The following is a 230,686-nucleotide window of genomic DNA, read 5'->3' on the forward strand; positions in this document are numbered from 1 at the left end:
CTTGTTTGGCTCGGCCAAACGGCGCTCCTTCCTCCTTGCACTGCGGGCGGAAAGGCACGTTCGCAAGCCCGTTATTAGCGTGAACAGGCCCTAGGACAGCGGGATTGTACGGTTTGCCAGCAGGCCTGGGCCGTGGCACGATGAAACTCATGAGGCGGGAATCTGAGGGGACGTGCGCCGATTCCGGCGCGTCGCTCCTGTTTCGACACCTCCCAACCATCTATGCATCGCAGGCGCCTTGTACTGGCTGCGCTGAGTGCGGCAGGCGTGGCGCTTGGCGTGCCTGCCGCGCCGGCAATTCGCTTCGATATCGTCTATCCGCGCATCCGCCCAGGGGGCGACGTGCATGCCGCGTATGCGCTGGCGGTCCTCGATCTGGCGATGAAAACGGCCAACGCCAGCTATACCGCACAGCAGACCGCGATCGTCATGGAGCGCGGCCGCGCGCTGGCCGAACTGGCGAATGGCGGCGATACGATCAATCTGCACTGGACGAGCATGGAGGCGCGAGCCGAGCGCGGATTGAACGTGGTCCGGATTCCGATTCATCGCGGGCTGATCGGTTACCGGGTGTTTGTCATAAGAAAGGATCGTCAGCCGGACTTCGACCGGATCGAACGCTTTTCCGATCTGAAGGCCCTGACGGGCGGTCAGGGGCTCGGATGGATCGATACCGAAATCCTGAAGGCAGCGGGGCTGACTGTACAGACCTCGACCTACGAGACGATGTTCGAGATGACCCAGAGCGGCCGGGTCGACTATTTTCCGCGCGGCGTCGTGGAAGCGTTTGCCGAACTGGAGGGACGCCGGCACCGGGAGCCCGATCTCGTCGTCGAGAACCGGCTGCTGCTGAAGTATCGATCCGATTTCATTTTCTATGTCGCCACGGGACACGAAGCGATGGCGGAGACGATCGGGAAGGGGCTCGTCGCCGCGTATCGCGATGGTTCTTTCATGAGGCTCTTCAACTCGCATCCCTACATTCAGGATGCGCTGACGCGCACGAAGCTCGTGAACCGCAAGACCTTTCAGCTCGAGAACCCCTTCCTCTCCGAAGCGGACCGCAGGATTCCGGACGAGTACTGGATGAGCTGACGGTGCCCTGGACCGCTTACTCGCCGCGGCTTTCGTGATCGGTTCGGGGCGGCGTCCGTCACGTTGCGAGGTATTCGCTTTCGATTTAGCCGGAGCGGACGTTTCGTTGCCACACGTCGATGATTGCCGCGTCGAGGCCATCCCTGTCGAGGCCGGTCTCGTCGTCGATCCATTGCCGCGCCCATTCCAGGGCGTACTGCTGCGCAGCTTCCCGGCTCGCGAAGCGCGGACCGACAAGGCCGGAACGTGCGACCCGCTGTGCGTCCTGGACGATCTCGGCCCAGCCGCGGAACCGGGTATCCGCCACCGGGTCGGCGGCGATATAGATGACGTACCCGCGTGGATCGAGCACGCGTTTGCCGTGCGACGCGAGGCCCATCCATGGTGAGGCAGGCGGCTGGGCGCACTGGACGGTGTTCCCGGGGGCATGGTATTCGACACGGACAGGCCCGGCACTCGATGGACCCGCGAGCTGCCTCGTCATTTCAGTGAACGAATCCGCGGTATGGGCACGCACGGGCGTGCTGCCCGATGCCTGCCACGTTGCCGGGTTTTTCCACAATACCTGGCGAAGACCCTCTTCACGGAGCTGGCGGCCGATACGTCGCGGTGGGTTGCTGCCGTCTTCGAGGAAGGTATCCGCGCCATGGCAGAAGGTGCGCCCCGCATCCGCAAGAACCTTGAGCATCTGGACCAATGCACCGGTCGAGCGCCACTCCTCGAACCGGCACCGGCAGGTCGGCGCCGATGGATAGGTCCCCGGCAACCTCGACCAGGGTTCACCCGTTGTCAGAATCCACAGCACTGCGTTCGCCACTACGCGAACCCGCACACGTGGCCGGCCGCGCTGGCCGTGCACGACGGTTGCATCCGACAGAAGAGGCGCAAGCAGGGCCCATTCCTCGTCGCTGATTTCGTTGAAGTGCATGCCGTTCTCCCCCTCACCGGACGATTCGCTTACAGGGGCAAAGCGGCAGGCTGGCAGACTGACGATCCGGGCGCCAACGCTGCGCCGGCAGGGTGTAGCGAATCCGACAGGGCTGCCAGCGTGGGCTGCGCGTTGAAGCGAAAATGACACAGCACGTGTGGCGCGACGGCCAGCTTTGCAAGCTGCGCGGCCGAAAGCCCGATCAGGATGTCAGCGACTTCAGGCGTCATGCAGAAGCGCGCCATGCCCGCTGTCCTGTCTTCACGCAACAGGCTCTGGACCAGCGACAGGTACGCGAGATTGAAATCCCGCACGAAGTCGAGTGTGTCGGTCGTGCCCATCCCTGCCTCCTGCTGCCAAGGTCTGTTCCGTCTGCCTGTTGCGTCGCGCGGCGCTCGCGCCCCCCTCTCTCGCGCTATCCGCTGGCGGTCGCCCGGTTTGTGACGGACCACAGGGCGAGCAGGTCCTCTACGCAATCGGACAACTCGCAGAGTTGCTGAAATGCGTCGACGCTCAGTTCGTGGAGATGTTGTCGTCGGAGATCGCGGATCGCGTTGCCGAGCCGCCGCAGGGGCTCGGGGTCGCTGCTCACGAGCGGCCAGCCGCGCAACAGAAAAGTGAGCGGCATGATGCTCCTGCGTTCGCACCAAAGATCGAACAGGCGAGAGCACATCGCGTTGATATGCTCGACGGCATTTTCTCGCTCAGACAGATAGGGAACCATGGCGGCGCGCGGACACAGGATGATTGACGTGTCTTCATCCTATGTGGTCAGTAATCGCAGCGCCGTCAGGACATCAAGAAAACAGGTCAGGGCTTTGCTGAACTTCCGGTCAGGAAATCCTTAGGCGTGGGGCACGGCCGCCACTCAAGCCGCTGGTCTGTGCACCGGTGTGCGCCTGGCAAATCGCCGCGCACCCGCCACGCAAGCGACGACGACGACCGTCACGAAGATCATCTCCGGCGGCACCGCTTCATGCAGCAACAGCGCGGCGAGCATGAGGCCGAAGAAGGGCTGCAACAGCTGTAATTGTCCAACCCCGGCAATACCGCCCAGCGCGAGCCCTCGATACCAGAACACGAAGCCGATCAGCATGCTGAAAAGCGATACGTACGCGAGGCCCCACAACGCGGCATGGCTGACGCCGTCGAACGACGCCGGACGCGCCCACCATGTGAGCGGCAGCATCACCGGCAACGACAGCACCAGTGCCCACGAGATCACCTGCCAGCCGCCGAGATGACGCGACAGCCGTGCGCCCTCCGCGTAACCGAGGCCGCAGACGACGATCGCCGCGACCATCAGCAGGTCGCCGACCGGCGACGCTTCGACGCCATTGCGCAAGGCGAACGCGACCACGGTGGCGCTGCCGATGGCGGAGCATAACCAGAACGCCGGTTGCGGGCGCTCGCCGCCGCGCATGACACCGAAGATCGCGGTTGCGAGCGGCAACAGGCCGATGAACACCACCGCATGCGCGGCGGTGATATGCCGCAGTGCCAGCGCGGTGAGCAGCGGAAAGCCCACGACGACGCCCAGCGCCACCATCGCCAGTGGCAGGAAATCGCGCTTCGCCGGGCGCGTTTGCCGAAACACCAGAAGCAACGCGAGCCCTAACGTGCCGGCGATGGCGGCGCGCGCCAGGGTCAGAAAGACCGGATCGAATCCTTGAATCGCGATACGCGTCGCGGGCAGCGAGCCGCTGAAGATGAGCATGCCGACGAAACCGCTGAGCCAGCCGTTCGTTGTCTTTTGCATTGGGACCGGGTCTTTGATCAAAATGGAACGCAGATGATGCGCCGGGCAAGCGCGCAGGGTAAGCTACGGATCAGTACAATTCAGGCAAACTGTACCGATCAAGGAGCAGTACAGATGGCGGAAGATGGCAGCAACAGTGTGACGACAGGCACGCGCGTCGCGCTCGTGATGGACGCGCTGCGCGAGCGGATCGCGAGCCGTTCGCTGATGCCCGGCGCGCGCGTGCCGTCGATCCGTGCCATGACCGACTCGCTCGGCGTGTCGAAGTCGACGGTGGTCGATGCCTATGACAGGCTGGTCGCGGAAGGGGCGATCGTGTCGCGGCGCGGGTCCGGGTTTTTCGTATCCGGCCACGCGCCGCCGTTTGCGCTGGCGGATATCGGGCCGCAGCTCGATCGCGAGGTCGATCCGCTCTGGCTCACGCGGCAGTCGCTCGAAACCGGCGTCAAGGCGCTCAAGCCCGGCTGCGGCTGGATGCCGGCGTCATGGATGCCGGAGGACGGGATGCGCCGCGCGTTGCGGGCGATTGCCCGGGACCCGGACGCGCCGCTCGCCGAATATGCGTCGCCGCCGGGCTTGCCCGCGCTGCGTCAACAGCTCGCGTGGCGGCTGTCGCAGCATGGCGTCGACGCAGCGCCGGAGCAGATCGTTCTGACCGACGGCGGCACGCAGGCGCTCGACCTCGTGTGCCGCTTCCTGCTGGAACCCGGCGACACGGTACTGATCGACGATCCCTGCTATTTCAACTTTCAGGCGCTGCTGCGTGCGCATCGCGTGCGCATGGTCGGTGTGCCGTACACACCGTCGGGACCGGACCTCGAACGGTTCGAACGCGCGCTGATCGAGCATCGGCCGAGGCTTTATGTGACGAATTCCGCGATCCACAATCCCACCGGCGCCATGCTTGCGCCGGCCATCGCACATCGTCTGCTGAAACTGGCCGCCGAGCACGATCTGCTGATCGTCGAAGACGACATCTTCGCCGACTTCGAAGAGGAGCCCGCGCCGCGCCTCGCTGCGTTTGACGGTCTGGCGCGCGTGGTGACGATCGGCAGCTACTCGAAGACGCTGTCGGCGGCGGTGCGATGCGGCTACATTGCGGCGCGCGCGGACTGGATCGAACCCTTGATCGATCTGAAACTGGCGACGTCGTTCGGCAACGGGCAGCTCGCGGCCAGCGTCGTGCATCGCCTGCTGGTGGACGGCACGTATCGACGTCATCTGGAGAGCATGCGTGCGAAACTCGCCGACGCGATGGGCGATACCGTGCGGCGTCTGATGCAGGCGGGACTGCAGATATGGACGCGTCCGCGCGCCGGCATGTTCATCTGGGCGCAGTTGCCAGACACGCTCGACGCTGCCGACGTCGCGCGTCACGCGTTGGCCGACAACGTCGTGTTCGCGCCAGGCAATGTGTTCAGCGTGTCGCAATCGGCGGCGGGATTTTTACGCTTCAACGCATCGCAATGTAACCGGCCGAAAGTGTACGAGGCGCTGCAGCGCGCGATGGAGCGCGCAGCGCGGTCATAGCGTGACCGCAGCGCGCTCATGGCGTGACCGCAGCGCGCTCATGGCGTGACCGCAGCGCGCTCATGGCGTGACTGCAGCGCGCTCATGGCGTGACCGCGGCGCGGTTATGGCGTGACGGCAGCGCAGTCATGGCGTGACGGCCGGCGGGGGAAGTAGCGCGTTCAACCGTCGCAACTTTCCCTCGGATCCGACTGCTTCCGCTTACACCTGTCTACTTCCCGCACAGCAGCAGGAGCCTTTCCTGCTCCGAGCATGGGCGCTTGCCGGCTTTCTGCACGCTCTCTTCGGCTGTTGCTGCCGTGGGGGTTGCAGTCGCCCCGGCGCTCTTGTGCGCGATACAGGCACGCAGGCGCTTTTCCATCGGCGGATAGTATTTCCAGCCCTTGCCGAGATCGGGCAGTTCGAGCTTCACCTGTTTCCACTTCGGATGGCCGTGTTCCTGGAGATTGTCGAAGTTTGTGCAGAGCGAGTCGGCGAAGCGGTCAAGTTTGCCGACTGTGTCGCGCAGGTTGTAGTCGTATGTGACGAGGAAGGCCTTGACGGTCAGTGTCTGCACATCGTCCTTGATCCAGTTCGGATAGCTTGATGTGCGGATCGTGGCCGGATAGTAGGTCTGTTTCGCTCGTGCGGTTTCCGGCGCAGCTGGATCCAGCTTGAGAAGCCGGATCTTCTGCAACAGTTCGGGATTCATATCGGTGAAAAGCTTCGCTGGCTGGCCCGCAACGACGATTGCCACATCGATCTTCCCCACGATCAACGCTGCGAGCGCGTCCTCGTTGGACAGGTGCTGCGCGTTTTGCTCGGGAATCGGCTGGCCGAACATCAGGCGATAGAGCGTCGTTGCCGATTGCGCCGTGCCGCTGCCGATCAGTCCGACGCTCATGTTCTGGTTCTTGATATCGTTGATGTTCTTGAGCGGCGAGTCCGCACGCACGACGAAATAGATTTCCTCGTCATAGAGCGGCATGATCAGGCGCAACGGTCGAATCGTTGTACCCGCATCGGCATTGCCGCTGTTCGCCATGTCCACGTAGGCCTGATACACGTCGGACTGCACCAGCGCGAGCTTGACTCCCGGCTCGAAGCGCATGCGCTGCACGTTTTCGGCGGAGCCTTTCGACGGCATCACCTCCAGCTCGATGCCGGCCGGGTCGGCGACCCACTTCGCCAGATCCGCACCGATCTGGATGTACGTGCCGCGCTCCGGCCCGGTGACGATCTTGTAGTGCGCATCGGCCGCCAGCGCGGTTGACGAAGCCAGCGCCAGTACGATCAATCCCGCCAGAATGTTCTTGAACATGGTCTCCACCTTGTCTGTGTGGTTGGAACGGGCGCTCGCGCAGCCACGCGCGAGGCACGATGCACGGATGAGTCAGGTCTTCGATGTCATGGGCAACAGGTTCGTCGGTGATGCGGTTGTTTCGCGTGTCGTCGTTTTGCAGTCTCCGGTGCAGTAGCAGGTTCAGGGCGCGGCGGGTGCGGCCGATGCCGGTGTCGCGGCGCGTGGCGCGGGATGACTCCAGCCGGATTCGACAATCGCGCGGATTTTGGCGTCGACGCTGTTGGGGTCCGTGCCTGATGCCGCAGTCGCAGTCGCAGTCGCAGTCGCGGTCGCCGGCGCCGGCGCCGGTGCAGGGGTGTTTGCGACCGGAATCTGGGCGTTCGCGTTGCCGCGTTTCGCGGGCCTGGCCGGAGGCGGGTTGGCCGTGGCGATGGTGGGCGCCGTGGGCGCCGTCGCCTGTGCGCCACCGCGCGCGGTCGGCAGGGCCGGCGTGTTCCAGCCCGCTTCACGTATCGAACGTTCGAGTAGCGCTCTCACGTTGGGGTTGGTCGCATCGATCGCGAGCGCATCGGTGGCGTTGTGGCGCACGCAACTCCACAGACGGTCAGCCGCGCACACGTTCGCATTGCGCATCGCGTGGTCGCGTTTCGTCTGGCGCTGGAGCAGGTCCTGCTGCATGAGCCGTGCATCCGCATTGTCCGGCTGGGCGACGAGCACTTCAGCCAGCGCCGCCTGGGCGCCTGTCAGATCATTCGCCTGCAGGCTGGCGCGCGCCGCCTGCAGGGCCTCGGGCACGTCCCGATGTTTCGTTATCTCGCGCGGCGGGAGCGGCGGCAGGACAACGGGCGATGGCGCGGGCCCTGCGGGCGCGACAGGCAAAGGAACATGCGCTACCGGGGGGGAAGGCGCGGGCATCTGTGCGGGCGGTGATGGGGCAATCGACGCAACGCTCTGCCGTGCGCTGGGGGCAGAGGCCGGTTCGTACGGGACGATGGTGCCCGTTGCGGTTTTCGTAGCGGGTTCGTCAGTCGTGGAGTCCTTGTGGTCGCCAAACAACGCATAGCCCGCGTACACCAGCGCGCCGAGGAGCAGGACCACCACGAGACCCTTGGTGAAAATCCACTTGCCGAGGCTCTTCCACAGCGGCACCGGCATGCTGAGCGGCGCAATTGGCGTGTCGGGCAGCATGAGATGCGGATGATGCGCGGCATGCTGGGGAGCGGATTGCGTGGCGTCGGGCGCATGCGTATCGGGGTCGTCGGGCGGCAGCGCATGTCCTGCCGCTTTCTGGCGGATGCCATACGCAACTGCATGACTTGCGCCGCACCACGGACAGGTATCGTCGGGCGGATACAGTGCGCCGCCGCAACGTTTGCACGGCGTCGGGAAACTCTGGCCAGGAGTAGTCTGGGTGGACATGTGTTGGACCCACCAGTTTCGGATCGCGGTCAAGGCGATCAGGGGCATCTGCGTGATACGCGCATCTGCCCTGCGAGCGACCGGCACAATGGCATGTTGCAGGGCCGCTAAATGCAATATGTGTCGTTTCAGCGCCAACGTCAACCACCGTTGTCACCTACCCGACAGGTGGCTTCGGGACATGTGGGGAGAACGATCGATCGGTAGACTTTTTGATACGCACCACGCTGCAGCATGGTGGTTTGGTCGGAGGAATGTTGCGCGATACGGCTCGCGGGCCGGACTTTCCGCCGGCCCTGCCTGAATAGTGATTAATGATGCTTGCGCAACGGCACGTCTTCGAGGAACCACGACAGTGCAAACGCGAGCACGACCACACATGCCGCCGAGAGATATACGGTATGTAGTGCACTGGAGAACGCCTGCAGATAATTGTCACGCAATGCGGCCGGCAACTGGTGGATCGTCGTGGGGCCGAGCGACTGCGGCAGCTCGGTGCCGGCGGGAATGAGTTCCGAGAGACGCGCGCCAAGCCGGTTCGAAAACACCGCGCCGAACGCGGCGACACCGACCGAGCCGCCGATCGAGCGGAACAGCGTCGCGCCCGACGTGGCCACGCCCATGTGTTTGAACTCCACGGTGTTCTGCACCGCGAGAATCAACACCTGCATCACCATGCCCAGTCCGCAGCCGAGCACACCCATGTAGAGATACATCACGTGCACCGGGGTGGAGATCTGCAACCGCGCGAGCAGGATCATCGCGACGGCGACGAGGAAGGTGCCCGCGATCGGGAACATCCGATATTTACCGATCTTGCTGATCACCCGTCCCGTTATGACCGACATGACCAGCACGCCACCCATCATCGGCAACATTTGCATGCCGGCCTGCGAAGGTGTGGAGCCTTTGACGACCTGCAGATACATCGGCAGAAACGTGACCGAGCCGAACATCGATACGCCGACGATGAAACCGATCAGGCTGCTCAGCAAGAACGTGCGTTGCGTGAACAGCTGAAGCGGCATGATCGGCTCGGCGGCGAGACGTTCTTCATAGATGAAGCCGCCGATACAGACGATGCCGACCGCGAGCGTGAACCACAGCTCCGGCGAGGTCCAGGGCAGCACCGTGCCGCCCTGGCTCGTGAACAGGATCACGCAGGTCAGCGCGGACGCAAGGAACGCGGCGCCCATGTAGTCTATGGTGTGCCTGACGTGCGCCGTGTGCGGCTTGAATACGGCGGCGATCACGAGCAGGGCGACGACGCCGAGCGGCAAGTTAATGTAGAAAATCCAGCGCCAGGACAGATGCTCGACGAGAAAGCCGCCGAGCAACGGACCGATCACGGTGGCAAGACCGAACACGCCGCCGAACATACCCTGATAGCGGCCACGCTCCGCAGGCGGAATGACGTCGCCGATCGCCGCCATCGTGATGACGAGCAACCCGCCGCCGCCGAGACCTTGCAGCGCGCGCAACAGGATCAGTTGCGTCATGTTCTGCGCGACGCCGCACAGCGCCGAGCCGATCAGGAACAGAACGATGGCGGTCTGCAGGACGATTTTCCGGCCGAAAAGGTCGCCGAACTTGCCGTACAGCGGCACGACGATGGTGGAGGTCAGCAGGTAAGCGGTGACTACCCACGACAGGCTTTCCAGCCCGCCCAGTTCGCCGACGATGGTAGGCAGGGCGGTCGACACGATGGTCTGGTCGAGCGCGGCCAGCAGCATGACCAGCAGCAGTGCGGGAAACAGGATGCGTATCGGCGGGTGCGCGGGCGCGCTCGCGGACGAAGACGCGGCGGCACTGCCATGTTCGGCGGGTAAGGAGGTGGACTGGTCCATATACTGGGGCTGCATCTTGAAATTAATTAACTTGACGATTAATATATGCGAGACAGGACGGCTCGTCAAATGGATATGGCAAAGTCAAAACTCAGTGGTCGGGCAGCACAGGCAGACGCGGCTGACGGCATATCTGCCTCAGCAGGCGCAATGCCCGACGTGCCGGAAGCAGCGGCCGGGGCAGCCCGTCGGCCGGGGCGCCCCACGGGAAGTGCGCGCGGCCCGGACCAGCGCGCGCGGCTGCTCGACACCGCGCTCGCGCTGTTCGCGCGGCAGGGCATCCTCGACACGACGCTAGGCGCGATTGCGCGCGAGGCCGGCGTTACGCCCGCGATGGTCCATTACTACTTCAGGACGCGCGACCAGTTGCTGGACGTGCTGATCGACGAACGCTTTCTGCCGTTGCGGGCGGCCATGGGCGGTCCGTTTCAGGCGAACCCCGACGATCCCGTTGCGGCGATTACGCAACTGGCGCGCAGGCTGGTCGATGTCGCGATCGAGCATCCATGGTTTCCGCCGCTCTGGGTGCGCGAAGTGATCAGCGAGGGCGGCCTCTTGAAGCAGCGCATGCACGAACGCTTTGGCGACGCCCATCAAAAGGCGTCGCTCGAGTGCATCGCAAAGTGGCAGAAAGAAGGCCGGCTGAACGCGGATCTGGAGCCGTCGCTGGTGTTTCTGTCGCTGCTCGGGCTGACGATCCTGCCGCTTGCGACATCGAAGATGTGGCGCAACGATCCGGCGCGGCGTCAGATCAGCGCGCAAGACATCGCGCGACACGCGGTCGCGCTACTGGTGAATGGCGTAGGCCCTCAAGGCGTCAAACGCTGAGCCAGCGACTCGCGACTGGCGGATCAGGAAAGCTTACGGGCCTTTTTCCAGTCTTCGTAGGCGGCTTTCGTCGCCTCGTTCGGCGGATACGTGCCGGGAAGCGCTGCGTCGTCGCGGATTCGCTCCGTCAGGAACGTTTCCAGCTGTTCCTGTTCGGCGGCGGCGAGCGCCACCTCGGCCGCCATTTCGCGAGGAATGACGACGATGCCGTCGCCATCGCCGACAATCACATCACCTGGAAACACCGCCACGCCGCCGCACCCGATCGGTACGTTGATGTCGACGGCATGGTGACGGATCAGGTTCGGCGGCGCGCTCGCGCCCGCGCAGAACACGGGCAGACCGAGCGCCGCGATGGTTTCGCTGTCGCGCACCGGCCCGTCCGACACCATCCCCGCGACACCGCGTACCTGCAGGCGCAGCGTCAGGATCGAGCCGAACGACGCGCTCGCGCGCTCACCGCGGCAATCCTGCACCAGCACGTGGCCGGCGGGAATGGTCTCGACGCACTTGCGCTGCGCGTATTCCGGATTGGCGAAAAGCTCGAGCACGTCGATGTCTTCGCGCGACGGGATATTGCGCAGCGTGAACGCGGGGCCGACGAGATTGGGGCCGCCATGTCTGGCGAGCGGTGCGACGCCTTGCATGAACGTGTTGCGCAGACCGCGCTTGAAGAGTTGCGTGGTGAGTGTCGCGGTGCTCACGTGGCGGAGCGTTTCGAGCGTGGCGGAATCGAGGTCTTGCGTCATCGTGTCGGGTATCCGGTGAGAAACGTGGCAAGCGGCGAGAAAAAGGCGCGGGGCAGGCCGCCCATGATAGCGCCGCAACACCGCGATCCCGGCACTTCAGTGGATGGTCCACCGCGCAGCCCGTGTAAGGCGGTGTGATATCGTGGACGCGAGACGACCGCAACTCGTACCGTGAAAACGAGTCAGAATGCTGTGTGTACCGTTGCGTCGAGGTCAGAACGCAAGGCCCTTTTTCACGGCAATGTCCACGGTCTCCCGAAAGCGCTTCAGAAGGGCGGCGGGATGATCCATACAATGGCTGCGCGTGACCGCCTAACCTGTTTACATAGCAACAAAGCAAAATGAACGGAGAGTTGAGACTCGATCACGCCACGATCGTACTTGTCGAGGACGATGCGCAAAGCCGCGAGTCGCTGGCGAACCTGCTTGAACTGGAAGGCGCGCACGTCGTCGCGGTGGCGGACGCAGAAGAAGGTGTCGAGGCCGCGGTCAGGTTATTGCCTGATGCCGTCGTCTGCGACATCGATCTGCCCGCCATGGACGGTTTCTATCTGATCCAGCGCCTGCGCGACCACGAGATTCGCGGCGACCATTCGCCGTCAGTGGCGGTAGCGCTCACCGGCCATACCGACGATGCCTACCGTCTGCGAAGTATCGGCGAGGGATTCCAGCATTTCATGACGAAGCCGGCCCGTCCAGAAGCGCTCGTTACGCTGTTGCGTGACGCAATCGAGGCGCGGGCCGCTGGCTGAGAGCAGATGAGGCGTTGATGCGGGCGCTGATGCAGGCGCTGCGGCAGACGTCGCAAGGCGCGGCCGGTTTGACGGCCGCGGGGGTCATTTGCTGGCGCTTTCCGCAGCCTGGCACGCTGCGCACAGACCCTTGAGTTCGATTTCGTCGCTGGCAAGCCGGTAACCGGCATCTTCGATCTGCGCGACGAGCGCCTGACGCAGCTTCGGCTGATGCAGTTCGGTGACGTTGCCGCATTGCTGGCAAACCACGAGGATGCCATGCTGGCATTGCGTCAGGTCGTGGCAGACGGTGAACGCGTTGATCGACTCGATACGGTGAACAAGGCCCGCCGACAGCAGGAAATCCAGCGCCCGATAGACTGTGGGTGGTGCCGATCCGGGATGGATCTGGCGCATGTCGTCGAGCAGCGAATAGGCCTTGGTGGCCCTTCCGGAAGCAAGCAGCAGTTCCAGCACCTTGCGCCGGATCGGCGTGAGTTTTTCGCCGCGCTCGCGGCAGTATTCTTCCGCCAGCGCGAGGGCGGCTTCAGGCGACGGCGCCCGTGTTTGCCCATGCTCGTGCCCGTGGTCGTGCGCTACCGGTGAGGATGCGTTTTTCATGCGTCGATTATACGGGGCAACCGGAATCGGCGGGGATGGCCGCTTTCCTGGCGCATGCTGCGCTTTGGGCGACCTCCCGCTTGCCGTCCAGTGTCTACGGGTTGCCTGGCAACGCAGGCCACGCGTTCAGTGCATTCTCCAGATCGATCAGCACGTTTGACCAGTCGCCGCGAACCGTTTGACGGAAGAGGTGCGCCTGCGGATACCAGGGGCTGTCGCTGCGCTCCAGCTGCCAGCGCCAGTCGGGCGTAAACGGCAGCGCGATCCAAACCGGCTTGCCGAGCGCGCCGGCCAGATGCGCGACCGACGTATCGACGCTGATCACCACATCGAGCCGCGAAACCAGCGCGGCCGTGTCGGCGAACGTGACGAGGCGGTCGGACACGTCGCGCAATGTCTCATGTTGCGCGAGCGTGTCGCGGTCGCAGTCTCGCACATCCTTTTGCAACGAGATGAACGCTGCGTTCGCGTCGAACAGCGGGGCAAGCTGGGCGAGCTTCAACGAGCGGTTGTGGTCGTTCAGATGGCCCCGGCTGCCGGACCAGACGACGCCCACGCGCGGCCGGCCCGTTGCGCTTCGCGCCTCGAACACGTCATCCCACTGCGCAAGCCTGCCCGGGTCTGCGCGCAGGTACGGAACCGTTGCCGGAATGTCGGCGGCGCGCATCCTGAACGCGAACGGCAGACTGAGGAGCGGCACGTGATAGTCGAATGCAGGAACCGCGTCGCTGTCGCCGATGAGTTGCGCGACGCCCGGATAGTCCTGCAGCAGCGGCACGAGCACGCCCTGCACGCGCAACACCACGCGCGCGCCCGCGTCAGCCAGCCGGCCGACGTAGCGGACGAACTGCAGCGTATCGCCCAGCCCCTGTTCGCGGTTGATCAGCACCGTTTTGCCGTCGAGTGGCTGCTGGCCGGTCCAAAGCAACGCCGCATCGAACTCGAGGCTCTGCGAGCCGTCGCGCCAGCGCCATTCGTACTCGCGCCAGCCGTGCTCGAATTCACCCCGCAGCAGGTTGGTCTGCGCGCGATTGGTGCGCGCACCGGCGTCGTTCGCGTCGAGCGTCACCGCTTTTTTGAACTGCTGCATCGCCTCGTCGAAACGGTGAAGATCGCGCAGCGCCACACCCAGATTCACATGCGCCCGGACGAAATCCGGCTTCAGCGCGATTGCCTGCCTGTAGGCGGCGATTTCTTCGTCGTACCGGCCCATGCTGCCGAGCAGGTTGCCCCGGTTGTAATGGACCTGAAAGAGCGATGGATTGCGCGCAAGGAGCCGCTCGAACATGGCCAGCGCGCGTTCGTGCTCGCCGAGCTTTGCCAGCGAAAGCGCAGCGCCATGCAGATAAGGCGGGTGATCCGGACCCTGCGCGAGGCAGCGTTCGAAGAGCGCGGCCGCTTCATCGTGACGATCGGCGAGCTGACATACCTCGGCTGCCCAGTAGATCTGATCGCGCGAAGCGGGCATGACCTGCAGCGCACGCGTGACGAGATCGGCCGCGCGCGTGTAGTCACCGCTTTTCGCCGCGATGTAGCCGAGGCCTTCGAGCGCTTCCCCGTGATCGGGCTGCGTGGCGAGCACGCCGTTCAGGAGCGCTGCAGCTTCGTCGAGTTGTCCGCCGACAAACTTTTGCTGCGCAGCGGCGAGCGTGCGGGCGATGTCCTGCGTCATGCGTGCGGCCACCTCAATCGAGCTTCGCAGCGAATCCGCGCTGCACGCCCGGCCGCGCAAACAGCGCTTCATACCAGCGTTGCACGTTCGCAAAATCGGCGAGGTTGACCTTGTGGCGTTCGTGCCGCCAGGCCCAGCCGAGGATCGCGAAGTCCGCCACCGACAGTTCGCCCGCCACGAATTCGTTGTCCTGCAGCCGCCGGTCGAGCACGCCATACAGACGCCGCGTTTCGTCGGAGAAGCGCTTCAGTCCGTAGCGACGGTCGATTTCCGATTCGAGTGCGGCGAAATGATGGACCTGACCGGGCATCGGGCCAAAACCGCCCATCTGCCACATCAGCCATTCCAGCACCGGCACGCGCTGACGCAGATCTTTCGGCAGGAATTTGCCGGTCTTTTCACCCAGATACAGCAGGATCGCGCCGGATTCGAAGACGCTGATCGGCCGGCCATCCGGACTGTCGGGATCGAGGATCGCCGGAATCTTGTTATTCGGGCTGATGCTCAGGAATTCCTGCTGGAACTGGTCGCCCTTGCCGATGTTGACCGGCTTGACCGTGTACGGCAGTTCCATTTCTTCGAGGGCAACGCTGACCTTGCGGCCATTCGGCGTGCCCCAGGCATACAAAGTAATCGACATGGTGCGGATACCGGATAAGACCCGAGTGCTTTCGGAAGCAGCCTCAGTCAGTCACTCAGGTGATTGGCTTAAGTGAGCGGCAGGTCGACGTACTTCCTGAAGCCCGGACGCGTCGCAAGACGAGAATACCAGCGCTCGAGATTCGGCAGCGACGGACGTTCGATCCCTTCGAGACCGAACCAGCGTTTCGCATACGCACCGAGGACCACATCGGCGAGCGTGAACGTGTCGGTTTCGAAAAAGAAGCGCCCCTGCAAATGCGTATCGAGCATCTTCCACAGTGCGCCGACAGCCTGCAGGTCTTTCGCCAGCGCGGCCTGATCGCGTTCGGCGGCCGGTGTGCGCACGATCGACCAGAACACGGGCCGCTCGGCGAGCTGCAGGGTAGTGAGCGTCCAGTCCAGCCAGCGATCGATGGCCGCACGCGTTTTGGGTTCCGCGGGATACAGCAGGTTCGACGGCGGTCCATACTGGAGCGCCAGGTAGCGGAGGATCGAATTCGATTCCCACAGCACGAAATCACCATCGACGAGTGTCGGAATCCGGCCGGTCGGATTCATCGCCAGATACTCTGGCTCGTTGTTGCGGCCGAACTGCATGCCGGCGTCAATGCGTTCGTAAGGCAACACCAGTTCGTCGCAACACCACAGGACTTTCTGGACATTGACCGAGTTGGCCCGTCCCCAGATCGTGATCATTCGCCGTTTTCTCCTGAAAGCAAGAGGCCGCGCATCATGGCGGCGCTGAACCGCTAACGATACACGATGTCGGCTATTTTTACCGGGCACGGAAACGGCTCTGCGTACAATAGGCCTACCCCAACGCGACGAGGCACAGCATGGCCCGCATAGTCCCCGACGACTGGAAGAATCTCGCTGCCACCGGCGCGGCGTCGCGCGAGCGCGAGACGCTCGCGCTGCTTGAAAACGCGTTGTCCGGTGAATACACGGTTTATCACGGCGTGCACTGGACACGGCTCAACCAGGGCTTTTCCGTGTTCGGCGAAGCGGACTTCGTGATCGTCAGCCCGTCCGGGCGCGTGATGATCATCGAGCAGAGAACGGGCTTCCTGCGCGAGACACCCAAGGGCCTCGTCAAGGTGCACATGCAGACCGAGCGCAATGTGGCGATTGCACTGGCGCGCACGGTCGAGGGCATGCATCGGCGCTTCACGGGCGCGTTCGGCGCGAACACGTATTTCATCGAGGAACTGCTGTACTGCCCGGACCACGTCGTGAAAGATGCCGCGATTGCCGGCGTGAATCCGGCGCGTATCGTCGATGCGACGCGCAAGGACCGGCTCGCCGCGATCATCCGCGAGGCGCTGCCCGCCGACGAACCGCGCCTGCCATGCGCGGCAAAGATCCACCATTTCCTCGCCGACGAACTGGCGTTGACGCCGGATGCGAGCGCGCTCGTCGGCCAGGCCGGCACGCTGGTGACGCGTCTCGCAGGCGGCCTTGCGACGTGGGCGCGGCGGCTCGAGTTTGCGCCGTTCCGGCTGCGCGTGATCGGCACCGCCGGCTCGGGCAAGACGCAACTCGCCGTGCAGGTCATGAAAGACGCCGTCGCGCAAGGCAGGCGGACCCTGTATGTGTGCTTCAACCGGCCGCTTGCCGACCACATCGCGCGCGTGGCGCCGCCGGAGGCGAAGGTCGCGAACTATCACCAGCTATGCGACTGGATCGCACGCGATGCCGGCCGTGCGCCGGACTTCGACGCGCCGAACGTGTTCGAGCAGCTGGAGAGCACATTCGCCGAAGCGTCGATCGACGGGCGCTGGCAATACGATGTCTTGATTGTTGACGAAGGGCAGGATTTCCAGCAACCGTGGGTCGCGGCGCTCGAACGGTTGCTGCGGCCCGGCGCGGCGTGGTGGTGGCTCGAAGATCCGCTGCAGAATCTGTACATGCGCACACCGGTCGAGCTTCCTGGCTGGACCACGCTCAAGGAAACAACGAACTACCGCAGTCCACGCGACATTCTCGACTACGTGCGCGACCTGGTCGGAACGTCGGCACCGCTCGCGGCTGGACTCAGCTCGGGCAGCCCGTTCGATGGTTCGGATATTTCGTTTTCCACCTACGACGAAGCGCACGCAGCCGTTGGCAGCATCGATGCGACCAAGCGTGCGATCACGCACGCGCTTTCGCTGGGTTTTCGCAAGCAGGACATCGCCGTGCTGTCATTCCGTGGCCGCGAAGGGTCGGGGCTGACGGCGCTGGACCAGCTCGGACCGCATCGGCTGCGCAGTTTCACCGGCAAATATGATCTGTTCGGCAGCCCCGAGTACCGCGAAGGCGATGTGCTGCTGGAGTCGATCTATCGCTTCAAGGGTCAATCCGCGCCGTGTGTGATCCTGACCGAAGTCGACTTTGCGGAGTTCGACGAACGCATTGCGCGCAAGCTGTTCGTCGGCGCGACGCGGGCGACGATGAAGCTGATCGTCGTTGCTTCGCAGCGTGCGGCGAAGCATCTGCGCGTGCCGGCGTGACGGGTCGTGCCCGGTTATGCCTGGTTGTGCGCCTGACGGCTGCGCGCGATCAGCGCCAGCCCGATGCGCCAACCAGCGTGCCGGTGCGCCCCACGGCGTCCCACCAGATCACGCGCAACAGCGGCGCTGTCTGTGCGATCAGGAGCGCCTGTACCGGATCGCTTTCGATGAAGTGCGTCACGCCACATCGCAGGACGGCCGCCGCCTTGTGTGCCGCGGTGCCGGCCGGCGTGTGGTCGTGCAGGTCGGGCGTGCGCATCACCAGTTCGAGTTTGCCGAAGCCGTGCCGGTCGAGCCACGCCTGCGTGCGTTCGCGATCCATCTCCGGCCGGCCGGTGATGATCGCGCGAGCGCGTTGCAGGTCGATGCCAGGCAGCGACTCGAACGGCAGCAGCAGATCGCGCTCGTTCAACGCGCCTTCCAGATCTTCGTCGTAGCGGGTGGAGGGCACATCAGGCAGCAGGATGCCGTCGAGATCGATTGCGTACGTCGCGTAGTCATGGTCGTTGGACATCGGCGCGCGCTGGCCGGCGTCGTTGTTCGTCCAGTCCTCGCGATAGCGGTCCGTGTAGGCCTGGCGTTCCCACGGAAAGAGCGCGAAATAGCCGCATGCATCGATGCCGAAATCAGGACGCATGCGGCTGAGTTCGTCGAAGGCGCCGGTCAATGTGCGCACGATCAGACCGTGTCGTTCGAGAAAGTCGATGCAGTCGAGCAGCGTGAAACCGCGCCCCGCGATGTCTTCGCACAGCAGGACTTTCGAGCCGGGCGCGGGCATCGGCAGCGACGAGTCCCATGTCACCACACGGCTTGCGCGTTCGTACCGCAGGAACGCGACGGGCACGCCCACCGCATGCGAGGCCATCAACGCGAGCGGCGCGCCGCCACGCAGAATGCCGACCGCGGCAACGAACTGCTCGTCCAGCAGGGCAGGTTGCAACGATTCGATCCAGTGATCGAGCTGTTCATACGTCAGGGGAAGAACCGGTTTGTTCATGACTCGTCTTGCTGTTCGCGCGAGGGGCCGCACGCGCCTGTGGCAGGCACATTTTTTATGCGCGCGGCGTTTGGCGATATTATGCCGGGGGTTCCGGAATCCTGTTGCGTGGCGGGACGGGATCACACATATATAGAAATAAAAGGACCGGTGAATATGCGCTACCTGAATGCCCTGCTGTGGACGATCTATCTGTCGATGGCTCTCGCCGCTGCGCCGGCCTGGGCGACAGAACTGACGCTCGACGTGAAGGGCAAGATCAGACACACGACGGACGCCGCTCACACGGAGTTTCATTTCACGGAAAGCGACCTGCTCGCACTGCCAGCGCATTCGATCACGACGTCGACCACCTGGACGCCGAAATCCACGTTTACGGGACCGTCGCTCGCGGATGTTCTGAAGACTGTCGGCGCCTGGGGCAGCGAGCTCGAAATCCACACGCTCGACGACTACACCTGCACGGTGCCGGTCGCGGACGCCGAGCGCTACGGCGTGATCGTCGCGTACAGCATGAACGGCAAGCGGCTGAAGGTCAGCGATTTCGGTCCGCTGTTCCTCATCTATCCGCGCGACGCGTATCCCGCAGAACTGCAGGGCGCCGTCGGTGACGCGAAATTCGCATGGCAGATCAAGGCGATCGTCGTCAAATGAAGCGGTTGCCGCTGCGCCGTCTGGTGTTCGTCGTGATCTGGCTCACGGCGCTGGCGCCGCCGCTCGGCGCGCTCGGATATTTCCTCTACGCAAACCTGCTCAATCCGCGCGCCACGCAGCAACTGACGGGCACGTATGACGGCTTCTACTGGGACGCCGCCCAGCTCCAGATTGCCTACGCACGCCTCGAAAACCAGTTGTTGCTCTACAAGAGCGGTGCCGATAGCGAATATTCGGCGGTTCAGTTGCGCTATCAGGTGCTGCAGTCGAAGCTGAACGTGATGTCCGGTTCGACGCGCATGCTGGCGCAGAATCCGCCGCTCGCCGGGGTGCAGGCGGAAGAAATCCGCACGCTGAGTGACCTGCTCGCTTCGCTCGAGCCAGAGTTCGATGCGCTGGCGCAGGATCCGGCGCGCGCCGATCGCATTGTTACCGCGTTGCGCGAGCACTGGAACGAGGTCAACGATCTCGCGCTAAGCCGGCGTTTCGCGGACGTCACGGATCGTGAAGCGCTCAACCACGATTTCATCGCGAAGCGGCGCCTGCTGTTTGCCGCGGGTCTCGTGTTGCTGCTGCTGTCGGCGGCGGCGAGTGTACTGCTCGTCCGGAATGGCTATCGGCGCACGAAGCTGATCCGTCAGCAACACGCGGCGCTTGCGGCGGAGCACGAGGCGAGCCGCGCTGCGCGTGAGGCAAGCCTCGCCAAGGACGCGTTTCTCGGCATGATCAGCCACGAACTGCGCACGCCATTGCATGCGATCGTGTCGTCGATCGAACTGCTCGGTTTCAATTCCCATTCCGAAGCGGACAGCAAGGTCATCCGCCGGCTGGAAAGCGCCGCGCGCCAGCTCGAGGCGCAGATGAAGGATCTGACCGACTATGCGCGTCTCGGCGCGGGCAAGCTCGATCTGCGTCACGAGCGTTTCGATCCGCGCGAATTGCTGGCATCGATCGCCGATCAGAACGCGCCGGCGGCAAGCGCGAAAGGGCTCAGCTTCGAAAGCGGGCTGGGCGATCATACCGGGCTCGTCGAATCGGATCCGCACCGGATCCGGCAGATCGTCAACAACCTGGTGACGAACGCAATCCGTTATACGGAGCGGGGCTCCGTGCGTCTCGAACTGGTGCAGCGGCCGACGCTACTGTCGATCGTCGTCAGCGATACGGGGCCGGGTGTGCCGCCCGCGCAGTTGCCGCTGATCTTCCAGGAGTTCACGCAGCTCGACGCTTCGCGCACAAGGCGTTTCGAAGGCGCCGGCATGGGGCTCGCCATCGTGCAGGGTCTCGTCGATCTGTTCGGCGGTACGATCCGCGTCGAAAGCCAGGTGGGCGAAGGCACCACCTTCAAGGTTGCGATTCCGGTCACGCCGGTGGTCGAAGACGTCGTGCCCGCAGCGCCGGCAGAAGCATCAGGTCAAGGGACGCGGCCGCAGATTCTTGTTGTCGATGACAATCCGCTGGTGCGCGAATCGCTGTGCGAGATGGTCGCGCATATGGAATACGACGCAGTGGCCATGGACCATGCGGACGCCGCGCTCGCGTGGCTCGGCACGCATCGCTGCGATGTGATCCTGCTCGATCTGCACATGCCGGACAAAGACGGCTACACGTTCGTAGAGGACTTCACCGCACGCCATACGCCTTCCGGGCACGTGCCGATCATCGCGATCAGCGCGTATGCGCCGGAACCGGATGCAACGGGCGCGGCGGGGCCGTTTTTTGCATGTCTTGCGAAACCGGTGCACTACGAGGTCCTGCGCGCGGCAGTGCAGCGCGCTCTGGCGGCCCGTCACCGCGTCTGATGCGGTTTTCTTGCAGCCGTGCGCTGCTGCGTTGCTGCGTTTCACGCGGATCGACCGCGAGCGCTCGCACTCAGGGCCGGTTCAGCCGCTTCGACAGATCGGCGACGAGAATCGCCATTCTTGCGGGCTTTTCGTAACACGCGACATCGTAGTTGCGGATGACGTCGCTGATTTCCGATTCGCTCGCCTTGCCGGTCAGGAGTTCGCCGGTCAACACGAAGATCGGCGCGTCCGGATTCTCCGATGCGCGCACCGCTCGGATCGCTGTTGCCGAGGTCTGGTTGCCGAACAGCCAGTCGATCACGATCCCGTCGAACACCTGGCTTTGCAGCGCATCGTTGAAGGCCGACAGCCCATACAGCGCCATCGCCGCAAAACCGTTGCGTTCGAGGTAATCGCGCAGGTTGTCGGCGGATGCCTGATCGTCGTCGACGACCGCGATCAACGGCTTGTCCGTCTCGGCGCGGCGCGGATAGATCTCGATCTTGTGGACCTCGAAGGCATTCTGATAGAGCGCGCCGTCGTAACGCACCACGCGCCATTGGTCCAGCTTCGAGTAGGCAATGAACTCCGGCCGGCTGCCGGCTTCGAGCGGCACGCCGATCCACGCGGTGCAGGCCAGATCGACCGCGCCGATCGAAAACACGGCTTCGTGCGCGATCGCCCCGACCATGCCGGGGTCGAGCGACTGCGCGCCGAACAGTTGCGCTGCCGGCTCTCCGAATGCTTCGGCGACTTTCTTGATCTGCGAAAGCGTCCAGGGGCTGTTGCCACGCAGCTTGCGGTGACCCTGGGAAAAGCTCAGGTCGAGGATGCGGCAAAGCTCGGTGGTCTGCTGGCGTTTGCCGATGCCGTGCCGGCTCATCAACTCGCGGACGCGCTCGGCGACCGCGATGGAGTCGGGTGAGGTTGCTTCGTTGGCCATGCTGCGTGCGTGTCCGTCGATTTAAGTTGTATCTGGAAGAAGGACGCTACGGGCGCGGAAAAATCCAGCGCGGATTCTTTGCGAGCCGACCGGCCACGCGGGGGGAGAGCAAATGTACAGCCAAAAGGCGCAACTTCTGCGCTTGCACCGGACTCGGGATGAAACGATCGGTTTCAGGGGGTTGCCGCACCACGGGTGGGTTCGGGTTCCCGTGCGAGTCCGGGCGCTATTTTAACGATGAAATTATCCACGGCGCATGAAACGCACGTGGCAATCGCTATTCTTTCGGATTCTTGACCTGAGACGCAGGCGGCCCGGCTGGCCGCTGGCTGTCTGCAGGCTCGGCCGCGGCTGCCGAAAGCATCGGCGCGGCTCGCCGGTACAGCGTGAACAGCTGATCCCGGTCGCCCGGGCGTGCGCCGCTCCAGAAGGCCTGCCAGCCGGGCTGGTTTGTCGCGGCGGCTGGCGGTGTCTGGACAATCCGCACGTTGCAGTCTTGCGAGTCGCCCGTGCCGATGCTCACTACGCGACGGTGGGTGTACCACGCGAACATCGGCGCCTCGGATTCTCCCAGCCCGCTCGACGCGACGCAGTCGTTTTTCGCGTCGACGGGCGCCAATACCGCGGCAGCCTGGTCAAACACCGGGAGATAGCTTTTGGCCGCGTCGATCCACGGCATCAGCAACGTGGCCATGAGACCCCAGCTGAGTGTCATCGCGGCAGCCCAGCTGGCGGCGCCGCGCCACCGGCCGCTGCGGTCGATGGCGGGCTGCACCGCGATCCAGCCCAACGTCAATGCGACGGCGCTCAATACCGCGACAGGTTGTCGTGCGGGCAACTCCCACTCAAGCGGCAGCCAGCGACCCAGCGGCGCCACCCAGTGATGCAGCGACTGCGGGCCGCGCATGATCCACCAGGTGAGCCAGACCGCGACGAGACTCGCCGCCGCGACGGTGCGCGCCAGCCAGACCCATATGCGCTGTACCAGCGCCGGCAGACGCGGCAGCGTGCTGGCGGCGAGCGGCGTCAGCGCGGGCAGGATCGGCAGCAGATAGAGTTCGCGCAGCGTCGCGGAAAGACACAGCGTGGAGAGGCCCGTGACGCTCACGAGCGCGGCGACGACGAGGACAGGCTGGCGCCATGTCGCGCGCCGCGCGAGTGCGATCAGCGCGAGCGGGCCCACCGGAAAGGCGAAGAACAGGAGCGCCTTGAATGGCGTCGAAGGCGTGTTGTCCGATCCCAGTTCAGGAACGGAAAAGCCGAGAAAGCGGCCGACATTGTTGTCCCATAGCCAGGTCTTGAAGAGCGGCATCGAACGCTCGGCGAGCAGTGCTGGCCAGATCACCATCAGCGGCAGCGCGACAGCGCCCGCGAGCAGCAGTGCGAACGCATAGCGGCGCGTGCGGCACGCCGGCACGAACAGCGGCACGAGCAGCGCGGCGACGCCGAACACGCCAGGCATCAGCAGACCCTTGGTCATCAGCGTTGCGGCGACGCCCACGCCAAGCAGCAGCGCGGCTCGCCAGAGGGGCCAGCGGCGGGTGTCGCCGGCAAGCAGCACGATGCGGATCAACGCGTAGAGGGAGACCGCGCTCGCCGCCATCAAGCCGACATCGGTGAACAGGTCGTGTGCGTGCCTGACGAGCCCGATGGTGCCCGCGAGCAGCAGCATGGAACCGGCCGTATCGCGTGCGAGCCAGCCGCGCCGGGGCGACACCGCGCGCGCGATGGCGGCCGTGGCGGCGAAAGTGACCAGCATGGCGAGCAGTGTCGCGAGGCGTGCGCCGTCAGGGGCGGGCAGCCAGCCCGAGGTCGCCTTCATGAAGCCGACGGCGAACCAGTCGAAGAGCGGCGGCTTCTCCATGAACGGAACGCCGGCGTTTGTCGGCACGATCCAGTCGCCGGTCTGCGCCATGTGCTGGACGATGCCGAACGTGTACATCTCGTCCTGCTTCCACGGCTCGCGTCCCACGATGCCGGGAAGCAGGTAAAGCACGAGGCAAGCCACGACGACGCATATGTGCCAGGCGGCGCGGGTGCGATTTTCAGACGGGTGCAGAGTGAATGTCGATGGCGTGTGGCTGCTCATCCGGGCTGTTCCGAAGCGATGGCTGCGCTGGAATCCAACGCAACGGCACCGCTGAGTCTGTGGACCTCCAGAGTCGCATCCACCCGCTTAAGCGAGCCTTAAGCGGGCCTTCAGTCCACTTCCCGGTTAACCGGTTTGCAAACGGTTTGCCAACTAATACAAAACAATTTGCTTTCAAATAGCACTGTGTCAACTTCGTGTCGCCCGTGATCGGGCATCTACGTTGCTGCGCAGAAAGCCGGACTTCGATATGACAAATGAGCGTAGGTATGCCTCATCCCGACTGAATGAATTACTCTCCTTCAGGCTCGGTATCACCCGCAGTGCGCTGCTTCATCAATAGTTGCAGCAACACGGGCAGCAGCAGAAGCACGAGCGGCAACTGCACGATGAGGCCGGAAATGATTGCGATGGCTAGCGGCTGCTGCATCGCCGATCCCTGGCCCAGTGCGAAGGCGAGCGGCAACAGTGCGAGGATGGCAGCGATCGTCGTCATGGCGATCGGGCGCAGACGGTTGCGGCCGGCCTCGATCAGCGCGCGATCGAATGACATGCCTTCGTCGCGCACGAGGCCCTGCAGTTCCGATACGTAGAAGATCGCGACTTCGGTGACGATCCCGATGATCATCGTCATGCCCATCATCGCGGAGATGTTGAGTTCGATGCCGGTGATCCACAGGCCGACGAACACCGCGCCGGCCGCAAGGAGCGGCATCGCCAGCACGGAAAGCGCCACGCGGAAGCGCTCATACAGGAACAGCAGCAGCCCGAAGACGAGCGCAACCGCTGCACCGAACACGGTCAGGAGGCCCTTGAAGGCGATCTGCTGCTGCTGATACAGGCCGCCGAGTTCGTAATACACGTCTTTCGGCAGGAGGTTCGCGTCGGCGAGCGCCTTCTGCACATCGGCGATCGTCGAACCGAGGTCGCGACCGTCGATGCGTGCGGTCACCGCCACCATCCGTTTCAGGTTGTCACGGCTGATCTCCGGCTGGCCGGTCACGACAACGCGATCGGCAACGCGCTTGAGCGCGAACAGATGGCCATCGGGCGCGCGGATCTGCAACTGGCCCAGTTGCGTGTCGGTGAGCTTCAATGCGCCGGCGACCCGCACCCGTACGCCGACTGTCTTCGGTCCGGTCTGGAACTGCGTCGCGACGTTGCCTTCGACCATGTCCGACACAGCCTGTGCAATCGACTGCGAATCCATACCTTCTGCTGCTGCTGCATCCGGGCGGATGTGCAATTCGAGGGCATCGCCAGCCGGATTGATGCCGTCATTCACATCGACGATGCCCGGAATCTTGCCGATGCGCGCCGCGACTTTTCTGGCCGTGGTGTCGAGCGTATCCTGATCGTCGGAATAGATCTTGATCTGCACGGGCTGTGGGACCGCGGTCAGATCGCCGATCAGGTCTTCCATCAGTTGCGCGAGTTCCACGCTGACGCCCGGCACCTGCGTTTCGACCTTCGAGCGGATTTCTTCCATTACGGTTGCGATCGGTTCACGGTTGCCTGACTTGAGCCGCACGAAGAAGTCACCGCGATTCGGTTCGTTCAGATCGCCGCCCAGGCCCGCCCCCGTGCGCCGCGAATACGTCGCGACATTGGGATTCGCACGGATGATCGCCTCGATCTGCTGCATCAGGCGATCGGTCTCGGTGATCGAGGTGCCGGGTTCGGTGTGGTAGTCGAGAATGAAGCCGCCTTCGTCCATGGTCGGCATGAAGCCGCTGCCGACGCGCGTGAACGCGAAAGCCGCGACCACGATGAGCGGAACCAGGCCGACCAGCACGAGCAGGGGCCGCGCGGTGACGTGTTCGATCAGGAACGCGTAACGGCGGTTCATCCACTGCGCGAAACGTGTCTCACGATGCTCCTCCGCATCTTTGGGCTTGAGCCAGCGGTCGCAGAGGATCGGCACTGCCAGCCACGTGACGAGAAAGGAGATGAAGAGGGCGCTCGCCATCGTCACGGACAACGCCTTGAAGAACGCACCGGTGACGCCGGACAGAAACGCAAGCGGCACGAAGATGATCAGCGTCGCCGCCGACGATCCGGCCAGCGGCCGCGTGAATTCGAGCGCCGCCGACATCACGCGGCCGTGGAAGGCGCTCGCACCGGCTTCACGTACGCGTCGCACGATATGCTCGATCATCACGATGGCGTCGTCGATTACGAGTCCGACCGCGGCTGCCATCCCGCCGAGCGTCATGATGTTGAAACCCATGCCGAACACGTCGAGCAGCAGGATGGTCGCGGCCATCACCACGGGTACGAGCGCCACGGCAATCGCGGTGATTTTCCAGTTGCGCAGGAACGCGAACAACGTGAGCGCGGCAAGCACGACGCCGATCATGATGGCGTCACGAACACTTTTGGCCGAGGCCGTCACCAGTTCGCTCTGGTCGTACCAGTTCGCGAGATGAGCGCCGGGCGGCATCTGACGCTGGAAAGCGGCGAGCCTTGTCCGGATCGTCTTCGCCATCGCTACGCTGTTTGCGCCCGGCTGCTGAAAGATATTGATCAACACGGCGTCCTGGCCGTCCGCCGTCACGCGCATCCATTTCGGGACCACGCCCTGCCGGACCGTGGCCACATCACCGAGCCGGACCTGCGACGCCCCCGTCGCCGCGACGACCACATTCTTCAGCTCGTCGATGCGCGTGATGGTGGCGTTGGCGATCAAGAGATACAGCTTGTCGTGATCTTCGATGCGGCCGGTTGCCATCAGCACGTTGCTCGCGCCGATCGCCTTCGATACGTCCGCGAGCGACAGCTTGTACGCCGCAAGCCGCGCCGGCTCGATCGCCACTTCGAATTCGTCCTGCGCGCCGCCGGTCACTTCGACCCGCGCGACACCTTCCACCGACGACAGCAGCGGGCGCATCTGAAACTGCGCAAGATCATGCAGCGCGCTTTGCGACTGCTCCTTCGACGTGAGGCTGTAGGCGAGCACCGGGAACACCGTCGGGTCCATCCGGCGCACCTGCATCGACGTGCCCGGGGGCAGCGTCGCAAGAATTTCGCTGATCGCGGACTGTGCCTGCAACGTGGCCTGCGCCATGTCGGTGCCCCAGTCGAAATTGATCGAGATTTCGGCGGAACCGCGGCTCGTCTTCGACTGAACGTCGCGCACGTTCGGCACGCGGCGCAGCGCTTCCTCGACGGGCATGGTGACGAGCGTCGCCATCTGCTCGGCAGGGCGGTCGCCGGCATCGAGCGACACCACCGCGCGGGGAAACGCCACGTTCGGGAACAGCGAGATCGGCAGACGAAACGCGGTCAACGCGCCGGTGATCGCCAGCAGCGCGACCACGAACAGCAGCGAGCGCCGATGCATCTGCATCCATTGACCGAAATTCATCGGGCGGCGCTCCCGACGATCTGCACGGCCATCCCTTCCTTCAGTTCATAGTTGCCGCTGACGACAAGCGGCTGCGCGCCATTGAGCATGCCGTCGACGCCATAGCGGCTGTCGTCTTCGACCCTGGTGACGACGCTCACGCGATGCGCCTTGTGATCCGGCGTGATCTGGAACACGTACTCGCCTTGCCCGTCTTTCAGGACGGCGGCGCGCGGCACGATCCAGTGCGTGCCGGGGTTCGTCGCGATATCGGCGCTGACGCGCGTGCCCGGGATGAACGCGGTCTGGCCGAGCGGCACGTTCGCGCCGATATTGACCAGTTGACTTTGCGGATCGACTGAGGCGCCGACCATGACGACGCGGCCCGGCACCGCGCTTCGTGCGAGCGCGCTCGACAGGCCGCGCAGCGTCAACGTGTCGCCGGGATGCACGGCGGCGGCATCCGAGGGCTCGACGCTGAGCATGACGTTTGGCCGTGCGTCCTTGCCACTGCCGGTGGCGGCAAGCTGCATGATCGCGGCGCCTGGCTGAACCTGATCGCCCTGTGCCACGGAAACCTGCAGGACGACGCCGTCGATGGGTGCGTAGAGCGGATGCGGGCCTGCGGAGATGCCCATCTGATCCTGTGCGGCGAGCGCCTGCTGCGCATCGAGGGCGGCCTTTTTCGCGGTCGCGAGTTGCGATTGGGTGGCGAGACTCTTGTCGTACAGAGACTGGGTGCGCGCGAGTTCGCCTTGCGCGAGCGTCGTCGCGCTTCTCGCCTGGGTGGCGGCGAGCACGGCAGCGGGATCTGCCTGCACGATGGCGAGCGGCGTGCCGCGTGCGACGGTCTGGCCGGGCTGCACGCGCATCTGCGTGATGCGCGCGATATACGGCAGGTTCACCGTCGTCACGTTCGAAGCGGATGCGGCGACGGTGCCATAGGCGCGCACAGGCTGGGCGATGACGTCGCGGTGGACCTGGGCGGTCTGTACCGTGACGACGGGTTCGGCGTCGGCGTAAGCGTGGGCGCTCCACACGGCGGCCGTGGTGGCAAGGCACATCGCGACGCGGCGCGCCTGCATCGAAAAGCGGCTATTTCGCATGGGTTTCGGTGAAAGTCTGGTCGGCGGAGAAGGCATCGGGAATCGCGCTGCCGAGCAGCGCCTGCAGGCCAACACGCTGTTCCGCGAGCGACTCGCGTAGCGTGGCCACGTCGATGCGTTTGGTCAGCGCAGCGCTTTGCGCATCGGTGTAGGCGCCGAGGGCAAGGTTGTGCGCCGAGTAGGCCTGCGACGCGTGGCGGGCGGCGAGATCGACATCGGGCAACGCGCTCTCGGTCTGCTGGAGCTGGCGCGCGAGGATCGCGCTGTCGGCGCGCATGTGCGCGACGTCGGCATACGCCTGGTTCAGGCGGTCCTGGTATTCGTCGCGCAGACGCTGGCGCGTGGCTTTTTCGATCGCGACGTTGCCCTGATTGCGGTTGAAGATCGGCAGACTCAGGTTGATCTGGAAGCCGCTCGTGTAAATGTTCGACGTATCGCGCGCCCGCACGAAACCGACCGACAGGCTCGGAAACTGGTTGAGGATCGCCGCGCGATACTTCTGCTCCTGCGCCTCGTAACCGGCCTTCAGCGCGAGCAGGTCAGGCCTGCGTTTCGGCAACATCGCGACCGCCGAGTCGATCGTGGAACCGGCGACGGGCGCAGCGTCGTCGTCGCCGGTCAGCTGCAACTGCACGTCGGGTGCGAGACCCAGCAGCGCGTTGAGGTCGTGATGCGTCTGTTCGGCGGCACGTTCCGCGTCGGTGTATTGCTTGCGTGCGTCGCTGTACGAGGTGAGCGCGGCGGTCAGCTGGTCTTCAGTGAGGTTGCCTGCGCGCTGTGCTTCGGCCATCCGCTCGTAGCGCGTGCGCGACAGTTCGAGCTGCTGCTGGAGAAGCGGCAAGGTCTCTTCCTGAAAGCGTGCCTTCAGGAACAACTGCTTCGCCTGCGCGACGATCTGCCATTCCTGCCAGAGCAGGCCAAGATCGGTCTTGACGACAGTCGCCTCAGCTGACTTTTTATTCGCGCCGCGCGTGACGATCGCCATCACGTCCATGCTGAGGCCATAATTGAACGCGCGCGTGAAGCCCTCCGCGCCGGGGTAGTCGCTCGACACGCTCAGTTGCGGATCGGGCAGCAACCCCGCCGAAAAAGCCTGCGCGCGTGCGATGCCGAGATCGTCGCGGGTGAGCTTCAGATCCGGGTTGTTGGCGACGGCGAGCATCGCGACTTCTTCGATATCGAGTCCGTTGGAAGGATCGAAGCGGTGGGCGGCCAGTTCGGGCAGCGGCATCGTGGCCGGGTCGATCTGGATGCGCTCGAGCGTGCTTGCGGAGGTCGATGTGTCGCGCGGCGCCAGCGGTTCGCGGTGATACCACGTGCAACCGGCAATCAGCATTGCGCAGAGCGGCATCGTCGCGCGCAGGGCAGTCACACACCGGCCGCGCACGACGCGGGTCGGGTGCACCGCTGGATCGGCGTGAAATGCGGGCAAATCCGGCTCCTGATCTTGAGGAAGGGACGCACCTTTGCTTCATGCGAACGCGCGTCCCGACAAAGCGCCGATTTTCGAGGGGGCGAGCTTAAGTAATACTTAAGCTCGCGTTAAGCTTGAGACCGCGACAATGCAGGCATACCGAAAAAGGAGTATGGAGATGCGTCTGCTATTGATCGAAGACGACGAGATGATTGCCGAAACCGTGCTTGAATCGATGCGCCGCGTGGGCTACGCGATCGACTGGGCGGAAGACGGGCGCGCGGCGGATCTGTCGCTTGGCAACGGTGTCTACGATCTGGTGCTGCTGGACCTCGGCTTGCCGAAGAAAGACGGTATCGACGTGCTGAACGGCTATCGCAAGGCGGGCGGCGCGGCGCCCGTCATCATCCTGACCGCGCGCGACGCCGTCGAGGAGCGCATCCGCGGCCTCGACGCCGGCGCGGACGACTACCTCATCAAGCCATTCGATCTCGACGAGCTGGCCGCGCGCGTACGCGCGCTGCTGCGCCGGCGCACAGGGCAGAAGCAGCCGGTCTACGCACACGGGGAACTCACGCTCGATCCGGCATCGCACGAGGTGACGAAGAATGGCGAACTGCTGCCGCTCGTGCCGCGCGAATTCGGCTTGCTGCAGGCGCTGATCGAAGAGCCGACGCGCGTGTTCACGAAAGCCGAACTCGAAGAAAAGCTGTACGGATGGGGCGAGGAGGTCGGCAGCAACACGATCGAAGTCCATGTGCACAGCCTGCGCCGCAAGATTGGCGCCGAGCAGATCGTTACGATTCGCGGCGTCGGCTACCGGTTGAAGAGGGCTGGATGACGTCGATCCGGCGCTGGCTGCTTGGCTGGCTCATCTTCGGACTTGCCGCAGCCTCGCTTGTCGCTGGCTATGGGATCTTTCACACCGCGCGCGAAGAGGCGAGCGAACTGTTCGACTACGAGTTGCGCGCGGTGGCGCTCTCGCTGCCGGGCAATCTCGAGCGCACCGCCAGCGCTGAGCGCACGAGACCCGAATTCGAAGGCATTTCCGACGACCGCATCGTCATCCAGATCTGGGACAAGGCCGGCAACCAGGTCTATCAATCGTTGCAGGCGCCGGAACTCACGCGTTTCCCGGCGGGCATCCGCACCATCGAGCGCGGCGAATATCACTGGCGCGTGTTCGGCCTGCAGCAGGCGGACCGCTTCATTCAGGTCGCACAGCCCGTGTCCGTGCGCGAGGACCTGGCGTTGCGGCTCGCGCTGCGCACGTTGTGGCCGCTATGGCTGCTGATTCCTGTCACGATCGCGCTGGTGCTGTTCGTCGTCGCGCGCGGGCTGGCGCCGATCCGCGGGCTGTCGGGTGCGCTGTCGACCCGCTCGATCGAGTCGCTCGAGCCGGTGCGGCTCGACGGCCGCGTGCCCGTCGAAATCCTGCCGCTCGTCGAAGCGCTGAACGACCTGCTGCACCGCCTGAGCGTCGCGTCGCAGGCGCAGCGCACGTTCATCGCCGATGCAGCCCATGAACTGCGCTCGCCGCTCGCCGCGCTGAAGCTGCAACTGCAGGCGGCCGAGCGCGACGGCACGCTCGTCGCGCATGGGCCGACGCTCGAGCGCATCGGCGGCCGGCTCAATCGCATCATCCATCTCGTGCAGCAACTGCTGACGCTCGCCCGCGAAGAAGCCCAACCGGCGACGCCGATGGCGACTGTCAGCCTGCGCCGGCTCGGCGAACAGGCGGTCGGCGATTTTTCGCTGCTGGCCGAAGCGAGAGGGATCGACCTCGGGCTCGAACTCGTAGCGCCTGCGACACCCGACGACGCCTACCCGGTCCTTGCGGAACAGCATGCGTTGACCGTGCTGCTCAACAATCTGATCGACAACGCGATCCGCCACACGCCCGCTGGCGGCAGGGTCGACCTGATTCTGCTGCGCGATGCCGGAGGCGCGCGGACCATCGGCTTCCAGGTCGTGGACAGCGGCCCCGGGATTGCGGAAGAGGAACTCGACCGCGTATTCGACCGGTTCTATCGTGGCACGGACGCACAGGGGCAGGGTAGCGGCCTCGGTCTGGCGATTGCCTCGCGTATCGCACAGCGGCATCATGCGACGCTCGCGCTGCGCAATGTGCGCGACGGCGCGACGGTGCGCGGGCTGTCGGTTTCGGTGATGGGCTTGCAGTCGGTCGATGTGCCTGCGAAGATCCTGCCCCAGGATCACGCCACTCACCCGAGCCCCGATGACCACGACTTATCCGCTGCACGCGGCGCTCACGCGCGCCGATGACACCTTTCCCGAACACGCCGATGTCGTGATCGCCGGGGCCGGCATCATGGGCTGCGCGGCGGCCTGGTATCTCGCGCGGCGTGGCCTCAGGGCCGTGGTTGTCGACAAATCGCGCATTGCCGGACAGCAGTCCACGCGCGCGTGGGGATTCGTGCGCCAGCAGGGCCGTGAGGCCGCCGAAGTGCCTTTGATGATGGCGGGCATCCGCCTGTGGGAACAACTCGAGAAGGAACTGGACTTCGACCTCGAATGGCGCCAGGGCGGATGCCTGTACGTCGCCAGCGAGGAGCGGGACTGGACGTCGCTCCGGCAATGGATGGACGTGGCCCGTCAGTACGGGCTCGATACCCGTCTGCTCGATCGGGCACAGATCGATGCGCACGTGACCGGCATGCAGGGCGTAGCACTCGGCGGGCTCTATACACCGACCGACGGCCAGGCCGAGCCGCGCCGTGTCGCAGCGGCGTTCGCCGCGCGTGCGGTTGAGGCGGGTGCGCTCTTCTTCGAAGGTTGTGGCGTGGTGGCGGTCGAGCGCGGGGCGGGCGCGATTACCGGCGTCGTCACCGAGCGGGGCACGATCCGCACGTCGCGCTTCATCTGCGCCGCAGGCGCAAGCAGCTGGCGGCTGCTCGCGACGCTCGGTCTCGAACTGCCGCAGCAGGTCGTGCGCGGCACCTGCATGCGCACGAACGCATTGCCGCAGATCACCGCGTCCACGTTTTGGGGCAGCGGGCTCGGCATCCGTCAGCGCGCGAACGGCATGATCAATCTGGCCGACGATATGCAGGTCGACGTCGACGTGACGCCTGGCCATCTGCGTGCGTTGAAGTGGTTCCTGCCGGAACTGTGGACGCAGCGCGACTCATTTCACTTTCATCTGAATGGCGCTTTTCTGCGCGATTTGCGCGAGCGGGTGCCGGGCGTGGTGCCGCAGCACGAACGTGTGCTGCATCCGCGCGATCCGCAGCCGCAGCCCGAGCGCGGCCACGCGCCGCGGGCGTTGAAGAAGCTCAAGACCTTGTTTCCCGCATTGAAGAACGCACAGGTCACCGAGGCGTGGGCGGGCCTCATCGATGTGTTGCCCGACGGCATTCCCGTCATCGATGCGCCTTCGCAGGTGAGTGGTCTGATGATCGCGACGGGCTTTTGCGGTCACGGTTTCGCGATGGGGCCGATTGTCGGCAAGCTGCTTGCCGAGTGGATCGACGAAGGTCAGCCTTCGCTCGATCTGGCGGAGTTCCGTTTGGAGCGCTTTTTCGACGGCACGATGAAACGGCCGCGCAGCATGCTGTGAACGCTTCGCACTTCAAGCCGAAACGCGCTGGATACGCAGTCAGGAAAAGGGCGACTTCACCCTTGTGGCTTAGCCCTGGCGACTTTTGCTGCGGTTGTAGACGACCTTTTCCGGCGCACCGTACTGGCGGCCGGCGGCAAGCATCACCTGATACTGGCTGTGGCGCTGGTACGAATGCCACATGTCGCGCGCGAAGCTCAGAAAGGCAGCCTTGAACGACGATTTCTTTGCCGGACGGGCGGCGGAATTGCGGAGATTGCTGGAAACAGGATGGCTGGACATGATTTAATCGGTAAGGGTTAATACCTAGGTGTTAACCATTGTACGCCTTTGGGAGAAATAACGCTGACGTCGTTTCGGACGACTGGTTGGGTCAGGTCAGACCGTCCGCCGTCGTAGAATCCGGTGTTCCCATTGCGAGGAGCACCGCGTGCCCGAAGAGCGCCGCAGATCGATCCGGTTCCGGTTGCCGCGCCGCGCCCGTCTGCCGTGGCAGGCGCCACGCGGCCGCACGTTGTTCACGCGACCGGCCGCGTCGCCGCAACGCGTCTTGTTGCTGCGGATCTTTTTCGTCGCCGGCCTGTGCGTGCTGGCGTTCGCCGTGCTGTACCTGGACCGCGCGGGCCTGCGTGACGCGACCAAGGAGGCGCTGGGCATCGTCGACCTGATGTACTTCACGATGGTGACCGTGGCGACGGTCGGCTACGGCGACATCGTCCCCATCACCGCCCGCGCGCGGCTCATCGATGCGTTCTTCATCGTGCCGATCCGCATCATCATCTGGTTTGTCTTTCTGGGCACGGCCTATCAGTTCGTCATCCAACGCGTCATCGAGGAATTTCGCATGAAACGCCTGCAAAAGCAGTTGCGCGAGCACATTGTCGTGTGCGGCTTCGGACTGAGCGGGGCGGTCGCGGTGCGTGAGTTGCTCGAAAGCGGCGTGGATCCGGCCGGGATTGTCGTGATCGACCCGCAGCAGTCGGCGCTCGAAGCGGCGACCGCGCTGGGCGTGGCTGGGCTGCTCGGCGATCCGTCACGCGAAGACCTGTTGCAGCAGGTGCAGGTGCGCCTTGCGAAAGCCGTGATCATCGCCGTGCCCGAAGATGCCATCGCGATCCTGCTGACGTTGACCGTGCGCAGTGTCGCGCCGGAAACGAAGATCGTCGTGCGGATTCAGGAGCAGACGTTCCAGCGGCAATTGCGGCAGGCGGGCGCGGACGTGATCATCTCGTCGACGAAAATCGGTGGACTGCTGATGGCCGATGCCGTCGCAAGCAGCTATATCGTGCCGTTCGTCAACGATCTGCTGTCTTCGCGCGGGCGCGTGGACTTCAAGGAACGGGCCGCCGAAGCGCACGAAGTCGGCTGCTGGAGCAACGCAATGCCCGGCGCGCTGGTGATCGGGCTGGTGCGCGGCGGACGTTTGCTGTCGTTCTATGAAGATCCACCTTGTCTGATTGAAAACGGCGACGTGCTGCTCGTGATCCAGTCCACCCGCGCGCGTGGCGACCCGCCGGGCTGAGCGGCGGGTTTTGCCGCTTCGGCGCTATTTCGGCGCGATGTCGCGCTGTACCCGCCTGATGTGCTGCTCGACATAGAACGCCGCGGCGTCGGCATCACCGCCGACGATCGCCTCGTAGATCAGCCGGTGTTCCGACACGTACAGCCTGATGCGTCCCGTGTCGTAAATGCCGTCGTCTTTCAGCCGCTTCCAGAGCGGCTGGTCCATGGTCTTCGCCACTTCGTCGGCGATTTTCACGAGCAGGGCGTCGCCCGTCATCATCGCGAGCTGCCGGTGGAACAGGCGGTCGCTGTTGTTCCACAGCACCCGCTGCTCCGGATCCGTCACGTCGACGATCGAATCCATCTGCGCCAGATACTGCTCGGCGAGCGCGTCGCGCTGGCCCAGCGCAGCAGCGCGGCGGGCGATCGCCGGCTCGAGGATCAACCGGACATCGAGCGTGGCGGTCGGGCTGATGTCCGCATCGGCGAGCGACGCAGCGTCGTCCGCCGGCGCCGCCGACAACCGCTGCAACGCATCCGCACACACGTACGTGCCCGAATTGCGGCGCGTGATGACAAGCCCCTCGTTCTGCAACGCGCCGATCGCCTCGCGCACGGCTGGCCGGCCGACGCCAAAACGTGCCGCCAGCTCCCGCTCCGACGGCAGCCGCGATTCCGGCGCGAACTGGCCGCTGCGGATGTCGGCGCGAATCCGTCCGGACACCTGCTCGTAAATCTGTTTGGGGCGAAACGTGCTGTCCATCGCGGGTGGCGTCGTAACCATGTTCGCTCGTGGCGGCGGGTTGGCTGATCCAGATTTGAACCAGATTTCGCCGGGAATATTGAAACTGGTTGATGTGAAACCAAAGGTGGTCTACATTTTGAGCCAGTATAGAACAGCACGGAGGAGAACAAAATGGCCATCAACAAAGCATTGCGCCTCGCGGGGAGTGTTCAGCCGTCATGAAGTTAAATCGCGTCATCAGTACGGTTGAAGTGCACACGGGCGGCGAGCCGTTCCGGATCGTCACGAGCGGGCTGCCGAAGTTTCCCGGCAAGACCATCGTCGAGAGGCGGACGTGGCTGAAGGAACATGGCGACGAACTGCGCCGCGCGCTGATGTTCGAGCCGCGCGGACACGCCGACATGTACGGCGGCTACCTGACCGAGCCGGTCAGCGAGGGCGCCGATTTCGGCATCATCTTCGTTCACAACGAGGGCTATAGCGATCACTGCGGCCACGGCGTGATCGCGCTCGCGACGGCTGCGGTCTCGCTCGGCTGGGTCGAACGTTCGGAGCCGGAGACGCGCGTCGGCATCGATGCGCCGTGCGGCTTCATCGAGGCATTCGTGCAATGGGACGGCGACCATACCGGCGACGTGCGCTTCGTCAACGTGCCGTCCTTCATCTGGCAGCGCGACGTGACGGTCACGACGCCGTCGTTCGGCGAAGTCACGGGCGATATTGCGTTCGGCGGCGCGTTCTATTTTTATACGTCGGGCAAGCCGTTCGGTCTGGAGGTGCGGGAGGCGCAGGTCGAGAAGCTCATCCAGTTCGGCGACGAAGTGAAACGCGCCGCGAACCTGGCATTCAAGGTCCAGCATCCGCACATTCCGGAAATCAACCATATCTACGGCACGATCATCGATAACGCGCCGCGTTATCCTGACTCGACGCAGGCCAACTGCTGCGTGTTCGCCGATCGCGAAGTGGATCGTTCACCCACAGGTTCGGGCACGGCCGGACGCGTTGCTCAGCTCTATCTGCGCGGCGAGCTGGGCAAGGATGAGACGCTCGTGAACGAATCGGTGATCGGCACGATCTTCCGCGGACGCGTGCTGTCCGAAACGAAGCTGGACCGCTTCGATGCGGTGATTCCCCAGATCGAAGGCAATGCGTATATCTGCGGCTTCGCGAACTGGATCATCGATGAGCGCGATCCGTTGACCTACGGCTTTCTGGTGCGCTGAGCGTGGGTCCGCGCATCCACAACATTGACTGAACTCCGCAAGGGAACCCGGCAGACATGACTACCCGCATTTTCGACGCCGCCGAGACCGCGCGGCTTACGCCGTATGCATTGCTCGTCGACGCGCTGAAGACCGCCGCGATCGACTACGCGCAGGGCCGGATCGCGAGCCCGGAGCGGCTGGTGGTGCCGCTGAATGCGGGCGGCGTGATGTTGTCGATGCCGGCCACCGCGCCGGATCTCGCGCTTCACAAGCTCGTCAACGTGTGTCCGTCCAACCGCGAACGCTCGCTGCCGACGATCCACGGCCAGGTGATGGCGAGCGACCCGGACACCGGCGAGACGCTCTTCATCCTCGATGGCCCGACGGTCACCGGCCGCCGGACGGCGGCGATGACGATGCTGGGCATACAGACCTTCATGCCGGCCGCGCCGCGCGACATTCTGCTGATCGGCGCCGGTACGCAGTCGGCGAATCATCTGGAGGCGATCGGCGAGCTGTTTCCGCACGCGCTCGTGCGCGTGCGCGGCAGTTCGCCGGCACGCGCGCGGGCGTTTTGCGAGGCGCACCGCGCGAAGGTCCCCGGCGTACAACCGCTGGCAAGCGCTGAAGTACCCGATTCCGTCGATCTGGTGATCACGCTGACGACGAGCAAACAGGCTGTCTACGACGAAGCGCCGCGCGCGGACCGGCTCGTCATCGGTGTCGGCGCCTTTACGCCGGATGCAGTGGAGATCGGCGCGCGGACGGTGCTGGGCAGCGCGTTGTTCGTCGACGATCTGGCCGGCGCAAAGCATGAAGCCGGCGACTTCATCCAGGCCGGCGTGAAGTGGGACACCGTGACCGGCATCGCCGCGGTGCTGGCTGCTTCGGCGCCAGTGCCTGCCGGCACGCCGGTCGTGTTCAAGACGGTCGGTTGCGCGGCATGGGATCTGGGCGCCGGCCGGGTGGCGCGTGACCAGTTAAGCGCTGGCTGACAACGTTTGTCGCAAGGCAGGCTCGCTGTGCACATGGTGCGCGTACCGCGTGCAAACAATCGCAAAACGTTGCACCATAGGCGTTCGTAAAAAAATGCCCGGCCGCCGGGCGTTTTTTCGCGTCTGACCGACATCCTTACGATGGTGCAACCGCGCTATGACCACCCAGACTGCTCAAGCAACGCCCGACCTCCCGCTAGACATGATCATTTTCGGGGGCGGCGGCGACCTGTCGGCCCGCAAGCTGCTGCCCGCGCTGTATATGGCGCATCTGCATTGCAACCTGCCCACCGACACCCGCATCCTCGCAATCGGCCGCAAGAACTGGACGCGCGACGACTATCTCGCCTTCATGGAAGAGCACTCGAAGCCGTTCGTCGAACACAAGGCGCTGGATGCGTCTGCATGGGACAGATTTCTGGCGCTGTTCGAGTACGTGCGGATCGACGTCGATCAGCCGGGCGATTACGCGCGTCTTGCCGAGGCGTCGCGCCCCGGCGTGCGGCGCGTCTTCTATCTCGCAACAGCGCCGGATCTCTTCACGACCATCTGCGACAACCTCGCCGCGGTCGGGCTCGTCGACGAGCATTCGCGCGTCGTGCTGGAAAAGCCGCTGGGTCACGATCTGGCTTCAGCGCAGGCAATCAACAATTCGGTCGGCCAGCATTTCGCGGAAACGCAGATCTACCGGATCGACCACTACCTCGGCAAGGAAACCGTCCAGAACCTGATGGTGCTGCGCTTCGGCAACGCGATCTTCGGGCCGCTCTGGCAGGCGCCGTATATCAAGAGCGTGCAGATCACCGTCGCGGAGAACGTCGGCGTGGGCAGCCGCGCGGGCTTCTACGACGAAACCGGCGCGCTGCGCGACATGGTGCAAAACCACCTGTTGCAGCTGCTGTGCATCGTCGCGATGGAGCCGCCGGTGTCGCTCGACCCGGATGCGGTACGCGATGAGAAGCTCAAGGTGCTGCGCTCGCTGCGACGCATGACCGACGAGGACATCGCCCGCGACACAGTGCGCGGCCAGTACACGGCTGGCGCGGTGGGCGGCGAGCCGGTGAAGGGCTATCTGCAGGAAGACAACGTGCCTGCCGACAGCCACGCCGAGACCTTCGTCGCGCTGCGCGCCCACATCAACAACTGGCGCTGGGCGCACGTGCCGTTTTACCTGCGCACGGGAAAGCGGATGCAGAAGAAGGTGTCGGAGATCGTCATCGAGTTTGCGGATCTGCCGTTTTCGATCATTCCGAGCGGTCCGCGCAAGTACGGCAATCGCCTCGTGATCCAGCTGCAGCCGGCCGAGTCGATCCAGCTGCAGATGCTCGCGAAGGAACCGGGCAGCGGGCTGAGGATGCTGCCGGTGAACCTGAATCTGGATCTCGAGCAGGCCTTTACCGAGCGCCGGGCGGAAGCGTACGAGCGGTTGCTGATCGATGTGATCCGTGGGCGACTGACGCACTTCATGCGCCGCGACGAGCTGGAAGCGGCGTGGACGTGGATCGAGCCGATCATCGAAGGATGGAAGCGTTCGGGCGACAAGCCGCGTGGCTATACCGCCGGGACGTTCGGCCCGGCAGCTTCGTCGGCGCTGATGGCGCGCGAGAGTAACGCGTGGTCGGAAGAGTCGTGATCGACAGATGACGGACGGGAGCCGCCGGTTGCAACATGCACCGCCGGCGGCTCGCTACGCTCAATATACGTCCACGCGCCCTGGAAAGGTTTCGTCGAACACGGCGGCCTCTTCAGCCGGCACCGCGCCGCGCTGCTCACGGAACATCACGGGCGGCACGCCGAACTGCTTGCGGAATTCGCGTCCCAGATGCGAAGCGTCCGAAAAGCCGCAACTCGATGCGATATCGGCGACTGTGCGGTCGGAACTGGTCAGTAACCACGCCGCGGTCCTCAACCTGACCTGCTTGGCAAACGCCTGCGGGCTCTTGCCCGTTTCGGCCTTGAATAGCCGCTCCAGCTGACGCGGCGAGAGATCCAGCTTGCACGCCAGCTCCTCGAGCGGCAATGAGCGCCCGACGTGCTGCTCCATCAACAGAATCGCGCGCTTGACCTTCGGATGGGTCGCGGGCTCGAGACCGGGCGGATGCGGCTGCGGCGCATTGCCTTTCTGCATTTCGCCGACCAGCAGGATCCTCAATGCCTTCTGCACGGTTGCATGCTCGAAATGCCGCAGCAGGATCGCGGCGGCGACATCGATCGAAGCCCGGCCGCCTGAACAGGTGATGCGCCGCCGGTCGATCACGAACAGCCGGTCGGCGATGAGCGCATCGGAATTCACCGACGGAAAGCGCTCCACGAAATCCCAGTAATGAAACCAGCTGACGCAGATGCGGTGCTCGTCGAGCACGCCGGCACGCATCAGCGCAAATACGCCCGTGCAGATGCCGACCAGCGTCGCGTTCGTGCGTGCGGCCCGGCGGATGAACTGCAGGGTTTCGTCGTTTGCCTGCGGTCCGGAATGCAGCAGGCCGCCAACCACCACCACGTAGTCGAATGGCTCGGCCGTCGCGAAGGTCTCCCACGGCGTGATCTGAATCCCGCAACTCGCACGGACGGGCGCGAGCGTGTCGCCGATCACGCTCCACGAGCAGCGCACCGGCTTGCTGTAGTCGCCTTCATCGGCGGAGAGGCGCAGCATGTCGACGAAGCCTGAAAACGCCGTCAGCGTGAAATTCGGCAGCAACACGATGCCGAAGCGGATGCGCTCCTTCGGCACGCCGTCGATCGAGGTGAGCGGTAGTGATTCAGCGGTTTTCATGGCGAGGCTGCGCCTGCGTGCGTCATAAGTGTCCAGCGGGTGTCCAGCAATTACGGAAGAAACAGGGCGCTCAGGCAACGGCGCGCTCCCGCATGCGCGCGATGGTCCTAGCGTCGCCGATCACCTGTGCGGCGACTTGCGCTTTTTCGCCTCGAACCATCGTAGAAACGAACAGCGGCGCCCTTTTGACGACATCGGGCGGCCTTTGGCGTCGCCATCCCACGTCGATGCCGTTTTTGTTCTATCGGCCAATTTTACGCGCTGGTGTACTGGCGTCACACCGGAAGAGGCGCTTTGGGGCACGCCCCGACCCTGATCCGGCCGATACGCCCACCGATTCACTACAAGGCAGGTTCCATGAACGTCAGCGTTTTCGATCTGTTCAAGATCGGCATCGGCCCGTCGAGTTCGCACACGGTTGGTCCGATGATTGCGGCATGCCGCTTCGCGTCTCACGTCGAAGACGCGAATCTGCTGGGCTTCGTGCGCCGCGTCAAGGTCGAGCTATATGGCTCGCTCGGCGCGACCGGCAAGGGCCACGGCACCGACAAGGCGGTGCTGCTCGGGCTCGAAGGCCACCTGCCGGAATCGATCGATCCGGATCTGATCGAGCCGCGTCTCGCCGACATCCGCCGCGAGAAGACGCTCAGCCTGCTCGGCAAGCATCGCGTGCAGTTCGAGGAGAAGGAGCACCTCGCGTTCTATCGCAAGCTGATGGGCACGACGGGCCTCGTGCATCCGAACGGCATGCGCTTTCAGGCCTTCGATGAAAACGGGCAACTGCTGGTCGAGAAAGAGTATTACTCGGTGGGCGGCGGTTTTGTCGTGAATCGCGAAGGCGATCGCGTGAACGGCGTGCGCGCTGGCGGCGAGGTGCCGCATCCGTTCCGTACCGGCGACGATCTGATGCGTGCCTGCCGTGAAAGCGGTCTGTCGATTGCCGAGGTCACGTTCCGCAACGAATGCGCGAGCCGCTCGCCGGAAGAGGTGCGCGAAGGTCTGCTCGCGATCTGGAGGACGATGGCCGTATGCGTCGAGCGCGGCTGCAAGGTGCGCGGAGAACTGCCGGGTCCGATGCGCGTGAAGCGTCGCGCGGCGGAGCTTTCGTCGCAGTTGCGCACACGCTCGGAAGAATCGCTGCGCGATCCGCTGTCGATGCTCGACTGGGTCAACCTGTATGCGATGGCGGTCAACGAAGAAAACGCCGCCGGCGGCCGCGTCGTGACCGCGCCGACCAACGGAGCCGCAGGCGTGATTCCCGCCGTGCTGCATTACTACGTGAAGTTCGTGCCGGGCTCGAACGAGCAGGGCATCGTCGACTTTCTGCTGACCGCTGCGGCGATCGGCATCATCTACAAGGAAACCGCGTCGATCTCCGGCGCCGAAGTGGGCTGCCAGGGCGAAGTGGGCGTCGCCTGTTCGATGGCCGCCGCGGCACTCGCCGCGGTCATGGGCGGCACCCCCGATCAGGTCGAGAACGCCGCCGAAATCGGCATGGAGCACAACCTGGGCATGACATGCGATCCGGTCGGCGGCCTCGTGCAGATTCCCTGCATCGAGCGCAACGCCATGGGCGCCATCAAGGCGCTGAACGCGTCGCGCATGGCGCTCAAGGGCGACGGCACGCACTACGTGACGCTCGACAACGTGATCAAGACAATGCGCGAAACCGGCGCCGACATGAAGACGAAATACAAGGAGACGTCGCGCGGTGGTCTCGCCGTGAACGTCATCGAATGCTAAAGAGAGGACCAGCCAGATGAGCCGCTATTCGATATTCAGTTTGTTCCGCAACGGGTTGTCGTATCACGAGAACTGGGAGCGTCAATGGAGGAGCCCGGAACCGAAGCGTGAATACGACGTGGTGATCGTCGGCGGGGGCGGGCACGGTCTTGCGACGGCGTATTACCTCGCGAAAGAGCACGGCGTGCGCAATATCGCCATCCTCGAAAAAGGCTGGATCGGCGGCGGCAACACGGCGCGCAATACGACGATCGTGCGTTCCAACTATCTGTGGGACGAATCGGCCGCGCTGTATGAAAAGGCCATGAAACTGTGGGAGGGTCTGTCGCAGGACCTCAACTACAACGTGATGTTCAGCCAGCGCGGCGTGATGAATCTCGCGCATACGTTGCAGGACGTGCGCGACACGGAGCGCCGCGTGAACGCGAACCGGCTCAACGGCGTCGATGCCGAATTCCTCACGCCCGAACAGATCAAGGAAATCGAACCGACGATCAATCTCAACAGCCGCTATCCCGTGCTGGGTGCGTCGATCCAGCGTCGCGGGGGTGTCGCGCGGCACGACGCGGTGGCCTGGGGCTTTGCGCGTGGCGCGGACCAGCATGGCGTCGACATCATCCAGAACTGTCAGGTCACCGGCATTCGCCGCGAAGGCGGAGCGGTGACGGGCGTCGACACGGTGAAGGGCTTCATCAAGGCAAAGAAGGTCGCGGTCGTGGCCGCGGGCAATACGTCGACGCTCGCCGATATGGCCGGCGTGCGCCTGCCGCTGGAAAGCCACCCTTTGCAGGCACTCGTTTCCGAGCCGATCAAACCGGTGGTCAATACCGTGGTGATGTCGAACGCGGTGCACGCGTACATCAGTCAGTCCGACAAGGGCGATCTCGTAATCGGCGCGGGCGTCGATCAATACACGGGCTTTGGGCAGCGCGGCAGCTTCAACATCATCGAAGGCACGCTGGAGGCGATCGTCGAAATGTTCCCGGTGTTCTCGCGCGTGCGGATGAACCGCCAATGGGGCGGTATCGTGGACGTCTCGCCGGACGCATGCCCGATCATCAGCAAGACAGACGTCAAGGGCCTGTATTTCAACTGCGGCTGGGGCACGGGCGGCTTCAAGGCGACGCCGGGTTCGGGCTGGGTGTTCGCGCACACGATCGCCAACGATGCACCGCATCCGCTGAATGCGCCGTTCTCGCTGGACCGCTTCTACACCGGCCATCTGATCGACGAACACGGCGCAGCCGCTGTCGCCCACTAAACCCACGCACACGACGGAGATACACATGCTACTGATTGAATGCCCGTGGTGCGGGCCGCGCGCCGAATCCGAATTTTCCTGCGGCGGCGAGGCCGATATCGCCCGCCCGCTCGATACCGACAAGCTCACCGACAAGGAGTGGGGCGACTACCTGTTCATGCGCAAGAACCCGCGTGGCGTGCATCGCGAGCAATGGCTGCATACGCAGGGCTGCCGCCGCTGGTTCATGGCGACGCGCGATACGGTGTCGTATCAGTTCCTCGGTTATGAAACATTCGGCGGGGCTCCGGGGTCTGCCGGGGCTGCAACGAATAGCGACGCTCAGGAGGGCAACAACAAATGAGCCAGAAAGACCGCCTCGGCGCCGGTGGGCGCATCAACCGCGCGATTCCGCTGACCTTCACGTTCAACGGGCGCACGTATCAGGGTTTTCAGGGCGACACGCTGGCGTCCGCGCTGCTCGCGAACGGCGTGCATTTCGTGGCGCGCAGTTTCAAGTATCACCGTCCGCGCGGCATCGTCACAGCGGGTGTCGAAGAACCGAATGCAGTGGTGCAGCTGGAGCGCGGCGCGTACACCGTGCCGAACGCACGCGCCACGGAAGTCGAGCTGTATCAGGGGCTGGTGGCCACGAGTGTGAACGCCGAGCCGAGTCTGGAACACGATCGCATGGCGATCAACCAGAAGTTCTCGCGCTTTCTGCCGGCGGGGTTCTACTACAAGACGTTCATGTGGCCGCGTAAATGGTGGCCGAAATATGAGGACAAGATTCGCGAAGCCGCCGGTCTTGGCAAGGCCCCCGAGGTACGGGACGCCGATCGCTATGACAAGTGCTTCGCGCATTGCGACGTGCTGGTGGTGGGCGCCGGCCCGACCGGTCTGGCGGCGGCGCATGCGGCGGCCGCCTCCGGCGCGCGCGTGATTCTGGTCGACGACCAGCGCGAACTGGGCGGCAGTCTGCTGTCGTGCAAGGCGGAGATCGATGGCCGGCCAGCCATGCAATGGGTCGAGAAGATCGAAGCCGAACTCACCCGGATGCCCGACGTGAAGATTCTCTGCCGCAGCACGGCCTTCGGCTATCAGGATCACAATCTCGTTACCGTCACGCAGCGTCTGACTGAACATCTGCCTGTGTCGATGCGCAAGGGCACGCGTGAACTGCTCTGGAAGATCCGTGCGAAGCGCGTGATTCTCGCGACCGGCGCGCATGAGCGTCCGATCGTGTTCGGCAACAACGATCTGCCGGGCGTGATGATGGCGTCGGCGGTATCGACGTACGTGCATCGCTATGGCGTGCTGCCGGGGCGCGATGCCGTCGTGTTCACCAACAACGATGATGCCTATCAGTGCGCACTCGATCTGAAGGCGTGCGGCGCCAAGGTCACGGTGGTCGACTCGCGTGCGCAGAGCAATGGCGCGCTGCCTGCCGCGGCCCGGCGTCATGGCATCAAGATCCTGAACAACGCCGTCGTGACGAAGGCGGACGGCAAGTGGCGCGTGGCTTCGGTCGAAGTGGCGTCGTATGCGAACGGCAAGGTCGGCGGCAAACAGGCCGTTCTGGCCTGCGATCTGCTCGCGATGTCGGGCGGCTGGAGCCCCGTGTTGCACCTGTTCGCGCAGTCGGGCGGCAAGGCGCACTGGAACAACGAGAAGGCGTGTTTCGTGCCGGGCAAGGCGGTGCAGCCGGAGTGCAGCGTCGGCGCTGCGGCAGGCGAATTCAGCCTCGCGCGTGGCTTGCGCCTTGCTGTCGATGCGGGTGTAGAAGCGGCGAAGGCAGTCGGCTTCAACGTGACCCGCCCGCAGGTACCGAACGCCAACGAGATCGCCGAATCGCCGATGCAGCCGCTGTGGCTTGTCGGAAGCCGGGAGGCCGCGTCGCGCGGTCCGAAGCAGTTCGTCGATTTCCAGAACGACGTGTCCGCAGCGGACATTCTGCTTGCCGCACGTGAAGGCTTCGAATCCGTCGAGCACGTCAAGCGTTACACGGCGATGGGTTTCGGCACGGATCAGGGCAAGCTCGGCAACATCAACGGCATGGCGATCCTCGCCGACGCGCTGGGCAAGACGATTCCCGAAACGGGCACGACCACGTTCCGCCCGAACTACACGCCGGTCACCTTCGGTACGTTCGCCGGGCGCGAACTGGGCGATCTGCTCGATCCGATCCGCAAGACCTGCATCCACGAATGGCACGTCGAAAACGGCGCGGCGTTCGAGGACGTGGGCAACTGGAAGCGTCCGTGGTACTACCCGAAGAAGGGCGAAGACATGCATGCAGCCGTCGCGCGCGAGTGCCTCGCGGTGCGCAACAGCGTCGGCATTCTCGATGCATCGACGCTGGGCAAGATCGACATTCAGGGGCCCGACGCGGCGCAACTGCTGAACTGGGTCTACACGAACCCGTGGAGCAAGCTCGAAGTTGGCAAGTGCCGCTATGGCCTGATGCTCGACGAAAACGGCATGGTGTTCGACGACGGCGTGACGGTGCGCCTCGCCGAACAGCACTACATGATGACCACGACGACAGGCGGCGCTGCGCGCGTGCTCACGTGGCTCGAACGCTGGCTGCAGACCGAGTGGCCCAACATGAAGGTGCGTCTTGCGTCGGTGACCGACCACTGGGCGACATTCGCCGTGGTGGGGCCGAAGAGCCGCAAGGTGTTGCAGAAGGTGTGCAGCGATATCGATTTTGCCAACGCCGCTTTCCCGTTCATGACCTATCGCGAAGGGACTGTCGCGGGCGTGGCGGCGCGTGTGATGCGCATCAGTTTCTCCGGTGAGCTCGCGTATGAAGTGAACGTGCCGGCGAATCTCGGTCGCGCCGTCTGGGAAGCATTGATGGCGGCAGGCGCCGAATTCGACATCACGCCATACGGCACGGAAACGATGCACGTGTTGCGCGCGGAAAAGGGCTACATCATCGTCGGCCAGGACACGGACGGTTCGATCACGCCGCACGATCTCGGCATGGGCGGACTGGTCGCGAAGTCGAAGGACTTCCTTGGCAGGCGTTCACTGTCGCGCCCGGATACCGCGAAGGACGGCCGCAAGCAGTTCGTCGGCCTGCTGTCGGAGGATGCGTCGCTTGTGATTCCGGAAGGCAGCCAGATCGTTGCAGGACCTTTCTCCGGCGATACCGCGCCGATGCTCGGCCACGTGACGTCGAGCTACTACAGCCCGATCCTCAGGCGCTCGATTGCGCTGGCTGTCGTCAAGGGCGGCCTCGGCAAGATGGGCGAAAACGTGACGATCCCGCTTGCGAACGGCAAGCAGATTGCGGCGAAGATTTCGAGCCCGGTTTTCTACGATACCGAAGGAGTGCGTCAACATGTGGAATGAAGCAAGAAGTAATGCGCCGGACGCGGCTTCGACGATCGCGCAGCGCGCGGCCGGGTCGGTGTGGCAGGAGTCTCCGCTCGTCGGCGTGGAGGATCTGCTCAAGGCGAATCACGCGGCCGCATCGAAGAAATTCCGTCTGGGCGAGCGGCCGTTTCTCGAACTCGTGAACCTGCGCGGCGATCCTGCCGATACGGCGTTCGCGAGCGCGGTGGCAAGCGTGACAGGTTGCCGTCCGCCTGCAAAACCGAATACGGTCGCCCGTGGCAACGGCTATGACGTGCTGTGGCTCGGCCCCGACGAGTTCCTCGTGCGTTCGCAACAGCAGCAGGGAGCGACGCTCGAAGCGAAACTTCGCGAGGCGTTGGCAGGACAGTTCGCGTCCGCGGTGGATGTCGGCAGCGGCTATACGGTGCTCGAAGTGAGCGGAGAGAAGGTGCGCGATGTGATCGCGCGAGGCTGTCCGCTCGATCTGCATCCGCGCGTCCTCGCGCCGGGGCAATGCGCGCAGAGCCATTACTTCAAGGCGTCGATCGTGCTGGTGCCGGTGTCGGACGATACCTACGAGCTTGTGATACGCCGCAGCTTCGCCGACTATTTCTGCCGGATCATGCTCGACGCGGCTCTGCCGCTGATGTCGTGAAACCCGTCGAGTCCATTGCGTCTTTTGCACCGCCGCCGCGCGCTGGGCGCGGCTGGCGCGTGTTCATCGACGAGCTCGTCGTCACGGCGCGCATCGGCATTCATGCGCACGAGCATGAAGCACCGCAGCCCCTGGTGATCGACGCGAGCCTTGCCTATGGCGGCGAGCCGTCGGAGGAGGGCGCGCACGCGATGATCGACTATGAGCGGTATTGCGAACGTGTCACGGCGTTTCTTTCGCGCAAGCCGCATACGCGTCTGCTCGAAACACTCGTGGTAGAACTCGCTGTGCTCTCGTTCAGCGAATGGCCGGCGCTCCATGCGCTGACAATCGCGCTGCACAAGCCGAAGATTCGCGAAGGCACGCGACGTATTGGCGTCGAACTCGACTGGACGCGCGCCGATTACGAAGCGTGGCGCGTGCAGGCGCGTTCGCGGGCCGAAACCGCGTCGGTTTGAGCGACACGAAAGCGAGGTCTTGACGATGCCGCGCGCCCAGACGTCCCAACTCATCAAACAGGCCTACGACGCCGGCGATCCCGATGCAGCCGTGGCGCTGCTCGAGCAAAGCATTGCGCTTGGACATCGAAGGATCGCGCTCATCCGCTATCTGCAGGCACAACATCTGGATGCGCCGCTCGACGCTCGACATCACGATTACGTGCGTGGCGTCGCCGCACGGATGAGTGCGGCGACGCTTGCGCGCGTGGTAGGCGAGGCGAGGGTGCGTGCGCGGCGGGGGACGGGCCAGGGTCCTCTCGCATGCGCGGTCGATTCAGACGCACATGCAACGCTGCCCTGAGCGCTGCCCGACAGCCGGTTTTCAGCTGACCTCATCCGGGTGCAAGCCACGCAACAACTGACGTACCCGCGACATATCCTGACTCACACCTTCCGCCTGCTCAAAAAGCGGGGCAAGCCAGTCGACAAACGCCCGCACGCGCGGCGACATCTGCCGGTTCTTCACGTAGGCCACGGATACCGGCATCGGCACGGGCTTCCATTGAGGCAGCACTTCGCGCAGTTGCCCCGAGTCGAGGTAGGGTTGCGCGGCAATGCGCGCCGGCTGGATCAGGCCAAGCCCTTGCAGGCCGCAGGTGAGGTACGCCTGTTCGTCGGTCATCTTGATGTAGCCGTTGACCTTCACGTTCAGCGCGGAACCGCCGACCTCGAAATCGAAATCGACCGACCGCCCGTTGCGCGACGACATGCAGTTCACCGCGATGTGGTTCTCCAGTTCATCGAGGCTCGTCGGCATCCCATGGCGCGCAAGATATGCGGGACTTGCGCACGTCACGTGTTCGATCGTGCCGAGCCGCCGCGCGGCGAGACCGGAATCGGGAAGCTCGCCGAGCTGGATGCTGCAGTCGACCGCTTCGGCGACCAGATCCACGGTGCGGTTGCTCACACCGATCGCGAGATCGATGTTCGGATAGCGCGTATGAAAATCGTCGAGCGCGGGCAGCACGAGCGCGGTCGCGACCGCACCCGGCATTTCGACACGCAGACGGCCGCTGAGATTGTCGGTGGCATGGCGCAGGCTCGCTTCCATGTCGTCGATATCCGCGAGGATCTGCGCGCAGCGCTCGTAGTACTCCGCGCCTTCCGCCGTCAGGCTGAGACGTCGCGTAGTGCGCACGAGCAGTTGCGTGCCGAGCAGCGCTTCGAGATTCTGGACAATCGTGGTGCAGGTGGCGCGCGGTATGGCGAGCGATTCAGCGGCGCGCGTAAAGCTGTTGGTATCGACGATGCGAATGAAAGTGCGCATCGCCTGGATACGATCGATCACGGGCAGGCTCCTCTTCAGAGGTCAGACTAGGATGCAGGCGCGACGGTCAAGCGCATGAAGCAGGACGGATGGCCGGGCAGTGTTGATATCGTAGGTCTCGGGCGTCGTTCGGGGAATGGCTGACAGTCTGAACGATTTGCCTGATTCTCCTGGATTGAGGAGAAACGGCGTTTTAGTGCTCGCGCCGGGACAGAGCAGCGGTACGGCGGGGTGCAGCAAAGAAAACAGGCCACGCGCAATTGCGCGTGGCCTGCCGGCAGGAACGTGAAATGCGCGCGGACCGCGCGGTCGCGTTACTGACGCAGCGAGTTGATATCGATCACGAAGCGGTATTTCACATCGCTTTTCAGCATCCGTTCGTAAGCGTCGTTGATCTTCTGCATCGAGATCATCTCAATGTCCGATGTAATGCCGTGCTCGCCGCAGAAGTCGAGCATCTCCTGCGTTTCCGCGATGCCGCCGATCAGCGAGCCGGCAAGACGCCTGCGTTTGAAGATCAGGTTGAACACCTGCGGCGACGGATGATCGTGCTCCGGTGCGCCCACCAGCGTCATCGTGCCGTCGCGCTTGAGCAGGTTGATGAACGGATTCAGGTCGTGCTGCGCGGCCACCGTGTTAAGAATGAAATCGAAGCTGTTCGCGTGCGCTTCCATTTCCTGCGGGTTCTTCGAGATCACCACTTCATCCGCGCCGAGCCGCTTGGCGTCTTCGACTTTCGACGTCGACGTTGTAAACAGCACGACGTGGGCGCCCATCGCATGAGCGAGCTTGACACCCATATGGCCCAGACCGCCGAGCCCGACGATGCCGACCTTCTTGCCGGGGCCGGCACCCCATTGGCGCAACGGCGAGTAGGTCGTAATGCCCGCGCACAGCAGCGGTGCGACGCCCGCCGGGTCGAGGTTTTGCGGCACGCGCAGCACAAAGGCTTCATCCACGACGAGCTCGGTCGAATAGCCGCCGTACGTGTTCTCGCCGGTTACCCGATCCTGGCCGTTATACGTGCCGACAAAACCCACTTCGCAATATTGTTCGAGCCCTTCCTTGCAACTCGGACAGGCGCGGCACGAATCGACGAGGCAGCCGACCCCAACGAGATCGCCAACCTTGTAATGCGAGACCTGCGGGCCGACAGCCGTCACGCGGCCGACGATTTCATGACCCGGCACGACCGGGTAGACCGTGTTCTTCCATTCGTTGCGCGCCGTGTGCAGGTCGGAATGGCATACGCCACAGAACAACACATCCATTTGCACATCGTGATCGCGCAGCTTGCGGCGTTGAAGTTCAAACGGGGCAAGCTTCGACTCGGCGTCGCGAGCGGCATAGGCGTAAGTCGTGTTCACAGGGCCTCCAGATGGAAAGAATTGACAGGTCCTGTCGGGGACGGGACCAGAGACGGCGCAGGGCTTTGCGGCAGGGTTCCCATCGTAGGGTCGGTCGTCATCCTGGGAAAGACCTGAAGGTCTTAAAGATTTGCCTGTTTCTCCTGGACGCGCACATTTCCGGCCGATTGGTGCTAGATTTCAAGCCGGATTCTCCCGGCGCACGTAAGGTGGCGCTAAACAGACATAGAGCAGGCACGTTATGGAAATGATCCGGTCGTCAGCCCCGTTCGTCAGTCCCGCGCAAAAGCGGATGGTTGAACTGCTCGGCACGCTCGCCCCGGCAGAGGGCTATACGGAGTCGTGTCTGGACGGCGTGCGCTTCATGCGCTCGAACCGGCCGATCCCGCGCACGCCGGTGTTGTACGAACCGTGCATCGTGATTGTCTGTCAGGGTCGCAAGCGCGGCTATCTCGGCGATGAAGTCTTCGACTACGACGCCCAGCAATTTCTGGTCCTGTCGGTGCCCCTGCCGTTCGAGAGCGAGACCGAAGCCAGCGAAGAGGAGCCGTTACTGGCGATCAAGATTCGCGTCGATCTGACGACCATCGCCAAATTGCTGATGGCGTTGAACGATACGCGAGGGGCGACGCGCATCGAGCCCAAGGGGATTTATTCGACCGCGCTCGACCAGCCGCTGAGCGACGCGATACTTCGTTTGCTGGAAGCACTGGTATCGCCGCTCGATGCGCGCATTCTCGGACCATCGATCGTGCGGGAGATTTTCTATCGCGTGCTGAAAAGCGAGCAGGGCGACGCGTTGCGCGCTGCGCTCACGCACCAGCATCATTTCGGCCGCATCGCGAAGGCGCTGCGGCTCATCCACGCGGATTATCGCGGCGATCTCGACGTCGAAACGCTTGCGCGCGAGGCCGGCATGAGTCTCGCCGTGTTTCATGCGCAGTTCAAGCTGGTCACGTCGACTTCGCCGATGCAGTACGTGAAGGCGACGCGGCTGCATCACGCCCGGCTCATGATGGTGCAGGATGGGCTGAGCGCGGGCGCGGCGGCTGCGCGCGTCGGGTACGAGAGCGCGTCGCAGTTCAGCCGCGAGTTCAAGCGGCTGTTCGGCAGCAGCCCCGTCGAAGAAGTGCGTCGGGTGCGGACGACCTTCGACGTGCCCGCGCCGCGCCTGCCGACGTCGACCGCGCGTCACGTGACGGCCGTTTGAGCCAACAGAGCCCGGTCTGTACGCGATGTGGCGCACGAACCTGCTCAATTTCTCGATCAATGAGGTGCCCGAAAGGCAGGCCAGTTGCGGCACGTCGGGTTCGAGGACGATTCAGCGCAGGGTTATACGAAGAGCGAAGACGTCAACGGTCTGGAATGGGAGCTGTTTTCCGCGATGGAGCAGGACCGGCGGATCGTCGATACGTATGGTGTGGCGATCCGTCCGGCAGAAAGCTGAGCGACCCGGCATGGCGCCAGCACCTATACTTTTTGCACGGCAGTGCGATTGTTCCGCAACCGCCTGTTGCAACCCATTTGTCACAGGAGACAGGTCATGGTCAAAACAGCCTTGTTCGTCCGGCTCGAAGCAAAGCCGGGCAAGGAGAAGGACGTCGAGAATTTCCTGCTGGGCGGATTGCCGCTTGTCAATGAAGAGCCCGCGACGCTCGCATGGTTCGGCCTGCGCCTCGGACCGTCGACGTTCGGTATCTTCGACGCCTTTCCGGATGAGGCCGGCCGCGAAGCGCATCTGTCGGGCAAGGTGGCCGCAGCGCTGATGGCCCAGGCGGCCGATCTTTTCGCTTCGCCCCCGTCGATCGGGAAACTCGACGTGCTGGCGGCAAAGCTGCCCGGCTAGCTATCCCGTCTGCACCGAAACCGCGGACCGTCCCATGCGTCGCCGCGTGAGGCGAGGCATGGGACGCTACACATTGCCCGGATCGCTGATCTGATTGACGTAGTGCGCACGTTTTTCGTCGTACATCAGGAGATCGGCGCGCTGCACGACCGCCTCAAGACGCTCGCCACGCTGGCACGTCGCCGCACCCATCGAGAAGCTGAGCGTCGAGCCCGGATAGAACTGGTTGTTCAGATCGACGAGCTGGCGGATCGTGTCGATCATTGCCGCGCCGCCGCGCTCGTCGGTGCCCGGCAGCAGCATCGCGAATTCGTCGCCGCCGATACGCGCTGCATGAAAAGGCGTTTCGAGCGCCTTCGCCAGCACTTCACCGGCGCGCCGAAGCAGCGCGTCGCCGGCGGCGTGGCCGAGCTGGTCGTTGACCCGCTTGAGCCCGTTGAGGTCGGCCATGATGACGGTCACCGGGAACGGCCCCTTCCGTTCGAGCCGGTTCAGTTCATCGACATAGAACGAACGGTTGCGCAGCTTCGTCAGCACGTCGTGCTTGCCGAGGAATTCGAGGTAGGCTTCCGCCTTCTTGCGCGCGGTGATGTCGGTCAGCGCGACGAGCACGAGATCCCAGTTGCGCTCATGGCCCGGCAGCACGGAAAACTGCAGGTGCACGTGCAGTTCGTTGCCTTCCAGCGAGTAGTTCAGCACTTCGCGTTGCTGGAACAGCTTGTTTTCCCACAGATCGATCAGCTGCTCGCGAAAATGCGGGCGCATGTCGTCGCGAAACACGTCGGACAGACGGCCGAACAGCGTTTTCTTGTCCGGCGCCGCGAACATGTCGAGCGTGTGCTGGTTCACGTCGAGGACGTGAATCTCCTGCATGCAGCGCTCGACAAATTCCGGGTGCACATCCGTAAACACGCGGAAATCGGTGATGCCTGCCGCGCGTGCTTCGTCGAGCAGGCGCTTGACGGCGCTGAAATCCTCGACCCACAGCGATACGGGCGAGTGCTCGAAGAGGCCGCGCGCATATTGTTCGCCTTCGGCAATGCGATGCCGCGCCACTTCGAGTTCGGTGATGTCTTTGACGGCCACCAGCACGCGGTCGAGCCGCGCCTCGTGGCCGGGCAGCACGTTGCCCCGGACGACCACGTCGAGCCGCCGCCCGCCGAGCGTGTAATTGACGGTCTTGCTGACGAACTGCGTCTGCCCGTCCCACAGCTGGCACAGCTCTTCGATGTGCGACTTCAGCATGTCGTCGCGAAACACGCTGCCGAGATTGCCGGTCAGCTCGCCGAGGCTCGCGGCCTCGAACAGCGCGAGGGTGCGGCGGTTCACCTTGATCACGCGGATACGCGACGAGCACTGGGCGACCCGCTCGACGTCCTGCTGGAAATGCGCACGCAGATCGGTGACGCCGTCGGCCTTCCACGTATCGAACAGCGCCCGCACGCCGCTGAAGTCTTCGAGCCACAGCGAAACGGGGGCCAGCTCGAACATTTCCGAATCGTCGCTGGCCGGCGGGCGGCTCTGCACTTCGTCCTGCACACTGGGGTTTTCCGGCATGACACGTCCGTAGTCGAAATTGCCACTATTTTAAGATGACTTCCGTTTGTCAAAAAACAGGATAAGTTGGGATTCAGAACCTGGCGAAGGCACATGCCGCATTGAAAGGGCGACGTCCTGCGGCGCGCCATTGGGCGATTTAAGACACGTGCAATACGCGATGATGACAATCTGGTTGCCGAAGCAGAGTCATTTTGTGCGGTTGTGGATTTCCGGATTGCCGGGTTATATTGAATCCGTCCCGCCATAGGGCGTGAGCCTCGCAGGCTTGCCCCATCTGTCGCTCAGGGCGGTCGTAAAGTGCCCGTCAGTATTTCACGCAGTAAAACAGGTTAATCGGATTTCTGATTTTGTTTTATTGACCGTAATAAAACCGTCATAGCCCTTTTCAATGCACGCCGTTATTCCGGCCTGCGAAGACGGTGCTTCAGAACGCCTCGGGTACGCCACGCAGGCTGGCGTGAGTTCGTGACATTACCCCTCCGATCCGGAGACACGATGGCCGCATCGACATCTGCATCGACTGCATCGACCGCTTCGTCTGATCATCCGTCGCACCAGGTGCCATTGCCTGTCGACCTTGCGCTGCAGGGCGGGGGCTCGCATGGCGCCTTCACCTGGGGCGTGCTCGACCGGCTGCTCGAGGAGTCATGGATGCAGATCGAGGGCATCTCGGGCACCTCGGCGGGAGCGATGAACGCCGCCGTGCTGGTGACCGGCTATCTGCGCAACGGCCCTGCCGGTGCCCGCGCGGCGCTGGAGGCATTCTGGCGGCGCGTCTCCGACGACGCACGCTTCAGCCCGTTTCGCCGCAGCCCCATCGACGTGCTGCTCGGCCGCTGGACGCTCGATTATTCGCCGGTGTTCCTCGCGCTCGATCTGGCGGCGCGCGTGTTCTCGCCTTACGACATGCATCCGGCCGGCGTGAACCCGCTCTATCGCATCCTCGCCGACACGGTCGATTTCGCGCAGTTGCGCAATGCGCCGATCAAGCTGTTCATCACCGCCACGCGGGTGCGCACCGGCCAGGGGCGGGTGTTTCGCAATGCCGAGCTCACGCCCGATGTGCTGCTCGCATCGGCATGTCTGCCGACGCTGTTCAAGGCTGTCGAAATCGACGGCGAGTCATACTGGGACGGCGGTTACGCCGGTAATCCGACGATCACGCCGCTGATCCGCGAATGCAAGTCGAACGACACGCTGCTCGTTCAGGTCAATCCGGTCGAGCGGGCCGAGACACCACGCAGCGCGCGTGACATCATCAGCCGGCTCAACGAGGTGGCGTTCAATGCGCCGCTGCTCAAGGAGTTGCGGATGATCTCGCTGCTGCGTCAGGCGGCCGATGCCGGCAGCGACGAAGGGCGTCACTGGGCCACGATGCGCATTCATCGCATCTCGAGTCCTGCAATGACGGCGCTGGGCTATTCATCGAAACTCAATGCGGAGTGGGCTTTCCTGACGATGCTGCGCGACGAGGGCCGTCGTGCCGCGGATGAATTTCTTCGGCAGCACGGTGACGCGCTCGGGGTGCGTTCGACGCTTGACCTCAACCAGATGTTCGACGGAGCCTGACCATGGACGCTGCTGCCAACCTCAGTCCCGCGATGCTCGGTCTCGGCCTCGCCGGCATGCTGATCAGCCTCGGGCTCCTGATCTGGTTCGCGTATCGCGGCTGGAGCGTGCTGCTGCTTGCGCCGATCGCGGCGATGCTGGCCGCTGCAATCTCGGGTGATCCTGTCCTCGCGCACTGGACGCAGACCTTCATGGGCAGCGCCGCGCGCTTTATCGCGCAGTTCTTCCCGCTGTTCCTGCTGGGCGCGCTGTTCGGCAAATTGATGGAGGACAGCGGCTCGGTGCAGGCCATCGCCCGTTTCATGACGGAAAAGCTCGGGCCGCGCCGCGCGATGCTGGCTGTCGTGATCGGCGGCGCGCTGGTGACCTACGGCGGCGTGAGTCTCTTCGTCGCGTTTTTCGTGCTTGCGCCGATGGCGCAGGCGCTCTTCCAGGCGGCCAATATTCCGCGCCGGCTGATGCCCGCCGCCATCGCGCTCGGCACGTCGACCTTCACGATGTCGGCGCTGCCGGGCACGCCCGCGATCCAGAACGCGATCCCGATGCCGTTCTTCGGCACGACGCCGTTTGCGGCGCCGGGGCTTGGCATCATTGCCAGTATCGTGATGGTGGCCTTCGGACTGTGGTGGCTCGGCCGGCAGGAAGCCAGCGCGCGCCGCGCGGGGCAGGGTTTCGAGACGGCCGGCGCGGGTGCGCCGGGGGCCGTGCGGGAAGCCGACGACGAACTCGTGCGTGAGCGCGCAATCGTTTCGCAGAGTTTCGATCCCAGCGAGATCGGGCAAGGGCAGGTCAGTGAGCAATTGCCGCCGTTCGGCATCGCCATTGTTCCGCTCGTGCTCGTCGTGTGCGGCAACTTCGTCATGAACGTGATTGTCCTGCCGCGTATCGATGCCTCTTATCTGGCAGAGGCGCGCTGGGGCAGCACGTCGCTATCGGCGGTGGCAGGCGTGTGGGGCGTGTGCGTGGCGCTCGCCATCGCGATCGTCGCACTGTTGCTGCTGAATCGCTCGCGCCTCGCGGCATTGCGTGAAAGTGTCGATGCGGGGGCGAATGCATCGGTGTTGCCCGTGCTGAGCGTCGGCAGTCTCGTCGGCTACGGCGCGGTGATCGCGGCGCTGCCGGCGTTCGAGCTCGTGCGCGGCTGGGTGCTCGGTATCGGCGGCGGCCCGCTCGTTTCCCTTGCAGTCGCCACCAATCTGCTTGCAGCGTTGACGGGTTCCGCATCGGGTGGCCTGACCATCGCGCTCGACGCGCTCGGCAGCACGTACATGCAGCTTGCCGCGCAACATAACATCGACCCGGCACTGCTGCATCGCGTCGCCGTGATCTCTTCCGGCACCCTCGACAGCCTGCCGCATAACGGCGCCGTCGTCACGCTGCTGGCTGTGTGCGGGTCGACCCACCGCGACAGCTACCGGGACATCGTGATGGTCGGCATCGTCGGCGCCCTTCTCGCGCTCATCGTGGTGATCGTTCTTGGCTCGATTCTGGGGACGTTCTGACGGGACGGTGATTCCGCCAGCACACATGGCGTGGCGCGTGGGTCGAACAGGAAGCAAACAGGAGCACACACGATGAGCTCTCCGAAGCCCGAGGTCCAACCCGCCACGACGTCTGCGCAGCCCGCTCCGGTGAAGCACGGTCCGCCGGTCGGTCTGATTGCAGGGGTGATTGCGCTCGTCGTCGTGCTGTTTCTCCCGCTGCCCGATACGTTGCCGCCGGCAGGTCAACGGATGCTCGCGATTCTCGCGTTCGCGGTGGTGGTCTGGTTGACCGAGGCGGTGTCGTACGAGGCGAGCGCGATCATCATCACGTCGCTGATCGCGTTTCTTGTCGGTACTGCGCCGACGATCAAGGATCCCGGCGTGCTGTACGGCACCTCGGCGGCAATCAGCATGGCGCTGGCCGGTTTTTCCAATTCCGCGCTGGCGCTGGTTGCGGGCGCATTGTTCATCTCGGCGGCGATGACGGTCACCGGGCTCGACAAACGTATCGCGCTCTTCACGCTGTCGCTGATCGGCACCACCACGCGCCGCATCCTGATCGGCTCGATCGCCGTGACCATCGTGCTGTCGCTCGTGGTGCCGAGCGCCACCGCGCGCAGCGCCTGCGTGGTGCCGATCATGATGGGAGTGATCGCCGCGTTCGGCGTCGAAAAGCGTTCGAACATCGCGGCCGGGATCATGATTATCGTGGCTCAGGCCACCAGCATCTGGAACGTGGGGATTCAGACCGCTGCCGCGCAGAACCTGCTGACCGTGGGCTTCATGGACAAGATGATGGGCGCGCGCGTTACCTGGCTCGACTGGCTGATCGCGGGCGCGCCATGGGCGATCGTGATGTCGGCGGTGCTCCTCTTCATCGTGCTGAAGATGTTGCCGCCTGAGACCGACAGCCTCGCGGGCGGCAAGGAGGCCGTCGCACGCGCGCTCGTCGAACTCGGCCCGATGACGGGCCCGCAGAAGCGTTTGCTGGCGGTGTCGATCGGTCTGCTGCTGTTCTGGGCGACCGAAGGCAAGCTGCATCCGTTCGATACGACGTCGGTCACCTATGTGGGCCTCGTGATCCTGATGCTGCCGCGGATCGGCGTAATGGACTGGAAAACGGTGCAGGGCCGCATTCCATGGGGCACGGTCATCGTGTTCGGGGTTGGCATCAGCCTCGGCACCGCGCTACTCACGACACAGGCCGGCCAGTGGCTCGGCGAACTGGTTGCGCACCACACGGGCCTCGACAGCGCGGGCCCTTTCACGGCATTCGCGATTCTGTCGGCGTTCCTGATCCTGATTCACCTCGGTTTTGCGAGCGCAACGGCGTTGACCTCTGCGATGTTGCCAATTCTGATATCCGTGCTGCAGTCGATGCAGGGCGACTTCAACCGGCTCGGTCTGACGATGCTGCTCGGCTACGTCGTGAGCTTTGGTTTCATGCTGCCGATCAACGCGCCGCAAAACATGGTGTGCCTCGCCACCGACACGTTCACCGCAAAACAGTTTTCGCGCGTCGGCATCGTGCTGACGGTGGTCGGCTATCTGCTGCTGATGCTGTTCGCCGCGACGTGGTGGCGCTGGCTCGGCTGGCTTTGATGCAGCGACGCAGCGAGGAGGGTGCCATGCACGAAACGCGCAAGCGCGCCCGGCATACGGAGTACATCGATCAGCCGGCGTCGGCGCAAGCGCCTTTGGCGACGCTTGCGCGGGAGCGGGCGTCGATCCGCTGATGACGCAGGCGCAGGCGCAGGCGCAGGCGCAGGCGCAGGCGCAGGCGCAGGCGCAGGCGCAGGCGCAGGCGCAGGCGCAGGCGCAGGCGGAAAAGGCGGCTGGCGGATATACTTCGCCTGCCGCAGCTTTCTCAACCAGCGCTTTTTTCACAGAATTCACGCCGGGTCATGAAGCCTTCATTGCTGGTGCTGATTCCCCTCCCTGGGGACAGCCACGCGGATATCTCCGCTTCGTTCGACATCATCCACGCTCCAACTCCCACCCAACGCCGCCAGGCCATCGCCGACCACGGCAGCACGATCCGTGCGGTGCTGAGCAATGGCACGACTGGCCTCACGGCCGCAGAAATCGATCGGCTGCCGCAACTCGAATTCGTCAGCGCACTGGGCGCGGGCTATGAAAACATCGCCGTCGATCATGCGCGGGTGCGCAACATCGTTGTCGTCAACGGTGCAGGCACCAACGACGACTGTGTGGCCGATCACGCGTTCGCGCTGCTGCTGGCGGTGGTGCGAGACGTGCCGCAACGCGATATCGCGACGCGCAATGGCGTCTGGCGCGACGCGCTGCCGATGCGGCCTGCGGTGTCGGGCAAGCGGCTCGGCATCGTCGGTCTTGGCAACATCGGACAGAAGGTGGCGCGACGCGCGGCGGGCTTCGATCTGGAAACGGGCTATCACAACCGCAAACCGCGCGAAGGCGCGACAAGCCGCTATTTCGACAGCCTGCTGGCGCTCGCCCAATGGAGCGACTATCTCGTGATCGCCACGCCAGGCGGTGCATCGACGCATCATCTGATCGACAGGACGGTGCTCGAGGCGTTGGGGCCGAAGGGATTTCTGATCAACGTATCGCGCGGAAGCGTAGTGGATACGGCGGCGCTGGCCGCGGCGCTCACGGAAGGAACGATCGCAGGGGCGGGACTGGACGTCTACGAAGGCGAGCCGCATCCGCCGCAGGCGTTGCTGCCTTTAAGGAATGTCGTGCTTACGCCGCATACCGGTGGCACGTCGCCCGAGTCGAATGCGGCATCGGTACGGAATTTTATCGACAACGCTACGCGTCATTTTGCGGGTGAAGCGGTGCTTACGCCGATCTGACCGCGGCGCGGACACTGCAGGTTTCTTCAAACGAGGATTGACCCTGATGGCCACTTATACGGCAACCATCGCCTGGAGCGGTAACGGCAGCAAGTTCACCGACAATCGCTACAGTCGTGCCCATCAATGGAGTTTCGACGGCGGGACGGTCGTGCCTGCATCGAGTTCACCGCATGTCGTGCGCGTGCCATTCTCGGATCCAGCGGCGGTCGACCCGGAAGAGGGTTACATCGCCGCGCTTTCCAGTTGTCACATGCTGTGGTTTCTGTCGATCGCGGCGCAGGAGGGGTATGTGGTCGAGGCCTATCGCGATGAGGCCGAAGGCACGATCGCGAAGAATGACGCGGGCAAGGAAGTGATGACCCGCGTAGTGCTCAAGCCGGCCGTCTCGTTCGGCGGTGACAAGGTGCCATCGGATGAGGCGCTGCGTCATCTGCACCATGAGGCGCATGAGGCGTGTTATCTGGCCAATTCGGTGAAGACGGTGATCGAAGTGGAGGGCAGCTGGACGCATCCGGCGACGCGTTAAATGGCCGTCAGGCTGCCGTGCGGTTGCGCGTTCTGATCAGCACATGCCGCTCCAGCAGGTCGAGGAGCATCATCACGCGACAACGCTGTGTGGTCACCAGGTCGTGGGTTTCCACCAGCGCCCGGATGCGCTTTTCCCAGTACTTATGGTCGAACCCGTGTAAGGCGTCGTCCGCGTCCTCGCGGATGATGTACTGGACCATGCACTCGAAATGGTCGAGCTGGTTGTCGGCCAGCCGGGCTGGTAGCAGCCCGGCGGCCCTGGTCGCCGGTTGTTTATTGGTGACGCTCATGTCTGTCTCTGATCCTACGTCGCAGATCTGCCACAAAGGCGATGCCGCGGGCCCGCGGTGACCCACGGCACAACATCGCAAGGGTGCGCGATGGTATGGGTCGGGCGCAGGCCTGGAGCCCCCGCATCCAGTGCAAAAGCGTTTTGAGCCTTTACGGGTACGACAATATCGCGGTTTTTTTGATACGCTTTACCATGCGTCTCAGTTCCTGACACCAACGGCCGTGTACCTCGCGCCTGCCTTGACCGCATTGCATTTCATCGCTCCTCGAAAGCCACAAATGACGCAGCGCCCAATGCCGAATGAATCAACCCGCGACGCAGCAGCGGGTTCCGGTATCGTGACGACCCGCTTCAGCACGCACTCGCTCGCCGCCAGCGAGCAACTGCTGGCCTGGCGCTCGCGCGTGGGGCATGCGGTCGACGTACCGCCTTCGAACAGGCAACTGGCAGAAGGGTTTGCCGGCCACATCGACCTTTATGCGGTCGGCGGGATGATTTTCACGGATTGCAGCACGGACGCGCTGACGCTCGAGCGCTCGGTGGCGCGTGTTTCCACCGATTCGCGCCGGGATTTCGTCTTTCACGTGTTCCTCGACGGAGAGATCGGCAACGTCTCCGGGATGCACCGCAAGCGCAGTGCCGCCGAGCCGGTGAAAGGCATCGTCGCGTTCGACATGAACCAGCCGTTCAGGAACGAACGGCCGGCCTGTCGCCTTCTGAGTCTGTTTGTACCGAGGGATATCGTGGAGGCAGGTCTGCCGGACGCCGAATCGATTCATGGCCGGATCGTCCAGCAAGGCTCGCCGCTTGGCCGCCTGATTCTGGATCACGCGGCGGCAATCAGCAGGGAAATGCCGAAGCTCGACCGTCACGGCGCCACAGACTCGCTAACTGCTGGCGCCCAGCTGCTCATCGCCGCGTTTCGCAAGGAGTCGCGCCTGACGGGCGCCGGCCGCGCTTCGTTGCAGGCCGCCGTGATGGGCCAGGTGCGGCGTTATGTCGAAGCCAATCTGCATCAGGGTAACCTCACGCCCACAAGCGTCGTCGACGAACTGCAATTGAAGCGCGCGACCATCTATCGCTGGTTCGAGCATGAGGGCGGACTCGGTACGTATATCCGCAATCGCCGGTTACGCGAGGCTGCGCAAGAACTGGTCCGTTTCCCACACCTGCAGGTGACGGAAATCGCCTACGGGCTCGGCTTCAAGAGCGCATCGGACTTCACGCGCGCGTTTCGTCGCGCCTTCGATATCAGCCCCCAGGACATGCGCGCCCGTGCCGTCGATCTGCTAAACAGCGTCACGTAAAGATGGCCTGTAACGGGCGTGTGCCGGCGTAGTCAACCGGCTACGCGCCCGCCGTACGGGACACGTTCAGCGGAAGAATGTTCGGGAAAGCGGTTCAGTGCGACGAGCGTGACGCCGGTCGCCGCCATCAGATACCACGCGGGGACCATCGGGTTGCCCGTCAGGTTGATGAGCCAGGTGACGAGGAACGGCGAGAATCCACCGAAGATGACCACGCCCAGGCTGTAGATCACGGCCAGTGCCGCGGCTCGCCGATGCCGCGGAAAAGCCTCGAGCATCAGCACCGAACCCGCGCCGGCGTTGTTCACCGCAAGCGCCACGAATGCCGTGATGATGACGAGCGCGACGACGTCGCTGACCCCATGCGTAAGCGCCCAGAACGCAGGCCATGCCGCGGCCAGCGACGCCGTCATGGTCAGATACTGAAGCGTCTTGCGGCTGGCGAGGCGGTCGGCAATACGGCCAGCCAGCGGCGTGACCACAAGGATCGCGAGTCCGGACAGGCAGGCTGTCAGCAGGCTGATTGCAGCCGGCCGATGCAGTGTCCGAACGAGGTAGGCCGGCATATGGAACACGGTGATGTAGATGCTCACCGAAGGCGCGGCCATGCAAAGAATGCCGTAGATGAGCGGGCGAGCGTGCTCCGCGAACATGCGTCCGGGCATGAAGCGGACGGGTTTTTCACTGGCGGCCGCGGGCATGCGGCGGCGCAGATACCAGCCGACAGGGCCGATCAGGCCGCCCAGCATGAAAGGAATGCGCCAACCCCATTCCTGCATGGCCGCGGGCGAAACAAGCGCAGTGGTGCCCGCTCCGACAAGCGCCGCTGCGAATGCGGCCGCGCCCTGGCTCGCGCCGCGCCAGCTCACCATGAAACAACGCCGCTGATACGGCACCGACTCCATCAGCGATGCCGACGCCGGCCCGATCTCCCCGCCTGCCGCGAGCCCCTGCATCAGCCGCGCGACGACGATCAGCACCGTCGCTAGCGGGCCAATCGATGCATAGGTCGGCAGGCACGCGATCATCCATGTGCCGATGGTCATCAGGGTGAGCGAAAGAGTCATGCCGGCCTTGCGGCCGTGGCTGTCCGCGATGTGGCCGATCATGATCGCGCCAAGCGGGCGCATCACGAAGCCTGCGCCGAAGGTGGCGAGCGAAAGCAGAAGGGACGCCGCCGGGTTGCTGGAAGGAAAGAACAGATTCCCGATCAGGACCGCCGAGAAGCTGTAGACCGTGAAGTCGTAAGCGACGAAGCCGTTGCCGATCACGATCGCCACGATGGTTCGTGTGAGAGCGGCACGGGTCGGGCTTGTCATCTTGTCAGCGGCATGGTGCATGGGCGCGGTCGACATCCTGCATCGTGGACGCCACGAGAGGGTCTCGGAACGAAGATTGATGTCTCTGCGTTAACGGCCAGTTAACTGAAGTCTTTAGGCGGGTGGCTGCGAGCGTCCGCTTCCGAAAATCTCGAACGGGCATTTTCGGACCCATCTGCGTCATTCGGCGGGGGCTGACGACTCGCCGCTTCCGGACCGGCGAATGACCAGGCGCGGAATCGTCATCGACGATTCCGCGCGCCGTCCTGCGACAGCGGCGCCGGGCAAACCTGACTACGAGTCATCGGCGCGTCGATGACAGGGCTAGCGCTGCCTGTGCGCGCTGCAGCCATTCCCGGTTGTGTTCCCTGGCGTGGCGCGGCCAGTATTTGGCATCGTGCGCGATTTCCGTGTACAAGCTGGTGGCCCGGCGGTGGTCCGCCTCATCCGTTTGCCCGGCCAGCCAGTCGGCGAACAGGCAGCGGGGCGCTGCGTCGCTGGCGCAGGTCAGCGCCTGCTCGAAGGCCGCGCGCGTGCCGGGCGCTCCCAACGCGGACAGGGTGCGCGCATAGAGTAAGGCAGGTTCGGGTTGACGACGCGCCTGCGGATTGGCCGCGAACAGGCTGGACAAGGTCGCGTCGGCTGCCGCATGGTTACCGACGGAAAACTGCGCCTGCGCGAGGCCAAGCAATAGCGTTGGGTCATTGGCGAAGGGACCGTTCGCGGCGGCCTGATAGTGCTCGAGCGCTTCGCCGGCGTTGCCGGCCGCCAACAGGTCAGCACCTAGCCGCATGCGATGCTGGACGGTGGGCGCGCGGTCGAATTCGGCGCGCGCCTCGCGCACGGCACGATTGGGGTCGACGAACTGCGCGATGGCCCGCGTGGCGACGCGGGCACTGCGCGACTGGCGCAGGCTCGGCAGGTAGATGGCGAAAAAGTACACCACGCTCCCCAGCATCGGGAACGCAAACAGGATGAAGAGCCAGTACATGCCCTGGCCGGTGCGCACCGCATGCACGGCAAAGCAAATCGCGACAATGACGTGAAGACCGATTCCGAAATATGGCATACGTATTGGACGTTTGAGCCCAGGCTGGCAACAGCTTCGAATCGCTGCGCTGATTTTCGTGGGCGTGGTCAGGACGGGCGCGCGGCCTGAACGTGCAACTCACGTAGGTTGGACACGATCGAAATGTCGCTTATCGAGCGGCCGGTTAATGTTTGTCAGCTTGACCATTTGCACCGCCCTGTGCTCGCCGTAATCGTGATCGTAAACGATCCGAACGCCTGTTGCATGAGAACCGGCGTCATTCTGGGCAGCGCGTTCGCCCTCTGTTCGGCAGTTCCCGGAGAAGGCATAGTGATTGATCCGCCGGGCCAGATGGCTGTCCGCATTTGCTGATATCGCCCGCCGGGGTCGACTCCAGGAGGAGGTCCGATGAAGAACGCTATCAATTTTGTCCCTTCGACCACAACGTTCGCTGCAGTTGTGCTCGTCGCGGTGGGCTTGGGTAATCAACTGGGGAGTGCAGCCGCCGCACCGGAGCCTTTCGCGTGGCCCGCATCGCTTGCGCCCATGGGCCATGGGTATCCCAAGGCCGGAGACGCGTGCCGCCGGCTCGGCGAGTCACCTGCGACTTCCAACTATCTCGACCACATGGCGATACTGGTCGGTTGTCCGGGTAGTGGCGATAGCGCCAGTGTGCGCGCGATTCTCCGTAACCAGCGCGGGCGCGTGGTTGGCGAAGTGGATGGCGTCACGCTGATTTCGATCCCGATGGACGGAAAGAGCAAGGGGGGGACGATGGGCGACGCGTTGGGCCACAAAAGTGGGGGTGCGAAGGTGCAGGGCGCTGATTTCAACACAACCGGGACGCTGCCATGCGCACGCTTTGCCGGACAGCCCACAAGCATGTGCAGGTTCGGCGTCGTGCGTCACAGCGATCGCAGCGCGATTGTCACAGTCTTCTGGCCCGGTGGCGGTAGACGGGCGATCTTCTTCGGCGCAGATGGCAAAGTCACCGGTGCGGGAACCAGCGCAGCAAACCGATCGGCGCCCGGGAAGATTACCACCAGGAAAAACGCCGACCTCAACCTGATTTCCATCGGCGATGAGCGCTACGAGATCGTGGACGCAATTCTCTCTGGCGGCTGACGCAAGCTGATTTTTATCGACTCAGACGTCGTGCTTGCTGTTCATGTTCATCTCCGGGCAAATGGGATAGTTGAAGGTTCATCAAGGGATTGAGCCGCCCCGATCCCGCTAACGCGGGATCGGGGCGCGGACTCCCGGGACCCGTGGTACCTCAAGTGCCACCACAAGGCCGCTTAATGGCGTGCGTAGATCGAACCGAGTCCAGCAACGTCCGACTCCGCCGCCCGAGAGCCCGAAGCCGAAGTACCGCTGGTCGACGGGCCATACGACGTCGTCGATGCGCTGTTTTCGGCGTTTATGCGCGCCTGGGCTGCCTGGAGGTTCGCCGGATAGCGCGTGTAATCGCTGGCCGGGTTGTAGCCGGCCTTTTCCAGTTGAACCAGCTGCGCACGCACTTCGGCACGGGTAAGAGGTTCGTTCGACTGCGCGAACGACACGACCGGAATAGCAGCGACGACGGCGATGATGAGCGATTGAACAAGTTTCATGGTGTCCACCTACAGAGAATGGGTCTTGCGCAAACACCCGTTTGCGCTTCTGGTGATTGAAGTTGAATCGAGTCAGGAGGCTTCGAACGCACAGTACAAAGCACGTCTGGCGTTGATGCATTAGAAGCGGTGGACGTATCTGGTTTGTGTCGGGAAAAAGCCGAAGGTGAAGCGTTCTGTATCCACACGCCATGCAGATACACTGCGATACAAATAAATCGACCTCGTTCGCTCAGTGGAGGTCAACCATTGAGGTGGCCGCGCAGTGTGCGGCCTGACCCGACGTTCCTCAACATCGGAAACAGCTTGCCGCCCTCCGAAGGAAGGGAAGGTCGTTTTATCCGGTCATTCACGCGCTACGTGCGTGGGGCGAAACCTGGTGCAAGGACGAGAGCGAAGAGATTGCGGTGCGTTTCGTACATCGTGAATGCGGTCACGATGTTGGTCTGGGTACGGTATGTCCCGAGTGCGGTATCACGGTCGAACGAAAAGATCTGGATGCCTCGCTGGGTAGTCAGTTTGCGAAGGAGCGTGCAGAGCGGCGCGCTGCTTTCAAAAGGAAATAGCGCGCTTTGGGATAGACGGGCCCGCCGCGAGGCGGCCTGACACGTCCCCGTCGACTGCGGTCCCAGGCTTCGCGGGTAAGCGTCCGCTCGTTTGGCTATGGAGCGAAACCTTTTGAGCTAGCCCATTAACATGGCGCTCCATCCGTCTGAGCCCAGGGACGCCTCGAACAGGACCTGTTCTGACGGATTCGAACGCGATCTTGCTTTGGTATCAGGAACGGGCCGGTCAGAGCGTCCGAGCTCCCGATACTCCCTGGCAAGGCGAGCGATATTTTCTTCATGAGGCGACACTGCCTGCTTATCGAGCCGCGACGCCTGTGCATACCGGCGTGCCGCGGCGGCCAGATCGCCTTTCTGCTCCAACGCTCGACCCCATTCGACATACGAGGGAGCGAGGTCAGGGCGAAGCGCGACCGCGCGGGACAACCTGTCGATCGCATCGTCGTACCGCCTGACCGCTACGAAGGCCTCGCCCCAATCGTGGAGCGTGTCGACTGAGTAGGGGTTCATGCGCCAGGCGTCCTCGAACGCGTCCAATGCTTCTGGATAGCGATGCGCATGCAGGAGCACGTCGCCGAGCAGACGCAGGTTTTCGGCTGTCTTCGATTTCTCTTGAGCGCCTTGCCTGAGTGCCACAATCGCGTCGTCAATCCTGTGCTGCTGTTCCAGGGCGACCCCGAGGGCTGCCTGCAGAACGGCCGAATGCGGGTACGTGAGAAGTGCGTCACGGGATTGCTCTTCCGCGTCTCTTGAACGATCTTGCCTCGTCAGCAGCCAGGCTTTGCCGGCAAGCGCCCATTCCGATTGCTGGGAAGCCGGCAGCGCGAGCACCTCGTCGTAGATGCCTACGATCTCGTGATAGTCGCATTCGGCCGGCGAGCACTTCTTCTTTTGCGCCTGCGTGAAGAGATGGCTTGCGAGTATGTTCGGCTCGGCGAGCTGCATTGCCTTTGCAGCGACTTCGGGCACGAACTTGTCCAGATCGCGTCCCGTAAAAAACACCACGTCCTCGCGGGAATCAAACAGACCTCCTTCGATCCGCACGTGCGCAACGTACGAATCGGGATTGCCATCCAGTCTGGTGATGCCGATATTGACAACCACATCTTCCCGGCCGACGAACCCTTTGAGGAAGCGGACTGTCGACGCGTAGGACATCTCCTGTCCGGGAATCTGGATATCGGGCTGGGAGTCGTTGGCCATCATGTCGTCGTGCGGAATTGACCCCGCGTCACGCCCGATCTCCTGCATGGCGGACATGACCCTCTGCGCGAGAAAGTTCGACGTGTAGCCGCTTTCGATCAGGGACGGCGGCGTCTCCACCGGACGGACCAGTAGATGCCGCTTGAATACACCTTGCGCGACGAAACAGAAAAAGGCGATCGTCAGAATGCCAAACACCCACGGGCGCACGTACGGCCACAACGTACTGGGGCCGCGGCCGATCCATCCCGCGGCGCGCAATCCTTTCAGGATGTGCTCCATGAATTTCCAGCTGTTGCGGTTTCCGGCCGTTCCGCGGGATCGCGGCAGTTCTTGCCACCCGGTCCTGCGACCTTGACGTTGAACACTCGACATGACGCACCTCAGTACACTCAGCGTTGGCAAGTCCACGACTTGACCGTAGAACCAAAGCATCGACCATGCCATCTCCGTCAAACGCAAGCAGGTAGAGGGGTTGCCGCTGTTTAGCGATAGAAGAGGACGTGGAAAGTGTTGTCGCCTGGCAGACGCTTTATTGTCAGAAGTTCGACGGCTCAAGACACAGCGTCTCTAGCCTTAACGTAATCGGGCGTATTGCTCCGTCCAGAAGTAGCCAGGTACACGTCGGAAGAGGTGCGCCGCCGAGGCTGAATATTTTGTATAACTTTGGTATGGCTTTGGGGGTGATAAAGCGGCACGCATGGAATGTCTCAGGCAAGCGACGAACCACATTTCCAGCCCTGCACGCATGGCAAAGGATTGAAAATGTCTCACGAACTCTACATCCAGGTACTTAGCGCGATGTTTCTGTTCTGGAACGGAGCACGCGTCCTCACCTACCTTCCGACCATCAGCAAACTGCTGGAACGGGAAGCTGACGTGCGCAGTTACAGCCTCTTGAGCTGGGGAAGCTGGGCGCTTAGCAACGGAACGTTCGCACTGATGCTGCTCGAAATGAGCCGCGGGGTCACGAACCCGATGTTCTGGATGAATCTGGCGAACACGCTAATGTGTGCCGTCGTTACTTTCATCATCGTTCTCAGGCGGTCCCGGCGGCTTCACCAATGGGTCAGCGGACTCTATCGAAAGATCAGCCGACGCGATTCGACGCGGCTTGCGGTATCCACAGAGGCTGGCTTGCCGGATCTGGGTGTCCGCAGCAGTCCAGGGGGCGATACCCGTCTCGAGACGGGTTACATTCCGCCTGCACAGCGAGGGCGGTTCGGCCGCGTGACACTCTGGGCGGCGTCGGCAAGCGCGATAGCCGTCGGGGTAGTGGGGACCGGTGCGTACGGCGTCTGGTTCAACCATGACCAGCGCGGCTACGTCGAAGCGATGGCGAGCCCACAGCACGCGCCTGAGATAACCGCACCCGCAACCGCACCCGCACCCGCGCCAACGACACAAACCGCTTTGTCTGCTCAGGTCCCGGTATCGCCGGCGTCTGCGGCTCGCGCCACCGCGGTGGCGAGTGTCGAGCCCGCGCCGCCCGCGGCGCCCGTTCCGTCGACGGCCAAGGCGGCGCCTGCCGTGTATGCCGCCGCACCGCAGCAGGCATCAGCCAGGCCTCTTCAGGTGAACCATCACGCTACCCAGAATCGCCGCCCTTCGACGCCGCAGATCAAACCGAACCCATTCGTCCGTGTGAGTCTGTTCTTTCAGCGCCTGAGTTATCAGCAGCATGGCACGGCAAGCCAGCGAGACAGGGATTCGGATTCGCATCGGTAATCCGCAGCGCGCCTGGCCGTGCCGTCGGCAGGCTCGCGGACAGCGTGCGGCAGCTGGATTTCAAGCTGGAGGCACGGAGGATTACGCTGTCGATGCTCGTGGAGGCGCGAGACAGCAAGCTGCCGTTTGTTTCCTGAGAACCGCGGATAGGGACCGCCGGAAACGGCACTGAGGGTTGATGGCTGCCTGCGCCAAAACTGGCGCAGGCAGCGCAGGGGCAGTTACGAACGCTCGCCCATGAACGCAGCCAGACGGTCCGCACGGCTCGGATGCCGCAGCTTCTTCATCGCCTTGCTTTCGATCTGACGAATCCGCTCACGCGTCACGTCGAACTGTTTGCCGACTTCTTCCAGCGTGTAGTCGCTGGCCATGTCGATACCAAAGCGCATTCTGACCACCTTGGCTTCGCGCGGCGTCAGCTCTTCGAGCGCCGCACGCACGGTCGCACGCAGGCTTTCGTGCAGCGCGGCGTCGGCTGGCGACACCGTGTCACCGTCCGCGATCATGTCGCCGAGGCTCGTGTCGCCGTCCTCGCCGATCGGCGTTTCCATCGACACAGGCTCCTTCGCGATCTTCATGATCTTCTGGATCTTGTCTTCGGGCATCTCCATGCGTGCGGCGAGCGTCGCTGCATCCGCTTCCTTGCCGGTACGCTGGAGGATTTCCCGCGAGATGCGATTGAGCTTGTTGATCGTTTCGATCATGTGCACCGGCACGCGAATCGTGCGCGCCTGATCGGCGATCGCTCGGGTGACGGCCTGGCGAACCCACCACGTCGCGTACGTGGAGAACTTCCAGCCGCGGCGATATTCGAATTTGTCGACCGCCTTCATCAGGCCGATATTGCCTTCCTGAATCAGATCCAGGAATTGCAGCCCGCGATTCACGTACTTCTTCGCGATGGAAATCACGAGGCGCAGGTTGGCCTTGGTCATCTCGTGTTTTGCCTGCCGCATCTGACGCTCGGCAGCCAGCATCCGCTTGTTCACCGATTTCAGCTCGGTCAGCGACAAAACCGCCCGCGCCTGAATATCGATCAGCTTTTGCTGATGCGCTTCGAGGTCCGGCAGGCTGCGCCCGACCGAGTCGCTGTACGGACGCGATTTGCCCGCGAGGCCGCGCCCCCAGGAGAGGTCGGTTTCGTTGCCGGGGAAGCTCGCGATGAACTCTTCGCGGCTCATCCCGCAACGGTCCACCATCAACTGAAGAATCTGGCGTTCGACCCCGCGCACTTCTTCGACCATCGCGTGAACGTCGGCGCACAGGCGCTCGATGATCTTTGCGGTGAAGCGGATCGTGCGCAATTCTTCACGCACTGCGTCCTGGGCCGCGATGAACCCCTTCGACTCGGCTCCGCTCGCGGTGTAGGCCGTCTCCATCAGCGCAAACTGGTCGGCAACGCGGCCAAAGCGCATCAGACACTCTTCCTTCAGTTGGGCGAGATTCGCTTCGTTGGCCTGGGCGGCGCTGGTTTCGTCGCCGTCGTCGTCCGTCTCCGAGTCGTCGCTCGTGGCGTCGTCCTGGGCGGCGGCATCGAAGGTTTCGCTGATGCCGTCATCGATGACACCGTCGACCAGCTCGTCGATGCGCATTTCATCGCGGGCGACGCGTTCTGAGAGTTCGAGAATCGTCGCAATCGTCGACGGACAGGCGCAGATCGCATGGACCATGCTCGCGAGCCCGTCTTCGATGCGCATCGCGATTTCGACCTCTTCCTTACGCGTGAGCAAGGTTGCCGAACTCATTTCGCGCATGTACATCCGCACGGGATCGGTGGTCCGGCCAAATTCGGAGTCGACCGTCGACAGCGCGACTTCGGCTTCTTCGTCAGCCTGGTCGTCTGCGGTTCCTGCGGCAGCGTCCTGCAGAAGCAGCGCTTCAGCATCGGGCGTCTGCTCGTAGATCGTGACCCCCATTTCAGCGAACGTCCGGACGATGCTTTCCATCGCCGCCGTGTCGGTAAAATTGCCCTGCAGGTGGTCGCTGATGTCGGCATGCGTCAGATAACCGCGCTCCCTGCCGAGCTGGATCAGGTCGCGCAGCTGCTGGCGACGCTCGTCCGCTTCGAGCGCAGATTCAGCAGGAACGGCGGGCATCACCGCATTCTTGCCGGCATCCTTCCTGGAAGCCATCGTTGATCCAGTTTTCGCTACCGTTCGTTGTTCCCCGCTTGCCATTGACTGCTGCTCCCTTACTGACGACCTACGTGACTGATTAGACTAGACGAATGCGCGCGCCAAACCGTCGCTTCGGGCCACAGGAAGGCCGTCATGAGGGCGTCGGTGTTAGAAAGAATGGAACTGGCCGCGGCAGTTGCCACCTGGGCTTGCCGGATCCTCGGGCCTCGGGCGCTCGTCCGGGCAAAAGGGCGATATTCTACCTCGGCTGCTGCCTCGCTGCTCATCATGTGGGCAGTAAATCTTTAGATTCAAGTGTGTGCGGCCAAGTCTCGCTACCAGATGGTAGCGGGTCGGCTGTGGGCGCGACGACCGCTGGCATCGATATCCTGTTACGTCTGATGAATCGACGCGACGGGACAGGCACTCGATGCGGCGGGCGTCTGGCAGGCGTTTCACGGCCCTCGCCGACGCCCTTGCGTAGTGCCTGCGCCTCTTGCTTTTCCCATTTGCACGCGGGTCGTCAAAAACCCGCGTCAGCGCATTCACGATGGGCGGTTGTTGTCATTTTGCTCATGGAGCGGGTCCGGACTCTTCTGGGTCGAGCGCAGCACACCGGCCTTGTCGAAATAGAAGTTAAAGAGCAGGTACCAGACGCCGTCTTCGAGATAGCGATAACTCCATACCTCGCGTTTCATCATTGGAAAGTAAACCACCTCTTCAGGACGGCCGAAGTTGACCAGCACATCCTGTTTCGTCCACTTACCCGGCTCGGCGCGATAGAACTCGGTCGGCTGGAGCACCTGCCTGACGCTGATCACCGTGCCCGCAGCGTCGATGTCCGCCGCCGTAGTGGTCTCTCCCATTGGCTGGGTCGGCCACATCAACCGCTTCGAACCATCTGGCAGGTCGTAGATTTCCTGCGGTTGACCCAGCCGGGCAATGACAGCAGATTGTGCTTCGCCGGGTTGAAAGCTCTCCCACGGCTGCGCGCAGGCGCTCAATGCGAATACCGCGGCGCAAGCCAGCACGCGATGCGCGTTGCGGCCGCGAGGCCACGCAGTGTGCGCTGATTTCGATCGACGCGATTCCATTTCGAACTCATTTCATGAAGTCAGCCGGATGATCATCTGGCATGGTCAGCCTTACGCTGCACGGGCGTCATCCTTCCGATCGGACAGACTACATTCCATAGTTTATGCGGCCTGCGGTGGTGCGGCGACGGGCCCGGGACGGCGAGGTCTGGATTGCAGCGCGCGTTGACCGTTCAACGGCAAAACGTCAACCCGCCGATGCCAAACGGTTCGAGCGAAGCGGTCTTCTTCGGGTGGTGGATGAGGCACCGCTGCGTATTGCCCGGTGCTTTCGATCTGGCTGCGCCGTTCAGACGCATGCATCGATCATCCACTCAACGAACTTCGTCGACCGCTACGCCGCTATATCCGGGTGCCGCTTCCAGTGCTGCCTTTGCGACGAGGCTTTCCAGCGCGAGTCCCTTTGTCTCGATGCCCATGATCCAGACCGCGAGCGCCGCCACGCCGAACGACAACGCGCCGAGTGTAAAGACGCCGCCCTGGCCGAACATTGGCAGCACGACGCCGACCACATACGGACCGATCAACGAGCCGACCCGGCCAATCGCCGATGCAAATCCCGAACCCGTCGCGCGCGCACCCGTTCCATAGAGTTCCGGCGTGTACGTATAGAGCACCGCCCACATGCCGAACAGGAAGAACTGCATCGCGAGCCCGGTCCAGATCAGGAGCGTGACGCTATCCGCGTGCAACGCCGTTTGCCCATACGCGTAGGCCATCACGCCACCGCCGACGAGCGAGGCAATGCACGTCGGCTTGCGTCCCCAGCGCTCGACAAGCCACGCTGCGCACAGAAAACCGGGAATACCGCCAAGCGAGATCAGCACGGTATACAGCACCGATTTCGTGACTGCGAAGCCGGCCTGCTGCATCAGTGCGCCGAGCCACGACGTCAGTCCGTAAAAACCGAGCAGCGCGAAGAACCAGAGCAGCCAGACCATGATCGTGCGTTGCCGGTAAGCGGCGCTCCAGATTTCGCGAAACGCGCTGCCCGCGTGCGCGGCAGGCGACTCCGCCAGCATCGACGGCACAGGCAGGGACGTGAGGCCTTTCGACTTCATGACCTTGAGTTCGATCTGCGCGAGCACGCTGTCGGCCTGATGCAGTCGTCCGCGGTGTTCGAGCCAACGCGGCGACTCGGGCACGATGCGGCGCACGATCAGCACGAACGCGGCGGGAATCGCCAGCAGCGCAAACACGCTGCGCCAGCCGAACTGCGGCAGCACGAAGTACGACACCACTCCGGCTGTAATGAAGCCGAGCGGCCAGAAGCCGTCCATCAGCGCGACGAGGCGGCCGCGCGATGCGGCTGGCACAAACTCGGAGAGCAAGGTCTGCGCAATCGGAAATTCCATGCCCATGCCGATGCCGAGCAGCACGCGATAGAAAATCAGCGCATCGACCGATTGGGCCGTCGAGCACAGATACGAAGCCACGCCCCACAGCACCATACTCCACTGAAATACCGGGCGGCGTCCGAAGCGATCGGCGAGCAGGCCGGCTACGGCTGCCCCGAGCACCATGCCGAAAAAGCTCGCGCTCGCCACGAGGCCGGTGGTGGCACTCGACAGCCCGAACTCCGTCTTGATCGATCCGAGCACGAACGTCATCGTGCCGAGATCGACCGAATCGAAGAAGAACGCGACAGCGATGATGATGAAGATCGTCCGGTGATAACCGGAGAACGGCAGGCGCTCGAGGCGCGCGGCAGCTGTGGGACGGGTGGTGGACGACGGAGCGGCGGCAGTCGACATGGCATCCTCTGGGTGGATGTGGAAAGGGCCTCGATGCCAGCAGACTTCGAGGCCCGGTTCCTTTCAGTAGACTTGACCAATAATCGTCGACATAGAACGGATCCGGCATCCGGATAGAACGGGCGCGCCGTCGGCGACGGGGCGTTTGTGCGGCTGTCAGCGCGTAGCTGATGTTCTGACCGACCGTGCATGCACGGTCGTCCCGTCGATGCACTGACAAGGCCGGGGTTCCGCATTGCGTCGGGCAATGTGGAGCGGCGTTAGAAACGATACCCGATAGAAACATACGAAATGATCGGGTCAACCTTGAGCTTTGTGCTACTGGTCACGGTCCCGAACTGCGACTGGGTAGTGAGTGTGGCTCGCGTCGACAGCCACATATACGACAGTGAGACATCAACCGACCAATGCTTGTCGATGTTGTAGGCGAAGCCCGCATTGATGACCGGCGCAAACGAACTGCTCAACTTCGCGGTAGTGGGCCCCGTCAGCGCGGTCCCATAGGTCTGCGAATACAGAAAGCTGCCACTCGATACCGCCGGGTCCAGTTTCACGCCGCTGTACCAGACGTACGATGCGCCTGCGCCAAGGTACGGACGGAAGCGGCTCTGTGCATCGTTGAAGTAGTACTTCAGGAGCAGCGTCGGGCTCCATTCGTAGGCGGAACCGATCTCCCCAAGCGCCGCGAGCGACCCGGTGCCTGTCAAGTGGAACTTCGGCGGCGCGCCGAGCACTGCGGTCGTGGCGATGTGATCGGTAAAGAAATAGGTACCCGTAAGACCGAACGTGTCCGCATCGCCGACACTCGCGCCCGTGCCGGTCTTCGTTACGCTCGTGCCGAGTGCGTTGACGGTGAGCGGTTCGCTCGAGTCTTGCGGCGCCAGATGAAACCAGCCGAAGCCGGCAACGAAATCGCCAGCGCTCTGCGCCTGGGCTGCCGTACTCACTAACAACGCGGCTGCTACGCCGAATACCCGTTTCTGCATCATCGTGTCTCCTCGTTTTTTCTGGTGATGGGGCAGCGGTGATTCTATGCGCACGATCGTTCGATTAATGATCTGTTCTGTCGAGTGTTGCCTCTGGAATTTGGTAAGGATTGAGCGCGCTGCTGATTCACGTCATCGAATGCGCGTGACTACGTTTAACGGGAGGGGAGAAGAAAGCCAAAAGCCCACTGCCAAGAGCGGGCCTTCGGTTGCCTTTTTGGGAAGAAATCGACTGTGTCTCAGCGCATTGCTGGCAATGCGCTGAAGCGAGGCTATTTAACCGTAGGAGAAACGCAGTACGCAAGGAGTATGGCGACGATGTTCAACTCGATTGCCTTCCCGCTTCTTACGCGTTTTCGGCGTGAGGTACACCCACGCCGCGAGCCGGCGCGCCATTCGCCACGAAGTAGGGCACGTCTGCCCGCGCCAGCGGCTTCCGTCCACGGATCCGGTCGGCGATTTTCTCGGCGAGCATGATCGTCGGCGCGTTGAGATTGCCCGTGGTGATGCGCGGCATGATCGAGGCATCCACGACACGCAGGCCCTCGATGCCGTGCACGCGACCCTCGCCATCCACGACGGCCATGTCGTCATACCCCATCGCACACGAACAGGATGGGTGGTAGGCCGTCTCGGCACGTGCACGCACGAATGCGTCGATTTCGGCGTCGGTCTGAAGGTCGGCGCCGGGGTTGAGTTCGCGTCCGCGAAAACGGTCGAGGGCGGGTTGACGGATGATGTCGCGCGTGATGCGGATTGCGTCGCGGAACTCGCGCCAGTCGAGCGCTTCGGCCATATAGTTGAAGAGGATCGACGGATGCTCGTGCGGATTGCGCGAGCGCAGCTTCACCCGGCCACGGCTGGGTGAACGCATCGAACCGACATGCGCCTGAAAGCCGTGCATCCGGATCGCGTTGGTGCCGTTGTAATTGATCGCAACCGGCAGGAAGTGATACTGGATGTTGGGCCATGGATCGTCATCGCGCGTGCGGATAAAGCCGCCTGCCTCGAAGTGATTGCTCGCGCCGATGCCGGTGCCCTTCAGCATCCATTCGAGTCCGATAGCCGGCTGGTTGCGCAGCAGCAGGGCCGGGTACAACGAGACCGGTTCCCTGCATTCGTACTGCATGTACACCTCGAGATGGTCCTGCAGGTTCTGGCCGACACCTGGCAGATCGAGCACGATGGGGATGTCCAGTTCGCGCAGCCAGGCCCCAGGCCCGACGCCCGAGCGTTGCAGGATCTGCGGCGAGGCGATCGCGCCGCCGCAAAGCAGGACTTCGCGTCGCGCGTGGGCGGTGAGCTGGGCGCCGCCTTGCAGGTAGGCGACGCCATTGGCGCGCTTTCCCGAGAACAGGATGCGATCGGTTGTCGCGTGGGTGACGATGGTCAGGTTGGGGCGCTGCCGTGCCTGATCGAGGTAGCCGCGTGCGGTGCTCGCGCGGCGGCCGTTTGCCGTGACGGTGCGGTCCATCGGACCGAAGCCTTCCTGCTGGTAGCCGTTCAGGTCGTCGGTGCGCGGGTAGCCGGCCTGCACGCCTGCTTCGACCATGGCACCGAACAGCGGATTCACGCCTGGCTTGCTGGTGGTCACATGGACGGGGCCGTCCCCGCCGTGATAGTCGTTCGGACCGACGTCGCGCGTCTCGGCTTTCCTGAAGTACGGCAGGCAGTCGAGGTAGCTCCAGTCTTCCAGACCCTTGCGCTCGGCCCAGCCATCGTAATCGAGCGCGTTGCCGCGGATGTAGCACATGCCGTTGATCAGCGACGAGCCGCCGAGACCCTTGCCGCGCCCGCACTCCATGCGCCGGTTATTCATATGCGGTTCCGGTTCGGTTTCATAGGCCCAGTTATAGCGCCGACCCTGCAACGGATACGCGAGCGCGGCGGGCATCTGCGTACGGAAATCGAAGCGGTAGTCGGGGCCGCCTGCTTCGAGCAGCAGCACCGTGACGTCCGGGTCTTCGGTCAGGCGTGTGGCGAGCACGTTGCCCGCCGAACCCGCGCCGATGACGATGTAGTCGTACTCTTTCTGTGCGGCCATGCTGTGCTCCCTGAACCCGTCAAAACACCGGCTGATACTTGCCCAGTTCGACCTGGATGGACTTGATGCGCGTGTAGTGTTCGAGCGTCGTGATGCCGTTCTCGCGGCCGACACCCGACTGCTTGTAGCCGCCCACCGGCATTTCAGCCGGCGATTCGCCCCACGTATTGATCCAGCAGATGCCGGCTTCGAGACGATGAATCACGCGATGCGCGCGCGAAAGATTTTCCGTGACGACGCCGGCCGCGAGGCCATAGACCGTATCGTTGGCGCGGGCGATCACTTCGTCTTCGTCGTTGAACGTCAGAAGACTCATCACAGGGCCGAAGATTTCTTCCCGGACGATCTTCATGTCGTCACGGCAGTCGGCGAAGACCGTCGGCTGCACGTACTGGCCGCGCGCGTAGTCTCCATCGACGATCCGCGCGCCGCCCGTTACCAGCCGTGCGCCTTGCTGCCTGCCGCTTTCGATGTAACCGAGCACCTTGTCGAGTTGCGCGGCGCTGGCGAGCGGGCCGAAGTTCGTCGCATCATCGGACGGCTTGCCGATGCGGATCCGCTTCACGCGTTCGACGATGCGTGCTTCGAACTCCCGCTGTACCGATTGATGCACGAAGACGCGCGTGCCATTGGTACACACCTGGCCCGCGCTGAAGAAATTCGCGGTGACAGCGATGTCGGCGGCGCGATCGAGGTCCGCGTCTTCGAAAACGATGAGCGGGGACTTGCCGCCCAGTTCCATCGTCACTTCCTTGAGCGTCGAACCGCCCGCGAGCGACATTACTTTCTTGCCGGTTTCGACGCCACCGGTAAACGAAATCTTGGCGATGCCGTCGTGGGCCGCGAGCATGGCGCCCACGCGTCCGTCGCCCTGCACGACGTTGAACACGCCGGGAGGCATGCCGGCTTGAACATAGATTTCCGCCAGCTTCGAGCCGGACAGCGGTGTCACTTCGCTCGGCTTGAAGATCATTGCGTTGCCGGCTGCGAGCGCGGGGGCGGATTTCCAGCACGCAATCTGGATCGGGTAATTCCATGCGCCGATGCCCGCCGTAACACCGAGCGGTTCGCGCCGCGTATAGACAAACGACTCGGCACGCAGCGGAATCTGCTGACCTTCGATGGCCGTCGCGAGCCCGGCGTAGTACTCGATGACGTCTGCGCCCGTCACGATATCCACTGTGCGCGTTTCCGCAATCGGCTTGCCGGTGTCGTGCATTTCGAGTTCCGCAAGCGCGTCGTTGCGTTCGCGCAGCAACTCGACCGCGCGGCGCAGGATACGGGAGCGCTGCATCGCGGTCATCGCGGCCCAGGCACGCTGGCCTTCGCGGGCCGACTGCACGGCGCGGTCGATATCGGCCGCGCTCGCCTGCTGCACGGTTGCGAGGTTTTCGCCGGTGGCGGGATCGGAGGTATCGAAGGTTTCGCCGCTGGTGGCGTCGACGTACTCACCGCCGATATAGAGACGCTGCAGACCGTAAGAGGGCATCGTGGATTCTCCGTGAATGCTTTGCTGGGTGACGCGGGCGCCGTGCTCTAGGCTGGTTGCGCCAGCAGCATGTCGATGTAATCGTTGGCGAGACGCAATGCGGCGCGCGTATCAAACGGATCGCCGGACAGTGCACCGCGCAGCCAGAGTCCGTCGATCATCGCGGCGAGGCCGCTTGCGGCCCTGCGCGCCGCACCGCGCGGCAAGGTCCTCGCGAATTCCGCGCACAGGTTCGAATAGAGCCGCCGCGTATTGACGCGTTGCAGGCGGCGCAGCGCCGGCTCGTGCATGCTCTGGGTCCAGAACGCGAGCCACGTCTTCATGACCGGCCCGCTCACCTGCGTCACATCGAAATTCGCCGCGACGATGGCCCGTAACCGCGCGCGCGGCTGCGGCTTTGCGGCGATCCTGCGACGCGTCGTAGCGGTCCATAGATCCCGCAGGATATGGCGCATCGTGGCTTCGAGCAGGCCGTCCTTGTCGCCGAAATAATGGCTGACGATGCCCGTCGAAATGTTCGCGCGCTGCGCCACCGATGCCAGCGTCGTGCCCGCAAGGCCCGCCTGATCGATGGTAAGCAGGGTGGCGTCGATCAGTTGCGCGCGACGCACTTCGCGCATTCCAAGCTTGGGCATGGCGTAGGGGACGAGTCGCCCACCGTTTGATCAGAAGTCGCCAGCTTAGCGATTTTTTATTGAACGTTCAATCAATAAAAACTGCGTTGCGGCGGGCTTTGTCGGTTTGGGGAAAGCGCGTGTCGGGTTTTGCACAATCGCCGCAGGGCATGAGGGGCTACGCTCGAACGAGCGGCATTCGCCGAATGTCGTGACGAAAGACGTCATCAGACGAACATGGAGACGAAACAATGAGCGGTAATCGCGGTGTCGTGTATCTGGGGCAGGGCAAGGTCGAGGTCCAGCGGATCGACTATCCGAAGATGGTCGATCCACGTGGCCGCGCCATCGGCCATGGCGTGATCCTCAAGGTTGTGTCGACCAATATCTGCGGCTCCGACCAGCATATGGTGCGCGGCCGCACCACGGCCGAAGTCGGCCTCGTGCTCGGTCATGAAATTACCGGCGAGGTGATCGAAGTGGGCCGCGACGTCGAGACGCTGAAAATCGGCGATCTCGTTTCCGTACCCTTCAACGTGGCATGCGGGCGCTGCCAGACCTGCAAGGAGCAGCACACGGGGGTGTGCCTGAATGTGAACCCGGCGCGTGCGGGCGGTGCGTATGGCTATGTCGACATGGGCGGATGGATCGGCGGCCAGGCCGAATACGTCCTCGTGCCGTATGCCGACTTCAACCTGCTGAAATTCCCGGATCGCGACCGCGCGATGGAGAAGATCCGCGACCTCACGTGCCTGTCCGATATCCTGCCAACCGGTTATCACGGCGCAGTAATGGCGGGTGTGAAGCCAGGCTCGACGGTCTATATCGCCGGCGCGGGACCGGTCGGGATGGCCGCGGCCGCATCGGCGCGTCTTCTGGGCGCCGCCTGCACGATCGTCGGCGACATGAATGCGGACCGTCTGGCGCATGCGCGTGCGGTGGGCTTCGAAACCGTCGACCTGTCACGCGATGCTTCGCTTGGCGAGCAGATCGCGCAGATTCTCGGCGAGCCGGAAGTGGACTGTGCGGTCGACTGTGTCGGTTTCGAGGCGCACGGCCACGGCAGCCATGGCAGCCAGGAAGAAGCGCCCGCGACGGTGCTCAACTCGCTGATGGATATCACGAAGGTGGCCGGCGCAATCGGCATTCCGGGCCTGTACGTCACGGACGATCCGGGTGCCACCGACGCCGCCGCGCGTAAGGGCAGTCTCAGCATCCGCTTCGGCCTTGGCTGGGCGAAGTCGCACTCGTTCCACACGGGGCAGACGCCTGTGATGAAGTACAACCGCAACCTGATGCAGGCGATTCTGTGGGACCGCCTGCCGATCGCCGAGATCGTTAACGTGTCGGTGATCTCGCTGGATCAGGCCGCCGACGGTTATCGGCAATTCGACGGCGGCGCATCGCGCAAGTTCGTCATCGATCCGCACGGGTTGCTGCAAAAGGCCGCCTGACGCGGTGCGGGCCGCCGTCGCGCAGCGTTGCGCTGACGGCGGCCCGGTGCCTGCGGCTATCGGTGTGCGTTAACCCAAGAGATGAAACAATAAGTCAAATAAAATCAATAATTTATGTGTTCATGCCACACCATAAGTTGAAACAAAATGCCCCCACAAGTTGAAATTTTCACCAACGATTTACGCATAAGTCGAAATTTTCGCCGGCAAGCCCGCAGAGCCTTATCTGACGGGCTTCTTGCAGGCGCTTTCTCTCCCGAGCGACAGTGAACCTGAAGACAATCTTGCGTTGAAGTACAGCGCTCTTGAGCGTGGGGATTTTGATCTTGTCGCAGCAGGTCGTGCCCTCATCGCCAACCCTGATTGGCCTGAGAAGATCACGAAGGGCGAGACGTTGCGTGCGTACACGCGGAGCCTGCTGACGGACCTTGACTGACATGAGAAGGCTGACCGGCCTCCTCACGGAGAGCAACTGCGCCGGAGCGAGCTGCGGCGCGAGCGAACTCGCCAAGCCGCACTGAGGCAAGCAGCCGCCCGGCGGGAGGCATGGTAAACACCACTTCAGCCCCCGATCCCGCATCGGCTGCGCCTGCACGCCAATCGAATTCGTCATTGCGTGGCAGCTTGTCACCGGGCTTTAGCTCGCGCCAGACGTAATTGAATCCGTAAGCCTGCGCACGAGCGCTTCAGGCGCACGCCGCACATTTATTCGGGTAAACGAGGAGTGGATGGGTTTTGAATCATATCGAGGGGTGCGGACACTGACCTGGACATGGCCGGATCATGCGCTTTGCAGATCGACGAGCAATACGATCTGCATCGAAAATGAAAGTGAATTCAGATTCACTTTTAAGCGAGGAGCTGCTATAGTGTTGGTATGGAAGTCAAATAGCGGAAATCTAAGACATGACAAGCTTGCAAGCAGGTCGTTCTCACGAAGGCGCGAAACGCAGTAAGACGGAAGCTGCAATCAAGGCTGCGGCCCGCCGCGTGTTGGCGCGAGACGGTTATGTCAACGCGAAGATCAGTGATATCGCGGAAGAGTCGGGCAGAGCGACTGGTTCGTTTTACAAGTATTTTCGAAACAAGGAGGAACTGCTTCTGGCGCTCGCCGATGAATTCCGGATCGCACTGCAAGACAAAATTGGGCCGCCGGGCGGCGTTGACGCCGAACCTTTTGAAAATTTGCGCCAGGTTGTACGGGCCTTCTGGCGCGCCTATCGCGAACATGGTGCAGTTGCGGTAGCGGTTTTTCAGGCTTCGATGGTAAACGAGTCCTTCGCCGAGATCTGGCGGCAAATTCGTACACAGGGCATCCGCATTGCCAGCCTTCGCATTCGACTGGCACAGCGTTGCGGGTATTGCCCCGGCGTCGACCCGGATGTCGCAAGTGCTGTGCTTTGTTCGATGGTCGAATTCACCTGCTACAACTGGGTCGTCGCAAAGGGTGACCTGGATTTGCTGAATCGCAACGTGGACGATTCGGAGTTGATTGAGACGCTAGTGAAAATGGTCGTTGGGGCGATCCGATGGCAGGAAGGTCCGCTCACCCAGGTGTAGTACCGGATAGATAGTGTCGCCGGGTGCAGTCGCCAATAAGACAAGTTTCGACCCAATCGTCAAATCGTAACGCCCGTAGCCAGGGGAGTGGAGATCAGGGTCGTGTGACTGGTGAGGTCGGAAGGGAATGCTGGTCGTAGTCTCCATTCGCAGAACATGATCTGTCTGGGATGGAAGGAAAATGAGACGTGGCGATGGCCTGATAATAAGGATGCCTAATATATTAAACGGGAGCGGAGGAAGTGCCGGGTAGTTTGAAAAACCCGATTGATTGCAGGTAGTCAAGGCAAAATCAAGTGATCCGAGGGGCTTATTCACTTGCGGATCCTCGGTAGTCTATGGAGATTTACGACGATGTCTGAAGATATCTTTCATCCCTTCGTAGTCGGTCTCGGCGGGACATCTACACCGGGTTCATCTACTGAAAAATCGCTAAGAATCGCGATAGGTAGCGCTAAGAGTGCTGGAGCAGTTGTGCAGATGTTCGGATATGAAACGCTGGCGTCGTTGCCTCATTACCTGACCTCGAGCACAGCTGACAATCCGAGTGCAGTCTCACTCCTGAAAGCCATAAGGGCGGCCGATGGAGTGATCATTGCGAGTCCTGGATATCACGGAACTATTTCCGGCATTCTGAAGAATGCAATCGACTATCTTGAGGAGACGGCTAAGGACGATCGACCGTATTTGGAAGGTGTTCCGGTTGGCTTGATTGCAACAGCTTATGGCTGGCAGGCGACAGGAAGTACTTTGGTCACTTTACGGACGATCACTCACGCGCTCCGCGGATGGCCTACGCCGTTCGGTGCTGCGATCAATACTTCAGGCAGCATTTTTGTAAATGATGAATGCATCGACGCAAAGACAGTCGATTCACTAAAGACCGTTGGAAGACAGGTCGTAGAGTTTGCTCGGATGAAGAAATTGACTACGTTGCAGCATCAGGTCGAATAAGGCGCGATACGCGGTGATCAATAAAGTGTTGGTGTCGCATTAACCGCGCTGCGCGCTGATGATACTTATCGACCAATTCTAGCGTAGCGCCTGGATCCGTGTGTTGGTCGATATGGCGAGCCACGAAGTGAGCGCCTACGGTCGGCTTCGAGGAACGCCATTCGGCAAAAGAGGGCCAGTAATCCCAGAAAAGGGTGTCAGGAGGCGGAAATGAGTGCGGGCGGACAGTCGTTGCGGTGGCTTATCGACAAATGGTTTGGATCGATGTCCGGGAACACATGTCGGCTTACGCGATCGTCGCGCTCAAAGTCGTCTGCAGCCCGCTGTGTGTGCTTCGAATCGGTCGGGACTGGTGGCGTATTAAGGATCTTCTTTTTCCGCCACGACGATGGATCATGGAGCGTGTCGCCTCCCGAGACCAAGAAGCCAGCGTTCGCGCTTGACTAGTTGGAATTGCGGCGCGGCAGAGCTCATTGTGTTGGACAAGATGAACCGGCACTCCGGCTCTGTGTCGCTGACTCAATCGATTGCCGTGGGCTCGCAACGAACTCATGTGTTGGGGAGACGACTGATGGACATCATTGAACTCGCGGTAGCGTCTGGGATGCAGGTCACGCTCGATGGTCGAATTGGAACGCAGGAATACAGAAGCGTCTATGGTTCGTTGCAGGCACTACGACGCTTTGCTGAGGCAGTAATGCTCGCGGCTCCATTCCTCGGAAATCTCGGGGTTTTGACCGAAGACGGGGGGCAACCTGTTTCCTCGAAACTCTCTGATCACGAAAATCAGCAATGATTGCAGGGAGTGCGACAGCTATCGTAATCCACTCCGCAGGTCGAGGCAGCGTGCGGCACGCGTAGGTGTTGAGATCGGACGTAGACGATCTGTACGAGTTATACGAATGCATCATACACCCCACTTACAGGGAACGAGGGAAGGCGCGACAACAATCGGGCGAAAGTGCAGTTGCCTGATTGAGAGCGCGCTCTTGCGCCCACATACTTGGGAATCGAGGAGAGCAAAGTGAAGACAGATTCGATCGAGACAGCACTCGAGGCTATCGCGGCGGGCAAAATGATCGTCGTAGTGGATGACGAAAACCGTGAAAATGAAGGCGATCTCATTATGGCCGCGCAGGTCGCAACAGAGGCCGACCTTGCCTTCATGGTACGTTACACGAGCGGAGTAATTTGTGTGTCACTTCCGGGGGAGCGACTAGACGAGCTGTCACTCCCGTTGATGGTGGCGACAAATAGCGATTCCATGAGTACGGCATTCACGGTGAGCACGGACTATCGCGTTGGCACCACGACTGGAATATCGGCTGCAGACCGGGCTATCACCGTCAGGGCGCTTGTTGATGAAAAGTCAGTCGCCGGTGATTTCAATCGTCCAGGGCATATTTTCCCGTTGCGGTCAGCTCGCGGAGGCGTCTTGCGACGAGCGGGGCATACGGAAGCAGGGGTAGACCTCACTCGACTCGCCGGAATGGCACCGGGCGGCCTGCTGGCTGAAATCGTAAACGACGATGGAACCATGGCAAGGTTGCCCCAATTGATGGTGTTCGCGCGCACACACTCACTGCCCATTATCACGATCAAGGATCTGATCGCATATCGTCGTAAGCGCGAGTGCATTGTAGAACGTGTGTCGGTCGCGCGTCTGCCCACCCGATATGGCGTTTTTACGGTTTATGGATATCGGGAAATACTTACGGGGCAGGAGCATGCCGCACTGGTGATGGGCGAACTGTCGGTCGGTGCATCTCCTCTCGTGCGTGTTCATTCCGAATGTCTGACCGGTGAGGTCTTCGGGTCAATCCGTTGCGATTGCCGCGCGCAACTTGACCTGGCAATGGAGCAAATCGCGGCAGAAGCGCGTGGTGTCATTGTCTACCTCAAGGGGCATGAAGGGCGAGGCATCGGGTTGACCGAGAAACTAAGAGCCTACGCATTACAGGACGAAGGGGTCGACACGGTTCAAGCCAATGTGCGTCTAGGCCTTCAGGTCGATGCGCGAGACTATGCGGTCGGCGCTCAGATCTTGCAAGACCTGAGTGTGACACAGATGCGGCTAATGACGAACAACCCAACCAAGTATAAAGGGATCTCAGAGTTCGGCCTGAGTATTGAGAAGCGGGTACCTCTCGTTACCGTACCAAACTGCGAGAACGCCTTCTATCTAAGAACGAAGCAGACGGTGCTTGGGCACATGTTGGATTGAATGTCGCGCCGCAGAGGCTATGCATGTTTGTCGCGAGATACGTTTGCCGCGGCGAACCTGGATGGATGATCGGGACCAGGTGGCGGTCGGCCTTGCCACGAAGACGGGCCGCTGCGTTGGGCAACATGTAGGCGACTGCTTTGATCGATGAAAATGTACCTGAATACGGCCATGACGAGAGTGCTCAAGCGTCTGCGCTATCAGCTCGGCTTCATTTTGATTGCGCTCGATAATTTGACGGTACCCGCTGGGGCACGAAGCTATTGCCAGTATTGGAAAAAGTGTTTCGCCGTCTCAAGGTCCCTTGAAGATTCGCCAGTCCAAAACCACTACTACCTAATCGGACAGGATCATCGGGCGATCAAGCGACGAACGCGGCCCATGCTGGGATTCGAGAACTTTTGCCGCGCCCGGATGGTTTCGGTTGGCTTTGAGTTTATGCATGTGATCTCGAGAGGGCGGATGAAGTGTGATCGCCGAACCCATCCGCCCGTCGCCGATCGATTGCGTAACCCAGCAACAAAAGTAGGACTCTGTGTATATCGATCCATCTCGCCTTCTATCCTTAAGCGACAAAACAGAGGAATCTTGTCCAAAAAAACAAACAATGTATGGAGGAAACCGAACCATTAAAAGGCGTAAGGCTCCAGACGTTGTGTTAAAGCGTCAGCGTGCCACCGCCTCAGACGGATTTATGCGACAACGCCCATTGCCAAGGGCGACTAGACACTGAAACGGAGCATAAGCAATCATGGACCTGCGCAGGATTCGATATTTCGTCGCTGTTGCCGAAGAGCTGCACTTTGGTCGTGCCGCTGATAAGGTAAATGTCGTTCAGTCGGCCGTTAGCCGGCAAATCAAGCTTTTGGAGGAAGAGCTTGGCTTCACGTTGTTTACGCGAATTGGCCAGAAGGTTGGCCTCACCATTCCAGGCGAGATTTTCCTGCCGGAAGCCAATGCGATCCTTCAACGGGCGGACGAGGGTCTGGAACGCGTACGCGCATCCGCTCGTGGCACAGTCGGCCGATTGACGATCGGCTTCGCTGATGTGGCGCTGTGGGCCGGTTTGCCCGAAATTTTACGCGAGTTTCGCAGTCAGGCCCCCTCGATTGACCTGCAGTTGCGACAACTTGATCGCATGTCTCAGGTCGAAGCGCTGAATACCACCGGTATCGACGTCGCCATCGTCCCATCACCTACTCCATTGGATGGGGATATCTGTACCGAACCCCTCGCTGCTACATCTTTTGTAGCTGTACTACCTCTGCAACACCGCCTCGCCGGTCGCAGTGATATCGCGTTGCGGGAACTTGCGGGCGAACCTTTCGTCCTGTTCCCGACGCGTATGCGGGCTAGAATGTTGGAGATCATCGTCGCGGCCTGTTCGGCGGCGGGGTTCATGCCCAGGGTGACACAGGAGGCCGAGCAGGTTCATACACTCATGTCCTTGGTCAATGCCGGGCTCGGTGTGACAATAGCGCCGGAATGGGTTACAGAATACTATTGCACGGGCGTGTCATATGCACACCTGATCGATCCGATGCCAAGCTACGAGCTGCTGATTGCGTGGCGGGCGGAGGCAACTAGTAGCAATGTCGCGATCAATCAATTCCGACGAGTGGTAGGTATGCACAGCAGCCAAAGTGACGCTCTCCGACGTCCAGTTGAAGACACCTTGATGGCGTGAGTGCGCAGTCCTGGAGGCGCTCACCTTTTACGCAGATTGTGGCCGGGAGAGGCGGCGCCGAGTCCGGGGCAACGCCTGCGCGATGCTGGCGGCACACACTGAACCCGGGCACTCTTACCATGACCGCTCCGCCTATGAAACGAGCCAGCACTAATGGTTGAATTTCAAATCCACCCGATGAATGACCACAAAGACGATGTCTGTCTGAACTGCTTTCGGCGCAATAGAACATGCCATGTCTCTATCGACGAGCCATTCTCATTTTTTCGGCCAAGGTGAAACCCGAAGGACGTTCACAAGATTCGATCGTGCCATCTGTATTTGCCGTTGGACACGATGTGTCGACGGGACTAGTTTATGCAAGGTGAATTCCTCGTGGAGAATTGAAATGAAAACACTGAGTTACTCGAGCAACGACGTGAACCTATTCGTCGGGCGTCTCCTTATTGCAGCAATATTCGTTATAAGCGGTGTGTTAAAGCTTATTTCGCCGGGCTCTACTATCGGGTACATCACAGCGATGGGACTGCCCGCACCGCAGTTGGGGTATATCGGCTCTATGGTACTTGAACTGGCATGCGCAACGCTGCTGATTCTCGGTTACCGCACTCGTGTCGTAGCTTGGGTGCTGGCGATTTACTGCGTCGTGACTGCAGTCATCTTCCACCATGCATTGGCTGACCAGAATCAAATGTTCAACTTCCTAAAGAATCTCGCCATGTCGGGCGGTCTCTTGGCATTTTCAACCTGTGGGGCGGGTATACTCAGCGTCGACCGTCTGGTCAGTCGTCGCGCGTCCACTGTGGCTTCGTCCACGCTCTAGTCGCATTGCTCGATCCAGCAGTGGCCGGAAAGACTTTCAAGCAGGTCCCGACATCCCGCACGGGACACCTCTCCGCGTTGTGCCGGGTCTTACGGGCTGCAGGTAGGACGCCTTCGTTCGAGTAGGATGATGGTAACCGGTCATTCAACCACGTCTCTCTGATCTCGCGAGCGCATATTTGGCCTGCCGAGAGCCCTAAGAGCCTGCTTGAGAAATCAGGGATGGGCAATTCTGCGTAACAGCGGACTGCCCATCGCAATGTGAATCATGGCTTCGGAAACGTCGGTGCGTTGCTCGTCATCCCGTACAAGCCAACGCCAGTGAACCATCCAGCCAAAGGTGCGCTCCACGACCCAGCTTCTGGGCAACAGCTTGATCTTTTCCGGTCCGTTGATACAGGGCCATCCGCGGTCGAACGATGCTTTGCCATTCTCAGCGAGACATACATCCGCCGTGGCACTCATCGCTCCACGCCGCAGCTAGAACAGGCTATTCGCCGACCAAATCATCCGACGATATCCTCGCCAGGATCAAGCGATTTTATCTCTGAATTTCTATTGTTGCTGTCTCACAAAGTACTGCAGCAAAGAGATACATATAATCATTTAACAATACAGAGTACGTGGGCGATCTCTATGAGAGAAGATGTCCACGAATTTGACGCGTATCTCAACCAGCTGGCGCAGGCGTTAGGGCGCGCCGATCGCCATGCCTCCCCCAAGGGCTAAGTTCGGACCAGGAATTACCATTGTCATGCAAGAGCGTCGAGCCGATGGCTGCGCAGGTTGACCCGCTTCACGCGAGCGCGAAGGAGCAGTCACTCCATCACTTTGTGGTCAAGGCAGAATGGTCTGACCGGGCGGTCTTGCAGCGGGCACGGGAATGGATGATGCCTGGGTTAGGCGCACACGCTGCTGAAGAAATGGGCTACTCCTGGATTAGTGACGACACAGGTTTTCCAATGAAAAGGCATCATTTCCTCGAACGCGTGCTGCCTACCCTTCCGCAGGGTTATATGCCACGGGGGCAGTCCAGCGCGCTCAACGCCACGTTCCTGATTCCGTTATCACGTTGCGTATTCAGCGCCCCCGCATGACTTCCTCGATGCACGAGATCGAACTCTGAAATTGAAGTTAAAACGTGCACTTGTGATCGGATGCTTGCCACGACACATGCTGTTGCTAGCGCTTGCCAGCCGCGGGGCGGAAACGCGCTCCATAGTGCTCTGCTGGCAGCAGAGGACCTGCACCTGGAAATAGCTGCTCGCGCATTGTGCCTTCCTTGTAAGCGGTCTTGTAGGCGCCCCGCTCCTGAAGACGCGGGACCACTAGATCTATGAAATTCCGAAGATTATCTGGCTCGACGGTGCGCACGAGATTAAATCCATCAACGTCTGCCTCGTCGCGCCATTTCAAGAGCGTATCGCAGACCTGGTCTGGCGAGCCCACGATGAACGCCTCTCTCCCGCCGACATTGGCGAAACGCGCCAGATCACGCAACGTAACTTTGCCCATGTCGCCGGTAGCACGCATGGAATCCGCGATGGACTGGACAGCGTTGTTTTCCACCACGTCAACGGGATCATCAGGATCGTAACGAGACAGATCCACGCCAAGCCAGGTAGAGAATATGGCGAGATTTCCTTCCTCACTGGTGTAGCTCTGATATTCTCGAACCCGATCCCGCGCCTCGTCTTCTGTCGCACCAACGATTACGGTAGTTGCATTGAACACTTTGATGGAGTCCGGGGCGCGTCCAGCCGCTACTGCCGCTTGGCGATATCGCTGAGTCGTTTTCCTGGCGAAGTCAATGCTGTTGGTGGACATGAAGCTGCATTCCGCATGTCGACCGGCGAAGGCAATTCCACGAGCTGATGCGCCGGCAGAAAAAAGCAACGGCGTGCGTTGAGGTGAGGGTTCACAGAGATGAATGCCGTCGCAAGAGAAATGCTCGGAATGATGGTGGATCGCGTGAACCTTGGCAGGATCGGTAAAGATCCCGCGCGCGCGGTCACGAATCGCTGCGCCATCTTCCCAACTAGCCTCCCATAGCTTGTACGCAAGATCCATATATTCGTCAGCAACATCGTAGCGAGCGTCGTGTGAAACCATCTCACCCAGCCCCATAGCTTTGGCTGTTGAAGGCATCACGCCAGTAACAATGTTCCATGCCAGCCGACCTTCCGTGAGTTGATCAAGCGTCGACAGGCGGCGGGCAAGCAGGTACGGCGGTTCATAAGTGGTGTTGCCGGTAACGCCGAATGTGATAGACCGGGTGACGGAGGCCATGGCCGGAATCAGCAACATTGGATCGTTAGCAGGAAAGTGAGCGCCGCTTCGGATTGCGGCATCGGGAGAACCGCCATACGTATCTGGTACGCCAAGCGCATCGGCGATGAAAACGCAGTCAATCAAGCCCGATTCTGCCTGTTTCGCGAGATCGATCCAGAATCTGAGCTTGTTGTAGTCTGCTCCGGTCGACCGTGGGTGCGGCCACATTCCTGCCCATGATTGAGTAGGCGAAGCCATGTAGAAGGCATTGATTGCAATGTGGCGCTGAGACGACATGAAACCCTCCAATCTGCAGCTGTGCTGCTTATGTTTGTTCAACAAGGATGAATAGACCAGCTAGCCCTTTAGGAACTGAGCCCTGTGCAGGCTCGGCCCCACAGAGGGATGCAACGACTTCGCTGACCAACAAACGTGCTACGAGAATTGGTGTGATCGTGGGGCGTCACGCCTTCGATGTGGGGACAGGGGGCTGCGCCATGGAGTAGCTCGAGTCGCACGTTGGGCAGAAAATTTACGTCTTCTACGCTACACGACCGTTGCCAGTTGTACCGCCTCATCAAAGTAGGAAATGACGGCCGCCTGTTTCAAGCAATAGCTGGAACCACGAAACCGCGATGGTATGACGAAGATGTCACGCGCCTTCCAATGAAAACAGATCGTACCAAGTAGACTCTCTCCTTCACCTTTAAGGTCATGTCGTTCTGAACGGGAAAGCTCGACCAGGCGGACATGTCTTCACTCCACATAGGTTATCCCGTTGCAACGTCGTGTCCAACGGCAAATGCAGATGACGCGATCTAGCTTTGAGAACGTTGTCAAAGCCATTCACCTGGTTAGTTGATTCTTGTTTTGTTCGGAGAACCAGAACTCTTGTTGTGATCTAAAAATGAGAATGAATTTTCGAAGGACGCAGCGCGAGGCGTGGAGACCGCCGGATGCAGATCTTGCGCGCAAACGTCAACATGCCCTCACGCGACAGATTTATCCTGCAACGCCGCGCAGAGTATCCCCGCCTCGAGACATCCTCTGGTTTCATGGGAGCAGACGCGGCTCTTTCGATGAACCATTCTCATATGCAGTCAAGGTGTGCGAGGCTGAAGGCTCGAAGAGCGTTCACAAGATTCGATCAAATCATCTGTATTCGCTGTTGGACACCAAGCATCTACGGGCCTAGCTTATGCGCAATGACTGGTGCGCATGCTCTTGAGGGATCGTGACAAACCGGTCGCTTAACGTCCAAAAAGTGGAGACAGAATATGGAAACCGTGCAAACCCGTATCAAGGCTTTGACGTGGGAAGGCAAACCCTTTTCGATTGAAAGCTATACAAACGGCCCTGTTTATGTGGCCGATACCGATATGAGCCGGACAAACAAGGAAGTATTCGAACGCCATCTGGTCGCGGAATGGTCGAGCGACATTGAAGAAACGATGGCGACGGTGCATCCAGATGGTTCCTATCAAAGGATCCCGGCGCTTGGCGTCGATGTGCACAGCTTTGCCGGCATCCGCGAATTCTATCTCGACCGTTTCGAGAAATGGCCGGGCCCGGCGCTCAAGTCCTTTACGCGCGTGACCATTGTCGACAATTGCATCTACGTCGAAGGAGAGTTTGATGTGGAAGCCGCCGGGGATGATCTGCAAAGTCTCAACATTTCCGGAAAGTCGGTGAAATCGCCATGCATGATCGCATTGGAGTGCCGGGACGGTCTGCTCGTTGGCGAGATCGTCTACATGGACAGCGGCGCGCTCAAGGTCTCCTGACATAGGACAGCGCGATAATCCAGCCTCCGCGGGGACCAATTGAATCGTTACTCCGAGCGGGCTACCCAAACAGTAGAGACATAGGCGGCGATGCCAAAATGCGGCGTACCCAGGAGGCAAACAATCGCCTGGGCGAAGGCGTACGTCGGCATCCGGGACGTTCCGGTGGATTTCCATATCTGCCGATGCGTGAACCTGGAGCGGCGGCAGCCGAACTTGAACGCGCGGTCTGTGCTCTCGGTTTTCGTGGTGCATACATATGAAAAAGCAGCTTGTTTGCGCAATTTTGACCTCGCTTGGTGCTTGCGCGGCACATGCCCAAAGCTCCCTGATTTTGTATGGACGTGTGGCTGGTGGTCTTGATTATGTGACCAACGTAGCGACTCCGAACGGCAGCAAAGACCTTTTCCGGTTCGCCAGCAATCAGTACGGGGCGAGCTTTCTGGGTCTTCTCGGCAAAGAAGATCTTGGTGGTGGGACGAAAATAGTCTTCAACCTGGAAAACATGTTCCTGGCGGGAACAGGTCAAATAATTGGGGATGCTTTGTGGAATCGTTATGCATATGTCGGCGTGTCAAACGACAAATATGGAAGTTTGTGGGCTGGTCGCGCGATGGTGTTGTCTGATGAGACCGAGTGGTATCTCGATCCATTTGTCGCCCAGCAGATCGGTATCCTGAATTTTTCGAGGTACCGCGGAACGGGTCAGGCTGTTAACGCTCTGACATACAATTCACCGGACATGCACGGTCTATATTTTCGTGTGCAAAACGGTTTCGGGAATACCGCTGGTAATTTCAAAGCGTTTCGGACGTTCAGTGTAAGTGCGAGATATTCTTTGGGCGGTTTCACTGGGTACGGGGTCTATGATGAGCGTCGCGACGCGAACGGGAATTTCTCAGGACTGTACTCTAACTCGAGAATGTATATGGCTGGCGCCACGTATCAACTACAGGCGTGGAAGTTCTATACGGGTTATCAACAGATGTTTTCCTCAGGATCGGATACTGTCGTCGATTCAACCAACACCGTTGGCGCAACACGAGCGAATCAGGAGTGGGTTGGCGTGTCTTATCAGGTCAACCCCGCTCTCCAGGTTCAGGCGGCCTGGTACCATACCAATGTCAACCACGGAGGGGGAACTGCCAACCTCGGTGCAGTGGGTGCCGAGTACAACCTCTCGAAGCGCACATTTATCTACGCGGAGTTTGGTGCCATGTTCAATGGCGCAAATGCCGCGTTCCCGGTAGAGACGCAGGATTCGCCACCTGAACAAGGACACAGTCAGCAAGGCGTATATATGGGCATCATGCACATGTTCTAATCGAGTTAGACATATCGCTAAGCGGACCCATCGTGCGTCCGTGCATCCACCTGGTGTGCTGCATCTGTCGTTTTTTTCTAAGGTCGAAGAACGGAAGACCACGCAGTCGCGTTGCCATGAACTTGAGAAGCGATACAGCTTTGAACGTCTGATCTCTACCAGGAGAATTTCCGATGAATTGTAGGCTTGCGGTTTTGGCGTTTTACCTTCTCGTGACAGCGTCAATGAGTGCGTATGCCCAGACGGATACGACTTCTACCCCTGCGCCTCAATCAACGAAGTCCAGTAGGGCGGCTGACCGCGCACTTTCGAAGAAAGTACGAACGGCCCTGATTGCGGCGAAGATTGTCGATACGCCGACTATATCCGTTCGTGCGAAGAATGGATCCGTCACGCTCGCAGGTTCGGTCAGAGAGCAGTCTGAAATCGAGCGTGCGGGAGAGGTCGCACGGGCTGTAAGTGGTGTGAACTCGGTCGACAACGCTTTGACGGTCCGTCAACAACAGTAGAGCCGAGTCGCTTTGGGTATATCCGGTTGGCGCCAACATCCAGGAAGCAATGCACCCGGCGCTGGAACGAGCCCGAAAAGCGCTGTAGGCTGAATTCTCCAGGTTTGCAATTGCCGATATTGGTGCCGAAGTGGCGCGACTCGGGAAAATCGAGCTTTCTCAAAGCTGAGTAGGGGTGTGTTTCTCATAAATGCCGGTATGTAATTTACACACACAAATATATTTCATCGGCCCCACATATATTCGGCGCGGAGACTCGCGCGTACTTCGCGGCACTACACCGTCCCGTTTGAGGAACAGTGGTGGCGACGGCGGCCCGAGCCGAACTAACTTACTGATAGGAGTACATATGAGAATTGGCATCATTGGCGCAGGCGCGCTCGGATCGCACCTGGCCCGGGCGTTCGCCAAGGTAGGCGTTTCGGCCATCATTTCGAACAGTCGTGGCCCTGAATCCCTCGCGGGATTGATCGAAGAGCTTGGCTCAACGATTAAAGCCGGTACCACGGAGGAAGCAGCCAAGGCGGACATCGTCTTCGTCGCCATTCGTTGGGTTGATTTGAAGCGAGTCCTTGGGGGCCTTCCTGCATGGAACGGACGCATTGTCGTCGACGGAACCAACCCCGTTGAGTGGATCGACCCAGACTCCCCGGACGCGAATGATCCGACCAACCCGCTGGCCGCCTATGGCGTCAAGCCGGTCGATCTCGGTGGCCGCCACTCGAGCAGCGTGGTCCGCGATCTCGTGCCCGGGGCGCGTTTCGTCAAGGCGTTTAACCACCTCGACGTGAGCGTTTTGCCTGAACCTGAAGTGTCTGGGGGAAATCGCGTGCTCTTTTACTCTGGCGACGACGTGGAAGCCAAAACGACTGTTCGCTCGCTAATCGAGAAGGCGGGCTTTTTCGGGGTCGATCTCGGAGCGCTGGACGTTGGCGGCCCGTTGGCTTCGTTGCCGTTCGGTCCCCTGGCTGGGGTGAGCTTCATCAAGGTATGAGGCGGTGTGAGGGTCCGGCGGACAAGGGTATTTTTATTCGCTGATTCCGGTGTCCAGGCCTGCGCTGTCTGCGGCTTGACACGAGAGTCTTGGGGCAACATTGGCTCGACTGGACGGTTTGGGTCGGTCGACCTGCTGCCTCGGATGTATATTCACCTCGGCATCCACTGGGCTTTAGATGACCGCTTTGACGAACGCCCGCTCGGGTTTTGCACCTCGGCGGGCGTCATCAATCCGCGACCAGTTCGTCAAGCCGTGGCAAACAAAACTAGTCCAGCATGTGCGGCGCCACGTTGCCCGTGGTGCTGTTGTGGACCGGTTGAAGATGAAAGTCCGGACGACAGGCTTATGTGGGATTGTCGGATCTTACTCATCCGTGTTGCATTGAAGGTCTCAAGGCTCGACATACGTCATTTCAGCTGATTCCCCCATCAGCAGCGACTGGTTTGCATCGGCGGCTGCACGCAGATAATCCGATGGCGATGTTATACGCCGTAGCTTGCGCAGTTCTTCGCGGCTGATTAGTCAAAAGTGCCGTGCTAGTGGAGGGTCGGCTACACGTTGATGGTTGTCCACGTACCGCGCATCAACACAAAGTTCAGGTGTCGGCCAATAAGAATCCGATGATCAGCTTTCCTACGTCCTCCGCTCTTTCGATGTTGGGGCAGTGGCCGGCGTTGGCGAGAACGGCGGCACGGGCACCGGGAATACGCGCGGCGAGATCATCAGCAAACCCCGGAAGCCGCAGCCTATCCCGCTCCCCTGCAATAATGAGCGTTTTTGCAGTGATGTTCTCGTAAGGCGTGCGATCGGCACCGCCGAACTCAGTACGGACCGGTGCCAAGGGCGAGCGAAAGCGCGCTGCTGCGATCGCCTCCCAGGCGCCAGGCGAGATGCTGAGTTCATGGCGACGGCGGACGTATTCGCGATCGTGATACCAGACGGGGTCTTCGAATATTGCAGCGAGCAGACTAGCCATTGCGTCCTCGCTGCCATCGTAGTCGAGTAGGCGGCGGCGCTCCTCATTGTCCGGAATGAAACCACCGCCGCTAATCGCGATCAGGCGATCGATTGGCAAACGGCACGGTCTTTCGGCGGCCATCTGGAGCAGGTAGGTTGCCCCCATGGAATTTCCGACAAAATGCGCTTTATCCAGTGCCATCAGCTGAACGAAACGCACCATGTGAGACAGCATGCGGCTCCGCTTGCTGTCGAAATCATGAATCTTGGCAGTCTTGCCGAAGCCCAGCCAGTCTGGGGCGATCACGCGGAAATGCCGGGCGAGCGCGGGAATCAGATACTCCCAGCTTGTCTCGGCACCGCCGCCGAACTCGCCGCTGTGTAGCAGCACCACGGCAGGCCCTTCACCGGCTTCAAGATAGTGGGTGCGTATTCCATCAACCTCGACATAACGGCTGCGATGTACTACCTCGACCGGGGGCACTCGCCATGTCTGTTCACTTGTGGTTACGGTGTTCACGACAATGCTCCAATCGGCCGCATGCGGCGAAGTTCGGCGCGGGGACCCGGCGCGATCATGTCCGGGATCCATTCCGACGTTGGATCGACCGTGCAGATGACCTTGCATACGCCAGGTACGCGCGCTACTACCTTCTCCACCTGCGCGATGATGTTCGCTGCTTGCCAGCAGACCGGACTGGTCAGGCGCAGTTCAACGTTCACGACGCCATCGTTGTTCAACGTCACCGCCTTCACCATTCCCATGTCGGTCAGGCTGATTGGAAGGCCTGTCGCAATCGAGCATGGGTCGACCACTTGCTCGAGCATGGCTTGAATTGCAGCGGTATCAGGCATTGGTAATCTCCCGCACAGTTGAAAACGGCGCGAGTGACCCATTCGGCCGTCGGCCCGCGAATTCGTCGTCGCGCGTAGCGGAAAGGCGGGCTTCGAGATCAAGGCCCGTCATGCGCGCATAATTGTTGAAGAGGATCGCACGCTTGGCGGGAATATCCAGTTGCGGAAGACCAGCGCCCTCGATCAGCGCCTCGGGGAAAGCGAATTCTCGTACGAACGCCTCCAGCAGCGGCTGTGGATGGAAGGCCATCGCTCCCGTACCCCACAGGATACGTTCGATGGCGTGCTGCCCGCCCGGGCCGATCAGCGCCGCCATCGCATGAAGAAACGCCGCCGGGCGGTTCGCTGCCAGCGCGCTAGTGATCTCCAGATTGACATATACGTTGTCGAAGCGCGCGAGCTGCCACGCCGTCTCTTCCAGGAACGCCATACCTCCATGGACGATCTCGAAATTGAGCCCTGGGAAAGCCATGCATGCCCGGTCGATGTCGTCCACCTTGTAGTGCTCCATCGGTACGGGCCCGAGCGGTAGTGCCTTATGTACCGCAACAACTTTGATTCCAAGTTTCTCTGCCCGCTCGAACAATGGGAACGCGATCTCCGGATCGTCCATTTTCCATCCGCGTATCTCGCTGCCAACCCAACTGTTCGGATAGAGCTTGAGTCCGACCGGACGCAGCAATTCCACCTGCCGCTCCAGTTCATCCAGCGCGGCCTGACCGGTCATCGGATCAACACCGCAGTACGTGATAATCCGATTCGGCCATCGCGACTGTGCCTCAATTGCCTTTTCCAGACTGCACAAGCCATCCTTGAACGAGAATATGGGCAGGACGTGATAGACGGCGAGATCGGTGTCGCTTTCGACGAACACCTGGTCAACCGCCTCCGCAATGGACCAGTCCCGATAGAATTGCGCCCTCGTCGGTGCGTAGCCAGGACGCGCCGTGGCCAGTACCGATCCGTAGACGAGATCGCATAACGGCGCAGCGAAGCGATTGGCGTAGTTGGCGGCATCCATATTGTATGCATGGATTACGGCGTCCAAAACAGGCAGACCATCGATCATCGTTTACCTCCGTTTCGATCCTCCAAGTATCTCAATCGCCCTTGCCGACGTCCAGAAAGGAAAACCGACAGAGCAATCTCGTTTCAAGATCGAGTGACGAGTTCTGATCGAGGGAGTACCCAATCTGAGATTGACATAGTCAGGGCACGATTGCGCTTTCGGCTAAAGTCGCTGCCCCGTAGGGCGTAGTTGCGCAAATTGAGGTTCAGGATAACGGCATCGCGGTGATCCCGAATGCGGCCGATAGGGATGTGCAAGTGCAACCACGCGGTTGGGCACGACACCTCATTTGCATACGAGCCCGTCTTGCATCGATGTTCTCAAAGTGAGATTGACCCATCTGCATTTGCCGTTGGACATGACGTTACCACGGGATAATTCTACGTGACATAAAGACGTGTCGATTGGGGCGAGCGTCGCCTGCATCGATATAAACAGAAAACTGCAGGAGGCGCATTGAGGCGTGGTTCGACCAACCCGATCTTCAACGCTAACCGCCATCGGGCTATCTGCGAAACTCCATCGCCCGAACATCGTTGAGCTTCTGCACGAGATTTTTCAAGGAGCACGCTGGATGTCTGCCCTGTTCACCCCTTTCAACCTCAAGGACGTATCTCTGCGCAATCGCATTGCTATTCCGCCAATGTGCCAGTACACCGCCGTCGACGGACTGATCAACGATTGGCATCGCGTGCATCTGACCGGACTCGCACGCGGCGGCGCGGGCCTCGTCATTGTCGAGGCGACTGCTGTGTCGCCGGAGGGTCGAATTACGCCAGGCTGCACCGGCCTCTGGAACGACGGGCAGGCACAGGCTTTTGCGCCCGTCGTCGCTTCAATCAAGGCTGCCGGCGCCGTGCCCGGCATCCAGATCGCCCATGCAGGCCGCAAAGCCAGCGCGAACCGGCCGTGGGAAGGTGACGACCACATCGCTGCGGAAGATCCTTGCGGCTGGCAGACCATTGCTCCGTCGGCCATCGCGTTCGGTGCCCATCTGCCGAGAGTGCCCGAGGCAATGACGCTCCAGGACATCGCCCGCGTGCGCGGGGATTTCGTAGCGGCCGCGAAGCGTGCGCGGGACGCCGGCTTTGAGTGGCTGGAACTGCACTTTGCACATGGCTATCTCGGTCAGAGTTTTTTTTCGAGGCACTCGAATCAACGGAACGATGCATATGGCGGCAGCCTCGATAACCGCAGCCGTTTCCTGCTGGAGACTTTGGCGGCGGTGCGCGATGTATGGCCAGAGCATCTGCCGCTGACCGCCCGTTTCGGCGTCATCGAATACGACGGGCGCGACGACGAGACCGTCGCCGAATCCATCGAACTGGCAAAGAACTTCAAGCGTGCAGGTCTGGACATGCTGAGCGTCAGCGTAGGCTTCTCCACACCGACAGCTGAAATTCCGTGGGCGCCGGCATTCCTCACGCCCATTGCGGAACGCGTACGCCGCGAAGCGCAACTACCTGTCGCATCGGCGTGGGGCATCGACACGCCCGAACTCGCAAATCGGTGCGTTGAAAATGGACAGCTCGACCTGGTGATGGTTGGGCGTGCGCATCTCGCCGATCCTCATTGGCCGTATTCAGCCGCGCGCAAGCTCGGGATCGACCGTGCGTCCTGGACACTTCCTGCACCCTACGCTCATTGGCTCGAGCGCTATGCCGTTGCTGACTGAGCAGCGTGCTCAGTCCGGATGTCCGTCCGTCAATATGGCCCCGGCACGCCGACTAACTCAAGAGGTCAGTTCAAAAAGGCGGCGCCGTCAAGCCATTCAAACACCGCGAGCGCCTGCTCGGGCGTCCGGTCGTCGGGCTCGACGAATGGTAGGCGGCGCCGGCGGCCCGACGATAAAGCCACGCATTGTTCAGAAGGTTTGGGCATCATCGTATGCAAAGTATGCTGGGCTATCCGGTCAGGATCGCTGCGTGTAATTCGGGCGTATCCCGTCAGTGTTCTTCGATGGCGGATTCATCGGATAAGACCACTGGGTAGAGGCAATTTGTCGAACCCGGTCTTTGGAAAGCTCGCTCCAATATTGCGCTTGTAAAGGTAAAAAGCCGCTAAGAATTTCGACGCACCGCACAATGTTCTCAAAGTTAGATCGCGTTATCTGCATTTGCCGTTGGACATGCCGTTACAACGAGATAACCTATGCTGAATAAAGACGTGTCGGCCAAGTCGAGCGTCGCCAGAATCTATATGAGCAGGGACCTCAAGGAGGGGTATTGATGAGCGATACAACGAATCCGATCTTCAACGCCAACCGGATGAAGATCGGCATCTTTGCCATAAACGGCAAAGCAGGAATTATGACGACGGTCCCAGAGCTTTATGAGCCAACCTGGGACTTGTCCGTGAAGACTGCACGGATGGCAGACGAAGCTGGGTTTGAAGCGATCGTATCCTATGCGCGCTGGAAGGGTTGGGTGACGGGCGACAACGACGATCTTACTGGCCTCACCATGGATCCTTTCACATGGGCGGCCGGCATCGCCCAGGCGACGCGCTATTCCGCTGTCTTCGCGACCTCACATGCGCCCACGATCCACCCGATCCTCGCGGCCAAGCAAACTTCGACGATCGACATTATTTCCAACGGGCGATTCGGGCTCAACGTAGTGGGCGGATGGAACAAGCCCGAGCTTGAGATGTTCGGTGCGCCCTTCAAGGAACATGACCGCCGCTACGATCATCTGGCGGAATGGCTCACAGTTATTCGCCGCCTTTGGCAATCGCGCGCAGAATTCGATTTTAGCGGGGACTTTTTCAATGTCGTGCGTGGATCATCGATTCCGAAGCCGATTCAAAAACCGCATCCGCCGATCATGAACGCGGGTGGATCGGAACGAGGTAGACGCTTTGCCTGCGAGCACGCCGATATGTGCTTCCTTATCGTTCAGTCGGAATCTCCGGCGTCTATCCGACGGCAGGTCGAGGAGTACAAGCAGCTGGCACGGGAAGAGTTCGGTCGTGAGGTCCAGGTCTGGACCAATTCAATGGTGATGCAGCGCGACACGCAAGCTGAGGCGGACGCCTATTACCATCACTGCCTGGTCGAAAATGAGGACAAGGCAAGCGTCGATGCATGGATGAAGATGCAGCAGGAGCATGCCAGGCTTATGTCGCCCGAGGCGTTGCAGGCTTTCCGTCTGCGGATGGCCGGCAGCGGTGGAGGCTTCCCGCTAGTTGGCTCCGCGGAACGGATCGCGGAGCGGTTGGAAATGCTATCGGGTGCAGGCCTCGACGGTATTCTGCTGACTTGGGTCGATCCTGTGGATGGGATCGAGCGGTTCGCACGCGACGTGCTTCCGCTGATGGAACGAGCCGGTCTGCGCACGCCATTTGTGTCGAGGTGCGAGCAAGAAATGATGAGCCTGACTTGATCAGCCCAAGGTCTATGAGGGGACTGAGTATGAACGAGAATGTGACGGTCCGCCAGGGTCGGCTGCGAGGTGAGCGTTCGGCGGACGGAGAAGTGACCGCGTTTCGCGGCATCCCCTTCGCTTTGCCGCCGCTTGGAAATCTGCGCTGGCGCGGCCCACAGTTACCGGCAGCATGGAGCGGAACTCGAGACGCCACGCACGCGGGGCCAGTCGCTATCCAGCAATCGATGTTGGGCAATTCCGTTCTTCCCTTTGGCACGGAGTCGCAGTCGGAGGACTGTCTCTACCTCAACGTGTGGACGGCGGCTGCGGACGCGAGTGAGCGTCGACCGGTGATCGTCTGGATTCATCCGGGCGGATTCCAGATGGGCTCTGGATCGAGTCCAATGTTCGATGGTGATGCATGGGCGCGTGAGGGGGTGGTGTTCGTCACGCTCAATTACCGTTTGGCGAAGCTTGGTTTTCTTGCACATCCTCAGCTTTCAGCAGAAAACGACGAGGGCATCTCAGGCAATTACGGGTTACTCGACCAGATCGCCGCGCTCCAATGGGTCCGGGATAATATTGCAGAGTTCGGTGGCGATCCCGGATGCGTCACTATCTTCGGCATTTCAGCAGGCGCCTCCAGCGTCAGCCTACTGATGGCATCGCCCCGGGCACGAGGCCTGTTCCATCGCGCAATCGCTGAGAGCGGTGGAAGTTTCGGTACCGTGGGGGAAAATACCGGCGTTGCTGACCGCTGGCAAACTCTCACGTCAGCAACGCGGTCAGGCAAAGCCTGGACCGACGGTATCTCAGGCGGCGCTCGGGTGGACATTCGGACGTTCGATGTTGACACGATCCGGGCCGCGAGCAATGTGGACGGCACCAATATGCAGGGAATTTTTGACGCGGCTCAACCCATTGTGGATGGATCGGTGCTGCCGGCCGGAAGCTACCAGATTTTTGAGAACCGGAAGCAAGCCGCTGTTCCGCTCCTCGTCGGCTCGGTCGCGAACGAGGATCTGGTGATCGGCTTCTCGCCCAATCTCAGCACCTATCGCGCCTACATTCAAGCTGAATATGGAGCAAGTGCAGAGCGGTTCCTTGCGCTTTATCCTGCTGCAACTGATGCGGAAGCGATCGCCGCCAGCCTGAAGGCCAATAGTCACCGGGTATTCACCTGGCAAAACTGGACATGGGCTCACCTCCATGCGGCCGCTGGTCACGACGTCTACTACTATCAGTTTCAGGCGGTGCCCCCGGTGCCGCCTGATAGTTACGACGAGCAGGCATTCCCAAGGCCTCTGGGAGCCTTCCATTGCAGTTCTATCTTTTTCAGCTTCGACCGCTTCAGTCTGCGAGATTGGCCGTGGCAACCCGCGGACCGTGTGCTGGGCAAGACGATCCGCGCTGCCTGGGTGGAATTCGCTCGCACGGCCCGTCCTGCAGCGAAGGGGCTTCCTGATTGGCCGGTCTTCGATCCCACCGCGCCACGTGTTATGGCGCTCAACCACGAAAGCGGTTTGACGAATGTGCCGTGGCTTGATCATCTCCGCTTTTGGGACGCGCATTATGCCGCGCAACGAGCAGTGAGGGGTGCAAATGTATAGTCAAAAAGTTTCATTGGCAAAGGGCGCCGCGAGTCTTTTGTGATGGAGGCAATTCTTGCCCGATAGGATCGTTTTTTATCTCGAAGCGCGATGACGTGGAGAATCCATATTTTGCTTCTTCAGATAATTGTATAAGGAGTACAAATGATCTAGCCAACAATACATCCGTGTTGATTGTGTTTGCCGTTATGCCACGGTGGTCGGACCTCGACCCACAGAACCGTGTCGGTTGCCGCGATGCTGATCCAAAGATGCGCTAAGAGATCGGCGGCGAAGGAGACAGAGGGTACCTATTTTTGGAGGAAAGAAATGCTGATTAGCTATGCAATGGTTGGAATTGCCATCGCGGCCAATATTGTTGCCGTCTATTTCATGAAGCTCTGCGGTGGCATGACGCAGCCATGGCCAACACTTGGGATGATTCTCGCCAATATGCTGACGCTTTGGTTTCTCGGACGGGCGATGACAGCCGGCGCGCCGGTCAGCGCGGCAGTGACGGCGCTGACCGTAGGCGTGATGATTGGCTCCTTCTTCATAGGTCTGTCATTCGGCGAACGGGTCTCGCTTATACAGGCAGTCGGTGGAGCGATCGCGGTCGCCGGCGTTGTCATCGGAAACATGTCTGCTGCAAGTGCAAGCTAGTGAGATGAGATCCTGTACCAGGCACTGGTTTTTGGGGGAGGGGATACATGACATCGTTGAAAGGTAAGGTGGCGATTGTCACCGGTGCGGCGCGCGGCATCGGCCGTGCTATCGCGGTCAAGCTCGCGCAATGTGGAGCTGATGTTGTTCTGGTCGATCTGGATTTTCCAGCCGAGTCGGCCCAACTGGTTGGACCGTCGACGATGGCCTTCGCTGGTGATGTGTCGATCGAGTCCACGTGGGCCAAACTCGGAGATGCCATAGATAAGAGGTTCAATCGTTTGGATATCGTCGTGAACAATGCGGCAGCCTTCCCGCGCGGCCTCATCGACGAGTTGGACTTCGACACGTGGCGCAGGGGTTTTGCAGTCAATGTCGACTCGCACTTCTACAGCGCGAAGCATTTCGTGCCACGTATGCGCAAGAACGGCTATGGACGCTTCATTGCCATATCATCAAATTCGATCGGCGTCGCTGAGCAAGCGCTAAGTGCCTACATGGCGACAAAAATGGGGGCGATCGGATTTATGCGAGGCCTCGCGAATGATGTCGCCGCGGATGGCATCACCTGCAATGCGATTCTTCCGTCTCTTACCAACACACCTGCGACGGCTGACGTACCGGATGACGTCAAACGCCTGGTCTGGCAACAACAGGCAATCAAACGATTGGCGGAACCGGAGGACATTGTCGGCCCGGTGGCGTTCCTTGCGAGTGAGGAGGCTGGCTTTATCACAGGGCAGGCGCTGGTCGTTGACGGTGGGCTCTATAAGATCAGCTAAGAGCGGTCGACCGACCGTAACCACGATTTAATGAAAGGACAATCATGACAGGCAGGCTTCAGGATAAGGTTTGCGTTATAACAGGTACCGGCGGGAGCATGGGGAGCGCCGCAGCGCTGTTGTTTGCACGAGAAGGCGCGCGCATCGTTGGATGCGAGATAAACGAGGCGAGCGGTGCAGCCACGGTGGATGCAGTGCGCACTGCGGGCGGGGAAATGGTCTCGCGCCATCCCTGCAATCTCACTTATTCAGATGAGTGCCGTGCCTTGGTCGATCTCGCGATCGAACGCTTTGGCCGGATCGACGTACTTTATAATAATGCGGCGATGGCCTATTTCAATTGGATCGAGGATATCTCAGATGAGGAATGGACGCGCAACCTGAACGAGGAGGTAAATCTCGTTTTCTTCCTTACGCGTGCCGCCTGGCCATACCTTAAGAAGGGTGGCGGTACCATTATCAATACCGCCTCCGCGAACGGACACACGACGGTACGCACGCTCGGCTCTATGGCGCATTGCACATCAAAGGCCGGTATCGTCGCAATGACACGTCAGATGGCCATGGAGGGCCGCGAATTCGGCATACGGGCCAATTCCATCTCTCCGGGGTTGACGGAGACTAACCAAACTCTCGAGCAACTCAAGAATAAGGAATGGGCTGACCACATGCTCGGTCGGATTATGCTCGGCCGCCCCGCGAAACCGGAGGAGGTGGCGCATGCGGCGCTCTTCCTGGCTTCTGATGAGAGTTCGTACGTCACAGGCACAGATCTTGTTGTGGATGGCGGAATGCTTGCTTGGTGATCCAAAGCGTAAGTCAGTCGGGCGCGGGCATCCTGGCGTTTATAAGCAAAATCTCGATGTCGGCCTTTCACTAACAATTCGTGATCCTATTTGTTTAGAATTGTTTGTAGGCAGAATACGCAAGGCTAAAGGCTCGAAGAGCGCTCACAAGATTCGATTAAGTCATCTGCATTCGCTGTTGGACACCCGGTGTCGACGGAATTACTTTAGGCGGCATTGACTGGCTCGCGTATGCTCGAAGGTCGTGACGAGCCGGTCGGCTGATGTCCTGTAAGGAGGGAACAGAATATGGCAACCGTGCAAACCCGTACCAAGGCTTTGACGTGGGAAGGCAAACCCTTTTCGATCGAAAGCTATACAAACGGCCCTGTTTATGTGGCCGATACCGATATGAGCCGGGCAAACAAGGAAGTATTCGAACGCCATCTGGTCGCGGAATGGTCGAGCGAAATCGAAGAAACGATGGCGACGGTGCATCCGGATGGTTCCTACCAGAGGATCCCGGCGCTTGGCGTCGATGTGCAGAGCTTTGCCGGCATCCGCGAATTCTATCTCGACCGTTTCGAGAAATGGCCGGGCCCGGCGCTCAAGTCCTTTACGCGCGTGACCATTGTCGACAATTGCATCTACGTCGAAGGAGAGTTCGATGTGGAAGCCGTCGGGGATGATCTGCAAAGTCTCAACATTTCCGGAAAGTCGGTGAAATCGCCATGCATGATCGCATTGGAGTGCCGGGACGGTCTGCTCGTTGGCGAGATCGTCTACATGGACAGCGGCGCGCTCAAGGTCTCCTGATATAGGACAGCGTAATAATCCAGCCTCCGCGGGGATCAATTGAATCGTTACTCCGAGCGGGCTACCCAACAGGAGAGAAGATGAGGATCGTAGCGCTCGAGGAGCATTTCCTTGTTCCCTCACTGGTTCATGCACATTTTGATGCCAGCAGCAATCCCGGCTACTCGCCAGAGAGTGACGCCGTGTTGCGGGATCTCGATGTGGGCCGCCTTTCGGCCATGGACGAGTACGGTATCACCCAGCAGGTGATTTCCGCGAGCATGCCGGGGGCCGATCTCCTGGACGGCAGTGCTGGAATCCGCTTCGCCCAGTCAACGAACAATCGCCTGGGCGAAGCAGTGCGTCGGCATCCGGGCCGTTTCGGTGGATTTGCTCATTTGCCGATGCGCGAACCTGTAGCGGCGGCAGACGAGTTAGAGCGGGCCGTCCGTGATCTCGGCTTTCGTGGTGCAATGGTGAATGGCCTCACGGATGGCCGCTTCCTTGATGACGAACGATTCTCACCGGTGCTGGCCAAAGCGGTCGCGCTCGATGTGCCCGTTTATATCCATCCCAATCTGCCACCGAAGGCAGTGTATGACTGTTACTACCGGGGGTTGCCGGGCGGAACCGGGCCGTTGCTTGCGTCAGGCATATTTGGCTGGCATTCGGAGACCGCAATTCATGTTCTCCGGTTGGCGCTAGCCGGCACGTTCGAAAGATTTCCTGGCCTGACCGTGGTCGTCGGGCATATGGGAGAGATGTTGCCTTTCATGCTTGGGCGTGCCGACGACGTGCTCATGAGCCGCGGCCTAAACCCGATCAGCGCGACAATCGTTGAAAAAGTCTACATTACGACATCTGGTGTATTTCACATATCGCCTTTCCTGAATGCACTGACTGCATTCGGTGCGGACAGAATCTTGTTTAGCGTAGATTATCCCTACAGTGCCAACGCGCCAGCGCGGAAATTCCTTGATGCTCTCCCCCTGTCTCCGGCCGATCGGATCAAGATCGCGCATGGGAATGCCGATCGACTCCTTAAACTGAACGCTTCCCGCGAGGTTTGACGCTTACTCTCAACTAGGGTAGTTATTCCAAAAGTTTCACCTTATGGGGGCACCCACAATGAAGCCCGTTATTAGCGTGAACAGGCCCTAACCGCATGCGCCGATTTCTCCGCATGCGGTGCAGAAGTCGCAGCCGTCTTTTCTGATGACCGCGTTTGCTCCGCACGTGTCGCATTTCCGGCCGAGCATCGTCGGAGCCACGGCCGGAGCGGCATGTTCCTGTAAAGACCCGTCGTCGCCAGCATCATTCGGCAGCGAGGATGTTCGGCCCGCCTCCGTCATCGGCCCGCGCGGCAGCCGGGCCAGCAGGCGCGACGGCACCTGGTTGCCTTCGGAGTCGAGAAAGCCGCGCCGGTGGAGGATCTGCTGGATCGCGTAACTCAATGCCGCGACTTCGGAATCATGCCAGCGCGGCGTGCGATGGCCGTCAAGCCGCTGCACCTCGCCGAGCCTCACCTGGCCACGATCCCACGACACCTTGCGCAGATCCTGCAGATTGCGTGCGACGAAACCGCCACGCGCGGCGAGTGACAGCGAACGCATGGTGGCGGTGATCCATTGCTGGGATTCGTCGCGTTGCCCGGCGGGAATAAAGAATTCGATTGGCCGCTCGATCGTGACTTCCTTGCCGCCCACGCGCCCGGTGACTTCAATGAACGACACGGCGACGTACAGCGACTTCTTGCCCGCCTGCGTGAGATATTCGACCTTTTCGATGATTGCCGGCAGTTCGCCCCTGGGGCGATGATCGATGGCGACCCTCAACGGGTCGAGATCAGCCGCGCCGAGCGATTCGTCAGGCTCAGCCGGCGAAACGCTCAGCACCGCACCTAGCGTATCGTTGGGCCGGTAGGTCGCGAGGCCCTTCAGGCCTCTTTTCCATGCGTCGAAATACAGGCCTTCGAAATCCGCAAACGGATAATCGGCGGGAACATTGACCGTCTTCGAAATCGAGGTATCGACGAACGGCTGCACGGCCGCCATCATTTCCAGATGGTCGCGTGCGGACATCTCCAGCGCGCTGACGAAGTAATCGGGCAGGGCATCGACATTGCCGCCCAGTTCCCGATAGAGACGCCACGCGTGGTCTTCGACGGCGAACGACTGGCGGCTGCCGTCCGCCATGATCTTCATCCGCGTATAGGTCCAGGAAAACGCCGGCTCGATGCCGTTCGACGCATTGTCCGCGAACGCGAGGCTCACGGTGCCCGTCGGCGCGATCGACAGCAGATGGCTATTACGGATGCCGTGACGGCGAATCGCATCCTTGATGTCGTCGGGCAGGCGCGATGCGAACGTGCCTTCTTCCAGATAGCCGGCCGCATCGAAGAGCGGGAATGCGCCACGCTCACGCGCGAGTTCGACCGACGCGCGATACGCCTCGTCGCGCATCAGGCGCGCGACACGCGTGGCGAAATCGCGGCCTTCCTGTGCGTCATAGCGAAGGCCCAGCATGACGAGCGTGTCGCCAAGACCGGTCAGGCCGACGCCGATGCGTCGCTTGGCGGCGGCTTCGTCCAGTTGTTCGGTCAACGGCCAGAGCGTGACGTCCAGCACATCGTCGAGAAAGCGCACCTGCGTGCGTGTGCGCGCTGCAAGTCCATCCCAGTCGAACGAGGGCTTGCCGCCGTGCATCTGCGCAAAGGGATCGAGGACAAAGCGCGTGAGGTTGAGCGGCCCCAGGTTGCAGCATCCATAGGCCGGCAGCGGTTGTTCGCCGCACGGATTGGTCGCGCGGATGGTTTCGATCGCGCGCAGGTTATTGTCCTCGTTCATCCGCGACACGAAGACGACACCCGGTTCCGCGACGTCGTAGGTCGAGCGCATGATCGTGTCCCAGATCGCGCGGGCCGGCTTTTCGGCGTAGATCCAGTAGCCATCCTCGCGTTGCCGCAGATCTCCAGCGGCACGCAGGGCGGGCGAGGGCTCGGCACGATGCACGAGCTGCCAGGGTTGATCCTGTTCGACCGCACGCATGAATTCGTCGCTCACCGCGACCGAGACGTTGAAGTTATTCCAGCGCCCCTTCGAATGCTTCGCTTCGATGAATTCGAGCAGGTCAGGGTGGTCGCAGTCGAGCACCGCCATCTGCGCGCCGCGTCGCGAGCCCGCGCTCTCCACCGTGCGGCACGACGCGTCGAAGACGTCGATATAGCTGCACGGCCCGGATGCCGACGAACTGGTGGTATGAACCCGCGCGCCCTTCGGACGGATGGCGGAGAAGTTGTAGCCGACGCCGCCGCCGCGCCGCATCGTCTCAGCGGCCTGCAGCAGCGCGACATAGATGCCCGGCAGTCCGGCTTCATCGACGCCCTGGATCGAGTCGCCGACGGGCTGAACGAAGCAGTTGATCAGCGTAGCCGCAATGCCGCTGCCGGCCGCGCTCATGATGCGACCCGCACCGAGCGCGCCATGCTGAAAGTTCTCGAAGAAGCGTACCTCGATTGTCTCGCGCAACGCCTCAGGCTCCGCCATCGCCACGCCGTGGGCGACGCGTCGATAAACATCGTCGACGGTCTGCTCGTCCCCTTTGGCGTACTTCTCGAGCATGACGTCGGTGGAGAATTGCTGCGGAGCAATCGATAGCTTCGGATCGTTTTCGGCCATGGCCCATCCCGAACGGCATGTGCACGCATGATGCAATGCGGTGTTTTAAGCGGATTGGTACTGGCCGGCGCACAACGCGCGAGGACACGGTACCGCGATTCATCTCACGGTACCGCACACAGCCGATCGCCGCAATCGCAGCGATCAAGGGCGCGATGAAAGGGAAAAAAGCCGAGGGTCAGGCTGGCACGGCGAGGCCCGGGTGCAACGCGGGCGTCAGGGTATGGGCGAGCGGCGCAACCTGCTTGCGGCGTTCGCGCGTCGGCGCCGTGCCGAATGCATCGCGATAGCTCTTGCTGAAATGACACGCCGACTGGAAGCCGCACGCCATGGTGATGTGCATGATCGACATGTCCGTTTGCAGCAAAAGCTCACGGGCGCGCCGCAGACGCAGCGTCAGGTAGTAGTGCGTCGGCGTCATGCCGAGATGTTCGCGGAAAAGGCGCTGCAGCTGCCGTTGCGACATGCCGGCCAGCCGTGCGAGTTCTTCGCGTGACAGCGGCTCTTCAATGTTGTTCTCCATCAGCGAGATGACTTCGAACAGCGACTTGTTCGCGGAGCCCAGCCGTGCCACGAGCGGCATGCGCTGCTGTGCGCTGTTGTCGCGCACGTGCTCGACGATGAACTGTTCGGCGATCTGCGTCACGCGCGGGGTGCCGACGCGCGAAGCAATCAGGTTGAGCATCATGTCGAGCGGCGCGACGCCGCCGGTGCAGGTCACGCGGTCGCGGTCGATGACGAACAGCTCTTTCAGGAAGCGCGTGTCGGGAAACTCCTCTTTGAGCGCCGACATGTTTTCCCAATGGATCGCGCATGCATAGCCGGCCAGCAGACCCGACTTCGCCAGTGCATACGTGCCGGTGCAGAGGCTGCCGAGCGCGACGCCGGCGCGTGCGAAGCGGCGCAGCGTCGACAGATGGGCGGGCGTGGTTTCGCGTTGCACGTCGATGCCGCCGCACACGAACACGATGTCGGGCTGCCCGACGCATTCGGCCGGGCCGGTGTCGACGCTGAGTCCGTTGCTTGCCGTGACGAGGCCGCCATCCGGGCTGATGATCGACCACCGGTAAAGCGGTTGCCCGCTCAGGTAGTTCGCCATGCGCAGCACCTCGATGGCGTTCGTGAACGCGATCATCGTGAAGTTCGGCAGCGGCATGAACGCGAAGTGCGACAGCGACGCGGTACGGTCGGGCGACATGGGGCTGATGTTTCCTTCGACTCTGTAGTGTTGCAGCCGTCTAGAAGTATCGGGGGACGGGCTGGTTATTCTGGGATCGAGCGCAACAAGCATGCCATACGGCTAAACCCCAGGCTCCCGCCTCGGTGACCGCCTGAAAGCTCCGTCTACCGCACCTTGCCTGTGCGTGTCAGGCACTAACGGCGGGCGTTACACGCACGTATGCAGTGCGGTCGTGCTGCGTTGCAGCACGCGCAGAAAAATGATGTGCTGCTCCCGTCGCAGGCTGTCCGTTAGCCGTTGAACGGGTGTTTAGCACGGTCGTGCGCCATAACTTGCACTTGTCCAAAACGGACTTGAATGGCGGAAAAGGCAAAGAACGCGTCTGAATTCGTAAATTGGCGTTTGGGGCTAGGGAGAAGAATAGAGCCGTCGGTAACCGCTGCCGGCAGGCCGTTCAAGGCAACGCAAAAGGCCCGCCCCGCGCGCATGCAACGCTTTCCATGACCAACGGATTTCTCATGTCGAACGCCAACCCCTTCTTCACGCAGACTCTCGCCGAACGCGATGCGCCGGTGCGCAGTGCGCTTCTCAAGGAACTCGAACGCCAGCAGTCGCAGGTCGAGCTGATCGCGTCGGAAAACATCGTGTCGCGCGCGGTGCTTGAAGCGCAAGGTTCGGTGCTGACCAACAAATACGCGGAAGGTTACCCCGGAAAGCGTTATTACGGCGGTTGCGAATTCGCCGACCAGATCGAATCGCTGGCAATCGATCGCATCAAGCAGCTTTTCAACGCCGGCTATGCGAACGTCCAGCCACACTCGGGCGCACAGGCCAACGGTGCGGTGATGCTCGCGTTGACGAAGCCGGGCGACACGGTGCTGGGCATGTCGCTGGACGCAGGCGGCCACCTCACGCACGGCGCGAAGCCGGCGCTGTCGGGCAAATGGTTCAACGCGGTTCAGTACGGCGTGGATCGCGAAACGCTGCGCATCGACTACGACCAGATCGAAGCACTCGCGCATGAGCACAAGCCGGCTCTGATCATCGCCGGTTTCTCCGCTTACCCGCGTGTGCTCGATTTCGCGCGCTTCCGCGCCATTGCCGATAGCGTGGGCGCGAAGCTGATGGTCGATATGGCGCACATTGCCGGCGTGATCGCGGCGGGGCGTCATCCGAATCCCGTCGAACATGCGCATGTCGTGACATCGACGACGCACAAGACGTTGCGCGGCCCGCGCGGCGGCTTCGTGCTGACCAACGACGAAGACATCGCGAAGAAGATCAACTCGGCGGTGTTCCCGGGGCTGCAAGGCGGCCCGCTGATGCACGTGATCGCCGGCAAGGCGGTCGCATTCGGCGAGGCGCTTCAGGACAATTTCAAGAGCTACATCGACAACGTGCTGGCCAACGCACAGGCGCTCGGCGAGGTGCTGAAGGCGGGCGGCGTCGATCTCGTCACGGGCGGCACGGATAACCACCTGCTGCTGGTCGATCTGCGGCCGAAGGGCCTGAAGGGCACGCAGGTCGAGCAGGCGCTGGAGCGCGCCGGCATCACCTGCAACAAGAACGGCATTCCGTTCGACACCGAGAAGCCGACCGTCACGTCGGGCATTCGCCTCGGCACGCCGGCCGGTACGACGCGCGGTTTTGGCGTCGGCGAATTCCGCGAGGTCGGCCGTCTGATCCTCGAAGTGTTCGATGCGCTGCGCCACCACCCGGACGGGGATGCGGCCACTGAACAGCGCGTGCGCCGCGAGATTTTCGCGCTGTGCGAGCGCTTTCCGATTTACTGATACGCCGAACCGCCGAACGTTGCGCGCAGCTATAGCGACCCCACACGCCAGAACCCTATACGGAGCATCGAATGAGCAATCTGCATGAGAACAGCATCATCATCGACGGCCTGAACATTTCGAAATTTGATCGCTCGGTCTTCGAGGACATGAGGAAGGGTGGCATCACCGCGGCGAACTGTACGGTGTCGGTGTGGGAGAGCTTTACGAAGACCGTCGACAACATCGCGTTGATGAAGCAGCAGATCCGCGCAAACAGCGAGTTGCTGACGCTCGTGCGCACCACCGAAGACATTGCGCGTGCGAAGAAGGAAAACCGCACCGGCGTGATTCTGGGTTTCCAGAACGCGCATGCCTTCGAGGACAACCTCGGCTACATCGAAGCGTTCGCCGACATGGGCGTGCGCGTCGTGCAGCTTTGCTACAACACGCAGAACCTCGTTGGCACCGGTTGCTACGAGCGCGACGGCGGGCTGTCGGATTTCGGCCGCGAAGTGATCACCGAAATGAACCGGGTCGGGATCATGGTCGATCTGTCGCACGTCGGCGGCAATACGTCGTCGGAGGCGATCGCGTTTTCGAAGAAGCCGGTCTGCTATTCGCATTGCCTGCCGTCGGGCCTCAAGGAGCATCCGCGCAACAAGTCCGATGAACAGCTGAAGGAAATCGCCGACGCCGGCGGCTTCATCGGCGTGACGATGTTTGCGCCGTTCCTCAAGCGCGGCATCGATGCGACGGTGGAAGACTACATCGAAGCCATCGACTATGTCGTCAATCTGGTCGGCGAGGACACGGTGGGCATCGGCACCGATTTCACGCAGGGCTACAGCGTCGACTTCTTCGACTGGCTCACGCACGACAAGGGCCGCTATCGCCGTCTGACGAACTTCGGCAAGGTCGTGAATCCGGAAGGCATCCGCACGATCGGCGAGTTCCCGAACCTGACCGCGGCCATGCAGCGCGCAGGCTGGAGCGAGACGCGCATCCGCAAGATCATGGGCGAAAACTGGGTGCGCGTGTTCCGCGATGTCTGGGGCGCATAGGCACCGAAGCTCGATCCTCAATCATTGAAACGCGACGGGCGCCGTGATGAGCGCCCGCACGAACCGAAACTCACCCCACGGAGTTACCTCGCGATGCAACCGCAACTGCCGATCGACGTCGATCCGAACACTGGCGTCTGGACCTCCGACGCACTGCCGATGCTGTACGTCCCGCGTCATTTCTTCACGAATAATCATACGGCTGTCGAAGGGGCGCTCGGGCGTGACGCCTACGCGGAGATTCTCTACAAGGCGGGTTACAAGTCGGCCTATCACTGGTGCGACAAGGAAGCGAAGCAGCACGGCATCAGCGGCATGGCGGTATTCGAGCACTACCTGAAGCGTCTTTCGCAACGCGGCTGGGGCATTTTCACGATTATCGAAGCCGATCCGGTGAGCGCTCGTGCGCGTGTCGAACTGCGCCACTCGTCGTTTGTCCTCGCGCAGCCGGGCAAACACGGCAAGCTTTGCTACATGTTCGCGGGCTGGTTCGCCGGCGCGATGGACTGGGTGAACGACACCACCGAAGCCGGCAAGGGCGCACCGCGCTCGCAGTCGAAGGAAGTTCAATGCGCAGCGGAAGGTCACGACCATTGCGTGTTCGAAGTGTCGCCCGTCGCTCAATAAACCAGGCCTAACCGAACACCGTCCGAGGTCGTCCGCGATGCGTTATCCGAATCTGTTCAAACCCTTGACGCTGAACAAGCTCACGTTGCGCAACCGCATCGTCAGCACGGCGCATGCCGAGGTTTATGCCGAACCGGGCGGTCTGCCCGGCGACCGCTATATCCGTTACTACGAGGAAAAGGCCAAGGGGGGCGTGGGGCTCGCCGTGTGCGGCGGCTCCAGCCCGGTGTCGATCGACAGTCCGCAGGGATGGTGGAAGTCGGTGAATCTGTCGACGGACCGGATCGTCGATCCGCTTGGGCGGCTGGCTGAAGCCATGCATCGTCACGGCGCGAAGATCATGATCCAGGCGACGCACATGGGCCGCCGCTCGGCGTTCCATGGCGAGCACTGGCCGCATCTGATGACGCCGTCCGGTGTGCGCGAGCCGGTACACCGCGGCAACGCGAAGATCATCGAGGTCGAGGAAATCCGCCGCATCATCAGCGATTTCGCGGCAGCCGCGAAACGCGTGCAACAGGCCGGCATGGACGGCATCGAGATTTCCGCCGCGCACCAGCATCTGATCGATCAGTTCTGGAGCCCGCGCACGAACTTTCGCACTGACGAATGGGGCGGCTCGCTCGAGAACCGTCTGCGCTTTGGCGTGGAAGTGCTCAAGGCCGTGCGTGAAGCGGTCGGCCCGGATTTCTGCGTCGGCCTGCGCATGTGCGGCGACGAATTTCACGAAGATGGTCTGGATCACGAGCAGCTGAAGGAGATCGCGCAGGCGATGTCCGAATCCGGCCTGATCGACTACCTCGGTGTGATCGGCTCCGGCGCGGATACGCACAATACGCTCGCGAACTGCATGCCGCCGATGGCATTGCCGCCTGAACCCTTCGTGCATCTGGCAGCAGGCATCAAAGCGGTCGTCAAGGTACCGGTGATGCATGCGCAAAGTATCCGCGATGCCGGGCAAGCCGAACGTCTGCTCGCCAACGGCATGGTCGACCTCGTGGGCATGACGCGTGCGCAGATCGCTGACCCGCATATGGTCATCAAGATCCGCGACGGCCGTGAAGATGAAATCAAACAATGCGTCGGCGCCAACTATTGCATCGACCGCCAGTACAACGGCCTGGATGTGCTGTGCGTGCAGAACGCCGCCACCTCGCGTGAAGCGACGATGCCGCACGTGATTGAGAAGACACGCGGGCCGCGCCGCAAGGTGGTGGTCGTCGGCGCGGGTCCTGCCGGTCTGGAGGCGGCACGCGTCGCGCGTTCGCGTGGTCATGAGGTCGTGCTGTTCGAAAAGGCCGATGCTGTTGGCGGCCAGATCATGCTCGCGGCGAAAGCGCCGCAGCGTGAGCAGATGGCGGGCATCGTCCGCTGGTTCGATATGGAAACGAAGCGCCTCGGCGTGGACCGGCGTCTCGGCGTCGAAGCCGACGAGAAGATGATCCTCGCGGAACAGCCGGACATCATCGTGCTGGCAACCGGCGGCTCGAGCTTCACGCAACAGGTGCCGGCATGGGGCGTCGACGAAGGGCTCGCCGTCAGTTCATGGGACATCCTCGCCGGTCGCGTCGAGCCAAAGCAGAACGTGCTGGTTTATGACGGGGTCAGCACGCATGCGGGCGCCGGCGTAGCGGACTTCATTTCCAGCCGCGGCTCGAAGGTCGAAATCGTCACGCCGGATGTGAAAGTGGCCGACGACGTCGGCGGCACGACCTTCCCGATCTTCTATCGACGCCTCTATGCGCAAGGCGTGATCCACACGCCGAACTACTGGCTCGATCGCGTCTACGAAGAGGATGGCAAGAAGATCGCCGTGCTGCGCAACGAATACACCGAGGAACAGGAAGAGCGGGCCGTCGATCAGGTGGTGATCGAAAACGGCAGCACGCCCAACGACGCGTTGTACTGGAAGCTCAAGCCGGAATCGGTGAACCGCGGCCAGGTCGATGTGCACAAGCTGTTCGCGGCGGAGCCACAGCCGTCGCTGTCCGAGGAACTGGGCAACGGCCGCTTCCTGCTGTTCCGGGTTGGCGACTGCATCTCGATGCATAACATTCACGGCGCGATCTACGACGCGCTGCGTCTTTGCAAGGACTTTTGACGATGAGCCCGGCGTTTCTCATCACCGCATTGCTGTGGGTATCGGTCGCCGGTCTTGCGTTCGCCCTCGCGCGCCGGGCGTCGTACTGGCGGCTCGGCCGTGCGACCGCAGCGGGCGCGTTCGGCTGGACCCACCTGCTGACCATCCCGAAGCGCTATTTCGTCGATTTGCACCACGTCGTGGCCCGCGATCCGTACATTGCGAAGACGCACGTCGCGACGGCGGGCGGTGCAATCGCGGCGTTCGCACTCGTGTTCGTCAACTACGGACTGGCGATCTATTCGCCATGGCTCGATCGTGTGATCTTTGTTGCTGCGCTGGTGATGCTGACAGGCGCGGTGTTCGTCTGGCGTCGCCGGCATGGTGCCAGGACGGTGCCTGCAAGACTGTCGCGCGGTCCGTGGGACACGTTGCCGTGGCTGCTCGGTTCGTTCGCGCTCGGGCTGTTGCTGTTCGTGCTGGTGCCGGCATCGGCGATGTCCGGTGGACTCGCGGTCATCTTTGCCGCCCTGATCGCAGTGGGCGCATTCGCGATGACGGTCGGCGCCGCACGTGGCGGCCCGATGAAGCACGCGCTGGCTGGCCTCCTGCATCTGGCGTTTCATCCGCGTCAGGAGCGTTTTGCGGGCTACGGCGATGTGCGTGCCGCCGATGCCGTCCCGCCGACCGCACTCAAGACGCCTGTGCTCGATCAGAACGAATATGGTGTCGGCAAGCCCGTCGAGTTTCTCTGGAACCAGTTGCTGAGCTTTGACGCCTGCGTGCAGTGCGGCAAGTGCGAAGCAGCGTGTCCCGCGTTCGCCGCCGGGCAGCCGCTCAATCCGAAGAAGCTGATTCAGGATCTCGTCACCGGGATGGTCGGCGGCACCGATGCCGCGTATGCCGGCAGTCCCACGCCGGGTTTTCCGGTGGGGCAGCATGGCGGCGATCCGCAACGCCCGATCGTATCGAGCCTGATCGAGGCAGACACGCTCTGGTCGTGCACGACGTGCCGGGCCTGTGTTCAGGAGTGCCCGATGTTGATCGAACATGTCGATGCAATCGTCGATATGCGCCGGAATCAGACGCTCGTGCACGGCATGGTGCCGGGCAAAGGCCCTGAAGTGCTGGCGAATCTGCGCGAAACCGGCACGGCCGGAGGCTACGACAAGGCCGGCCGCTACGACTGGGCCGTCGATCTGAACGCGCCGGTCGCACAGCCGGGCAAGCCTGTCGACGTGCTGCTTGTCGCCGGCGAAGGCGCTTTCGACATGCGCTATCAACGCACCTTGCGCGCGCTGGTCAAAGTGCTGAACAAGGCCGGCGTCGACTACGCCGTGCTCGGCGGCATCGAGACGGATACGGGCGACGTGGCCCGCCGTCTGGGTGACGAAGCCACCTTCCAGCGCCTTGCGAAGCAGTTGACCGGCACGCTTTCCGCCCTCTCGTTCAGGCGCATCGTGACGGCGGACCCGCACGTGATGCACAGCCTGCGCAACGAATATCGCGCCTTGGGCGGACGTTTCGACGTGCTGCATCACACGACGTTCGTCGCGGAGCTCGTCGCGGCGGGCAAGGTGACGCCGAAGGCGAACGAAGCCCTGCGTGAGCAGAAGATCACCTATCACGATCCCTGCTACCTGGGCCGCTACAACGGCGAGACGGAAGCGCCGCGCAAGCTGCTGCGCTCGATCGGTATCCAGATCGTCGAAATGGAACGGCATGGCAAGCGTGGCCGGTGCTGCGGCGGTGGCGGCGGCGCGCCGCTGACCGATATTCCCGGCAAGCAGCGCATCCCGGATATCCGCATCAACGACGCCCGCGCGATCGGCGCCGATGTGGTCGCCGTGGGTTGCCCGAATTGCACGGCGATGCTGGAAGGCGTCGTGGGACCGCGTCCGGAAGTGCTCGATGTGGCCGAACTCGTTGCAGCCGCGCTGGAGTGAAGCGATGAACACGATCAAACGTATCGATCCGCGCCGACCTTACACGATCACAGCCGGGGGCCTGCGGCGCATCACGCTGGGCGCTGTAGCTGAAGCCGGTGCGATGACGGGCGGCGACGCGCCGCGCGCCGCGCACGGCAGCGCTGCGAAGCCGCGTCGTACGACGCTGGCTCCCTCGCGCACGATCCTCGTCGCAGCGCACAGCGATCGCGGTTCGCTCGACGAACATGCACGCCAGACCATCGCGGCTGCCGCGTTGATTGCCGACGCGCAGACGCAGGTCGCGCTGCTCGTCTTTGGCGAGATGAAAGACGACGCCGCGGCGCTAGGCGCTGACAGCGTGATCGAGTTGCCTGCCTTCGATCGCCGGATGTTTGCGCCCGAAAGCGAACTGCAGACGCTGGCCGCCTGTGTCGCACAGTTCGCACCGGCACACATCCTCATGCCCGACAACGCGACCGGCGATGGCGATCTCGGCCGCCGCTATGCCGCGTATGCCGGTGCGAGCGTGGCGACCCATGTGGTGGAGATCGACCCGGCGCATGTCAGTGTGTACATCCACGCCAGGAAGTCGTTTGCAACGCGGGCGTTGCCGGACCTGATACTGCTCGCGCCGGGCGCTGTGGACACGCGTTTGCCGTTCGCAGGCGCGGGAGAACGTATCGAAATGCCCGGTATGGCCACGGACGACGCACACGGCTCCACGTATCTCGACCTCGGCATTGAAGAGATCGACGCGGCCCAGGTCGCGCTCGAAGAAGCCGATTTCATTGTCTCCGCCGGCAACGGCATAACCGATGTCGGCGCGTTCGAGCGTCTGGCAGGGGCTTTCGGTGCGGCGATCGGGGCAAGCCGTGTTGCGGTCGATAACGGCATGTTCACGCGTGACAAGCAGATCGGTGCGACCGGCAAAACCGTCGAGGCGAGCGTCTATATCGCGTTCGGCATTTCAGGCGCGGTTCAGCATCTGCAGGGCATCAAGGATTGTCGTCACGTGATCGCGGTGAATCTGGACGGCAGCGCGCCGATCGTCAAGCGCGCGAACCTGACGATCATCGCGGATACGCAGGCGACGATCTCGTCGCTGATCGACGAGGTCGCGCGTGCACGCTCGCCGGATTCGCGGGCCGCGGTGTCCGCGGTTACGACCGCTGTAGAAGGAGTCGCAGCATGAACGGAAAGCTCGAACGGATTGCCGTGCTGGTTTCGGTGGGGCGTCACCCGGTGAGCGGCGTCGCGCGCTATAGCCGGAATGACGCTGCCGCGCTCGAAACCGGCCTCGCGCTTGCAAAGGAACACGGCGCCACGCTCGACGTGCTGCATGCAGGCGACCCTGCGAATCCTGCGCTCGAGGACTATCTGGCGCTGGGCGCTCCCCGTGTCGAGGTGCTCACGTGCGGCGCCGATGGTGACGCTGTCGCGGCGCTTGCAGTCCGCGTCCGGGGTTACGACCTCGTCTTGACCGGTACCTGTGCCGAAGGGGCCTACGACAGCGGCATGCTCCCGTACCAGCTTGCCGACGCGCTCGGCTACCCGCTGCTCGGGTCGGCTGTCGATGCATCTGTCGCCGGCGGCAAGGTGACGGTGCGGCAGTTCCTGCCGAAGGGCGTGCGCCGCCGGGTGCAGGCTTCGTTGCCCGCCGTGGTGGCCGTGCACCCGCTGGCGGCCGTGACGCCGCACTACGCCTACGCGCGCCTGCGCGCCGGCTCCATCGATACGCAACACGTCCCGCGGCGCGAACACGCCGATGCGGCGCAATGGACCGTAGCCGCGGCCCAGCGCAAGCCGGTCCGGCTCGCCGCCGCCGAGAAGCGTTCCGGCCACGCGCGGATGCTGTCCGCGACGACCACCGAGAGCCGCGGCGGAAGCGTCGTAATTGAAGGGACTTCGGTCGAAAAAGCACAAGTGATACTCGGCTATTTGCGCGAGCATCAACTCATCGATTACTGATTTTGCGCCGCACATAACGGCCCTCACGCATTCCGGAGCAGAACGATGAAAGTATCGGCAGACATTCGCGCGCTGGTCGATCGGCGCAAGAAAGGTTATAGCCTCGAAGCGCCGTTTTACACGAGCGACGAAATCTTCGCGCTCGACATGGAAGCGATTTTCCGCAAGCACTGGATTCAGGTCGCGGTCGAGCCGGATATTCCCGAGCCGGGCGATTACACGACCGTCGAGCTGGGCCGCGATTCGATCCTGATCGTCCGCGACGACGATATGGAAGTTCGCGCCTTTCATAACGTCTGCCGCCATCGCGGTGCGAGGCTGTGCAATGAGGACAAGGGTTCGGTCGGCAACATCGTGTGCCCGTATCACAGCTGGACCTACAACCTGACCGGCCAGCTGATGTTCGCCGAGCACATGGGTGAGCAGTTCGATCGCTGCAAGCACAGCCTGAAGTCGGTGCATGTGCAGAGCCTGGCGGGACTCGTCTTTATCTGCCTCGCGGAAGAGCCCCCCGTCGATTTCGACATGATGCGCGCTGCGATGGAGCCGTACCTGTTGCCGCACGATCTGCCGAACCTCAAGATCGCGGCTTCGGTCGATCTCATCGAAAAGGGCAACTGGAAACTCACGATGGAAAACAATCGCGAGTGCTATCACTGCGTCGCGAACCATCCCGAGCTGACGATTTCGCTTTACGAGTACGGCTTCGGCTACCAGCCGTCGCCGGCAAACGCGGAAGGCATGGCAGCGTTCGAGCGCACCTGTATCGAGCGCACCGAGCAATGGGAAGCGATGGATCTGCCTTCGGTCGAAGTCGACCGCCTGCTGGATGTGACCGGCTTCCGCACACAGCGCCTGCCGCTCGACCGCAGCGGCGAATCGCAGACGCTCGATGCGAAAGTGGCATCGAAGAAGCTGCTCGGCGAGTTCAGGCAGGCTGACCTCGGCGGCCTGTCGTTCTGGACGCAGCCTAATTCATGGCATCACTTCATGAGCGATCACGTCGTGACGTTTTCGGTGATTCCGCTGTCTGCGGGCGAAACGCTCGTGCGCACGAAATGGCTCGTGCACAAGGACGCGAAAGAGGGCATCGACTACGACGTCAAGAACCTGACCGCCGTGTGGAATGCGACCAACGATCAGGACCGCGCGCTGGTGGAATATTCGCAGCTCGGCGCCACGAGCAGCGCATACGAGCCGGGTCCGTACTCGCCCTTCACCGAAGGGCTGGTGGAGAAGTTCAGCGACTGGTACATGAGCCGGCTCGCTGCGCAGATCGACAACTGACGAATCAATCGACAACCGACCGGAAGCCTCGCGGCAAGTGGAGTGGACAATGATGCGGGATACGGACAACTTCGACCCCGTGGCAAGCCGGCTGACGAGGCCGGAATTCTGGCACGCGCTGCCGGGGCGCTGGACGAGCGATGACGAAGAGACGCTCATCTGCTGTCAGGTGCGGCAGGAAACGCACGACGTGAAGAGCTTTTTCTTCCGGTCGCAGCAAGGTCGCGCGTTCGTGTTCGAGCCCGGACAGTTCGTGACGCTCGAACTCGAGATCGACGGCGAGCGGATCAACCGCTGCTACACGATTTCGTCGTCACCCACGCGGCCGCATACGATCTCCATCACGGTAAAGCGTGTGCCGGGCGGCAAGGTGTCGAACTGGCTGCACGACAACCTGCAGGCCGGCCACAACGTGCGCGTGCTCGGTCCGGCGGGTGAGTTCACCTGTGCACGGCATCCGACGCGCAAGTATCTGTTTTTGTCGGCGGGCTCCGGCATCACGCCGCTGATGTCGATGAGCCGCGCCCATCACGAGTTGAGCGAGGACCGCGACATCGTCTTCGTGCACAGCGCCCGCACGCCGGACGACATTATCTTCTCGCGCGAACTCGATCTGATTGCGTCGAACCAGGAGCGGTTCAGGACATCGTTTGTCTGCGAACGCGTGGGATCACGCACGAACTGGCCAGGCGTAACGGGCTTTCTGACGCTGCCGCTTCTCAGGCTGATCGCGCCTGACTTCATGGAGCGCGAGGTGTTCACGTGCGGTCCTGCGCCGTACATGAAGGCCGTGAGAGATCTGCTCGATGAAGCCGGTTTCGATCGCAGGCAGTATCACGAGGAAAGCTTTTCGTTCGAAACGCTGACCGAAGCGACGCCGCTTGTCGACCCGATCGAGTTGCCCGCACAGAACGGCTCCGCCCCGGCTTTTTCCATAAGCTTTGCGCGCAGCAATCGTGAGATCACGTGTGGCACGGAACAGCATGTGCTCGACGCGGCGCGCCAGGCGGGCGTGCGGCTGCCGGCATCGTGTACGCAGGGTATGTGCGGCACCTGCAAGGTGAAGCTCGTATCCGGACAGGTCGAGATGAAGCACAACGGCGGAATCCGCCAGCGTGAAATCGATCAGGGAATGGTGCTGCTCTGTTGCAGCAAGCCGCTCTCGGATCTGGTGGTGGATAAATGATCAGACAAGCCGCGCCATAAGCGGTCGTTTTTCGACAAGCGGATGTCGTAAAGCGTACTCACCTGCGATTTCTGGCTGGTGATGCTGGATACATACCGCAACTGCGGCAATCAAGGAGATCAGTCATGAAAGGCTTCAAAAAGCTGTTGCTGTGCAGTGCCGTGGGCACCGCGCTGATTGCGACGATGAGTGCGACGGTCACTGCGACTGCCGACACCAAACCCACGATCAAGATTGGTTATGTCGAAGGTTGGGACGACAGCGTGGCGACCTCGAACGTGGCGGCCCGCATCATCGAGAAACGGCTTGGCTATCCGGTGCAACTCGTGCCGGTGGCGGCGGGCGTGATGTGGCAGGGCGTGGCGCGTGGCGATCTGGACGCGACGTTGTCGGCATGGTTGCCGGTGACGCAGGGCGCCTATTGGGAGCAGTTCAAGGGGAAGGTGACGGACCTTGGCGTCAATTTCCCGGATGCAAAGATCGGTCTGATCGTGCCGGCAAGCGTGCCGGAGAAGACCGTTGCCGATCTCGAAGCGCACAAGGCTGATTTCAACGACCGGATCGTAGGGATCGATGCCGGCGCGGGCGTGATGAAGAAAACCGACGAGGCAATCAAGGCTTATAACCTTAGCCTGCAACTGATGCCGAGCTCGGGCAGCGCGATGACGGCTGAACTGGCGCGCCAGATGAATGCGAGCAAACCCGTGGTTGTGACGGGTTGGGCGCCCCACTGGATGTTCGCCAAGTGGAAGCTCAAGTTCCTTGACGACCCCAAGAAAGTGTTTGGTGAGGCCGAGCACGTCGATAACGTGGTCAACCCTCAGCTTGAGACCAAGGCTGCGCCTGTAGTGGCATTTCTCAAGAAGTTCCAGTGGAAGCCGGGCGAGATCGATAGCGTGATGCTCGCCACCGAGAATGGCACCAAACCGGTTGCAGCGGCCGACGCCTGGATTGCCGCGCACGGCGATCGGGTTGATAGCTGGGTTGCGGGCGCGCAGTAATTTTTTCTGTTTTCCTGCTGACGTTGGTTGGCGAGATAGCGGCTTGATTGGCGCTTTCTCGCCTTTTTGCTTTCTGGCTGTTGCTTGATCTGTTATCGGTTCATCGGCGTCGCATCGGGTCCTGCGCCCGCGTGATCACGACCGGCGCGATGCAATACGTCTTTCGACTGTCTCCGGTGTAGCACCAGCGTTGGGCTCTGCCTGTGCATGCTCACGCGCCGTTGTGCGGCGAAGATTTCTTCCGTGCCGCGGTACACCGCTGATCGATGTTGGCGCGCACTATTGGATCATTGAGCAAATGACGCGTTTCGAGCACGCCGTAACGGGTCCTTAAGACATCCTGAAGCGCTTGCCAGTAGGGATACCTGCCGCTATCGGCAAGACTGTAAGCTACGCGCCGGACGGCCTCGCGCCGGCCCGTTCCCAACACATCCCGGTTCTCCATGGCTGACCTCTATTGCGAGTGTGTTTCCTACATCATAGGTCGCATGGCAGCGTGTGGGGTGGCCGTGTCCAGCGGCCCGCAGCGCGGTCAGCGCGCGGGTTGGGGCAGCGGGTGATGCATTGCGTACCCCAAAATAGCTAGATGCGTTATGCGGAATGTCTTGCTTGATTGTTGCAATTCGAGCAATAGCGCGAAGTTGATATCGACATCGCGCCACGATTTAGCTGACGTCATCGCGCCTGCTATTCCCCGGTTCTCGGGGTGGGGCGCGGAAGGATTTGCGATTTTTATGGTGGCAGAGATGGACGTCGGCGAGGCGAGTGCGACGTGTTAATCGGCAGCACTCCGGCTGATGGCGTCTTGCACGTCATCCTGTTCATGGAGAGGATGACCAGGTAGTTTGGATTCTCTGCAAAGCACAGACAGACAGACGTGGCATAGCTGCATGCCGTCCATCTGGATCGACCTCCATGAGGAACCGGGAAAGACCAGCAAGAAAAAGCCGACCATCGTGGATCGGCTTTTTCGTTTATAGCGGGGCTGGCTTGCCTTCGTGCGAATGATTGCCGCCCTTCCTAGAACGACAATTCTTGACAATACATCTGAGAAATGTCGGCTACTCTGGCGAGGCCGCCCTTTCGAGTGCGGCGATCATTCACATAGGACACTTAAGCATGCCAGATCAGCAGAACAACGCAACGACGTACCTTTTTGTCACCATCGATTCGCAAACTGAGCGCGGCGGACGCGTATGACGACGAATGCCCCACCAAACGCACCCTCTCCGGCTCCGAAGCCCGCCGATACCGGCGTGAAGCCGCTCTCTTTCGCCTTTCCGTTTCTCAGGAAGGGCAGCGGGACCGCCTCCGCACAATTTACTGACGAGCACGACCTCTACCGGTTGCTGGCCGAACGTGAATCCGGCGGCTCGTATCTGGTCAGCCGGGCCGGGATGTGGCACGGCGGCATCCACATTACCGAGGCCGGTGCCGGTCAGGCGCTGGATCTCGATTTGGGCGTGCGCTGCATCGCTGACGGGCATGTGATCGCGTACCGGATCAACCAGGCCAATCCGGTCAGCGACGTGTCCGCGTCCGGCAACGCGCCCCTCGACCCGGCGCCGTACAGCACCGGTTTCGCGCTGGTGCGTCACTCGATGGAGTTCCCGAAGGGCACGACGCTGACGTTCTACAGCCTGTACATGCACCTGCAGGCGTACGACGAGTACACGGATGATCCGAAACGCAAGAGACCGGCGTACTGGTCCACGCAGTTTCAGATCACCGGATTTGCGCAGGATACGCCGACGCCCGGGAAGAACGGACAGGTCGCGAGCGCGGACCGGCAGGGCCTGAATGTTCACAGGAGCCCTCATCCTGGCCACGTGATCGGCATCCTTCCCCAAGGAGCAAGCGTCAGCATCGGCCCGCGGGAAAAGGGCTGGGGGCGGATCACGGATCTGCACGGCTCGTCCCTGTACCCGCCGGTCGCGGGCGGCTTCGTCGCGTCGTCAGCAGCAGTCGGAGGGTGGATCTATCTGGGCAACGAGAACGGCAAACCGCTCGTCAACGAGGTCATGCCGGACGCGTCGTTCGACCGGGTGGTGATCACCGTTGACGGTCCGCAGGGCGCAGGCATTCTGGTCAAGGCGGGGGACCTGATCGGTCACCTTGGGCGTTACGATTCGCTGAACCAGCATACCGCCGGAACCCGGATGGTGCACATCGAGGTGTTCTGCGACGACAGCATCAAGACCTTTATCGAGGAGGGCCGCGCCTGGGTTGAAGAACACGGTCCGCACCCGAAAGACTGGGCCGCGCTGGGATTACCTGCCGATCCGACCATCCTGCGCATCGCGCCGAAGACAACGCTGTACCAACGCGAAGGTACCGGCGGGAACCGACAAGCTTTATACAATTGGGCAATTAGTCAGCAAGCTCACAACCCGAATTGGAAATCTCCATTTTCCAAGCTGGGTCAAGTTCAGGCATTTCAGGAAATTCAGATCGATCAGGCTACCAGCAAATATCACCCCTCCGTCTTGGACTGTATCGATTTTCTTCGTTCAGTTTCGCCTGACTTGATGAAAAAGGTGGAGCTTCTTACGTATTGTGATCTTTACGACCTCTGTGTTCAGCAAGGTAGTCTAGCTCGTGCTGCACAAGAAATCAGAACGCGCGTTGCGAACGATCATCCCACGGCACAAAGGCAACTGTTAAGAATTGCGGTGGAAGAACGCGCAAAAAAAGCGAATCCCTCGTCTGTTGCTGACTGTATGAGCAGACGCATCGGCATATTCCAGCAAAGCGCGTTTACTTACGTAGCCTACGGCGTAACCAAAACCCGCCAGAATCCAAAATTTCACATCATTTCAAAGGATGCGTCAAATTATGTTTGCGGGCTATAAGCGCTTACTGTTTGTCTTAATAGCAACGTGGTCTTCCGTTGGATTCGCCGGAAACGGCAGCGGGAATTTGATTGGCCGATGCGACGCCATGAACGAATGCGTCGTTACGTTTAATGGAAAGAATGCGTCGCGAGACCAACTGTGTGAATCATCGGATTTCTCGGTCCTATGGATTCGAGGAAGCGGAAAATACCTGTTTCAATGTAGAAGCGGAGACACAGCCGAAGATAACACTGTGTGGATTGTCGACCCGGGCACGAACCTCTTCACTAAACTGAATTATGGTCGATTCATTACTAAGGGTTCTCTCGAAAAGAACCCGAATATGAGAATTCCTGACAAGTTCAGCTCGCGGAGTCTTTGTCATCCGATCGACATGCCGAAGCTCGACGCAAGCGACTTTGCACTGCTCGATAAAAGGCCGTCCGATCAGGACGATGATCCGTACTGCTATGACACAACGTATTTGACTGTGGAAGGCGCCAAGCTCGTTGTTGAGACCAGTCTCGGGCCTGTCAAGAGTAACGATTCCGAGCATGCAGTGCATCCGGTCTCGACCCGTGATCGTGAACGCTTAATTCGCTTATTAGACACACTGCGTCAATGGAACCCTCAACCTTAAGTGGGCAACAGTGACAATTCACTAAGTTAAGGGAAGTCTACGCTTCCATGAGTGGCCGTCGCTGTTCCAACAGGTCGGTGCGGTGATAGGCCGCTTCGACCTTGTTCGCGACCGTGTGCGTGAGCGCCCGTTCGGCAAGATCGCGAGCATAGCCGTGTTCGCCGCGCGGGGCCGGTAATACCGCGCACGCTTGATGGGCTGACCGCCGGAAAGACGGCACTAGCCGACCTCGCAAGGGTCGGCTTTTCATGTCAACCGTACGTCACCTGCACCGCCTGCCGCATCGCTAGATTCACAGGCTCGCCCTGAAATACCGCGTGCCTGCCACGCTCTGCCGCCTCGCGACATCACACCGGCACAACCCCGAAAATTCACGACATCGTCGGCTTTGCCTCCAGTGCCAGGGTTGCGAACGTCGCAAGCCAGTGCTCGCCCATGTAGTCGCCGGCGACGTTTTCAAGCGCGCTGTCGAGATGGCGTGTGGCGGCATCGAGCAGTACTGCGCGCCGCAAATCGCCCGGGGGCAAGGCATGGGCGAGCGAGCGCTGGCACCATGCGCGGCTCAGGTTCAATCCATCGAGGTGAGCGATCTTGCCGTCGCTGCGGTCGCTCACGAAAGCCGGCTGGAAGAGTGTGGCCGGTTCTTGTGCCGCGAGTCCCGGCAGGAATCGGTCGAACCATTCATTGAACTGTGGAGCCGGCAATACGCGTCGCATCAGCTCGGCTTCCATCAGCGACGGCGACAGGAACTCGTCACCGGACGGCTCCCACGCCTGGCACGCTACATCATCCAGGTACCATCGGCGCGCGGTTTCAGTGACAAGGGCTGCCAGCGAGTCGCGCGAAGTCTGGCGTGCAAAGTCGAGCGTAAGCGCCAGTGCAAAGGCTGTATTAAAGTGGGTGCCCACCCGCAACGGATAAGTGGCTTTAGGCAGGAAGTCCGCGAAGCGTTCAACGAAAGTTTCCGTAAGTGGTGCGATTGTCTTTGCCCACCGCCCGGCCTGCGGCAGTTTCGCCGCTTCCAGGCGGGCGGCGAGCGCAAGCAGCCAGGCCCAGCCATACGGCCGCTCGAAGCCACGATTGTGCGGCAGGTCCAGATACGCAAGCTCACCGGCAACATTGGCTTCAGTGAAATGCCTGTCAACTGTCTCGACAATCCGCGCCCCCTCCGGCAGATCCGGAAAGCGGTCGAGCAGATGCAGCACCAGCCAGTAACCATGCACGCAGGAATGCCAGTCGTAGCTGCCGTAGAAAATCGGATGCAGCGCGCGTGGGCCTTGCACGTCCTGTGGGCCAGCGAGCGAGTGGGTCAGCTTGTTCGGATACTCGCGAGTGAGGTGGGCGAGTGCCAGGGCCGCAAATTTCGATGCGATGGCCGGCGTGAGTTGAGCAGTCATCGTTGGCTTTTCAGAAACGGAATACGAACAGGTACATAAACACGGTGTAGACGACCAGCAGAAGCAGCGCGGTAGGCCATTGCGCCTTGATCACGCCATTCTTGTCTTTCAGTTCGAGCAACGCGGCCGGCACGATATTGAAGTTTGCGGCCATGGGCGTCATGAGCGTGCCGCAGAAGCCGGAAAGCATGCCAATTGCGCCGAGGATGGCGGGATTGCCGTGGAACTGATGAACGATCAGCGGTAGCCCGATACCGGCAGTCATCACAGGAAATGCCGCGAAGGCATTGCCCATGATCATCGTGAAGATCGCCATGCCAAACGTATAGGCAGCGACGACTGCAAAGGACGAATCCGTTGGAATCCACGCTTTGACCAGATCCGACACGACGCCGCCCACGCCCGCCGCAGCAAACAGCGCGCCGAGTGCCGCGAGCATCTGCGGCAAAATCGCGGCCCAGCCGACTGCATCCATCGTGTGCCGTGCGTCCTTCAGGGCATGAACCGGAGAATCGCGCAGCATGGCGAGCGCGACCCCGAACGCGACCAGCGTGCCGAGCACCAGCGAAATCAGTGTGAGGCTTTTTGGGTCTACGAAGGGCGCATGCTTTAGCGCGAACGTGCCAAGCAGCGTGATCGCGGGAATCAGCAGCGCGGGAATGAACAGCTTGTTGCCGAAGCGCCGCGCGTTTGCTTCGCGGCGGCCGGTGGCCGCGATGCCGATGCTATCGGGCGTGCCTTTACCGAGTTTGCCGGACCCGGCGATCAACGCAAGCGCAATCGCAAGGCAGCCGGTAATGAAATTCGGCAGCACGCCACCGAACAGGAAGGTGATCGCGTAGATGCCCCAAAACGCGAAGTTGACGACACGTCGCGTATTCGTGCGATCCACCAGGTTGAAGAAGGCGAAAGCGGCGAACATCAAACCAGCGAGCACGTAAAGGGAGTCGAGCCTGATAGTCATTGTGCCGCCCCTTGACCCAGCGAGCGAAGGCCGCGCGACAGATTGTGATCAAGCAGTGCCAGTCGGACGCAGTGAATGACAAGCGCCGCAATGGCCGTTGGAATCGCCCAAACGGAGACCTGCAGGGGTTCTACGACGATGCCGTTCTGTTCGAGAAAACCTTTGATGAGCAGGATGGACTGGATCGCGATGAATATATCCTCGCCGAAGAACACCGCGATATTGTCCACCGCCGATGCATTCGCGCGAATCTGTTGACGCACTTCGTCGGGAAGGCTTCCGTGACGGCTTTCCGCAGCGGCTTCGGCCATCGGTGCGATCAGTGGCCGCACCATCTGTGCGTGGCCACCTAGAGACGTGAGGCCGAGCGCAGCGGTCACCTGGCGAATCACAAAGTACAGCATCAGGACGCGGCCTGTCGTTGCTGCGTGGACGCGCGAGATCAGATTTCTTGCCTGTTCCTTGAGCCCATTACGTTCAAGCAGCGCGATAACCGGTAAGGTTAGCCAGATGAGCCCCATGTAACGGTTGTCTGCGAATGCCTTGCCGAATGCGGTAATGATATCGACGGTGTGCATGCCACCCGCGAGTCCTGTTGCGATGCCCGCGACCGTCACCACAAGGAGCGCGTTGAAGCGCAACGCGAAGCCGATCACCACGATCGGCACTCCTACCAGAACCAGCATGTCTCCACCTCCGTTGATTTCTGACGTGTCGTAACGCGAGCACATCGGTGGCGTGTGGTGCAACCGGGTTGCTGCGGTCAGTGCGACGAAATCTAACACGAGAATTTATCGATAAATAGTCGATAAACTGTGTTTTAAGGGTAATCCCCTGGCGGAGGCGGTGGCCTTGATCCTAAATCACAACTGTCCGATCCCCATTAATAAAAACCCGCCGCTCAACAAACGCCTTGACCGCCCGCGCAAGCGTAATACATTCAACATCGCGCCCAACGGCAAGCAGCCTCTCAGGCCCATAGGAATGATCGACCCGCTCGACGACCTGCTCGATGATCGGCCCTTCATCGAGATCATCGGTCACGAAATGCGCGGTAGCGCCAATCAGTTTGACTCCACGCGCATGCGCCTGGTGATAAGGTCTCGCTCCCTTGAATCCGGGCAAGAACGAATGATGAATATTGATCGCCCGGCCCGCGAGTCGACGGCTGGTCTTGTCAGAAAGAATCTGCATATAGCGCGCAAGAATCATCAACTCCGCACCGGTCGATTCAAACAGGTCAAGCATCTGCGCTTCCTGCGAATCCCGCGTCTGTGCACTGACAGGCAGATGCCAGAACGGTAAACCATGCTGCACTGCCAACGGCTCGAAGTCAGGATGATTCGACCCAATCCCCACGATGTCCATCTTCAACTCACCCATGCGCCAGCGAAACAGCAGATCCGCCAGGCAGTGTTCAAGCTTTGACACCATGATCAAGACCTTGGGCCGCGCAGCGATATCGTGAATGGCCCAGTTCATGCGGAAGTCCGCAGCGATCGGGGAAAACTCGCGCCGCAGCGCATCGATATGCAGCGTGGCATCGGACGCAGCTCCGACGCCGTGAAAAACACACCGCACGAAGAACCGGGAACTGATGTCATCGTCGAAAACGGCAAGTTCATCGATATAGCAGTGGTGCCGGTCGAGAAAGCCGACTACGGCGGCGACCTGGCCCGCCGCGCTGGGGCAGTCGAGCGTCAGGGCGAACTGGTGGGGGCGATCGGTAGCAGGCATGCGGGTCCTCGATTCAGTATGGAATCCGCACGCAAGCGAAACAGCGGGAGCGCGCGGGATGCTGAAGTAGACCAGTCCAGATTCCGCGCGAATAGAATCAATGCGCCGCGCCCATGGTATCGACGCGTCAGCGCCCTGTGCGGACGCAGCAATCCGTCATGTCAGCTCATGCCGCCTCGGTGCATTCCTCGAACAGCCAGCGGCGAAAGAGCGGTACGGCTGGCGCCTCGGGACGCGCCTGCGGGCATACCAGAAAGTAGCCGCGCGTGGTCACAACCGGCGCGTCGAGCAGCCGAACCAGTTGCCCGGTGGCAAGCAGATCGTCAGTCAGCGGCGTCCAGCCCAGTGCGACGCCCTGATTCATCAACACCGCATGAATCACCAGTGCATAGCTGTTGAACGTCATGCCATGCTGGTCCGCCGGCGGCGGCAGGCCCTGCGCCGCGAACCAGCCATTCCACGCCAGCCAGCGCTCGGGCTCTGTCGGTTGCAGATGCAGCAGCGGCAATTGCGCAAGATCTGCGGCGTGCGTCACGCCGGGGTGTGAGTCGCGAAAGGCCGGCGTGCAAACCGGCGCGACCTCCTCGCGGAAAAGCCGGGTGGACGTGCAGGGCGCCCAGTTGCCGTCGCCGAACGCGATCGCGATGTCGGCGTGGTCCCGTTGCGGATCGTAGCCGGGCTGCGACGTGATGATCCTGACGTTGACATCGGGCATCAGGTGCTTCAGGCGTGTCAGGCGCGGCATCAGCCAGTAGGTCGCGAAGCCGAAGTCGGTCAGGATCGTCAGTTCGCCTGTCGCGCGGCGGGTCCGGATATCGGCCGTCGCCACGCGAATGGTATCGAGCCCCTGGCGCACGGCCTCGAAAAGGCGGGCGCCGTCGGGGGTCAGCGTGACGCCGCGATGTCCGCGTTCGAACAGTGGCGTGCCAAGATCGGTTTCCAGTTGCACCACGCGCTGGCTGACGGCAGGCTGCGTCGAACCCAGTTCGCGCGCGGCAGCGGTGAAGCTCGCAAGCCGTGCCGCCGATTCGAATACCGATAACGTCTGCATCGGCGGCAGTCGATCCTGTCTCGGCATAAGCCCCCCTTATGGGTCTATAAGCGTTCAGCGCCTTCACACCGCTTTATTAAGCGGCAATAGTGCATACACCTGTGCTCACCCGTGGCTACGTCGCCAGTCAAGCCGACGACAGCACGCAGGGCAATCCCGACGATTCTAATCGACCCAGTCCATGAGCCTTAACACAAAGCAGAATATCCTTATCCTGATGGCGGATCAGATGACGCCGTTCGCATTGCGCTCATATGGCCACCAGGTTGCGCTCACGCCGCGCATCGACGCACTTGCCCGCGAAGGCGTGGTGTTCGATTCGGCGTATTGCGCGAGCCCATTATGTGCACCAGCGCGTTTTTCGATGCTGGCGGGCAAGCTCCCGTCGAAGATTGCCGCCTACGATAACGCCGCCGAATTTCCGGCGCAAACCCTGACGTTCGCGCACTACCTCCGCGCAGCCGGATACCGCACGATTCTGTCCGGCAAGATGCATTTCTGTGGCCCCGACCAGCTGCATGGTTTCGAAGAACGCCTGACCACCGACATCTATCCGGCCGATTTCGGCTGGGTGCCTGACTGGGACCGGCCCGGTGAGCGTCCGAGCTGGTATCACAACATGAGTTCGGTGCTCGATGCGGGCCCATGCGTGCGCACCAACCAGCTCGACTTCGACGATGAGGTCACCTTTACCGCGCGTCAGAAGCTCTTCGACATCGCGCGCGAACGGCAGGCCGGCAAGGACGACAGACCCTTCTGCCTCGTTGCGTCGCTGACGCACCCGCACGACCCGTACGCGATTCCGCGTCAATATTGGGACCTCTATCGCGATGAAGATATCGATCTGCCCAAAATCTCGCTGAGCTACGAGAATAGCGATCCGCATTCGCGCCGACTGCGTCACGTGTGCGAAACGGACCGTACGCCGCCGACAGAGCAACAGGTGCGCAACGCGCGCCGCGCCTATTACGGCGCACTGTCGTACGTCGACGCACAGTTCGGCGCCATGCTGGACGCGCTCAACGACACGGGCCTAGCCGACGACACCATCGTGATCGTCACTTCCGACCACGGCGAAATGCTCGGCGAACGCGGCCTCTGGTACAAGATGACCTTCTTCGAAGGTGGCGTGCGCGTGCCGCTGATCGTTCACGCACCGGGGCGCTTCGGTGCGCGCCGCGTGGCGGCGCCCGTGTCGCACGTGGACCTGCTGCCCACGCTCGTCGAACTCGCGACGCTCACGCGCGGCACCCGCTGGCCGGACCCGGTCGATGGCTGCAGCCTCGTGCCGCATCTGCGCGGGGAGGGTGGTCAGGGCGAAGCAATCGGCGAATATCTGGCGGAAGGCGCCATCGCTCCGATCGTGATGATCCGCAACGGCGACTACAAGTTCATCCACTCGCCCGTGGATCCTGACCAGCTCTACAACCTCGCCCGGGATCCGCAGGAAGTCCGTAACCTGGCAGGAGATCCTGGCGCCGCGCAGCTACTTGCGGCATTCCGCGAGGAAGTGGCACGCCGCTGGAATCTTCCCGCGCTGCATCAGGAAGTACTCACCAGCCAGCGCCGCCGGCGCTTTCATTTCGAAGCGACGACACAGGGCCGCATCCAGTCATGGGACTGGCAGCCGTTTGCCGATGCGAGCCAGCGCTACATGCGCAATCACATCGAACTCGACACGCTGGAAGCGATGGCGCGCTTCCCACGCGTCACACCTTGACCTCAACCTGTCACGACAAGACTGATCGACCCCGGAGCCGGCCATGAAAATATGCAGGACATTCCTGTTCTCCCTGATGCTCGCTGCGGCGTGCGGCATATCGAGCATCGCGGCTACGTCCGTCGCGGCTGCAGAGCCGCAGAATTGCACCCAGGTGCGCATGGCCGACCCCGGCTGGACCGATATCGATGCAACCAACGCCGTCGCTGGCGTGTTGCTGAAAGCGCTTGGCTATCAGCAGAGCGTGTCGAACCTGTCGGTGCCGATTACCTATCAGGGCCTCAAGAAAGGGCAAATCGACGTGTTCCTCGGCAACTGGATGCCGGCGCAGGGGCCGCTCGTGAAGCCGTTTGTCGACGAGCATTCGATCGAAGTGCTGCACGCGAATCTCACCAACGCGAAATTTACGCTTGCGGTTCCCGACTATGTTGCGGCCGCTGGCGTGCACTCATTCGCCGATCTAATGATGCATGCCGGCGAGTTCGGCGGCAAGATCTACGGGATCGAACCGGGCGCGCCGGCTAACCAGAACATCAAGAAGATGATTTCGGACAAGGCGTTCGGCCTCGGCAACTGGTCGCTCGTGGAGTCGAGCGAGACCGGCATGCTGACCCAGGTGGAACGCGCGGTGCGCGACCACAAGTGGATCGTATTTCTCGCGTGGGAGCCGCATCTGATGAACACGAAGTTCCATCTGAACTACCTCTCCGGTGGCGATGCGTATTTCGGGCCGAACTATGGCGGTGCGACGGTCAACACCGTGACGCGCGCGGGCTTTGCAGACCAGTGCACGAACCTCGCGCGCCTGTTCCAGCAGATGACGTTCAACGTCGACCTCGAAAACCAGATCATCACGAATGTGCTGCAAAACAAGGTCGACCTGAAGACGGCGGCATTGCACGCGCTGCAGGCGAACCCTGAGGTGCTGAAGACCTGGCTCAAGGGCGTGACCACGGCGGCCGGCGCAGACGGCCTGCAGGCCGTGCATCTGTCGTTGGGCATTCACTAGGCCCTGTTCACACTACCTGAGTCCGTCGGCGATGAGCGCAAAATTGATGAGGGCGATGAACATTACATCCAGTTTGTCGAATCGCCGTGTGTGCTTGTTCTCGCCATTGGTCACGATGACTGTCTTGTCTTCGCCATTTTCCGTTGAATGATGAGCATCAACGGAAGGCATCAACGGAAGGCAGCAACGATAGGGCCGCCTTTTGGGCGGCCCTATCGTCTACCGGGAGAGCGCACAGTACGGTTCGAACGCCCCCTCGCAACTCAGGAGACATCCCGTCAGGTCGACGAGTTGCCTTCAACGGTCGTCGCTATCGCGACCCGCAGACGCCGGCCGAGCCGGGCTTACGGTTATGGCGGCACCAGTAAGTACCCAGGCCCGCTGGCTGGGCGCGAACCGCGGTGCCAGGGAGCCGTCATTGATTTCGCGCGTCACGGCAAAGCGACGGAACGAAGTCGCCGGTAAGAACAGGCGGGAATTGTCCGGGAACCCATCGCTGGGAGTATCCACGTCTCCCTCGCGTGCCGATATTACGCCGTCGCCATTGGTATCGACCCGTTTGACTTCGGCCACATAGGCGTCGTATAAGCGCTGCGGGAATGGCGTGCCCTGCTCGAACGATGCCACTCGCACATAGGTGTCCAGGTAGATTTCGTGGGCCAGCCCGCTCGGGATGAAGCGCTGGCGGTATTCCCGCTGGCTATCGACGTTCGCGTCGAATCGGTCGGGGTCGCGCGGACCTGCACCACCCAGCGGAGCCGCATTGTTCGGATCGTCACCATAGTCGATCGGACTGTTCTTCACGCCTGCCGGTCCAGAGCCGGGAATCAGAGACGAGAGCGCGCCAACTTTGCCGGCTTCAAAGGTACCGGGGATACCGCCGGTAAAAGGCAACTCGTAGGGTGGATGGGTCCAGTTGGTCGTGTAGTTGAATTCCCAGTAGCCGTGACAGTCAGACTGCTGCATGCAGTTAAGCGCCCCCATGCTTAGCTGGATCGGCACGATATTGGTCTGGCGGTCGGGGAAGTGGTCGGAAACGTCGGGCAAATGCGGTGCCCTGCCGTCCATTGTGAATAGCCGGCCCGGCAGGTTGTTGTGTGTGCCCATCGCCTGCAAGGCGGCCGCGTCCGCGGCTGTCATTGTGCCAAACTGGGCGTGCCCGTCGGGTCGGGGTGGTGCGACATCCGGCACATGTAAATCGTGGATCATCCAGCCCTCGTACCAGCCGCTTTCGTTGTTAATCACAAACAGATATGACAGGTCGGTAAATACATCGATGAAGGCGCGAACGTTGTTGGGATCAGTGGGCAGCCCAGGCTTCGGTTCGACCACCAGGCGCACCGCACCGATGGTGGGCAAGCCGCAGTTGGCGCCAGTTGCCGTCAGCATCGCCTGGTCGTTGATGCCCGGGAATCGTGCCGTGAACGGATTGGGTTCGAATCCTGTTGTGGACAGCAGGTAATACTGGAACAGCTGGCTCGGTTTGTCGGCCTCGGAAAAGACCTGAATGGGCAAATAGGAATGGGGCCGCTCGGCGATCCTTTGGAGGAGATCCTGCAGCGAATCCGGCAGGTGCGCGACGTCGCCGCGCTGACGCACCAGGGCGCCGTCAGCGGCAGCGTTCGGATTCGGATGGCAAGGCGGCGGCGGCTGTTCCGCGCATGCCTGGCCTGCGGCCAACGCGGCGATGAAGGCGGCAGCGGACAGGCTGGCAGCACGAGAAGCCAGTGGTCTGAAGCTGCGGGGCTTGAATAACGATTTCATGACTCCTCCTGAGGTTGACCCGCTTCGACGGACAGATCTGCAGTTAGGTAATGATGTGTGGCTTAACCTCCATTGAAAGTTGAGTCGCGGGGTGTCCATGGTCGGGCAGCGGGTCGCCTGTCACAGAGCATGACGCTGCCTCGCGGTGAGCAACCCGCGATGCGATGTAGCTGGGTGAGATCGGCAAATCGGATGCCGTGAGAGACGTGTCGAGTAAACGGGTTGGAGGATGAGATATTCCGGGCGCGGCTAAAAAATGCAGCGGCAGTCATGGCTGTCGGAGTCTATTGTGCGCTCGTAGCTACGCATGGGGCGGGTTTCATAACAGAGCAAGTTTATGAAGCAAGTGCGTATGACGCGCTCCGCGTACTTGCCACAACATCCGGCTGTATTCGCGCACTACCTTAAGGCTGGCTGAAGAAGTCGCCGTTCGTCGTCGCAGCAGCATTCCGTCTCATTTCTGCACGTTGTCGTAATCGGACCAATCGACGTCGCTTGCCGTCGAGTTAGGGGAAATATGAGCTTGTACTGTGCCTCATTGTCGCGCGAAGGGTGGTTCACGCGATGAGCGCCTGACCGGAAGCTTCATGGTCGGCGCGTCAGTCAAGCAAGCTCGGGCGATTCCGCGCCATTGCGTGGAATCCTCTTCCCCAACCGACAGGCAAGAGAGAAACACACAATGAGAAGACGGAATGCCGCAGCACTCTCCGGCGTCGCGCTTGCGCTCGCCAGCATGCCAGGCGTAAGCGAGGCGCAAAGCAGCGTGACGCTATACGGAATCATCGATGCAGGGATCACCTATGTCTCCAACACCGGCGGCTCGCACGTCATCAAGTTCGATGACGGCGTTTCGTACGGCAACCGTTGGGGCATCAAGGGTTCGGAAGATCTCGGCGGCGGTCTGTCTGCGGTGTTCGTGCTCGAAAGCGGCTTTCACGTGAGCAACGGCCAGCTTGGATTCGGCGGCTCGCTGTTCGGACGGCAGGCGTATGTCGGTCTGAAAAACGACTGGGGCACGCTGTCGTTCGGTAACCAGCTCGACATGACGGAAGAGATGGTCTACTCGTACAACGTCTCCGCATGGGCGAGCGGCTATGCGATCCACCAGGGCGACTTCGACCGCTTCAACGGCGACCGTCTGCCGAATGCGGTCAAGTTCCTGTCGAACGAGTTTCACGGCTTCATGTTCGGTGGCATGTACTCGTTCGGCAACATCGCGGGCAATTTCCACGAGCAAAGCGCCTGGAGCGTCGGCGCGCACTACGCTAACGGGCCGTTTACCGTCGGTACGGCCTACACGCAGCTGAACGATCCGCACGGTATCTATGCATTCGATCCGTACGCGATGATCGGCGTACACACCTTCCTCGGCCAGCCGACGGTCAGCGTCGATCCCGCAACGGGCGCCGTCACCAGTCTCTATTCGCAAAACCCGTTCCCGGTCGACAAGCAGGGCACGTTCGGCATCGGTTCCAGCTACGCGATCGGCGACGTCACGCTGATGGGCAACTTCACGTACACGACGATCAAGGGCCTTGGCCAGTCGTCGCACATGCGGGTGGCCGAAGGCGGCGCGGACTGGCAGGTCACGCCGGCCTTCAGCGCGATCGGCGGTTATCAGTACACGAACTTCGAAGGCCATCACTGGAACCAGGTGTCGGCCGGGCTGCACTATCTGCTGTCGAAGCGCACTGACGTGTATATCTCGGGTGACTACCTGAAGGCATCGAGCGGCGTAGACGCGGTGATCGGCTATAGCTTCACGCCATCGTCGACCACCACGCAGGCCGACGTGCGCATCGGTATGCGGCATTCGTTCTAAGGTTGCATCGAGGGAAGGTGAACCGGCGCGTGTTGTGCCGGCTCACATTGTGATTCGGTCGACGCCGGCCAGGGCAAGCCCGTTATTAGCGGAACAGGCCCTAGCCGCTCGGCGGCCGCGACGATGCGGATCGGTCGCGCCGTGGGCTCGCGCCAAACCTCGCCCGATAGGTGCGTGAAAAATGCGAGGGCGACTCGAAGCCACATGCGACGCAGACCGATGTGATCGACATATCGGTCTGTTGCAGCAGCTCGCGCGCACGGGTGAGCCTTAGCTGCAGATAGAAATGCGTCGGCGTGTCTTTTAGCGCCGAACAAAAGAGCCGTTCCAGATGACGGCGCGTCACGCCGATTTCCTGGGCGAGTTCGTCGGGCGCGAGCGGGTCTTCCATATGCTGTTCCATCGCACCGATCACCTGGATCAGCTTCGGATTGTGCACGCCATAGCGCGCGGCGATTTCCATTCGCTGATGGTCCGAGCGCTGTCGGATCCGGCTCAACACAAACTGCTCCGATACCTCTGACGCGAGCGCATCGCCATGACTGCGGGCGATCAGGTCGAGCATCATGTCGATCGAGGCCGTGCCGCCCGCGCACGTGATGCGCCGCGTGCCGATTTCGAACAGTTCCTGGCTCGCCTGCAACGACGGATAGCGCTCGCGAAACGCGGATAGCGCTTCCCAATGCACGGTCAGTCGATCGGCCTGGCGAAAAAGACCCGCTTCGGCCAGCACGAAGCCGCCCGTATCGATGCCGCCGAGCGTCGTGCCTGCGCGATCGAGACGCTTGAGCCAGTCGCCGAGCGAACGTGTGTAGCAGGCGAGCGGCTCGAATCCCGCCACCACGAAAACCGTGTCCGCCTGCGCGACATCGGCGAACGCGGCCTCTGCGTTCAGCGAGATGCCGTTGCTTGCGCTCACCGGCGCGCCGTCGGCGCTCAGAATGTGCCAGCGATACAGCTCGCCACGAAACCGGTTCGCGACGCGCAGCGGCTCGACCGCCGACATGAAACCGATCGCGGAAAAGCCCGGCAGCAGCAGAAACGAAATGTCTTGAGGCATCGGCTGAGCAACGTGTGTGACGCAGTGTATTCCGCCCTGGTCCGTGGGCGTCTTCCGGACCACGCCAGGGGCAGACGCACCATAAAGTGCCGCTGGGGAGTGCGCCGAGGGTAGCAAGCGGCGCGGCCGGCGGCAAGACCGTCAATATTCGCGCGAGGCCCGTGCCACGGGCTTTCGGCGCGCCATGCTGGTTTTCCCTCATGGTCGCAGGTGAGCAAGAACGGGTCGCTGGCGGTCGCTTTGGGGACAATATGGGGCTGTACCTTTTACCTCATGCAATTCGTCTTACAGTGTCGATGGATGTCCAGGTAGCCGCCCGTCGTGCGGCCTGATTCGAAACACGCCGAATAGCGTGTCAGAGAGGGGATCGTCATGAAGTTACGCGTCAAAGCCTTATCCGCTGGTTTGAGTTGTCTCGTCGGCCTGCTCACGGCGCCCGTTTTCGCGCAGGACCCGCCGGCCTGTCGCGCGGTGCATTTTGCGGACATCGGCTGGACCGATATCACGTCGACGACGGCGCTTGCCACGACCGTGTTCGAAGGCCTCGGCTATCAGCCGGTGACGACCGTCGCTTCGGTGCCGATTTCGTTTGCGGGCCTGAAGAGCAGGCAGCTCGACGTCTCGCTCGGCTACTGGTGGCCGGTGCAGGAAAAAGCGATTCAACCGTTCGTGCAGGCGAAGGCGATCCAGGTGCTCGAACCGCCGAATCTCTCCGGCGCGAAAGCGACGCTCGCGGTGCCGGGCTATGAGTATCAGGCGGGCTTGAAGACCTTCGCCGATATCGCGAAGCATCGCGAGGAACTCGACGGCAAGATCTATGGCATCGAGCCTGGCAGCAGCGCGAACGCGAAGATCCAGAAGATGATCGACACGAACCAGTTCGGGCTCGGCGGCTTCAAGCTGATCGAATCGAGCGAGGCCGGGATGCTGGTGACGGTCGGGCGTGCGATCCGCGACAAAAAGTGGGTGGTCTTTCTTGGGTGGGAGCCGCATCCGATGAACATCCAGTTCAGCATGAACTATCTGTCTGGCGGCGACGATGTGTTCGGACCCAACTATGGCGAAGCGCGCGTGTACACGCTGACATCGCCCGATTTTCTGCAGCGCTGCCCGAACGCCGGCAAGCTGGTGACGAATCTGCGCTTTACGACGCAGCTTGAAAACCAGGTGATGCAGTCGGTGATGAACAAGGAAAAACCGGCCGAAGCCGCGAAGGCCTACCTGAAGAAGAACCCGCAGGTGCTCGACGCATGGCTTGCCGGCGTGAAGACCTATGACGGCAAGGACGGCCTGCCGGCTGTCAAGGCCTACCTCGGCCTCTGAACGAGCGCCGATCCGATCATCGAAGAGGACATGTACGCATGAACTACGAAGTCATCGTGACCGCCGCGGTCACGGGCGCAGGCGACACCGTCGGCAAGCATCCGGCGATTCCGGTCACGCCGAAACAGATCGCCGATGCAGCCATCGAAGCGGCAAAGGCTGGTGCGACCGTGGCCCACTGCCACGTGCGCGATCCGAAGACGGGACGCGGCAGCCGCGACCCGAACCTGTATCGCGAGGTAGTCGATCGCATCCGCTCGGCGGATACGGACGTCATCATCAATCTGACGGCCGGCATGGGCGGCGACCTCGAGATCGGACCGGGCGAGGACCCGATGCGCTTTGGCGCGAACACGGATCTGGTCGGCGGCCTGACGCGTCTTGCGCACGTCGAGGAGCTGCTGCCGGAAATCTGCACGCTCGACTGCGGCACGCTCAATTTCGGCGACGGCGACTACATCTACGTATCGACGCCCGCCCAGTTGCGCGCCGGAGCGAGGCGCATCCAGGAACTGGGCGTGAAGCCGGAGCTGGAAATCTTCGATACCGGCCATCTGTGGTTCGCAAAACAGCTTCTGAAGGAAGGGCTGCTCGATGCGCCGCCGTTGTTCCAGCTGTGCCTGGGGATTCCCTGGGGCGCGCCCGCCGACACGACCACGATGAAGGCCATGGTGGACAACCTGCCCGCCGGCGCACAGTGGGCCGGCTTCGGCATCGGCCGCATGCAGATGCCGATGGTCGCGCAGGCGATGCTGCTCGGCGGCCATGTGCGCGTCGGTCTGGAAGACAACATCTGGCTGGATCGTGGCGTGCCCGCGACCAATGGCACGCTCGTGCAGCGTGCGGTCGAGATCATCGAGCGGCTCGGCGGCAGGGCGCTCACGCCCGCGGAAGGGCGTCGCAAGCTTGGCCTGCCGGCGCGCGGTGAACGTCAGCTTGAACGTCGTGAGATGGCGCAATTCGCATGAGCACGATGCGTACGTAAAAATCATCTGAATGAAGGGTTTTCATTAATGGCAGTGATCGTCGATATCAGGACATTTGCGGCAATCGGGGCGGGGGTTATCGGCAGCGGCTGGGTGGCGCGCGCACTCGCGAACGGACTTGATGTGGTCGCGTGGGACCCCGCGCCCGGCGCAGAAAAGCAGTTGCGCGACAACGTCGCCAATGCGTGGCCCGCGCTCGAGCGCGTGGGGTTGAAGGAGGGCGCTTCGCAGGAACGCTTGCGCTTCGTCAAAACGATCGAGGAATGCGTCGCTCACGCGGACTTCATTCAGGAGAGCGCGCCCGAGCGCGAAGACCTGAAGCTCGCGCTGCACGAGCAGATCAGCCGCGCCGCGAAGCCCGATGCGATCATCGCATCGTCGACCTCGGGGCTCCTGCCCAGCGATTTTTACGCGCGTGCCGAGCATCCTGAACGGTGCGTGGTTGGGCATCCCTTCAATCCGGTGTATCTGCTGCCACTCGTCGAAGTGCTCGGCGGCGAGAGGACGGCGTCTGCGACGATCGACGCCGCCATCCGTATCTATCGCTCGCTCGGCATGCGGCCGTTGCGCGTGCGCAAGGAGGTGCCGGGTTTTATCGCGGACCGTTTGCTCGAAGCGTTGTGGCGCGAGGCGCTCCACCTCGTCAACGAAGGCGTCGCGACCACCGGCGAAATCGACGATGCGATCCGCTTTGGCGCGGGCATCCGCTGGTCGTTCATGGGCACCTTCCTGACCTATACCCTCGCGGGCGGTGACGCCGGTATGCGACACTTCATGCAGCAGTTCGGGCCAGCGCTCGAGTTGCCATGGACGAAGCTCGTCGCGCCGCCGCTCACCGACGCACTGATCGATCGCGTCGTGAACGGCACGGCCGAGCAGGTGGGGCCACGCTCGATCAAGGCGCTCGAGCGCTATCGCGACGACTGCATCACGAGCGTGCTCTCTGCGATCGACGCGGCGAAGGCGCGCCACGGCTTGCGGCCAGAAGAGTAAGCGAACCCGCACACAGGACAAGGGAGACGACATGCCGGACAACGCGCCGCTGACGCTGTACCGCGACGAGGTCCGCGCCGAATGGGTCGATTACAACGGTCATTTGCGCGACGCGTTCTACATGCTGATTTTCAGCTTCGCGACCGACGCGCTGATCGACCGCATCGGCCTTGACGACGCGGTCCGCAAGTCACGCGGCCGGTCGATCTACACGCTCGAAGCGCACCTGAACTATCTGCACGAAATCAAGGAAGGCACGCCGGTGCGGGTGGACGTGCGGCTCGTCGCCCACGACGCGAAGCGGCTGCACATCTACCTCGAAATGTTCGCGGGCGACGGCGCCGAGCCCGTCGCGGCCAGCGAGCAGATGCTGCTGCATGTCGACACGGGCGGCCCGAAGGCGGCGCCGTTCGATGCCGACATCGAGGCGCGCGTGCGGGCGTTGGGCGACGCCCATGCGGCGTTGCCGCCGGGCGCCTGGCAGGGCCGGGTGATCGGGCTGCCGTCGAAGGCGCGTGGCTAGGTTCTGGCTGGCCTTCCGCTCAGACGGTATCCGCGGTACGCTGCGACGCAGGAGGTGCTGCCATGCTGGAACCTGAGATCGCGGCGTTCGTCGCCCGCGCGGACGCGATCTATCCCGACAACACGGCCTCGCTGCCGACGGTCGAACAGCGCGCCATTTACGAGCGCTTTGCCGCGGCGTTCACGCCCGCCAGGCCGGCGGGCGTGGGCGTTCAGAATGCAACGCTTGTGACAGCCGCCGGCCACAGCATCCGCTTGCGTCTGTATGCAAAGGACGAAGGCGCGCAGTCGCCCGGCACGTTGCTGTATTTTCATGGCGGTGGTTTTGTCTTTGGCTCGCTCGACAGTCACGAGATCGTGACCGCGCGCCTCGCTGCCGATACCGGGCTATGCGTGGTCGCCGTCGACTACCGCCTCGCGCCCGAGCATCCTGCACCAGCGGCACACGAAGACTGTCTCGACATCACGCTGGCCGCGCTCGACGGCCGCCTGCCTTTCGGGTCGTTGCCCGCGCCGCTGCTGCTGGCCGGAGATAGCGCGGGCGCCAATCTCGCGGCGAGTGTCGCGATGCGCTTGCGCGATTCCGGCATCGAAGGTGTAGCGGGTGTCGCGCTGATCTATCCGATGCTCGGTGCCGAGCCGCAGTCGCCTGCACGCGAGACCGAAGCGAACGCCCCGATGCTCACGCTCGCCGGCGTTCGCATGTACAGCCGGCTGTACTGGGGCGACGCAGCGCCGCCCGTATGGACCGTGCCGATCGAAGCCAGCCGCTTCGACGGCCTGCCGCCCGTGCTGTCGATCGGCGTCGAACATGATCCGTTGCGCGACGATGCCCGCGTGTTCGCGGAACGCATTCAGGCCGCAGGAGGCGAGGCGCAGTTGTGGATCGCACCGGGTCTCGTGCATGGCTGCTGGCGCGCGCTGGAGACGAGCCCCGGCGTCCAGCGCATGCACGACAAGGTCTGCCGCTTCCTGCTCGATTCAGCTGGCCGCCGCGTCCGATAATCATCGGGAACGCTGTGTCCGCATGCACGGCGTTCGACTGCACGCGGGACGCGTTGCTTTTGCAAACGTACTATGTCAGCCGCAGCGGAACTGTTGTCGAGCATCCGGATGCCGGAGCACCAGACGGGGTGAGAACAACATGGGGTGTCAGTCGGCGATCAGATCGCAGAGCATCTCGGCCGAAATCATCGCCGCTGCGTTCGACGGCGCCGGGCGCTCGGCAGGCTTGAACACCGCGTCGCCGCGGCGGATCTTCTGGCGCGACAGCGCGCAGGTTCCCGATGTGTGCGCCGAGCGACGGCGCCAGCGTTGCTCGCCGTAATGACAGCGGCCCGGTTCGACCCAGCGGATGACCAGCGTCGTGTCGGAACGCTCGAGAATCTCGATGCGCACGCCATTGGCTCCGTTCAGGGGTAGGGACTCTGTGGTCTTCATGGTCGGCTCCGTAGTGTGGTGTGCCGAATGTAGTCCTGCGCGCGCCAGAAGACCATTGTGTGCGCGTTGAAACACCGTTCTTGAAATAGCAACAATTGGGTCGGAATGCTCAACCGGCACGGAAGGATGCGGGTCTGCGGGGCGTCCCGGCTGATAATCCGCATTTTTGCAACGCAGTGTTGTACAGGGCGCGACGCGTGGCCCGGGGGTTGCGACGGCGATCCGGGGTGTTTTTGCGCATCCTTTAAGATGTGCGGATCGCCGGGTTTCAGGATGCGGGCCTCATCGTCTGCATGAGACCCAATTGCATCGCGCCCAGCAACCACAACGCTTCACCGCGCTCCGAGGCCTCATGATCCAGCGTCCGCCCAGCCCGCACGATTCCCATCAGCCCAACCGCCAGAGAGCCCAGAAAATGGCCTCGGCGATACTGTACACGTTGCTCGTGCTGCTTGCTTTGTGGATCGTACGCGGCTTCATTCCCGCCGTGGCGTGGGCCTGTGTGATCTCGATCGCCTTGTGGCCGCTGTTGCAGCGCGTTGCGGGACTCGGCTGGCTCAAGGGCCGTACGACGGTGATTGCCGCCTGCTTCACGGCTGTCATCATGCTGCTGGTCGTGCTGCCGGTCGGGCTCGGGATCGCGCAGGCGGCGAGCGAGGCGCGCGACCTGACGGCCTGGTTTCAGTCGGTCCAGGAAAACGGTATTCCGATGCCGGACTTCCTCATGCATCTGCCGTTCGGCTCGCAGCAGATCGCGACGTGGTGGCACGCTAACCTCGATCTTTCGTTGCGTGAGTCGCCCGCGATGAAGGGTTTGCACGGGCATGCGGTCGTCACGATAGGGCAGCGTTTCGGCGCCCGGGCACTTCATGTCGTAGTGCTGTTCGGTTTCATGCTGGTCACGCTGTTTGTGATTCTTCAGGCGGGCCCCCGTCTGCCGAACGCGCTGATGAAGGGCGCACGACGGGCTTTCGGCGCGGATGGTGCACAACTGGTCCAGCGCATGGCGGTGGCTGTGCGTGGCACCGTGACGGGGCTGATCGTGGTCGGGCTCGGCGAAGGGCTACTGCTCGGTATCGCCTATGGGGTGATCGGCGTGCCGCATGCGGCGTTGCTTGCGCTCGTGACGGCCGTCGCTGCGATGTTGCCGTTCTGTGCGCCGATCGTGTTCTGCGGCGCGGCGCTATGGCTGCTGGTGCAGGGATCGGTGGCGGGGGCCATCGGTTTGCTGGTGTTCGGATTCGTCGTCGTGTTTGTTGCGGAGCATTTCGTCCGACCGGTTCTGATCGGCAACTCGACGCGCCTGCCGTTTCTGCTCGTGCTGTTCGGCATCCTCGGGGGCGCAGAGACGTTCGGGCTGCTTGGGCTCTTTATCGGTCCAGCCCTGATGACCGTGCTGATGGTGCTGTGGACCGACTGGGTCCGTCAGTAGCAGGTCTGGGTTGGGCGTTCCGCACGTGTTGCCGCAGGTTGTCGTTATCAATGCACGGTCAATAGTGTGAACGCCCTTCCGGCAGGTCAGCGAGGCACTGTCGCCCCTATCTGCCGTTACCTGCCTTTACCTGAAGCACGCTAGCGTGTATTTGAGCGCGGCGGGCAGCAGGCCTCGCCACACATCCCACGTATGGCCGCCGTCGACGATCCGCAGCGCCGCCGGATTGCCCGCCAGCCTCAGGTGGGTGTAGAGCGCGGACGCCTCGGCCTGGATCGTGAGATCGTCGTCGCCGGACGAGACGAACATCGGCAGACGCCATGGTTTGCTCATATACGCGTTCCACAGCGCCGGATAGTTCAGCGCGTGCCAGACACGAAGGTCGAACTGCCGGTCGCCGAACACGCCGACCCGGCGCGCCGCCGACGCGGGCGGCGGTTCGTCCGCATAGATCGCCGGACTGAGCAGCAGCACGCCACAAAAATGGTCCGGCCGCGTCATCGCATAGCGCAACGCACCGAAGCCGCCCATCGATACGCCGCCGATCGCCCGTCCGCCGCGCTCCTTGTCCACCGCGAAGTGCGTTTCGATCTCGGGGATCAGGTTGTCGAAGAACGCGGTCTCGATCTTTTCCTTGCGGTCGACATACCAGTCGGTTCCACCTTGCGGCATCACGATCACGACAGGGGGAATCTCGTGGCGTTCGATCAACCCGTCGACGGTGCTTTGCAGGTGGCCTTGCGTGATCCAGTCGGTAGGCTCGCCGTTGTTGCCGTGCAGGAGGTACAGCACCGGCAGGCGCGGGCCGTCGCTGTGATAGCCGGTGGGTAGATAGATGGTGTACGCCCAGTCGCGCTCGAGCGCCGGCGCATGGAAGGTCCGGTTATAGACCGTGCTGGCGGATGCAGGCACGGCGCAGGCGACGCACAGCAGGAGCAACGCGGAATGGAAGAGTCTGCGCATGACGAAAGAGAAGGAACGGGCCGCGCACGTCGCGCGCGGCCACTATGCTAGCAGCACCAGTAGGCTTGTTGAGCGCTGCTCGCGCGAGGCATCAGCTGGACATGCGCAGGCGCGTGGTAAAGAAGCGCGATAGTGGTTCGGATGCCTTCGCGACAAGAAGCAGCGCACCGAGCGCAATGGCGTCGGCGACAAGGCCGAGCGGGATATTGAGGAGGCCGTCAGTGGTCTGATAGAGCAGTGAATCGACAACGAGCGATATCACTGCGCCAGAGACGAAACACAACAACCCCTTGCGGCCGACCAGTCCCACCCATGGCAACCTGAGCGCCAGCTTCCTTGCCCAGCCGAGGCGGATCAGGTTCGCGGTGAGCCAGGCGATCGCCAGAAAATTCAGGACGCGCATCCATTCGAGGTTCTGCTTGACGCTGCTGTCGAACGGCGTGTGTTGTATGACGAGCTTGTAGTACGCCGCGGCCAGCACGACACCTGACGCAAGCGCGCTCACGATCCAGCCCACGCGATGCGCGCTGATTCGCTGATACACCGGCTGGCAGCGCGCGACCACGCCGAGCACGAACATCAATTGCCACGCGAACGGATTGAAGTCCCATTGCGTGTCTTCGGCGGTGGGCAGCCAGGCGGCAATGTGTGGCGCAGCGGCCCACAGTGCGACGCCGCCGGCAAGCAGCCACCATGGTTTGCTGCGCGCGAGCGGCAGGACGGCCGGCACCATCAGCGCAAAAAGCGTGTACATGGGCAGCACCGACGCCAGATACGGCTGACGGCGGAACAGCAGGATCTCGCCGAGTGCCTCGAACGGGGCGTCCCTCAGATCGTCGATATCGGTCGTGGCCAGATTCGGCGCTTCGATACGACACGCCATCAGCACCGCACTGACGAGCAGCATCAGGCCGGCTGTGATGAGGAACGCACGGTAGATTTCCAGCGAGCGTTTGAAGAAGCGGTTACGAGCGATCGCTTCGTTGCGGCGTTCCGCCAGCGCGGCCCAAGCCGTTGCGGTCGCGAAGCCGCCGAGGAAGACGAACACTTCAGCGGCATCGCACAGCGCATAAGCGTGTAGTGTGACGCGCGACAAGATGCTGCCGCCGATGTGATCGACCACGATGATGAGAAGAACCAGACCACGAAAAAAATCAAGCTCGACGAGACGGGATTGCGACTTTTGCATTACGTTGCCAAAGCAACCTCGTGCAGTCCCGCGCAACTGGGCGCTTTGGATGCACAAGACGCGTTGTAGGAGGAAAGACCGTTACTGCGCGCTGCCGAAAGGTCGCGGCGCTGTACCGAAAAGGCAGGCGGGTGTAACCGGCTGCAGGACCGTTAAAGTGACCCGGCCAGGCGGGCTGAGTTCCGCAGAGCGCCGATATTTTATCGCTAACCAGGATTGGGCCTGTTTAAGGCTGGCGGAAACGGGCCGTTTTATCGCGCTCGCTAAATCGAGGGTGTCGTGTCAATGCGAGTAATCCGAATCGAAGATCTTTGCTATTGGCTACGGCCTGCCCGTGCACGACGACCTTTTCCTGTCGCGCACGATCCCCGATGATTCGTTCATCCCGAACGCCGTACCGCGCGAAGCCTGCTGCCCGCAATCCATGCAGTTGTTATGGGCCAACCGCCACATTTCGTTCATCGGCTACCGGATTGCCATCATCGCCGATCAGGGAAAATAGCACGCTTGCATTTTCACCCGGGTTGGCATGTAGCGTGTCAAGATCGAAAGAAGCGCTGGAAAACGGGGCGACCATATCGGCTTGGGCCTGTTGCGACGCATTCGCCAGCTTGATCTCGACGGCACCGATCGTGGCGTAATAGGGTGTCGGGTTGTCAACCTTCAACACGAGCTTGTCCGATGCCCGGACAAGCGAGAACACAAGATGGCGGGGAAGGTCGCTCACGGAAATTGGGAGCTTTTCTGGTCGCACGAACACCTTGACCTGGGTGCGCATCGTAACAGTCACCGTCTGAGCGTCGGGTAACCGGTCTTTGGGTGTTGCCGGAATCTCATACAGATTCAGCCAGAAAAGGGACTCGCGATCTGCGGGCAGCGGCGCCCCCGAATTGATGAGGCGCAGACTCGTTTGATCGCCTGGACCCATGCGAAAAACAGGCGGCAGCACGATGATCGGTGCCTTCGACTCCTGTGGCACCGAATTGATATCGCCGTCATCCACCCATCCCTGAACGAGTACCGGGTACTTATTGACATTGAACACCTGCAGGGACTGTTCAGTGGCACCCGCTGCGAACACCACCCGCGACACCTCGGGCGTCACACCCGCAGCGGCCTGAGCGCTCCATATTGCCAACGGCAGTGCGCCCCACGCAAGCGCGAAGCGCACCAACCGGCGCGATCCACGCCCGGCCAGACGTGTCCAGCCAGCACGAGGCATGCGTACCTGTGCACGCGCGGTCGGGGCACCGCGCCGGTCCGCAAACGTCGCGCGAACCGGCGGTCTTTCGGCATCCTGCAGGCGGGACGCTGACACGTGGATATTCATAGGGGGCTCACAAAGATTGATGTTGATCTAACAACTATACTATTCGGGTGACCTCGCGCTTTTCTGATGTGTTCACGCGTTCGCCGCAGGATTCGATATCGCCTTGTTGTGGGCGCAAGTATCACTGGAGCGCCGCAACCGGCGCCCCAATGATGATCGTTTGTGACGGTAGAACCAACTACTGCACCCGCACGACAACCTGAGCCGTCGCGTTAAACTTTCCTGTCGTCACGGGCGTCGCTCGTGGCGCAAAGGCCTTGAAGGTCGCATTGATCGTGCGCGTATAGGTGGTCATGCCGCCAGATGCCGGGCCGTTTGCAGTTGCATCATTCAAGACAGGATCCCAGCCATCCTTGGTACCGCCGGCGGTGACGTACTCGTTGGTGAGGAAATTCAAGGCAGCACCTCCCGGCCTCGACAATGCCACGCCCACGCCGGTTGCAACACCGGGATCGGTTCCGTAGCCATCGGAGAGCAGATAGCTCACACCACTTCCCGTGGTCGTCAGGCCCACGCTGGTCGCGCTCTGTGCATTGGCCGGTGGAGCAAGAATGCCCAACGCGGTCTGGTTGGCCGCCGTTCCGCTCGCGAAAGCCGTCAGGTCCGCAGGCTTAGTGGTCTGACACTGCATCTGGATCGTGATGGGCAACTGCCTGGAACCACCCTGATTCAGTTCGCCTGCCGAAATCGACGGGAAATTGACCACCGGTGTTGCATTGGTCACTGCACAGGTGGCGGATCGTCTGACCGTTACATTGCCATAGGGGTTGATCGAGCCGGGCCAATTCCCATACCACCCGTCGTATTTCGTGGCCGAGTCGGCGCCAACCGACAGGTTACCCTTGATGATAGTGCCGCTGGCGCCACCAACGAACGCAGAATAGGCGATGGGCTGGGAATACCCCCAAGCCCCAGTGGTCGTGATGCCTCCAGACTGACAGGCGCTGCACTGGAAAAACTCAATCTTGTACTGACTGAAGTTCTTTGCCTTGACGAGAAACCAGCCCTGGCTGTCGACATCGAGGTTGGTAAGGGGTGTAGCCTTCCAGTAACGCGACACGTATTCGCCTGTTGTCATGTTCGTTACTCGGGAAGCGAGTCCCGCGTAATACGTTTCATAAGTTCCCGGGATACCGGACTGGGCACTGACATCGTACATGCCGGCAAACGCGTTATCGCCGTTCGTGGAATAGTATTCAAACATGGTGCCGGCGGAATCAGGGGAGCAGCGGAACAGAACCTGCTCGGGGCTGTAGCCCCCAACGCCCTTATCCCCGAGGTTGACCATCGGCGCCACGCCGCTTCCGAGCAGCGTGCCGTCTGGCACAAAGGGCGGGGTGTTGATCTGAATGGTCATTGGATACGCGCCTTTGCCCCCCCCATCGGTTGAGCCCGTCCAGCTGCTGGCAACTGTACCCGGCTGCGTGTAGTACTGCGAATTCGTGTTGGTGGTAAGACCCGTGATCTTCCAGCACCCCTTCAAGGTTGACTGGGCCCAGGCGTGAGTGGGCACGACGATGCTGGACACGACGGCCAACGCCGCCAGCAGGCCGTTTCGACTCACCCGGGGCGAATGCCGAACGAAGTTTAAAAAGCGATTCATGAATAAGAACTCCTGATAGTCGTCGATTCCGCCGTGAGCCCGAATCGACGGTTGCGTCAGCCGTGCCGGCGCGCAAGATTACCTGGCTGCGGCCTGAATTTCAGCCGATTCAAGGGGGGTGCACCTTGCGCTCATCCGTATGATGGGTGCGGAATCCTGCCCGGTGGTGTCGTACGCAATAGCGCATTGATCTTCGCTGCGCTCTCCCCACTTCACGATCAGCGCGCCGCGATCCTCCGGCACCCGCGCGTAGACCTGCCCACCCTGACCCACCATGCCGATGGCAGCGCCGGTGCTGTCCAGCACATCCGCGCCCAGAGGCAGGGGTTCGCCTTCCGGCCGGGTCGCGCCGATCAACAACGCGTGACCAGTCAGTGTGGAGAATTTGAGCAGCACGGCGGATCCGGCATACGGTGCAACCCGAATCTGGTTACCTGTCAATTCAGCGTTCTGGTTGATCCCCTTGGTGTCAAGCGCCACATCGTTGTAGCGGTACGGTGTCAGCGACGGAACGATCGCGTACCCGGAGCTGTCCACGCGCGCACCCGACCCGTTGCGCACAGTGGCACCCTCTGCACCCTTGGCTTCAACAAGGCCGAACGTATCGCTCAGGTACGGGCCGAATGTGACTCCACCACCATGCGCGACCGCTGCGCCGCGTGCGCTGGCGCCGGCCTGCCAGAAGCCATTACCCTGCGAATAGTTGGCGCCCATCGTGACCATCGACAGGTTCTTCTGCACGTTGCCGCTGACGCTCTTCGAGCCGTTTTGCGTCTCGGCCGACGCCGTCAGACCATAGCTGAGTGTCTGCGCCGTATCGGCGATACCGCTTACGGAAGTCTGGAACGAGGTGCCCTGGCCGGTGCCGGTTGCAACGCTGCCGGAGAGACTTGCGGAGCGCGGGCCGGAGCCGAGCGGGATCGAAACCGTCGCCATGAACGTATTGGACGACTGGCCGCTCGATCCCGACTGGGCACTTCCGGCCACCAGGTTCGGCAAGCCGGTGCTATAGAGCATGCCAGTCTGCTGGCGAATGAACGACAGGTTGTAGTTAATCGACTTGTAGTGATTGTTATAGCTGAGCTGGAACTGCGTATCACGCGGCCTCGAGCCATAGTAGCTGCTTATCGCAGCTGACAGCGAAAGGGAGCCGTACTGGTTGAGGCTCTGGTTGACGTTAACCGTAAACTGATCGCGCTGCTGATACGTGCCTGAAGACCAAGTCCCGCCATTCTGATAGGCCGCCCGTGCGCTCAGCGCGTCCAGAAAGTCCCGATAACCTTTCGTCGAATAGCGATATCCCGCCAGCGAGAACGTTGTCATGGTCTGCTGGAGGGTATGGCTGTAGTTGATGGAACTCCGCCATCCGTTCACGCGGTTACCCTGCGCATCGAGTGCGTTGGACCACGCAGCGTTCAGGCCGAACGCACCAAATGACGTTCCAAATACCACACCAGCCAGCACAGACTGGTAATCCGTGGACAGACGTGCGCCGCCATTGGCGGTGATCATATTGGTCAGACCGCGCTCATATGTAAAGTCGGCGAACTTTGCGTTCGAGCCTTCCACCTGGCGCACCTGACCCATCGTAAAGCTGTAGTGTGACGCGCCAGGTCGGAGCGAGTTCGGCACTGCGGAAAACGGCACCGTGAACGAGGAGACCTGCCCGTTCGCTTCGAACACACGCACGGTAAGATCACCCTGATAGCTCGTAGGGTTCAGGTCGGTGATCGAAAACGGACCCGGCGCAACTGTGGTTTGGTAAATGACGTTGCCGTTCTGACTTACCTCGACCCGTGCGTTGGTGTTGGCAACACCGTTCACGACCGGCGCGTAACCGCGCATGGAGTCCGGCAGCATGCGCTCGTCGGTCTCGATATGAAGCCCGGTGTAACCCACAGAACTGAGCAGGTTGCCGCCCGTGAAGTTTTGCCCGACAGTGAGGTGGCTGTTCCAGCCCGGCAACGGTCGCTCTGCGTACGTGCGAATGTTGTTCCACTGCCCGGCGCTACCCGCGGGGCTGTTGTTAAACGTATAGGCGGATTGCTGGTGCAAACGCCATAGCCCGATGTTCAAACCGGCATTGATACCCGCATAGAGCGAGTTTGTCTTGTAGCCAAAGGCCGATGACGTGTAGTAGTTCGTGTCGTAGTTGAGATAGGCCATGGTCTGGCCTGCCTCGAGGCTGGCCAGGTCGACTGCACCGCGCGGCACATGCTTCATCTGCGCGTGTGGAACGCTGATGTTCAGACGCAGGCGTGACAGGTCGAAGACCGTGGACGCCCCCGGCACACGCTGCGCGAGCGGACCGCACAGCGCAGGCGACGCTTCTGCGGGTGGCGTCTGCACAGCTAGCATAGCCTCATCCGGGACACTGTCCGTTGATGCGGAGGACGCACCGGACACTTCTCTGGATGTGGCGCTCTCGACGAGTATCCCGGTCGAGGTCAGAAAATCGTCACTCAGACACGGATAAACCTCGCCGTTATCTGAGCTGCGAAACTCGATCGGCTGACGGGAAATAAAGACGTCATTCACGTAGACATCGGCCCGATAAGTTCCGGGGTCTACGCTGCTGACTTTATTGAAGCGTTCGATATCGGCGACACCGAGCGATGAACCCATCAACAGGTCGCTGTCAAACGTATAGGATGGTGCTGCACTACCGGAAGCCTCGACGGCTCCCTGAATGGGTGCTGCCAGCACCTGGCATGCGGGAATCGCAAAACCGAGGGCCGCTACGATAATCGAAACCCGGGAAGGTCTGTTTGACCTTACGCGGGTGGAAACAACCCGACTGTCGACGCAATACACTGTTTTTCGAGGCTGACGCAACATCTCACTTCATCCCTTGTTCTACGACTACCGGATACTCCGATTCGCGAACCGCACCGTAGTCGTCGACGTATTTGATTTTCAGACTCGGGGTTGCCCCTTCAAGCGGACATTCCCCCTTAATGTTCCATCCCGCCTCGGAATGAGGCGCAAGCATGTCAGCCGCGAAGGTTGCGGTATGCGTGCCGCAGGTCACACTGCCGTCAAGAAGCGAAACGTAGTAGCCGGACGGGTTGTTAGCGGTGACGCGCTCACTCTTGCCTTGTCTGCCAATACGGAATGTGAGTTGCTGCTGCGCTGTTTGCGCGCTGCCTTCAATCCCGGCCGGACGATAGAAAAGCTTGAGCCGGTTGCGCAACATCACCAGCATCTGGTTCTGGTCGGCATAGGCCGCGTTTTTCGATGGTATCTGCAGGGTATTGAGGTAAAACACCGACTCGCGGTCCTGCGGCAGATCCTTGCCGGTAAACACCAGGCGTACTGTCTGCCCCGCCTTGGAGTCGATGCGGAATATGGGTGGGGTAACCAGGAACGGCGCGTCGGCCGTGTCGGGGGTAGACTGGGCATTCCCCGAGTCAACCCACACCTGCATGACGCTTGGCCCATCGTCCTGGTTGGTAAACTGCAGACTCTGCTCTCTGGCGTTTCCATCGTAGATGACACGGGTACTGGGCACGATGACGCTGGCGCAGGCGCTGCCAATCTGGGCAGCACACGTGGCGGCCAGCATTACCTTGTAAAAATTTTCACGAACCCAGCCCATGTTATCTCCGTTTCCGCAAGCTGTTGATTAGATGTACTGATATAAAATCCTTCGGGCTCGCTAAGATATGCAAGCCCGAAGGCAAGAGGGTGATTACTGGTAGCTAACTGCGTACTGCACGCTGCCCAGCACCGAACCGGGGGTTGCGCCGCCTTGTTCGGAGATGTACTGAACAGCAAAGTCGTGCGACGCGTCCGTTGCGCCAACTGCCAGATTCAGGCCCGGTGCGGCATAACCGTTGACGCCGCTCAGGTTGAACGGCGCAGCCGGTGCTGCCGGATCGAGCAGTTGCAGGGCAACGTTAGTCGCGCTGCCGGTGTTGCCCAGATTGCCGCTCGGGGTGACCTGGTTGCCCACGAACACCGTATCGATCGACTGAGCGACCGTCATCGGAGCTGTACAGCCAGTCACGCCAATCGTGAAGTTGGTCTGTTTAGCGGTGGCGCCCGCGCCAGTCAACTCTGACGCCGGGACGCTAGGCAGCAGCACGGTCGGGCTGGCAGCATTGCCGTTGATCGCAACCGCACACGTCTGATCCGTCACTTCGCCCTGGAAGTTGATGGTGTTGCCGCTGGCAGCAAACGCGAAGGCAGGAACAGCCGCAATGGCGAGGGCAAGAAGATGTTTTTTCAAGGTATAACTCGTTTTGGAAAAGTTGATAAATGTCGCCGCTTTCAGGCAGCAAACGAATTCTGAGGCTTTCAACTTCATTCCAATGTAGGCCGTGTCCGATTTTTCCGTCGGACTGGTCTGGAAATCAGGGCAATTGCACGAAGTGCGCAGGGCAATCGCACCAATTGTTGAATCGCTATGAACCGTGACAGCCGAGGATTTGAGCGCGATAAAAGTCGCTGGTGCATGCCTTCAGGCGGCGAATCTTCTGCCTTGCTTTGGTACTGCGATCCTGCCGTGGCAGGTTCAGGGCGATGCGCCAGAGGATGGCGAAGTTCTGTGCGGCGCTATCCACTCGGACCCGGCACTGATCTTTGCCGAACGCCATATCGAGACACCAGTGCATGCCTTTCTCTATACCCCAGTGGGAACGGACAGCGTGGGCAATATGCGCTGCATCGGCCGGCAGGCTGCTGACGTAATAGCGCCGCTCCGTAGTGACCGTGTCGCCAATCTCGGGAGTCGATTCGACCATCACGATCGAGCGCAGCCCGGGCCACAGATCGGGCTCATGTTGCCAGCGCGTGAGAATGTCGCTGGCGACACAGCGGCGCGTCTCGATGCGGCCGTGGTCTTTCTCGACTTCCCGATGCTCGCTGGTTTAGTCCGCATAGGCAAGCGGAACGCGCTCCAGGGCGTCAAATGCGGCCCAGCATCGTGCCCCTGGTTGCCCTTGCAGGCCAGCACGTAGTCGGCGCCCGCCGTCACAATGCGTTCGGCAATGGACCGCTGACACCCATCGCATCGATCGTGACAATCGCGCCCGCGAGCAGCAAGGCATCGAGCAGTTCCGGGATCGCCGTGATCTCGTTGCTTTTGCCGGCCGTGCGCACCTGACCGAGCACCAGACCAGGTCCGCAGCCGTAGGCTGATACCAGGTGAATTGCGCGCCGATCGGACCGGCGTGAACCGCGTACCGTCTTGCCGTCGACGCCCCGGAGGAAGTCCCCTTGGGGAATCGCCACGACCTGATCGGCTAAAGCCGGGAACAGGCGGCTCATCCAGCGAATGAAGCAAGCCTCGAACTGCTTCGGATTGGGCGCCGCGAAGACGCGACCGAATGTGTCGTGGGAGGGGATGCCCTGGTCCAATGGTATATGACAGCGCAGCCAGTCCGGCTTTTCTTCTCCCCAGATCCTGGATCGCCAGCCAGCTGTCCGCGCCTGACAGGATCGCGCACAACGCCACCACCAGCATCTGCGTCAGATCATGTGCGGACGGGCGGCTGCGCGGGTCATTCAATTCCCCAAAGGTTTCCTCGATACTCAGTACGTCATGCATCCGTTTCTCCGGAGAAAAATCCAGAGTAAACGCGCGCACAGCTTTGTTTACAAGCCTTCCGCTCAATCTTTAAACAAGCGTTGACGTTTCATGCAATCACCCTGATTTCCGCCAGTGCCCATGCGACGTCTGATCGGACACAGCATCGCGGAGTGAACGGGTGAAGAGGATTCGACGCCGGGATGTCGATCGCCATTTCGTGCAGGGGAAACTGGCCGATCACATCAGTTTGGCAATACGGGTAAGAGCTAACGTCAAGAGTGGTGTATGGGCAGGTTGATGGCGGTCGATTTCACGCGCGCGAGGTTTGTCTGTCGTTGTAGTGAGGTACTCAGAATTCTGTGTTCAAAGCCGAAACCAGGACCTATACGAAATACCCCAACATTCGGGAAGAACTCCCTGATTACCCTGTTTCCTTCGGAAGCCTGATATGCCAAAAAAATCAAAGATGTCGGCGTTCCAAAGGGGGATTTATCCAATCATTCTCCAGGCCATTCTGGTAGGTGATCGGCGCATTCAAAGCTTCGTCAACGTCAAGTTCCTCAAGGCACATGATGTTTACATTGATGTACGGGTATCCCGTTCCGTTTGGCATATCCACGCGGTCAAATACGTGGACGCCGCACCGCTTACAAAACGGATGATGTGCTACCGGGTTTTTGCCCTGATATACCGCAAGTGAGTCTTCACTGGAAAGAAGACGAAATTCCTCCCGACGAACCTTGACGTGCCAGGACCGCAGTCTGCTACAGAAGCTGCAATTGCATTTCACCGTACCATTGCTGAAATCAATTCGAGCTTCAAACCTCACCAATTGGCAATGGCAACCTCCAAGGTATGTCCGCAGCATTGGGCTCTCCTATGGTTTTGGATGCACTCAGCACGATTTTGAGTTTATCTGACAGCGTTCATGCCGGGCGCTGTCAAAGCCTAGCGTATTTCGAGCTAGCGTCAAGGTTTGGTGTATGAGTTTGTAATGGGTTTGACGTATGAGCAATTTGATGCCGCTCGATTTCAAGCGGCGAGGCTCTGCTGAACCGGTTGATCGTCTTGCACCGGTTCGCCGTCCTTGAAGGCAAGGCCCTCAAGCAACAGCTTGATCTTTCCCGGACCAATGATGCGGCGCCAGTTTTTTTGCGGCTTTCTCGATCAGCCTGGATGCGAGGCCGAGGAAGGTCGTCCGCGACACACAATTGCGCGTACCTTCACCGCCTTCAATTTTCCGCCTCAACTCCCCCTTACACCCGTTTCGACTTTAGCCCTACGGGTAAAACGCGCCAACTAAAGCACAGTAAAAGAATGGCCTGACAGCTTTGGCTGGCCGCTTGCACGAGTCAGCTATTTAGGGGTATCAAGCAAGATCCCGCAGTGCAACCAAAGCCTCCTGTTTCCTGTTTCGACGTTCGAAAGCGCTTTCGACCAGGTCAATGCCGCAGATTGATGCGCTCATCGTGGGCATTTCACAACGACTTTTGAGCTCCGCGTTCTCCCCTAATGGACGGCATTTTAGCTGTGTGCAAGCATCGCGTCCGTTGCGTTTTCGACATGCAACATTGCAACAGGCGTCGCTGCTGTAGTCCAGAAAAAAAGCAGTCAGATAAGCAAGTTGTCCAACTATCAGGTACCGGAGAATTCATGAAGAAACAGATCTTTGCCGTCGCTGCATTGACCGCATTTGCCGTCCCCGTCTTCGCACAAAGCAGCGTCACGCTGTACGGTGTGATCGATGAAGGTCTCAACTACACGAACAACGCGGCGGGTCACAGTGCATACCAGATGCAAAGCGGTTACGCGCAAGGCAGCCGCTTTGGTCTGAAGGGCGCGGAAGATCTCGGTGGCGGCCTGAAAGCGATTTTCACACTCGAAAATGGCTTCGATCTGAATAGCGGCAAACTGGGGCAGGGCAGCCGCATGTTCGGCCGTCAGGCATTCGTGGGTCTATCGGACGACAAGTACGGTACGATCACGTTCGGCCGTCAGTACGATTCGCTAGTCGACTATCTCGCCCAGACGACGGCAAATGGTAACTGGGGTGGTTACCTTTTGTCGCATCCGTACGATAACGACAACACCGACAACTCGTTCCGCGTGAACAACACGGTCAAGTACGCGAGCCCGGATTTCTCCGGCTTCCAGTTCGGTGGCACGTATAGCCTCAGCAATGACACGAACTTCGCGAACAACCGTCAGTACAGCGTGGGCGCACAGTACACGCTCGGCGGATTGCTGGTCGCGGCCTCGTACCTGCAGGCGAACAACCCGGGCCTGACCTCGGGCGGCGCAATCGCAACCAACGATGCGAACTTCCTGTCCGAACGTCTGCGTATTTTCGGCGGCGGCGTGAACTACACGTTCGGCAGCACAACGCTTGGCTTTGTCTACACGAACTCGACCGTCACGAACCCGGCAGCGACGGACACGTCGGTCTACGTCGGCTCGATCACGCCGCCGAACGGCGGCACGCTGTCGGCGCTCAAATATCAGAACTTCGAAGTGAACGCGAAGTACCAGTTCACGCCGGCGTTCTTCGTGGGCGGTCAATACGTGTACACGACGTCTTCGTTCGAATCGTCGACGGGCACACCGAAGCCGAAGTACCACACGTTGGGTCTGATGGCCGACTACAACATCTCGAAGCGCACGGACTTCTATGCCCAGGTTGCATATCAGCACGTTGCGGGCGACGAGACTGGCACGGTGCTGGACAACGCGTACATCCCGGGTGCCGCCGACGTTTCGTCGACGCGTAACCAGGTTGCAGTCCGCCTCGCCATGCGCCACAAGTTCTAAGACCACGCTTTACCACGCGGGACGATCTCCTTCGCGTGTGCTTGCCTTGATCACCAGGTGTTATCCGACACCTGGTGAGTTTTTTGCCCGCTGCGCCCGGATTCCATCAGTCTGCAAACAGATGCAGCGCAGCGTATTGCAGCAGCATGATGGTCTTTCCATCGGCGATGTCGCCACGTTGCACCATCGCAAGTGCTTCATCGACGGGGAGTTCGAGCACCTCGATGTCCTCTCCCTCGGCAGCCACGCCGCCGCCCCGGCTTACCCGCGAAGCCGGATCGTACTGGGCGACGAAAAAGAACAGTTTCTCCGTCACCGACCCCGGGCTCATGTAGGCCTCGAAGACTTTCCGCGCGGCATGCACGCGGTAGCCGGTTTCTTCTTCGACCTCGGCGCGAATCCGTGCTTCCGGCGAGGCGGCTTCGAGCAAACCTCCGGGCGCTTCGATCAGCATGCCGTCATGTCCGTTGACGAAAACAGGCAGGCGAAACTGCCGCGTCAAGACGACCGTGCGCCGATCCGGATCGTAGAGCAGCAGCGTTGCGCCGTTGCCCCGGTCGTACGTCTCACGGCTCTGGCGCTGCCAGGAGCCGTCTGCGCGCTGGAAATCGAAGGTGGTTTTCTTCAGCACGTACCAGTCGTCCGATAGCACTTCGACGTTGACGATACGCACGCGGTCGGCAGTTTCGTTCATGGTTTCCCCTTCAGGGCACGCTTTGAGGTGGCAAAAACATGGTATCGTGCAATATCGTGTAAAAACAAGTATTTTCGTGTAGAAGGTTCCAATGCTCACGTCGCAAAGAAAACAGTTGATCCTGGAGGCGCTGACACGCGACGGCCAGGTCGTCGCCAAAACGTTGAGTGCGGAGTTTGGCGTGTCGGAGGACACGGTGCGGCGCGATCTGCGCGAGCTTGCCGCCGACGGACGGTTGCAGCGGGTGCATGGCGGCGCGCTGCCGTCGTCGCCGGCGGCTGCCGATCTGGCGGGGCGGCAGGGTATCGGGTCGGCGGCGAAGGCGGCCATCGGCAAGGCCGCTGCGCAGATGATCGCGCCGGGCCAGATCGCCATCGTCGACGGCGGCACGACGGCCGTACAGCTGGCGAGGCATCTGCCCCGCGATCTGCGTGCGACTATCGTCACGCACAGCCCGAGTGTCGCCGTCGAACTGGCTGATCACGCGGCGTTGGACGTCATCCTGATCGGCGGCCGCCTGTTCCGGCATTCGATGGTGGCGGTCGGCGCGGCGGCGGTCGAAGCGCTCAGTCACATTCGTGCTGACCTGTACTTCATGGGCGTGACCGGTGTGCATCCCGATGCAGGGTTCAGCACCGGCGATCTCGAAGAGGCTTACATCAAGCGCGCGCTGGCGGCGCGCGCGGCGGAGACGGTCGTGCTGGCGTCGGCGGAAAAACTGAATGCGGCGTCGGCGTTTATGATCGCGGAGATTTCGGCGGCGAGCGCGATCGTCGTGGAGAAGGAAACACCGGAGTCGTTGACTGCGCCGCTCGAAGCCCTTGGCGTGGCGATTGTCCGCGCGTGAGCATCGCTCGCGTTGAATCGCGTTGCCCGGCTCACGTCGCTTCGAGCAGATTCTTTAGCGCCTGCAGATCGCGCAGGACCCAGGCCGCGTCCGCCGCGAATTTCTCGTCATTCATTCCCGGTAATCGAAACAGCGTGAACAGCACTTCGCTGCCCGTGCCATTCGCGATCACGCGCATCGGAACGTAAATCTCGGTGCCGTCCGGTAACAGGACGTAGTGATCGAGCACGCCGTACGCGTTGCGTTCGGTGAAGCGAACCTTCGCCGGACCTGTTTCACCTTCGAAAATCCACACCGGCCCGTCGTGGCTCAGCGGTTTGCCGAGACCGGATGCCCAGCGCGCGAACGACGCTGGCGGTGCCATGAAGTCGTACACCTCCTGCATACTGCGCTCAATCTGGATGCTGATCGCTTTCGATTCGACAGTCTGTGTCATGTCGTCTCCAGTGGTGCCTCGCGTATGCGCGCGCGCGATGTTGAAACCTGGGTCGATGCAATCAGTTTCCTGTGCATCGGTTCGTTCTTACAGTGCACTGCGCTATCGCTTGCGCAGTTGCACTGACGCGTCTTCACGTGACTACCTCAAGTTTGTCATTGAGCATGCCGTTATTAAATCTGTGATTTCGCAACGGCCAGGAGTGTCTGGTGCTTTCCCGGCCATGCCGCGCAAGCAGGACTTGATGACTGCCACGATCGCACGCGCCGGCCGGTTCTGACACTTTTTTGCAGGCCGCCCGCGCGCCGGACAGGACATAACTACGTTTGGTAAGCATTTGTATCAGAGTGTTCGGGCAGCGCGCATTTTGTGAAGCGCCCCTTACAATGCTTCGTGAAATTTAATCGTCAATTTGGCGCTATTCGTGTGAGGAATGTGTATAAGCACTTCTTGTTGCGAAGTAAGAAGGTGGTCAGCCCAGATCGTCGACCCGCACCTGCTGGTTGCGGCCGCAACGATGCGTGTGCGTCGTCGCGGCTATGGATGTCGCGTGATTGGGAACCTTTGCCGCAACGCACGAACGAGCGCATCAGTGAAGAAAGCAGGAGTCGAACATGTTGAGAAGTCGTTTCGACACAACGAAGGCAGGTCTCGCAGGCCTGTGTATCGCTGTCGTCATCAGCGGTTGCGCGAACGTCGGACAGCAGGGGGCAACGGCTGATAACGCAGCGTCGGCTGTGCCAGCGGCGGGAGCGAATCCACCCGTGACCGCAACCGTTGCGCAGGCGCAGCCCGACGACGCAGCAGCGGCGGTGTCCCGTACGACTACGGTGACCAAAACCGTTCACTACCGTGTCAGGCGCGGCGATACGCTCGCGAGCGTCGCGCAGAAAAACAGCTGCAGCGTGAAAGACCTGCTCGTGTGGAACGGGATGAAGGCTTCGTCGCGAATCAGGAAGGGCCAGGTACTGCGCATCGTTACCCATCAGACGGTGACGACGACGGTCGCCGCTGCCGCGCCCGGTGCAACGTCGTCAGCGAGCGCTGCGGACGCGCGCCAGATGTCGGCGCAGAGCAAGCGTCCGGCAAAGAGCGTCGCGCTCGCCTGGCCCGCGCAAGGTACGGTCGTCGAGCCGTTTCAGGCCGGCGAGACGCGCGGCATCGAGATCGCGGGCAATGCCGGCGACCCGGTGCTTGCCGCTGCCGATGGCAAGGTCATGTATGCCGGCACAGGGCTCAACGAATATGGCAGCCTGATCATCGTCCAGCACAACAAGGACTTTCTGACGGCCTATTCGCACAACCGCAAACTGCTCGTCAAGACGGGCGATGTGGTGCATCAGGGCCAGCAGATTGCAGAAATGGGTAACGAGAACAACACGCGCGTTTCCGTGCTGTTCGAGTTGCGCCACGACGGCAAGCCGATCGATCCGATGCCGTATCTGCCGCACGGGCACGGTTAGCGCGACAACCCGGTGCGAGTCCGTTCGCCTTTTGCAAGGTGGGCACCTGTCGACCGGTTCAGCGATGCATCAGACGTCAATAGCCCCGGCATTCGATTTGCCGGGGCTATTCGCATGCGCGTTGCAAGCTGGGCACATTGCCATTGAAGAGCGCGTTCTCACGGCCCGCGCTTACGTCGCGGCACAAGCTGCATGCTTCGAACGAAACGAACGAAACAAACGAACAGGGCAGCGGACGGTCGGCAACGCGATCACGCAAAAAACCGCAGCGCAGCCGCGACGATTGCCTCGGGCGCATCTTCCTGCATCAGATGCCCCGCACCCGGCACGGACTGGAACGCCGCCGGCACGACACCCGCCAGATAGCGGCCGCGTTCAAGCGGAATCCATTGATCCTCTTCGCCCCATAGAATCTGTGTCGGACAACGGATCTCGGGATAGCGCGTTTCGATTTCATCGGTATAGCGCTGATCCATCTGCGCAATCTGCCGGTAGAACGCAGGCTGGCCTGTCACGCCGAGCCAGGGCGCGACGTAAGGGGCAAGCTCTTCGTCAGGGATGTCGCGCGCAATTGCGCCGCGAATATAGGCCTTCACGACGGCTTCGTGAATATAGGCCGGCAGGCCGGCAAACGCGTCGACATGGTGACGCACGTGCCGGACGAACGGCGACCCCCAAGGTGCGACGGCAACCGGGTCGATCAACGTGAGACTGCGGTAATCGCAGCCATTGAGCAGGTGCGCGCGCAGTGCGGTCGCACCGCCGAAATCATGCGCGATGACATCGGGCTGCTCGAGCTTCCAGTGGGCGAGCAGTTGCGCGAGCAATTCGTTCTGTGCGCCGAGCGAGACGTCCTGGCCGTCACGCTGCTCAGATTGTCCGTAGCCGAGCAGATCGTACACATACACTGTCCGGCTGCGCGCGAGATGCGGCGCAATGCGATGCCACACGTACGAAGAGAACGGCGTGCCGTGGATCAGCACAAGCGGTGGGCCGTCGCCGGTTACATGAAAGCGGACAGTCTGATCGCGAAACGAATAGCGCTGGTCAAGCGGCCAGTGCTTCATGGTGTGCGCCTCCAGATGAGGATCGATACGGTCAGCAAGCCTTGCGGGAGCTTACCTTAACAGTTGTCCAAACGCGTTGTCGACCGCTTGCGCTTGCAACGATCAAAAAGGGCCTCCTGCAGAACCTCACCTTTGATTGCACGATGCCAGGAAGTAATCGCCACGAAAAGTGATGCATTCCCGCGTGATTTGTGTGACGTGTGGAGGCATGGTGCACGTGATGCAGATAAAATTCCATGAAACAGGGGGTACTTCGCTATCCGGGCGCGGAACAATCGACCGGATTTGCTGAGCCGAAGGCGATTCGACGGCGTAACACCCGCTTTTAACCTGTGATGAGCACCTGCGTGCAATGGTGAGGAAATTCGGGAGTGGGTGTGATCCAGTCACGTTCCATGTTGGACAGACGGAACCTTCCGCACGCGGCGCAATCGAAGACGCTTACTTTAGTTCTACACAACAGCACACAACGTCAAAAAAGATGACTCATTCTCCCGCTCGCCGTACCTTGCTTCTTGCCCTGGCATCCGCGCCATTCATCGCCGCCTGCACGTCACCTGCCGCGCGAGGTATCTCGTCGGCGCAGGACCGGCTCGCTGTTCTTGAAACCTCGTCGGGGGGCCGCCTCGGCGTTGCCGCTTTGAGTACCGTGGACCACACGCAGCTCAACTACCGTGCGAACGAACGCTTCGCCGTGTGCAGCACCTCCAAGGTGCTCGTCGCGTCGGCGATTCTCAAGCGCAGCGAGAAAGAAACCGGGCTGCTGGAACAACGCATCCATTACACGAAGAGCGATCTCGTCGCGTATTCGCCGATCACGGAACGGCACGTGGATAGCGGCATGACGGTCGCCGAACTGTGTGCGGCCGCGCTCGACTACAGCGACAACACGTCGGCTAACCTGTTGATGAAGCTCCTTGGCGGCCCCTCCGCCGTGACCGCGTTCGCGCGCTCGATCGGCGACGAGACATTCCGTCTCGACCGCTGGGAGACCGAGTTGAACTCGGCGATTCCTGGCGATCTGCGCGACACGTCGACACCCGCCGCGATGGCGCAAAGTCTGCAACGGGTTGCGCTCGGCGACGCGCTCGCCGCGCCGCAGCGCAACCAGCTACAGGCGTGGCTGCGCGCGAACACGACCGGCTCGATGCGCATCCGCGCGGGCGCTCCCGCGGACTGGATCGTGGGCGACAAGACAGGTACGGGCGACTTCGGCACCACGAACGACATCGCCGTGCTATGGCCACCGGCAAAACCGCCGGTTATCGTCGCGTTGTACTTTACGCAGCGCGAGAAGGACGCCAAACCGCGCGACGATGTGCTGGCCTCGGCTGCACGGATCGTCGTCGAATCATTCAATTGATCCTGCTGGCGCGCTCACTGCGCGCCAACGCCGGATTACCTGGTCTCCAGTTCCCGCAGCACCTGTGCGACGCGCCCGTGCGCGTGCAGAATGTCGGGGTTCAACTGTAGCAGCGGCAGGTAACGCGGCAGGAAGGTGGCGTTCGGTTCGTCGGGTGTGAATAGCGCGACGACGGAAAGCGCTGCGCCTGTCCGCTCCGCGACGGTCGCTTTCTCATCGTCGAGGACTTCGTCGACGTTCGCGATCACCGTGGAGAGCGGCGTGATCCAGCGAAACGCCGATCCATTGATCAACACCTGCAGGAACGCGGCCGGTGTGATCGGTCCGAACTCCTTTTCGTAAACCGCGCGCTCGTGATCGAGAATCGTCTTGTGCAAGGCGAGTAGCGGTTTGCGGACATCGGTAAGAAATTGAATCGCGCGCTGCTCGTTCATGGTCCTGCTCCTCGTGTGTCCGCCGGGTTCTGTCGCGAGTCTGCCGGATGCCGCAGGCGTCATATCCGGTGACCCCCGTTTGCCGGTAAAAAGCAGCGACGCCGTCCCGGCGCGGATTTTCAGGCGGCGCTACAATCTCCGCGCCTCTCCAGACATCGATGCGCCACGGCGCATGGGGCCCAGTCAGTTGCTCAGTCGAACAGCATAACCGTGTATTAGCGCCGGTTGGCGGAATAAATTTCGTCAACCGTTTGCGAATTCCGTCTTCGTCAAAACAATAACCCCCATAAACCGGAGCCGCTCATGACAACGCTTAACGTAAATGGCCAGACACACACCGTCGATGCGCCACCCGACATGCCCTTGCTCTGGGTGTTACGCGACCTCGTCGGTCTCACTGGAACAAAATTCGGCTGCGGCATCGCGCAATGCGGCGCATGCACCGTGCATCTCGACGGCGTCGCGATCCGTTCGTGCGTGCTGCCCGTCGCTGCCGTCGGCGATCGCAAGGTGACGACGATCGAAGCCGTCGGCGACACGCCGGCTGGCAAGAAGGTGCAGCGTGCGTGGCGTCAGCTCGACGTCGTGCAGTGCGGCTACTGTCAGTCCGGACAGGTGATGTCCGCTACGTCGCTCCTGTCGACGAACCCGAACCCCACCGACGCCGATATCGATGCCGCGATGGCAGGCAACATCTGCCGCTGCGGGACGTACAACCGCATCCGCGCGGCGATCAGGCAAGCCGCGAAGGAGGCGTGACATGTCCCAAGGATTGCTCGACGCGCAAGGCGCCGCTCGTAAGAAAGATGAATCCGGTGAGGTGCGTAGCATCAACCGCCGCACGTTTCTGAAGTTCGGCATGACGATCGGCGCGGCTGCGGGCGGCGGTCTGCTGCTCGGCTTCAGTCTGCCGGCGGCGAGCCAGGATCAGGCGGCACATCGATCGGTGATTGGCGGCGATGCGATTGAGGCGCCACAGGATGGCGTCTTCGCGCCGAACGCGTTTATCCAGATCGACCGGACCGGCAAGATCGCGCTGGTGATTCCGAAGGTCGAGATGGGACAGGGCGTGTACACGTCGATCCCGATGCTGATCGCTGAGGAACTCGAAGTGCCGCTCGACAGCGTCACGCTCGATCATGCCCCGCCGAACGAAAAGCTCTTCATGGATCCGCTGCTCGGCGGCCAACTGACGGGCGGTTCGACGTCGATCCGTTATGCGTGGGAGCCAATGCGCCGCGCAGGCGCGAGCGCACGGGTGGTGCTGATCAACGCCGCCGCGCAGCAGTGGCAGGTCGATCCGGCGTCGTGCCACGCCCAGGCAGGCAAAGTCGTGCATCCGGCCAGCAACCGGAGCCTGGGTTACGGCGAGCTGGTCGATAGAGCGGCGAAGCTGCCTGTTCCGTCGAATGTGCCGCTGAAGGATCCGAAGGATTTCAGGCTGATCGGCACGGCAGTCAAGCGGCTCGACTCGCCGGAGAAGATCGACGGCACCGCGATGTTCGGCCTCGACGTGCGCGTGCCCGGCATGGTGTACGCCGCGATCGCGACCTGTCCGGTGTTCGGCGGCACGCTCGCAAGCGTCGACGACACGAACGCGAAGAAGATCCCCGGTGTGCGCCAGGTCGTCAGGTTCGACAACGGCGTGGCGGTGATCGGCGACCACACGTGGGCGGCCAAACGGGGTCTCGCGACGCTCGATATCAAGTGGAACGAAGGCGCGGGCGCGAACCTGTCGATGAAGCAGATCGTCGACGATCTCGCGAGCGCAGCGCAGCGCGACGGCGCGGTGGCGCGAAAAGAAGGCGACGTCAGCAACGCGTTTTCGTCGGCGAAAACGCGCGTCGATGCCGTCTATCAGCAACCGTTCCTTGCGCACGCGACGATGGAGCCGGTCAACTGCACCGTTCATGTGCGGCCCGACGGCTGCGATATCTGGCTGGGCACGCAGGTGCCCACGCGGATCGTCGACGCGGGCGTAGCGGTCACGGGCCTGCCGGCCGGGAAGATCACGGTGCATAACCATCTGCTGGGCGGCGGCTTCGGGCGGCGGCTCGAGTTCGACATGGCCACCCAGGCGCTGAAGATCGGCAAGCAGCTCGGCGTGCCGGTGAAGGTGGTCTGGACGCGCGAAGAAGACATCCAGCACGACATGTATCGCCCGTATTACTACGACAGGATCTCGGCAGGGCTGGACGCAAACGGCAAGCCGGTCGCGTGGCAGCACCGGATCGTGGGTTCGTCGATTCTGGCGCGTTTTGCGCCGCCGGCATTCCAGCATGGCCTTGACCCTGACGCGGTGGAAGTTGCCGCCGATCTGCCGTACGACCTGCCGAACCAGCTCGTCGACTATGTGCGCCAGGAACCCCATGCGGTGCCGACGGCTTTCTGGCGCGGCGTCGGGCCGACGCGCGGCACCTTCGTCGTCGAGAGTTTCATCGACGAACTGGCTGCACAGGCGAAGGTCGATCCGGTGAAATACCGCCGCGACCTGCTCGGCAAGACGCCGCGCGCGCTCAACGTGCTGAACGTCGCGAGCGAGGCCGCAGGCTGGGGCAGCGCGGTGCCGAAGGGGCAGGGACGCGGGGTATCGGTCATGCATGCGTTCGGCAGTTTCCTTTCGATGGTCGTGGACGTGGGCGTCGACAAGGGCGAAGTAGCGGTGACACGCGTGGTGTGCGCGGTCGATTGCGGGATGGTCGTGAATCCGGACACGATCGAGGCGCAGGTGCAGGGCGGCGTGATCTTCGCGATCACGGCGGCGCTGTACAGCGAGATCACGATCAAGGATGGCCGCGTCGAGCAGAACAACTTCACCGATTACCGGATGCTGCGCATCGACCAGACGCCACCGATCGAGGTTCACATCGTGAAGAGTTCCGAAGCGCCGGGCGGGATCGGCGAGCCGGGCACAGCGGCGCTCGCGCCGGCGCTCACGAACGCCATCTTCGCGGCTACCGGCAAGCGGATCCGGCAGTTGCCGGTCGGCAGCCAGTTGCAGACCGCCTGACCGGAGACCGAGGATGAAAAACACTCTCAAAGCGCTGGTCGCTTCACTCTGCGTGGCGTTTCCGCTTGCAGCGCACGCCGCCGACGATGCCCTCGTGCAACGCGGCGCGTACCTGGCGAAGGTCGGCGACTGCGTGGCTTGCCACTCGGCGCCGCGCGGCAAGCCGTTCGCGGGCGGCCTGCCCATGACGACCCCGATGGGCGCGATCTACACGACCAACATCACGCCCGACCCGGACACGGGCATCGGCCGCTATACGGAAGAGGAGTTCGCGCGGGCGATGCGTGAGGGCGTCGCCAGAGACGGCCACAACCTGTATCCGGCGATGCCGTATCCGTCGTATGCGAAAGTCAACGATGACGACATGCACGCGCTCTACGCGTACTTCATGAACGGCGTGGCGCCCGTGAAGCAGGCGAACCGCGAACCGGACATCAAGTGGCCGCTCAACATGCGCTGGCCGTTGAAGCTCTGGAACGTGGTGTTCCTGGAGAAGGGCGCATACCAGAACAAACCGGGCAAGGATGTCGCCTGGAATCGCGGTGCGTATCTGATCCAGGGTCTTGGCCATTGCGGGTCGTGTCACACGCCGCGCGGCGTCGCGTTCCAGGAGAAGGCGCTCGACGAGAGCGGCAGCGCGTACCTGACGGGTGCGCTGCTCGACGGCTGGTTCGCGGCCAATCTTACGGGCGATCACAACACCGGGCTTGGGCGCTGGTCGGAACAGGACCTGACCGCGTTCCTGAAGACCGGTGCGAATGCGCACGCTTCGGCGTTCGGCTCGATGACGAGCGTCATCAACAACAGCACGCAGGCGATGAACGATAGCGACGTCGCGGCGATGTCGCGCTATCTGAAGTCGCTGCCGGCAGCGGGCGGCAACGGCGGCGCGCAGTACGCGTATGACGCGAAGGCAACGAAGGTGTCGCTGGCGCGTCCGGCGAACGATCCGGGTGCGCGCGTTTATACGGCGTACTGCATGCACTGTCACGGCGTCGATGGACGGGGCTTCGCACCGATGCTGGCGCCGCTCGCGGGCAATCCGAACGTGCTGGAAAAGGACGCGTCGTCGCTGATCAACGTCACGCTGAACGGCACGGGAGATCTCGTGATCCAGGGCATTCCGGCTGCGTATCCGATGCCAAAGTACGCGCCGGTGCTCGACGATCAGCAGATCGCCGACGTGTTGACCTTCATCCGTGCTGGCTGGAACAACAACGCGCCGGCCGTACAGCCGGACGATGTCGCGAAACTGCGCAAGTCGACTCAGGCGGCGCGTTAATCGCCATCAACGCGACAACGATGCTGAAACGAAAGAGGCCACCGCAGGCGATGCCTGCGGTGGCCTCTTCGTTCATGCATGATAAGCCTAGCGATGCTGCCCCACGCGTGCCCGCCGTTCGAGCACGCGGGCGTACCACGTCAACGGGAAACACATGGCGAAGTACAGGAGCGCAACCATGCCGTAGATCGGGAACGGGCGGAACACGGCGTTGGTGATCATCGTGCCGGTTTTCGTCAGTTCGACGAAGCCGATGATCGACGTCAGCGCGGTGCTTTTGACGACCTGCACCAGAAAGCCGACGGTCGGCGCCGTGGCGATCCTGCGCGCCTGCGGCCAGACGATATAGCGCAACTGCTGCGCGTAGGTCATGCCGAGACTCGCACCGGCTGCCCACTGGCCGCGCGGCACGGCTTCGACGCAGCCGCGCCAGATGTCAGCGAGATACGCGCTCGTATAGAGCGTCAGCGTGACAGTGGCGGCGACCCACGGCGACACATCGACGCCCAGCAACGGCAGGCCGAAGAACGCGAGGAACAGCTGCATCAGGAGCGGGGTGCCCTGAAACAGTTCGACATAGAGCACGACCACGCGCCGCAGCCACGGCAGCGGGGACACACGCGCGGCCAGCAACAGCAGGCCGACGGCTCCGCCGCAGACAAACGCGATCAGCGAAAGCAGGACGGTCCAGCGCGCTGCCAGCAGCAGGTTACGGCCGATATCCCAGAGCGTGAACTCAACCATTATGGGCGCTCCGTCGGCAGGGCTCGCGCGCCGCGCCACGCAAACAGCGTGCGGAACAGGCCGCGCGGCGCAGCGGGCGTGCGCGGCATGCGGCCGGCGAACAGCCCGGCGCCGAGCCGGTTCAACAACTGCCGCAACACGATCGACAGCACCAGATAGGTCACCGTGATGATCAGATAACTCTCGAACGAGCGGAAGTTACGCGACTGGATGAAGTTCGCCGCGTAGGTCAGATCGGGCACCGAGATCTGTGACACGACGGCCGAGCCGAGCATCACGATCAGCACCTGGCTCAGGAGCGCCGGGAAGACGTTGGCGATGGCCTGCGGCAACACGACGTGCCGGAACACCTGACGGTTATGCAGGCCGAGCGCCATCGCGGCCTGCACCTGGCCGCGCGAAATCGAATCGATGCCGGCGCGCACGATTTCCGTTGCGTATGCGCCGAGATTGACGGTCATCGCGAGGATGGCCGCCGAGGTTTCGTCGATATGGATGCCGAGCCCGGGCAGTCCGAAGAAGATGAAAAACAGCTGCACGATGAACGGCGTGTTGCGTATCAACTCGACGTAAGCCGCGACGAGCGTGCGCGCCCAGCGCGGGCCGGCCACGCTCACGCTCGCGCCGGCCACGCCGACCACGCCGCCCAGCACCGTCGATACGGCGGTCAGCCCAAGGGTCACGGCGACGCCGCGGGTCAGCATACCCGCGTACATCTCGAAGCCGCTGAAGTCGAACGCGTAGCTCATGAGGTGCTGCTCATCGTGTGCAACGTCTGCATCGTGTGGATCGGTCCGGGTTCAGCAGATGTGGCTCAAAGGTCCGCGGGCAGCGGCGCACGCAGCCACTTCTGCGAAATCGCGTTCATCGTGCCGTCCTTGCGTGCTTTGGCGATCGTCTCGTCGACCTTTTGCAGCAGGCGCGGCTCGTTCTTGTTGAGGCCGACGTGATCCGGCGAGCTGAACAGCGCGAATTTCTGCTCCGGATCGATGGCGGGGTGACGCGCGAGGATCGTCGCACCCACGTCGTTGCCGACCACCATCAACTGTACCTGACCAGAAAGAAAAGCAGAAATAGCGCCGTTCGGGTCGTCGAAACGTTTGATCGTGGCCGAAGGCGGGGCGATTTTGGTCACGCTCAGGTCTTCCAGCGTGCCGCGTGCGACCGAAATCGACTTGCCGGCGAGATCATTGGCGTTCTTGACCGGCAGCGTCTTCGGCCCGAATACGGCGAGGTAGTACGGCGCGTAAGGCTTCGAGAAGTCGATTACCTTTTCGCGTTCCGGCGTCTGACCGACGGAAAGCAGCATATCCGTCTTGTGGTCGGCGAGGTAGGCCATGCGGTTGTCGCCCGTCACCGGCACCAGTTCGACCTTCGCGTTGAGCGCCTTGCCGATCAGGTCGGCGACGTCGATGTCATAGCCCATCGGCTTCATGTCCGGGCCGATCGAGCCGAACGGCGGATAGTCCTCGAATACGCCGATGCGCACGACGCCCGACTTCGAAATCGAATCGAGCGCGTCGGCGTGGGCCGCCGGCGCGACCGCCGACAGCGCGGCGCCGGTGAATACGAGGCTCGCGGCGGTAACCTTGAACGCGCGGCGTACCTGCCTGATGGAGTGGTGAAGGGTGGTCATGTGTCGTTCCTCTGTCGAAAACGTTGGTGTCGGATTACTGTAACGAGAGAATCAGTGGGCGGTGCGGGCTGCAATCAGTTTGCACGCGTGCGCCGGCAGTTCGGCCATGACGGGCATGCCGGCGACGAGGCCCGGCGTTTCGCGTGGCGTCGTTGCGGCGGTCAGCGTGAAGCCGGTGCAATCGATGGTCGCTTCGAGTGTAGCCCCGACGTCGCGGATGAACGTCACGGTGCCGGGCAGATGATTGTTGCCCGCACCGGTCGAAGCGGGTTTGACGCAGACGTCCTCCGGACGGATCAGCAGACGGATGTCGTCGGTGCCAGCCGCGACGCGCGAAGGGTTCGCGACGACGATCTGCTGCCCGCCGGGCAGGCTCACGCCGCCCTGGCCGTCGGGCGTGACCGGCAGGATGTTGCCGAGTCCGATGAAGTCCGCGACAAATTCGCTGACCGGATCGCGGTAAATGTCGAGCGGTTTGCCGACCTGCGCGATGCGGCCTTTTTCCATCACGACGATCTCGTCGGCCATCGTCATTGCTTCGCGCTGGTCGTGGGTGACCATGATCGTCGTGATGCCGAGCCGCTGCTGCAGCAGGCGGATTTCGACCTGCATCGCTTCGCGCAGCTTGGCGTCGAGGGCGGACAGCGGTTCGTCGAGCAGCAGCAGTTTCGGCGACGACGCAATCGCGCGCGCAATCGCCACGCGCTGACGCTGGCCGCCGGATAGCTGCGTGACCGGCCGGTTCGCCATGTGCGGCAACTGGATCAGTTCGAGCAGTTCGGCGATACGGCGCGACTGCGCGGCCCTGTCCATCTTGCGCAGCCGCAGCGGATACGCAATGTTTTCCGCGACGCTCATATGCGGAAACAGCGCGAGCGACTGGAACACCATGCCGAAGTCGCGCCGGTTCGCCGGTTCGTACGTGATGTCCTTGCCGGCGAACGTCACGCTGCCGGAGGTCGGCGTCTCCAGCCCGGCGATCATGCGCAGGAGGGTCGTCTTGCCGCAACCTGACGGCCCCAGAAAACAGACGAGCTTGCCGTCGGGCACGCTGAGATCGACATCGTCGACGGCGGTTGCGCCGTTAAAGCGCTTCGTCACGGACTGCAGGTTCAGATGGGTCATGGTGATTCCTTTGCGTGTCGCGGATCGGGACGTCACAGTGCGCCAGTGCATGAAGGCGCGTCAGAGCGCGACGCCTTCGTCGCCGATCAGTTTTTCGAGCAGCCAGATCAGCGCGAAGTCGATTGCGACGATGAACACCGCGAACGAGAACACGGTCGGATCCAGCGACGATACCGTGCGGCTGTAAAGCCATACCGGCAGCGTCATCGTGTTGATGCCGTACAGGAAGAACGTCACCGTGAATTCGTTGAACGAGATGATGAACGCGAACAGCATGCCGGCGAGAATGCCCGGCCGCATCAACGGCAGCACGACGTCGATCAGCGCGCGGCGCGGGCTCGCGCCGAGCACGCAGGCCGCTTCTTCGAATTCCGGACCGATTGCGGCCACCGACGCCGCGCAGTTCTTCACGGTGAACGGCAGCGCCAGAATCACATGCGCGATGATGAGCCGGAACACGCCGAGTTCGACCGGCAACACGTTGAACACCAGCAGCAGCGACAGGCCGAGCATCACGAGCGGGTAGACGAGCGGCAGCGCGACCAGCTGTTCGACCGCCGCCTTGCCGCGGAAGCGATAGCGGCTCAGTGCATAGGCCGCCGGCACGGACACCAGCGTCGCGATGATCATCGTCGAGACGGCGACGATCAGGCTGGTGGTGAGCGCGCTGCCCATCGACATCACGTCGCTCGCGTCGGGCGACACGAACGAGTGCCATGCCGCCCGGTACCACTGCAGGCTGAAGTGTTGCGGCGGGAAATCCAGCGTGTCCGACGCGCTGAACGACATGGTGATCATCGTGAGGATCGGCAGGGCGGCGAGAAACAGCACGATCGCGGCCAGCAGGCTCGACATCCTGCCGAGCTGGCCTGGCATCGTCGCCGGCAGCCGCCATGTGCGGGAAGCGGTGAGGGTGCTCATGCTTTCGGCTCCTCTTCGAAGCGTTGCGTGCGGCGCACGAGGCGTTGCGAGATCGTCATCACGGCGAGCGTCGCGACCATCAGCACGACGCCGGAAGCCGACGCGGCCGGCCAGTTCAGGAGTGGCGCGACCTGGTCGTGGACGAGCACGGCGAGCATCGGCACGCGCCGTCCGCCGAGCAGCAGCGGCACGGCAAACGCACTGGCGTTGTACGCGAACACCAGCAGCGCGCCGGATACGAGGCCGGGCATCGCCAGCGGCAGCATCACGTGGCGCAGTGTCTGCATGCGGGTTGCGCCCAGCGTGGCGGCCGCCTCTTCGTACGAGCGCGACACGGCACGCATCGCACTCGACAGCGGCAGGACGGCAAGAGGAAACGCAGTCTGAATGAGACCGAGCAGCACGCCGTGTTCTCGATACAGCCACTGGATCGGGCGATCGATCAATCCGCCCGCGATCAGCGCATGATTCAGCAGACCGGCGGGACCGAGGATCACGAGCCATCCATAACCCTGCAGCAGCAGGTTGACCAGCAGCGGCAACAGCACGCCGGCGAGCAGGAGCCGCCGCGCGAGGCGCGACTCCGTGCGCGCCATCGCCAGCGCGACCGGAATCGCCAGCAGCACCGCGCAGACCATGCTCTGGAACGCGAGCCGCAACGTGAGCAACAACGACTTCACGAAGTAGCTGTCGGCGAGATCGGCGTAATTCTGCAGCGTGAAGCCGTGCCATTCGTTGCCCGATGTGCCGAAGCTCATCCGCAACACCACGAGCGCCGCGGCGGCCAGCACCGCGAGAAACGCGAGAATCGGCGCGAGCAGGATCCACGGCCGCGCCTTCGCAAGCATGGCGCCGGGCGCGCCGGTGGCCGGTTCGTCAGGCGCGCCGGAGCCGGCGCGCTGCGAGGAGAGCGCGGGCATCGTGGTCATGCCGCGAAGATTTCGGTGTAGCGCTTGATCCACGCCGGCTGCACGACGGCGAGCGCCTTGTCGTCATGCAGGATCGCTTTTTCCGCGATCTGCTGCGGGCTGGGCACGAACGCGCGGCTCTCGGCGGGGATTTGCGCTTTCGAGTTGACCGGGCCGTTCAGCACGTCGGCAGCCATTCTTCCTTGCACGCCTGCATCGAGCGAATGATTGATGAACGCGTGGATCAGGTCGAGGTCGCCGGGATGCGCTTTCGGAATGACCGTGAACATCAGTTGCGTTGCAAAGCCTTCCTTCATCCCGTAAGTGACGCCCATCTTGTACTCGGGCTTACGGATCTGATCCGGGAAGAACGCGGGCGAATAGATGCCGCCGATGTCGAGCGAACCGGTACGGAACAGGTCGGCGATCTGATTCGGATTCTCGCCGAGCGTCATCACGTGGTCTTTCAGTAGCGCGAGCTTCTTGAAGCCAGGGTCGATGTTCTGCTGCGAGCCGCCCGACATCCTGGCGGCAATGATCGCGAGATCGACCGCCTCGGCCCATTCCGGCGGCGGCAGGAAGATGCGGCCGGCGTACTTCGGATCCCACAGCGCCTCATACGAAGAAGGCGGCGTCTTGACGGTCGCGGTGTTGTAGATGAGGCCGTCGGACCACAGTAGATAGCCGACGCCGAAGCCGTTCGCGCCAGTGCGGTATTGCTCGGCCACGTCCTTCAGATTCGGCAGCTTGTTCAGGTCGGGCTTGATGAGCAGGCCCGCGTCGCCGAGACCGGCTGCGCCGACACCTGCCAGCGTGATCACGTCGTAGGTGGGGCGCTCGCCCGCGGCCTTGACCTTCGCGACCATGCCGGACGTACCGTCGGCGCGGTCGGCGATCACCTTGGCGCCGGTCTTCGCCGTGAAGGTCGCCGCAATGTTGCGCATCGCGGCGGCGCCTGTGTCGTCCGACCATGTCAGGAGACGCAGCGTCTTGCCCGAGAAGTTCTGCTCTGCCGCTTTTACGTTGATGAACGGCATCGGCAGCGTGGACGCGGCGATGGCTGCGCCGATCGTCTTGATTACCTGCCTTCTACCCCGTTTGATGTCCTGCATGGCGGTCTCTCCGTTATGAACGATGCAACATGGGCGGCCGATGGTCGGCGCGTGAATGCACTCTAGGTTTGCCAAAATGGCCTAACAAACGAAATCTCTGCATGGACGCCATGACATAAGCTCATGCGCCGGCCCGGGCGGCAGACGCACGGCAGGCCGCCGACAATCGGGTGAAACGAGGCGCTATCGTCGTGTGCGGGTTTACGTCCAGACCGGCCGATGGCGGCCTGCGGAAAAGAGATATGAGGAAAGATCAATCGTGGTGCGGAAAAAGCCGGCCTACGCACTGAAGCGGTGCGCGGGTTCCCGGCTCATTGCGGGCGTGCCGCCTTGCTCTCGGCGCCGGGATGGATGGCGTGGGCGGTAGCCTGTCCCATGCCATGAGGCCAGCGCATGCCGCTTGGGGTAACACTGGATCGTGTCAGGTTTTTGAATGGCGTATGCTGCGGGCATTCCATGCGTTGACGCGCGGTTCGCCAGCCGCCTCACGCGATGCATTTTTCTGATACCCGGACGTTCATATCATGCGACGACTTCCGCCACTCAACGCGCTCCAGATCTTCGAGACGGTGGCGCGCCACCGCAGCTTCACACGCGCGGCGGACCATCTATGTCTGACCCAGGGGGCGGTGAGCCGGCAGATTCTCGCGCTCGAGGAGTATTACAAGTTTCCGCTCTTCAAGCGCCATGCGAAGGGGCTCACGCTGACCGCCGAAGGCGAACTGCTGCTGCCGGCGGTGAAGGAAAGCTTCGCGCGTATCGAGGAGATTTCGCTGCGTCTCACGCGCCAGCGCACTGACCTCGCGTTGAAGGTGCCGACCTGCGTGATGCGCTGGATGCTGCCGAAAATCATGCTGTTCCAGGCGGAATATCCGGATCTGCATGTACAGATCACGACGACCTGGCAGCACGATGTCGACTTCCAGGTCGAGCCGTTTGACGCTGCGATCATCTATGGATCATCGCCTGGTGCCGACGTGCAGGCGGTGCCGCTTTTCGAGGAGCGTCTGACACCCGTCTGTGCCCCCGAGCTGCTGAACGACAAGCCGCTCGACGCCGTCGCCGATCTCGCTCGTCATACGCTGCTGCACCCGACGCGCGATCATCGCGACTGGAGAATGTGGCTCGACCACGTCAACGCACGCGACATTGACGCCAGTCACGGCCCGAGCTTCGACACACTCGATCTTGCGACGAACGCGGCGTTGCAGGGCTTCGGCGTGGCGATGAGCGACCTTGCGCTGATCGATGAGGACGTCGCGGCGAAACGGCTGGTGAGGCCGTTCGATACAGTGCTAACCACCGGCGCGCGCTATTACTTCGTTTATCCGGACAGCGTGGCGCATCAGCAGAAGGTCAACCTGTTTCGCGAGTGGATCGCTGAACACTGGACCGAAGCGGCCGCCTGACGCCACGTTTGTGCGTCGCCACGTCATGCCTGCGCGCGCCGGCTCACTTCACGGCGCGACCGACAGAAAGAGCCACGCGGCGAACAGCGACAGATGCACGGCGCCCTGCAGGATCGTGGTGCGCCCGGTGCCGAGCGTCAGCGTGCCGACGACGAGCGTCAGAAACAGCAGGACCATTTCCTTGCCGTCGATCCCAAGCTGAAGCGGTTGTCCGATATACAGGAAGACGACCGCAACTGTAGGAATCGTGAGTCCGATACTGGCAAGCGCCGAACCCAGTGCGAGGTTGAGGCTGGTCTGCAGGCGGTCGGCGCGTGCGGCGCGCAGCGCGGCCAGTCCCTCCGGCAGCAACACCAGCGCGGCGATCACGATCCCGACGACCGGCTTCGGCAGACCTGCATCGACCACCGCGCTTTCGACCGTCGGCGACAGCAGCTTCGCGAGCAGCACGACCGCGACGAGGGACACCATCAGCAGAACGGCGCTCAGCAACGCGACGCGGCCTCTGGGCGGCGCCGCGTGGACATCTTCGTCGGCTACGTCGGCGAGAAAATAGTCGCGGTGCCGGACGGTCTGCACGAACACAAACACGCCATACAGCACGAGCGACGACACGCCCGCGAACGCGAGTTGCGACGGCGACAGCACCGGGCCGGCGACGCTCGTGAAGTTTGGGATCACGAGGGTCAGCACCGACAGCGACGCGAGCACCGCGAGCGACGCACTCGCGCCGCGAATCTGGAAATCCTGCTCGCGATGCCGGATGCCGCCCACCAGCAGACACAGCCCCACGATCCCGTTACAGACGATCATCACCGCGGCGAACACGGTGTCGCGTGCGAGGCCCGCTTTTTCTGGGCCCGCCGTCAGCATCACCGAGACGATCAGCGCGACTTCGATCACGGTGACGGCGACCGCGAGCACCAGCGTACCGAACGGTTCGCCGACACGGTGGGCGACAACTTCCGCATGGTGGACGCCCGCGAACACCGAGCCGGCGAGCGCCACGCCCACCAGCGCAAGCACCAGCGCGTGGCCCGGGAACAAGGCCGCGGCGCCCAGCACGATCCAGGCGGCGATCGGCGCCCCCACAGTCCAACGGGGAAGCACGGGATGTGTCGTCGGCATGCGGAGGTTTCCTGTTCGGTATAGGTTTGTATGCGGCGCAAGGCGGAGGAACGATCGTTTTCGCTTTGTACCGCATTGCGTCAGAGCGCGCCTGATTCTTCATCCTCTACATGAGGAATCGAGTCTAATATATTAATCTATAAAGATTATCTCGAAATAATGAACGTGTGTTCGTAAGGAGTTACCGTGATCCGTAGCCAGGAAACCCTGAACCTGCTGCTCGAGAGCATCGCCCGCTTCGTGCGAGAGCGTCTGGTGCCCAACGAGGAGGTCGTCGCCGAAACCGACCAGATTCCTGCCGCACTCTTGCAGGAGATGAAAGATCTCGGCCTCTTCGGTCTGTGCCTGCCCGAGGAGTACGGCGGCCTCGGCCTCACGATGGAAGAAGAAGTGCTGGCCGCGATGGAACTGGGCAAGACTTCGCCTGCTTTTCGCTCGGCGATCGGCAGCAACAACGGCATCGGCTCAACCGGCATTGTGATCGACGGAACGCCGGAGCAAAAGGAAAAGTATTTGCCGCGCCTCGCCTCGGGTGACCTGATCGGTTCGTTCTGTCTGACTGAACCCGAGGCGGGTTCCGATGCCGCGTCGTTGCGAACCACGGCAATCCGCGAAGGCGACCACTATCTCCTGAATGGGACCAAACGCTTTATCACGAACGCACCAGAAGCCGGCCTCTTCACGGTAATGGCCCGCACGGATCCGGCGGGCAGGGGCGCCAGCGCGATTTCAGCATTCGTCGTCGAGGCGGGTACGTCGGGTCTTTCGCTGGGCAAGATCGACCGCAAGATGGGCCAGAGAGGTGCGCATACCTGCGACGTGATTTTCGACAACTGCCGTGTGCCGGCGGCAAACCTGATCGGCGAGAAAGAAGGCGTCGGCTTCAAGACGGCGATGAAGGTGCTCGACAAGGGGCGTCTGCATATCGCTGCCGTCGCGACGGGCGCAGCCGAACGCATGCTCGCCGATGCGCTGCGTTACGCCATGGAGCGCCGGCAGTTCGGCAAGCCTATCGTCGAATTCGAGCTGATCCAGGCCATGCTCGCCGACAGCCAGGCGGAAATCTACGCGTCGCGTTGCATGATCGTCGATGCGGCGCGCCGGCGCGATGCGGGTGAGAAGGTCACGAGCGAATCGTCATGCGCCAAGATGTTCGCCACCGAAATGTGCGGGCGGGTCGCCGATCGCGCCGTGCAGATATTCGGCGGCGCGGGTTATATGAGCGAATACGGCATCGAGCGGTTCTATCGCGATGTGCGGCTGTTCCGCATCTACGAAGGCACGACCCAGATCCAGCAGATCGTGATCGCCCGCGAAATGCAGCGCGTGTTCCAGCGCTGAGCTGAATTTCGAACCTCGGCGAGACAACATCGTGGCCCCTCAAAACAGAAACGCCGCCTGTCTTGCAAGAGGCGGCGTTGGGTCACAGGGACCTGCTGTCTGCTTACGTCCCCACCGGACGGATCGACAGCGCATTCCTGACCGACGTTACGCCCGGAACGCCCTTTGCGACTTCGGTTGCCCGATCGCTCTGAGCCTGCTCCGGCACGCTGCCTTGCAGCGTGACTGCGCCGTCACGTGCACGAACGGTGATATTGGCGACGCTGATGCCCCTCGTCTTCGATAATGCTGAGCGGACCTGGCGCTGCAATGCACGGTTCGCGGCCTTCATCGACTTGTAGTGCTCCCGGGCGGCTTGCGTCGTGCTGGGTGCGGTGGGGGCGGCGGCGGGGGCGGCTTCGCTCGACTGGGCGTAGGCGTGGACCGACGCCACGATCAGCAGTGCACTACCTGCCACCTTGATTGCGTGTATTGCCTTCATGCATTTTCTCCTGTTGTCACAATTCGCGACGATCCCGGGCGGGACCATTGCACTACACCATCAAGATACTTCCTGGGGTGAACCGGATGGAACTGTGTTTCGAGTCATGCGTTGGATCTGGCGATAATGCAAACAGAAGCGCCGAAAACACTGGCGATGAGTGTCCGGATGCGCCGGAAAGTAAAGATACTCCAAATGGTGCCACAGTGAGAACGAGTGGATCACGCAGTGAGGCTTTGACGCAACGTGTCAAGTCATCAACCTTGCATATCATGCCAATTTCACGTGCCGAGTTGCCTGTCGACACGGTCGAGCTGGCGCGTTTCATGGTGGGCCAGTATCTGGTCCACGATCTCCCTGAAGGCCGTATCTGCGGACGCATCGTCGAGACGGAGGCCTATCCGCTCGGCGATTCGACGAGTCACGCGTTTTCCGGACGGCGTCCCCATAACAGCTCCATGTTTCTCGAGCGCGGTCATGCCTACGTCCGGCTGACCTACGGCACGGCGTGGATGCTGAACATGTCGAGCGAGTACGAAGACGTAGGGGCGGGAATCCTGATCCGCGCGATCGAGCCGCTCGAAGGCATCGGGCTGATGGAAGCGCGCCGCCCGGGTGTGCCTCTGCGCGATCTGGCGCGCGGCCCGGGCCGGCTGACCGCAGCGCTTGGCATTGGCCCGTCGCTCGATGGCGCGGACCTGTGCATGGGCCGCGGTCTGTGGATCGGCAAGGTTAGCCGGCAGGAGAAGGTGTTGGTCGGGGTGACGAAGCGGATCGGCCTGTCCCGCGAGATGCATCGGCCGCTGCGCTTTTACGTGCAGGGTAGCCCGTACGTGAGCGGTCCGCGCAAGCTCCTCGCGACATCACCGGAAGCTGTTTCGGGCGGTTCCGTTGACGAAGCCTGAGGTCCGGTTGTTTGTACATATTCTTACGATTCATTCAATTATTTCAGTATTGTAGGGATCTCATTTCCCATAGTTGGTGCATCCGGCTAACTCTTGCGGTAATCGCAAAGATGTATATCTCAAATAGGTGTTTTCCCTCAATCATCTGGTGACTACACTGGACTTATTCGCTTCCCACATGGTGTGTCAAGCGACGCAAAAGACAAAGTTCCGGAGGTAAGTCATGAAATCCCTGATCCAGGCTGTTGTAGTCGCTACCGTCCTCGCCGCTCCGATGGTTTCGTTCGCTCAGTCGAACCAACCTGTGACGCGCGAGCAGGTTCGTCAGGAACTGATCCAGCTCGAAAAGGCGGGTTACAACCCGTCCCAGGCGAACGATGCGAACTATCCGTCCGACATCCAGGCTGCTGAAAGGCGCGTTCAGGACCAGAATGTTGCGACCGCCCAGCAACAGCCGGTTGCCGAGACGAGCGGCTACGGCCCGGCGACGAGCGGTTCGTCGGCATCGGGTGGAACCCAGCTGGCGCCCCATCAACGCGTATTTTTCGGCAACTAGGCAAACAGGCAGTTGACCCATGCGCAGTCGAGCACTGCGCAAGTGATGCGCCCTGTATGAAGCGCGCATCAGCGAACATCACGCGGGCGCGATCGCTGCCGGCAAGCCGTCAGCAATTCGCCCGTTACCAAACAGAAGAACCTCCGCCGCCAACTGGTGGCTTCGCCCAACCCTCGCGGGATTGGGCTTTTTTTGTGTGAACCGCCAGGTATCCGCGCGCGGTATCACATCGGCCGTTCACCGGTGATGTACTGCTCCAGCATCTGGATAGTGAACTGCTGCTCCGCAATTATGTTCTTCACCAGATCGCCGATCGACACCATCCCCACGAGATGTTCGTGATCGATGACAGGCAGGTGACGCATCCGCCGGTCGGTCATGATGGCCATGCATTCTTCGGTGGTCTGTTCAGGGCGTACGAACCGCACCGCGCGGCTCATGATGTCGCGTACGGGTGTCTCTTTCGATGAACGGTCCATCAGCACGACCTTTCGCGCGTAGTCGCGCTCGGTAACGATGCCGGCGATTGAATCTCCATCGGTGACCACGACGGCGCCGATCTGCCTGTCCGCCATCAGCTTGATAGCGTTAAAGACGGAATCCCCGGCGTCGATGGTATAGACGGTGTTGTCGGGCTTTGTTTTGAGTACTTGTGCAACGCTTGTCATGGAGCGGCTCCGTTTCGCAGTGCAGCACGTCGTTAGGTGGCGCGCTGTCGTGAACGACAGGCAGTTCCAGTATAGGCGTCGTCCGCTGCCGTGCACGCGCGAGGGGTCTCATTCGATCGCAAAGCGCAACGATCCGCAGGGTTGGACGGATGCCTGGCGCCGATTAGCGGTAAACTCCAGTTCCATCCTTCTTCCCGGGCATGCCTGGGTTTTATGCAAGCATCCTCGTCTAACGCCATGTCCACGCCTCACGTACCGTCTGCAAACTGCGCACCTGACAGCGAGTGTGTCGTCCTCGACGCTACCGCCACGCTTCCCACGCGTTACGGCACGTTCACCTCCTACGTCTTTCGCATGATCGAAGGCGGCGCGGAACATCTCGCGCTCGTCATGGGCGACGTATCCAACGGACAGTCGGTGCTCACGCGCCTGCACTCGGAGTGCCTGACGGGCGACGTGCTCGGCTCGTATCGCTGCGACTGCGGCGAACAACTCGATCAGGCGCTGCGCTACATCGCAGCGGAAGGTTGTGGCGTGCTGCTGTATCTGCGCGGACACGAAGGGCGCGGCATCGGTCTGTCGAACAAGATCCGTGCGTACGCGTTGCAGGAGCAGGGGCGCGATACGGTCGAGGCCAATCTGGATCTCGGTCTGCCCGACGACGCGCGCGAATACGATTCGGCCGCCGCGATCCTGCGGCTCCTGAAGGTCACGTCCGTGCGCCTGATGAGCAACAATCCGAAGAAGTTCGACACCCTCGCGAAGCACGGCATTCCCGTGTGCGAGCGCGTGGCGCTGGCGATCCCGACTCGCGAGGAAAACGAGCGCTATATCCGCACCAAGCAGGTCAAATTCGGGCACTACTTCGACGAAAACGAATAGCCGGAAACCGTCACTTTCCGGCAGCCTTGCCTGTCAGGGCTGTCCGGCCTTAAACCCTTGACCCGTATGCGATTGCGGGAATATAGCCGCAATCCGGCAGACTCAACGACACTTATCAAAACATTGCGAAACATCACGGTCTGGCGTGACTTTTTGGTCAAGTGATCCGAAAAACCTACGCCGGGACCTGTGCACCCGGAAAAACCTACGCCGGGGTGACCCGATGCGTTTTGACGCGCGAACTGCGAGCAGGCTGAATGCGGGCGAACACCTGACGTTCGACGGCTTTCCTGGCTTGCGCCTGCAGGCGACTCACAGCCGCAAGTCATGGACCTACCTGTCCTTCCCGAAAATGCATAGCCTGCGCTTGAACGAAACCTGGACTACTCCGGTTACGCTGCCCGTCGCTCATAATGGTGATACAAGCCGCCAACATCCGGGAACTCGACGACTGTGCCGCGATCGGGCGGCTGCACTGGTCTCGGGTCGGGACAATCCATGTCCAGCGACAGGTGTGTACGCCAACGATGGTAGTAGTCGAAGTACCGGGTGAGGATGCGCCGCAGGTGGCGTTCGTTGAGGACAATGACGTGGTCCAGGCAGTCTCGCCGGATGGTGCCGATCATGCGTTCGACGTACGGATTCTGCCATGGGCTGCGAGGGGCGGAGAGAACCTGGTCGACGCCCATGCTCTCGATGCGGCGCCGAAAAGGCTCGCCATAGATCGCATCGCGATCCCGGAGCAGGTACTTCGGCGCGCTATCCCAGGGGAAAGCCTCGACGATCTGTTGAGCCGTCCACTGCGCGGTCGGATTCCCCGTGACATTGAAGTGAATGACCTGGCGCCTGTCATGTGCGAGGACCACCAGCACGAACAGCACCCTGAAGCCTACCGTCGGCACGGTGAGGAAATCGATCGATACGAGCTCGCCGACATGGTTTTTCAGGAACGCCTTCCAGGTCGGTGAGGGCGGCGTGGGGTGGCGCAGGCGATACTTCTCCACGGTCGACTTCGCCACCTCGATGCCGAGCTTGCGCAACTCGCCCAGGATGCGCGGCGAGCCCCACCGGGGATTGGCCGTCGAAATCCTGCGGATCAACTCACGCACGTCGTGGGTAATCGGTGGTCTGCCCGGCGTGCCTTTGCCACTGATGCGCGTCCAGTGGTCGCGGAATCGCTTATGCTGCCATGCGATCACCGTAGCGGGCTTTACGAAGACGAGGACCTCCCGCCACCTTGACCAGCGACGCGACAGCCAGGACCAGAAGATACGGTCGGCTGGATGCAGGCGTGGCCGGGAGACGGACCGCTGATAGACCGTCAACTGGTGTCGCAATGCGACGATCTCGACCTGCAGTGACAGCCGCGAGCAGAACCACGTGGCCAGGAACGCGATCAACGCACGGGCGAGGGGTGGCATGATTCGAAATCCTCGGGTGACAACACGGTCAGGAATGTCAGAGTGAGGTGGATTGCCAAAATGAGCAATAGAATCACCAACTTCGAGTTTTCGGGAATGACAACTCCTGACGCCGCGGGCCGCCGAGACACCGCGCGCCGCGCGCGCCATATTCGCGATCATGTTCGTGTCGCTTCCACCGCTGGGCATCATCGGCTGGCTCTCGCCCGTGCACGTCGCCAGCGCGCTGTATCCCGGCTGGCAGCTTGCTGGCCTGTTATTGGGAATGTGCATGCTGGCGACGGCGGCATGCGTTCGGTACTCGCTCGCGGCCTTGTTCGTCGGTGTTCTGTTGATGGGTGCCGCCGCTGTCGCCCATCTCGTCGGGCACGGCCCCGCAGTACCTGCCGGATGGGCGGCAGCCGACACATCGCTCGGCAGACTCTATCAACGGGACTACGAGGCCCTCCATGCGCGTTCAGTGGCGACAATGCAAGCTGCCCAGCGGGAATTCGAAAGCGGTGTGAGAGTTGTCGTCCTTCCAGAGGAACTGGTCGGCTTATGGCGACCTGCGATAGGGTACTGGTGGCGGGACTATCTGCAATACCTGGCAGCATCGAACAAGACGCTGATTCTTGGTGTTGATCTGGTGGAAACAGGTTCGCTTCCCAGCGGGTCGATCACTGGTGAACCCTTCCTGCGCTACACCGATAGTGCTGTGGTCGTCGGAGCCGGTGTTGGCCGCTTCGACAGCCGTCAACCCGTACCAGCAGGACTGTGGCAGCCTTGGGCCAAGGTGAGTGCATCGCCGGGCAGCGTGACGCAGCCGTATCTGGTTATTGCGGGTCGGCGCGCTGCGTTTTCCATCTGCTACGAGGATTTCCTGTGGTGGCCGCATTGGCGACTGCCTATCGATCGACCCGATGTCCTGGTCAGCATGTCGAACGGCTGGTTCAGTGCCGATCTCGCCCTCGCGCACATTCAACTGCAGAGTGTGCAGTCGATCGCACAACTCGCTGGCGTGCCGCTGCTACGCGCGGTGAATCGATGAGTTCGTCGTATAGTGGACGCGCCGACGATGCCGCCCCTCCCGAAGTTTGATGGAACGGATATGAATCGCGCGAGTTAGTGCCACTGCCGATTTACTAAACACAACAGTGCTATCAGCTACTATGAGCGCATTAAATGCCTTGCTCTATTTATCTCGGTAATGTTCACGCTCCGGGCAGTCCGCCAGCCGCCGTACGGACGCCGGGGTGCGCAGCCGATCTGGAGATGATCGAAGTGAGTCCAGTCCAGTCACATTCAAGTTCTTCTCGGTGCAAGATGCGAAGCCGTGGTACGCCTCGACCGCTGGACGCAGACGATGGAGCGAAATTCGGTGCCGAAATGGTCATGGCTGCCCCGGTAGCCGCGCTCATAGATCATCGCATAAAGGCGGCTAGTGTTCCGTTCTGTTGTTAACTAATCTATGTTCACGTAGCATGCTGGTATCAACGGAACGGGAGATACCAGCATGCGCATGGGACGACCGAAGGCCGAACTGGTGTTGAGTGAAGATGAGCGATCGCAACTGACTTCGATAGCGCGTTCGCGCTCGATGTCGGCGGCGCTGGTGACGCGTGCGCGCATCGTGCTGGCTGCTGCTGCCGGCGAACCCAACAGCGCGATCGCGCAGCGCCTGCAACTCACGCGTGCTACGGTGGGCAAGTGGCGTCTGCGGTTCCTTGAGCAGCGCATCAACGGGCTCTATGACGAAGTTCGCCCCGGCAAGCCGCGCGAAAGATACCGTCCGCTCGCTTATTGAAAGGTCCGGCTTTTTCGCAGTCGATCTCGGCACGCTGGATGTTGGTGGTCCGCTGGCATCCTTGCCGTTTGGTTCTTTGGCTGGCGTTAGCTTTGTCAAGGTGTAAAGCGAAGGGGTGTTCCAGAGGGGCGCGCTCATGCTTAAGGCCGAATTTTGGTGCCTATCAAGAGCGTGGCCCGCGGCTCGCATGGAGGCAAGGCGAAGTCACACAAGACGGCGTTCTGCCGTGAGTACGGCATCTTCCGCCATGAAGTTCAACGCGTTCGCTATTGCGGTGCAAGGCCTTATCGATGGCACGCGTGGCGAGCTCGCTGGCTTTGACAAGTGGCGAATTATGGCTACGCGAATGGCAGGCTAGCCGCTCGCACCAGGTGTTCTTCGTGGGATATTAAAAAGCAGTGACGGGACGTCGTACCTAGGGTCAACTTCGTTGCCGAAGCCAACGACGCAGCGTTTGGGCAACTGATGGGCATGTTCGAGAGTGCCGTCGCCGGCGAGCCACCAAGGGAGCCGCTCGTTCGCCACAAGCAACGCCAGCTTTCATAACCGTCGTCGACCGAAGCCGCTCGGCGTAACGTCATCACGCGGCGATGCACTTTATGGTCGACTCCTGCCTGTCGACGGCAGGGGGAAACACGTGCCAGGCTCCGTCACCGTGTCGAAAGAAGTACAGCATGCGCGCACCGAAAGGTGATGACGTCTCGACGCAGACAAATCGCGTCCCGCGCCAACGTGTACGGCCGAATTCAATCGCATGAACTGTCGAAGAGGGAGCCGGGGCGAGCCATTTTTCGACCTGATACCGCAGTGACTTGCTACTCGCGTTCTTCATCATTCAGCACCAACAGTCCAAGGCATCCAATAGACCGTCTGAGATCGTCACCCAATACCGATGACTTTCGTGCGGGCACCTGGCTACTTCAGGTGGTGAGATGGACAGAGGTCCATCACGCAGTTCAGCAACGACACGTCATCGCCGTGTCTCGAACTCGGGAAGGCGTCGGCATGGTGACGGATTCCCACTGTCGACGTATTCAGCAAGCCGAGCGTTCGAGAGCCAACGGCCTTTCCCGTCCGACGGGTGATCGCGGGCGGGAGGCGCCGTTTAGTTCGGCCAACTGCCTTCCAGTGGCGGCGACATATGACGTTCTACACCCTGTTCAGGCTTGCGGTCCGTCAGGATCGGAATGACGTCGCGGAAGGCACGCTTGATACGGGTCTCAGGGTCCGTCCAGACATCAATGATGTAGCTGCCTTCCGAAGCGATGGCACGTTCAAGTGCCGGGCCGATGTCATCGGGGTTGGTAACTTTCTCCCCGTCGATTCCGAGCGAGCGCGCCAGACTGACAAAATCGGTGGTTTCAGGGAGGTCAACCCATGGATTCTGGATGCCCCAAAGCTTCATACCCTGGCGATTCGCGTACAGGCAGTGATTGTTGTCAATGATGACAATGACCTTGATCTTCTGCTCGGCCAGCGTCGACAGTTCCATAGCGTCATAGTAGAACCCGCCGTCACCGTGATAACACACCACAGTGCGCTCCGGCGCGGCCATTTTCGCACCAGCGGCGATCGACAGACCGGCCCCCAGGGACTGGTAACGACCGCCCACGATCATTGGCGTCGACTCAGCATACTGGAACGCACGATATAGCATGTATGACTGGCCACCGGAGTCACCCACAACGATTGTGCCCTTCGGAAGGGTATCGGCCATCTTCTTCAGCAGGTGGTACTGGTTGATCGGGCTGCCGCCTTCCTCACTCAATCTGCCAAGATACTCGAGCCATTCACGTTGGCCCTGCGCTGCCTGCGCGCGGCGAGCCTTCGCTGCTTCCGGAGTCGTCACCGGAGTCTTCGTCGTTGCCACGGCCTCGGTGAGTTGCTCGAGGATCACCTTCGCGTCTGCTGTGACACCGAGGGAAGGCTGGAACAGTTTGCCGAGCTGGTTGGGGTCGATATCGATGTGAATGACGTGTTCCGGCTTGGTCATATTCCAGGCACCGGTCGTCATCTGCGAGAAAGTGGTGCCAATTGCGATCCAGAGGTCCGCCTCCTGCACCATCGTATTCGCACCGACCCACCCGAACGAGCCAACAACACCGCCAAAGAGGGGATGGTTGTCGGCGAGTAGGCCACGGCCGCCCCACGATGTACTGACCACGGGGACGTTGACCGCCTCGACGAACGCTTGCAACTGTGCGGCGGCGCCGGCGTGTTGCACGCCGGCGCCGGCCAGGATCACAGGGCGCTTTGCCGTGCGCAGCGCGGTAAGGATCTTTTCGATGGTCGATGCGCTCGCGCCCGGTGGCTCGGGCAGAGTCAGCGGCTCTACAGCGCACTTCGTCTGGTTGATCAGAACCTGAAACGCAAAGTCGAGAACGCTCGCACCCGGGCGACCGGTGCTGGCCGAAATGACCGCTTGACGGATCGACAGTGGAGCGTCATCGGAAACAACGAGCTTACGTGCGTACTTCGCGAGCGGTTTCATCGCAGCGAAAACTTCGGTCGAGTCCTGCAACCCTTCACGCAGGTCGAGCGCGCTGTCGAGGCTGACATAGGCCAGAACCAGCGGTGTGCTGTCAGTCTTGGCGGCGAGTGCAACGGGGCTGGCGTGCAGAATGCCAACGCAGTGGAACAGGCATGCCGACGCTGCGCGGCCTTTGATGCGGTTATAACCGTACGACATCCATGCGCAAGCGATCTCAGTGCGGGCGTTCATGTTACGCATGCCTGTGGTGGCGATTTCGTGAATCAGATTGCCGGTGCCACCGCCACTGTAGCCAAAAACGACTTCGATATTTGCTGCGTGCATGGCTTCGACAATTGCTGCCGCACCCGTACGGGAAACGGGGGGGGTGCTTGCCGGGACAACTTCGGTCGTCGACGTCTCTGCGTCCAATGTGTCAGACATCTGTCTCTCCAATATGGTTGAGGTTAAGGGGCTGCCTCAGGCGTTTATAGGTAGTCGTGCACCTGCGCGATATTCATAATCAAAGCATCCACGCTTCGATCATGTCCATTAATTCAATCTGATCTTTCGATAACAGTTAGTGATCCGCCCCGTTTGATGGCCCGAGAGCATTAGATACATGCGAGTCGCGTCCCGCACTACCTGCACAATCAGAGCCCGTGTGCACAAGGATTCAACAAAGACCCCCCCTGTCCGCACCAGAAGTTAGTCCCTGACATGTTCATACACCGTCAGTCATATGAACGGCCGGGGTAACCGGCGACTTGAGGACCAAGGAATGCAAATTCTGCTATAAATTCGCTAAGCTATTCTAATTGATGAGTTCGTAGAAAGCTTTGCGTCGATCTTCAGTGGAGACTTCGCTGCTCGTCACGAGAAATCCTTGTTCAGGTCCAACGTGGCATCGAGCGTTCGCATCTTGAGAAGCCCCGCGCTTTCGGCAGCAACTGAACGCTCAGTCCAGCCGTGTTCGAGGTCAATCAACTGGTCCGAGTCGCCGTATTGCTGGATTAGTTTCAATAGCGATTCGAAGTCAATTGTTCCTGCCCCAGGTTCAACCCGCCCCGGCATGTCAGCGAGCTGGATGAGTCCAATGTGATGACGTGCCCGGCGATAGGCATTGGTGACGTCGTCGCCCATCTCAAAGACGTGCCCTGTGTCAAATATGAGTTTTACGGCAGGGTGTCCCACACGATCGAGTAGTGCTACGGCCTGTTCTGTGTTCGTGAGCAGCATGCCGGGCAGGGCGATCATGTGTTCGATCCCGATAATGAGACCCGCAGCTGCCGCACGATCACCGGCTCGGCGGAGGTTTTCCACAGTAGCGTTTTCCTGCGGCAGGCGGCTCTCGTCTTCGTTTTGCCTGAGTAAAACCGCGAGCATGGGTGCCCCGATGTCGGTAGCCAGGAGGATCGTGCGGGTGAGATGTGGTTCAATCACGGCCCATCCGTCCGGCTTTGTCCACGAAGGGATCATCACCGCGTCGAACGGAGCGTAGACAATGCAACTCGAGCGGAGCTCGAAGTGCTGCAACGCGGCCTTGAACCGCGACACATCGTGTGCCGAGCGTTCCACGGCCCACGGGAAGAGTACCCCGGCGAATCCGTTCTGTGCAGCGAATTCCACGTGATCCCATGGATCTGAGCTGCATACAATTTCGCGAAAAAGGGGGTCATCGGGATGCAGATAGCCAAGATGCGAGGTGTATTTCAGGTTCCATCGATTGCTCATGCTCGATACTCCCGCTTGATTGCGTCTACGACCTTTTCAGCGGCCATGATGACTGGAAGATTGGTTCCCGCTGCCATCAGCGTGGGGAAAATGGACGCGTCAACTACGCGCAGGCCGTTCAGGCCGATCACACGACAGTTGGAGTCGACGACTGCTTCAGGGTTGTGGGGACTTCCCATGCGGCATGTACCGGAGACGTGGCCGCCCGGGAGCGTGGACATCCGCACGGTATCTTCAATTGTTTCTTTCCCGCTGCTCATTACATCAGAGATAGGTGTTCCCGCCATTTCGAACGCCTTCTTGCGAGGAATGCCAGGTGTTGAGAAGGCCGCAGCGCCAGCGATGCTGAGTGCCCGCGCTTTCCAGTTATCCTGCATCATCAGTAACGCAAGTGGTGTCATCGCGGGTAGGAAAGCGGCGTCGACCAGACTGGCTATTTCTGGCTCCTGCACGAGGCCTGCCAGTGTGGAGAGGCCGTTAACCATGCGCCTAAGGTCCCTGGGGTCATGGAGGAGGTTAAAGCGAATGTCAAGCGCGCCGTCTGGCATGAGCTTCACGCTGCCTTGAGAGTAAACCTTGTTGATGATGAACATCAGATTGGCTACCTGGCGGCCGAGCGGATCTCGTGCGAGATTGTTTGGTGTGCGCTCCCATACGTTAAGAACAACGTCCGTCGCTGCTACGCCTGGTAAGCCGGACGAGTACCTGACGACGATAGGGCATGGTGGATGTACGTTGTTACGCTGACGTCCCGCCGACCGTAGATGTGCGCCGACGATCAACATCGGATGATTCAGCAGATTCGCACCGACGCCAGCCAGGTGTTTTGCCACGGGGACGCCAGCGGCGCGTAACTGTTCGAGGGGCCCGATACCCGACCGTAACAGCAATGCGGGCGAATGCAGAGCGCCACTGCTGACGATGGTTTCGCGAGACCGGATGGCGCGCGCCTGATCACCTTCGCCAATGATTGCGCCGATAACCTGTGGTCCTTCGACAAGCAGCCGAGAGGCCGCGGTTCCCGCCTCGATGCGCAAGTTGTCCCGCTTTCGTACCTCAGGAGTGAGGTACGCAGCGGCCGCGGAAAGGCGATGCCTGCCGACCATATTGATCGGAACGGCACCGTAGCCGTCACCTGCCTGTCCATTCAAGTCTGCGATATAGCTGATCCCGCGTCGCTCGTATGTTGTGGCGACGGCCTTGGTGAGGCCGCTCCAGTCGTGTGGCGGGACGCGTTGGAGTTGTAGCGGTCCGGACTTCCCGTGCTGCTCATTTTCAAAATCGCAATCGGTCTCAAGCCGTTTGAAATATGGCAACACATCTGCCCAACCCCAGCCCTGGACACCGAAGCTGCTCCACTCTTCATAGTCCGCAGGCAAGCCACGCTGTGCGTGCATGCCATTGATGGCGGAGCCCCCTCCGATGATCTTTGCCTGACCGAATGGCAATGGTCCAATGCCGGTCTGACTGTACTCGGCGCTCAGGTCCGGCCATAGAAAACGCGAGTCGTTCAACGTACGAAAACGCGCATCCCTTACCGCGACGGGCTCAGCATCCTGCCCAGCCTCGACAAGCGTCACGCGTACGGCGGGATCCTCGGAAAGACGACTTGCAAGGACGCAACCGGCTGAGCCGCCTCCAATAACCAGATAGTCACAATCGTACAACTCCCGTGTGGTCATGCTGCTGCCTCACCGGAAACGGGGGGGACGGGATCGCCACCGGTGAGAATTGCGACTCGCTGGTCGAAGCGCGTAGTACTCATGTGAAAGCGTCTCCTTAGTGCTTTGTTGCTATATTCGGCGTGGAAGGAAGTCCGGCGCGCTTTGTTGGGCGCCGGCTTACACAGGGCAGCCCTTCGGCGACTTTAGTTCCTGCGATCGATAAGGTAAATTAATAACTTGTGATTCTTCGATCACGGATAGTGATTCGCTCATCTCTGGCGATTCAGGCGAACAGGTCGTCCGCGCGATCGCCCGCAATCCGTCGAGCGCGACGTTTGAGGAATCAGTGCGCCACGCGAATTTAAGATCATAGGTGGGGGTGGATGTATCGAGTTTCACGAAGCTCACGTCATGAACGCCCTCTCGTACCACCCAAGGCGGAACGAGAGTGATGCCAACACCGGCGTCGACCAGCGCAAGGACTGTATGGATGTGCATCGCTTCCTGCACCACCCGGGGGGTGAACCCAGCATTGGCGCAGGCGGCGATTATTATTTCGAGCAGGCGGGATTTGATCCCGGCAGGGAAGAGAACAAACGGCTCGTCGTGGAACGCTTCAAGAGGAACGGAAGGTTGAGACGCTAACGGATGGCCGCGAGACAAGGCGGCGACCAGCGGCGCACCGACGAACGGGTCACTTTCGAGACCTTCGCAAACGACGGGTCCCGGTAACAGGCCGATGTCGATTCGGCGGTCATTGAGACCTGTAACCTGTTCTTCACGGCTCAGCGTCTGTAGCCGTAGTTCTACATTCGGATATCTCTCCCTGTAAGACCGGATCAGCGGAGGAAGTAGTGAGCAAACAGCATTGTCGACAAATGCGAAGCTTATACGACCGCGTATTCCGGTTCTCGCGGCTCTGGCGACGCGCATCGCTTCGTCCGCCTGCTCAAGAAGTCTCCGGCACTCGGGCAACATCTGCTGACCCACCTCGGTAAGCCGAACTTCATTACCGGTGCGTTCGAATAGCTTGCTACCGAGTTCCTCCTCAAATCGTTTGATTTGCTGACTAATTGCAGGCTGAACCACATTCATTCTTTCGGCAGCGCGGCCAAAATGTAGTTGTTCCGCTGCAGTGACGAAGTAGCGCACCCGTCGTAGATCGATCATGTCTGTCTCCATTATCGTGCATGGCTCCCGATGCGTCAGGCGCGATGCTGTATTGAAGCGGTCATCGATATACAAAGACCAGTCGGTTTCTCTGGTTGCAACGAATCTGCGCGGCGTAGACTGGGCCCTCCGATGCGGGACAAAGATGGTTCTCGTCGGATGGCTCTGGAAGCGGGGCGCAGTACGGCGCAAAGCGCTGGCTATGGAATGGGTCGATTGATCGCTATCAGTTTGGAGCAGCGAACGTCCGCCGAATCGAGATCACCGCGCTGCCGCTCGCCCAACGCCGGTTCTCGACTCCGATACTCGCCACTCTGCAAAGGTATCAATCAATGATACATTTCGAGATGGCATTATGCAAGAATAATAATTGCATTTAGCGATGCTCGTATCACCCAGGTGACTGGAATCGGAGCCCGGAGTGGTTGTGGCGGGCGGGCCCATGGGATTGTCGGATGCGCCAATTGGGGACACAGGAGGAGCGCTCGGCCCTGAGCCATACCTCACGTCCTTCATATCGCCGCGGGCTGTCACCACCTTTTCTTCATGGGTAACAGCCGATATCGGCGCGCGCCATTGGAAGCCCGTCGCCCCGGCTTCAGGGCGATGGGCAAACTTACACGCTATCTTCAACAGGCGCTGCTACACCTGCCGACCACGACCACAAAGCAAATTTTTGGGTACTGGCAGACATTGCGTCCGTCCTGAGGGGCATCGACGCCGCACGGCAGATTAGAGTTCGCGCGATTCGAGGGCCGGGGATTGTCTGCCAGTGTGGGAATTTGTTCGGGCCGGCGGATCTCCTGCCGGTCTCAATGACGATCGCTTTCGGAGTAGCCATCTGGACGATCTTGCGGCGTATGAGTCGGTGAATGGCTAGCGTTAGCCGCGTTACGCCCCTCTTCGACACGCGCTTGAGCCTCCTGAATGTTCTGGGGGTAGTGGAGCCAGTCAGTTGGGCGAAATCCAGCTTCTTCGAGTTGGACCAGTTCGGATGTCAATTGGGCTCGTGTGAGCGGCTGGTTTGATTGAGCAAGCGAAGCCATCGCGGGTAAAGATACGGTGGCAGCCGCGATGTGACCTTGCGGACTCGATTCATCAGGATGTCGCTGTAGCAACGCAGCGAGAATCGTCTGCAGCTTCAAAAGTAGTGCATTATGCCGGTGAAAAATCCCAGCTGGTTGTGCCCCATGGGCGGGTTGTAGGGCGAGTCGGGAGGTTGCGCCGTTGCGCTAAAGTTGGTGTGTCGTCCGTTGATCAGGTAGCCAACCGTGGCGTACAGGTAGGTCCTCTTGGATAGTGAATAGGTCGAGCCCAAGTTCAAAAGAGTGGCGCTGCCCTGTCCGTCCCGTTGATGAATATGATAGACCGCTGTCATCGCCGTAAACGGGCCCGGCGGGCTATACGTTACCCCAAACCAACCATAATCAGCGTAGCGTGGTTGATTTCGAGGTGCATCGGGTGCTGCCATGTAAGTGTAGGACGCCTGTACCCTGAATTGGTTACCGTTATACATGGTGCCAACGAATACCTGCTTTTGTGCCGCATAGAGGTCACTGAATTTGCCGTTTTCATCCCGAACCTCTTGATATATCGTGCGCGCCGAGAACCCTCCAAGCCGGTAGGTGAGCTGGATGCCGGCTGTCCTGCCGCTATTGAAGTTCCCAGGCACTCCGCTCAATGAATATTGGAACGCAACATCGAAGCCCTTGAACGTGGGTGAGTAGTAGCTGAACGTGTTGCTGAAATTCGGCCAGTTCGCGTTCCTCACCAGGGATGCAAGTCCAATGTCCTGCTGGCTGAAGGGATCGAATTCGTAGTTGCCGTCCTTAATTATTGAATCGTCCTGGCCGACCCGGAACGACCCGAAAGGCCCTGACATGCCAACATAAGCATTTTCCCAGAAGGGGCTCCAGGACATGCCGTTAGTGACCTGAAAATAGTCCAGCAACTTGAAGTTTACCTTGTAGCCGTTGCCGATGTCTTCGACTCCCGTCATCCCCCATGCGCTGGCGCCATCGTCACCGCTGTCCGCGCTCCAGACATTAGAGCGCTTTCCATTTTGCCCCGCAACGTTCGTCAGATACTGCACACCTGCGTCCATACGTCCCCAAAGTGTCAAGCTGCTTTGAGCAGAGACACTGGTGGAGATGCATACCAATCCCAATGTGATGAATCTCTTCAATTTCGTCTCCGTATATTTTATTGATATGGACTACTGAGTGTGTGTTGCGGGATCTCCAAATAGAAAGCCGGATTATCCGATTCCAGTTCACCGGTAATAGACGTGGAGATGAATTAGTGTGTCGTGAAAGTGGCGGAGTTTTCGAGGAGCGGGAACTCCCTGCGGATGGCAGGGAGGGGTTGAATCGTTTCACATACCTCGTTACTAGCGGTCCGATCCAGAGGACTGTCCGTCCTGGCGACTACCAAATCCCGGCTGCAGGAACAGGGCTGTCCTCGGCGCAATTGAATAAATCCAGGGCAGTTCCAGGTGCTCCGATTGCCTGTAGGGGCTGGTGCATTGCGTCAAGGCGACGAGGTCGCGTGGGAGTCAATTTCTATACGGTTTTGGCGGGTACGTCCCAGCGCACGCGAAGACTCTTCAACGAAGGGACGATCATGCTTTCCGTATAGCGCAACGGCTCGTTCTCATCCGCAAGGCGCAGCCCGGGTAGTCGATCGAGGATGATGTCGAGAGCTTTTGCGATCTCAAGGCGTGCTAGAGGCGCGCCTACACAGGCGCGGTTGAACGCACCGAAAGAAACGTGTTTGTGAGCGTTGGTCCTGTCGATGTCAAACTCGTCAGGGTTCGCGAACATCGCGGGATCGTGGTTTGCGGAGCCAAGATGGATATAGACCTTTGCCCCTTTGGGCAGCGTAACCCCGCTCATCTCGACGTCCTGGGTCATGGTCCGGACGACGCCCCGGATCGGCAGCCGAAGACGAATGACTTCCTCTATCATCTGGGGGCGCAATTCCGGATTCTCGCGAACCCGCTGAAGCTGGTCGGGGTGCTTGAGAAGTGTGTAAATCATCTGTGCGATCGTGTTGGCCGTCGTGTCAGTGCCAGCCGCTACCATGCCCACCATGTTCGTGACGATCTGTCGGTCGGTGATGGCTGCCCCGCTCTGCTGCGCCTCTATCAGCTTCGAGATCAGGTCATGCTGCGGGTTACGTCGACGTGCCTCGAGGAGAGCATAAGCCCACTGCTCAAAGTCGATAAAGGCCATCCAGCAGGCCTCCGCGCGTTCCGGCGACAGCAGGGTCGAACCCGTCAGCTCGAACCAGTTTTCCGCCCATTCGTTAAAGCGCTCAGTTTCGGAGTCGGCCGCTCCGATGAGGTGCGCCACCGCGCCAACGGTGGTCGGCCAGAAGAATGCGGGCACGAGGTCCGCTTCTCCATCGCTCACGAATCGATCTAACAGCTTGTTGAGCTTTTCGTTTAGCCACTCGTTCATCCCGGGGAGAGCCTTGTGGAATACGCTCATGAAAAGGCGTTTGAGGGGTAGGTGCTCCGGCGGGTCCATTGCGTTGAGGCTACCGTCGACCGGCAATGGCCAGTCCTCTCCGACCCGGTCGATTACGGCTTGCGACTTTGGCGAAAGAGGCTTGTGTGCGTTACCGTTCGAGAAGCTCACCATGTCCTTGTACACCGCAAGCACATCTTCGCGGCGTGTAACGACCCACAGATTGTACTTTTCCATATAAAAAACCGGCGACTCCTCCCGCATCGTCGCGAGAATGGGGAACGGGTCAGCGATCTGTGCCGGTTCCAGCGGGTCGAAGGCGGAGTGGAACGGACACCGTCCTGCTCCACCACTTGTCTGTACGCTGCTATTCATATTCATCTCCATGGTTGTTTCGGCTCGAAAGCCGTTTCTCGTGGCGCGCAGGTGCAAGGCCGCGCGTGCAGCTGGAGCGGTTGTTTGACGCAGCTCCGCTATCAGATTTGATGAGTCGTGTGCAAACCTTTGGACGTTCGCCGCCTGGATTCTCATCAGGCGGTAGCGCGGTAGCGTCGTACACTGCAAAGGCAATCGTGGGGCGTCTGATTTTGCAATGCTCGGCGTGTCAAGCTCACACATTCACTTCCCGGTATTCAGCATCGGTGATCTGGAAGATAAAGTCGACTAAGTTGTTGTGATCGGTCTATAAGGCTGGGTGATCTCACTATCCACGCCGCTATATCCCTCAATTACGACCGGGTATCGATGAGGGTGCGAATTTTTTTCGTAGGCTCGGGAGCGTACGCTGCCGGGCGCGACCGGCAGCCGATCACAAATTGTGATGAACGGATTAGAAGAGATTAGTAGACTCGATCAAACGTCGACGCCTAGCATTGGTGTCCAAGCACATCCGCGCGAAACTGCACGCCCGTTCGTCGAGCGACACGGTGCGACAGATCTTCCTAAAGCCTTGAGCCGAGTAGGTGGGCGGTTCGGCGGTGCTTCGGACTGTATCGGAGAGTGGCGGGCAGTTGTTGAGTATGCGGTCCGATAATCCGATGCGGGTGGTTTGGATTTCACTACTGCTGCAAGTCAGCGGTCTACGCAGGAAGATCAAGCAGATGTCGAACATAAATCCTACCGAGAATCAGCCGTACGCTGAAAGCGTATCGGGCGACGTGCAGACGGTCGCGTCGGTGTTTGTGACAACACGAGAAGGGCAAACACACCGGCTGGAAGCTCAGCCTGGCCTTTCGGTGATGGAAATCATTCGCGAAGCGGGTGTCAGCGAACTGCTTGCGCTTTGCGGCGGCTCGTGTTCGTGTGCAACCTGCCACGTATATGTCGATCCGGAATTCGAGAGTCGACTCAGTCAGATGTCGGAAGATGAGAACGATTTGCTGGATGCGGCCAGTTACCGCGAACACAATTCACGTCTTTCGTGCCAGATTCGGTTCAGCGATGCGCTCGAAGGATTAAAGGTGACGATTGCACCGGATTAAATCCGACGCAAAAGGCTCAACTCTACGTAAGCCGGAACGGGGTGGGCAGGGCATACCTGCCCCTGCAGGCCGTACTGTCGCGCAGGCAATATTTTTGAGAAGAAGGGACCATGTCAGATCGTCTGAAGGGAAAAGTCACCGTTGTCACCGGCATAGCGAGCGGAATTGGGAGCGGTATTGCGCTAGCGTTTGCTTCGGAAGGGGCGCAAGTCATAGGTGTTGATCTGAACGTTGCCGGGGCACAAGCGGTCGCAGCCAAGGCGAGGGAAAGCGGGTTTGAGATCAGTGTCGAGGCACCGGTGAATTTGCTGAATGAAAACGAATGTCGGGAGTTGATGGAGGGAACAGCCAGGCGCTACGGTGGGGTGGATGTACTGGTCAGCGCCGCTGCCGTGGTCGAGTTTGCATGGATTGACGAGATGACCCTGGCACAGTGGCGCAAGACGATCGCGGGGGAACTCGACATTGTTTTCCTTCCCTGTCAGGCAGCATGGCCGCACCTGTTGAAACGCGGTCAGGGGTCCATTATCAATTTCGCATCGGTAGCAGCTCATCAAGCGACCAAGGCATTGCCCGCCGTTGCACATGCTGCGGGCAAAGGTGGTATCAGGGCGATGACCAAGCAGCTTGCAATGGAGGGCGCACGCAACCGGATCCGGGCTAACTCCATATCCCCGGGACTTATTGTGAGTGATGCGACGCGTGCAGCATTCGAGCAGAATCCGGGATTTAGGAAAGTGATCGAAGACAAGATCATGCTGGACCGGCTGGGCCAACCCGAAGATGTTGCATGGGCCGCCGTGTATCTCGCTTCGGATGAGGCTTCGTGGGTGACTGGTTCGGACTTCGTTATCGATGGTGGAATGACCTCTTGGTAAGTCGGGTCCCGAACCGATCAGGAACTGGTATGTGCCTTTGTCCGAAATTACATCAGCACGGAGACAAACTATGAGCCCAATGCAAACCATCCTCGATTTTATCGCTGCGTGGAACGATAACGATATGGACCGTGTTCACGAATTTATGGCCGAGGATATCTTTTACCACAACGTCCCAATGGAGCCGATCGTAGGGCGAACTGCTGCGCGCGAGTTTGCCGATGCCTTCGGCGTTGGCTCGAAAATGAAAGCCGACTGGAAGTTAATAAGCATCGCGGAAAATGGCGAGCATGTCCTCACGGAGCGTATCGATTCGTTCACAACTTCGGAAGGGAAGAAGATTTCTGTGCCATTGATGGGATCTTTCCGCGTGCGAGACGGCCTCATTACTGAGTGGCGAGACTACTTCGACCTGCCCACCTTCGAGCGCCAACTCGCTGCGCTCTGAATGGTCGTGACAGATTGCTGGGTCCGGCGTGAATACTTGTAGACGGATTGCCGAGAGGGTTACCAGTCAGCTTGACTGGGAGGTGAGTGAAAGGTCCGGACGACTGCGTTGTTCCGTCCCGGGACGCATCAGGTGCTCTCCGGAGTAAGCTCGTTCCGATCAAGCCAGCATGTCGGGGCATATTGTTTCGCCGTTGCGGCGGTCCACAGACGCTTCAGAGCGATGTTAGTGCTGTCATGGCGTTTGACAAAATACAGGTCGTACGTGCGAGTGGGGTCTTTCACCGGCACAAAAGCGATGTCCATCGCACGTGCGTGAGCCACCCATGGTGGAGCGAGGGTAACGCCGACACCGGCGTCAACGAGGGCAAGCACGGTATGGAGATGATGCGCTTCCTGAGCTACATATGGGGCGAAGCCGGCATCAGCGCACGTCGCGATAATGATCTCAAGCAGACGGGAGTGAATGGAGGTCGGAAACAGGACAAACGCTTCACCTGTCAGGTCTTCGAGTCTTATCGAGCGTCGAGATGCAAGAACGTGTCCGCGTGGAAAGACTGCGACAAGCGGCGAAGAAACAAAGACCTGACTCTCCATATCTTCGATTTGGACCGGCCCGGGAAGGAGTCCGATGTCGATCCGTCTGTCGAGAAGGGCCGTGATCTGGTCTGAGCGGTTCATTGTCTGCAAACAAAGCTCGACGTCTGGATATCTCCGCCTATAGTCGCGAATGAGAGGGGGAAGCAGCGCGCAGGTAGCATTGTCCACAAATGCCATCCTGATGCGGCCACGGGTCCCTGCTATTGCCTCCTTCGCGATACGCGTCGTTTTGTCAGCCTGTTCAAGCAATATCCGGCACTCATGTAGCATGTAGTGTCCGGCTTGGGTGAGCCGGACTTCATGAGTGTTCCGATCAAACAGGTCGATAGCAAGTTCATCCTCGAACCGCTTGATCTGTTGACTGAGCGCTGACTGAACGATATTCATGCGCTTTGCGGCACGACCAAAGTGCAGATCTTCTGCCGCCGCAACGAAGTAGCGGACCCGTCGCAAATCCAGAGTGTTTGGTTCCATCTTCGCAGTAGCAAGGGCCGTGTTGCATCCGGCCAGAATTGCGCGAGTAACTTCCGTTGGCGGTTCGATCGGGCACTTTGCCATTATCGGGATGGCAATCCGGCCGCATCCTGAGATGCTGTTTGAGCAAGCTCCTTGAGCATGATTGATGGATCAGCGAGCCGCACGGGATCGATGACCATGCGGTTCTGTACCAACGCACGGCCCTGCACATAGTCTTTGACTGCGTTAACGCAGTCAAGCGCGATTACTCGCTGATTCTTGAGGTAGACCACTGAAAATCTTCGGTTCTGGGGACTGCCGCGTACGATAGCCTGATCATGACCGTTTGACAGACCGACCGTTTGCATGCGCAAGTCATACTGATTCGACCAGAACCACGGTACGGCTTTGTAGGGCTCCGGTTCCCCTGTGATGAATCCGGCGATTGTGGAAGCCATGTCGTTGGCGTTCTGGACCGATTCCAGTCGAACTGTCAGCCCATCGGCAAAGCTGTTCGGATGTAAGGCACAATCGCCGAGCGCAAAGACGTCCTGCAACGACGTGCGTCCATATTCGTCGACAACGACGCCGTTCGTGACGTGAGCACCGGCGTTTCGTAGAGGATCGACCGAAGGGCGGATTCCAATGCCGACAATCACCATTTCGGCGGCGATTGTTTCACCTTTGTCGGTGCGAACGCCGCAGACTCTTCCGCCCACGCTTTGGATTTCCTGAACAGACGTGCCGAGACGCAGATCGACGCCGTGAGCACGATGCTCCTGTTCGAAGAAGCGCGAAACGGTCTCGCTCGTAACCCGCGCGAGAACGCGATCGAGCGCTTCGAATACTGTGGCTTTTTTCCCTAGCTTTCGGAATGTTGCTGCGGCTTCCAGTCCGATGTACCCCCCACCCACTACGGCGACGCGCTCGGCGCGATCCAGCTCGTGAAGTATCCGGTCCACATCTTCGCGGGAGCGAATCGAGTGAATTCCAGCCACGTCATGTCCGGGGCAGTTGAGGCGCTGTGCGTGGCCCCCAGCCGCCCAGATCAGCTTTCGATAGTGCAGTGTTTCTCCGGCCGAGGTGGTCGCGGTGTGGTGCACTGGATCAATCGAAACTACGGCGTTGCCGGTCAGCAGGTTGACGTCGCGGTCTGCCCAGAATTTACCCGGCTTGATCAGTATGCGTTCGAGCGATTTTTCGCCAGCGAGATAGTCCTTCGAAAGAGGAGGGCGCTCGTAGGGATAGCCAATCTCTTCTCCCACCATTGCGATGGTTCCAGCAAAGCCACGGTGCCGCAAGGCGATGGCGACCTGAGAGCCACCGTGACCGGTTCCCACGATAAGTATGTCATAGTGACCTGACATCATTGTCTCCGCTGAGTATCTTTTGGAATCTGGACAATGAATAGCTGACGGACTGGGGTGGTGGTCACGAAGGAGAAGCACAGGGCGCGCTCCAGGGCTGCGTCCGAGATTTGTTGTGGCCAGCCTCAGCTACCTGTCGCAGTACGTTTTGACTGGATGCGCATTCACCCGTATAGGTAAACGCGCTGTTCAAAAGATTAGTGTGTCATTTGTGGACTCTAGGCGTTAGCGAATATTGCGTCCATAAATTAATTGTGATCGAGACATTACCGTTAGTTATCTGCAATACACTGTTTGCAAGAAATCTGGCACCGTGCTTAGGCATCCTTCCGCAGGGTCGCTTGATTCAAAATGGCACTTATAGTGCTGTCGTGCGACAAGGAACTCACCCCGTCTTCTACCGATAGCCAAATCCGTAGACTGGATCCGAGACTGCTGATGTGCTACGCCCGTAGGCTGGCCGTTTGGTCTACACAACGGAACCGTTTCACGGAACGTACCTACGACCTGCGTTGACGGTGAGAGTATCGTTCAGCAGTGCAAGTAGAAGTCGTCTTTCGTGCGCGCAGCAATTCGAGCAAGGTCCAGCACGTAGCATTCTCGCCGAACGCTGAGGAAGGCGCACGAGCTTTCCTACGCAGAGTCGTGCGCCGTCAATCAAACGGTAAGTCGTCTACTAGCCAATTAACGTACCGTCACCCACCGTCAGCGACCGTTTATGTAAGGCGTCAGGTAGCTTTTCACTGATTGGACACCAGGGACGGCTTTTGTCACCTCGTCAGCTTTCCCGATTTGACCGGGATCTGGGACGGTTCCATGGAGAGTGACAACTCCACGCTGCGCGGCTATGAGCACGTTGCCTGTGTCGATGTGTTGCGCTTCGAGCGCGCGGCGTACGTCCTTTGACAACTGCCGGTCAGCGCGACGCTGCTCCTTCTTTGTAAGCGGTGCGGATTGAGTCTCTTGCGCGACGCTAACGACGGGTATGGCCATGGAAGTGCCAACCAGAAAAGCGACAACTGCAAGTACACCAATAGTCCTACTTGCCTTCGGATTCATGGACGGCTCCGGTTTGAGTGAAAGAGACAGTCGTGACTTCTGGTGAGGCGATGAAAAACATGTAGCAACATGGGTTGACACTGATAGCTTCATCGGTCGGATCTGCGATGAACTCAATGTGTACGATGAAGTACGCTGAAAAATTCGCGAGGCACGTCAAAGTGGGTTGCTGTGCCTTGAACATTGTGAATCCGATGCCAGAAATGGATGTCCACTCCTGAATGCTGCGCGTCCTGATTGCGATGGAGAGTTGGCTCTGGTCTAATCACGTTCGTTTTGCGCAGGACGGATAGGGCGAGTTCACGAAAAGCGAAGTCATGATGCAACGGGACCGTTCCAGATTGACGCACGGTTGCTCTGATCAATAGCACGCTTGCGTTGTTACCGGAAACTTGCCACATGATCCGTCCCGGTTCGACGTTGATTTTGCGATCGATGACGAGGGACTAATTTCGCAATCGAACGCGCGTTTTCGATTGGGCACAACGCCAGGCCTCGCGGCAAGTTTGCATCATTAAATGCCTGTACCGATGTCTGGTGAGGATGCATTCGGGTGCGGTGTGAAAAGGCTCTGGCGCAGTGGGATGAAACTGCAGACCGTGATGCACGACAAGATGACAGGCCATTGCGAAACTCCTGCGCCGTTCGTCGGATGGCCGAGTCACATTCTCTGGTTTAGTTTCAATACTCGATCAGCATTTCCGTGAGCAATTTTTGCACGATCGGCGGGAGAGACCGGCATGGTCTCGAAAAACGCCTTGCCTTGTGAGTTTTGACTGAACGGATAATCGACGCTAAACATGATACGGTCGGCGCCGAAGGTTGTAAGCGCTGTTAGCAAGGGCGGCGTCGTGAACATGCCGCTCGTTGTAATGTAGACACGATCGACAATCGTCTCACTGACAGGGGTGCGTAGCCCACCGTGCCCGATGAGGATATCGTCAGCCCGGCCAAGCATAAACGGGAGCATCTCGCCCATATGGCCGACGATCGCAGTGAGCCGGGGATGTCTTTCAAAAGCTCCAGTCAGGACAAGACGGAGGACGTGAATTGCGGTTTCAGAGTGCCAGCCAAATGCTCCCGAGGCGAGTAATGCACTCGCGGGCCCGGGCAGCCGATCGTAATAGATGTCATAGACGGCTTTCGGCGGTACATTGGGGTGAATGTATAGAGGGACATCCAGTGCTGCGGCCCGTTCCAGTACCGGGTCGAATCGCGGGTCGTCCAGAAAGCGGTTGTCCGTCAAACCATTGACCATGGCGCCACAAAATCCAAGGTCAAGCACTGTACGTTCAAGCTCGTCTGCGGCCGCGGATGGTTCGCGCATAGGCAGATGAGCAAATCCGCCAAACCGGTCGGGGTGCCTGCGCAGCGCCGCTGCGAGGGTATTGTTGGTTTCAGTCGCGAGGTGTATTCCTTCCTTCCCGTCGAGGAGATCAGCTCCGGGCATGGACGCCGAAATGACCTGGCAAGTGATACCGTGGTCGTCCATATCCTTGATGCGCCCGCCATCCAGGTCAGTCAGTTTTTCCTTGCGCGCGGGTGTAAGCCCGGGATTGGTACGCAGATCAAAATAGGCCTCCAGGAGCGAAGGCACTATGAAGTGTTCTTCAAGGGCGACAATACGCATAATATGAACTCTCCTAAACGGGGGGTAATGCCAACCATTCGCGCTACTGTCGCTTTGGTCGCACTAGTCGGGGAGAAATCTGTACGGGATGCGAGGCCACGTAGCTGGGATGCCGGTTTCGGTGCGTGGCCTCGTTCGCTGACCGGCACAGCGTTTTATCGAGGTTAGTATTTGATCCCGATGGCCTTCGTCTCGGTGTAAGCTTCGACACCCGCTTTACCCAACTCATAGCCGATGCCAGACTGCTTGAAACCGCCGAAGGATAGAGCACCGAGGTCGCCGCCATTTACCTCGATGATGCCGGCGTCGATCGCACGGGCGAGCCGATGCGCATGGCCGAGATCCCGCGTCCAGATCGAAGCGGCGAGACCATACTCCGTATCATTGGCCATAGCGGGAAGTTTATCGAGATCGTTGTCCGAGAACTTCGAGACACACAGCACGGGACCGAAGATCTCGTCGCGAACGACGGACATGTCCGGACGCGTATTGGCGAGCAGCGTTGGCTGGATGAAATAACCCGGACCATCGATGGCGTGCCCACCCGTTACCACTTCCGCTCCCTCCCGTTTGCCGGCAGCGACGTATTCGAGCACGCGGTTGCGCTGGCCATCGGAGATCAATGGCCCCATCTCGGTGTCCAGGGAAAGCGGTGCACCGATCTTCACCCGCTTGGCCCGCGCTTCAAAGCCTGCCACAACCTGTTCATAGACCCTTTCGTGGACAAAAAGCCTCGTACCTGCGGCGCAGAACTGTCCCGTCTTGAAGAAGATGCCCGACGCTACCGCATTCGTGGCTGCCTCTATATCGGCATCGGGGAAAATGAACACTGGCGATTTGCCACCGAGTTCGAGCGTAACCCGCTTGAGCGTGCCAGATGCATCAACCAGGAGTGACTTGCCCGTGTCCGTCGATCCGGTGAAAGCGATTTTCGCGACACGCGGGTGTTTTGCGAGTGCACGGCCAGCGACGCTGCCGTCCCCTGTCACGACGTTGAAGACCCCCGGAGGAATGTCAGCCTCGAGCGTAAGTTCGGCCAGGCGCAGCGCAGTCAATGGCGCGAGGCCGGCGGGCTTGAGCACCATCGTGCAGCCAGCTGCGAGGGCCGGTCCAATCTTGAACATGGCGAGCAGGAATGGCGCGTTCCAGGGTGTGATCGCTCCCGCGACGCCGACCGGCTGCCGAATGGAAAACGACAGTGAGCCGAGGTGGCTATCGCTCATGGGCACCTCGCCGCCCACTTTGTCGATCCATCCCGCACTGTGTCGCAGGACGTTGATCGCTCTTGCGATGTCACCGTAGCGAGTGTGGGTGATGGGGTTGCCACCGTCGATCGATTCCAGCGTCGCCAGTTCGTCTGCATTACGTTCGATTGCGTCAGCGAGAGCCAATAGCCGTCGGGTACGATCCGCTGCGGGCATTTGGGCCCATACGCCCTTGAAAGCCTTGTCTGCTGCCAGGACAGCGCGGTCGATATCTTCGACGCTTCCCGACGCGATCGTTGTCAACGTGCCGCCCGTAGCCGGCTCGATAACGTTGGCACGTTCGCGGCCGAGCGCATCGGTCCATTTGCCGTCGATGAAAAGGTTGTGCTGTCGATCGATGAAGCCCGAGCGAAGCCGCGCTTCGTGTTCCGTAAACTGATTGCTCATTGAATAAGCCTTTGGGTAGAGGAGGCGACGGCCGGCGTGAATTCCCGGTCGAACGAAACGGTCTTCAGGAAATCTTGTACTGGCCGCCGTCCACGACGAGCGCCTGACCGGTGATGAAGGCCGCGTCGTCGCTCGTAAGAAAGAGGATCGGGCCAGCGATGTCGGCCGGCTCGGCAAAGCGCTTGATCGCCTGCTGCTGCCACACGCTTTTCTTGAATTCGTCCGGTACACCGCTCGTACCGGGGGTGTTCGTGAGCGCCGGCAGGATCGCATTGACGGTAATACCGTCGGCTGCAACGTCGTTGGCTAAACCCCGGGCAAAACCGATGACGCCCATCTTGGCAGCCATGTAGTGGCTGAGGCCGGTGATGGCGATGCCGATCGAATTAGATGAAAAATTGACGAAGCGCCCCCATTTTTTCCGGCGCATGCCAGGAAGGAACTGTTTTGCGCTGAAGTAATGCGCATCCAGATTGACGGCGAACGTCCGCCGCCAGGCGTCCAGGTCGAGCTCGTCGATCACGATATTCGGATAGATGCCGGCATTGTTCACGACGATGTCCACTCCACCCAGATCGCGCTCGACGAGCTGCGCCACGTGTTTCCAGCCGCTTTCGCTGGAAACGTCAGCTTCGATCGCGATGGCGGCGTCCCCGATCAGCGATGCGGTTTCGTCGGGCTTTTTCAAATCGACAAGTGCGACCTTCGCGCCACGCGCCGCCAGCCGGACAGCAACCTCTCGCCCGATACCTTGCGCCGCGCCGGTCACGACTGCTATCCGGTTTTCATGTGTCTTCTCAGCCATGTTTTCCTCTGTGGATCATTTAGAAGGGAAGTAACGAGGTAGCCCGCGACGGGACGCCGTGGGCCGTCTGAACATCTGCCTATGAAGCCTTGGTCGAAGCCTGTTTGGCTTCTTCCGCGACATCACCCAGATCTGCGAGCTTGAATTGGCGAATGAAGTCGGGGCGACCATCGCGCACCTTCGCGACCCAGTCCGGGTCCGCGATGTTGGATCGACCGATTGCAATGAGATCGAACTCGTGCGCGTTGAAGCGTTTGGCCAAGGCCGGGAAATTGATGTCCGGCGATGCGTTCGTATCCTTGCCCGAGAAGGTCTCGACCATGTCGACGGTCAGGCCCACCCCCCCCACGGCGATGACGGGCTTGCCCGAGAGTTTTCTTGCCCAGCCGGCAAGGCCCAGATCGGATTCAGGCCATTCGGGATCTCCGAATCGGCGGGTCGATGCATGAAAAAGATCCACGCCCGCGTCTTCGAATGCCCGGAGCATGATCGAAAGCTCCTCGGGCGTCGTAGCCACGCGGGCGGTGTAATCCTGCAATTTCCATTGCGAGAATCGCAGGGAGATCACAAAGTCGGACCCGACTTCATCACGAACAGCACGCACGACCTCCGCCGGGAAACGCACGCGGTCGCCCACTTCAGGGCCGCCATACCGGTCGTCACGCACATTCGTGCCTGCCCACAGGAACTGGTCGAGCAGATATCCATGACAGGCGTGGATTTCGACGCCATCCGCGCCGATCCGTTTGGCGATTCGTGCTGATCGGACAAAGGCGTCCCTGACCGCCTCCAGGTCGGCGATGGTCGCGGGGTTTCCGACGACGGTGCCGGGCTTCATAAGACCGGAGGGGCTCAGGACTGGCGCCGTTGCAAAGTAATCGCCATCCGGCGTCGCGAGGAGCGCGCCGTCATGGCCGATCTGGGGAAAGAATTGGCCGCCGGCCTCGTGTACGGCATCGATGCATCTTGCCCACCCGTCAGCCGTGTCCTCGGCCAGGCGTCCATATTTTCTCGTACGCGTTGCCGACGGATGATCGACCGCAATGCATTCGGTCATGATGAGTTGCACGCCGCCACGAGCACGTGCGGCGTAGTAGTCGGCAAGACGTTGGGGGGCTTGGCCTTCAACGCACCAGCCGCGCTGCATACCCGGCATGACGAACCGGTTCGTGAGCGTGAGACCAGCGATGGTGATGGGTTGGAAAAGACCTGACAGATCTACGTGGGCATGATGCGTGTCACGCTGTTGCGGACTGATGTTTTCGAGTGTCATCGGATTCCATTCCTGAGGTTTACGTGTGAAATCCACCGCGCAGGGAAGGGTGACATCAGCTGCGCGAAGAAAATGCAAGAATAATAATAGCAGTTTAAGGCAGAGCTGCAATAGTGTGAATTGCATTTTGCTGATCTGCCACCAGTAGACGGAAGCAGGCGTCCTGATGATCGGCTCGGGGTGGCTTATCGGGCCGGGCGATGTCGTGAAACAGGCGGCGGGTTGGCCGGTCGGGGACGCCTTTCGGGTAAAGGGCGCCGGCGCCTACGGGCTGTCACCAACGCGATCTTTATATGGGACGTTCGTGAGCTGTGGCCGTTTGTCGAGGCCACCATCCGAAGGGCGCGAACCTGTGTCATCTACGAGGCTCGTGGGACTGGCGTATGCCTGGATCAGGGGGCAGAGTCCATTTAAGTTCGCAAGTGAAAGGATTTTGCAAGTTCACCATGCCCTCGTCGACCATATATTGCAAATGTTATTATTGCAATAAGGGTGATCGACGGGTGATGACCGTTCCGACGGACGGGACGATGGAGATGGAATGATTGATCTACGCTTCCCGACAGCACTGCAGATGGTGCTTGGGATTCAGATAGCCGAAGAAGACGGAGTGCGATGTACGAGTCAGAAGCTCGCCGACTCGCTGGGCGTCAACGCGAGCTTCGTCAGGAAGCTTCTTGTGCCTCTGAGCCGTGATGGGATAGTTACGTCTTCGCTAGGCAAGAATGGCGGTGCTCGTCTAGTTCGATCACCCACGACGATCACGCTTCGTGATATCTACTGCTCCGTGACGGATAACAAGAAAATCTGGGTCGCGCGGACTGCTGTGCCGTGTCAGTGCGTGGCAAGCGCAAATATTGTCGAGTTTTTTGAGTGTATCGCTGGGGAGGCCGATGCGCTTGTGCTCGATATGCTGGGACGTCGGACGGTGGCGGACAGCATCGCCGAAATCCGGAATCTGGAACGAACACGGATTTCCCAGAGCAGGCGCTCAGCCGCACACGCTGGCACTGCGCCAGTGCACCCGGTGCGCGCAAAAGTTTCCCAATCCTGAATCTTCGAACATCTCCGCTTGAGCGCGAAAATGGTCGGACGTCGTAGCCTACTCTTGGGGGATGAATTCGCGTTCCGGGACGATACTGACACCACCGCGGGCGACCCGTTCTTTGTCAAGGCGTAGTAGCTCCGAGAGTTCGTCGGCGACGTTGCGGCGCTCGAGGCTTTCGAGGAGCGCCCTGTCGGCGTCTGCCGCCACTCTTTCAAAGAGAGGCTCGATGTTGGCGCTCACCCGGCACCGAGGCGCAGATGGACGCGCGGGCAAGAATCGCTTCTCTCCAGTGATCGAGGCATAAATGTCGCGGAGCGTAATGCTGGAGGCAGCTCGTGCGAGATGCAGCCCTCCACCTTTGCCAATCGAGGCGGCGATGATGGCGTCCCGCCCCAGTGGCACGAGAAGCTGACGTACGAAGCTGGGATTTGCTCCGAGGCCGTCTGCTAGTACCTTGCTCGTACATCGGAAACCGTCGTGGTCGGCCAGCGCCACGCTCAGGACCATCTGGAAAGCTGTCGAAAAACGAAGGTCGATCATAGTAGTGGATTCTATTCACGGGCGGACTCGTCAGCGCGCAAACATAATGTAATGATTGAACTTGCATTGTACGTCGTCTATACTGCAACAATAATTATTGCTTTTTGCCAGTGCAGCCGAACGCTGGACTTGCGCCTCACCGCGAAAGGAAGACAACCGCTATGCTTGGGCATGCCCCCACCACGACAACTTCTAATCGGCTTCACGGGACTCGTTCGGGGGTGTTGTTCACCCCCACGATGCTCGGCAGTCTTGAGCTGAAGAATCGCATCGTCATGGCACCGATGACCAGGGCCATGTCTCCGCAAGGGATACCCGGTGAGAACGTCGCACATTACTACCGCCGCCGGGCAGAGGCGGGGGTTGGCCTCATCATTTCTGAAGGTAGTTTCATTCCCCATTGGAGTGCTTCGCACGACGAGAACGCACCGCGCCTCTATGGTGGCGACGCGCTGGCGGGATGGAAACGTGTCATCGATGCAGTTCACGCTGCGGGCGGACGCATGTTTCCGCAACTCTGGCATGTCGGACTGGTTCGCAAGCCGCAAGTCGAGGGTGCGGCAGGACTATTTGATGAAGATGCCGAGGCAGAGCGGCGGCTCGGCCCATCGGGCATCATTGGCGGTGGAGGACTGCCCCTCGCTCAAGTTCGTGCGCCGGCGACTGAACGCGAGATTGGCGAGATCATCGAAGCCTATGGTAATGCCGCTGCCTGGGCGAAGCAGCTCGGCTTTGATGGGGTCGAAATTCATGGTGCTCATGGTTATCTGATCGACCAGTTTCTCTGGGCGGAGACCAACAGGCGAAGTGACCAGTACGGCGGCGATCGTACAAAGCGCAGTCGCTTCGGGGTAGAGGTCATTCAAGAAATTCGCCGTCGTGTCGGCTCGGAGTTCCCGGTGACCTTGCGCTTGTCCACGTGGAAGAACCAGGATTACGCGGCAAGGCTCGCCACAACGCCATCGGAATGGGCCGAGATCGTCACACCGTTTGTTGAAGCTGGGGTTGATGGCTTCCACCTCTCGCAGCGACGTTTCTGGGAGGGCGAGTTCGGGACCGATCTTAACCTCGCTGGATGGACCAGAAAGCTGACCGGCAAGCCGACAATCACGGTCGGATCAGTTACCCTCAATAACTCGATGGCCGAGATGCTGCAAGGCAAGGACAGCGAACCCGAAGATAATCTTGCGTTGGTGTTCAGCGCTCTTGAGCGTGGCGATTTTGATCTTGTCGCAGTAGGTCGTGCCCTCATCGCCAATCCCGATTGGCCTGCGAAGATCAGGAAGGGGGCGACGTTGCGTGCCTACACGAGGAGCATGCTGGCGAATCTTGACTGACGGGGGAGGCGCGGCAGGTAGATAGTGTCCGGACGGCGGCGACGCGGTCTCCAGCACGGACGCAGCCGACGCCGAATATCTCGACAAATTCCAGGAAAAACCTGTGACATTGGTGGTGAAGACGTTCAGGAGTTGGTGCATGGCACACCGACGTCTGTCGCTATTTCAAGCGCGAATCTTCTTAGCGAGCGTACGGGGTTGGGAGCCCGTGACGAGGAGGACACCTGATCCTACTGGCCAGCTAAATGCGGTTGCTTCACGAGTTGTACAGTCGCCACAATTCCCGTGGCTAACACCGTCAGTATCTCGACCAGATCTTAGTCAGTTACTGCTCGAGGTAAACGGCCAGTGCGGCATCGAGGACAACGACGTCGACGTGGAAGAATTCGCAGATCGGAAACAGCAGTTCGCTGCCAAAGCGAAGCAGTCGCCCCTCCGCCGCCAGCGCCGCAGTGTGCCCACCGCCACCGCCACGCCCAAAGCCTGGCGCTTCGCCAATTGATAAGAGTCGCATCCGGTATCTTCAGAATATACCGAGTGTAGAACTCGTTCTTAAACGCGATGTTCAGATTTGTTCACGGTCCACGCGGACAGCTGCAAACCCGGTTGTCCTTGTTCACGGGAGATGCCGATTACGGCGGTGGAAAAGCCATGATCGAGACTTCGCCCATCAGTAACGGCCGGTTGATCTCTGCTGCCTGGCGCACGTAGTCCCACAATGCCGATATACGACGTAACTTGCGCAAATCCTCACGGCAGCACAACCAGAAGTGACGTGTGATCGATATCTGTTCTGGGACAACTGCCACCAGTCCTGGATCGGGCTCCGCCATGAAGCAGGGCAGAATGGCCAGCGCGGTGCCCTGTAGCGCCGCATGATACTGCGCGACGATGCTGGTTGTGCAGAAGTTGGCTTTTGCGTTTGGAATTGCGCGATCCAGGTACAGAAGCTCCGGACTGAACACCAGATCGGTCACGTAGTTCAGGAAGGCATGACCGTGCATTTCCGCCGTCTTTTCGGGAAAGGGGTGACTTTCGAGGTAGCTCGGCGTGCCGTACAGCCTCAACTGATAGTCACACAGCTTTGTGTGGACATATTGCCCACGCTCGGGGCGCTCCAGCAGGATTGCAATATCGGCTTCACGCTTTGACAGGCTTACGAAATGCGGTACGGGAAGCAGATCGATCGAAATGTCGGGATGTGCCTGGGCAAATCGCGCAAGCTGTGGGGCAAGAAAAAACGAGCCAAAACCCTCGGTCGAGCCGACTCGTACATGGCCCGACAGAGAATGTGCTCCGCCAGTGAACTGTTCACTGGCGGACTGCACCGTTGTCTCAATGGTATCGGCGTATGAAAGCAGGCGTTGACCTTCAGAGGTCAACGCAAATCCGCCGGATCGTGACTTTTCGAAGAGAACGGTGGCGAGCGATGCCTCCAGTTCGCGTATACGGCGAGCCACGGTTGTGTGGTCGACATTAAGCCGCTTCGCGGCTGCACTGGCTGTCTGGGTTCGCGCGACAGCGAGGAAATATCGCAAATCGTCCCAGTTGACGCCATTAATGTCTCTTGTGTTTTTTTGCATATCAGATGGGCTTAAAAGTCCATTCTCTGTGGATATTCGAAGAACTATACTCCGCCTCACGCTGACGTTAAGGATGCATCCGAACTGGAGAAGATGCGTCGGCATCAGATAACAGGCATGGAGACTACATGGACCTTCATACCGCTCCACTCGGGGCATCTACAAGCACACCAACTGCAAGCAAGTCGGTGAAACATTACGTACTTGCCGGCTGGGCGAGTATGGCCGGCACGACAATCGAGTGGTACGACTTCTTTCTCTACGGGACCGCTGCGGCCCTCGTATTCAATAAGATATTCTTTCCGACGCTTGACCCGATCCTCGGAACGCTCGCCGCGTTTGCGACTTACGGTGTTGGATTTGTCGGGCGGCCCATGGGTGGAATTATCTTCGGCCACTTTGGGGATCGTATTGGCCGCAAGTCGATGCTGATGGCCACGTTGCTGATGATGGGTATTCCCAGTATGGCGATCGGCCTGATTCCTTCCTACCAGAGCATCGGCTACTGGGCGGCGGCAACGCTCGTCGCGATGCGATTCCTGCAGGGCATGGCTGTTGGCGGTGAATGGGGCGGGGCAGTGTTGATGGCGGTCGAACATGCTCCCTCCGGAAAGAAGGGCTTCTTCGGCAGCTTGCCACAAACGGGCGTGGGCTTCGGGCTGATTCTCTCCTCGCTCGCGATGGCGGCAGTCGCTGCTTTGCCCGAATCAGATCTGCTTGCATGGGGATGGCGAGTTCCGTTTCTCGCGAGCATTCTGCTCGTCGTCGTTGGCTGGGTCATCCGGGCACGAGTCCCTGAGTCGCCCGATTTTGAGCGTATGAAGCGGGAGCGCCCGCCCGTCAAGGCGCCGGCGCTTGATGTGGTCCGACAGCACCCTCGTACGCTGCTTCTGATTATCGGTGCTCGAGCCGCAGAGAACACGTGGTTTTACCTGGTGGTCGCGTTTGCTCTCGCGTACGCCGCGAACCAGCTGAAGATTCCCAAGACCGAAATTCTTCACGCGATCACGGCGGGCGCTGCGGTGTCACTTGTGACAATGCCACTTGCAGGCTACGTGAGCGACTGGATTGGGCAAAAGCGGCTTTTCATCATCGGATTGGTCGTGATGTGTCTGTTCGCATCTCCGTTCTTCTCAATGTTGGCGACACGCGATTCATCGATAGTCTGGTGGGCCATGGTTCTAGCCGTTGGCGTCGTGTTTCCGATCCTCTACGCACCCGAGTCACAGCTTTTTGCCTGTCAATTCCCTGCCGAAGTCCGGTACAGCGGCATTTCTGTGTCTGTTCAGGTTGCAGGCGTTCTGGGCGGAGGCATCGCGCCGATGATTGCGACTGCGCTGCTGGCCTCCGGTGCCGGCAATCCTCGGTACGTAGTCGACTACATGATCGTTCTGGGCGCGATCGCAATTGTCTGCACCTTTTTCATGCGCGTCGAGGCGCACAGTGGGGACGGTAGCTCGCATTAATGTTTTAACGCGCCCCCCGTTTTCCCTTGAACTCAATTTTGTCAATCAACGCGGTTTTCTCGAGTCATCGATAAGCAGAGAGAGTAAATCATGAATGCAGTTACGAAAGAATCAAATGAAGGCGTTCCGAAGGTGAAGTTGTTGATTAACGGCGAGTTCGTCGACTCAAAAACGACGGAGTGGCGGGAGGTTGTCAATCCTGCGACACAGGAGGTGCTGGCACACGTGCCGTTTGCGACGCAGGACGAGGTCGACGCGGCCGTGCGGGCCGCTCACGCCGCGTTTGCAACGTGGAAGAGCACGCCGATTGGTGTCCGCATGCGCATCATGTTGAAACTTCAGGCTTTGATTCGCGAACACATGCCCCGTATTGCGGCGACGTTGAGTGCAGAGCAGGGCAAGACTATTCCCGATGCTGAAGGCGATGTTTTTCGAGGCCTGGAAGTCGTTGAACATGCGGCGTCCATCGGCACGCTTCAGCAGGGTGAGTTTGCCGAGAACGTTGCGGGTAGTGTCGACACGTACACGCTACGTCAGCCGATCGGTGTCTGTGCCGGTATTACGCCGTTTAACTTCCCGGCCATGATTCCGCTGTGGATGTTCCCGATGGCCATCGTGTGCGGCAACACCTTCGTTCTGAAGCCTTCTGAGCAGGACCCCCTTTCCACGATGCAACTGGTTGAACTTGCGCTTCAGGCAGGCATTCCCAAGGGGGTGCTTAACGTCGTGCATGGCGGGAAGGATGTCGTGGACGCGCTCTGTACGCATGAGCACATCAAGGCAATTTCCTTTGTCGGCTCGACGGCTGTAGGTACCCATGTGTATAGGCTTGGGAGTGAACACGGAAAACGTGTGCAGTCGATGATGGGCGCAAAAAACCATGCGGTGGTTCTGCCAGATGCCAATCGCGAGCAGACGCTTAATGCGCTGGCCGGTGCGGGTTTTGGTGCTGCTGGACAGCGTTGCATGGCCACTTCGGTCGTCGTGCTTGTTGGCTCGTCGGCGCAATGGCTGACCGACCTGGTTGCAAAGGCCAAGACGTTAAAGGTGAATGCCGGCAACGAACCGAACACGGACATTGGGCCTGTAGTTTCACGTGCGGCCAGGCAGCGCGTACTGAACCTGATCGAAGCGGGTATCAAGGAGGGAGCAACCCTTGCGCTCGATGGACGTGATGTCATCGTCAAAGGCTACGAAGAAGGTAACTTCATCGGGCCAACGATCTTCACAGACGTCACGACTGACATGGACATTTACAAGACCGAGATTTTCGGACCGGTTCTGGTCGTCCTTCAGGCGGCAACGCTTGACGACGCGATTGCACTGGTGAATCGCAATCCGTTCGGTAACGGTGTAGGTCTGTTCACTCAGAGCGGGGCGGCGGCTCGCAAATTCCAGAGCGAGATTGATGTCGGTCAGGTCGGCATCAACATTCCGATTCCTGTACCTGTTCCGTATTTCAGTTTCACGGGATCGCGCGGCTCGAAACTTGGCGATCTGGGACCCTACGGGAAGCAGGTCGTGCAGTTCTACACGCAGACCAAGACCGTCACTGCTCGCTGGTTCGACGATGACGCCGTCAACGATGGCGTCAACACGACCATCAGCCTGCGCTGAGCGCACCCGAATATAGGAGCCGACACCATGAAAATAGGCTTTATCGGACTCGGAAACATGGGGGCGCCGATGGCCCATTGCCTGCTTAAGGCCGGGCATTCGCTGACCGTCTATGACCTGAGTCAGCGTGCCGTGCAGCACATGGTGGACGCCGGCGCAGAAGCTGCCGTTTCACCTCGTGCTGCTGTCAAGGACGCGGAGTATGTCATTACCATGCTTCCGGCGTCTATCCATGTTCGCAACGTCCTGACGGGGCCCGATGGAATTCTGGCCGGTGTAGCACCCGGTGTAGCAATCATCGACTCCAGTACGATCGACCCGGCGAGTGTCAAAGAGTTTGCATCGCTTGCGGCTGCACAGGGCAACCTCTTTGTGGATGCGCCGGTTTCGGGCGGCACAGGGGGCGCGGCAGCCGGCACCTTGACCTTTATGGTTGGTGGCGGAGGTGGCACGTTCGAGAAGGTTCAACCTTTGCTCGAGGCGATGGGTAAAAACATCGTGCACTGCGGGGGAGTAGGTACAGGTCAAATTGCGAAGATCTGCAACAACCTGGTTCTCGGCATCACGATGGCTGGTGTATCGGAAGCGATGTCGCTTGGGGCGGCACTCGGCATTGATCCAAAGACACTGAGTGGCATTCTGAATACCTCCACCGGGCGCTGCTGGAGCTCGGATACGTACAACCCGTATCCCGGCGTGTTGCAGGCAGCACCGGCATCAAAAGGCTATGTTGGCGGCTTTGGTACTGATCTGATGCTGAAGGACCTCGGCCTGGCAACGGACGCAGCCCGATCGGTGCGCCAGCCGGTGTACTTGGGCGCCTTGGCGCAGCAGCTCTACCAGACGTCGAGCGCCCTTGGAGACGGTCGGCTCGACTTCTCATCCGTTATCAAGCTTTATCTCCGTCCGGCGGCCACCGACGCGACGTAGTTGTATCGCACGGGGGCAGTTGTATGAAGGTGGCCAATGCCGACTCTCTCAAGTCTGGTTGTCACGCGTCTGATGAGCGGGTTTGAGGATTTCCTGCACTTTCATGCGGAGAGCCTTGCTGCAGACGAAACAGAGTTGTTGACAAGTATGATTGCCTTAGCCGATGACTCCGGCGGGGACCTTTCGCCGACACAATCAATCATCCCGCACTCCTACCTTACCCGGGAGGTGAAGTATCGGGGGCGGCGTGTGCCAGAGATATGCGCGTGTCGAACGACACGAGAGCGTGCAAAAGTTGGGGAGGCTCCCAAGGAGGGCCGCGTGTGCTTCCGGCAACGGTTTCGTGTGGAGTAGGCTTCTATGGGGCGTTGAAAGAAAGCCATGCGGTTGATCATCGAAGCAAGGTTGGTCGACGGAGACAGTGACACGGTCGAGGCGGGCGACGGGGTTCTGGCCATGGTTGAGCGCGCTGACAGCAGTCTTGCCGAACTGGGCCTGACGTTCGCGGAAGGGCGCTCGCTCCCGGCATCGCAAGGGCCTGCCGATCAGCAGCAGCATCGCAGAGTCCGCGGTGAACCAGGTTGTCGGCTACCGTATGGCCAGGAAGCGACAGATGCGCTGGACTGACGAGGGGGCGCACTGCATGGCGCAGGTCAGGGTTGCGGTTTTGAACGGGGAATTCTCGCCGCGTTGCCCCTCGGCGCTCAAGATTGCCGACTCGGGTTACGGCAAATGCATCGGCCAGCGTCGGCAGGCGGGCACTCGCCAACGGACAGCACAGACTGCGCCATCATGCTGTGAGTCAGGGAGTCCTGACGAAATCGACCTCCCCAACTTTTGCACGCTCTCCAGTTCAGGAAGGCGGCCGCGTAATCGATCGTCAGCGTTTCGCGGAATCGTCGACGGGCGAGTCCTTGTGGACGATCTCGACGTCGACGGTCCGGCCGTCGTCGCCGAACGCGTGCGCCTGCCGGCGCAGCGCGCGCGTCTTCCACCAGAGATAGCCGACGACGATCGTGCCCACCGCGAACAGCACGGCGAGCAGCACCATCGACAGCATCGCGGCCGCCACGAGCATGATCGCGCTCAGGACGACGGCCAGCAATCGGCCGAACCATCCGGAGCCGCCGATCCGGATCCCTTTTCCGTATTTCACGCGCCGCGGCGGCGGTCTGTCGTTCTGCATCGCTCGTCTCCCGGCCGCCGTCTGGCGAATGCGGGCAGGCGGTCGTCAGTCGTCCGTCGCCTGAAGGTGAACCGCTGTGTGAATGCTCGCGCAATCGGTTCGGTCATGGCTGTCTCCCCGGCATGTTCCGGCAAAGGGCGCGGTCTCGTACACCCACCTGAGAGCCAAGAAGCTGGCTGACAAGCTGGGCTAGTGCTTGGTCATGTCAGACCAACGGTAGACGGCCAGCACGTGCGGTGCCACCTCGATCGTCGCGAAGGTGTCTTCCGGCAGCGGATCACAGGGCACCGGCACGTACTGGTCATTCTCGTCCACGCACAGGTCTGCGTACACGTATTCGCATTTCATCGGGTCTTGAAGAACGACCGCAGCGCGTCAAGCTGTGCGTTGCAGAAATCGATCGCGGTCTGGTAGTCACGCATGGATTGTACCAGTCCGCCGAGGGTACGATCGGTCGGCGGGTCCGGCTCAGCGCATGGCTGGCGAATGCACTTCAAGGCTTCAAGCGCGGCGCGTTCGTCGCCAATCGCGAGGTTTCTGGCCCTGAGAAGGCTGAGCTGGTCGGTGTTGGGGAGATGTAGCTTCAGTGGGGAAAACGGCGTCTCTTGCGCTGCAACCATGTCGGCTAGCTACAAAAGGAAATCCCCCACATGAGTTGCTGGTTTGCACCGGGCCCAGAGGTGCGGGACATATTGCGGTGCATCGTAGCGACAATTTGCTTTGCGCGCGAATTTGCGTCAAAAGCAGAAGAATTTGCGTCAAAAGCAGAAAAGTCGACCCTCAATGCGATTGGTACCGACCTTGGCTAAAATACACAAATTGCGTAAAATGCGTATTTACTAACCGGAGGTCCACATGGCTACGGTAACCGCCACCGATCTCGCCCGCCGCACGAATCAGGTTCTCGATACGTTGGCGCACGGCGAATCGGTAACGATTAAACGCAACAACACGGTGCTTGGCACAATCACGCCCCCCCAGCGGCCGGTGACGGTGCGCGAGGCTTTCGAGCGCATGCAGAAGATCTCGCGCGAGGTCGGCGAGCGCTTCAAGGCCGACGTTCGCGACATGGGTTTCGACGACGAGGTGCGTGACCCGTGGCGGCAGTAATCGTTGATACCTGCGTGTGGATCGACGTCGCGACTGGCTCCATCGATCTCGACGCCGTGTTCCGGCAAGCTGGCTCCGAACTTGCCTATGTTTCTGCGATGACCATCGGCGAACTCGAATACGGCGCTCAGTATCCGAACGACGCAAGGGAGCGCGCACAACGCATGATCGTGCTGCGCCAGGCCGAACAGATGCCCGTGCTCGAAGTTACACGCCGCACCGCTCAATCGTTCGGGCTGCTCGCCACGATGATGAAACAGGCCGGGCGCAATCCCCGCCCGCGCTACAACGACCTGTGGATCGCGTCGCAGGCTCATGAACACGGGTATGCGGTCCTGACAAGCAATCCCGAAGATTTCCGGGTACTCGACGTGATTCAGGTCATCGCCGCGCCGAAGAATTCGCATTGATTGCAGGCGTCGCACGGCTCTTCCCGTCGATACTTTTTTGTACCCGGTGTCGCCGGGTTAACTTGACATAGTTGATTTGAGCGATTTTCGTAGACCGCTTAAAAGTGACGCGCCACGCAAGGGAACTGCTCCGACCCGCGTGCGTAAGTACAGCATCGTCTCCGGGGTTAAAGGGCCGATCGCGTGTGCCCAAAGCTAAAAACCCGGGACCCATCTGGCGTAGCTTATGGCGTAGGTTTCCGACTCGGCACCCGCCAGGCATAACCTCTTCACTACTTCGACGAGAACGAATAGCGTAAAACCGTTACTTTCCGACAGCCTTGTCTATCAAGGCTGTCCGGCCTCAAGCCCCCTTCACCTGCATGCGATTGCGGGAATAAAGCGGCGACCCGGCAGGCTCAACGACACTTATCATACGTGCCGGTGGTGGAGGTGTCGCCGACCTTGAGGTCGTCGAAATAGAGCGTCTGCTGACTCCTGAGCGTGTCCTTTCAAGATGGGGAATGCGGGCCGACCGGCTGGTCGGGCCCGCAGTCCCGCGGGCTTTGCAGCTACTGTAGGGAACGACCCTGGGGGGAGTAAGAGGGTGCCGATGAATGCATCATTTGAGGCTGATCAATCATCGGCACGGCTGCGGCGGCCGCGATTTGCCCGCTCGTCAGCGCGGCGAGGAGCGCGGGCGTAACCTGCTTCACCGTGTCGAGGCGCTGGATTTCTGCCGATACTCGCTCGGCGACTCGCTGGTCCACTGCCGGAATGCGCGCGCGAACGTCTTTTCGCTCGCGAAGCCAATGGACAGCGCAATCTGCTTGATCGAATGCGTGGTGCGGCATAGCTGCTCAATCGCCCGCTCGCGTCGCACCGCATCCTTCAGCGCCTGCAGCGACGTCCCTTCTTCTTCCAGTTGACGATGAAGCGTGCGCACCGACACGTTCAGCGCGCCGGCCAGCGCCGCAGCGGTGTGCGGCCTGCTCGGCCGGGCAATCATCAGCGCACGTGCACGGCTGGCCAGCAGGCGATCGCGGCGGTACTGCAGCACGGTGAGCGGCAGCGCGTGCTGCAGCATCGTGCGGAGCGCACGTTCGTCGCGACGGGGCGGCAACGCAAGGTACTGGGCGGCGAAGCGCATGCATGCGCGGTCCTGGCCGAAGTGCACCGGCCCCGGGAAGATCAGCGAATGGACAGTGCTGTGCGGCGGCCGCTGGAACGGGAAGTCCGTTTCGATCAGCGGAATGCGGGAATCAATCAGCCAGCACGCGTACCCGTGCACGTAGCGCAACACCGTGACGAGGCAGAACTCGCGCAGCGCGCCGAACTGCTGTCTTTCTTCGATCTCGAGGGTGGCAATGTCGTCTGCGACTGTCAGGGTCGGCAGGATGTCGTCGGTGAGCAGCCGATGGTGCCGGCACCAGCGTTTCAGCGCGACGCCAAGGTTCGGCGAAGTCAGCGATGCGCGAGCCAGCAGGCCGTAGCTGCCCCAGGGCAGTCGGCGCGAGAACCAGCCCAGCGCTTCGTCGTCGAGCTGCTGCATCGCGACGCGGCACAGCGCTTCGAATTGCGTCGCTGTCACGCGGGCGCCAGGCTCGCTCAGCAGCGCTGGCGCAATTTGTGCCTCGCGCAGCGCATCCGACGGATCGGCGCCGTATTTCTCGTAGCCGAGCAGCACGGCATTCACGAATGCGATTGGGGTCGCGGCGCGATCGATCCGCGGCGCGCGTCGGGAAGAGGCGGCGGGCATGGCGCTGTCGGGGCTGGCGCAAGTTGGCACGATAGGCTACCACAACGGCAGAACATGCGCGCCGCACTCGCCTAAGCTGACACCCGTGGATCGCTCGTAGATCGAAGTGACATGAGGAGACTAGCCATGAGCCAACCAGTCGGTTCGCCGCCGGGTATCGCGCCGCGAGACAACCTGTCGCACGTGCGGGGATCGACGGAATCGCCGTTGTCGACCGCCACCATCGCCGCGCTGCTGGCCGATACCGTCTCCCGCTTCGCCGATCGGCCCGCGGTCGTGTTCCGCGAACAGAACGTGCGCTGGACCTGGGCCGAGTTCGGCGCGGAAGTCGATCGCCTGGCCGCGGGGCTCGCGTCGCTCGGTCTGCGGCGGGGCGACCGGCTCGGCATCTGGTCGCCGAACCGCGTCGAGTGGCTCGTCACGCAGTTCGCGACCGCCCGCATCGGCGTGATCCTGGTCAATATCAATCCGGCCTATCGCTTGCAGGAACTGGAATATGCGCTCAATGCGTCGGGCTGCCGCGCGATCGTCTCTGCCGAACGGCTGCGCACGTCGCAGTATCTGGAGATGCTGCAGGCGCTGGCCCCGGAGCTGGCCGCGAGCGAACCCGGCAAGCTGGTGGCGGGGCGTCTCCCGGCGCTTGAGTGCGTGATCCGGATGGGCGAAGCGCGCACGCCCGGCATGCTCGGCTACGACGAGGTGGTGTACCGTGGCGCGTCGATGCTGGATCGGCAATCGCTCGACGACATCACGGCGTCGCTCGGCTGCCACGATCCGATCAACATCCAGTTCACCAGCGGCACGACCGGCAATCCGAAGGGCGCGACGCTGACGCATCACAACGTCGTCAACAACGCGCGCTTCGTCGCGCAGGCGATGCGCCTCGACGAGCGGGACGCGCTGTGCATTCCGGTGCCGCTCTATCACTGCTTTGGCATGGTGATGTCGGTGCTGGCCTGCGTGTCGACCGGCGCGAAGATGGTGTTCCCCGGCGAGGTGTTCGACCCGTCGGCGACGCTCGCGGCGGTGTCGGACGAGAAGTGCACCGCGCTGCACGGTGTGCCGACGATGTTCATCACCGAGCTCGATGTGCCCGAATTCGCGCAGTACGACCTGTCGACGTTGCGCACCGGCATCATGGCTGGCGCGCCGTGCCCGATCGAGACGATGAAGCGCGTCGTGTCGCAGATGAACATGCGCGAGGTGACGATCGCCTACGGGATGACCGAGACCTCGCCGGTGTCGTTTCAGAGCAGCACCGACGACCCGCTCGACAGGCGCGTGGCGACGGTCGGCCGTGTGCAGCCGCACCTCGAGGTAAAGATCGTCGACGTCGACGGCAGCGTGGTGCCGATCGGCGAGAAGGGCGAGCTCTGCACCCGGGGGTATTCGGTGATGCCCGGCTACTGGGGCGACCAAAAGCGCACCCAGGAAGCCGTGCGCGACGGCTGGATGCACACCGGCGACCTCGCGACGCTCGACGTTGACGGCTACTGCAACATCGTCGGCCGGGTGAAGGACATGCTGATCCGCGGCGGCGAGAACGTGTACCCGCGGGAGATCGAGGAGTTCCTGTTCCGCCATCCGAAGGTGCAGGCAGTGCAGGTGTTCGGCGTGCCCGATTCGAAGTACGGCGAGGAGATCTGCGCCTGGATCATCCTGAAGGCGGGCGAGCAGGCCACCGATGACGAGATCCGCGACTTCTGCGGCGGTCAGATCGCGCATTACAAGATTCCGCGCTACATCCGCTTCGTCGACGAGATGCCGATGACGGTCACCGGCAAGGTCCAGAAGTTCGCGATGCGCGAGCGGATGATCGAGGAGCTCAGCCACGTGCGGGACCGCACGAACTGATGGCGGCCGCCGGCGCGTTGCGTCCCGTCGGCATCTGATTTTCAGGCGCGCGGCGTGCGCCAGGCGCGTCAATCTTCATCGACAGGAGACTTTGGCGATGTGCTCTCTTGACACGTTGTTCGCGAACAACCGCGCGTGGGCGAATCAGCGCGTCGCCGATGATGCTGACTTCTTCACCCGGCTCGCGGCGCAGCAGTCGCCGCGCTATCTGTGGATCGGCTGCTCCGACAGCCGCGTACCCGCAAACGAGATTCTCGGGCTGGCACCCGGCGAGGTATTCGTGCACAGGAACATCGCCAACGTCGTCGTGCATTCGGACCTGAACTGCCTGTCGGTGCTGCAGTACGCGGTCGAGACGCTGAAGGTCGAGCACGTGATGGTCGTCGGCCACTACGGCTGCGGTGGCGTTCAGGCGGTCGCCGAGCACCGCTCGACCGGACTGGCCGACAACTGGCTGCGTCACATCGAGGACATCGCGAACAGGCACGAGGCGCGGCTCGACGGCTGCGACGACGCGGAGCGCAGCCGGCGGCTGGTCGAGCTGAACGTCATCGAGCAGGTCGCGAACGTGTGCCGCACGACGATCCTGCGGCGCGCGTGGTATCGCGGCCAGCGCGTCGAGGTGCACGGGCTCGTCTACGGCCTGGCCGACGGGCTGCTGCGGCGGGTCGGCGTGAGCGTCAGCGGTGGGCAATCATGGGACGAGCGCTATCGCGCTTCCCTGCAGAGCCTGAGCTGAAACTTCTACTCAAGGAACCAGGGAACGGGACATGCAGGTCGCCGACGGGGCCGGGTTGCTGGATTTCGAAGGAGTCGAGTGATGGAACAGGTGCGCATTGTCGAAGTCGGTCCGCGTGACGGGCTGCAGAACGAGAAGCAGAACGTATCGACCGCGACCAAGCTGGAGCTGATCGAGCGTCTGGCCGCGGCGGGCCTGCGCGATATCGAGGTCACGTCGTTCGTGTCGCCGAAGTGGGTCCCGCAGATGGCGGACCAGGCCGACGTGATGCGCGGCTTGCGCCGCCGGCCCGGTGTGAACTATCCGGTGCTGACGCCGAACCTGAAGGGCTTCGAGGCCGCGGTGGCCGAAGGCGCGACCGAGGTGGCCGTGTTCGCGTCCGCGTCGGAAGGGTTCTCGCAGAAGAACATCAACTGCTCGATCGACGAGTCGATCGACCGCTTCGTGCCCGTGCTCGACGCCGCGAAACGCCAGGGCGTGAAGGTCCGGGGCTACGTGTCGTGCGTGATCGCGTGTCCGTATGACGGCGCGATTGCGCCGCAGCAGGTCGCGCACGTGTCGGCACGCCTTCATGAGCTCGGCTGCTACGAGGTGTCGCTCGGCGACACGATCGGCGTCGGCACGCCGGGCTCGGTGCTGCCCATGCTCGAAGCCGTCGCGGCGCGGGTGCCCGTCGGCGCGCTGGCCGGGCATTACCACGATACGTACGGGATGGCGGCAGCCAACGTTCACGCGTCGTACGACTTCGGGCTCCGGGTGTTCGACAGCTCAGTCGCCGGGCTGGGCGGCTGTCCGTATGCGAAGGGGGCGACGGGCAACGTCGCGACCGAGGACGTCGTGTACCTGCTGCACGGACTCGGCGCCAGCACCGGCGTCGATCTCGATGCGCTGGTGGATTGCGGCGCGTGGATCTCGGCGCAACTCGGCCGCGACAACGGGTCGCGAGTGGGTCGGGCCGTCCTCGGCAGGCGTTCGTGATCCGGCTCGATGCCGTTGCCTTGCACGTCGTTCCGGGCCGGCTTTCCTTAACTGGAGTGACTGCATGAACACCGTCGCCACCATTCCTTTGTCGGCCCTGACGAAGCCTGCCGCGCAGCCGGATGCGCGATGGCGCGTCGAAGACGTCGACGCGCTGTTTGCGTTGCCGCTGATGGATCTGCTGCATCGCGCGCAGCAGGCGCACCGCGAGCATTTCGATCCGAACCAGATCCAGTTGTCGACGCTGCTGTCGATCAAGACTGGCGGTTGCGCGGAGGACTGCGGCTACTGTCCGCAGTCCGCGCATTTCGATACCGGCGTGAAAGCGGGCAAGCTGATGCCGGTCGCGGAAGTCGTCGAGGCCGCGCGGATTGCGAAGGACCAGGGGGCGACGCGCTTCTGCATGGGCGCCGCATGGCGCAGTCCGAAGCCGCGAGACATGGAGGCCGTGGCCGAAATGGTCCGGCAGGTGAAGGCGCTCGGACTGGAAACCTGCATGACGCTCGGCATGCTCGATGCGGAGCAGGCCGGCGCGTTGAAAGACGCCGGCCTCGACTACTACAACCACAACCTCGACACGTCGCCCGAATACTATGGCCGCATCGTCGGTACGCGGACCTACCAGGACCGTCTCGACACGCTGGCCCGCGTGCGAGGCGCCGGTATCCACGTGTGTTGCGGCGGGATCGTCGGCATGGGAGAAGGGCGCCCGCAGCGGGCGGGCCTGATCGCGCAGCTCGCGAATCTCGACCCGTACCCGGAGTCCGTACCGATCAACCATCTGGTGCAGGTCGAGGGCACGCCGCTCGCCGGTACCGAGCCGCTCGATCCGCTCGAATTCGTGCGGACCATTGCGGTCGCGCGCATCGCGATGCCGCGCGCGATGGTGCGGCTCTCTGCGGGGCGGGAGCAGATGGACGACGCGCTCCAGACCTTGTGCTTTCTCGCGGGCGCGAACTCGATCTTTTATGGCGACAGGCTGCTGACTACGAGCAATCCGCAGGCCGCGCGGGATCGTGCGCTGTTCGACCGATTGGGCCTGCGCGTCCAGCGCGAAGGTGAGGAAGAGCGCGCAGCCTTTGCCGATCGGGGAGGCGTCGCGGCCCGGACGTCCGATGCTCGACGATGACTTTCTGGAGAACCCCGAGTTCTCTCCCGTTGCTCGAGAAAATCATCTGCCAGGGATAGCTATGGATTAACCACGCAGATGATCCCCGTTCGTCAACTTGACACCCACTAGTCGATTCAAATCCCCGGTTACCGACCCAGCAATCTCGCGGCGTTCTCGCCGTACACCTTGTTCATCTCAATACCGGGAATCTCGATGTCGTCGAGTACGGCGCCGAACTGCCGGATCGCGGTAGTCGGTGCGAACGGAAAGTCCGTTCCGAACAGGATGTGGTCAGGCGTTGTAATTTGCGCGAGCGCGCTCAATGGCGCCGCTCCTCCCGAAAGGGCCGTGTCGAAATACAGGGATCTGACCGCCTCAAGCGGGTCACCCACGCGCTCGATTGCCCCAGGCATCATCGAAATGGAGAGAGCAAGACGGGGTACGAGGAAGGGCAACGTCCCCCCGGCATGGGACAGAATGAACCGCACATTCTTGAATCGGGTTACCGCACCCGAAATAATCAGGCTCGCCGCAGTGCGCGTCGTCTCGAACGGATATTCCAGCACAGACGCCGGAGCGACGCGCGGTATCTCGTGAGGCGGTTGATTCGGGTGAACGAAAACGACGGCGCCACGACGATCGAGTTCCTCCAGCAGCGGGGTGAAATGAGGATCCCCCAGATACATGCCGTCGTAGTTCGTGAAGAGAATGAATCCGTCGACCTTCAGTTCGTCGAGGGCATAACTCACCTCGCGCAAGGCTGCGTCGATGTGTGGCAGCGGCAAGCTGGCAAAGGAACCGAACCGCCCGGGATGCCGTGCCCTGAGGTCAGCTGCATAGTCATTGCATTTCCGGAGCAACGCCGCCGCATCCGGAATCTTCGGGCCCGCCGAGATGGACAGAATGCCCTCGTCAATGCCATTTTCATCCATCATCGCGAGGGCCGCCTCTACGGACCAGGTTGGGGCAATCCCAGTCGGCATGGCGGCGTTCAGTATGTCGAGACCTACAGCGTCCACATACAGCTTGGGAAGGAAATGTTGGTGGGTGTCTATCTTTTGCGTCGACATGACTATCGTCTCCTGATCTGGATTCCGGACTAGCAGGAGCGCAGGTCGCTCCGCCCATCGCTTCGTTCAATTCCACTATACACTAAATTTTACGAATGAAAAGTATAGTGATGGAAGCTTCTCGACAATTCGACAGTGACGTGTACAGGAACGGTCTTTCACGGTCTTTCGCAAACTGCTTCATTCCAACCCTATACATGTCGGCCTTCTAGCCACTCTCAGGGTTGAGCGGCCGCGATTTCCCCGTTTGTGAGGAGCGTTCCATAGGGGATAGCACTAGCCCAACAAAGCTGTACGACCGGAAAATTACCGAGTAGTCTAATGCTGTACGATCGGTAAAGTTAAAAGAAAATTTGCTTCATTCAGGCACGGCAATGTTCGGATGTATCGTCAGAGGAGACTGAAAATGAAGAGGCTATCGTGCGGCGCCGCTGTGTTATGTGCAGCGTCGGCGTCCGCGTACGCGCAGAGCAGCGTAACCTTGTATGGGATCGTCGATGAAGGCATCACGTACACCAGCAATCAAAAGGGCCACTCAAACTGGCAGCTCCAGAGCGGTGGAGCCTCAGTATCGCGATGGGGATTTCGCGGGGCAGAGGATCTGGGCGGTGGTCTGAAAGCTATCTTTCTTCTGGAGAGTGGCTTTGACCCGTCGACGGGTAACCTCGGCAACAACGGCGCGCTTTTTGGTCGATCGGCGTACGTGGGCATCGCAAGTCCATACGGAACGGTGACGCTTGGACGTCAATACGATGAGATGGCCAATCTGCTGTCAAAAATCGACGCCGGCCTGAACTGGTCGGTTTATCTGGCCCACCTCAACGACGTTGACAATACCGCTGGCGTCAACCGTATTAACAATGCCGTCAGGTACGCCAGCCCCAATATTGCCGGATTCACTGGCGAAGCACTCTATAGCTTTGGCGGAGTAGCGGGGCAGTTCTCCACCAACAGCGTGAAGTCGTTTGGTCTGAGTTACGCCAACGGGCCGCTGTATGCTGCTGCCGCCTATACATACATCAAGAATCCACTCGCCTCTGTGTTCGGCGGCGTCGCCCCGAACGCAATCGCATTCTCAGCGTACGTACCCCATGCGCAAAGCCAGCAAATCTGGGGTACGGGTGCCCAATACAATTTTGGCAGGGCAACGCTCGGACTTCAGTACACCTCCACGCGGTTCGGAGGTGCCTTCGAGGGAGCGGATGTTCGCTTCGATAACTATGAAGCCAATCTGGGCTACCAGATCCGGCCGGACGTTTTTGCTGGCGTCGTGTACATCTACACCCACGGGAAGGTCGACGCAACGGACCAGTCTCCAATCTATCGTGCATATGGTCTCTTTTCAAATTACATCTTGTCTAAACGGACAGACATTTACCTGGTTGCCCAGTTGCAGAAGGCGGGCGGTTCTGCAACGCAATCGCAGATTACAAACATCTCGGCCCCATCGAGTGGAGCGATACAAACCATCGTGCACATTGGGCTCCGTCACAGGTTCTGATCTAACGAGTGCGGTTGACGGCATAGATTGATCAATATATTTCGCATGCCAAATTATAATCTGGATTGAAAACGGGAACTGCTAGTGGCGTGCGGATCGGTGGCGGCGCTGCTTGCGGTTCTCTCCGTTTTCCGGTCGGCACGCAACGGGAAATCACTTGACGCGATGGCCGGGCGGTTTCCAACTGTTACCCGCAACGCCCCGGCTGGGGTGATCATGCATTCCTCAACACTTTGGTGGGTAAAGCGCCAGACGTCGCGCCTGTTCCTGTTGGCGTAGGTAAGACACTGGTGGGCGCCAGGATCATGCGGGTGCCGCGGGGTCTCGCCTGTCTGGAGACGTCGTCTGGCCACAGAAGCCGGGCTCAAGTGCTTTGGCAGAAGAGCCCGCGAAATCAGGCGGCGGTCTTTGAGCGACCCGACACGCGCGGCTGCTTCACTGTACCGCTCGAACGCGGTTCGACCGTCGTGGACCGGCTCGGGCGCGTCTCTCGATGAAAGATGAGTTCCTCAACCATTTGCCAGT

The 230,686-nt window shown here is 61.2% G+C and carries 198 protein-coding genes and 7 pseudogenes (1 of these 205 cut by a window edge); 105 read left to right on the top strand and 100 right to left on the bottom strand.

The window, feature by feature from the left end; genetic code table 11:
* Positions 1 to 222: 222 nt before the first annotated feature.
* Complete coding sequence (locus P3T23_RS13540) at positions 223 to 1,095, top strand: hypothetical protein (RefSeq protein ID WP_429316678.1); 873 nt, start codon at positions 223 to 225, stop codon at positions 1,093 to 1,095.
* Between the two features lie 85 nt (positions 1,096 to 1,180).
* Here the strand turns inward: P3T23_RS13540 and P3T23_RS13545 are convergent, their stop codons facing one another.
* The 4 genes from P3T23_RS13545 to P3T23_RS13560 form a co-directional block, all read right to left on the bottom strand.
* On the bottom strand, positions 1,181 to 2,023 hold the full coding sequence (locus P3T23_RS13545) for a transposase (protein WP_429316679.1): 843 nt from the start codon (positions 2,021 to 2,023) through the stop codon (positions 1,181 to 1,183).
* A gap of 29 nt (positions 2,024 to 2,052) precedes the next feature.
* Entirely contained in the window at positions 2,053 to 2,364 is a 312-nt protein-coding gene (locus P3T23_RS13550; RefSeq protein ID WP_429316680.1) for a flagellar transcriptional regulator FlhD, read from the bottom strand.
* 74 nt (positions 2,365 to 2,438) lie between these two features.
* Positions 2,439 to 2,651, bottom strand: coding sequence for a hypothetical protein (locus P3T23_RS13555; protein ID WP_429316681.1), 213 nt, complete (start codon positions 2,649 to 2,651; stop codon positions 2,439 to 2,441).
* A 240-nt stretch (positions 2,652 to 2,891) separates the two neighbouring features.
* Positions 2,892 to 3,782 (bottom strand): DMT family transporter, encoded by an 891-nt coding sequence (locus P3T23_RS13560; protein WP_429316682.1) that lies wholly within the window; start codon positions 3,780 to 3,782, stop codon positions 2,892 to 2,894.
* A gap of 114 nt (positions 3,783 to 3,896) precedes the next feature.
* Here P3T23_RS13560 and P3T23_RS13565 point away from each other — a divergent pair, with 114 nt between their 5' ends.
* Positions 3,897 to 5,312, top strand: coding sequence for a PLP-dependent aminotransferase family protein (locus P3T23_RS13565; RefSeq protein ID WP_429316683.1), 1,416 nt, complete (start codon positions 3,897 to 3,899; stop codon positions 5,310 to 5,312).
* 211 nt (positions 5,313 to 5,523) lie between these two features.
* On the opposite strand, the gene P3T23_RS13570 is transcribed toward P3T23_RS13565, so the two are convergent.
* The 3 genes from P3T23_RS13570 to P3T23_RS13580 form a co-directional block, all read right to left on the bottom strand.
* Positions 5,524 to 6,612 (bottom strand): TAXI family TRAP transporter solute-binding subunit, encoded by a 1,089-nt coding sequence (locus P3T23_RS13570; RefSeq protein WP_429316684.1) that lies wholly within the window; start codon positions 6,610 to 6,612, stop codon positions 5,524 to 5,526.
* A gap of 162 nt (positions 6,613 to 6,774) precedes the next feature.
* A complete protein-coding gene (locus tag P3T23_RS13575; protein WP_429316685.1) occupies positions 6,775 to 8,013 on the bottom strand; it encodes a zinc ribbon domain-containing protein in 1,239 nt (412 codons plus the stop codon).
* Between the two features lie 311 nt (positions 8,014 to 8,324).
* On the bottom strand, positions 8,325 to 9,860 hold the full coding sequence (locus P3T23_RS13580) for an MDR family MFS transporter (protein ID WP_429316686.1): 1,536 nt from the start codon (positions 9,858 to 9,860) through the stop codon (positions 8,325 to 8,327).
* A gap of 150 nt (positions 9,861 to 10,010) precedes the next feature.
* Here P3T23_RS13580 and P3T23_RS13585 point away from each other — a divergent pair, with 150 nt between their 5' ends.
* Positions 10,011 to 10,688, top strand: coding sequence for a TetR/AcrR family transcriptional regulator (locus P3T23_RS13585; protein ID WP_429316687.1), 678 nt, complete (start codon positions 10,011 to 10,013; stop codon positions 10,686 to 10,688).
* 23 nt (positions 10,689 to 10,711) lie between these two features.
* Here the strand turns inward: P3T23_RS13585 and P3T23_RS13590 are convergent, their stop codons facing one another.
* Positions 10,712 to 11,437: a ribonuclease activity regulator RraA gene (locus P3T23_RS13590; protein WP_429316688.1), complete on the bottom strand. Its 726-nt coding sequence runs from the start codon at positions 11,435 to 11,437 to the stop codon at positions 10,712 to 10,714.
* Between the two features lie 341 nt (positions 11,438 to 11,778).
* Between P3T23_RS13590 and P3T23_RS13595 the strand changes: the two genes are divergently transcribed.
* Positions 11,779 to 12,189 (top strand): response regulator, encoded by a 411-nt coding sequence (locus P3T23_RS13595; RefSeq protein ID WP_429316689.1) that lies wholly within the window; start codon positions 11,779 to 11,781, stop codon positions 12,187 to 12,189.
* Positions 12,190 to 12,273: 84 nt separating this feature from the next.
* Here P3T23_RS13595 and P3T23_RS13600 read toward each other — a convergent pair whose 3' ends face one another.
* The 4 genes from P3T23_RS13600 to P3T23_RS13615 all read right to left on the bottom strand — a co-directional run bounded on the left by P3T23_RS13600 (position 12,274) and on the right by P3T23_RS13615 (position 15,799).
* Positions 12,274 to 12,789, bottom strand: a complete 516-nt coding sequence (locus tag P3T23_RS13600; protein WP_429316690.1) for a Fur family transcriptional regulator — start codon at positions 12,787 to 12,789, stop codon at positions 12,274 to 12,276.
* A gap of 94 nt (positions 12,790 to 12,883) precedes the next feature.
* Positions 12,884 to 14,461: a tetratricopeptide repeat protein gene (locus tag P3T23_RS13605; RefSeq protein ID WP_429316691.1), complete on the bottom strand. Its 1,578-nt coding sequence runs from the start codon at positions 14,459 to 14,461 to the stop codon at positions 12,884 to 12,886.
* A gap of 13 nt (positions 14,462 to 14,474) precedes the next feature.
* Entirely contained in the window at positions 14,475 to 15,101 is a 627-nt protein-coding gene (locus P3T23_RS13610) for a glutathione S-transferase family protein (RefSeq protein ID WP_429316692.1), read from the bottom strand.
* A gap of 68 nt (positions 15,102 to 15,169) precedes the next feature.
* Positions 15,170 to 15,799: a glutathione S-transferase family protein gene (locus P3T23_RS13615; protein ID WP_429316693.1), complete on the bottom strand. Its 630-nt coding sequence runs from the start codon at positions 15,797 to 15,799 to the stop codon at positions 15,170 to 15,172.
* 140 nt (positions 15,800 to 15,939) lie between these two features.
* On the opposite strand from P3T23_RS13615, the gene P3T23_RS13620 reads away from it, so the two are divergent.
* Positions 15,940 to 17,595 (top strand): ATP-binding domain-containing protein, encoded by a 1,656-nt coding sequence (locus P3T23_RS13620; protein ID WP_429316694.1) that lies wholly within the window; start codon positions 15,940 to 15,942, stop codon positions 17,593 to 17,595.
* Between the two features lie 49 nt (positions 17,596 to 17,644).
* Here the strand turns inward: P3T23_RS13620 and P3T23_RS13625 are convergent, their stop codons facing one another.
* Complete coding sequence (locus tag P3T23_RS13625) at positions 17,645 to 18,592, bottom strand: phosphoribosyltransferase family protein (protein WP_429316695.1); 948 nt, start codon at positions 18,590 to 18,592, stop codon at positions 17,645 to 17,647.
* A 156-nt stretch (positions 18,593 to 18,748) separates the two neighbouring features.
* On the opposite strand from P3T23_RS13625, the gene P3T23_RS13630 reads away from it, so the two are divergent.
* Together P3T23_RS13630 and P3T23_RS13635 are read left to right on the top strand one after the other, a co-directional pair.
* Complete coding sequence (locus tag P3T23_RS13630; protein WP_429316696.1) at positions 18,749 to 19,246, top strand: molybdopterin-dependent oxidoreductase; 498 nt, start codon at positions 18,749 to 18,751, stop codon at positions 19,244 to 19,246.
* Positions 19,216 to 21,048: an ATP-binding response regulator gene (locus P3T23_RS13635; RefSeq protein ID WP_429316697.1), complete on the top strand. Its 1,833-nt coding sequence runs from the start codon at positions 19,216 to 19,218 to the stop codon at positions 21,046 to 21,048. The genes P3T23_RS13630 and P3T23_RS13635 overlap by 31 nt, the downstream gene beginning before the upstream one ends.
* A 70-nt stretch (positions 21,049 to 21,118) precedes the next feature.
* On the opposite strand, the gene P3T23_RS13640 is transcribed toward P3T23_RS13635, so the two are convergent.
* The 5 genes from P3T23_RS13640 to P3T23_RS13660 form a co-directional block, all read right to left on the bottom strand.
* On the bottom strand, positions 21,119 to 21,973 hold the full coding sequence (locus tag P3T23_RS13640; RefSeq protein ID WP_429316698.1) for a helix-turn-helix domain-containing protein: 855 nt from the start codon (positions 21,971 to 21,973) through the stop codon (positions 21,119 to 21,121).
* Positions 21,974 to 22,250: 277 nt separating this feature from the next.
* The gene (locus tag P3T23_RS13645; protein WP_429316699.1) at positions 22,251 to 23,969 is read right to left on the bottom strand and encodes an ArnT family glycosyltransferase; all 1,719 of its coding nucleotides are present in this window, start codon (positions 23,967 to 23,969) and stop codon (positions 22,251 to 22,253) included.
* A gap of 385 nt (positions 23,970 to 24,354) precedes the next feature.
* Positions 24,355 to 27,429 carry an efflux RND transporter permease subunit gene (locus P3T23_RS13650; RefSeq protein ID WP_429316700.1) on the bottom strand — a complete coding sequence of 1,025 codons (3,075 nt, stop codon included), beginning with the start codon at positions 27,427 to 27,429 and terminating at the stop codon, positions 24,355 to 24,357.
* Positions 27,426 to 28,514: an efflux RND transporter periplasmic adaptor subunit gene (locus P3T23_RS13655; RefSeq protein WP_429316701.1), complete on the bottom strand. Its 1,089-nt coding sequence runs from the start codon at positions 28,512 to 28,514 to the stop codon at positions 27,426 to 27,428. The genes P3T23_RS13650 and P3T23_RS13655 overlap by 4 nt, the downstream gene beginning before the upstream one ends.
* Positions 28,504 to 29,946: a TolC family protein gene (locus tag P3T23_RS13660; protein ID WP_429316702.1), complete on the bottom strand. Its 1,443-nt coding sequence runs from the start codon at positions 29,944 to 29,946 to the stop codon at positions 28,504 to 28,506. The genes P3T23_RS13655 and P3T23_RS13660 overlap by 11 nt, the downstream gene beginning before the upstream one ends.
* Before the next feature lie 160 nt (positions 29,947 to 30,106).
* Here P3T23_RS13660 and P3T23_RS13665 point away from each other — a divergent pair, with 160 nt between their 5' ends.
* The 3 genes from P3T23_RS13665 to P3T23_RS13675 are packed head-to-tail and all read left to right on the top strand — an operon-like array spanning position 30,107 to position 33,508.
* Positions 30,107 to 30,769 carry a response regulator gene (locus P3T23_RS13665; RefSeq protein WP_133666358.1) on the top strand — a complete coding sequence of 221 codons (663 nt, stop codon included), beginning with the start codon at positions 30,107 to 30,109 and terminating at the stop codon, positions 30,767 to 30,769.
* Entirely contained in the window at positions 30,766 to 32,214 is a 1,449-nt protein-coding gene (locus P3T23_RS13670; RefSeq protein WP_429316703.1) for an ATP-binding protein, read from the top strand. Before P3T23_RS13665 ends, P3T23_RS13670 begins: the two co-directional genes overlap by 4 nt.
* A complete protein-coding gene (locus P3T23_RS13675; RefSeq protein ID WP_429316704.1) occupies positions 32,168 to 33,508 on the top strand; it encodes an NAD(P)/FAD-dependent oxidoreductase in 1,341 nt (446 codons plus the stop codon). Before P3T23_RS13670 ends, P3T23_RS13675 begins: the two co-directional genes overlap by 47 nt.
* 69 nt (positions 33,509 to 33,577) lie before the next feature.
* Here P3T23_RS13675 and P3T23_RS13680 read toward each other — a convergent pair whose 3' ends face one another.
* Positions 33,578 to 33,790, bottom strand: a complete 213-nt coding sequence (locus tag P3T23_RS13680; protein ID WP_429316705.1) for a hypothetical protein — start codon at positions 33,788 to 33,790, stop codon at positions 33,578 to 33,580.
* A gap of 148 nt (positions 33,791 to 33,938) precedes the next feature.
* Here P3T23_RS13680 and P3T23_RS13685 point away from each other — a divergent pair, with 148 nt between their 5' ends.
* Positions 33,939 to 35,030 (top strand): potassium channel family protein, encoded by a 1,092-nt coding sequence (locus P3T23_RS13685; RefSeq protein WP_429316706.1) that lies wholly within the window; start codon positions 33,939 to 33,941, stop codon positions 35,028 to 35,030.
* Between the two features lie 24 nt (positions 35,031 to 35,054).
* Here the strand turns inward: P3T23_RS13685 and P3T23_RS13690 are convergent, their stop codons facing one another.
* Positions 35,055 to 35,795 carry a FadR/GntR family transcriptional regulator gene (locus P3T23_RS13690; RefSeq protein ID WP_429316707.1) on the bottom strand — a complete coding sequence of 247 codons (741 nt, stop codon included), beginning with the start codon at positions 35,793 to 35,795 and terminating at the stop codon, positions 35,055 to 35,057.
* A 179-nt stretch (positions 35,796 to 35,974) separates the two neighbouring features.
* Here P3T23_RS13690 and lhpH point away from each other — a divergent pair, with 179 nt between their 5' ends.
* From lhpH to zwf, 3 genes are all read left to right on the top strand, one after another.
* A complete protein-coding gene (lhpH, locus tag P3T23_RS13695; RefSeq protein WP_429316708.1) occupies positions 35,975 to 36,982 on the top strand; it encodes a trans-3-hydroxy-L-proline dehydratase in 1,008 nt (335 codons plus the stop codon).
* A 56-nt stretch (positions 36,983 to 37,038) separates the two neighbouring features.
* Positions 37,039 to 37,959, top strand: a complete 921-nt coding sequence (gene lhpI, locus P3T23_RS13700) for a bifunctional Delta(1)-pyrroline-2-carboxylate/Delta(1)-piperideine-2-carboxylate reductase (protein WP_429316709.1) — start codon at positions 37,039 to 37,041, stop codon at positions 37,957 to 37,959.
* A 157-nt stretch (positions 37,960 to 38,116) separates the two neighbouring features.
* On the top strand, positions 38,117 to 39,592 hold the full coding sequence (gene zwf / locus P3T23_RS13705; protein WP_429316710.1) for a glucose-6-phosphate dehydrogenase: 1,476 nt from the start codon (positions 38,117 to 38,119) through the stop codon (positions 39,590 to 39,592).
* A 60-nt stretch (positions 39,593 to 39,652) separates the two neighbouring features.
* Here zwf and P3T23_RS13710 read toward each other — a convergent pair whose 3' ends face one another.
* Positions 39,653 to 40,732, bottom strand: coding sequence for a GlxA family transcriptional regulator (locus P3T23_RS13710; protein ID WP_429316711.1), 1,080 nt, complete (start codon positions 40,730 to 40,732; stop codon positions 39,653 to 39,655).
* Positions 40,733 to 41,089: 357 nt separating this feature from the next.
* On the opposite strand from P3T23_RS13710, the gene P3T23_RS13715 reads away from it, so the two are divergent.
* The 7 genes from P3T23_RS13715 to P3T23_RS13745 are packed head-to-tail and all read left to right on the top strand — an operon-like array spanning position 41,090 to position 48,516.
* Positions 41,090 to 42,475 (top strand): L-serine ammonia-lyase, encoded by a 1,386-nt coding sequence (locus P3T23_RS13715; RefSeq protein WP_429316712.1) that lies wholly within the window; start codon positions 41,090 to 41,092, stop codon positions 42,473 to 42,475.
* Positions 42,476 to 42,491: 16 nt separating this feature from the next.
* Positions 42,492 to 43,736, top strand: a complete 1,245-nt coding sequence (locus tag P3T23_RS13720) for a sarcosine oxidase subunit beta family protein (protein ID WP_429316713.1) — start codon at positions 42,492 to 42,494, stop codon at positions 43,734 to 43,736.
* A gap of 25 nt (positions 43,737 to 43,761) precedes the next feature.
* Entirely contained in the window at positions 43,762 to 44,079 is a 318-nt protein-coding gene (locus P3T23_RS13725) for a sarcosine oxidase subunit delta (protein WP_429316714.1), read from the top strand.
* Positions 44,076 to 47,075: a sarcosine oxidase subunit alpha family protein gene (locus P3T23_RS13730; RefSeq protein ID WP_429316715.1), complete on the top strand. Its 3,000-nt coding sequence runs from the start codon at positions 44,076 to 44,078 to the stop codon at positions 47,073 to 47,075. Before P3T23_RS13725 ends, P3T23_RS13730 begins: the two co-directional genes overlap by 4 nt.
* The gene (locus tag P3T23_RS13735) at positions 47,065 to 47,715 is read left to right on the top strand and encodes a sarcosine oxidase subunit gamma (protein WP_429316716.1); all 651 of its coding nucleotides are present in this window, start codon (positions 47,065 to 47,067) and stop codon (positions 47,713 to 47,715) included. Before P3T23_RS13730 ends, P3T23_RS13735 begins: the two co-directional genes overlap by 11 nt.
* A complete protein-coding gene (locus P3T23_RS13740; RefSeq protein ID WP_429316717.1) occupies positions 47,712 to 48,173 on the top strand; it encodes a dihydroneopterin aldolase in 462 nt (153 codons plus the stop codon). Before P3T23_RS13735 ends, P3T23_RS13740 begins: the two co-directional genes overlap by 4 nt.
* A gap of 25 nt (positions 48,174 to 48,198) precedes the next feature.
* The gene (locus P3T23_RS13745; protein WP_429316982.1) at positions 48,199 to 48,516 is read left to right on the top strand and encodes a hypothetical protein; all 318 of its coding nucleotides are present in this window, start codon (positions 48,199 to 48,201) and stop codon (positions 48,514 to 48,516) included.
* A gap of 21 nt (positions 48,517 to 48,537) precedes the next feature.
* On the opposite strand, the gene P3T23_RS13750 is transcribed toward P3T23_RS13745, so the two are convergent.
* Together P3T23_RS13750 and P3T23_RS13755 are read right to left on the bottom strand one after the other, a co-directional pair.
* Positions 48,538 to 49,503, bottom strand: coding sequence for a LysR family transcriptional regulator (locus P3T23_RS13750; protein ID WP_429316718.1), 966 nt, complete (start codon positions 49,501 to 49,503; stop codon positions 48,538 to 48,540).
* Positions 49,504 to 49,796: 293 nt separating this feature from the next.
* Positions 49,797 to 50,849 (bottom strand): NAD(P)-dependent alcohol dehydrogenase, encoded by a 1,053-nt coding sequence (locus tag P3T23_RS13755; protein ID WP_429316719.1) that lies wholly within the window; start codon positions 50,847 to 50,849, stop codon positions 49,797 to 49,799.
* A gap of 241 nt (positions 50,850 to 51,090) precedes the next feature.
* Between P3T23_RS13755 and P3T23_RS13760 the strand changes: the two genes are divergently transcribed.
* The 3 genes from P3T23_RS13760 to P3T23_RS13770 all read left to right on the top strand — a co-directional run bounded on the left by P3T23_RS13760 (position 51,091) and on the right by P3T23_RS13770 (position 52,695).
* Positions 51,091 to 52,059, top strand: a complete 969-nt coding sequence (locus tag P3T23_RS13760) for an AraC family transcriptional regulator N-terminal domain-containing protein (protein ID WP_429316720.1) — start codon at positions 51,091 to 51,093, stop codon at positions 52,057 to 52,059.
* 84 nt (positions 52,060 to 52,143) lie between these two features.
* Positions 52,144 to 52,296, top strand: a complete 153-nt coding sequence (locus P3T23_RS13765) for a hypothetical protein (protein ID WP_429316721.1) — start codon at positions 52,144 to 52,146, stop codon at positions 52,294 to 52,296.
* 96 nt (positions 52,297 to 52,392) lie between these two features.
* Positions 52,393 to 52,695: a putative quinol monooxygenase gene (locus P3T23_RS13770; RefSeq protein ID WP_429316722.1), complete on the top strand. Its 303-nt coding sequence runs from the start codon at positions 52,393 to 52,395 to the stop codon at positions 52,693 to 52,695.
* A gap of 66 nt (positions 52,696 to 52,761) precedes the next feature.
* On the opposite strand, the gene P3T23_RS13775 is transcribed toward P3T23_RS13770, so the two are convergent.
* The gene (locus tag P3T23_RS13775; RefSeq protein ID WP_429316723.1) at positions 52,762 to 54,252 is read right to left on the bottom strand and encodes a diguanylate cyclase domain-containing protein; all 1,491 of its coding nucleotides are present in this window, start codon (positions 54,250 to 54,252) and stop codon (positions 52,762 to 52,764) included.
* A gap of 585 nt (positions 54,253 to 54,837) precedes the next feature.
* On the opposite strand from P3T23_RS13775, the gene P3T23_RS13780 reads away from it, so the two are divergent.
* The 5 genes from P3T23_RS13780 (at position 54,838) to P3T23_RS13800 (ending at position 60,674) form a co-directional block, all read left to right on the top strand.
* Positions 54,838 to 55,824, top strand: a complete 987-nt coding sequence (locus tag P3T23_RS13780; RefSeq protein WP_429316983.1) for a patatin-like phospholipase family protein — start codon at positions 54,838 to 54,840, stop codon at positions 55,822 to 55,824.
* Between the two features lie 2 nt (positions 55,825 to 55,826).
* The gene (locus P3T23_RS13785) at positions 55,827 to 57,326 is read left to right on the top strand and encodes a GntP family permease (protein WP_429316724.1); all 1,500 of its coding nucleotides are present in this window, start codon (positions 55,827 to 55,829) and stop codon (positions 57,324 to 57,326) included.
* Between the two features lie 72 nt (positions 57,327 to 57,398).
* The gene (locus P3T23_RS13790) at positions 57,399 to 58,910 is read left to right on the top strand and encodes a DASS family sodium-coupled anion symporter (RefSeq protein ID WP_429316725.1); all 1,512 of its coding nucleotides are present in this window, start codon (positions 57,399 to 57,401) and stop codon (positions 58,908 to 58,910) included.
* Between the two features lie 302 nt (positions 58,911 to 59,212).
* The gene (locus P3T23_RS13795; protein WP_429316726.1) at positions 59,213 to 60,145 is read left to right on the top strand and encodes a 2-hydroxyacid dehydrogenase; all 933 of its coding nucleotides are present in this window, start codon (positions 59,213 to 59,215) and stop codon (positions 60,143 to 60,145) included.
* 46 nt (positions 60,146 to 60,191) lie between these two features.
* Complete coding sequence (locus P3T23_RS13800) at positions 60,192 to 60,674, top strand: OsmC family protein (RefSeq protein ID WP_429316727.1); 483 nt, start codon at positions 60,192 to 60,194, stop codon at positions 60,672 to 60,674.
* Positions 60,675 to 60,681: 7 nt separating this feature from the next.
* On the opposite strand, the gene P3T23_RS13805 is transcribed toward P3T23_RS13800, so the two are convergent.
* Positions 60,682 to 60,966 (bottom strand): hypothetical protein, encoded by a 285-nt coding sequence (locus P3T23_RS13805; protein WP_429316728.1) that lies wholly within the window; start codon positions 60,964 to 60,966, stop codon positions 60,682 to 60,684.
* A 295-nt stretch (positions 60,967 to 61,261) separates the two neighbouring features.
* On the opposite strand from P3T23_RS13805, the gene P3T23_RS13810 reads away from it, so the two are divergent.
* Positions 61,262 to 62,275, top strand: a complete 1,014-nt coding sequence (locus tag P3T23_RS13810) for a helix-turn-helix domain-containing protein (protein ID WP_429316729.1) — start codon at positions 61,262 to 61,264, stop codon at positions 62,273 to 62,275.
* A gap of 32 nt (positions 62,276 to 62,307) precedes the next feature.
* Here P3T23_RS13810 and P3T23_RS13815 read toward each other — a convergent pair whose 3' ends face one another.
* Both P3T23_RS13815 and P3T23_RS13820 read right to left on the bottom strand, forming a co-directional pair.
* A complete protein-coding gene (locus P3T23_RS13815) occupies positions 62,308 to 63,630 on the bottom strand; it encodes an MFS transporter (RefSeq protein ID WP_429316730.1) in 1,323 nt (440 codons plus the stop codon).
* A gap of 265 nt (positions 63,631 to 63,895) precedes the next feature.
* Positions 63,896 to 64,663 carry a tetratricopeptide repeat protein gene (locus P3T23_RS13820; protein WP_429316731.1) on the bottom strand — a complete coding sequence of 256 codons (768 nt, stop codon included), beginning with the start codon at positions 64,661 to 64,663 and terminating at the stop codon, positions 63,896 to 63,898.
* A gap of 123 nt (positions 64,664 to 64,786) precedes the next feature.
* Between P3T23_RS13820 and P3T23_RS13825 the strand changes: the two genes are divergently transcribed.
* A complete protein-coding gene (locus P3T23_RS13825) occupies positions 64,787 to 64,996 on the top strand; it encodes a hypothetical protein (protein ID WP_429316732.1) in 210 nt (69 codons plus the stop codon).
* Between the two features lie 36 nt (positions 64,997 to 65,032).
* Positions 65,033 to 65,749 (top strand): hypothetical protein, encoded by a 717-nt coding sequence (locus P3T23_RS13830; protein WP_429316733.1) that lies wholly within the window; start codon positions 65,033 to 65,035, stop codon positions 65,747 to 65,749.
* Between the two features lie 173 nt (positions 65,750 to 65,922).
* On the opposite strand, the gene P3T23_RS13835 is transcribed toward P3T23_RS13830, so the two are convergent.
* A complete protein-coding gene (locus P3T23_RS13835; RefSeq protein WP_429316734.1) occupies positions 65,923 to 66,237 on the bottom strand; it encodes a DUF4148 domain-containing protein in 315 nt (104 codons plus the stop codon).
* A 683-nt stretch (positions 66,238 to 66,920) separates the two neighbouring features.
* On the bottom strand, positions 66,921 to 68,381 hold the full coding sequence (locus tag P3T23_RS13840; RefSeq protein WP_429316735.1) for a tetratricopeptide repeat protein: 1,461 nt from the start codon (positions 68,379 to 68,381) through the stop codon (positions 66,921 to 66,923).
* A 390-nt stretch (positions 68,382 to 68,771) separates the two neighbouring features.
* Between P3T23_RS13840 and P3T23_RS13845 the strand changes: the two genes are divergently transcribed.
* Entirely contained in the window at positions 68,772 to 69,734 is a 963-nt protein-coding gene (locus P3T23_RS13845) for a hypothetical protein (RefSeq protein ID WP_429316736.1), read from the top strand.
* 221 nt (positions 69,735 to 69,955) lie between these two features.
* Here P3T23_RS13845 and rpoD read toward each other — a convergent pair whose 3' ends face one another.
* The 7 genes from rpoD to betI form a co-directional block, all read right to left on the bottom strand.
* Positions 69,956 to 71,911, bottom strand: a complete 1,956-nt coding sequence (gene rpoD / locus P3T23_RS13850) for an RNA polymerase sigma factor RpoD (RefSeq protein WP_429316737.1) — start codon at positions 71,909 to 71,911, stop codon at positions 69,956 to 69,958.
* 485 nt (positions 71,912 to 72,396) lie between these two features.
* Positions 72,397 to 72,945: a hypothetical protein gene (locus P3T23_RS13855; protein WP_429316738.1), complete on the bottom strand. Its 549-nt coding sequence runs from the start codon at positions 72,943 to 72,945 to the stop codon at positions 72,397 to 72,399.
* Positions 72,946 to 73,259: 314 nt separating this feature from the next.
* Positions 73,260 to 74,699 (bottom strand): MFS transporter, encoded by a 1,440-nt coding sequence (locus tag P3T23_RS13860; protein ID WP_429316739.1) that lies wholly within the window; start codon positions 74,697 to 74,699, stop codon positions 73,260 to 73,262.
* A gap of 260 nt (positions 74,700 to 74,959) precedes the next feature.
* On the bottom strand, positions 74,960 to 75,685 hold the full coding sequence (locus tag P3T23_RS13865; protein WP_429316984.1) for an OmpW/AlkL family protein: 726 nt from the start codon (positions 75,683 to 75,685) through the stop codon (positions 74,960 to 74,962).
* Positions 75,686 to 76,031: 346 nt separating this feature from the next.
* Positions 76,032 to 77,729 (bottom strand): choline dehydrogenase, encoded by a 1,698-nt coding sequence (gene betA, locus P3T23_RS13870; RefSeq protein ID WP_429316740.1) that lies wholly within the window; start codon positions 77,727 to 77,729, stop codon positions 76,032 to 76,034.
* 19 nt (positions 77,730 to 77,748) lie between these two features.
* Entirely contained in the window at positions 77,749 to 79,218 is a 1,470-nt protein-coding gene (gene betB, locus P3T23_RS13875) for a betaine-aldehyde dehydrogenase (RefSeq protein ID WP_429316741.1), read from the bottom strand.
* A 47-nt stretch (positions 79,219 to 79,265) separates the two neighbouring features.
* On the bottom strand, positions 79,266 to 79,853 hold the full coding sequence (gene betI, locus P3T23_RS13880; RefSeq protein WP_429316742.1) for a transcriptional regulator BetI: 588 nt from the start codon (positions 79,851 to 79,853) through the stop codon (positions 79,266 to 79,268).
* Between the two features lie 230 nt (positions 79,854 to 80,083).
* Between betI and fdhA the strand changes: the two genes are divergently transcribed.
* The 8 genes and pseudogenes from fdhA (at position 80,084) to P3T23_RS13920 (ending at position 88,534) form a co-directional block, all read left to right on the top strand.
* Positions 80,084 to 81,286, top strand: a complete 1,203-nt coding sequence (gene fdhA, locus P3T23_RS13885) for a formaldehyde dehydrogenase, glutathione-independent (RefSeq protein WP_429316743.1) — start codon at positions 80,084 to 80,086, stop codon at positions 81,284 to 81,286.
* Between the two features lie 906 nt (positions 81,287 to 82,192).
* Positions 82,193 to 82,846, top strand: coding sequence for a TetR/AcrR family transcriptional regulator (locus tag P3T23_RS13890; protein ID WP_429316744.1), 654 nt, complete (start codon positions 82,193 to 82,195; stop codon positions 82,844 to 82,846).
* 354 nt (positions 82,847 to 83,200) lie between these two features.
* Positions 83,201 to 83,800, top strand: a complete 600-nt coding sequence (locus P3T23_RS13895; RefSeq protein WP_429316745.1) for an NADPH-dependent FMN reductase — start codon at positions 83,201 to 83,203, stop codon at positions 83,798 to 83,800.
* A gap of 571 nt (positions 83,801 to 84,371) precedes the next feature.
* Entirely contained in the window at positions 84,372 to 84,596 is a 225-nt protein-coding gene (locus P3T23_RS13900; RefSeq protein WP_429316746.1) for a hypothetical protein, read from the top strand.
* Positions 84,597 to 84,824: 228 nt separating this feature from the next.
* Entirely contained in the window at positions 84,825 to 86,024 is a 1,200-nt protein-coding gene (locus P3T23_RS13905; protein ID WP_429316747.1) for a bifunctional 3,4-dihydroxy-2-butanone-4-phosphate synthase/GTP cyclohydrolase II, read from the top strand.
* Between the two features lie 301 nt (positions 86,025 to 86,325).
* Positions 86,326 to 86,528: pseudogene (locus P3T23_RS13910) on the top strand (IS6 family transposase); the annotation flags it as partial.
* Positions 86,529 to 86,775: 247 nt separating this feature from the next.
* Positions 86,776 to 87,711, top strand: a complete 936-nt coding sequence (locus P3T23_RS13915) for a LysR substrate-binding domain-containing protein (RefSeq protein WP_429316748.1) — start codon at positions 86,776 to 86,778, stop codon at positions 87,709 to 87,711.
* Between the two features lie 388 nt (positions 87,712 to 88,099).
* Positions 88,100 to 88,534, top strand: coding sequence for a DoxX family protein (locus tag P3T23_RS13920; protein ID WP_429316749.1), 435 nt, complete (start codon positions 88,100 to 88,102; stop codon positions 88,532 to 88,534).
* Between the two features lie 215 nt (positions 88,535 to 88,749).
* On the opposite strand, the pseudogene P3T23_RS13925 reads toward P3T23_RS13920, so the two are convergent.
* A pseudogene (locus P3T23_RS13925) lies at positions 88,750 to 88,905 on the bottom strand (IS5/IS1182 family transposase); the annotation flags it as partial.
* A 264-nt stretch (positions 88,906 to 89,169) separates the two neighbouring features.
* On the opposite strand from P3T23_RS13925, the pseudogene P3T23_RS13930 reads away from it, so the two are divergent.
* Positions 89,170 to 89,510, top strand: a pseudogene (locus P3T23_RS13930) (transposase); the annotation flags it as partial.
* Between the two features lie 205 nt (positions 89,511 to 89,715).
* Here P3T23_RS13930 and P3T23_RS13935 read toward each other — a convergent pair.
* On the bottom strand, positions 89,716 to 91,101 hold the full coding sequence (locus P3T23_RS13935; RefSeq protein WP_429316750.1) for an LLM class flavin-dependent oxidoreductase: 1,386 nt from the start codon (positions 91,099 to 91,101) through the stop codon (positions 89,716 to 89,718).
* A 980-nt stretch (positions 91,102 to 92,081) separates the two neighbouring features.
* On the opposite strand from P3T23_RS13935, the gene P3T23_RS13940 reads away from it, so the two are divergent.
* From P3T23_RS13940 to P3T23_RS13960, 5 genes are all read left to right on the top strand, one after another.
* Positions 92,082 to 92,588 carry a nuclear transport factor 2 family protein gene (locus P3T23_RS13940; protein ID WP_429316751.1) on the top strand — a complete coding sequence of 169 codons (507 nt, stop codon included), beginning with the start codon at positions 92,082 to 92,084 and terminating at the stop codon, positions 92,586 to 92,588.
* A gap of 98 nt (positions 92,589 to 92,686) precedes the next feature.
* Positions 92,687 to 92,851: an amidohydrolase family protein gene (locus P3T23_RS13945; protein ID WP_429316752.1), complete on the top strand. Its 165-nt coding sequence runs from the start codon at positions 92,687 to 92,689 to the stop codon at positions 92,849 to 92,851.
* Positions 92,848 to 93,912, top strand: a complete 1,065-nt coding sequence (locus P3T23_RS13950; protein ID WP_429316753.1) for a porin — start codon at positions 92,848 to 92,850, stop codon at positions 93,910 to 93,912. The genes P3T23_RS13945 and P3T23_RS13950 overlap by 4 nt, the downstream gene beginning before the upstream one ends.
* A 224-nt stretch (positions 93,913 to 94,136) precedes the next feature.
* Entirely contained in the window at positions 94,137 to 94,421 is a 285-nt protein-coding gene (locus P3T23_RS13955) for a BON domain-containing protein (protein WP_429316985.1), read from the top strand.
* Between the two features lie 349 nt (positions 94,422 to 94,770).
* The gene (locus P3T23_RS13960; RefSeq protein ID WP_429316754.1) at positions 94,771 to 95,415 is read left to right on the top strand and encodes an NADPH-dependent F420 reductase; all 645 of its coding nucleotides are present in this window, start codon (positions 94,771 to 94,773) and stop codon (positions 95,413 to 95,415) included.
* A 393-nt stretch (positions 95,416 to 95,808) separates the two neighbouring features.
* Here P3T23_RS13960 and P3T23_RS13965 read toward each other — a convergent pair.
* From P3T23_RS13965 to P3T23_RS13980, 4 genes and pseudogenes are all read right to left on the bottom strand, one after another.
* A pseudogene (locus P3T23_RS13965) lies at positions 95,809 to 95,940 on the bottom strand (LysR family transcriptional regulator); the annotation flags it as partial.
* A gap of 73 nt (positions 95,941 to 96,013) precedes the next feature.
* Entirely contained in the window at positions 96,014 to 96,895 is an 882-nt protein-coding gene (locus P3T23_RS13970) for an alpha/beta fold hydrolase (RefSeq protein WP_429316755.1), read from the bottom strand.
* Complete coding sequence (locus P3T23_RS13975) at positions 96,892 to 97,230, bottom strand: metal-sulfur cluster assembly factor (RefSeq protein WP_429316756.1); 339 nt, start codon at positions 97,228 to 97,230, stop codon at positions 96,892 to 96,894. Before P3T23_RS13975 ends, P3T23_RS13970 begins: the two co-directional genes overlap by 4 nt.
* Entirely contained in the window at positions 97,223 to 98,299 is a 1,077-nt protein-coding gene (locus tag P3T23_RS13980) for an amidohydrolase family protein (RefSeq protein ID WP_429316757.1), read from the bottom strand. The genes P3T23_RS13975 and P3T23_RS13980 overlap by 8 nt, the downstream gene beginning before the upstream one ends.
* A gap of 574 nt (positions 98,300 to 98,873) precedes the next feature.
* Between P3T23_RS13980 and P3T23_RS13985 the strand changes: the two genes are divergently transcribed.
* The 8 genes from P3T23_RS13985 to P3T23_RS14020 all read left to right on the top strand — a co-directional run bounded on the left by P3T23_RS13985 (position 98,874) and on the right by P3T23_RS14020 (position 107,348).
* Positions 98,874 to 99,974: an NADH:flavin oxidoreductase/NADH oxidase gene (locus P3T23_RS13985; protein WP_429316758.1), complete on the top strand. Its 1,101-nt coding sequence runs from the start codon at positions 98,874 to 98,876 to the stop codon at positions 99,972 to 99,974.
* 553 nt (positions 99,975 to 100,527) lie between these two features.
* Positions 100,528 to 101,682, top strand: coding sequence for an LLM class flavin-dependent oxidoreductase (locus P3T23_RS13990; protein ID WP_429316759.1), 1,155 nt, complete (start codon positions 100,528 to 100,530; stop codon positions 101,680 to 101,682).
* Positions 101,683 to 101,711: 29 nt separating this feature from the next.
* Positions 101,712 to 103,274 carry a carboxylesterase/lipase family protein gene (locus tag P3T23_RS13995; protein ID WP_429316760.1) on the top strand — a complete coding sequence of 521 codons (1,563 nt, stop codon included), beginning with the start codon at positions 101,712 to 101,714 and terminating at the stop codon, positions 103,272 to 103,274.
* Positions 103,275 to 103,583: 309 nt separating this feature from the next.
* Complete coding sequence (locus tag P3T23_RS14000) at positions 103,584 to 103,916, top strand: SMR family transporter (protein WP_429316761.1); 333 nt, start codon at positions 103,584 to 103,586, stop codon at positions 103,914 to 103,916.
* Between the two features lie 47 nt (positions 103,917 to 103,963).
* Entirely contained in the window at positions 103,964 to 104,698 is a 735-nt protein-coding gene (locus tag P3T23_RS14005) for an SDR family NAD(P)-dependent oxidoreductase (RefSeq protein WP_429316762.1), read from the top strand.
* A 44-nt stretch (positions 104,699 to 104,742) separates the two neighbouring features.
* Positions 104,743 to 105,504 carry an SDR family NAD(P)-dependent oxidoreductase gene (locus P3T23_RS14010; RefSeq protein WP_429316763.1) on the top strand — a complete coding sequence of 254 codons (762 nt, stop codon included), beginning with the start codon at positions 104,743 to 104,745 and terminating at the stop codon, positions 105,502 to 105,504.
* A gap of 288 nt (positions 105,505 to 105,792) precedes the next feature.
* Positions 105,793 to 106,299 (top strand): hypothetical protein, encoded by a 507-nt coding sequence (locus P3T23_RS14015; RefSeq protein ID WP_429316764.1) that lies wholly within the window; start codon positions 105,793 to 105,795, stop codon positions 106,297 to 106,299.
* A gap of 80 nt (positions 106,300 to 106,379) precedes the next feature.
* Complete coding sequence (locus P3T23_RS14020) at positions 106,380 to 107,348, top strand: amidohydrolase family protein (RefSeq protein WP_429316765.1); 969 nt, start codon at positions 106,380 to 106,382, stop codon at positions 107,346 to 107,348.
* Positions 107,349 to 107,435: 87 nt separating this feature from the next.
* Here the strand turns inward: P3T23_RS14020 and P3T23_RS14025 are convergent, their stop codons facing one another.
* On the bottom strand, positions 107,436 to 109,955 hold the full coding sequence (locus P3T23_RS14025) for an adenosylcobalamin-dependent ribonucleoside-diphosphate reductase (RefSeq protein WP_429316766.1): 2,520 nt from the start codon (positions 109,953 to 109,955) through the stop codon (positions 107,436 to 107,438).
* A 178-nt stretch (positions 109,956 to 110,133) separates the two neighbouring features.
* The gene (locus P3T23_RS14030; protein ID WP_429316767.1) at positions 110,134 to 111,153 is read right to left on the bottom strand and encodes a GlxA family transcriptional regulator; all 1,020 of its coding nucleotides are present in this window, start codon (positions 111,151 to 111,153) and stop codon (positions 110,134 to 110,136) included.
* Positions 111,154 to 111,653: 500 nt separating this feature from the next.
* On the opposite strand from P3T23_RS14030, the gene P3T23_RS14035 reads away from it, so the two are divergent.
* The 11 genes from P3T23_RS14035 (at position 111,654) to P3T23_RS14085 (ending at position 126,900) form a co-directional block, all read left to right on the top strand.
* Entirely contained in the window at positions 111,654 to 112,928 is a 1,275-nt protein-coding gene (locus tag P3T23_RS14035; protein ID WP_429316768.1) for a serine hydroxymethyltransferase, read from the top strand.
* 71 nt (positions 112,929 to 112,999) lie between these two features.
* On the top strand, positions 113,000 to 113,971 hold the full coding sequence (locus P3T23_RS14040; RefSeq protein WP_429316769.1) for a dipeptidase: 972 nt from the start codon (positions 113,000 to 113,002) through the stop codon (positions 113,969 to 113,971).
* Between the two features lie 93 nt (positions 113,972 to 114,064).
* Positions 114,065 to 114,598 carry a DUF5943 domain-containing protein gene (locus P3T23_RS14045; protein WP_429316770.1) on the top strand — a complete coding sequence of 178 codons (534 nt, stop codon included), beginning with the start codon at positions 114,065 to 114,067 and terminating at the stop codon, positions 114,596 to 114,598.
* A 37-nt stretch (positions 114,599 to 114,635) separates the two neighbouring features.
* Complete coding sequence (locus P3T23_RS14050; RefSeq protein ID WP_429316771.1) at positions 114,636 to 116,699, top strand: FAD-dependent oxidoreductase; 2,064 nt, start codon at positions 114,636 to 114,638, stop codon at positions 116,697 to 116,699.
* A gap of 2 nt (positions 116,700 to 116,701) precedes the next feature.
* Positions 116,702 to 118,624, top strand: a complete 1,923-nt coding sequence (locus P3T23_RS14055; RefSeq protein ID WP_429316772.1) for a (Fe-S)-binding protein — start codon at positions 116,702 to 116,704, stop codon at positions 118,622 to 118,624.
* A gap of 4 nt (positions 118,625 to 118,628) precedes the next feature.
* Positions 118,629 to 119,798 carry an electron transfer flavoprotein subunit alpha/FixB family protein gene (locus P3T23_RS14060; protein ID WP_429316773.1) on the top strand — a complete coding sequence of 390 codons (1,170 nt, stop codon included), beginning with the start codon at positions 118,629 to 118,631 and terminating at the stop codon, positions 119,796 to 119,798.
* A complete protein-coding gene (locus P3T23_RS14065; RefSeq protein WP_429316774.1) occupies positions 119,795 to 120,574 on the top strand; it encodes an electron transfer flavoprotein subunit beta/FixA family protein in 780 nt (259 codons plus the stop codon). Before P3T23_RS14060 ends, P3T23_RS14065 begins: the two co-directional genes overlap by 4 nt.
* A gap of 45 nt (positions 120,575 to 120,619) precedes the next feature.
* Entirely contained in the window at positions 120,620 to 121,861 is a 1,242-nt protein-coding gene (locus tag P3T23_RS14070; RefSeq protein ID WP_429316775.1) for an aromatic ring-hydroxylating oxygenase subunit alpha, read from the top strand.
* 49 nt (positions 121,862 to 121,910) lie between these two features.
* Positions 121,911 to 123,047, top strand: coding sequence for an FAD-binding oxidoreductase (locus P3T23_RS14075; protein ID WP_429316776.1), 1,137 nt, complete (start codon positions 121,911 to 121,913; stop codon positions 123,045 to 123,047).
* A 125-nt stretch (positions 123,048 to 123,172) separates the two neighbouring features.
* Positions 123,173 to 124,048: a glycine betaine ABC transporter substrate-binding protein gene (locus tag P3T23_RS14080; protein WP_429316777.1), complete on the top strand. Its 876-nt coding sequence runs from the start codon at positions 123,173 to 123,175 to the stop codon at positions 124,046 to 124,048.
* Positions 124,049 to 125,244: 1,196 nt separating this feature from the next.
* Complete coding sequence (locus P3T23_RS14085) at positions 125,245 to 126,900, top strand: hypothetical protein (protein WP_429316778.1); 1,656 nt, start codon at positions 125,245 to 125,247, stop codon at positions 126,898 to 126,900.
* 993 nt (positions 126,901 to 127,893) lie between these two features.
* Here the strand turns inward: P3T23_RS14085 and P3T23_RS14090 are convergent.
* The 5 genes from P3T23_RS14090 to P3T23_RS14110 form a co-directional block, all read right to left on the bottom strand.
* Entirely contained in the window at positions 127,894 to 128,919 is a 1,026-nt protein-coding gene (locus P3T23_RS14090) for a DUF2891 domain-containing protein (protein ID WP_429316779.1), read from the bottom strand.
* 10 nt (positions 128,920 to 128,929) lie between these two features.
* Positions 128,930 to 129,883, bottom strand: coding sequence for a DUF979 domain-containing protein (locus tag P3T23_RS14095; RefSeq protein WP_429316780.1), 954 nt, complete (start codon positions 129,881 to 129,883; stop codon positions 128,930 to 128,932).
* Positions 129,880 to 130,569, bottom strand: coding sequence for a DUF969 domain-containing protein (locus P3T23_RS14100; RefSeq protein WP_429316781.1), 690 nt, complete (start codon positions 130,567 to 130,569; stop codon positions 129,880 to 129,882). The genes P3T23_RS14095 and P3T23_RS14100 overlap by 4 nt, the downstream gene beginning before the upstream one ends.
* A gap of 172 nt (positions 130,570 to 130,741) precedes the next feature.
* Positions 130,742 to 131,620, bottom strand: coding sequence for a formyltetrahydrofolate deformylase (locus P3T23_RS14105; protein WP_429316782.1), 879 nt, complete (start codon positions 131,618 to 131,620; stop codon positions 130,742 to 130,744).
* Positions 131,621 to 131,786: 166 nt separating this feature from the next.
* Positions 131,787 to 132,698, bottom strand: coding sequence for a choline sulfate utilization transcriptional regulator (locus tag P3T23_RS14110; protein WP_429316783.1), 912 nt, complete (start codon positions 132,696 to 132,698; stop codon positions 131,787 to 131,789).
* A gap of 154 nt (positions 132,699 to 132,852) precedes the next feature.
* Here P3T23_RS14110 and betC point away from each other — a divergent pair, with 154 nt between their 5' ends.
* Positions 132,853 to 134,391 carry a choline-sulfatase gene (gene betC, locus P3T23_RS14115; RefSeq protein ID WP_429316784.1) on the top strand — a complete coding sequence of 513 codons (1,539 nt, stop codon included), beginning with the start codon at positions 132,853 to 132,855 and terminating at the stop codon, positions 134,389 to 134,391.
* A gap of 76 nt (positions 134,392 to 134,467) precedes the next feature.
* On the top strand, positions 134,468 to 135,400 hold the full coding sequence (locus tag P3T23_RS14120) for a choline ABC transporter substrate-binding protein (RefSeq protein ID WP_429316986.1): 933 nt from the start codon (positions 134,468 to 134,470) through the stop codon (positions 135,398 to 135,400).
* Positions 135,401 to 135,697: 297 nt separating this feature from the next.
* Here P3T23_RS14120 and P3T23_RS14125 read toward each other — a convergent pair whose 3' ends face one another.
* Positions 135,698 to 137,164 carry a hypothetical protein gene (locus P3T23_RS14125; protein WP_429316785.1) on the bottom strand — a complete coding sequence of 489 codons (1,467 nt, stop codon included), beginning with the start codon at positions 137,162 to 137,164 and terminating at the stop codon, positions 135,698 to 135,700.
* 679 nt (positions 137,165 to 137,843) lie between these two features.
* On the opposite strand from P3T23_RS14125, the gene P3T23_RS14130 reads away from it, so the two are divergent.
* Positions 137,844 to 138,986 carry a porin gene (locus tag P3T23_RS14130; RefSeq protein ID WP_429316786.1) on the top strand — a complete coding sequence of 381 codons (1,143 nt, stop codon included), beginning with the start codon at positions 137,844 to 137,846 and terminating at the stop codon, positions 138,984 to 138,986.
* A 100-nt stretch (positions 138,987 to 139,086) separates the two neighbouring features.
* Here the strand turns inward: P3T23_RS14130 and P3T23_RS14135 are convergent, their stop codons facing one another.
* A complete protein-coding gene (locus P3T23_RS14135) occupies positions 139,087 to 140,046 on the bottom strand; it encodes a GlxA family transcriptional regulator (RefSeq protein WP_429316787.1) in 960 nt (319 codons plus the stop codon).
* A 372-nt stretch (positions 140,047 to 140,418) separates the two neighbouring features.
* Here P3T23_RS14135 and P3T23_RS14140 point away from each other — a divergent pair, with 372 nt between their 5' ends.
* The 5 genes from P3T23_RS14140 (at position 140,419) to P3T23_RS14160 (ending at position 144,875) form a co-directional block, all read left to right on the top strand.
* Entirely contained in the window at positions 140,419 to 141,369 is a 951-nt protein-coding gene (locus P3T23_RS14140; RefSeq protein ID WP_429316788.1) for a choline ABC transporter substrate-binding protein, read from the top strand.
* A gap of 38 nt (positions 141,370 to 141,407) precedes the next feature.
* Positions 141,408 to 142,337, top strand: coding sequence for a 3-keto-5-aminohexanoate cleavage protein (locus P3T23_RS14145; RefSeq protein ID WP_429316789.1), 930 nt, complete (start codon positions 141,408 to 141,410; stop codon positions 142,335 to 142,337).
* A 45-nt stretch (positions 142,338 to 142,382) separates the two neighbouring features.
* Positions 142,383 to 143,348 carry an L-carnitine dehydrogenase gene (locus P3T23_RS14150; RefSeq protein WP_429316790.1) on the top strand — a complete coding sequence of 322 codons (966 nt, stop codon included), beginning with the start codon at positions 142,383 to 142,385 and terminating at the stop codon, positions 143,346 to 143,348.
* Between the two features lie 31 nt (positions 143,349 to 143,379).
* Positions 143,380 to 143,871 (top strand): thioesterase family protein, encoded by a 492-nt coding sequence (locus tag P3T23_RS14155; RefSeq protein ID WP_429316791.1) that lies wholly within the window; start codon positions 143,380 to 143,382, stop codon positions 143,869 to 143,871.
* Positions 143,872 to 143,933: 62 nt separating this feature from the next.
* Positions 143,934 to 144,875, top strand: a complete 942-nt coding sequence (locus tag P3T23_RS14160; protein ID WP_429316792.1) for an alpha/beta hydrolase — start codon at positions 143,934 to 143,936, stop codon at positions 144,873 to 144,875.
* 147 nt (positions 144,876 to 145,022) lie between these two features.
* Here the strand turns inward: P3T23_RS14160 and P3T23_RS14165 are convergent, their stop codons facing one another.
* Positions 145,023 to 145,310, bottom strand: coding sequence for a DUF3331 domain-containing protein (locus tag P3T23_RS14165; protein ID WP_429316793.1), 288 nt, complete (start codon positions 145,308 to 145,310; stop codon positions 145,023 to 145,025).
* Positions 145,311 to 145,662: 352 nt separating this feature from the next.
* Between P3T23_RS14165 and P3T23_RS14170 the strand changes: the two genes are divergently transcribed.
* On the top strand, positions 145,663 to 146,742 hold the full coding sequence (locus tag P3T23_RS14170; protein ID WP_429316794.1) for an AI-2E family transporter: 1,080 nt from the start codon (positions 145,663 to 145,665) through the stop codon (positions 146,740 to 146,742).
* Positions 146,743 to 146,868: 126 nt separating this feature from the next.
* Here P3T23_RS14170 and P3T23_RS14175 read toward each other — a convergent pair whose 3' ends face one another.
* The 10 genes and pseudogenes from P3T23_RS14175 to P3T23_RS14220 all read right to left on the bottom strand — a co-directional run.
* Complete coding sequence (locus P3T23_RS14175; protein ID WP_429316795.1) at positions 146,869 to 147,705, bottom strand: alpha/beta hydrolase; 837 nt, start codon at positions 147,703 to 147,705, stop codon at positions 146,869 to 146,871.
* 91 nt (positions 147,706 to 147,796) lie between these two features.
* Positions 147,797 to 148,894 (bottom strand): OpgC domain-containing protein, encoded by a 1,098-nt coding sequence (locus P3T23_RS14180; protein ID WP_429316796.1) that lies wholly within the window; start codon positions 148,892 to 148,894, stop codon positions 147,797 to 147,799.
* A 433-nt stretch (positions 148,895 to 149,327) separates the two neighbouring features.
* Positions 149,328 to 150,065, bottom strand: coding sequence for a fimbrial biogenesis chaperone (locus P3T23_RS14185; protein WP_429316987.1), 738 nt, complete (start codon positions 150,063 to 150,065; stop codon positions 149,328 to 149,330).
* A 337-nt stretch (positions 150,066 to 150,402) separates the two neighbouring features.
* Complete coding sequence (locus tag P3T23_RS14190) at positions 150,403 to 151,827, bottom strand: fimbrial protein (RefSeq protein ID WP_429316797.1); 1,425 nt, start codon at positions 151,825 to 151,827, stop codon at positions 150,403 to 150,405.
* A gap of 78 nt (positions 151,828 to 151,905) precedes the next feature.
* Entirely contained in the window at positions 151,906 to 154,452 is a 2,547-nt protein-coding gene (locus P3T23_RS14195; protein WP_429316798.1) for a fimbria/pilus outer membrane usher protein, read from the bottom strand.
* A gap of 214 nt (positions 154,453 to 154,666) precedes the next feature.
* Positions 154,667 to 155,425 (bottom strand): fimbrial biogenesis chaperone, encoded by a 759-nt coding sequence (locus P3T23_RS14200; RefSeq protein WP_429316799.1) that lies wholly within the window; start codon positions 155,423 to 155,425, stop codon positions 154,667 to 154,669.
* A gap of 93 nt (positions 155,426 to 155,518) precedes the next feature.
* On the bottom strand, positions 155,519 to 156,058 hold the full coding sequence (locus P3T23_RS14205; RefSeq protein ID WP_429316800.1) for a fimbrial protein: 540 nt from the start codon (positions 156,056 to 156,058) through the stop codon (positions 155,519 to 155,521).
* A gap of 175 nt (positions 156,059 to 156,233) precedes the next feature.
* Positions 156,234 to 157,378 (bottom strand): annotated as a pseudogene (locus P3T23_RS14210) (ISAs1 family transposase).
* A gap of 442 nt (positions 157,379 to 157,820) precedes the next feature.
* Positions 157,821 to 158,228, bottom strand: a complete 408-nt coding sequence (locus P3T23_RS14215) for a GFA family protein (protein WP_429316801.1) — start codon at positions 158,226 to 158,228, stop codon at positions 157,821 to 157,823.
* Between the two features lie 164 nt (positions 158,229 to 158,392).
* Positions 158,393 to 158,579: pseudogene (locus P3T23_RS14220) on the bottom strand (IS256 family transposase); the annotation flags it as partial.
* 434 nt (positions 158,580 to 159,013) lie between these two features.
* Here P3T23_RS14220 and P3T23_RS14225 point away from each other — a divergent pair.
* Positions 159,014 to 160,168, top strand: a complete 1,155-nt coding sequence (locus P3T23_RS14225) for a porin (RefSeq protein ID WP_429316802.1) — start codon at positions 159,014 to 159,016, stop codon at positions 160,166 to 160,168.
* 106 nt (positions 160,169 to 160,274) lie between these two features.
* Here the strand turns inward: P3T23_RS14225 and P3T23_RS14230 are convergent, their stop codons facing one another.
* Entirely contained in the window at positions 160,275 to 160,862 is a 588-nt protein-coding gene (locus P3T23_RS14230; RefSeq protein ID WP_429316803.1) for an NUDIX domain-containing protein, read from the bottom strand.
* A gap of 91 nt (positions 160,863 to 160,953) precedes the next feature.
* Between P3T23_RS14230 and P3T23_RS14235 the strand changes: the two genes are divergently transcribed.
* Positions 160,954 to 161,709, top strand: coding sequence for a DeoR/GlpR family DNA-binding transcription regulator (locus P3T23_RS14235; protein WP_429316804.1), 756 nt, complete (start codon positions 160,954 to 160,956; stop codon positions 161,707 to 161,709).
* A gap of 31 nt (positions 161,710 to 161,740) precedes the next feature.
* On the opposite strand, the gene P3T23_RS14240 is transcribed toward P3T23_RS14235, so the two are convergent.
* A complete protein-coding gene (locus P3T23_RS14240; RefSeq protein ID WP_429316805.1) occupies positions 161,741 to 162,145 on the bottom strand; it encodes an SRPBCC family protein in 405 nt (134 codons plus the stop codon).
* Between the two features lie 614 nt (positions 162,146 to 162,759).
* Between P3T23_RS14240 and P3T23_RS14245 the strand changes: the two genes are divergently transcribed.
* A complete protein-coding gene (locus P3T23_RS14245) occupies positions 162,760 to 163,608 on the top strand; it encodes a peptidoglycan DD-metalloendopeptidase family protein (RefSeq protein ID WP_429316806.1) in 849 nt (282 codons plus the stop codon).
* A 251-nt stretch (positions 163,609 to 163,859) separates the two neighbouring features.
* Here the strand turns inward: P3T23_RS14245 and P3T23_RS14250 are convergent, their stop codons facing one another.
* A complete protein-coding gene (locus P3T23_RS14250) occupies positions 163,860 to 164,675 on the bottom strand; it encodes an alpha/beta fold hydrolase (RefSeq protein WP_429316807.1) in 816 nt (271 codons plus the stop codon).
* A 481-nt stretch (positions 164,676 to 165,156) separates the two neighbouring features.
* Here P3T23_RS14250 and bla point away from each other — a divergent pair, with 481 nt between their 5' ends.
* Positions 165,157 to 166,038: a class A beta-lactamase gene (gene bla, locus P3T23_RS14255; protein WP_429316808.1), complete on the top strand. Its 882-nt coding sequence runs from the start codon at positions 165,157 to 165,159 to the stop codon at positions 166,036 to 166,038.
* Between the two features lie 35 nt (positions 166,039 to 166,073).
* On the opposite strand, the gene P3T23_RS14260 is transcribed toward bla, so the two are convergent.
* On the bottom strand, positions 166,074 to 166,472 hold the full coding sequence (locus P3T23_RS14260) for a hypothetical protein (RefSeq protein ID WP_429316809.1): 399 nt from the start codon (positions 166,470 to 166,472) through the stop codon (positions 166,074 to 166,076).
* A gap of 303 nt (positions 166,473 to 166,775) precedes the next feature.
* Here P3T23_RS14260 and P3T23_RS14265 point away from each other — a divergent pair, with 303 nt between their 5' ends.
* Genes P3T23_RS14265 through P3T23_RS14275 form a run of 3 tightly spaced genes read left to right on the top strand, consistent with a single transcriptional unit; the run spans position 166,776 to position 170,764 of the window.
* On the top strand, positions 166,776 to 167,231 hold the full coding sequence (locus P3T23_RS14265) for a (2Fe-2S)-binding protein (RefSeq protein ID WP_429316810.1): 456 nt from the start codon (positions 166,776 to 166,778) through the stop codon (positions 167,229 to 167,231).
* 1 nt (position 167,232) lies between these two features.
* Positions 167,233 to 169,482 (top strand): molybdopterin cofactor-binding domain-containing protein, encoded by a 2,250-nt coding sequence (locus P3T23_RS14270; RefSeq protein WP_429316811.1) that lies wholly within the window; start codon positions 167,233 to 167,235, stop codon positions 169,480 to 169,482.
* 13 nt (positions 169,483 to 169,495) lie between these two features.
* A complete protein-coding gene (locus tag P3T23_RS14275; protein ID WP_429316812.1) occupies positions 169,496 to 170,764 on the top strand; it encodes a c-type cytochrome in 1,269 nt (422 codons plus the stop codon).
* 87 nt (positions 170,765 to 170,851) lie between these two features.
* Here the strand turns inward: P3T23_RS14275 and P3T23_RS14280 are convergent, their stop codons facing one another.
* The 7 genes from P3T23_RS14280 to P3T23_RS14310 all read right to left on the bottom strand — a co-directional run bounded on the left by P3T23_RS14280 (position 170,852) and on the right by P3T23_RS14310 (position 177,210).
* Complete coding sequence (locus P3T23_RS14280; protein WP_429316813.1) at positions 170,852 to 171,508, bottom strand: amino acid ABC transporter permease; 657 nt, start codon at positions 171,506 to 171,508, stop codon at positions 170,852 to 170,854.
* The gene (locus P3T23_RS14285; RefSeq protein WP_429316814.1) at positions 171,508 to 172,257 is read right to left on the bottom strand and encodes an amino acid ABC transporter permease; all 750 of its coding nucleotides are present in this window, start codon (positions 172,255 to 172,257) and stop codon (positions 171,508 to 171,510) included. The genes P3T23_RS14280 and P3T23_RS14285 overlap by 1 nt, the downstream gene beginning before the upstream one ends.
* A 65-nt stretch (positions 172,258 to 172,322) precedes the next feature.
* Positions 172,323 to 173,144: a transporter substrate-binding domain-containing protein gene (locus tag P3T23_RS14290; RefSeq protein ID WP_429316815.1), complete on the bottom strand. Its 822-nt coding sequence runs from the start codon at positions 173,142 to 173,144 to the stop codon at positions 172,323 to 172,325.
* A gap of 51 nt (positions 173,145 to 173,195) precedes the next feature.
* Complete coding sequence (locus tag P3T23_RS14295; protein WP_429316816.1) at positions 173,196 to 174,269, bottom strand: ABC transporter ATP-binding protein; 1,074 nt, start codon at positions 174,267 to 174,269, stop codon at positions 173,196 to 173,198.
* Positions 174,270 to 174,329: 60 nt separating this feature from the next.
* Positions 174,330 to 175,190, bottom strand: coding sequence for an ABC transporter permease (locus P3T23_RS14300; protein WP_429316817.1), 861 nt, complete (start codon positions 175,188 to 175,190; stop codon positions 174,330 to 174,332).
* Positions 175,187 to 176,119, bottom strand: coding sequence for an ABC transporter permease (locus tag P3T23_RS14305; protein ID WP_429316818.1), 933 nt, complete (start codon positions 176,117 to 176,119; stop codon positions 175,187 to 175,189). The genes P3T23_RS14300 and P3T23_RS14305 overlap by 4 nt, the downstream gene beginning before the upstream one ends.
* Positions 176,116 to 177,210 (bottom strand): ABC transporter substrate-binding protein, encoded by a 1,095-nt coding sequence (locus P3T23_RS14310; RefSeq protein ID WP_429316819.1) that lies wholly within the window; start codon positions 177,208 to 177,210, stop codon positions 176,116 to 176,118. The genes P3T23_RS14305 and P3T23_RS14310 overlap by 4 nt, the downstream gene beginning before the upstream one ends.
* A 524-nt stretch (positions 177,211 to 177,734) precedes the next feature.
* On the opposite strand from P3T23_RS14310, the gene P3T23_RS14315 reads away from it, so the two are divergent.
* Positions 177,735 to 178,619, top strand: coding sequence for a LysR substrate-binding domain-containing protein (locus P3T23_RS14315; RefSeq protein ID WP_429316820.1), 885 nt, complete (start codon positions 177,735 to 177,737; stop codon positions 178,617 to 178,619).
* 48 nt (positions 178,620 to 178,667) lie between these two features.
* On the opposite strand, the gene P3T23_RS14320 is transcribed toward P3T23_RS14315, so the two are convergent.
* Positions 178,668 to 179,747: a calcium:proton antiporter gene (locus tag P3T23_RS14320; RefSeq protein WP_429316821.1), complete on the bottom strand. Its 1,080-nt coding sequence runs from the start codon at positions 179,745 to 179,747 to the stop codon at positions 178,668 to 178,670.
* Positions 179,748 to 179,933: 186 nt separating this feature from the next.
* Between P3T23_RS14320 and P3T23_RS14325 the strand changes: the two genes are divergently transcribed.
* A complete protein-coding gene (locus tag P3T23_RS14325) occupies positions 179,934 to 181,088 on the top strand; it encodes an acyl-CoA dehydrogenase family protein (RefSeq protein WP_429316822.1) in 1,155 nt (384 codons plus the stop codon).
* A gap of 103 nt (positions 181,089 to 181,191) precedes the next feature.
* On the opposite strand, the gene P3T23_RS14330 is transcribed toward P3T23_RS14325, so the two are convergent.
* The gene (locus tag P3T23_RS14330; RefSeq protein WP_429316823.1) at positions 181,192 to 181,569 is read right to left on the bottom strand and encodes a BON domain-containing protein; all 378 of its coding nucleotides are present in this window, start codon (positions 181,567 to 181,569) and stop codon (positions 181,192 to 181,194) included.
* Between the two features lie 272 nt (positions 181,570 to 181,841).
* Between P3T23_RS14330 and P3T23_RS14335 the strand changes: the two genes are divergently transcribed.
* Both P3T23_RS14335 and P3T23_RS14340 read left to right on the top strand, forming a co-directional pair.
* Positions 181,842 to 182,474, top strand: coding sequence for a DNA-3-methyladenine glycosylase (locus P3T23_RS14335; RefSeq protein ID WP_429316824.1), 633 nt, complete (start codon positions 181,842 to 181,844; stop codon positions 182,472 to 182,474).
* Positions 182,475 to 182,697: 223 nt separating this feature from the next.
* Positions 182,698 to 183,030: a DUF4148 domain-containing protein gene (locus P3T23_RS14340; RefSeq protein WP_429316825.1), complete on the top strand. Its 333-nt coding sequence runs from the start codon at positions 182,698 to 182,700 to the stop codon at positions 183,028 to 183,030.
* 224 nt (positions 183,031 to 183,254) lie between these two features.
* Here P3T23_RS14340 and P3T23_RS14345 read toward each other — a convergent pair whose 3' ends face one another.
* Entirely contained in the window at positions 183,255 to 183,698 is a 444-nt protein-coding gene (locus P3T23_RS14345; protein ID WP_429316826.1) for a CBS domain-containing protein, read from the bottom strand.
* A gap of 237 nt (positions 183,699 to 183,935) precedes the next feature.
* On the opposite strand from P3T23_RS14345, the gene ribA reads away from it, so the two are divergent.
* Entirely contained in the window at positions 183,936 to 184,580 is a 645-nt protein-coding gene (ribA, locus tag P3T23_RS14350; RefSeq protein ID WP_429316827.1) for a GTP cyclohydrolase II, read from the top strand.
* Positions 184,581 to 184,972: 392 nt separating this feature from the next.
* Here ribA and P3T23_RS14355 read toward each other — a convergent pair whose 3' ends face one another.
* Positions 184,973 to 186,163 carry an integrase core domain-containing protein gene (locus P3T23_RS14355; protein ID WP_429316828.1) on the bottom strand — a complete coding sequence of 397 codons (1,191 nt, stop codon included), beginning with the start codon at positions 186,161 to 186,163 and terminating at the stop codon, positions 184,973 to 184,975.
* A 4-nt stretch (positions 186,164 to 186,167) separates the two neighbouring features.
* Here P3T23_RS14355 and P3T23_RS14360 point away from each other — a divergent pair, with 4 nt between their 5' ends.
* Positions 186,168 to 187,031: a conjugal transfer protein TraB gene (locus tag P3T23_RS14360; RefSeq protein WP_429316829.1), complete on the top strand. Its 864-nt coding sequence runs from the start codon at positions 186,168 to 186,170 to the stop codon at positions 187,029 to 187,031.
* 465 nt (positions 187,032 to 187,496) lie between these two features.
* Positions 187,497 to 187,760 (top strand): annotated as a pseudogene (locus P3T23_RS14365) (helix-turn-helix domain-containing protein); the annotation flags it as partial.
* Between the two features lie 1,132 nt (positions 187,761 to 188,892).
* On the opposite strand, the gene P3T23_RS14370 reads toward P3T23_RS14365, so the two are convergent.
* The 7 genes from P3T23_RS14370 to P3T23_RS14400 all read right to left on the bottom strand — a co-directional run bounded on the left by P3T23_RS14370 (position 188,893) and on the right by P3T23_RS14400 (position 198,682).
* Complete coding sequence (locus P3T23_RS14370) at positions 188,893 to 190,701, bottom strand: thiamine pyrophosphate-binding protein (protein WP_429316830.1); 1,809 nt, start codon at positions 190,699 to 190,701, stop codon at positions 188,893 to 188,895.
* A gap of 429 nt (positions 190,702 to 191,130) precedes the next feature.
* Entirely contained in the window at positions 191,131 to 191,991 is an 861-nt protein-coding gene (locus tag P3T23_RS14375) for a TIM barrel protein (protein WP_429316831.1), read from the bottom strand.
* Entirely contained in the window at positions 191,988 to 193,673 is a 1,686-nt protein-coding gene (locus P3T23_RS14380) for a GMC family oxidoreductase (protein WP_429316832.1), read from the bottom strand. Before P3T23_RS14380 ends, P3T23_RS14375 begins: the two co-directional genes overlap by 4 nt.
* A 159-nt stretch (positions 193,674 to 193,832) precedes the next feature.
* On the bottom strand, positions 193,833 to 194,825 hold the full coding sequence (locus P3T23_RS14385; protein ID WP_429316833.1) for a LysR family transcriptional regulator: 993 nt from the start codon (positions 194,823 to 194,825) through the stop codon (positions 193,833 to 193,835).
* 812 nt (positions 194,826 to 195,637) lie between these two features.
* Positions 195,638 to 195,970 carry a DUF4148 domain-containing protein gene (locus P3T23_RS14390; RefSeq protein ID WP_429316834.1) on the bottom strand — a complete coding sequence of 111 codons (333 nt, stop codon included), beginning with the start codon at positions 195,968 to 195,970 and terminating at the stop codon, positions 195,638 to 195,640.
* Entirely contained in the window at positions 195,967 to 197,010 is a 1,044-nt protein-coding gene (locus tag P3T23_RS14395; protein ID WP_429316835.1) for a porin, read from the bottom strand. Before P3T23_RS14395 ends, P3T23_RS14390 begins: the two co-directional genes overlap by 4 nt.
* A 376-nt stretch (positions 197,011 to 197,386) precedes the next feature.
* Entirely contained in the window at positions 197,387 to 198,682 is a 1,296-nt protein-coding gene (locus P3T23_RS14400; RefSeq protein ID WP_429316836.1) for a cytochrome P450, read from the bottom strand.
* Between the two features lie 575 nt (positions 198,683 to 199,257).
* On the opposite strand from P3T23_RS14400, the gene P3T23_RS14405 reads away from it, so the two are divergent.
* From P3T23_RS14405 to P3T23_RS14415, 3 genes are all read left to right on the top strand, one after another.
* Entirely contained in the window at positions 199,258 to 199,776 is a 519-nt protein-coding gene (locus P3T23_RS14405) for a 2Fe-2S iron-sulfur cluster-binding protein (RefSeq protein ID WP_429316837.1), read from the top strand.
* Between the two features lie 110 nt (positions 199,777 to 199,886).
* Complete coding sequence (locus P3T23_RS14410) at positions 199,887 to 200,654, top strand: SDR family NAD(P)-dependent oxidoreductase (protein WP_429316838.1); 768 nt, start codon at positions 199,887 to 199,889, stop codon at positions 200,652 to 200,654.
* Between the two features lie 70 nt (positions 200,655 to 200,724).
* Positions 200,725 to 201,102 (top strand): limonene-1,2-epoxide hydrolase family protein, encoded by a 378-nt coding sequence (locus tag P3T23_RS14415; protein WP_429316839.1) that lies wholly within the window; start codon positions 200,725 to 200,727, stop codon positions 201,100 to 201,102.
* A 128-nt stretch (positions 201,103 to 201,230) separates the two neighbouring features.
* Here the strand turns inward: P3T23_RS14415 and P3T23_RS14420 are convergent, their stop codons facing one another.
* From P3T23_RS14420 to P3T23_RS14450, 7 genes are all read right to left on the bottom strand, one after another.
* On the bottom strand, positions 201,231 to 202,259 hold the full coding sequence (locus tag P3T23_RS14420; RefSeq protein ID WP_429316840.1) for a LysR family transcriptional regulator: 1,029 nt from the start codon (positions 202,257 to 202,259) through the stop codon (positions 201,231 to 201,233).
* On the bottom strand, positions 202,259 to 203,524 hold the full coding sequence (locus P3T23_RS14425) for an NAD(P)/FAD-dependent oxidoreductase (protein ID WP_429316841.1): 1,266 nt from the start codon (positions 203,522 to 203,524) through the stop codon (positions 202,259 to 202,261). The genes P3T23_RS14420 and P3T23_RS14425 overlap by 1 nt, the downstream gene beginning before the upstream one ends.
* A gap of 705 nt (positions 203,525 to 204,229) precedes the next feature.
* Entirely contained in the window at positions 204,230 to 204,676 is a 447-nt protein-coding gene (locus P3T23_RS14430; RefSeq protein WP_429316842.1) for a BON domain-containing protein, read from the bottom strand.
* 568 nt (positions 204,677 to 205,244) lie between these two features.
* Complete coding sequence (locus P3T23_RS14435) at positions 205,245 to 206,213, bottom strand: amidohydrolase family protein (RefSeq protein WP_429316843.1); 969 nt, start codon at positions 206,211 to 206,213, stop codon at positions 205,245 to 205,247.
* A 164-nt stretch (positions 206,214 to 206,377) separates the two neighbouring features.
* The gene (locus P3T23_RS14440; protein ID WP_429316844.1) at positions 206,378 to 207,865 is read right to left on the bottom strand and encodes an aldehyde dehydrogenase family protein; all 1,488 of its coding nucleotides are present in this window, start codon (positions 207,863 to 207,865) and stop codon (positions 206,378 to 206,380) included.
* A gap of 64 nt (positions 207,866 to 207,929) precedes the next feature.
* A complete protein-coding gene (locus tag P3T23_RS14445; protein ID WP_429316845.1) occupies positions 207,930 to 208,634 on the bottom strand; it encodes an SDR family NAD(P)-dependent oxidoreductase in 705 nt (234 codons plus the stop codon).
* A 115-nt stretch (positions 208,635 to 208,749) separates the two neighbouring features.
* Positions 208,750 to 210,069 carry a 12-oxophytodienoate reductase gene (locus P3T23_RS14450; protein WP_429316846.1) on the bottom strand — a complete coding sequence of 440 codons (1,320 nt, stop codon included), beginning with the start codon at positions 210,067 to 210,069 and terminating at the stop codon, positions 208,750 to 208,752.
* 415 nt (positions 210,070 to 210,484) lie between these two features.
* Between P3T23_RS14450 and P3T23_RS14455 the strand changes: the two genes are divergently transcribed.
* Positions 210,485 to 210,997, top strand: a complete 513-nt coding sequence (locus P3T23_RS14455; RefSeq protein ID WP_429316847.1) for an RrF2 family transcriptional regulator — start codon at positions 210,485 to 210,487, stop codon at positions 210,995 to 210,997.
* Positions 210,998 to 211,045: 48 nt separating this feature from the next.
* Here the strand turns inward: P3T23_RS14455 and P3T23_RS14460 are convergent, their stop codons facing one another.
* Complete coding sequence (locus tag P3T23_RS14460; RefSeq protein ID WP_429316848.1) at positions 211,046 to 211,531, bottom strand: Rrf2 family transcriptional regulator; 486 nt, start codon at positions 211,529 to 211,531, stop codon at positions 211,046 to 211,048.
* A gap of 221 nt (positions 211,532 to 211,752) precedes the next feature.
* On the opposite strand from P3T23_RS14460, the gene P3T23_RS14465 reads away from it, so the two are divergent.
* On the top strand, positions 211,753 to 212,868 hold the full coding sequence (locus P3T23_RS14465; protein ID WP_429316849.1) for an NADH:flavin oxidoreductase: 1,116 nt from the start codon (positions 211,753 to 211,755) through the stop codon (positions 212,866 to 212,868).
* 325 nt (positions 212,869 to 213,193) lie between these two features.
* On the opposite strand, the gene P3T23_RS14470 is transcribed toward P3T23_RS14465, so the two are convergent.
* Together P3T23_RS14470 and P3T23_RS14475 are read right to left on the bottom strand one after the other, a co-directional pair.
* Positions 213,194 to 213,382, bottom strand: a complete 189-nt coding sequence (locus P3T23_RS14470; protein ID WP_429316850.1) for a hypothetical protein — start codon at positions 213,380 to 213,382, stop codon at positions 213,194 to 213,196.
* Positions 213,383 to 213,500: 118 nt separating this feature from the next.
* Positions 213,501 to 214,451 carry a LysR family transcriptional regulator gene (locus P3T23_RS14475; protein WP_429316851.1) on the bottom strand — a complete coding sequence of 317 codons (951 nt, stop codon included), beginning with the start codon at positions 214,449 to 214,451 and terminating at the stop codon, positions 213,501 to 213,503.
* A gap of 128 nt (positions 214,452 to 214,579) precedes the next feature.
* Here P3T23_RS14475 and P3T23_RS14480 point away from each other — a divergent pair, with 128 nt between their 5' ends.
* The 4 genes from P3T23_RS14480 to P3T23_RS14495 all read left to right on the top strand — a co-directional run bounded on the left by P3T23_RS14480 (position 214,580) and on the right by P3T23_RS14495 (position 219,091).
* The gene (locus P3T23_RS14480) at positions 214,580 to 215,917 is read left to right on the top strand and encodes an MFS transporter (protein ID WP_429316852.1); all 1,338 of its coding nucleotides are present in this window, start codon (positions 214,580 to 214,582) and stop codon (positions 215,915 to 215,917) included.
* A gap of 90 nt (positions 215,918 to 216,007) precedes the next feature.
* A complete protein-coding gene (locus tag P3T23_RS14485) occupies positions 216,008 to 217,534 on the top strand; it encodes a CoA-acylating methylmalonate-semialdehyde dehydrogenase (RefSeq protein WP_429316853.1) in 1,527 nt (508 codons plus the stop codon).
* A 27-nt stretch (positions 217,535 to 217,561) separates the two neighbouring features.
* The gene (gene mmsB / locus P3T23_RS14490) at positions 217,562 to 218,464 is read left to right on the top strand and encodes a 3-hydroxyisobutyrate dehydrogenase (RefSeq protein WP_429316854.1); all 903 of its coding nucleotides are present in this window, start codon (positions 217,562 to 217,564) and stop codon (positions 218,462 to 218,464) included.
* 381 nt (positions 218,465 to 218,845) lie between these two features.
* Positions 218,846 to 219,091 (top strand): hypothetical protein, encoded by a 246-nt coding sequence (locus tag P3T23_RS14495; RefSeq protein WP_429316855.1) that lies wholly within the window; start codon positions 218,846 to 218,848, stop codon positions 219,089 to 219,091.
* Between the two features lie 253 nt (positions 219,092 to 219,344).
* Here P3T23_RS14495 and P3T23_RS14500 read toward each other — a convergent pair whose 3' ends face one another.
* The 3 genes from P3T23_RS14500 to lysC all read right to left on the bottom strand — a co-directional run bounded on the left by P3T23_RS14500 (position 219,345) and on the right by lysC (position 220,270).
* Entirely contained in the window at positions 219,345 to 219,650 is a 306-nt protein-coding gene (locus P3T23_RS14500) for a hypothetical protein (RefSeq protein WP_429316856.1), read from the bottom strand.
* Positions 219,651 to 219,839: 189 nt separating this feature from the next.
* On the bottom strand, positions 219,840 to 219,965 hold the full coding sequence (locus P3T23_RS14505) for a hypothetical protein (RefSeq protein ID WP_429316857.1): 126 nt from the start codon (positions 219,963 to 219,965) through the stop codon (positions 219,840 to 219,842).
* Positions 219,966 to 219,994: 29 nt separating this feature from the next.
* The gene (lysC, locus tag P3T23_RS14510; protein WP_429316858.1) at positions 219,995 to 220,270 is read right to left on the bottom strand and encodes an Rz1-like lysis system protein LysC; all 276 of its coding nucleotides are present in this window, start codon (positions 220,268 to 220,270) and stop codon (positions 219,995 to 219,997) included.
* Positions 220,271 to 220,505: 235 nt separating this feature from the next.
* Here lysC and P3T23_RS14515 point away from each other — a divergent pair, with 235 nt between their 5' ends.
* Together P3T23_RS14515 and P3T23_RS14520 are read left to right on the top strand one after the other, a co-directional pair.
* Positions 220,506 to 220,760 carry a type II toxin-antitoxin system Phd/YefM family antitoxin gene (locus tag P3T23_RS14515; RefSeq protein WP_429316859.1) on the top strand — a complete coding sequence of 85 codons (255 nt, stop codon included), beginning with the start codon at positions 220,506 to 220,508 and terminating at the stop codon, positions 220,758 to 220,760.
* Positions 220,748 to 221,170, top strand: coding sequence for a type II toxin-antitoxin system VapC family toxin (locus tag P3T23_RS14520; RefSeq protein ID WP_429316860.1), 423 nt, complete (start codon positions 220,748 to 220,750; stop codon positions 221,168 to 221,170). Before P3T23_RS14515 ends, P3T23_RS14520 begins: the two co-directional genes overlap by 13 nt.
* Before the next feature lie 691 nt (positions 221,171 to 221,861).
* Here P3T23_RS14520 and P3T23_RS14525 read toward each other — a convergent pair.
* Complete coding sequence (locus P3T23_RS14525) at positions 221,862 to 222,908, bottom strand: AraC family transcriptional regulator (RefSeq protein ID WP_429316861.1); 1,047 nt, start codon at positions 222,906 to 222,908, stop codon at positions 221,862 to 221,864.
* Between the two features lie 126 nt (positions 222,909 to 223,034).
* Between P3T23_RS14525 and P3T23_RS14530 the strand changes: the two genes are divergently transcribed.
* The 4 genes from P3T23_RS14530 to bioB all read left to right on the top strand — a co-directional run bounded on the left by P3T23_RS14530 (position 223,035) and on the right by bioB (position 227,608).
* Positions 223,035 to 224,762, top strand: a complete 1,728-nt coding sequence (locus P3T23_RS14530) for an AMP-binding protein (protein WP_429316862.1) — start codon at positions 223,035 to 223,037, stop codon at positions 224,760 to 224,762.
* 97 nt (positions 224,763 to 224,859) lie between these two features.
* A complete protein-coding gene (gene can, locus P3T23_RS14535; RefSeq protein ID WP_429316863.1) occupies positions 224,860 to 225,501 on the top strand; it encodes a carbonate dehydratase in 642 nt (213 codons plus the stop codon).
* 81 nt (positions 225,502 to 225,582) lie between these two features.
* The gene (locus tag P3T23_RS14540; RefSeq protein ID WP_429316864.1) at positions 225,583 to 226,479 is read left to right on the top strand and encodes a hydroxymethylglutaryl-CoA lyase; all 897 of its coding nucleotides are present in this window, start codon (positions 225,583 to 225,585) and stop codon (positions 226,477 to 226,479) included.
* A gap of 64 nt (positions 226,480 to 226,543) precedes the next feature.
* On the top strand, positions 226,544 to 227,608 hold the full coding sequence (gene bioB / locus P3T23_RS14545) for a biotin synthase BioB (RefSeq protein WP_429316865.1): 1,065 nt from the start codon (positions 226,544 to 226,546) through the stop codon (positions 227,606 to 227,608).
* A gap of 128 nt (positions 227,609 to 227,736) precedes the next feature.
* On the opposite strand, the gene P3T23_RS14550 is transcribed toward bioB, so the two are convergent.
* Positions 227,737 to 228,660, bottom strand: a complete 924-nt coding sequence (locus P3T23_RS14550) for an amidohydrolase family protein (protein ID WP_429316866.1) — start codon at positions 228,658 to 228,660, stop codon at positions 227,737 to 227,739.
* Positions 228,661 to 229,066: 406 nt separating this feature from the next.
* On the opposite strand from P3T23_RS14550, the gene P3T23_RS14555 reads away from it, so the two are divergent.
* A complete protein-coding gene (locus P3T23_RS14555) occupies positions 229,067 to 230,161 on the top strand; it encodes a porin (RefSeq protein WP_429316867.1) in 1,095 nt (364 codons plus the stop codon).
* A 394-nt stretch (positions 230,162 to 230,555) separates the two neighbouring features.
* Here the strand turns inward: P3T23_RS14555 and P3T23_RS14560 are convergent, their stop codons facing one another.
* Positions 230,556 to 230,686, bottom strand: the end of a protein-coding gene (locus P3T23_RS14560; RefSeq protein ID WP_429316868.1) for a TetR/AcrR family transcriptional regulator. The gene runs 817 nt beyond the window's last position; the window shows 131 of its 948 coding nt (coding positions 818-948); its start codon lies beyond the right edge, outside the window; the stop codon is at positions 230,556 to 230,558.

The sequence above is a fragment of the Paraburkholderia sp. GAS448 genome, from assembly GCF_050435685.1.
Taxonomy (GTDB): Bacteria; Pseudomonadota; Gammaproteobacteria; order Burkholderiales; family Burkholderiaceae; genus Paraburkholderia.

Excerpts from the sequence above, each read along its gene's own strand:
- P3T23_RS13540 (WP_429316678.1), top strand. The coding sequence starts at position 223 with ATGCATCGCAGGCGCCTTGTACTGGCTGCGCTGAGTGCGGCAGGCGTG.
- P3T23_RS13545 (WP_429316679.1), bottom strand. The coding sequence starts at position 2,023 with ATGCACTTCAACGAAATCAGCGACGAGGAATGGGCCCTGCTTGCGCCT.
- P3T23_RS13550 (WP_429316680.1), bottom strand. The coding sequence starts at position 2,364 with ATGGGCACGACCGACACACTCGACTTCGTGCGGGATTTCAATCTCGCG.
- P3T23_RS13555 (WP_429316681.1), bottom strand. The coding sequence starts at position 2,651 with ATGCCGCTCACTTTTCTGTTGCGCGGCTGGCCGCTCGTGAGCAGCGAC.
- P3T23_RS13560 (WP_429316682.1), bottom strand. The coding sequence starts at position 3,782 with ATGCAAAAGACAACGAACGGCTGGCTCAGCGGTTTCGTCGGCATGCTC.
- P3T23_RS13565 (WP_429316683.1), top strand. The coding sequence starts at position 3,897 with ATGGCGGAAGATGGCAGCAACAGTGTGACGACAGGCACGCGCGTCGCG.
- P3T23_RS13570 (WP_429316684.1), bottom strand. The coding sequence starts at position 6,612 with ATGTTCAAGAACATTCTGGCGGGATTGATCGTACTGGCGCTGGCTTCG.
- P3T23_RS13575 (WP_429316685.1), bottom strand. The coding sequence starts at position 8,013 with ATGTCCACCCAGACTACTCCTGGCCAGAGTTTCCCGACGCCGTGCAAA.
- P3T23_RS13580 (WP_429316686.1), bottom strand. The coding sequence starts at position 9,860 with ATGGACCAGTCCACCTCCTTACCCGCCGAACATGGCAGTGCCGCCGCG.
- P3T23_RS13585 (WP_429316687.1), top strand. The coding sequence starts at position 10,011 with ATGCCCGACGTGCCGGAAGCAGCGGCCGGGGCAGCCCGTCGGCCGGGG.
- P3T23_RS13590 (WP_429316688.1), bottom strand. The coding sequence starts at position 11,437 with ATGACGCAAGACCTCGATTCCGCCACGCTCGAAACGCTCCGCCACGTG.
- P3T23_RS13595 (WP_429316689.1), top strand. The coding sequence starts at position 11,779 with ATGAACGGAGAGTTGAGACTCGATCACGCCACGATCGTACTTGTCGAG.
- P3T23_RS13600 (WP_429316690.1), bottom strand. The coding sequence starts at position 12,789 with ATGAAAAACGCATCCTCACCGGTAGCGCACGACCACGGGCACGAGCAT.
- P3T23_RS13605 (WP_429316691.1), bottom strand. The coding sequence starts at position 14,461 with ATGACGCAGGACATCGCCCGCACGCTCGCCGCTGCGCAGCAAAAGTTT.
- P3T23_RS13610 (WP_429316692.1), bottom strand. The coding sequence starts at position 15,101 with ATGTCGATTACTTTGTATGCCTGGGGCACGCCGAATGGCCGCAAGGTC.
- P3T23_RS13615 (WP_429316693.1), bottom strand. The coding sequence starts at position 15,799 with ATGATCACGATCTGGGGACGGGCCAACTCGGTCAATGTCCAGAAAGTC.
- P3T23_RS13620 (WP_429316694.1), top strand. The coding sequence starts at position 15,940 with ATGGCCCGCATAGTCCCCGACGACTGGAAGAATCTCGCTGCCACCGGC.
- P3T23_RS13625 (WP_429316695.1), bottom strand. The coding sequence starts at position 18,592 with ATGAACAAACCGGTTCTTCCCCTGACGTATGAACAGCTCGATCACTGG.
- P3T23_RS13630 (WP_429316696.1), top strand. The coding sequence starts at position 18,749 with ATGCGCTACCTGAATGCCCTGCTGTGGACGATCTATCTGTCGATGGCT.
- P3T23_RS13635 (WP_429316697.1), top strand. The coding sequence starts at position 19,216 with ATGGCAGATCAAGGCGATCGTCGTCAAATGAAGCGGTTGCCGCTGCGC.
- P3T23_RS13640 (WP_429316698.1), bottom strand. The coding sequence starts at position 21,973 with ATGGCCAACGAAGCAACCTCACCCGACTCCATCGCGGTCGCCGAGCGC.
- P3T23_RS13650 (WP_429316700.1), bottom strand. The coding sequence starts at position 27,429 with ATGAATTTCGGTCAATGGATGCAGATGCATCGGCGCTCGCTGCTGTTC.
- P3T23_RS13655 (WP_429316701.1), bottom strand. The coding sequence starts at position 28,514 with ATGCGAAATAGCCGCTTTTCGATGCAGGCGCGCCGCGTCGCGATGTGC.
- P3T23_RS13665 (WP_133666358.1), top strand. The coding sequence starts at position 30,107 with ATGCGTCTGCTATTGATCGAAGACGACGAGATGATTGCCGAAACCGTG.
- P3T23_RS13670 (WP_429316703.1), top strand. The coding sequence starts at position 30,766 with ATGACGTCGATCCGGCGCTGGCTGCTTGGCTGGCTCATCTTCGGACTT.
- P3T23_RS13675 (WP_429316704.1), top strand. The coding sequence starts at position 32,168 with ATGACCACGACTTATCCGCTGCACGCGGCGCTCACGCGCGCCGATGAC.
- P3T23_RS13680 (WP_429316705.1), bottom strand. The coding sequence starts at position 33,790 with ATGTCCAGCCATCCTGTTTCCAGCAATCTCCGCAATTCCGCCGCCCGT.
- P3T23_RS13690 (WP_429316707.1), bottom strand. The coding sequence starts at position 35,795 with ATGGTTACGACGCCACCCGCGATGGACAGCACGTTTCGCCCCAAACAG.
- lhpH (WP_429316708.1), top strand. The coding sequence starts at position 35,975 with ATGAAGTTAAATCGCGTCATCAGTACGGTTGAAGTGCACACGGGCGGC.
- lhpI (WP_429316709.1), top strand. The coding sequence starts at position 37,039 with ATGACTACCCGCATTTTCGACGCCGCCGAGACCGCGCGGCTTACGCCG.
- zwf (WP_429316710.1), top strand. The coding sequence starts at position 38,117 with ATGACCACCCAGACTGCTCAAGCAACGCCCGACCTCCCGCTAGACATG.
- P3T23_RS13710 (WP_429316711.1), bottom strand. The coding sequence starts at position 40,732 with ATGAAAACCGCTGAATCACTACCGCTCACCTCGATCGACGGCGTGCCG.
- P3T23_RS13715 (WP_429316712.1), top strand. The coding sequence starts at position 41,090 with ATGAACGTCAGCGTTTTCGATCTGTTCAAGATCGGCATCGGCCCGTCG.
- P3T23_RS13720 (WP_429316713.1), top strand. The coding sequence starts at position 42,492 with ATGAGCCGCTATTCGATATTCAGTTTGTTCCGCAACGGGTTGTCGTAT.
- P3T23_RS13725 (WP_429316714.1), top strand. The coding sequence starts at position 43,762 with ATGCTACTGATTGAATGCCCGTGGTGCGGGCCGCGCGCCGAATCCGAA.
- P3T23_RS13730 (WP_429316715.1), top strand. The coding sequence starts at position 44,076 with ATGAGCCAGAAAGACCGCCTCGGCGCCGGTGGGCGCATCAACCGCGCG.
- P3T23_RS13735 (WP_429316716.1), top strand. The coding sequence starts at position 47,065 with ATGTGGAATGAAGCAAGAAGTAATGCGCCGGACGCGGCTTCGACGATC.
- P3T23_RS13745 (WP_429316982.1), top strand. The coding sequence starts at position 48,199 with ATGCCGCGCGCCCAGACGTCCCAACTCATCAAACAGGCCTACGACGCC.
- P3T23_RS13760 (WP_429316720.1), top strand. The coding sequence starts at position 51,091 with ATGGAAATGATCCGGTCGTCAGCCCCGTTCGTCAGTCCCGCGCAAAAG.
- P3T23_RS13770 (WP_429316722.1), top strand. The coding sequence starts at position 52,393 with ATGGTCAAAACAGCCTTGTTCGTCCGGCTCGAAGCAAAGCCGGGCAAG.
- P3T23_RS13775 (WP_429316723.1), bottom strand. The coding sequence starts at position 54,252 with ATGCCGGAAAACCCCAGTGTGCAGGACGAAGTGCAGAGCCGCCCGCCG.
- P3T23_RS13785 (WP_429316724.1), top strand. The coding sequence starts at position 55,827 with ATGGACGCTGCTGCCAACCTCAGTCCCGCGATGCTCGGTCTCGGCCTC.
- P3T23_RS13790 (WP_429316725.1), top strand. The coding sequence starts at position 57,399 with ATGAGCTCTCCGAAGCCCGAGGTCCAACCCGCCACGACGTCTGCGCAG.
- P3T23_RS13795 (WP_429316726.1), top strand. The coding sequence starts at position 59,213 with ATGAAGCCTTCATTGCTGGTGCTGATTCCCCTCCCTGGGGACAGCCAC.
- P3T23_RS13800 (WP_429316727.1), top strand. The coding sequence starts at position 60,192 with ATGGCCACTTATACGGCAACCATCGCCTGGAGCGGTAACGGCAGCAAG.
- P3T23_RS13805 (WP_429316728.1), bottom strand. The coding sequence starts at position 60,966 with ATGAGCGTCACCAATAAACAACCGGCGACCAGGGCCGCCGGGCTGCTA.
- P3T23_RS13810 (WP_429316729.1), top strand. The coding sequence starts at position 61,262 with ATGCCGAATGAATCAACCCGCGACGCAGCAGCGGGTTCCGGTATCGTG.
- P3T23_RS13815 (WP_429316730.1), bottom strand. The coding sequence starts at position 63,630 with ATGTCGACCGCGCCCATGCACCATGCCGCTGACAAGATGACAAGCCCG.
- P3T23_RS13820 (WP_429316731.1), bottom strand. The coding sequence starts at position 64,663 with ATGCCATATTTCGGAATCGGTCTTCACGTCATTGTCGCGATTTGCTTT.
- P3T23_RS13825 (WP_429316732.1), top strand. The coding sequence starts at position 64,787 with ATGTCGCTTATCGAGCGGCCGGTTAATGTTTGTCAGCTTGACCATTTG.
- P3T23_RS13830 (WP_429316733.1), top strand. The coding sequence starts at position 65,033 with ATGAAGAACGCTATCAATTTTGTCCCTTCGACCACAACGTTCGCTGCA.
- P3T23_RS13835 (WP_429316734.1), bottom strand. The coding sequence starts at position 66,237 with ATGAAACTTGTTCAATCGCTCATCATCGCCGTCGTCGCTGCTATTCCG.
- P3T23_RS13840 (WP_429316735.1), bottom strand. The coding sequence starts at position 68,381 with ATGTCGAGTGTTCAACGTCAAGGTCGCAGGACCGGGTGGCAAGAACTG.
- P3T23_RS13845 (WP_429316736.1), top strand. The coding sequence starts at position 68,772 with ATGTCTCACGAACTCTACATCCAGGTACTTAGCGCGATGTTTCTGTTC.
- rpoD (WP_429316737.1), bottom strand. The coding sequence starts at position 71,911 with ATGGCAAGCGGGGAACAACGAACGGTAGCGAAAACTGGATCAACGATG.
- P3T23_RS13855 (WP_429316738.1), bottom strand. The coding sequence starts at position 72,945 with ATGGAATCGCGTCGATCGAAATCAGCGCACACTGCGTGGCCTCGCGGC.
- P3T23_RS13860 (WP_429316739.1), bottom strand. The coding sequence starts at position 74,699 with ATGTCGACTGCCGCCGCTCCGTCGTCCACCACCCGTCCCACAGCTGCC.
- P3T23_RS13865 (WP_429316984.1), bottom strand. The coding sequence starts at position 75,685 with ATGCAGAAACGGGTATTCGGCGTAGCAGCCGCGTTGTTAGTGAGTACG.
- betA (WP_429316740.1), bottom strand. The coding sequence starts at position 77,729 with ATGGCCGCACAGAAAGAGTACGACTACATCGTCATCGGCGCGGGTTCG.
- betB (WP_429316741.1), bottom strand. The coding sequence starts at position 79,218 with ATGCCCTCTTACGGTCTGCAGCGTCTCTATATCGGCGGTGAGTACGTC.
- betI (WP_429316742.1), bottom strand. The coding sequence starts at position 79,853 with ATGCCCAAGCTTGGAATGCGCGAAGTGCGTCGCGCGCAACTGATCGAC.
- fdhA (WP_429316743.1), top strand. The coding sequence starts at position 80,084 with ATGAGCGGTAATCGCGGTGTCGTGTATCTGGGGCAGGGCAAGGTCGAG.
- P3T23_RS13890 (WP_429316744.1), top strand. The coding sequence starts at position 82,193 with ATGACAAGCTTGCAAGCAGGTCGTTCTCACGAAGGCGCGAAACGCAGT.
- P3T23_RS13895 (WP_429316745.1), top strand. The coding sequence starts at position 83,201 with ATGTCTGAAGATATCTTTCATCCCTTCGTAGTCGGTCTCGGCGGGACA.
- P3T23_RS13900 (WP_429316746.1), top strand. The coding sequence starts at position 84,372 with ATGGACATCATTGAACTCGCGGTAGCGTCTGGGATGCAGGTCACGCTC.
- P3T23_RS13915 (WP_429316748.1), top strand. The coding sequence starts at position 86,776 with ATGGACCTGCGCAGGATTCGATATTTCGTCGCTGTTGCCGAAGAGCTG.
- P3T23_RS13920 (WP_429316749.1), top strand. The coding sequence starts at position 88,100 with ATGAAAACACTGAGTTACTCGAGCAACGACGTGAACCTATTCGTCGGG.
- P3T23_RS13935 (WP_429316750.1), bottom strand. The coding sequence starts at position 91,101 with ATGTCGTCTCAGCGCCACATTGCAATCAATGCCTTCTACATGGCTTCG.
- P3T23_RS13940 (WP_429316751.1), top strand. The coding sequence starts at position 92,082 with ATGGAAACCGTGCAAACCCGTATCAAGGCTTTGACGTGGGAAGGCAAA.
- P3T23_RS13945 (WP_429316752.1), top strand. The coding sequence starts at position 92,687 with ATGCGGCGTACCCAGGAGGCAAACAATCGCCTGGGCGAAGGCGTACGT.
- P3T23_RS13950 (WP_429316753.1), top strand. The coding sequence starts at position 92,848 with ATGAAAAAGCAGCTTGTTTGCGCAATTTTGACCTCGCTTGGTGCTTGC.
- P3T23_RS13955 (WP_429316985.1), top strand. The coding sequence starts at position 94,137 with ATGAGTGCGTATGCCCAGACGGATACGACTTCTACCCCTGCGCCTCAA.
- P3T23_RS13960 (WP_429316754.1), top strand. The coding sequence starts at position 94,771 with ATGAGAATTGGCATCATTGGCGCAGGCGCGCTCGGATCGCACCTGGCC.
- P3T23_RS13975 (WP_429316756.1), bottom strand. The coding sequence starts at position 97,230 with ATGCCTGATACCGCTGCAATTCAAGCCATGCTCGAGCAAGTGGTCGAC.
- P3T23_RS13980 (WP_429316757.1), bottom strand. The coding sequence starts at position 98,299 with ATGATCGATGGTCTGCCTGTTTTGGACGCCGTAATCCATGCATACAAT.
- P3T23_RS13985 (WP_429316758.1), top strand. The coding sequence starts at position 98,874 with ATGTCTGCCCTGTTCACCCCTTTCAACCTCAAGGACGTATCTCTGCGC.
- P3T23_RS13990 (WP_429316759.1), top strand. The coding sequence starts at position 100,528 with ATGAGCGATACAACGAATCCGATCTTCAACGCCAACCGGATGAAGATC.
- P3T23_RS13995 (WP_429316760.1), top strand. The coding sequence starts at position 101,712 with ATGAACGAGAATGTGACGGTCCGCCAGGGTCGGCTGCGAGGTGAGCGT.
- P3T23_RS14000 (WP_429316761.1), top strand. The coding sequence starts at position 103,584 with ATGCTGATTAGCTATGCAATGGTTGGAATTGCCATCGCGGCCAATATT.
- P3T23_RS14005 (WP_429316762.1), top strand. The coding sequence starts at position 103,964 with ATGACATCGTTGAAAGGTAAGGTGGCGATTGTCACCGGTGCGGCGCGC.
- P3T23_RS14010 (WP_429316763.1), top strand. The coding sequence starts at position 104,743 with ATGACAGGCAGGCTTCAGGATAAGGTTTGCGTTATAACAGGTACCGGC.
- P3T23_RS14015 (WP_429316764.1), top strand. The coding sequence starts at position 105,793 with ATGGCAACCGTGCAAACCCGTACCAAGGCTTTGACGTGGGAAGGCAAA.
- P3T23_RS14020 (WP_429316765.1), top strand. The coding sequence starts at position 106,380 with ATGAGGATCGTAGCGCTCGAGGAGCATTTCCTTGTTCCCTCACTGGTT.
- P3T23_RS14025 (WP_429316766.1), bottom strand. The coding sequence starts at position 109,955 with ATGGCCGAAAACGATCCGAAGCTATCGATTGCTCCGCAGCAATTCTCC.
- P3T23_RS14030 (WP_429316767.1), bottom strand. The coding sequence starts at position 111,153 with ATGTCGCCCGACCGTACCGCGTCGCTGTCGCACTTCGCGTTCATGCCG.
- P3T23_RS14035 (WP_429316768.1), top strand. The coding sequence starts at position 111,654 with ATGTCGAACGCCAACCCCTTCTTCACGCAGACTCTCGCCGAACGCGAT.
- P3T23_RS14040 (WP_429316769.1), top strand. The coding sequence starts at position 113,000 with ATGAGCAATCTGCATGAGAACAGCATCATCATCGACGGCCTGAACATT.
- P3T23_RS14045 (WP_429316770.1), top strand. The coding sequence starts at position 114,065 with ATGCAACCGCAACTGCCGATCGACGTCGATCCGAACACTGGCGTCTGG.
- P3T23_RS14050 (WP_429316771.1), top strand. The coding sequence starts at position 114,636 with ATGCGTTATCCGAATCTGTTCAAACCCTTGACGCTGAACAAGCTCACG.
- P3T23_RS14055 (WP_429316772.1), top strand. The coding sequence starts at position 116,702 with ATGAGCCCGGCGTTTCTCATCACCGCATTGCTGTGGGTATCGGTCGCC.
- P3T23_RS14060 (WP_429316773.1), top strand. The coding sequence starts at position 118,629 with ATGAACACGATCAAACGTATCGATCCGCGCCGACCTTACACGATCACA.
- P3T23_RS14065 (WP_429316774.1), top strand. The coding sequence starts at position 119,795 with ATGAACGGAAAGCTCGAACGGATTGCCGTGCTGGTTTCGGTGGGGCGT.
- P3T23_RS14070 (WP_429316775.1), top strand. The coding sequence starts at position 120,620 with ATGAAAGTATCGGCAGACATTCGCGCGCTGGTCGATCGGCGCAAGAAA.
- P3T23_RS14075 (WP_429316776.1), top strand. The coding sequence starts at position 121,911 with ATGATGCGGGATACGGACAACTTCGACCCCGTGGCAAGCCGGCTGACG.
- P3T23_RS14080 (WP_429316777.1), top strand. The coding sequence starts at position 123,173 with ATGAAAGGCTTCAAAAAGCTGTTGCTGTGCAGTGCCGTGGGCACCGCG.
- P3T23_RS14085 (WP_429316778.1), top strand. The coding sequence starts at position 125,245 with ATGACGACGAATGCCCCACCAAACGCACCCTCTCCGGCTCCGAAGCCC.
- P3T23_RS14090 (WP_429316779.1), bottom strand. The coding sequence starts at position 128,919 with ATGACTGCTCAACTCACGCCGGCCATCGCATCGAAATTTGCGGCCCTG.
- P3T23_RS14095 (WP_429316780.1), bottom strand. The coding sequence starts at position 129,883 with ATGACTATCAGGCTCGACTCCCTTTACGTGCTCGCTGGTTTGATGTTC.
- P3T23_RS14100 (WP_429316781.1), bottom strand. The coding sequence starts at position 130,569 with ATGCTGGTTCTGGTAGGAGTGCCGATCGTGGTGATCGGCTTCGCGTTG.
- P3T23_RS14105 (WP_429316782.1), bottom strand. The coding sequence starts at position 131,620 with ATGCCTGCTACCGATCGCCCCCACCAGTTCGCCCTGACGCTCGACTGC.
- P3T23_RS14110 (WP_429316783.1), bottom strand. The coding sequence starts at position 132,698 with ATGCCGAGACAGGATCGACTGCCGCCGATGCAGACGTTATCGGTATTC.
- betC (WP_429316784.1), top strand. The coding sequence starts at position 132,853 with ATGAGCCTTAACACAAAGCAGAATATCCTTATCCTGATGGCGGATCAG.
- P3T23_RS14120 (WP_429316986.1), top strand. The coding sequence starts at position 134,468 with ATGCTCGCTGCGGCGTGCGGCATATCGAGCATCGCGGCTACGTCCGTC.
- P3T23_RS14125 (WP_429316785.1), bottom strand. The coding sequence starts at position 137,164 with ATGAAATCGTTATTCAAGCCCCGCAGCTTCAGACCACTGGCTTCTCGT.
- P3T23_RS14130 (WP_429316786.1), top strand. The coding sequence starts at position 137,844 with ATGAGAAGACGGAATGCCGCAGCACTCTCCGGCGTCGCGCTTGCGCTC.
- P3T23_RS14135 (WP_429316787.1), bottom strand. The coding sequence starts at position 140,046 with ATGCCTCAAGACATTTCGTTTCTGCTGCTGCCGGGCTTTTCCGCGATC.
- P3T23_RS14140 (WP_429316788.1), top strand. The coding sequence starts at position 140,419 with ATGAAGTTACGCGTCAAAGCCTTATCCGCTGGTTTGAGTTGTCTCGTC.
- P3T23_RS14145 (WP_429316789.1), top strand. The coding sequence starts at position 141,408 with ATGAACTACGAAGTCATCGTGACCGCCGCGGTCACGGGCGCAGGCGAC.
- P3T23_RS14150 (WP_429316790.1), top strand. The coding sequence starts at position 142,383 with ATGGCAGTGATCGTCGATATCAGGACATTTGCGGCAATCGGGGCGGGG.
- P3T23_RS14155 (WP_429316791.1), top strand. The coding sequence starts at position 143,380 with ATGCCGGACAACGCGCCGCTGACGCTGTACCGCGACGAGGTCCGCGCC.
- P3T23_RS14160 (WP_429316792.1), top strand. The coding sequence starts at position 143,934 with ATGCTGGAACCTGAGATCGCGGCGTTCGTCGCCCGCGCGGACGCGATC.
- P3T23_RS14165 (WP_429316793.1), bottom strand. The coding sequence starts at position 145,310 with ATGAAGACCACAGAGTCCCTACCCCTGAACGGAGCCAATGGCGTGCGC.
- P3T23_RS14170 (WP_429316794.1), top strand. The coding sequence starts at position 145,663 with ATGATCCAGCGTCCGCCCAGCCCGCACGATTCCCATCAGCCCAACCGC.
- P3T23_RS14175 (WP_429316795.1), bottom strand. The coding sequence starts at position 147,705 with ATGCGCAGACTCTTCCATTCCGCGTTGCTCCTGCTGTGCGTCGCCTGC.
- P3T23_RS14180 (WP_429316796.1), bottom strand. The coding sequence starts at position 148,894 with ATGCAAAAGTCGCAATCCCGTCTCGTCGAGCTTGATTTTTTTCGTGGT.
- P3T23_RS14190 (WP_429316797.1), bottom strand. The coding sequence starts at position 151,827 with ATGAATCGCTTTTTAAACTTCGTTCGGCATTCGCCCCGGGTGAGTCGA.
- P3T23_RS14195 (WP_429316798.1), bottom strand. The coding sequence starts at position 154,452 with ATGGGTTCATCGCTCGGTGTCGCCGATATCGAACGCTTCAATAAAGTC.
- P3T23_RS14200 (WP_429316799.1), bottom strand. The coding sequence starts at position 155,425 with ATGGGCTGGGTTCGTGAAAATTTTTACAAGGTAATGCTGGCCGCCACG.
- P3T23_RS14215 (WP_429316801.1), bottom strand. The coding sequence starts at position 158,228 with ATGCTGCGGACATACCTTGGAGGTTGCCATTGCCAATTGGTGAGGTTT.
- P3T23_RS14225 (WP_429316802.1), top strand. The coding sequence starts at position 159,014 with ATGAAGAAACAGATCTTTGCCGTCGCTGCATTGACCGCATTTGCCGTC.
- P3T23_RS14230 (WP_429316803.1), bottom strand. The coding sequence starts at position 160,862 with ATGAACGAAACTGCCGACCGCGTGCGTATCGTCAACGTCGAAGTGCTA.
- P3T23_RS14235 (WP_429316804.1), top strand. The coding sequence starts at position 160,954 with ATGCTCACGTCGCAAAGAAAACAGTTGATCCTGGAGGCGCTGACACGC.
- P3T23_RS14240 (WP_429316805.1), bottom strand. The coding sequence starts at position 162,145 with ATGACACAGACTGTCGAATCGAAAGCGATCAGCATCCAGATTGAGCGC.
- P3T23_RS14245 (WP_429316806.1), top strand. The coding sequence starts at position 162,760 with ATGTTGAGAAGTCGTTTCGACACAACGAAGGCAGGTCTCGCAGGCCTG.
- P3T23_RS14250 (WP_429316807.1), bottom strand. The coding sequence starts at position 164,675 with ATGAAGCACTGGCCGCTTGACCAGCGCTATTCGTTTCGCGATCAGACT.
- bla (WP_429316808.1), top strand. The coding sequence starts at position 165,157 with ATGACTCATTCTCCCGCTCGCCGTACCTTGCTTCTTGCCCTGGCATCC.
- P3T23_RS14260 (WP_429316809.1), bottom strand. The coding sequence starts at position 166,472 with ATGAACGAGCAGCGCGCGATTCAATTTCTTACCGATGTCCGCAAACCG.
- P3T23_RS14265 (WP_429316810.1), top strand. The coding sequence starts at position 166,776 with ATGACAACGCTTAACGTAAATGGCCAGACACACACCGTCGATGCGCCA.
- P3T23_RS14270 (WP_429316811.1), top strand. The coding sequence starts at position 167,233 with ATGTCCCAAGGATTGCTCGACGCGCAAGGCGCCGCTCGTAAGAAAGAT.
- P3T23_RS14275 (WP_429316812.1), top strand. The coding sequence starts at position 169,496 with ATGAAAAACACTCTCAAAGCGCTGGTCGCTTCACTCTGCGTGGCGTTT.
- P3T23_RS14280 (WP_429316813.1), bottom strand. The coding sequence starts at position 171,508 with ATGGTTGAGTTCACGCTCTGGGATATCGGCCGTAACCTGCTGCTGGCA.
- P3T23_RS14285 (WP_429316814.1), bottom strand. The coding sequence starts at position 172,257 with ATGAGCTACGCGTTCGACTTCAGCGGCTTCGAGATGTACGCGGGTATG.
- P3T23_RS14290 (WP_429316815.1), bottom strand. The coding sequence starts at position 173,144 with ATGACCACCCTTCACCACTCCATCAGGCAGGTACGCCGCGCGTTCAAG.
- P3T23_RS14295 (WP_429316816.1), bottom strand. The coding sequence starts at position 174,269 with ATGACCCATCTGAACCTGCAGTCCGTGACGAAGCGCTTTAACGGCGCA.
- P3T23_RS14300 (WP_429316817.1), bottom strand. The coding sequence starts at position 175,190 with ATGAGCACCCTCACCGCTTCCCGCACATGGCGGCTGCCGGCGACGATG.
- P3T23_RS14305 (WP_429316818.1), bottom strand. The coding sequence starts at position 176,119 with ATGACCACGATGCCCGCGCTCTCCTCGCAGCGCGCCGGCTCCGGCGCG.
- P3T23_RS14310 (WP_429316819.1), bottom strand. The coding sequence starts at position 177,210 with ATGCAGGACATCAAACGGGGTAGAAGGCAGGTAATCAAGACGATCGGC.
- P3T23_RS14315 (WP_429316820.1), top strand. The coding sequence starts at position 177,735 with ATGCGACGACTTCCGCCACTCAACGCGCTCCAGATCTTCGAGACGGTG.
- P3T23_RS14320 (WP_429316821.1), bottom strand. The coding sequence starts at position 179,747 with ATGCCGACGACACATCCCGTGCTTCCCCGTTGGACTGTGGGGGCGCCG.
- P3T23_RS14330 (WP_429316823.1), bottom strand. The coding sequence starts at position 181,569 with ATGAAGGCAATACACGCAATCAAGGTGGCAGGTAGTGCACTGCTGATC.
- P3T23_RS14335 (WP_429316824.1), top strand. The coding sequence starts at position 181,842 with ATGCCAATTTCACGTGCCGAGTTGCCTGTCGACACGGTCGAGCTGGCG.
- P3T23_RS14340 (WP_429316825.1), top strand. The coding sequence starts at position 182,698 with ATGAAATCCCTGATCCAGGCTGTTGTAGTCGCTACCGTCCTCGCCGCT.
- P3T23_RS14345 (WP_429316826.1), bottom strand. The coding sequence starts at position 183,698 with ATGACAAGCGTTGCACAAGTACTCAAAACAAAGCCCGACAACACCGTC.
- ribA (WP_429316827.1), top strand. The coding sequence starts at position 183,936 with ATGTCCACGCCTCACGTACCGTCTGCAAACTGCGCACCTGACAGCGAG.
- P3T23_RS14355 (WP_429316828.1), bottom strand. The coding sequence starts at position 186,163 with ATGATCGCGAATATGGCGCGCGCGGCGCGCGGTGTCTCGGCGGCCCGC.
- P3T23_RS14370 (WP_429316830.1), bottom strand. The coding sequence starts at position 190,701 with ATGTCTGACACATTGGACGCAGAGACGTCGACGACCGAAGTTGTCCCG.
- P3T23_RS14375 (WP_429316831.1), bottom strand. The coding sequence starts at position 191,991 with ATGAGCAATCGATGGAACCTGAAATACACCTCGCATCTTGGCTATCTG.
- P3T23_RS14380 (WP_429316832.1), bottom strand. The coding sequence starts at position 193,673 with ATGACCACACGGGAGTTGTACGATTGTGACTATCTGGTTATTGGAGGC.
- P3T23_RS14385 (WP_429316833.1), bottom strand. The coding sequence starts at position 194,825 with ATGATCGATCTACGACGGGTGCGCTACTTCGTCACTGCAGCGGAACAA.
- P3T23_RS14400 (WP_429316836.1), bottom strand. The coding sequence starts at position 198,682 with ATGGAGATGAATATGAATAGCAGCGTACAGACAAGTGGTGGAGCAGGA.
- P3T23_RS14410 (WP_429316838.1), top strand. The coding sequence starts at position 199,887 with ATGTCAGATCGTCTGAAGGGAAAAGTCACCGTTGTCACCGGCATAGCG.
- P3T23_RS14415 (WP_429316839.1), top strand. The coding sequence starts at position 200,725 with ATGAGCCCAATGCAAACCATCCTCGATTTTATCGCTGCGTGGAACGAT.
- P3T23_RS14420 (WP_429316840.1), bottom strand. The coding sequence starts at position 202,259 with ATGGCAAAGTGCCCGATCGAACCGCCAACGGAAGTTACTCGCGCAATT.
- P3T23_RS14425 (WP_429316841.1), bottom strand. The coding sequence starts at position 203,524 with ATGTCAGGTCACTATGACATACTTATCGTGGGAACCGGTCACGGTGGC.
- P3T23_RS14430 (WP_429316842.1), bottom strand. The coding sequence starts at position 204,676 with ATGAAGCTATCAGTGTCAACCCATGTTGCTACATGTTTTTCATCGCCT.
- P3T23_RS14435 (WP_429316843.1), bottom strand. The coding sequence starts at position 206,213 with ATGCGTATTGTCGCCCTTGAAGAACACTTCATAGTGCCTTCGCTCCTG.
- P3T23_RS14440 (WP_429316844.1), bottom strand. The coding sequence starts at position 207,865 with ATGAGCAATCAGTTTACGGAACACGAAGCGCGGCTTCGCTCGGGCTTC.
- P3T23_RS14450 (WP_429316846.1), bottom strand. The coding sequence starts at position 210,069 with ATGCAATTCACACTATTGCAGCTCTGCCTTAAACTGCTATTATTATTC.
- P3T23_RS14455 (WP_429316847.1), top strand. The coding sequence starts at position 210,485 with ATGATTGATCTACGCTTCCCGACAGCACTGCAGATGGTGCTTGGGATT.
- P3T23_RS14460 (WP_429316848.1), bottom strand. The coding sequence starts at position 211,531 with ATGATCGACCTTCGTTTTTCGACAGCTTTCCAGATGGTCCTGAGCGTG.
- P3T23_RS14470 (WP_429316850.1), bottom strand. The coding sequence starts at position 213,382 with ATGCGACTCTTATCAATTGGCGAAGCGCCAGGCTTTGGGCGTGGCGGT.
- P3T23_RS14475 (WP_429316851.1), bottom strand. The coding sequence starts at position 214,451 with ATGCAAAAAAACACAAGAGACATTAATGGCGTCAACTGGGACGATTTG.
- P3T23_RS14480 (WP_429316852.1), top strand. The coding sequence starts at position 214,580 with ATGGACCTTCATACCGCTCCACTCGGGGCATCTACAAGCACACCAACT.
- P3T23_RS14485 (WP_429316853.1), top strand. The coding sequence starts at position 216,008 with ATGAATGCAGTTACGAAAGAATCAAATGAAGGCGTTCCGAAGGTGAAG.
- mmsB (WP_429316854.1), top strand. The coding sequence starts at position 217,562 with ATGAAAATAGGCTTTATCGGACTCGGAAACATGGGGGCGCCGATGGCC.
- P3T23_RS14495 (WP_429316855.1), top strand. The coding sequence starts at position 218,846 with ATGCGGTTGATCATCGAAGCAAGGTTGGTCGACGGAGACAGTGACACG.
- P3T23_RS14500 (WP_429316856.1), bottom strand. The coding sequence starts at position 219,650 with ATGCAGAACGACAGACCGCCGCCGCGGCGCGTGAAATACGGAAAAGGG.
- lysC (WP_429316858.1), bottom strand. The coding sequence starts at position 220,270 with ATGGTTGCAGCGCAAGAGACGCCGTTTTCCCCACTGAAGCTACATCTC.
- P3T23_RS14515 (WP_429316859.1), top strand. The coding sequence starts at position 220,506 with ATGGCTACGGTAACCGCCACCGATCTCGCCCGCCGCACGAATCAGGTT.
- P3T23_RS14525 (WP_429316861.1), bottom strand. The coding sequence starts at position 222,908 with ATGCCCGCCGCCTCTTCCCGACGCGCGCCGCGGATCGATCGCGCCGCG.
- P3T23_RS14530 (WP_429316862.1), top strand. The coding sequence starts at position 223,035 with ATGAGCCAACCAGTCGGTTCGCCGCCGGGTATCGCGCCGCGAGACAAC.
- can (WP_429316863.1), top strand. The coding sequence starts at position 224,860 with ATGTGCTCTCTTGACACGTTGTTCGCGAACAACCGCGCGTGGGCGAAT.
- P3T23_RS14540 (WP_429316864.1), top strand. The coding sequence starts at position 225,583 with ATGGAACAGGTGCGCATTGTCGAAGTCGGTCCGCGTGACGGGCTGCAG.
- bioB (WP_429316865.1), top strand. The coding sequence starts at position 226,544 with ATGAACACCGTCGCCACCATTCCTTTGTCGGCCCTGACGAAGCCTGCC.
- P3T23_RS14550 (WP_429316866.1), bottom strand. The coding sequence starts at position 228,660 with ATGTCGACGCAAAAGATAGACACCCACCAACATTTCCTTCCCAAGCTG.
- P3T23_RS14555 (WP_429316867.1), top strand. The coding sequence starts at position 229,067 with ATGAAGAGGCTATCGTGCGGCGCCGCTGTGTTATGTGCAGCGTCGGCG.